This window comes from Micromonospora parathelypteridis (assembly GCF_014201145.1).
In the GTDB taxonomy this organism is placed as follows: domain Bacteria; phylum Actinomycetota; class Actinomycetes; order Mycobacteriales; family Micromonosporaceae; genus Micromonospora; species Micromonospora parathelypteridis.
This window is the reverse complement of record NZ_JACHDP010000001.1, coordinates 4,231,942-4,462,627: the sequence shown is the minus strand read 5'-3', so window position 1 is coordinate 4,462,627 and position 230,686 is coordinate 4,231,942. Positions and strand designations below refer to the sequence as shown.

197 protein-coding genes and 4 tRNA genes (2 of these 201 running past the window's edge) are annotated in these 230,686 nt (G+C 70.3%); 92 read left to right on the top strand and 109 right to left on the bottom strand.

The annotated features are described in order from the left end of the window. Nucleotides 1-393, top strand: partial view of a transcriptional regulator FtrA gene (gene ftrA, locus HNR20_RS20155; RefSeq protein ID WP_184182109.1) — the 3' end only. It extends 636 nt beyond the left edge of the window; 393 of the gene's 1,029 nt are visible here — the last part of the coding sequence; its start codon lies off the left edge, out of view; the stop codon is at nt 391-393. Nucleotides 394-404: 11 nt separating this feature from the next. Here the strand turns inward: ftrA and HNR20_RS20150 are convergent, their stop codons facing one another. Beyond that, nucleotides 405-1,301 (bottom strand): ribokinase, encoded by an 897-nt coding sequence (locus tag HNR20_RS20150; RefSeq protein WP_184182107.1) that lies wholly within the window; start codon nt 1,299-1,301, stop codon nt 405-407. Nucleotides 1,302-1,325: 24 nt separating this feature from the next. Then, a complete protein-coding gene (locus HNR20_RS20145; RefSeq protein WP_229687450.1) occupies nt 1,326-2,168 on the bottom strand; it encodes an ABC transporter ATP-binding protein in 843 nt (280 codons plus the stop codon). A 131-nt stretch (nt 2,169-2,299) separates the two neighbouring features. Here HNR20_RS20145 and HNR20_RS20140 point away from each other — a divergent pair, with 131 nt between their 5' ends. Both HNR20_RS20140 and HNR20_RS20135 read left to right on the top strand, forming a co-directional pair. After that, entirely contained in the window at nt 2,300-3,307 is a 1,008-nt protein-coding gene (locus tag HNR20_RS20140) for an ABC transporter ATP-binding protein (RefSeq protein ID WP_184182103.1), read from the top strand. Further along, the gene (locus tag HNR20_RS20135) at nt 3,304-4,320 is read left to right on the top strand and encodes an ABC transporter permease subunit (RefSeq protein ID WP_184182094.1); all 1,017 of its coding nucleotides are present in this window, start codon (nt 3,304-3,306) and stop codon (nt 4,318-4,320) included. The genes HNR20_RS20140 and HNR20_RS20135 overlap by 4 nt, the downstream gene beginning before the upstream one ends. A gap of 124 nt (nt 4,321-4,444) precedes the next feature. Here HNR20_RS20135 and HNR20_RS20130 read toward each other — a convergent pair whose 3' ends face one another. Next, nucleotides 4,445-5,620, bottom strand: a complete 1,176-nt coding sequence (locus tag HNR20_RS20130) for an ROK family transcriptional regulator (RefSeq protein ID WP_184182092.1) — start codon at nt 5,618-5,620, stop codon at nt 4,445-4,447. A 170-nt stretch (nt 5,621-5,790) separates the two neighbouring features. Here HNR20_RS20130 and HNR20_RS20125 point away from each other — a divergent pair, with 170 nt between their 5' ends. The 4 genes from HNR20_RS20125 (at nt 5,791) to HNR20_RS20110 (ending at nt 9,007) form a co-directional block, all read left to right on the top strand. After that, nucleotides 5,791-7,245, top strand: a complete 1,455-nt coding sequence (locus tag HNR20_RS20125; protein ID WP_184182091.1) for a glycoside hydrolase family 3 N-terminal domain-containing protein — start codon at nt 5,791-5,793, stop codon at nt 7,243-7,245. 127 nt (nt 7,246-7,372) lie between these two features. Continuing rightward, a complete protein-coding gene (locus HNR20_RS20120; protein ID WP_184182089.1) occupies nt 7,373-7,855 on the top strand; it encodes a hypothetical protein in 483 nt (160 codons plus the stop codon). Further along, nucleotides 7,852-8,346, top strand: coding sequence for a thiol-disulfide oxidoreductase DCC family protein (locus HNR20_RS20115; RefSeq protein WP_184182087.1), 495 nt, complete (start codon nt 7,852-7,854; stop codon nt 8,344-8,346). The genes HNR20_RS20120 and HNR20_RS20115 overlap by 4 nt, the downstream gene beginning before the upstream one ends. Beyond that, nucleotides 8,309-9,007 (top strand): TetR/AcrR family transcriptional regulator, encoded by a 699-nt coding sequence (locus HNR20_RS20110; protein WP_184182085.1) that lies wholly within the window; start codon nt 8,309-8,311, stop codon nt 9,005-9,007. The genes HNR20_RS20115 and HNR20_RS20110 overlap by 38 nt, the downstream gene beginning before the upstream one ends. A 219-nt stretch (nt 9,008-9,226) precedes the next feature. Here HNR20_RS20110 and HNR20_RS20105 read toward each other — a convergent pair whose 3' ends face one another. After that, on the bottom strand, nt 9,227-9,889 hold the full coding sequence (locus tag HNR20_RS20105) for a GNAT family N-acetyltransferase (protein ID WP_184182083.1): 663 nt from the start codon (nt 9,887-9,889) through the stop codon (nt 9,227-9,229). A gap of 171 nt (nt 9,890-10,060) precedes the next feature. Here HNR20_RS20105 and HNR20_RS20100 point away from each other — a divergent pair, with 171 nt between their 5' ends. Together HNR20_RS20100 and HNR20_RS20095 are read left to right on the top strand one after the other, a co-directional pair. Further along, nucleotides 10,061-10,258 (top strand): DNA repair protein, encoded by a 198-nt coding sequence (locus HNR20_RS20100; protein ID WP_184182082.1) that lies wholly within the window; start codon nt 10,061-10,063, stop codon nt 10,256-10,258. Nucleotides 10,259-10,395: 137 nt separating this feature from the next. After that, nucleotides 10,396-10,914, top strand: coding sequence for a hypothetical protein (locus tag HNR20_RS20095; protein ID WP_184182081.1), 519 nt, complete (start codon nt 10,396-10,398; stop codon nt 10,912-10,914). 9 nt (nt 10,915-10,923) lie between these two features. Here HNR20_RS20095 and HNR20_RS20090 read toward each other — a convergent pair whose 3' ends face one another. The 4 genes from HNR20_RS20090 to HNR20_RS20075 all read right to left on the bottom strand — a co-directional run bounded on the left by HNR20_RS20090 (nt 10,924) and on the right by HNR20_RS20075 (nt 16,793). Next, entirely contained in the window at nt 10,924-11,382 is a 459-nt protein-coding gene (locus HNR20_RS20090) for a hypothetical protein (RefSeq protein ID WP_184182080.1), read from the bottom strand. Between the two features lie 33 nt (nt 11,383-11,415). Further along, entirely contained in the window at nt 11,416-14,778 is a 3,363-nt protein-coding gene (locus HNR20_RS20085) for an ALF repeat-containing protein (protein WP_229687449.1), read from the bottom strand. Between the two features lie 193 nt (nt 14,779-14,971). Beyond that, a complete protein-coding gene (locus HNR20_RS20080; RefSeq protein ID WP_184182079.1) occupies nt 14,972-15,721 on the bottom strand; it encodes a Clp protease N-terminal domain-containing protein in 750 nt (249 codons plus the stop codon). A 61-nt stretch (nt 15,722-15,782) separates the two neighbouring features. Next, nucleotides 15,783-16,793, bottom strand: a complete 1,011-nt coding sequence (locus HNR20_RS20075; protein ID WP_184182078.1) for a glycosyltransferase — start codon at nt 16,791-16,793, stop codon at nt 15,783-15,785. Between the two features lie 110 nt (nt 16,794-16,903). Here HNR20_RS20075 and HNR20_RS20070 point away from each other — a divergent pair, with 110 nt between their 5' ends. After that, a complete protein-coding gene (locus HNR20_RS20070; RefSeq protein WP_184182077.1) occupies nt 16,904-17,743 on the top strand; it encodes a DUF72 domain-containing protein in 840 nt (279 codons plus the stop codon). A gap of 9 nt (nt 17,744-17,752) precedes the next feature. Here HNR20_RS20070 and HNR20_RS20065 read toward each other — a convergent pair whose 3' ends face one another. Both HNR20_RS20065 and HNR20_RS20060 read right to left on the bottom strand, forming a co-directional pair. Beyond that, the gene (locus tag HNR20_RS20065; protein WP_184182075.1) at nt 17,753-19,588 is read right to left on the bottom strand and encodes a glycoside hydrolase family 15 protein; all 1,836 of its coding nucleotides are present in this window, start codon (nt 19,586-19,588) and stop codon (nt 17,753-17,755) included. Between the two features lie 132 nt (nt 19,589-19,720). Continuing rightward, nucleotides 19,721-20,083, bottom strand: a complete 363-nt coding sequence (locus HNR20_RS20060) for a hypothetical protein (RefSeq protein ID WP_221309862.1) — start codon at nt 20,081-20,083, stop codon at nt 19,721-19,723. Between the two features lie 158 nt (nt 20,084-20,241). Between HNR20_RS20060 and HNR20_RS20055 the strand changes: the two genes are divergently transcribed. Both HNR20_RS20055 and HNR20_RS20050 read left to right on the top strand, forming a co-directional pair. Then, nucleotides 20,242-20,667, top strand: coding sequence for a VOC family protein (locus tag HNR20_RS20055; protein ID WP_184182073.1), 426 nt, complete (start codon nt 20,242-20,244; stop codon nt 20,665-20,667). Nucleotide 20,668: 1 nt separating this feature from the next. Next, complete coding sequence (locus HNR20_RS20050) at nt 20,669-21,220, top strand: YdeI/OmpD-associated family protein (protein WP_184182071.1); 552 nt, start codon at nt 20,669-20,671, stop codon at nt 21,218-21,220. Between the two features lie 31 nt (nt 21,221-21,251). Here the strand turns inward: HNR20_RS20050 and HNR20_RS20045 are convergent, their stop codons facing one another. From HNR20_RS20045 to HNR20_RS20030, 4 genes are all read right to left on the bottom strand, one after another. Next, complete coding sequence (locus HNR20_RS20045) at nt 21,252-22,466, bottom strand: FUSC family protein (RefSeq protein ID WP_184182069.1); 1,215 nt, start codon at nt 22,464-22,466, stop codon at nt 21,252-21,254. 162 nt (nt 22,467-22,628) lie between these two features. Beyond that, nucleotides 22,629-24,848, bottom strand: a complete 2,220-nt coding sequence (locus HNR20_RS20040; protein WP_184182067.1) for a M6 family metallopeptidase — start codon at nt 24,846-24,848, stop codon at nt 22,629-22,631. Nucleotides 24,849-25,085: 237 nt separating this feature from the next. Further along, nucleotides 25,086-26,093 carry a zinc-binding alcohol dehydrogenase family protein gene (locus tag HNR20_RS20035; protein WP_229687448.1) on the bottom strand — a complete coding sequence of 336 codons (1,008 nt, stop codon included), beginning with the start codon at nt 26,091-26,093 and terminating at the stop codon, nt 25,086-25,088. 58 nt (nt 26,094-26,151) lie between these two features. Beyond that, a complete protein-coding gene (locus HNR20_RS20030; RefSeq protein WP_184182063.1) occupies nt 26,152-26,541 on the bottom strand; it encodes a hypothetical protein in 390 nt (129 codons plus the stop codon). A gap of 79 nt (nt 26,542-26,620) precedes the next feature. Between HNR20_RS20030 and HNR20_RS20025 the strand changes: the two genes are divergently transcribed. The 6 genes from HNR20_RS20025 to HNR20_RS20000 all read left to right on the top strand — a co-directional run bounded on the left by HNR20_RS20025 (nt 26,621) and on the right by HNR20_RS20000 (nt 31,108). Continuing rightward, nucleotides 26,621-27,082: a MarR family winged helix-turn-helix transcriptional regulator gene (locus HNR20_RS20025; RefSeq protein ID WP_184182061.1), complete on the top strand. Its 462-nt coding sequence runs from the start codon at nt 26,621-26,623 to the stop codon at nt 27,080-27,082. 48 nt (nt 27,083-27,130) lie between these two features. After that, nucleotides 27,131-27,910, top strand: a complete 780-nt coding sequence (locus tag HNR20_RS20020) for a hypothetical protein (protein WP_229687447.1) — start codon at nt 27,131-27,133, stop codon at nt 27,908-27,910. Nucleotides 27,911-28,048: 138 nt separating this feature from the next. Next, nucleotides 28,049-29,239, top strand: a complete 1,191-nt coding sequence (locus HNR20_RS20015; RefSeq protein ID WP_184182059.1) for a DUF1996 domain-containing protein — start codon at nt 28,049-28,051, stop codon at nt 29,237-29,239. A 31-nt stretch (nt 29,240-29,270) separates the two neighbouring features. Next, nucleotides 29,271-29,669, top strand: a complete 399-nt coding sequence (locus HNR20_RS20010) for a nuclear transport factor 2 family protein (RefSeq protein WP_184182057.1) — start codon at nt 29,271-29,273, stop codon at nt 29,667-29,669. A 348-nt stretch (nt 29,670-30,017) separates the two neighbouring features. Next, entirely contained in the window at nt 30,018-30,551 is a 534-nt protein-coding gene (locus HNR20_RS20005; RefSeq protein ID WP_308425495.1) for a DUF6585 family protein, read from the top strand. 359 nt (nt 30,552-30,910) lie between these two features. Next, nucleotides 30,911-31,108, top strand: coding sequence for an excisionase family DNA-binding protein (locus HNR20_RS20000; RefSeq protein WP_221309861.1), 198 nt, complete (start codon nt 30,911-30,913; stop codon nt 31,106-31,108). A 26-nt stretch (nt 31,109-31,134) separates the two neighbouring features. Here the strand turns inward: HNR20_RS20000 and HNR20_RS19995 are convergent. Together HNR20_RS19995 and HNR20_RS19990 are read right to left on the bottom strand one after the other, a co-directional pair. Next, a tRNA-Lys gene (locus tag HNR20_RS19995) sits at nt 31,135-31,210 on the bottom strand. Between the two features lie 92 nt (nt 31,211-31,302). Further along, complete coding sequence (locus tag HNR20_RS19990) at nt 31,303-31,599, bottom strand: DUF6582 domain-containing protein (protein WP_184182053.1); 297 nt, start codon at nt 31,597-31,599, stop codon at nt 31,303-31,305. 362 nt (nt 31,600-31,961) lie between these two features. Here HNR20_RS19990 and HNR20_RS19985 point away from each other — a divergent pair, with 362 nt between their 5' ends. Genes HNR20_RS19985 through HNR20_RS19975 form a run of 3 tightly spaced genes read left to right on the top strand, consistent with a single transcriptional unit; the run spans nt 31,962 to nt 35,475 of the window. After that, nucleotides 31,962-32,564: a DUF4956 domain-containing protein gene (locus tag HNR20_RS19985; protein ID WP_184182051.1), complete on the top strand. Its 603-nt coding sequence runs from the start codon at nt 31,962-31,964 to the stop codon at nt 32,562-32,564. Then, a complete protein-coding gene (locus tag HNR20_RS19980; RefSeq protein ID WP_184182049.1) occupies nt 32,561-33,382 on the top strand; it encodes a polyphosphate polymerase domain-containing protein in 822 nt (273 codons plus the stop codon). Before HNR20_RS19985 ends, HNR20_RS19980 begins: the two co-directional genes overlap by 4 nt. Continuing rightward, a complete protein-coding gene (locus HNR20_RS19975; RefSeq protein ID WP_184182047.1) occupies nt 33,373-35,475 on the top strand; it encodes a CotH kinase family protein in 2,103 nt (700 codons plus the stop codon). Before HNR20_RS19980 ends, HNR20_RS19975 begins: the two co-directional genes overlap by 10 nt. A gap of 82 nt (nt 35,476-35,557) precedes the next feature. On the opposite strand, the gene HNR20_RS19970 is transcribed toward HNR20_RS19975, so the two are convergent. The 5 genes from HNR20_RS19970 to HNR20_RS19950 all read right to left on the bottom strand — a co-directional run bounded on the left by HNR20_RS19970 (nt 35,558) and on the right by HNR20_RS19950 (nt 42,287). Next, on the bottom strand, nt 35,558-38,542 hold the full coding sequence (locus HNR20_RS19970; protein WP_184182039.1) for a glycoside hydrolase family 3 protein: 2,985 nt from the start codon (nt 38,540-38,542) through the stop codon (nt 35,558-35,560). 224 nt (nt 38,543-38,766) lie between these two features. Beyond that, entirely contained in the window at nt 38,767-40,467 is a 1,701-nt protein-coding gene (locus tag HNR20_RS19965; RefSeq protein WP_221309860.1) for a peptidase M16 family protein, read from the bottom strand. Next, on the bottom strand, nt 40,461-41,402 hold the full coding sequence (locus HNR20_RS19960) for a hypothetical protein (RefSeq protein ID WP_184182037.1): 942 nt from the start codon (nt 41,400-41,402) through the stop codon (nt 40,461-40,463). Before HNR20_RS19960 ends, HNR20_RS19965 begins: the two co-directional genes overlap by 7 nt. Nucleotides 41,403-41,488: 86 nt before the next feature. After that, complete coding sequence (locus HNR20_RS19955; protein WP_184182035.1) at nt 41,489-42,058, bottom strand: kinase; 570 nt, start codon at nt 42,056-42,058, stop codon at nt 41,489-41,491. A gap of 153 nt (nt 42,059-42,211) precedes the next feature. Further along, nucleotides 42,212-42,287 (bottom strand) — tRNA-Lys (locus HNR20_RS19950). 188 nt (nt 42,288-42,475) lie between these two features. Here HNR20_RS19950 and HNR20_RS19945 point away from each other — a divergent pair. Both HNR20_RS19945 and HNR20_RS19940 read left to right on the top strand, forming a co-directional pair. Next, nucleotides 42,476-43,747, top strand: coding sequence for a L,D-transpeptidase (locus HNR20_RS19945; protein ID WP_184182033.1), 1,272 nt, complete (start codon nt 42,476-42,478; stop codon nt 43,745-43,747). A 249-nt stretch (nt 43,748-43,996) separates the two neighbouring features. Further along, nucleotides 43,997-45,286, top strand: coding sequence for a L,D-transpeptidase (locus tag HNR20_RS19940; RefSeq protein WP_184182031.1), 1,290 nt, complete (start codon nt 43,997-43,999; stop codon nt 45,284-45,286). Between the two features lie 112 nt (nt 45,287-45,398). Here HNR20_RS19940 and HNR20_RS19935 read toward each other — a convergent pair. Both HNR20_RS19935 and orn read right to left on the bottom strand, forming a co-directional pair. Then, nucleotides 45,399-45,471: transfer RNA gene (locus HNR20_RS19935), tRNA-His, on the bottom strand. A gap of 112 nt (nt 45,472-45,583) precedes the next feature. Further along, nucleotides 45,584-46,174: an oligoribonuclease gene (gene orn / locus HNR20_RS19930; RefSeq protein WP_091393455.1), complete on the bottom strand. Its 591-nt coding sequence runs from the start codon at nt 46,172-46,174 to the stop codon at nt 45,584-45,586. 72 nt (nt 46,175-46,246) lie between these two features. Here orn and HNR20_RS19925 point away from each other — a divergent pair, with 72 nt between their 5' ends. Next, nucleotides 46,247-47,545 carry a glycosyltransferase family 87 protein gene (locus HNR20_RS19925; protein ID WP_184182029.1) on the top strand — a complete coding sequence of 433 codons (1,299 nt, stop codon included), beginning with the start codon at nt 46,247-46,249 and terminating at the stop codon, nt 47,543-47,545. 32 nt (nt 47,546-47,577) lie between these two features. Here HNR20_RS19925 and HNR20_RS32930 read toward each other — a convergent pair whose 3' ends face one another. The 3 genes from HNR20_RS32930 to HNR20_RS19910 all read right to left on the bottom strand — a co-directional run bounded on the left by HNR20_RS32930 (nt 47,578) and on the right by HNR20_RS19910 (nt 51,255). Then, nucleotides 47,578-48,687, bottom strand: coding sequence for a hypothetical protein (locus tag HNR20_RS32930; protein WP_373291118.1), 1,110 nt, complete (start codon nt 48,685-48,687; stop codon nt 47,578-47,580). A 150-nt stretch (nt 48,688-48,837) separates the two neighbouring features. After that, a complete protein-coding gene (locus tag HNR20_RS19915; protein WP_184182027.1) occupies nt 48,838-49,572 on the bottom strand; it encodes a YcnI family copper-binding membrane protein in 735 nt (244 codons plus the stop codon). Between the two features lie 18 nt (nt 49,573-49,590). Beyond that, nucleotides 49,591-51,255, bottom strand: coding sequence for a copper resistance CopC/CopD family protein (locus HNR20_RS19910; protein ID WP_184182025.1), 1,665 nt, complete (start codon nt 51,253-51,255; stop codon nt 49,591-49,593). A gap of 172 nt (nt 51,256-51,427) precedes the next feature. Here HNR20_RS19910 and HNR20_RS19905 point away from each other — a divergent pair, with 172 nt between their 5' ends. Genes HNR20_RS19905 through HNR20_RS19890 form a run of 4 tightly spaced genes read left to right on the top strand, consistent with a single transcriptional unit; the run spans nt 51,428 to nt 54,369 of the window. Continuing rightward, a complete protein-coding gene (locus HNR20_RS19905; protein WP_184182023.1) occupies nt 51,428-52,018 on the top strand; it encodes a sigma-70 family RNA polymerase sigma factor in 591 nt (196 codons plus the stop codon). Between the two features lie 32 nt (nt 52,019-52,050). Continuing rightward, the gene (locus HNR20_RS19900) at nt 52,051-52,575 is read left to right on the top strand and encodes a MauE/DoxX family redox-associated membrane protein (protein ID WP_184182021.1); all 525 of its coding nucleotides are present in this window, start codon (nt 52,051-52,053) and stop codon (nt 52,573-52,575) included. Continuing rightward, nucleotides 52,568-53,284, top strand: coding sequence for a DsbA family protein (locus HNR20_RS19895; RefSeq protein WP_184182019.1), 717 nt, complete (start codon nt 52,568-52,570; stop codon nt 53,282-53,284). The genes HNR20_RS19900 and HNR20_RS19895 overlap by 8 nt, the downstream gene beginning before the upstream one ends. Beyond that, a complete protein-coding gene (locus HNR20_RS19890; RefSeq protein WP_229687446.1) occupies nt 53,281-54,369 on the top strand; it encodes a hypothetical protein in 1,089 nt (362 codons plus the stop codon). The genes HNR20_RS19895 and HNR20_RS19890 overlap by 4 nt, the downstream gene beginning before the upstream one ends. 128 nt (nt 54,370-54,497) lie before the next feature. Here the strand turns inward: HNR20_RS19890 and HNR20_RS19885 are convergent, their stop codons facing one another. Genes HNR20_RS19885 through HNR20_RS19870 form a run of 4 tightly spaced genes read right to left on the bottom strand, consistent with a single transcriptional unit; the run spans nt 54,498 to nt 57,181 of the window. Then, a complete protein-coding gene (locus HNR20_RS19885) occupies nt 54,498-55,256 on the bottom strand; it encodes an energy-coupling factor ABC transporter ATP-binding protein (RefSeq protein ID WP_184182017.1) in 759 nt (252 codons plus the stop codon). After that, entirely contained in the window at nt 55,253-56,023 is a 771-nt protein-coding gene (gene cbiQ / locus HNR20_RS19880) for a cobalt ECF transporter T component CbiQ (protein WP_184182015.1), read from the bottom strand. The genes HNR20_RS19885 and cbiQ overlap by 4 nt, the downstream gene beginning before the upstream one ends. A 16-nt stretch (nt 56,024-56,039) precedes the next feature. Continuing rightward, nucleotides 56,040-56,468 (bottom strand): PDGLE domain-containing protein, encoded by a 429-nt coding sequence (locus HNR20_RS19875; RefSeq protein WP_184182013.1) that lies wholly within the window; start codon nt 56,466-56,468, stop codon nt 56,040-56,042. Then, nucleotides 56,465-57,181 (bottom strand): energy-coupling factor ABC transporter permease, encoded by a 717-nt coding sequence (locus HNR20_RS19870; RefSeq protein ID WP_184182011.1) that lies wholly within the window; start codon nt 57,179-57,181, stop codon nt 56,465-56,467. The genes HNR20_RS19875 and HNR20_RS19870 overlap by 4 nt, the downstream gene beginning before the upstream one ends. Nucleotides 57,182-57,365: 184 nt before the next feature. On the opposite strand from HNR20_RS19870, the gene bcp reads away from it, so the two are divergent. The 3 genes from bcp to HNR20_RS19855 all read left to right on the top strand — a co-directional run bounded on the left by bcp (nt 57,366) and on the right by HNR20_RS19855 (nt 58,580). Further along, entirely contained in the window at nt 57,366-57,842 is a 477-nt protein-coding gene (bcp, locus tag HNR20_RS19865) for a thioredoxin-dependent thiol peroxidase (RefSeq protein WP_184182009.1), read from the top strand. 36 nt (nt 57,843-57,878) lie between these two features. Further along, nucleotides 57,879-57,961 (top strand) — tRNA-Leu (locus HNR20_RS19860). Nucleotides 57,962-58,052: 91 nt separating this feature from the next. Next, the gene (locus HNR20_RS19855) at nt 58,053-58,580 is read left to right on the top strand and encodes a GNAT family N-acetyltransferase (protein WP_184182007.1); all 528 of its coding nucleotides are present in this window, start codon (nt 58,053-58,055) and stop codon (nt 58,578-58,580) included. 4 nt (nt 58,581-58,584) lie between these two features. Here HNR20_RS19855 and HNR20_RS19850 read toward each other — a convergent pair whose 3' ends face one another. From HNR20_RS19850 to HNR20_RS32740, 3 genes are all read right to left on the bottom strand, one after another. Further along, nucleotides 58,585-59,574 (bottom strand): expansin EXLX1 family cellulose-binding protein, encoded by a 990-nt coding sequence (locus tag HNR20_RS19850; RefSeq protein WP_229687445.1) that lies wholly within the window; start codon nt 59,572-59,574, stop codon nt 58,585-58,587. A 113-nt stretch (nt 59,575-59,687) separates the two neighbouring features. Continuing rightward, nucleotides 59,688-60,506 carry an MOSC domain-containing protein gene (locus tag HNR20_RS19845; RefSeq protein ID WP_184182005.1) on the bottom strand — a complete coding sequence of 273 codons (819 nt, stop codon included), beginning with the start codon at nt 60,504-60,506 and terminating at the stop codon, nt 59,688-59,690. 4 nt (nt 60,507-60,510) lie between these two features. Beyond that, nucleotides 60,511-61,344: an O-methyltransferase gene (locus HNR20_RS32740; RefSeq protein WP_184182003.1), complete on the bottom strand. Its 834-nt coding sequence runs from the start codon at nt 61,342-61,344 to the stop codon at nt 60,511-60,513. A 118-nt stretch (nt 61,345-61,462) separates the two neighbouring features. On the opposite strand from HNR20_RS32740, the gene HNR20_RS19835 reads away from it, so the two are divergent. Then, the gene (locus HNR20_RS19835) at nt 61,463-62,530 is read left to right on the top strand and encodes an LCP family protein (RefSeq protein WP_184182001.1); all 1,068 of its coding nucleotides are present in this window, start codon (nt 61,463-61,465) and stop codon (nt 62,528-62,530) included. Nucleotides 62,531-62,874: 344 nt separating this feature from the next. Further along, nucleotides 62,875-64,179 carry a sugar transferase gene (locus HNR20_RS19830; RefSeq protein WP_184188716.1) on the top strand — a complete coding sequence of 435 codons (1,305 nt, stop codon included), beginning with the start codon at nt 62,875-62,877 and terminating at the stop codon, nt 64,177-64,179. Between the two features lie 74 nt (nt 64,180-64,253). On the opposite strand, the gene rfbB is transcribed toward HNR20_RS19830, so the two are convergent. Then, nucleotides 64,254-65,255, bottom strand: a complete 1,002-nt coding sequence (gene rfbB, locus HNR20_RS19825; protein WP_184181999.1) for a dTDP-glucose 4,6-dehydratase — start codon at nt 65,253-65,255, stop codon at nt 64,254-64,256. 234 nt (nt 65,256-65,489) lie between these two features. Between rfbB and HNR20_RS19820 the strand changes: the two genes are divergently transcribed. The 6 genes from HNR20_RS19820 to HNR20_RS19795 all read left to right on the top strand — a co-directional run bounded on the left by HNR20_RS19820 (nt 65,490) and on the right by HNR20_RS19795 (nt 72,111). Beyond that, nucleotides 65,490-66,680, top strand: coding sequence for a polysaccharide biosynthesis protein (locus HNR20_RS19820; protein ID WP_229686963.1), 1,191 nt, complete (start codon nt 65,490-65,492; stop codon nt 66,678-66,680). Between the two features lies 1 nt (nt 66,681). After that, nucleotides 66,682-67,530 (top strand): glycosyltransferase, encoded by an 849-nt coding sequence (locus HNR20_RS19815; RefSeq protein ID WP_184181996.1) that lies wholly within the window; start codon nt 66,682-66,684, stop codon nt 67,528-67,530. After that, nucleotides 67,530-68,609 carry a glycosyltransferase family 4 protein gene (locus tag HNR20_RS19810; RefSeq protein WP_184181994.1) on the top strand — a complete coding sequence of 360 codons (1,080 nt, stop codon included), beginning with the start codon at nt 67,530-67,532 and terminating at the stop codon, nt 68,607-68,609. The genes HNR20_RS19815 and HNR20_RS19810 overlap by 1 nt, the downstream gene beginning before the upstream one ends. A gap of 64 nt (nt 68,610-68,673) precedes the next feature. After that, on the top strand, nt 68,674-69,588 hold the full coding sequence (locus tag HNR20_RS19805) for a glycosyltransferase family 2 protein (RefSeq protein WP_229686964.1): 915 nt from the start codon (nt 68,674-68,676) through the stop codon (nt 69,586-69,588). Then, nucleotides 69,588-70,451, top strand: coding sequence for a glycosyltransferase (locus HNR20_RS19800; RefSeq protein ID WP_184181992.1), 864 nt, complete (start codon nt 69,588-69,590; stop codon nt 70,449-70,451). The genes HNR20_RS19805 and HNR20_RS19800 overlap by 1 nt, the downstream gene beginning before the upstream one ends. Before the next feature lie 34 nt (nt 70,452-70,485). Next, a complete protein-coding gene (locus HNR20_RS19795) occupies nt 70,486-72,111 on the top strand; it encodes a glycosyltransferase family protein (protein WP_184181990.1) in 1,626 nt (541 codons plus the stop codon). Between the two features lie 28 nt (nt 72,112-72,139). Here HNR20_RS19795 and HNR20_RS19790 read toward each other — a convergent pair whose 3' ends face one another. Together HNR20_RS19790 and HNR20_RS19785 are read right to left on the bottom strand one after the other, a co-directional pair. Then, nucleotides 72,140-73,660, bottom strand: coding sequence for an O-antigen ligase family protein (locus tag HNR20_RS19790; protein WP_184181988.1), 1,521 nt, complete (start codon nt 73,658-73,660; stop codon nt 72,140-72,142). Nucleotides 73,661-73,683: 23 nt separating this feature from the next. Continuing rightward, nucleotides 73,684-74,835 (bottom strand): hypothetical protein, encoded by a 1,152-nt coding sequence (locus HNR20_RS19785; RefSeq protein WP_311736897.1) that lies wholly within the window; start codon nt 74,833-74,835, stop codon nt 73,684-73,686. Nucleotides 74,836-75,085: 250 nt separating this feature from the next. Here HNR20_RS19785 and HNR20_RS19780 point away from each other — a divergent pair, with 250 nt between their 5' ends. From HNR20_RS19780 to HNR20_RS19750, 7 genes are all read left to right on the top strand, one after another. Next, on the top strand, nt 75,086-75,937 hold the full coding sequence (locus HNR20_RS19780; RefSeq protein ID WP_184181984.1) for a MurR/RpiR family transcriptional regulator: 852 nt from the start codon (nt 75,086-75,088) through the stop codon (nt 75,935-75,937). Between the two features lie 16 nt (nt 75,938-75,953). Beyond that, nucleotides 75,954-77,609, top strand: a complete 1,656-nt coding sequence (gene hutU, locus HNR20_RS19775) for a urocanate hydratase (RefSeq protein WP_184181982.1) — start codon at nt 75,954-75,956, stop codon at nt 77,607-77,609. A 55-nt stretch (nt 77,610-77,664) separates the two neighbouring features. Then, nucleotides 77,665-78,867 carry an allantoate amidohydrolase gene (locus HNR20_RS19770; RefSeq protein WP_184181980.1) on the top strand — a complete coding sequence of 401 codons (1,203 nt, stop codon included), beginning with the start codon at nt 77,665-77,667 and terminating at the stop codon, nt 78,865-78,867. Next, nucleotides 78,858-80,225, top strand: a complete 1,368-nt coding sequence (locus HNR20_RS19765) for a formimidoylglutamate deiminase (RefSeq protein WP_184181978.1) — start codon at nt 78,858-78,860, stop codon at nt 80,223-80,225. Before HNR20_RS19770 ends, HNR20_RS19765 begins: the two co-directional genes overlap by 10 nt. Beyond that, entirely contained in the window at nt 80,222-81,412 is a 1,191-nt protein-coding gene (hutI, locus tag HNR20_RS19760; RefSeq protein ID WP_184181976.1) for an imidazolonepropionase, read from the top strand. The genes HNR20_RS19765 and hutI overlap by 4 nt, the downstream gene beginning before the upstream one ends. Beyond that, nucleotides 81,409-82,947, top strand: a complete 1,539-nt coding sequence (gene hutH / locus HNR20_RS19755; RefSeq protein ID WP_184181974.1) for a histidine ammonia-lyase — start codon at nt 81,409-81,411, stop codon at nt 82,945-82,947. The genes hutI and hutH overlap by 4 nt, the downstream gene beginning before the upstream one ends. A 92-nt stretch (nt 82,948-83,039) precedes the next feature. Beyond that, nucleotides 83,040-84,263, top strand: coding sequence for a DUF6891 domain-containing protein (locus HNR20_RS19750; protein ID WP_184181972.1), 1,224 nt, complete (start codon nt 83,040-83,042; stop codon nt 84,261-84,263). Nucleotides 84,264-84,278: 15 nt separating this feature from the next. Here HNR20_RS19750 and rdgB read toward each other — a convergent pair whose 3' ends face one another. The 11 genes from rdgB to HNR20_RS19695 form a co-directional block, all read right to left on the bottom strand. Then, the gene (gene rdgB, locus HNR20_RS19745; RefSeq protein ID WP_184181970.1) at nt 84,279-84,896 is read right to left on the bottom strand and encodes an RdgB/HAM1 family non-canonical purine NTP pyrophosphatase; all 618 of its coding nucleotides are present in this window, start codon (nt 84,894-84,896) and stop codon (nt 84,279-84,281) included. After that, nucleotides 84,893-85,618 (bottom strand): ribonuclease PH, encoded by a 726-nt coding sequence (gene rph, locus HNR20_RS19740; protein ID WP_184181968.1) that lies wholly within the window; start codon nt 85,616-85,618, stop codon nt 84,893-84,895. Before rph ends, rdgB begins: the two co-directional genes overlap by 4 nt. A gap of 9 nt (nt 85,619-85,627) precedes the next feature. Continuing rightward, entirely contained in the window at nt 85,628-86,797 is a 1,170-nt protein-coding gene (locus HNR20_RS19735; RefSeq protein WP_184181966.1) for a glycosyltransferase, read from the bottom strand. After that, complete coding sequence (locus tag HNR20_RS19730) at nt 86,794-87,939, bottom strand: glycosyltransferase family 4 protein (protein WP_184181964.1); 1,146 nt, start codon at nt 87,937-87,939, stop codon at nt 86,794-86,796. Before HNR20_RS19730 ends, HNR20_RS19735 begins: the two co-directional genes overlap by 4 nt. Nucleotides 87,940-88,050: 111 nt before the next feature. Further along, the gene (locus HNR20_RS19725; protein WP_184181962.1) at nt 88,051-88,794 is read right to left on the bottom strand and encodes an MBL fold metallo-hydrolase; all 744 of its coding nucleotides are present in this window, start codon (nt 88,792-88,794) and stop codon (nt 88,051-88,053) included. A 225-nt stretch (nt 88,795-89,019) separates the two neighbouring features. After that, nucleotides 89,020-89,985 carry a PLP-dependent cysteine synthase family protein gene (locus tag HNR20_RS19720; RefSeq protein ID WP_184181960.1) on the bottom strand — a complete coding sequence of 322 codons (966 nt, stop codon included), beginning with the start codon at nt 89,983-89,985 and terminating at the stop codon, nt 89,020-89,022. 11 nt (nt 89,986-89,996) lie between these two features. Next, entirely contained in the window at nt 89,997-90,362 is a 366-nt protein-coding gene (locus HNR20_RS19715; RefSeq protein WP_184181958.1) for a MoaD/ThiS family protein, read from the bottom strand. Between the two features lie 66 nt (nt 90,363-90,428). Next, entirely contained in the window at nt 90,429-90,917 is a 489-nt protein-coding gene (locus HNR20_RS19710) for a M67 family metallopeptidase (RefSeq protein WP_184181956.1), read from the bottom strand. A 52-nt stretch (nt 90,918-90,969) separates the two neighbouring features. Next, the gene (locus HNR20_RS19705; protein WP_110565540.1) at nt 90,970-91,470 is read right to left on the bottom strand and encodes a DUF2017 domain-containing protein; all 501 of its coding nucleotides are present in this window, start codon (nt 91,468-91,470) and stop codon (nt 90,970-90,972) included. After that, nucleotides 91,467-91,757: an ATP-dependent Clp protease adapter ClpS gene (gene clpS / locus HNR20_RS19700; protein ID WP_110565539.1), complete on the bottom strand. Its 291-nt coding sequence runs from the start codon at nt 91,755-91,757 to the stop codon at nt 91,467-91,469. Before clpS ends, HNR20_RS19705 begins: the two co-directional genes overlap by 4 nt. Before the next feature lie 148 nt (nt 91,758-91,905). After that, nucleotides 91,906-93,465, bottom strand: coding sequence for a hypothetical protein (locus tag HNR20_RS19695; protein WP_184181954.1), 1,560 nt, complete (start codon nt 93,463-93,465; stop codon nt 91,906-91,908). A 197-nt stretch (nt 93,466-93,662) separates the two neighbouring features. Between HNR20_RS19695 and HNR20_RS19690 the strand changes: the two genes are divergently transcribed. The 4 genes from HNR20_RS19690 to HNR20_RS19675 are packed head-to-tail and all read left to right on the top strand — an operon-like array spanning nt 93,663 to nt 99,574. After that, nucleotides 93,663-96,341 carry a LuxR C-terminal-related transcriptional regulator gene (locus HNR20_RS19690; RefSeq protein ID WP_184181951.1) on the top strand — a complete coding sequence of 893 codons (2,679 nt, stop codon included), beginning with the start codon at nt 93,663-93,665 and terminating at the stop codon, nt 96,339-96,341. Between the two features lie 16 nt (nt 96,342-96,357). Then, nucleotides 96,358-97,644: a nicotinate phosphoribosyltransferase gene (locus tag HNR20_RS19685; RefSeq protein ID WP_184181949.1), complete on the top strand. Its 1,287-nt coding sequence runs from the start codon at nt 96,358-96,360 to the stop codon at nt 97,642-97,644. 51 nt (nt 97,645-97,695) lie between these two features. Beyond that, nucleotides 97,696-98,277, top strand: coding sequence for an isochorismatase family protein (locus HNR20_RS19680; RefSeq protein ID WP_184181947.1), 582 nt, complete (start codon nt 97,696-97,698; stop codon nt 98,275-98,277). 40 nt (nt 98,278-98,317) lie between these two features. Further along, the gene (locus HNR20_RS19675; RefSeq protein WP_184181945.1) at nt 98,318-99,574 is read left to right on the top strand and encodes an MFS transporter; all 1,257 of its coding nucleotides are present in this window, start codon (nt 98,318-98,320) and stop codon (nt 99,572-99,574) included. 234 nt (nt 99,575-99,808) lie between these two features. On the opposite strand, the gene ctaD is transcribed toward HNR20_RS19675, so the two are convergent. Both ctaD and HNR20_RS19665 read right to left on the bottom strand, forming a co-directional pair. Beyond that, on the bottom strand, nt 99,809-101,566 hold the full coding sequence (ctaD, locus tag HNR20_RS19670; protein WP_184181943.1) for an aa3-type cytochrome oxidase subunit I: 1,758 nt from the start codon (nt 101,564-101,566) through the stop codon (nt 99,809-99,811). Between the two features lie 130 nt (nt 101,567-101,696). Then, nucleotides 101,697-102,803 (bottom strand): FAD-dependent monooxygenase, encoded by a 1,107-nt coding sequence (locus HNR20_RS19665; RefSeq protein WP_184181941.1) that lies wholly within the window; start codon nt 102,801-102,803, stop codon nt 101,697-101,699. Between the two features lie 303 nt (nt 102,804-103,106). Between HNR20_RS19665 and HNR20_RS19660 the strand changes: the two genes are divergently transcribed. Next, on the top strand, nt 103,107-104,261 hold the full coding sequence (locus tag HNR20_RS19660) for a glycoside hydrolase family 12 protein (RefSeq protein WP_184181939.1): 1,155 nt from the start codon (nt 103,107-103,109) through the stop codon (nt 104,259-104,261). Nucleotides 104,262-104,385: 124 nt separating this feature from the next. Here the strand turns inward: HNR20_RS19660 and HNR20_RS19655 are convergent, their stop codons facing one another. The 7 genes from HNR20_RS19655 to HNR20_RS19625 form a co-directional block, all read right to left on the bottom strand. After that, a complete protein-coding gene (locus HNR20_RS19655; protein ID WP_184181937.1) occupies nt 104,386-104,994 on the bottom strand; it encodes a hypothetical protein in 609 nt (202 codons plus the stop codon). Beyond that, complete coding sequence (locus HNR20_RS19650) at nt 104,994-111,827, bottom strand: RHS repeat-associated core domain-containing protein (RefSeq protein ID WP_184181935.1); 6,834 nt, start codon at nt 111,825-111,827, stop codon at nt 104,994-104,996. Before HNR20_RS19650 ends, HNR20_RS19655 begins: the two co-directional genes overlap by 1 nt. An 81-nt stretch (nt 111,828-111,908) precedes the next feature. Beyond that, nucleotides 111,909-115,460 (bottom strand): LamG-like jellyroll fold domain-containing protein, encoded by a 3,552-nt coding sequence (locus HNR20_RS19645; protein WP_184181933.1) that lies wholly within the window; start codon nt 115,458-115,460, stop codon nt 111,909-111,911. Next, nucleotides 115,460-118,693: a hypothetical protein gene (locus HNR20_RS19640; RefSeq protein WP_229686965.1), complete on the bottom strand. Its 3,234-nt coding sequence runs from the start codon at nt 118,691-118,693 to the stop codon at nt 115,460-115,462. Before HNR20_RS19640 ends, HNR20_RS19645 begins: the two co-directional genes overlap by 1 nt. 683 nt (nt 118,694-119,376) lie before the next feature. Then, complete coding sequence (locus tag HNR20_RS19635; protein ID WP_184181931.1) at nt 119,377-120,339, bottom strand: golvesin C-terminal-like domain-containing protein; 963 nt, start codon at nt 120,337-120,339, stop codon at nt 119,377-119,379. Beyond that, nucleotides 120,339-120,491, bottom strand: a complete 153-nt coding sequence (locus HNR20_RS19630; RefSeq protein WP_184181929.1) for a hypothetical protein — start codon at nt 120,489-120,491, stop codon at nt 120,339-120,341. The genes HNR20_RS19635 and HNR20_RS19630 overlap by 1 nt, the downstream gene beginning before the upstream one ends. 126 nt (nt 120,492-120,617) lie before the next feature. Next, a complete protein-coding gene (locus tag HNR20_RS19625; RefSeq protein ID WP_184181927.1) occupies nt 120,618-121,406 on the bottom strand; it encodes an aldo/keto reductase in 789 nt (262 codons plus the stop codon). Nucleotides 121,407-121,500: 94 nt separating this feature from the next. Here HNR20_RS19625 and HNR20_RS19620 point away from each other — a divergent pair, with 94 nt between their 5' ends. Both HNR20_RS19620 and HNR20_RS19615 read left to right on the top strand, forming a co-directional pair. Beyond that, nucleotides 121,501-122,550 (top strand): DNA polymerase ligase N-terminal domain-containing protein, encoded by a 1,050-nt coding sequence (locus tag HNR20_RS19620; protein WP_184181925.1) that lies wholly within the window; start codon nt 121,501-121,503, stop codon nt 122,548-122,550. A 14-nt stretch (nt 122,551-122,564) separates the two neighbouring features. Next, a complete protein-coding gene (locus HNR20_RS19615) occupies nt 122,565-123,755 on the top strand; it encodes a threonine synthase (RefSeq protein WP_184181923.1) in 1,191 nt (396 codons plus the stop codon). Nucleotides 123,756-123,807: 52 nt separating this feature from the next. On the opposite strand, the gene HNR20_RS19610 is transcribed toward HNR20_RS19615, so the two are convergent. The 6 genes from HNR20_RS19610 to HNR20_RS19585 all read right to left on the bottom strand — a co-directional run bounded on the left by HNR20_RS19610 (nt 123,808) and on the right by HNR20_RS19585 (nt 130,450). After that, complete coding sequence (locus tag HNR20_RS19610; RefSeq protein ID WP_184181921.1) at nt 123,808-125,184, bottom strand: pectate lyase; 1,377 nt, start codon at nt 125,182-125,184, stop codon at nt 123,808-123,810. Between the two features lie 257 nt (nt 125,185-125,441). Beyond that, a complete protein-coding gene (locus HNR20_RS19605; RefSeq protein WP_184181919.1) occupies nt 125,442-127,244 on the bottom strand; it encodes a glycoside hydrolase family 15 protein in 1,803 nt (600 codons plus the stop codon). A gap of 48 nt (nt 127,245-127,292) precedes the next feature. Next, nucleotides 127,293-127,685 (bottom strand): cupin domain-containing protein, encoded by a 393-nt coding sequence (locus HNR20_RS19600; protein WP_229686966.1) that lies wholly within the window; start codon nt 127,683-127,685, stop codon nt 127,293-127,295. Between the two features lie 265 nt (nt 127,686-127,950). After that, the gene (locus HNR20_RS19595) at nt 127,951-128,838 is read right to left on the bottom strand and encodes a sulfotransferase domain-containing protein (RefSeq protein ID WP_184181915.1); all 888 of its coding nucleotides are present in this window, start codon (nt 128,836-128,838) and stop codon (nt 127,951-127,953) included. Between the two features lie 63 nt (nt 128,839-128,901). Continuing rightward, a complete protein-coding gene (locus HNR20_RS19590) occupies nt 128,902-129,183 on the bottom strand; it encodes an adhesin (protein WP_184181913.1) in 282 nt (93 codons plus the stop codon). A 193-nt stretch (nt 129,184-129,376) separates the two neighbouring features. Continuing rightward, nucleotides 129,377-130,450 carry an NAD(P)-binding domain-containing protein gene (locus HNR20_RS19585; RefSeq protein WP_184181911.1) on the bottom strand — a complete coding sequence of 358 codons (1,074 nt, stop codon included), beginning with the start codon at nt 130,448-130,450 and terminating at the stop codon, nt 129,377-129,379. 109 nt (nt 130,451-130,559) lie between these two features. Here HNR20_RS19585 and HNR20_RS19580 point away from each other — a divergent pair, with 109 nt between their 5' ends. Together HNR20_RS19580 and dacB are read left to right on the top strand one after the other, a co-directional pair. Next, nucleotides 130,560-131,276 carry an MIP/aquaporin family protein gene (locus HNR20_RS19580; protein ID WP_184181909.1) on the top strand — a complete coding sequence of 239 codons (717 nt, stop codon included), beginning with the start codon at nt 130,560-130,562 and terminating at the stop codon, nt 131,274-131,276. 66 nt (nt 131,277-131,342) lie between these two features. After that, a complete protein-coding gene (dacB, locus tag HNR20_RS19575) occupies nt 131,343-132,926 on the top strand; it encodes a D-alanyl-D-alanine carboxypeptidase/D-alanyl-D-alanine endopeptidase (RefSeq protein ID WP_184181907.1) in 1,584 nt (527 codons plus the stop codon). A gap of 45 nt (nt 132,927-132,971) precedes the next feature. Here the strand turns inward: dacB and HNR20_RS19570 are convergent, their stop codons facing one another. From HNR20_RS19570 to HNR20_RS19560, 3 genes are all read right to left on the bottom strand, one after another. Beyond that, nucleotides 132,972-133,301: a hypothetical protein gene (locus HNR20_RS19570; RefSeq protein WP_184181890.1), complete on the bottom strand. Its 330-nt coding sequence runs from the start codon at nt 133,299-133,301 to the stop codon at nt 132,972-132,974. 102 nt (nt 133,302-133,403) lie between these two features. Beyond that, a complete protein-coding gene (locus HNR20_RS19565; RefSeq protein ID WP_184188708.1) occupies nt 133,404-134,300 on the bottom strand; it encodes a hypothetical protein in 897 nt (298 codons plus the stop codon). Between the two features lie 201 nt (nt 134,301-134,501). Further along, a complete protein-coding gene (locus HNR20_RS19560) occupies nt 134,502-135,095 on the bottom strand; it encodes a pentapeptide repeat-containing protein (RefSeq protein WP_184181888.1) in 594 nt (197 codons plus the stop codon). 97 nt (nt 135,096-135,192) lie between these two features. On the opposite strand from HNR20_RS19560, the gene HNR20_RS19555 reads away from it, so the two are divergent. Beyond that, complete coding sequence (locus HNR20_RS19555) at nt 135,193-136,425, top strand: serine hydrolase domain-containing protein (protein ID WP_184181886.1); 1,233 nt, start codon at nt 135,193-135,195, stop codon at nt 136,423-136,425. Nucleotides 136,426-136,651: 226 nt separating this feature from the next. On the opposite strand, the gene HNR20_RS19550 is transcribed toward HNR20_RS19555, so the two are convergent. Both HNR20_RS19550 and HNR20_RS19545 read right to left on the bottom strand, forming a co-directional pair. After that, nucleotides 136,652-137,116 carry a PPOX class F420-dependent oxidoreductase gene (locus HNR20_RS19550; RefSeq protein WP_184181884.1) on the bottom strand — a complete coding sequence of 155 codons (465 nt, stop codon included), beginning with the start codon at nt 137,114-137,116 and terminating at the stop codon, nt 136,652-136,654. Between the two features lie 41 nt (nt 137,117-137,157). Continuing rightward, nucleotides 137,158-137,796, bottom strand: a complete 639-nt coding sequence (locus tag HNR20_RS19545) for a DUF6642 family protein (RefSeq protein ID WP_184181882.1) — start codon at nt 137,794-137,796, stop codon at nt 137,158-137,160. Nucleotides 137,797-138,110: 314 nt separating this feature from the next. Here HNR20_RS19545 and HNR20_RS19540 point away from each other — a divergent pair, with 314 nt between their 5' ends. Further along, entirely contained in the window at nt 138,111-138,899 is a 789-nt protein-coding gene (locus tag HNR20_RS19540; RefSeq protein WP_184181880.1) for a D-Ala-D-Ala carboxypeptidase family metallohydrolase, read from the top strand. 99 nt (nt 138,900-138,998) lie between these two features. Here the strand turns inward: HNR20_RS19540 and HNR20_RS19535 are convergent, their stop codons facing one another. The 3 genes from HNR20_RS19535 to HNR20_RS19525 form a co-directional block, all read right to left on the bottom strand. Further along, a complete protein-coding gene (locus HNR20_RS19535; protein ID WP_184181878.1) occupies nt 138,999-139,409 on the bottom strand; it encodes a hypothetical protein in 411 nt (136 codons plus the stop codon). 170 nt (nt 139,410-139,579) lie between these two features. Next, nucleotides 139,580-140,335, bottom strand: a complete 756-nt coding sequence (locus HNR20_RS19530) for a response regulator transcription factor (RefSeq protein WP_184188706.1) — start codon at nt 140,333-140,335, stop codon at nt 139,580-139,582. Further along, complete coding sequence (locus HNR20_RS19525; protein ID WP_184181876.1) at nt 140,314-141,564, bottom strand: sensor histidine kinase; 1,251 nt, start codon at nt 141,562-141,564, stop codon at nt 140,314-140,316. Before HNR20_RS19525 ends, HNR20_RS19530 begins: the two co-directional genes overlap by 22 nt. Before the next feature lie 132 nt (nt 141,565-141,696). Here HNR20_RS19525 and HNR20_RS19520 point away from each other — a divergent pair, with 132 nt between their 5' ends. The 4 genes from HNR20_RS19520 to HNR20_RS19505 are packed head-to-tail and all read left to right on the top strand — an operon-like array spanning nt 141,697 to nt 144,735. Then, a complete protein-coding gene (locus tag HNR20_RS19520) occupies nt 141,697-142,593 on the top strand; it encodes an ABC transporter ATP-binding protein (protein ID WP_184181873.1) in 897 nt (298 codons plus the stop codon). Then, nucleotides 142,590-143,387, top strand: a complete 798-nt coding sequence (locus HNR20_RS19515) for an ABC-2 transporter permease (RefSeq protein WP_184181871.1) — start codon at nt 142,590-142,592, stop codon at nt 143,385-143,387. Before HNR20_RS19520 ends, HNR20_RS19515 begins: the two co-directional genes overlap by 4 nt. A gap of 2 nt (nt 143,388-143,389) precedes the next feature. Beyond that, a complete protein-coding gene (locus tag HNR20_RS19510; RefSeq protein WP_184181869.1) occupies nt 143,390-144,139 on the top strand; it encodes a YqeB family protein in 750 nt (249 codons plus the stop codon). Between the two features lie 32 nt (nt 144,140-144,171). Continuing rightward, nucleotides 144,172-144,735 (top strand): SOUL family heme-binding protein, encoded by a 564-nt coding sequence (locus HNR20_RS19505; protein WP_184181866.1) that lies wholly within the window; start codon nt 144,172-144,174, stop codon nt 144,733-144,735. A gap of 6 nt (nt 144,736-144,741) precedes the next feature. Here the strand turns inward: HNR20_RS19505 and HNR20_RS19500 are convergent, their stop codons facing one another. Genes HNR20_RS19500 through HNR20_RS19490 form a run of 3 tightly spaced genes read right to left on the bottom strand, consistent with a single transcriptional unit; the run spans nt 144,742 to nt 149,036 of the window. Beyond that, nucleotides 144,742-145,734 carry a hypothetical protein gene (locus tag HNR20_RS19500; protein WP_184181864.1) on the bottom strand — a complete coding sequence of 331 codons (993 nt, stop codon included), beginning with the start codon at nt 145,732-145,734 and terminating at the stop codon, nt 144,742-144,744. A gap of 48 nt (nt 145,735-145,782) precedes the next feature. Further along, nucleotides 145,783-148,278 carry an ABC transporter permease gene (locus tag HNR20_RS19495; RefSeq protein WP_229686967.1) on the bottom strand — a complete coding sequence of 832 codons (2,496 nt, stop codon included), beginning with the start codon at nt 148,276-148,278 and terminating at the stop codon, nt 145,783-145,785. Next, the gene (locus HNR20_RS19490) at nt 148,272-149,036 is read right to left on the bottom strand and encodes an ABC transporter ATP-binding protein (RefSeq protein ID WP_184181862.1); all 765 of its coding nucleotides are present in this window, start codon (nt 149,034-149,036) and stop codon (nt 148,272-148,274) included. The genes HNR20_RS19495 and HNR20_RS19490 overlap by 7 nt, the downstream gene beginning before the upstream one ends. Nucleotides 149,037-149,205: 169 nt before the next feature. Between HNR20_RS19490 and HNR20_RS19485 the strand changes: the two genes are divergently transcribed. The 3 genes from HNR20_RS19485 to HNR20_RS19475 are packed head-to-tail and all read left to right on the top strand — an operon-like array spanning nt 149,206 to nt 151,611. Then, the gene (locus tag HNR20_RS19485; RefSeq protein WP_229686968.1) at nt 149,206-150,363 is read left to right on the top strand and encodes a sensor histidine kinase; all 1,158 of its coding nucleotides are present in this window, start codon (nt 149,206-149,208) and stop codon (nt 150,361-150,363) included. Next, a complete protein-coding gene (locus HNR20_RS19480) occupies nt 150,360-151,043 on the top strand; it encodes a response regulator (protein ID WP_184181858.1) in 684 nt (227 codons plus the stop codon). The genes HNR20_RS19485 and HNR20_RS19480 overlap by 4 nt, the downstream gene beginning before the upstream one ends. 28 nt (nt 151,044-151,071) lie before the next feature. After that, on the top strand, nt 151,072-151,611 hold the full coding sequence (locus HNR20_RS19475) for a DUF1697 domain-containing protein (RefSeq protein ID WP_184181856.1): 540 nt from the start codon (nt 151,072-151,074) through the stop codon (nt 151,609-151,611). Nucleotides 151,612-151,653: 42 nt separating this feature from the next. On the opposite strand, the gene HNR20_RS19470 is transcribed toward HNR20_RS19475, so the two are convergent. Beyond that, complete coding sequence (locus tag HNR20_RS19470) at nt 151,654-152,631, bottom strand: MBL fold metallo-hydrolase (protein ID WP_184181854.1); 978 nt, start codon at nt 152,629-152,631, stop codon at nt 151,654-151,656. Nucleotides 152,632-152,784: 153 nt separating this feature from the next. After that, nucleotides 152,785-153,714: a serine hydrolase gene (locus HNR20_RS19465; protein ID WP_184181852.1), complete on the bottom strand. Its 930-nt coding sequence runs from the start codon at nt 153,712-153,714 to the stop codon at nt 152,785-152,787. 51 nt (nt 153,715-153,765) lie between these two features. Here HNR20_RS19465 and HNR20_RS19460 point away from each other — a divergent pair, with 51 nt between their 5' ends. Then, nucleotides 153,766-154,731, top strand: a complete 966-nt coding sequence (locus HNR20_RS19460) for a LysR family transcriptional regulator (protein ID WP_184181850.1) — start codon at nt 153,766-153,768, stop codon at nt 154,729-154,731. Nucleotides 154,732-154,831: 100 nt separating this feature from the next. Then, complete coding sequence (locus HNR20_RS19455) at nt 154,832-155,683, top strand: aldo/keto reductase (protein WP_184181848.1); 852 nt, start codon at nt 154,832-154,834, stop codon at nt 155,681-155,683. 27 nt (nt 155,684-155,710) lie between these two features. Here HNR20_RS19455 and HNR20_RS19450 read toward each other — a convergent pair whose 3' ends face one another. After that, nucleotides 155,711-156,553 (bottom strand): helix-turn-helix transcriptional regulator, encoded by an 843-nt coding sequence (locus HNR20_RS19450; protein ID WP_184181846.1) that lies wholly within the window; start codon nt 156,551-156,553, stop codon nt 155,711-155,713. Nucleotides 156,554-156,655: 102 nt separating this feature from the next. Here HNR20_RS19450 and HNR20_RS19445 point away from each other — a divergent pair, with 102 nt between their 5' ends. Then, nucleotides 156,656-157,408 carry an SDR family oxidoreductase gene (locus tag HNR20_RS19445; RefSeq protein WP_184181844.1) on the top strand — a complete coding sequence of 251 codons (753 nt, stop codon included), beginning with the start codon at nt 156,656-156,658 and terminating at the stop codon, nt 157,406-157,408. A gap of 82 nt (nt 157,409-157,490) precedes the next feature. Further along, nucleotides 157,491-158,477, top strand: a complete 987-nt coding sequence (locus tag HNR20_RS19440) for an aldo/keto reductase (RefSeq protein WP_184181842.1) — start codon at nt 157,491-157,493, stop codon at nt 158,475-158,477. A 25-nt stretch (nt 158,478-158,502) separates the two neighbouring features. Here the strand turns inward: HNR20_RS19440 and HNR20_RS19435 are convergent, their stop codons facing one another. Continuing rightward, complete coding sequence (locus HNR20_RS19435) at nt 158,503-159,018, bottom strand: GNAT family N-acetyltransferase (protein ID WP_184181839.1); 516 nt, start codon at nt 159,016-159,018, stop codon at nt 158,503-158,505. 132 nt (nt 159,019-159,150) lie between these two features. Between HNR20_RS19435 and HNR20_RS19430 the strand changes: the two genes are divergently transcribed. The 3 genes from HNR20_RS19430 to HNR20_RS19420 are packed head-to-tail and all read left to right on the top strand — an operon-like array spanning nt 159,151 to nt 161,615. Continuing rightward, nucleotides 159,151-159,705: an NADPH-dependent FMN reductase gene (locus HNR20_RS19430; protein WP_184181837.1), complete on the top strand. Its 555-nt coding sequence runs from the start codon at nt 159,151-159,153 to the stop codon at nt 159,703-159,705. Nucleotides 159,706-159,747: 42 nt separating this feature from the next. Next, entirely contained in the window at nt 159,748-160,761 is a 1,014-nt protein-coding gene (locus HNR20_RS19425) for an ATP-binding cassette domain-containing protein (protein WP_184181835.1), read from the top strand. Continuing rightward, complete coding sequence (locus HNR20_RS19420) at nt 160,758-161,615, top strand: ABC transporter permease (RefSeq protein ID WP_184181833.1); 858 nt, start codon at nt 160,758-160,760, stop codon at nt 161,613-161,615. Before HNR20_RS19425 ends, HNR20_RS19420 begins: the two co-directional genes overlap by 4 nt. A gap of 64 nt (nt 161,616-161,679) precedes the next feature. Here HNR20_RS19420 and HNR20_RS19415 read toward each other — a convergent pair whose 3' ends face one another. Further along, entirely contained in the window at nt 161,680-164,895 is a 3,216-nt protein-coding gene (locus HNR20_RS19415) for an ATP-binding protein (protein WP_184181831.1), read from the bottom strand. A gap of 60 nt (nt 164,896-164,955) precedes the next feature. Further along, entirely contained in the window at nt 164,956-165,303 is a 348-nt protein-coding gene (locus tag HNR20_RS19410; RefSeq protein ID WP_184181829.1) for a VOC family protein, read from the bottom strand. Nucleotides 165,304-165,538: 235 nt separating this feature from the next. On the opposite strand from HNR20_RS19410, the gene HNR20_RS19405 reads away from it, so the two are divergent. Together HNR20_RS19405 and HNR20_RS19400 are read left to right on the top strand one after the other, a co-directional pair. After that, nucleotides 165,539-165,979, top strand: a complete 441-nt coding sequence (locus HNR20_RS19405) for a helix-turn-helix domain-containing protein (protein WP_184181827.1) — start codon at nt 165,539-165,541, stop codon at nt 165,977-165,979. After that, complete coding sequence (locus HNR20_RS19400; RefSeq protein ID WP_184181825.1) at nt 165,972-166,340, top strand: DUF4180 domain-containing protein; 369 nt, start codon at nt 165,972-165,974, stop codon at nt 166,338-166,340. Before HNR20_RS19405 ends, HNR20_RS19400 begins: the two co-directional genes overlap by 8 nt. 5 nt (nt 166,341-166,345) lie before the next feature. On the opposite strand, the gene HNR20_RS19395 is transcribed toward HNR20_RS19400, so the two are convergent. Further along, nucleotides 166,346-166,981 carry an 8-oxoguanine DNA glycosylase OGG fold protein gene (locus tag HNR20_RS19395; RefSeq protein ID WP_184181823.1) on the bottom strand — a complete coding sequence of 212 codons (636 nt, stop codon included), beginning with the start codon at nt 166,979-166,981 and terminating at the stop codon, nt 166,346-166,348. Between the two features lie 184 nt (nt 166,982-167,165). On the opposite strand from HNR20_RS19395, the gene HNR20_RS19390 reads away from it, so the two are divergent. Then, nucleotides 167,166-167,948, top strand: a complete 783-nt coding sequence (locus HNR20_RS19390; protein ID WP_184181821.1) for a hypothetical protein — start codon at nt 167,166-167,168, stop codon at nt 167,946-167,948. A gap of 92 nt (nt 167,949-168,040) precedes the next feature. On the opposite strand, the gene HNR20_RS19385 is transcribed toward HNR20_RS19390, so the two are convergent. Next, nucleotides 168,041-168,946, bottom strand: coding sequence for a hypothetical protein (locus HNR20_RS19385; protein ID WP_184181819.1), 906 nt, complete (start codon nt 168,944-168,946; stop codon nt 168,041-168,043). Between the two features lie 221 nt (nt 168,947-169,167). On the opposite strand from HNR20_RS19385, the gene HNR20_RS19380 reads away from it, so the two are divergent. The 3 genes from HNR20_RS19380 (at nt 169,168) to HNR20_RS19370 (ending at nt 173,974) form a co-directional block, all read left to right on the top strand. Continuing rightward, nucleotides 169,168-169,722, top strand: coding sequence for a hypothetical protein (locus HNR20_RS19380; protein ID WP_221309854.1), 555 nt, complete (start codon nt 169,168-169,170; stop codon nt 169,720-169,722). After that, nucleotides 169,706-172,414, top strand: a complete 2,709-nt coding sequence (locus HNR20_RS19375; protein ID WP_184181815.1) for a M48 family metalloprotease — start codon at nt 169,706-169,708, stop codon at nt 172,412-172,414. Before HNR20_RS19380 ends, HNR20_RS19375 begins: the two co-directional genes overlap by 17 nt. 81 nt (nt 172,415-172,495) lie before the next feature. Continuing rightward, nucleotides 172,496-173,974, top strand: coding sequence for a peptidase M16 family protein (locus HNR20_RS19370; RefSeq protein ID WP_184181813.1), 1,479 nt, complete (start codon nt 172,496-172,498; stop codon nt 173,972-173,974). A 14-nt stretch (nt 173,975-173,988) separates the two neighbouring features. On the opposite strand, the gene HNR20_RS19365 is transcribed toward HNR20_RS19370, so the two are convergent. Next, nucleotides 173,989-175,083 carry an FAD-binding oxidoreductase gene (locus tag HNR20_RS19365; protein WP_221309853.1) on the bottom strand — a complete coding sequence of 365 codons (1,095 nt, stop codon included), beginning with the start codon at nt 175,081-175,083 and terminating at the stop codon, nt 173,989-173,991. Nucleotides 175,084-175,232: 149 nt separating this feature from the next. Here HNR20_RS19365 and HNR20_RS19360 point away from each other — a divergent pair, with 149 nt between their 5' ends. The 8 genes from HNR20_RS19360 to dbpB (HNR20_RS19325) all read left to right on the top strand — a co-directional run bounded on the left by HNR20_RS19360 (nt 175,233) and on the right by dbpB (HNR20_RS19325) (nt 182,322). Beyond that, on the top strand, nt 175,233-175,823 hold the full coding sequence (locus tag HNR20_RS19360; protein WP_229686969.1) for a flavoprotein: 591 nt from the start codon (nt 175,233-175,235) through the stop codon (nt 175,821-175,823). Between the two features lie 227 nt (nt 175,824-176,050). Further along, the gene (gene queC / locus HNR20_RS19355; RefSeq protein ID WP_184181811.1) at nt 176,051-176,752 is read left to right on the top strand and encodes a 7-cyano-7-deazaguanine synthase QueC; all 702 of its coding nucleotides are present in this window, start codon (nt 176,051-176,053) and stop codon (nt 176,750-176,752) included. Continuing rightward, complete coding sequence (gene queE, locus HNR20_RS19350; protein ID WP_184181809.1) at nt 176,749-177,396, top strand: 7-carboxy-7-deazaguanine synthase; 648 nt, start codon at nt 176,749-176,751, stop codon at nt 177,394-177,396. Before queC ends, queE begins: the two co-directional genes overlap by 4 nt. Further along, nucleotides 177,396-177,755: a 6-carboxytetrahydropterin synthase QueD gene (gene queD / locus HNR20_RS19345; RefSeq protein ID WP_184181807.1), complete on the top strand. Its 360-nt coding sequence runs from the start codon at nt 177,396-177,398 to the stop codon at nt 177,753-177,755. The genes queE and queD overlap by 1 nt, the downstream gene beginning before the upstream one ends. Next, a complete protein-coding gene (locus HNR20_RS19340; RefSeq protein WP_229686970.1) occupies nt 177,752-178,753 on the top strand; it encodes a hypothetical protein in 1,002 nt (333 codons plus the stop codon). The genes queD and HNR20_RS19340 overlap by 4 nt, the downstream gene beginning before the upstream one ends. After that, nucleotides 178,753-179,895: a DGQHR domain-containing protein DpdB gene (gene dbpB, locus HNR20_RS19335; RefSeq protein WP_184181805.1), complete on the top strand. Its 1,143-nt coding sequence runs from the start codon at nt 178,753-178,755 to the stop codon at nt 179,893-179,895. Before HNR20_RS19340 ends, dbpB (HNR20_RS19335) begins: the two co-directional genes overlap by 1 nt. Continuing rightward, complete coding sequence (dpdA, locus tag HNR20_RS19330; protein ID WP_184181803.1) at nt 179,892-181,133, top strand: tRNA-guanine transglycosylase DpdA; 1,242 nt, start codon at nt 179,892-179,894, stop codon at nt 181,131-181,133. The genes dbpB (HNR20_RS19335) and dpdA overlap by 4 nt, the downstream gene beginning before the upstream one ends. After that, nucleotides 181,126-182,322 carry a DGQHR domain-containing protein DpdB gene (dbpB, locus tag HNR20_RS19325; protein ID WP_229686972.1) on the top strand — a complete coding sequence of 399 codons (1,197 nt, stop codon included), beginning with the start codon at nt 181,126-181,128 and terminating at the stop codon, nt 182,320-182,322. The genes dpdA and dbpB (HNR20_RS19325) overlap by 8 nt, the downstream gene beginning before the upstream one ends. 240 nt (nt 182,323-182,562) lie before the next feature. Here dbpB (HNR20_RS19325) and HNR20_RS19320 read toward each other — a convergent pair whose 3' ends face one another. Genes HNR20_RS19320 through dpdE form a run of 8 tightly spaced genes read right to left on the bottom strand, consistent with a single transcriptional unit; the run spans nt 182,563 to nt 199,991 of the window. Continuing rightward, nucleotides 182,563-184,599 carry a hypothetical protein gene (locus HNR20_RS19320; protein WP_184181801.1) on the bottom strand — a complete coding sequence of 679 codons (2,037 nt, stop codon included), beginning with the start codon at nt 184,597-184,599 and terminating at the stop codon, nt 182,563-182,565. Nucleotides 184,600-184,607: 8 nt separating this feature from the next. Next, entirely contained in the window at nt 184,608-185,126 is a 519-nt protein-coding gene (dpdK, locus tag HNR20_RS19315) for a phospholipase D-like domain-containing protein DpdK (RefSeq protein WP_184181799.1), read from the bottom strand. Further along, the gene (dpdJ, locus tag HNR20_RS19310; RefSeq protein WP_184181797.1) at nt 185,123-189,544 is read right to left on the bottom strand and encodes a protein DpdJ; all 4,422 of its coding nucleotides are present in this window, start codon (nt 189,542-189,544) and stop codon (nt 185,123-185,125) included. Before dpdJ ends, dpdK begins: the two co-directional genes overlap by 4 nt. Next, nucleotides 189,541-190,212 carry a hypothetical protein gene (locus HNR20_RS19305; protein ID WP_184181795.1) on the bottom strand — a complete coding sequence of 224 codons (672 nt, stop codon included), beginning with the start codon at nt 190,210-190,212 and terminating at the stop codon, nt 189,541-189,543. The genes dpdJ and HNR20_RS19305 overlap by 4 nt, the downstream gene beginning before the upstream one ends. Beyond that, the gene (gene dpdH, locus HNR20_RS19300; RefSeq protein ID WP_184181793.1) at nt 190,205-193,282 is read right to left on the bottom strand and encodes a protein DpdH; all 3,078 of its coding nucleotides are present in this window, start codon (nt 193,280-193,282) and stop codon (nt 190,205-190,207) included. The genes HNR20_RS19305 and dpdH overlap by 8 nt, the downstream gene beginning before the upstream one ends. Then, nucleotides 193,275-194,177 (bottom strand): protein DpdG, encoded by a 903-nt coding sequence (dpdG, locus tag HNR20_RS19295; protein WP_184181791.1) that lies wholly within the window; start codon nt 194,175-194,177, stop codon nt 193,275-193,277. Before dpdG ends, dpdH begins: the two co-directional genes overlap by 8 nt. Beyond that, nucleotides 194,171-196,720, bottom strand: coding sequence for a protein DpdF (gene dpdF, locus HNR20_RS19290; protein ID WP_184181789.1), 2,550 nt, complete (start codon nt 196,718-196,720; stop codon nt 194,171-194,173). The genes dpdG and dpdF overlap by 7 nt, the downstream gene beginning before the upstream one ends. After that, nucleotides 196,707-199,991, bottom strand: a complete 3,285-nt coding sequence (gene dpdE, locus HNR20_RS19285) for a protein DpdE (protein ID WP_260321866.1) — start codon at nt 199,989-199,991, stop codon at nt 196,707-196,709. Before dpdE ends, dpdF begins: the two co-directional genes overlap by 14 nt. A gap of 621 nt (nt 199,992-200,612) precedes the next feature. Between dpdE and HNR20_RS19280 the strand changes: the two genes are divergently transcribed. Further along, the gene (locus HNR20_RS19280; RefSeq protein ID WP_184181785.1) at nt 200,613-203,696 is read left to right on the top strand and encodes a DEAD/DEAH box helicase; all 3,084 of its coding nucleotides are present in this window, start codon (nt 200,613-200,615) and stop codon (nt 203,694-203,696) included. A 10-nt stretch (nt 203,697-203,706) separates the two neighbouring features. Here the strand turns inward: HNR20_RS19280 and HNR20_RS19275 are convergent, their stop codons facing one another. Further along, nucleotides 203,707-204,006 (bottom strand): helix-turn-helix domain-containing protein, encoded by a 300-nt coding sequence (locus tag HNR20_RS19275; protein ID WP_184181783.1) that lies wholly within the window; start codon nt 204,004-204,006, stop codon nt 203,707-203,709. Further along, on the bottom strand, nt 204,003-204,341 hold the full coding sequence (locus tag HNR20_RS19270) for a type II toxin-antitoxin system RelE/ParE family toxin (RefSeq protein ID WP_205780040.1): 339 nt from the start codon (nt 204,339-204,341) through the stop codon (nt 204,003-204,005). The genes HNR20_RS19275 and HNR20_RS19270 overlap by 4 nt, the downstream gene beginning before the upstream one ends. A 168-nt stretch (nt 204,342-204,509) precedes the next feature. Here HNR20_RS19270 and HNR20_RS19265 point away from each other — a divergent pair, with 168 nt between their 5' ends. Continuing rightward, the gene (locus HNR20_RS19265) at nt 204,510-204,938 is read left to right on the top strand and encodes a VOC family protein (RefSeq protein WP_184181781.1); all 429 of its coding nucleotides are present in this window, start codon (nt 204,510-204,512) and stop codon (nt 204,936-204,938) included. Between the two features lie 11 nt (nt 204,939-204,949). On the opposite strand, the gene HNR20_RS19260 is transcribed toward HNR20_RS19265, so the two are convergent. From HNR20_RS19260 to HNR20_RS19245, 4 genes are all read right to left on the bottom strand, one after another. Further along, on the bottom strand, nt 204,950-206,143 hold the full coding sequence (locus HNR20_RS19260) for a hypothetical protein (RefSeq protein WP_184181779.1): 1,194 nt from the start codon (nt 206,141-206,143) through the stop codon (nt 204,950-204,952). Between the two features lie 145 nt (nt 206,144-206,288). Then, a complete protein-coding gene (locus tag HNR20_RS19255; protein WP_184181777.1) occupies nt 206,289-207,428 on the bottom strand; it encodes an epoxide hydrolase family protein in 1,140 nt (379 codons plus the stop codon). Nucleotides 207,429-207,631: 203 nt separating this feature from the next. Then, complete coding sequence (locus HNR20_RS19250; RefSeq protein WP_184181775.1) at nt 207,632-208,177, bottom strand: WapI family immunity protein; 546 nt, start codon at nt 208,175-208,177, stop codon at nt 207,632-207,634. 45 nt (nt 208,178-208,222) lie between these two features. After that, complete coding sequence (locus HNR20_RS19245; RefSeq protein WP_184181773.1) at nt 208,223-209,362, bottom strand: hypothetical protein; 1,140 nt, start codon at nt 209,360-209,362, stop codon at nt 208,223-208,225. 170 nt (nt 209,363-209,532) lie between these two features. Between HNR20_RS19245 and HNR20_RS19240 the strand changes: the two genes are divergently transcribed. After that, nucleotides 209,533-211,074, top strand: a complete 1,542-nt coding sequence (locus HNR20_RS19240) for a gluconokinase (protein WP_229686973.1) — start codon at nt 209,533-209,535, stop codon at nt 211,072-211,074. A 22-nt stretch (nt 211,075-211,096) separates the two neighbouring features. Here HNR20_RS19240 and HNR20_RS19235 read toward each other — a convergent pair whose 3' ends face one another. After that, nucleotides 211,097-211,381 (bottom strand): putative quinol monooxygenase, encoded by a 285-nt coding sequence (locus HNR20_RS19235; RefSeq protein WP_184181771.1) that lies wholly within the window; start codon nt 211,379-211,381, stop codon nt 211,097-211,099. Nucleotides 211,382-211,535: 154 nt separating this feature from the next. On the opposite strand from HNR20_RS19235, the gene HNR20_RS19230 reads away from it, so the two are divergent. After that, the gene (locus HNR20_RS19230) at nt 211,536-212,909 is read left to right on the top strand and encodes a serine hydrolase (protein ID WP_184181768.1); all 1,374 of its coding nucleotides are present in this window, start codon (nt 211,536-211,538) and stop codon (nt 212,907-212,909) included. Between the two features lie 7 nt (nt 212,910-212,916). On the opposite strand, the gene HNR20_RS19225 is transcribed toward HNR20_RS19230, so the two are convergent. From HNR20_RS19225 to HNR20_RS19190, 8 genes are all read right to left on the bottom strand, one after another. Continuing rightward, the gene (locus tag HNR20_RS19225) at nt 212,917-213,687 is read right to left on the bottom strand and encodes a hypothetical protein (protein ID WP_184181766.1); all 771 of its coding nucleotides are present in this window, start codon (nt 213,685-213,687) and stop codon (nt 212,917-212,919) included. A gap of 92 nt (nt 213,688-213,779) precedes the next feature. After that, nucleotides 213,780-214,538 carry a MerR family transcriptional regulator gene (locus HNR20_RS19220; RefSeq protein ID WP_184181764.1) on the bottom strand — a complete coding sequence of 253 codons (759 nt, stop codon included), beginning with the start codon at nt 214,536-214,538 and terminating at the stop codon, nt 213,780-213,782. Nucleotides 214,539-214,588: 50 nt separating this feature from the next. Beyond that, nucleotides 214,589-216,910 (bottom strand): putative bifunctional diguanylate cyclase/phosphodiesterase, encoded by a 2,322-nt coding sequence (locus HNR20_RS19215; RefSeq protein WP_229686974.1) that lies wholly within the window; start codon nt 216,908-216,910, stop codon nt 214,589-214,591. A 188-nt stretch (nt 216,911-217,098) separates the two neighbouring features. Next, on the bottom strand, nt 217,099-219,297 hold the full coding sequence (locus HNR20_RS19210) for a S1 family peptidase (protein WP_229686976.1): 2,199 nt from the start codon (nt 219,295-219,297) through the stop codon (nt 217,099-217,101). A gap of 208 nt (nt 219,298-219,505) precedes the next feature. After that, on the bottom strand, nt 219,506-220,369 hold the full coding sequence (locus HNR20_RS19205; RefSeq protein WP_184181759.1) for an SRPBCC family protein: 864 nt from the start codon (nt 220,367-220,369) through the stop codon (nt 219,506-219,508). Beyond that, nucleotides 220,362-220,919 (bottom strand): winged helix-turn-helix domain-containing protein, encoded by a 558-nt coding sequence (locus HNR20_RS19200; protein WP_110564390.1) that lies wholly within the window; start codon nt 220,917-220,919, stop codon nt 220,362-220,364. Before HNR20_RS19200 ends, HNR20_RS19205 begins: the two co-directional genes overlap by 8 nt. Before the next feature lie 100 nt (nt 220,920-221,019). After that, nucleotides 221,020-222,363 (bottom strand): class I SAM-dependent methyltransferase, encoded by a 1,344-nt coding sequence (locus HNR20_RS19195; RefSeq protein ID WP_184181757.1) that lies wholly within the window; start codon nt 222,361-222,363, stop codon nt 221,020-221,022. Further along, nucleotides 222,360-223,757: an FAD-binding oxidoreductase gene (locus HNR20_RS19190; protein WP_184181755.1), complete on the bottom strand. Its 1,398-nt coding sequence runs from the start codon at nt 223,755-223,757 to the stop codon at nt 222,360-222,362. The genes HNR20_RS19195 and HNR20_RS19190 overlap by 4 nt, the downstream gene beginning before the upstream one ends. Before the next feature lie 93 nt (nt 223,758-223,850). Here HNR20_RS19190 and HNR20_RS19185 point away from each other — a divergent pair, with 93 nt between their 5' ends. Then, nucleotides 223,851-224,321: an aminoacyl-tRNA deacylase gene (locus HNR20_RS19185; protein WP_184181753.1), complete on the top strand. Its 471-nt coding sequence runs from the start codon at nt 223,851-223,853 to the stop codon at nt 224,319-224,321. Nucleotides 224,322-224,388: 67 nt separating this feature from the next. Then, nucleotides 224,389-225,096, top strand: coding sequence for an RICIN domain-containing protein (locus HNR20_RS19180; protein WP_184181751.1), 708 nt, complete (start codon nt 224,389-224,391; stop codon nt 225,094-225,096). A 52-nt stretch (nt 225,097-225,148) separates the two neighbouring features. Here the strand turns inward: HNR20_RS19180 and HNR20_RS19175 are convergent, their stop codons facing one another. Next, nucleotides 225,149-226,504: an MFS transporter gene (locus tag HNR20_RS19175; protein WP_221309852.1), complete on the bottom strand. Its 1,356-nt coding sequence runs from the start codon at nt 226,502-226,504 to the stop codon at nt 225,149-225,151. 1 nt (nt 226,505) lies between these two features. Between HNR20_RS19175 and HNR20_RS19170 the strand changes: the two genes are divergently transcribed. Beyond that, the gene (locus HNR20_RS19170) at nt 226,506-227,513 is read left to right on the top strand and encodes a GlxA family transcriptional regulator (RefSeq protein WP_184181747.1); all 1,008 of its coding nucleotides are present in this window, start codon (nt 226,506-226,508) and stop codon (nt 227,511-227,513) included. Nucleotides 227,514-227,667: 154 nt separating this feature from the next. Here HNR20_RS19170 and HNR20_RS19165 read toward each other — a convergent pair whose 3' ends face one another. The 3 genes in view from HNR20_RS19165 to HNR20_RS19155 are tightly spaced (at most 29 nt apart) and all read right to left on the bottom strand, a layout consistent with a single transcriptional unit that may run on beyond the window. Further along, the gene (locus HNR20_RS19165; protein WP_184181745.1) at nt 227,668-228,132 is read right to left on the bottom strand and encodes a hypothetical protein; all 465 of its coding nucleotides are present in this window, start codon (nt 228,130-228,132) and stop codon (nt 227,668-227,670) included. 29 nt (nt 228,133-228,161) lie between these two features. Further along, the gene (locus HNR20_RS19160; RefSeq protein ID WP_184181743.1) at nt 228,162-230,114 is read right to left on the bottom strand and encodes a vWA domain-containing protein; all 1,953 of its coding nucleotides are present in this window, start codon (nt 230,112-230,114) and stop codon (nt 228,162-228,164) included. Between the two features lie 2 nt (nt 230,115-230,116). Further along, nucleotides 230,117-230,686, bottom strand: the end of a protein-coding gene (locus tag HNR20_RS19155) for a magnesium chelatase ATPase subunit I (protein WP_184181741.1). The gene runs 891 nt beyond the window's last position; only the last 570 of its 1,461 coding nucleotides appear in the window; its start codon lies off the right edge, out of view; its stop codon occupies nt 230,117-230,119.

The following is a 230,686-nucleotide window of genomic DNA, read 5'->3' as shown; positions in this document are numbered from 1 at the left end:
CGCGACGGCGGGCAGGCCCAGTTCGTCGAGGCCCCGGTGCCCGCCGACCCGGACGACGACCGGATCGCGGGCAGCATCGACTGGGCACTCGCGCATCTCGCCGAGCCGCTCAGCGTGGCCCAGCTCGCCGGCCAGGCGCACATGTCGCCCCGCACCTACCTGCGCCACTTCGCCCGGGCCACCGGGACCAGCCCGATCCGCTGGCTGATCGACCAGCGGATCCGCGCCAGCCTGACCCTGCTGGAGGAGACGGACGCCCCGGTCGAGCAGGTCTCGCGCGCGGTGGGCTTCGACACGCCGGTCACCTATCGCCACCATTTTGGCCGGGTCATGCTGACGTCGCCGTCGGCGTACCGCCGGGCCTTCCGCACGGGCGCGGGACGGCCGGCATAGCGCGGGTGTGGTCAGGCCGGGGCGTACAGCTCGTCGATCTCGGCGCGTCGGGGTAGCGCCACCGAGGCGCCCAGCTTGCGTACGCAGGCGGCGCCGGCAGCCGATGCCCAGCGCACCGCGTCGACCAGGTCGCGCCCCTCGCCCCAGCCGACGGCCAGCGCGGCGGTGAAGGCGTCGCCTGCGGCGGTGGAGTCGACCACGTCGACCCGGACCGCCGGCACGTGCACTTCGGCGCCGTCCCGGTCGACGTACCAGGCGCCCTCGCCGCCAAGAGTGAGCACGGCGCGGGGGGTCAGCTCGAGCAGCGCACGGGGCTCCTCCCGGCCTCGGCCAGCCAGCGCCTGCGCCTCGCCCTCGTTCACGACCAGCACGTCCACCGCGCCGAGCAGCTCGGGCGGGAGATCCCGGGCCGGGGCGGCGTTCAGGATGACCCGGGTGCCGGCGGCGCGGGCGGCCACCGCGGCGGCTGTCACGGTCTCCACCGGGACCTCCAGTTGGGCGACCAGGACGTCCGCCGCACGCACCGTGGCCAGCTCCTCCTCGGTGAGCCCGACCAGCGCGTCGTTCGCACCGGGAGTCACCATGATGGCGTTCTCACCCTGGGCGTTGACCATCACCAGCGCGACCCCGGAGGTGCCGTAGACGACGCGCAGGTGACTCGTGTCCACCCCGGCCGCGGTGATGCGGGCCTTCAGGGTGACGCCGAAGGCGTCCGACCCGATCGCGCCGAGGAACGCGCAGGAGGCACCGGCCCGAACCGCGGCGACGGCCTGGTTGGCGCCCTTACCGCCGGGCACCATCACGAAGTCGGTGCCCAGCATGGTCTCGCCCACCCGCGGCAACGCGGGAGCCATCGCGACCAGGTCCATGTTGGCGCTGCCCACCACGGCGACCCGGGTCTGCGGCACTGTCGTCTCCGCTCTGTCCGACGCTCAGGCGGCCCGGGCGGTGTAACGATCGCCCGACCGCTCGACCACCAGCGGCAGACCGAACGTCTTGGAGAGGTTGTCACCGGTCAGCGTCTCGGCGAGCAGACCCTGGGCGACCACTCCGCCTTCACGCAGCAGCAACGCGTGGGTGAACCCCGGCGGGATCTCCTCCACGTGGTGGGTGACCAGCACCATCGCCGGGGCATCCGGGTCGTACGCCAGCTCGGCCAGCCGGGCGACCAGGTCTTCCCGACCTCCCAGGTCGAGCCCGGCGGCGGGCTCGTCGAGCAGCAGCAGCTCCGGGTCGGTCATCAGGGCACGGGCGATCTGCACCCGCTTGCGCTCACCCTCGGAGAGGGTGCCGTAACGGCGCTCACCGAGGCCACCGACGCCGAGCTGGCTGAGCAGTGCCCGCGCCCGGGCCTCGTCACCGCGCTCGTAGTTCTCCCGCCAGCGGCCGACCACCGACCAGGCGGCGGTCATCACCACGTCGCTGACCTGCTCGTCGGCGGGCAGCCGCTCGGCGAGCGCGGCGGTGGTGAGCCCGATCCGGGTACGCAGCTCGTTGACGTCGGTGCGGCCGATCCGCTCGCCGAGCACGTGCGCGACGCCGGTGGTGGGGTGCAGTCGGCCCGCGGCGAGGTTGAGGAGAGTGGTCTTGCCGGCGCCGTTGGAGCCGAGCACGACCCACCGCTCGTCCAGCTCGACCCGCCAGGTCAGGTCCTGGAGGAGCGCGGTGCCAGACCGGCGTACGCCGACGCCGTCGAGGCTGACCACCAGATCCGGGTCCACGGGGGCGGCGGCAGGCGCGGCGCCGGTAACGCCGGGGATCAGATCACCAGTCACCACACCATCCAACCACGCAGCGTCGAGGTGCCCCCCATGGGCAGCGCCTCGGCCATAGGGTGAAGCGCCGTGTCGTTGATCACCACACCCGGAGGACGGCCCATGCCCCGTCGAGGTACGGAGCCGCGCGGATGAGCGCGGTCATCGAGATCGAGGGTCTGCGCAAGACCTTCCACAGCGTGCGCAACGGCCGACGAGTGGCGGTGGACGGGTTCGACCTGCTGGTCGAGGCAGGCCAGATCCACGGATTCCTGGGCCCCAACGGTTCTGGCAAGACCACCACCCTGCGCGCCCTGCTGGGCCTGGTACGCGCCGACAGCGGACGGATGACTGTGCTCGGCGAACCGTCGCCGGAGCTGCTGCCGCGGGTGGCCGGCCAGGTCGGCGCCATCGTCGAGAGCCCTCAGTTCTTCGGCAACTTCACCGGGTATCGCACGCTGCGCCTGTTGGCCCGTGCCGGTGGAGTGCCGATCTCGCGGGTGGACGAGGCGCTGGATCTGGTGGGCCTGCGCGACCGGGGTGACGAGCGGGTCAAGGGCTACTCGCTGGGCATGAAGCAGCGCCTCGCGGTGGCGTCCGCGCTGCTGAAGGACCCACGGCTGCTGATCCTGGACGAGCCGGCGAACGGGCTGGACCCGGCGGGCATCCGGGAGATGCGGGACCTGATGCGGTCGCTGGCCGCGACCGGCGTGACCGTGCTGGTGTCCAGTCACATCCTGGGCGAGATCCAGCTGATCTGCGACCACGTCACGATCATCTCGCAGGGGCGGCGGGTGGCGGCCGGCCGGGTGGACGAGGTGCTGGCGGGCCACGACCGGCACGAGTTCCTGGTGCGGGTGGCGGAGCCGGAGCGTGCTGTCGAGTTGCTGCAGGCGGCCGAGCTGACGGCGGTCGTCGACGGCGAGGCGCTGGTGGTGAGCGGGGCGAACGACCCGACGGTCATCAGCCGGGTGCTCGGCGAGCAGGGGCTGTGGGTGGGCGAGTTGACGCCACTTCGGCCGGACCTGGAGAGCGTCTTCCTGGAGCTGACGGGTGCGTACGAGCATTCGTCGGTGCCCCGGCAGGTCGACGACTCGTCGCTGCCGCACGCCGGTCAGGGCGAAGCTGTGATCAATCTCGATCGGGGAGTGGACGCGTGAACCTGGTTCGTGCCGAGTTGGAGCGGCTGTCCGCGCGTCGCTTCGTACAGCTCATGGTCGTGCTGCTGGCGTTGGCGTTCGCGGTCACGGCGGCCACCACCCTGGCTGGTTCCCACAAGCCGAGCGCGGACGAGTTGAGCTCGGCCCGGGCGCAGGCTTCCCAGGCGCGGCAGAGCATGGAGGTGTCCTACCAGGAGTGCCTGGCCCGCCAGAGCGGCTCGCTCCCGGCGCAGGACACGGGACGCTACTTCCCCGCCGACTGTTCCGAGATCGATCCGATCCGACAGGAGAAGCTGCCGATCGCCGCCGACTTCCTGCCGGGTGTGTTCACCTTCGCCCAGCAGGCGCTCCCGTTGCTCTATTTCCTCATCGCGTTCCTGGTGCTCTTCGGGTTCCTGGTCGGCGCCTCCTACATCGGCGCTGACCTGAACTCCGGCGGTGTGGTGAACCTGCTGCTCTGGCGACCACGCCGGCTGACGGTGCTCGCGGCCAAGTTGGGCACCCTGCTCGGCACGGTCCTGGTCCTGTCCCTGCTGGCGTCGGTGGCCTACCTCGGCACGTTCTGGGTGATCGGGCAGACCGCCGGGTTGCCCGGCCGGTTGGACGGCGACTTCTGGCGTTCGCTCGGCGCGGTGCACGGACGCGGCATGGTGCTGGTGCTGTTGGCCTCCGCGCTGGGCTTCGCGATCGCCACGCTGGGTCGGCACACGTCGGCGGCGTTGGGGGCGGCGGCGGCGTACGCGGTGGTGTGGGAGTTGGGCGGCCGCCTGGTCATGGAGATCGTCAATGCCCGACGGCCGGACCAGCTGATGCTCTCCAGCCACATCGGGGCCTGGCTCACCGGCGAGGCGAGGTTCTGGGATCCGCAGATCTGCGCCAACGGCTCCGGCAGCGACTACTGCGACAGCTTCTACAGCCTGACCTGGGGCCCGTCGCTGCTGGTGCTGCTCGCGCTCACCGGCGGGCTGACCGCTGCGGCGTTCGCCGTGTTCCGTCGCCGCGACCTGATCTGAGTTTCGGTCCGCCGGGCCGCCCGCCTCGCTTCGGGCGGCCCGCGGACCGACCCGGAGTACGGCAAGAGCTTGCAACCCGCCGACCGGCGGTGAAATATTCCTTCACATGACCGCCGCAGCGGGCTCAGCCGACGGTGGAGCCGAACACCTCGTCGCGCACGGCGTCCAGGGCGGTCCGCAGCGCTCCCTGCAGGATCGGCTCCTCGGTCAGCCCGGTCGGCACGACGCGAGGTTGGACCAGCGTGATCGCGGCCACCTCGTGCTGCACCCGGTCCGCGAGCGCGGTGCCGCCGGCCTGGCCCACCTCGCCGGCGAGCACGACCAGCGGCGGGTCGAGCACCACGCAGGTGCTGGCCACGCCGAGGGCGAGACGCCGGGCCAGCTCGTCGAGCATCGGGCCGCCGTCGGCGCCGGCCGCCACTGCCGCGCGGACCGCCTCGGCGGCCTCGGCGGCCGGGTAGCCGTGCTCGCTGGCCACCGCGCGCACCGAGTCCGCGCCGACCAGTTGCTGGAAGGCCGGCTTGGCGCGGCGGGAGACGTCGCGCGGGATGGGCGCACCGGGCACCGGCAGGTAGCCGATCTCACCGGCGGCACCGCTGCTGCCGTGGTGCAGCCGACCTCCCAGCACGATCGCCAGGCCGACGCCGGCACCGACCCAGACCAGCACGAAGTCGCCCACCCCCTGCGCGGCGCCGGACTGCGCCTCGGCCACCGCGGCGAGGTTGACGTCGTTCTCGAAGACCACCGGGGTGTGCAGGTCGTCCCGCAACGCGGCGAGCAGCCCGCTGTGCCAGCGCGGCAGGTTGAAGGCGAACGTGATGTCGCCGGTGCCGGGGTCGACCAGGCCGGGCGTGCCGAGCACGATCCGCCGTACGCTGCTCAGCTGCGCCTGGGCGCTGCTGGCGGCCTGCACCACTGCGTTGTGCACCACGCCCACCGGGTCGTCGGTGTCCCGGGTCGACTGCTCCACCCGGCCGATGACCGCACCGGTGATGTCGGCACACGCGGCCACCACCCGGTCTGGCCCGACGTCCACACCGACCACGTGGGCGCTGCCTGGGCTGACCGCGTAGAGCTGGGCGTTCGGCCCTCGCCCGCCGGCCTGCTCGCCGACCCGCGTGACGAGGCCACGCTCCTCCAGCCGCTCGACCAGTTGCGAGGCGGTCACCTTCGACAACCCGGTCAGCTCGCCGAGGCGGGCCCGGGTCAGCGGGCCGCGTTCGAGGAGCAGCTCCAGCGCCGCACGGTCGTTGAGCGCCCGCAACAGACGGGGGGTGCCGGGCAGCCGGGTCGCACTCATGACACGTCCTCTAGTTTTAGTAAACTTTGCTAACTGTAAACCATCCTGCGAACGGGTAGCCGTAGCGTATCGGCCACCCGGAGGTGGGGCGCTCGGCCGATTCGGCAGGGCGAACACCACCACCGGTACGACGTTTCGTACCCGCGGGGGCACCGAAGGGAGAAGATCACGTGGGGCTGGATCCAGGACTGCGCCGGCTGGCGCTGGGCACGCTGCTCGCCGCGTACCCAGGACCGGTCCCACCGGACTGGGCGGTCGACCTGCTGGCCGACGGGCTGGCCGGGCACACCCTGTTCGGGACCAACGTGCATGACCGGGCGCAGGTGGCGGCGAGCACCGCGGCACTGCGCGCGGGCCGGCCGGACGTGCTGATCGCCATCGACGAGGAGGGTGGCGACGTGACCCGGCTGGCGCACGCCACCGGCAGCCCGTACCCCGGAAACGCCGCCCTCGGCGCGATCGGCGACGTGGCGCTCACCCGACGGGTCTACCAGTCGATCGGCGCCGAGCTGGCCGCGCTCGGCATCACCGTCAACCTCGCCCCGACGGTGGACGTCAACACCGCCGACGACAACCCGGTGATCGGCACCCGGTCCTTCGGCGCGGATCCGGTGCGGGTGGCCGCCCACTCGGCCGCCGCCGTGACCGGGCTGCAGGCCGCCGGCGTGGCCGCCTGCGCCAAGCACTTCCCCGGGCACGGCGCCACCGTCACCGACTCCCACCACGAGCTGCCCACCGTGGACGCACCGCTGAGCCTGCTACGCCAGCGGGACCTGCCGCCGTTCGCGGCGGTCGTCGCGGCCGGGGCGCGCGCCGTGATGACCGCGCACATCCGGGTGCCGGCACTGACCGGCGCCGACCCGGCCACCTTCAGCCGGGCCGTCCTGGTCGACCTGCTCCGCACCGACTACGGCTTCACCGGCGCCGTCATCACCGACGCGCTGGAGATGAAGGGCGCCGCGGTGGCTGCCGGTGGAGTCGGGCCGGCCGCGGTCCGGGCCCTGGCCGCCGGCGCCGATCTGCTCTGCATCGGCGCGAAGGTCGACGCGCAACTGGTCGAGCGGGTGGCCGCCGAGATCGTCGACGCCCTCGGCGACGGCCGGTTGGCGACCGCGCGGGTCGAGCAGGCCGCCGGCCGGGCCGCCGAGCTCGCCGCCTGGACCCGGGCCGCCGTCAGGTCGTCGGCCACCGAGGACACCGAGCTGGGGTACGCGGCAGCGCGTCGAGCGGTCCGGGTGGACGGAGTACTGACCGGCCTGGACCGGCCACTGGTGGTGCAGCTGCACACCGAGTCGACGATCGCCGAGGGTCGGGTGCCCTGGGGCCTCGGTCCACACCTCGACGGGGTGCCGGAGATCCGGGTGATCGCCGCGGAGACCGACGCGGCGAGGCTGCGCGAGTTGGCCGGTGACCGTCCCATCGTGCTGGTCGGGCGGCACCTGCACCGACTGCCCGGCGGCCCGGAGCTGGTTGCCGGTCTGGCCGCCGAGCATCCGGTGACCGTGGTGGAGATGGGCTGGCCGGCACAGTGGCGCCCGGCGGGCGTGCGCGCCTTCGTCACCACGTACGGCGCGAGCCACGCCAATGGCCGGGCCGCCGCCGAGGTGCTCGGTCTGGCGCGCTGAGCCGCAGCGGTCGGCGAGATCACACCGTCCACTATCGCGGGTCGCCCTCGCGCCTATTGAACATGTTCAAAACCTGCCCTACGCTGACGCCATCGGTAGTTGAACACGTTCAAGAGAGGCGTCCGGCATGGACATCAAGGTCTGGATGTACGTGGTCTACCTCGCGGTCAGCATCGGCCTCACCATCTGGGTGGCCCGGGCACTGGCCCGCAACGGGCTGATCTTCCTGGAGGAGGTGTTCGCCGACGAACGGTTGGCACAGGCGGTCAACAGCCTCCTGGTGGTCGGCTTCTACCTGCTCAACCTCGGCTACGTCACGGTGGCGATGAAGCACGACGACCCGGTGGGGTCGACCAGCCAGGCGATGGAGGAACTCTCCCTCAAGATCGGCCAGGTGCTGCTGGTGCTCGGCGCGCTGCACTTCTTCAACGTCTTCGCACTGGGCCGCTACCGCCGAAACCGGCTCCGCCAGCTCGCCACCCACCCGCCCATCGCACCGATCGGCCGGCTCCCGATGCCATCCACCCCGTACGGCTCGCAGCCGGTCGGACAACAGCCGGGTGGACCGCAGCCGAGCGCCGGGCCACCGGCCAACCCGCCGACCCGATGACCGTCCCGCCAGCCGACAACCTCGGCCGGTTCCCGGATCCCGCCGCACAGTCCGGCGGCGGGATCCAGGGGTTCACCGTCCTGTTCGACGCGAACTGCCCGCTCTGCCGGGCTGCCCGCCGGTGGCTGACCTCCCGCGCGCAACTCGTACCCCTGGAATTCGTGCCGGCCGGGTCAGCCGAGGCCCGGCGGCGCTTTCCCGGCCTGGATCACGACGCGACGCTGCGCGACCTGACCGTGGTGGCTGACACCGGCGAGGTGTACGCGGGCGACGGCGCCTGGTTCGCCTGCCTGTGGGCGCTGGCCGACCACCGGTCCGCAGCGGAGCGGCTGGCTCGACCGCACCTGTTGCCGCTCGCCCGGCAGATGGTGGCCACCGCCTCGGCGATCCGGGAGCGGGTCCGCGACCCGTGGGCCGAGCCGACGGACGAACTGGCGGGATACGGTGACCCCGATGACCGAGCAGCCTGCACCGACGACCACTGCGGGTGACCCTGCGACCGCCCGAGGTGAGCAGACCCGGCAGCTCATCCGGGACACCGCGATGCGGCTGTTCCGCGAGCGCGGTTACGCCCAGACCACCATGCGGGCGATCGCGCAGGAGGCCGGCGTCGCGGTCGGCAACGCCTACTACTACTTCGGCTCCAAGGATCACCTGATTCAGGAGTTCTACGCCCAGGCCCAGGTCGAGCACCGAGCCGCCGCCCGGCCGGTGCTCGACCGGGAGGACGCGTTCGGCGCCCGGCTCGCCGGAGTGCTGCACGCGGGCATCGACGTGCTGACGCCGTCGCACGAGTTCGCGGCAACCTTCTTCAAGACGGCGGCGGAGCCGACGTCGCCGCTCAGCCCCTTCTCGGCGGAGTCCTCCGGCCCCCGAGAGTCCGCGATCGACCTCTTCGGCGAGGTGTTGACGGGCTCGACGGCCAAGGTCGACGCTGAGCTGCGCCCGCAGTTGCCCGAGCTGCTCTGGCTGGCGTACATGGGAGTGATCCTCTACTGGGTGCACGACCGGTCTCCGGGGCAGACCAAGACCCGCCAGCTGATCGACGGCGTCGTGCCGTTGATCGACCGGCTGGTGGCGCTGTCCCGGCTACGGGTCCTCCGCCCCGTGACCCGGCAGGTTTTCGACCTGATCCGCACGCTACGTCACTGACCCGGCCGGCCGCATCAACTGGTCTAACCGCAGGTCAAGTCCACTTTTCGACACTCCGAACCGACAGCTCACACCTTGCCCCACGCCTTTTCGATACGTAGCGTGATCGACACGTACCGACTCGCCAACGCGCGGGTCGGTACGCGCGAGACCGGGGCCTGGGGAGAGGTTGCGGACCGTGGATCCGGCCCGGGATCCACGGTCCGCGCCCGTCGCCACTCAGCGTGGATAGACCCCGTACGCGCGCCAGCCCCGGTCCGGAAAACCGGCCGCGTCAGCGACCCGGGCCGAGGCGTGATTGTCCCGCTCGTGCAGGTAGGTGGGCACCGCTCCCTCGTCGAGTACGCGCCGCGCCGCCTGTGCGACCAGTCGCCGGGCGAGGCCGCGGCCCCGAGCGGCGGGCGCGGTCCCCACCGCCAACTCCTGCCCGTACGCGTCGTGCCGTTTTATCCCGGCACCGGCCAGGTAGCTGCCGTCCGGGGCACGGACCACCAACACCGGCCGGTCGAAGAGCCGCAGCCAGGGCGGCAGCCCGGGAGCCGTCGACTCGGTCCACTCCCCCACGTCGGGCAGCGGGGCGGGTGACCGGCTCCAGCGGAAGGGGCCGTCGTGCACACACCAGTCGGGCAGCCCGACCGCCTCCGGCAGCGCGGCGAGCAGCCGGTCCGGTGTACGCCGGACCAGCGAGCGGATCGCCGCGACCCGCTCCGGCGCCACGGAGAGCACTGCGCTCCGCCCGGTCTGCACGGCGAGCGCGGGCCGCAGCCGGCCGTCCCAGGCCGGTTCCGCCCGCCGTTGCGAGGCGACCACGTGCAGTCCCGGCCCGGCCGGCCATTGGCCAAGCCAGGTGGCCAGGTGCAGGTGGAGCCGCCGATCGAGCATGCCCACCTCCCCGTCACCGCACCTGTCGTGGATCACCGTACGCCGGGCCGGCGGGCCGGCGGGCCGGGCGGACGATCCCTCAGGGCCGGGCGAGGTTGGGGGAACCAGGCATACCTATCGACCGTCATATGTATTTCCATACCTGTACAACTTTGTTTGGGACGGTAAGGCATGTCGATTCAGCCGAACCACCACTACCAGCAGGACCCCGAGCGACTCTGGCAGGCGGCGGAGACCGTCGGAGGCCTTCCGCCCCAGCCGCGCTACCGGAACCCCCGGGCCGTCGGCGGCGCTGACATCCTGTCGTGGGCCAGGCTGAACAAGTTGCCCGCCGGCAGTTCCAGTAGGCACCGCCTGAACACCCACTGACCGAGCGGCCCGGGGGCGGGTCCTGACGGTCAGGCGCGGGGCGACACACCGGGGAGGTCCAGCGGCGGCATTCGCACACCTGTCGGGTAATTTCTTGTGGTCCGGCATCCCGGCCTACGACAGGAGAAGCTCCCCGCATGGGCAAGAAGACGATCCACGTCTCCGACTTCACCGGCACGGTCCTGCAGCAGGACGACGAGGTGGTACGCGTCGTCGTGCTGGAGCACCCGGACCTGGTCGCCGGGCCCGTGCAGTTGGACGCCACCCCGGGCGAGGTGGAGAACATCGACGACGCCGCCCTCGACGTGGCGGTGGTGGAGATCCACGACCGGCACGGCGGCGGCGAGCCCCGCCGGGTGGTGCTCACCGCCAGCGAGTTCGACGCGATGGCCACCGACGTGCCGATGGCGCAGCTGCTGAAGACGGCCGAGCGGGTCCGCCCACCCAAGGCCCGTAAGAGCGCCGAGAAGATCGACTACGGCACGCTGGAGCACGCCGGCAAGCCGCACCGGGGTCGGGTCACCGAGGAGGAGGCCCGACTGGTGCGCGAGCAGCTCGACGAGGTCAACAAGCGGCTCGCCGACGCGGGCGTGCGCCAGCTCGACCCGTCCGATCCGGAGCACGCCCTGCGGTACGGCTTCTCCGAGGTCTCCTGACCGACCGCGTCAGCAGGCCTTCTTGGCTCGGTCGCGGAAGGCGGTCTCGGTAATCGCCTTCCGCTTGGTGCCGCCGTCGTTGACGAGGACCTGATCCGGCCCGAGCCTGGTCACCTCGCCCAGGGTGAAGTCGATGGGAGCGGCATCGTTCTGACTGCCATAAGCGGTGACCGCGTACAGGGTGTCGGGCTCCAACGCGACGAGTGACTGCTCAGCGACCTTCCAGCCCGGCGGTGGCTGCAACAGGGTCACCGCCGCGAGCTCCTCGGTCCCCTCCCGTTCGATCGCCCACTTCCCGGTCGGCGTGCCCTCGTTGAAGACGGCGATCCTGGTCGCTGTGAAGACGGCACACTCCGCCACAACCAGGACCGGCTGCCCGTCAACGACTCGTAGTGCGGTCAGCGGCTTGTCCGCCGGGGTGCAGGCGGAGAGCCCCGCCAGGGCGGTGAGCGTCAGCAGGACACTCACCGCCCGGATCCGTGGTTTAGTCGACAATTTCGCTCAACACCAGACGATGATCCAGCACTTGGACCAGTCAACGATTGACTTACCGGGTCCCCAGTATCCGCCCTTGTACGGGTTGGCACCAATCTCCCAGGGGTTGCCGTTCCCGTCAGTGCCCGTCAGGAGGTAGGAGGCGCCAGTTCCGAGGAAGTACATGCTGAGGAATGTGTTTGGCGGGAAATACTGCCACTGGTCCGAGTGCCGCGCCTCATGTTCGAGGAGGTCGGGGCCGTAGGTGCTGGCGTCCACGCCCGCTGCCCGCATCGCGGCCCGCTCTGCGGCCTCCGCGGCCAACTCCTCCGTGAGCTTCTGGCGGGAGTCCGGGTAGAGCAGGTAATCGCCAACCGTCATGGGGCGACCGTTCGGTGTGTCCACATCGGTGCAGATGATCTGCTTGGCGGCGATGAAACAGTTGCCGCCCCAAAGTGCCAGCGCCGCCTGGGCGAGGACGTTGTTGCCCAACAACTGGTTTCCCAATCGCCTCGGATCGTGGGCGGTGGGCTGATCGAGCGGCGGCGGGTCCGCCGGTCCACCCGGGTTCTGGGCCGCCTCCTGCCGCTGCAGGTCGACCGCCGCTGCCAACGCCGCCGATGCCTCCGCAGCAGCCTGGCTGGCGCTCCTTCCGGCGGCGAGCGCCGAGGCGCGGGCACGGTCTGCGGCATCGTAAGCCGCGCTGGCGTAGGCACTGGCCCGTGCCGCAGCGTCAGTGGCCTTGGCAGCCGACGCAGCGGCGTTCGCAGCGCTCTGCCTCGCGGCGGCGGCCGCGGCCTTGGCGACCTGGGCCGACTGCGCGGCCTGAATCGCCGATGCCGCCGCTGCCTGGGCCGACTGCTGCGCCTGTGTGGCGTAGCCTGCGGCCTGGCTGGCCGCCTGCTGGGCCTCCTGGGCGTAGCGCGCCGCATCCGCGGCCGCTGCCCGAGCCACCGCCGCCACCCGCGCCGCCTCGGCGGCGTCCTTGCGCGCGTTGGCGGCAGAACCGGCCGCCTCAGCGACCAACCCGCGTACCCGCGCCACGTGGGTGACCGCCTCCAGATCCCGTCGCTGCGCCCGGAACTGCCCGTCGGCGAGGAAATCCTTCAGGTAGGTCCGTGATCCTTCGAGGGCGACCTGCCCTGCGGACTTCACCTCGGGGCCGCCGGCCGAGATGATCTGGCCGACCTTGATCCGGTCGTCGGTCTCGGCCGCGGCGTACTGCCCGGTCATCAGGAACGCGTGCCGGGCAGCCTCGGTCCCGTTGAGCGCTGCCTGCCCCATCGTCCTCATCGTCGGCCCACCGGCGGTGATCAACTGGCCGATCTTGATGCGGTCGTCCTGCTCCTTGCCCGCGTACTCCCGGGTCAGCAGGAACTGCTCCACGTCGTCGTGGTCACCGGCGAGCGCCACCTTGGCGGCGTCGAGCAGGGCGGGCTTGCCCAGGGCGCCGATGTGTCGCACCCGGGCGCGGTCGTCCTCGTCCGCCGCCACGGCTCGGCCGCTGGAGAGGAAGGTACGCAGGTCGGCCTCGGAACCCGCGAGGGCCTCCGCAGCCGCCTTCTGGGTCCATTCTCCGCCGGTGCGGACGAGTCGCGCGGCCGCGAGTCGGCCGCTGGACAGGACGGTCTCCGAGGATGCATCCGGCGCGCTGGCCTCGGTCAACCACTGCCGCGTCTGCGCGTCCAGCCGGGCCTCCTCGGCCGCGTCGTCCGCAGCGCTCGCCAGCTCAATCTGCTCGGCGAGCCGGGCCTCCTTCGCGCCCTGCACGCCGAACTCGGTCTGTGCCGCCAGCCGCTCCACGTCGGCGACCCGCGCGGCCTCCTCCACGGCGGCGGCCTGGTTCGCCGCATCGGTGGCGGTGTTGGCGGCGGCCAGCGCTCCCGCCGCGTGCTGGGTCGACTTGGCCGCGGCGGTCGCGGCGTCACCAGCGTGCGCCGCCGCGTCATCGGCCGCCGCGGCGGCGGCAGTTGCGTGTGCCGCCGCGTCCATCGCCGCCTGGTAGGCCTGATTGGCTGCCTGCGCCGACTGCCGGGCGAACCGTTCGGCCTCGTTGGCCGCACGGGTAGCCGCAGCCGCGTTACGCTGCGCGGCCTCTGCGGCCGCGCGGGCTCGCGCCGCCTCCGCCGCAGCCACGTTTGACTGCCCGCCGGCGGCGGCTGCCGCGGCAGCCGCGGCAGCCGCGTTCGCCCCGGCGTTGGCCGCGCTCACGGCTGCCCCGCTCGCGGCCAGCGCCGCGTTGCCCGCCGCCCTGGAGGCGTCGGCTGCCTTACGCGCGTCCGTTGCCACCTTCCGCGCGGTTGCGGCGGCCTGCCGGGCTGCCTCAGCCTTCGACGCATCGGTCGCCGCCGCGGCGGCCGCGCCGAACGCCTTGGATGCCGCCTGACCGGCGAGAGTCGCGGCCGAGGCGGCTCGAGCCGCGGCGTTCGAGGCGAGTCGGGCGGCGTTGTTCGCTGCCTTCGACGCGCTGACCGCGGTCCGTGCCGCGTCCGCCGCGCGGGCCGCCGCGTCGGCCGCCCGGGCCGCAGCCCGCGACGCCCGCTCGGCGGAGTTCTGCGCGGCCTGGGTCTCGGCCTTCGCGCGCTCGGCGGCCTCCTTGGCCAGCCGGGATGCCTCCACCGCCTGGGCCGAGGCGAGCTTGGCTGCCTCGGTCTCCTCGGCCGCGAGCTCACCCGCCTCCTTGGCCCGGCTGACGAGCAGGGAGAGCGTGCTGATCTCCTGGTCGCGGGCCCGCGCCACGTTCTGCCCGGCGATCAGGAACTCCCGCAGGTCCTGGCCCGTGCCACTGTTGAGGGCCTGCTGGCCGGCCGCCTTGACCGTGGGGCCGCCGGCGCTGATGATCTGCGCGATCCGGATCCGGTCGTCGAGCTGCCGGGCCTGGTCGAGGCCCAGGTAGAAGAACGTCAGGACATCCTGCGGGGTGCCGCCCAGCGCGGTCTGCCCGGCGGCCTTGACCTGTGGTCCGCTGACGGCGATGACCTGACCCAACTTGATCCGCATGTCGATGTTCAACGGTTCCTCGTAGCCACTGTCGAGGAAGGCGCGGACATCCGCGGGTGAGCCGGCCAGAACGGCCTCGGCGGCGCTGCGCAGGGTGCTGCCGCCCGCCGCCTGGTATTGCGCCACCTCGACCCGGTCGTCGTGTGCCTGAGCGGCGGCCAACCCGGTGTCCAGGAAGGCCCGCAGGTCGGCGTCCGAGCCGGTCAACGCCAGCTCAGCGGCGCGGGCAACTTCCGGCCCGCCGGTCAGCAGAAGGTCGACGCAACGTTGTCGGTCGGCGGGGGTCGGTGGCTCGGCATACGCTGGCGCGGCGAGCATTCCACCGGCCACGGTCAGGACGACGGCAGCTCCCAGGGTCCGCCGAACCAGTCGTCCAAAGGAACTTCTCAAGGCCGCTCCCCCGTCTAAAGAATGTCCATGCGTCGATCGCTACTGCGATTACCCGAGGCTAGGGGAGCGCTGCCCGGCGTGACGACCCGTGAGAGCATGTACGACTTGCCGGACTTGTAGCCCGGTTCGCAGCGAGTCCCGGAGTGGCAGTGCCACTCCGGGACGACGCCCGACGGGTGTTGCCGGCCTGCCGCTACCCGACGTCGCCATCCGTCGCGGCGGCTTTGACGGCCGCGGCGAGGGCGGCGGCCAGATCGGTCTCGACCGCCGCCTTGTCCAGGCCGAGGTTGGTGAGCACGCCGGCACCGTCCTCCTGCTCCAGCAGGGCGAGCAGGATGTGCTCGGTGCCGATGTAGTTGTGCCCGAGGCGCAGCGCCTCCCGAAAGGTCAGCTCCAACGCCTTCTTGCCGCGCGCGTCGTACGGGATGAGGTCCGGAACCTGCTCGACCCTCGGTGGGAGGACGGCGCCGACCGCCTCCCGTACCGCCTCGGGGGTGGCGCCGCGACCAGCCATCACCCTGGCGGCCAGTGCTTCCGGCTCGGCCAGCAGGCCCAGCACCAGGTGCTCGGGGCCGATCTCGGCGTTTCCGCTGGCGCGGGCCTCCTCCTGCGAGGCGATCACCACGTTGCGGGCCCGGGGGGTGAACCGGCCGAAGCCAGCGTTGGGGTCGAGCGCGGCCGCGTCGGTCGCCTTCGGCACGAAGCGCTTCTGGGCGGCCTGCTTGCTGACCCCCATGCTGCGTCCGATGTCGGTCCAGGAGGCGCCGGAGCGCCTTGCCTGGTCGACGAAGTGTCCGATCAGGTGGTCGGCCACCTCGCCGAGGTGGTCGGCGGCGATGACCGCGTCGGTGAGTTGGTCGAGTGCGTCGCTGTGCGCCGTTTTGATCGCCTGGATCAGGTCGTCGAGCTTGACGGTGCTACCGATCTGAAGAGGATCTGTCATGCGTCAACCATAGGTTGACGCATTCCTTGCGTCAACCCTGAGTTGACGACTACGGCTCCGCTCAGGCGACGTACTCCGGCAGGAGCTGGGCGACGGCCGCCGGAGAGGGCATGCCGGCGATCTCCTCGGCGATCAGTCGGGCTGCGTCGCGCTGCTCGACCTGGCCCCGCCGAGGCAGCAGCAGGCGCGCCTGCTCGGCGACGGCGCCCGCGTCCACCTGGCCGGGAAGGAGCCGCAGGGCGACACCGGCGGCGGCGAGCGTGTCGGCGTTGGCGAACTGGTCGGCGCCCTGCGGCAGCAGCAACTGCGGTACGCCAACCGCGAGCGCGCCGAGGGTGGTGCCGCTGCCCCCGTGGTGCACCACCACGTCGACGAGCGGCAACAGCTCCGCCTGCGAGACCCACGGGTGGACGCTGACGTGGCCGGGGATCTCGCCCAACTGTTCCAGGGGCACCCGGCCGGCCGCGACCACCACCTGGGCGTCCAGCGCCGCCAGGCCGGCGATGGCGGTGCGCAGCAGCTCCGGCGTGCCGAACGCGGTGCCGAGGGTCAGGTAGATCAGCGGTCGGGACGTGCGACGGCTCACCCGTTCGGGCAGCGGTGCCGGCGTCGAGAAGGCGACCGGTCGCAGCTCGATCCGACGTTCCGTGGCGAGGAAGTCCTTGTCCTGAAGCGAGGGCGGCCAGATGTCCAGGTGCGGCCGGCCGGCGGCCTCGGCGTTCCTCGTGGGCAGTTCGAGGCCGATGCCGTCGGGGAACATCCGCCCGAACCCGTGCCAGATGCCCGGAATGCCGGCCCGATGAGCGGCGATGGCCGCACCCGGCAGCCCCCACTCGTGCACCACCAGGTCGGGGCGCAGCCGCGCCAACTCCGGTGCGAGATCCTCGGCGTACACCTCGTAGAAGGCGTCGCCGGGGCGGAACGGCCGCAGGCCGTTCGCGGCGAGCGGCGCATGCACGGCCGTGCCGGCGGCGAAGTGGACCTCATGACCGGCATCCCGGGCAGCGATCGCCAGCGGGATCAGCGGATAGGTGTGACCGACGGAGGCAAGACTGGCGAACAGCACACGCATGGCGCCGGACCCTACCTGCCGCACCCGCCGGTCCGGTCGCGTCCGGTGGCACGTGCCGCGTATACGGTGGGCTGCGGTTCAGGCGCGGTTCACCGACGGGAAGGGCGGTCATGCGTCTTCACGTGGGATGCGCGATGTGGACGCACAGGTCGTGGCAGGGTCACCTGCTGCCGCCCGCAGAGCGCCTGCGGCACTACGCCAGTTGGTGCGACGCCGTGGAGGGAAACACGACGTTCTACGCGACCCCGGCCCGGGACACCGTGGCGTCGTGGGCCGCCCAGACGGACCCCGATTTCCGGTTCGTCCTCAAACTTCCCAAGGTCATCACGCACGAACGCCGGCTCGCCAACGTCGGGGAACCGTTGCGCGCCTTCCTGGACGCGATCGCACCGCTCGGCCCGCGCGCACATGCCCTCTGGATCCAGCTGCCCGGCTCGTTCGGCCCCGCCGACCTCCCGACCCTCAGCCGGTTCCTGGGCCAACTCCCGCAGTCCCACCGGTACGCGGTGGAGGTCCGCCACCAGGCGTTCTTCACCGAGGCCAGCGCCGCGCGCCTGCTCGAGGCGACCCTCGGCAGCGCGTCGGCCGAGTGGATCCCCTTCGACACCACCGCCTTCTTCGCCAGCCCACCGACCAGTGACGCGGAACGGGACGCCTGGACCAAGAAGCCGCGCGTGCCGCTCCGGTCGCGCGCGCTGACCGACCGGCCGATCGTCCGCTACCTCGGCCGCGACGACTCGGCGCGCACGACCGAGGGGTGGCAGCGCTGGATCGACGTCACCGTGGCCTGGCTACGCGAGGGACGCTCGCCGACGATGTTCATCCACACCCCGGACAACGCCGACGCGCCCGTGCTCGCCCGCCGGTTCCACGACGAGGTACGGGCACGCGTACCCGAGCTCGACGCGCTGCCCGAGCCGATACCGGTCGAGCCCCTGACGCTGTTCTGACCCGAGCGGTCAGCGCTGCTCGTCGCCGAGCAGGTCGTCGAGGTGGGCCGCCGTGCTGATCAGCGAGAGGTGGCTGAACGCCTGCGGGAAGTTGCCGATCTGCTCGCCGGTCGGGGCGATCTCCTCGGAGTAGAGGCCAAGTGGGCTGCTGTAGGTCAGCATCTTCTCGAAGGTCAACCGGGCGTCGTCGATCCGGCCGGCCAGGGCGAGTGCCTGTACGTACCAGAAGGTGCACATGTTGAAGGTGCCCTCGGTGCCGGCGAGGCCGTCCGGCGAGGCGTTCGGGTTGTAGCGGTAGACCAGGCTGTCGCAGACCAGCTCGGCGTCCACCGCCCGCAGCGTCGACTCCCACATCGGGTCGGTCGGCGAGATGAAGCCGACCCCGGGCATCGCGAGAAGCGAGGCGTCCAGGATGCCGGAACGGTAGTGCTGCACGAAGGCACGACGCCCGGAGTGGAACCCCCGCGCCATGACCTGCTCGTAGATGGCGTTGCGTTCGGTGGTCCAGCGGACGATGTCGCCGGGGCGCCCGCGGCGCTGCGCGATGCGGATGGCACGGTCGAGCGCCACCCAGCACATCACCCGTCCGTAGGTGAAGTCCTGCCGACCGGACCGGGTCTCCCAGATGCCGTCCTCGGGTTGGTTCCAGTGCTCGCAGAGCCAGTCCATCAACCGGGCTGTCTTCCGCCACCCCTCGTACGGGGCGATCAGCCCGTGCCGGTCGGCGAGTTCCAGCGAGTTGAGCGCCTCGCCGTAGATGTCGAGTTGCAGCTGGCCCGCCGCGCCGTTGCCGATGCGCACCGGGGCCGAGCCGCGGTAGCCCTCCAGGTGGCCCAGCACCTCCTCCGGGAGGTCAGGTGAGCCATCGATCCGGTACATGACCTGCAGGGGCACGTCGTCGTCCCGGGCATCACGGATGCGCGCGTGGAGCCAGGACAGATACTTCTCGGCCTCGCTGGTGAAGCCCAGGCGGAGCAGCGCGTGCACGGAGAAGGACGCGTCTCGGACCCAGGTGTAGCGGTAGTCCCAGTTCCGCTGCCCGCCGATCTGCTCCGGTAGCCCTGTGGTGGGCGCCGCGACCAGGGCCCCGGTCGGCGCGTACGTCATCAGCTTGAGCGTCATCGCCGACCGCTCGACCATCTCCCTCCAGCGGCCCCGGTACTGGGAACCGCCCAACCACCGCCGCCAGTAGTCGCGGGTCTGCGCGAGCAGGTCGCACGCCTCCTCGGTGCTGAGCGCTCGGGGCGCATGTGGGCAGGCCGTCTCCAGGACCACCCCGCCGATGTCACCCGCGTGCAGCGTGAAGTGCGCGGACACGCCGTCCTCGTCGCGTCGGATGCTCCCCGCGTCCACCAACCGATCCGCGTTCTTCAAGGAGGTGAGGGTGAGGCTCAGAGTCTTGCTCCGGAAGATGTCACCCTCGGGGTGCACCTCCAGCTTGTACGGGTCGCGTCCGTAGTTGAACCGGGGCCGGCAGTCGAAGCGGAACCGCATGCTCCCCCGCACCATCCGGACCAGCCGGATCAACTGGTGCTGGTCGGTGGCACGCTCACCGGTGACGGGCATGAAGTCCAACAGCTCCCCCACGCCGTCGGCACTGTGGAAGCGGGTGATGAGGATCGGCGTTCCGGGCAGGTAGAGCTGCTTGCTGGTGTATTCGACGCCGTCGGGCGAGAGTTGGAAGTGGCCGCCCTTGCCGTGGTCCAGCAGCGCCGCGAAGACGCTCGGCGAGTCGAACCGGGGCGCACAGAACCAGTCGACCGTGCCGTCCGCGCTGATGAGCGCGGCGGTTTGCAGGTCACCGATCAGACCGTGCTCCTCCACCGCCGGGTAGGTCGCCTCCACGCTGTCTCCCGCCGTTCGTCGTACCGACGGCGGCGTCTACCCGGGAATCGCCGTGATAGTCGGCCCGGAGGTGTCCCGTGTCGAGACGGGGCTCGCGCGCTGTCCTTCCCGCCCCGTCCCGACTTCGTCCGGTCAGATGGCGCGGAAGCTCGTCCAGCGCCCGGCGGGGTAGGTGAGGAGCGTGCCCGCACCCGTCACCTGCCCGGAGCAGTCCGGGGTCCGGTAGAAGAAGACGTCCTGGAAGCCGCTCCAACCGACGTGACTGTCGGCGGTCGGGGGCAGCGGCGTGCAGGCACCGGTCGGCGCCGGGAAGTTGGCGAGCGCCGTGGTGAAGTTGCCACTGTAGAAGGTCAGGCCGGACTCCTGCGCCGATGCGGGAGAGGCCAGGAAACCGAGCCCGGCGGTCAGGATCGCGGACATGGTCAGCACTGCGCCGGCCCGGGCTGCTCTTGCTCGCATGCGCAACTCCAATGCGTCGATGGACGTGGATGCCATGGTCGCTTCATTTTGTTGCTATCGCAAGCATCCAGTTGGCGTACGCAGCTATTTCGCCAGGCGGGCCGACTTCTTCGAACTCACCTGCCATTGCGGAAGCGCTCCTTCCGCAATCGTCGATAACGTCGGCAGCGAACACATCGACGAGAGGACACCTGATGAGCCTGCGAGGATTTGCCACACTCAACATCTGGGCTGACGACGTGGCGGCAGCCACCGCCTGGTATGCGGACTTCCTCGGCATCGAGGCGTACTTCATGCGCCCGGGGCCCGACGGACGCCCTGCCTACACCGAGTTCCGCATCGGCGACTACCAGGCAGAGTTGGGCATCATCGACCGTAGGTTCGCACCGCCCGGCGCCACGACGGGGCCGGGCGGCGTGGTGATGCACTGGTACGTCGACGACCTCGACGCCACCGTCGAACGGTTGTTGGCGTTGGGTGCCACGGAGTACCAGCCGATCACTCCGCACGGGGACGAGGGGTTCATCACCGCGGCGGTCGTCGACCCGTTCGGCAACGTGCTGGGTGTCATGAAGAACCCGCATTACCTCGACGTCCTCGCGTCGCTCAAGGCGACCTGAGGTGGAGGTGCTCGACTTTCCCGACGCGGCGGCGTGGGAGGCATGGCTGAACGCACAGCACGAGGTTCGAGACGAGGCGTGGCTGCGGATCGCCAAACGGCACTCCGGGCTCTCCGCGATCACGATCACCGACGCGCTCGACGTGGCCCTCTGCTTCGGCTGGATCGACGGTCAACGCAGGGCACTCGACGACCTGTCGTTCCTGCAGCGATACTCACGCCGTCGGCCGCGGAGCACGTGGTCGCAGGTCAACGTGGTGAAGGTCGAGGCCCTGACGACGGTGGGCCGGATGCGGCCCGCCGGGCTCAGGGAGGTCGCGGCCGCCAAGGCCGACGGCCGCTGGGAGGCGGCGTACGAGGGGCAGCGCACCGCCACCGTCCCGCCCGATCTGGTGGCCGCGTTGGCCGACGACCCTCGCGCGAGCGCCGCGTTCGAGCAGCTCGGCCGATCCGCCCGGTACGCCGTGATCCTGCCGCTGTTGAAGGCGCGTACCCCGGAAACCCGCGCGAAGGTGCTGGCCCGGGAGGTCGCACGCCTGGTGGGTCAGCAGTAGCGGTGGCCGGCCACCGTGCGTGCCCACCGGCTCAGTGCCGCTCGCTCCGCTCCACCGTCTGCCGCACCAGCACTGCCGCTCGGTCGGCGTCCAACCCGCTGGCCATGAGCAGGTCGTGGGCGGCCGTGCGGAACTCACCCGCGGCGATCATGCCGGAGTAGCCCAACCGGTGGGTGTGCGGGCGGGTGGGATCCGGCGCAGCCGCCCCCTGCGCCCTGCTGACCAACTCGACAGCCGTCAGAATCTGGTGGCGCACCTCCCGCGGCTCCGCATGGGCACGGATCGTGCATCTCAGGGTCTGCACGCTGGCGGCCAGCAGGTCGATGGCGACGGGAAACTCCTCCGGTATCGGCTCATCCTCCTTGAGGGCTCTGGTGAGTCGCCGCGCGACGGCTCGACAGCTGTACAGGCTGCGTTCCAGATGCCGTACCGCGGTGGTGTAGAAGGCCAGGGACGTGCGGTCACGCCAGCGCAGTGGCGCCAGTCGCACCACCTCCTGAGCGGCGTCGAGCCCCTCGTCCAGCAGGGTCAGCCGGGGGCCGAGTTCCCGCAGCGCGCCCAGGCTCCGCTCGGCCCCGCCAAGATCCCGACGCCGCAGCGCCGCGGCCAGGTCGTGCATGGTGGCGACAGCCGGATCGATGACCGGTTCGGCCAGCCGGCGTACTGTCCGCTGCGGGTGGATGGGCACCAGCAGCAGACCGACCGCCAGCCCGATCAACCCGCCGACCGCCGCGTCGACGAAGCGAGGGATGGACAGGTCACGCACGGGCGGTTCCAGGGTGGCGATGAGCACTGCGGTACCGCCGGCCTGGGTGAGCAGTGATCCACCGCCCTTGAACAACAGGGCGACGATGATCGCCAGCACGACGACCGCGCCGGTCTGCCAGGCCCCGATGCCGAACAGCGGCATGAGCGTGTCACCGACGGCGAGCCCGAGGACCGCCCCGACCAGCAGTTCGACAGTGCGCCGCAGGCGTGATCCCATCGCGGCGGCCACGATGCCGACCGCGACGGTGGGCGCGAAGACCGGGGTGGGATTGTCCAGGAACTGGTCCCCGACGAACCAGGCGAGCGCCGCCGCGACCCCGGCCTGCACGGCGAGCAGCCCGAAGAGGCGTAACCGCCACGCACGACTGCGCAGCGCGTGCCGCATCCGCCCGCGCAGGCGGACCCGCGCTCGGCCGACCCACGATGACCCGTGCGCGGCCGGGTCGGTGTCGGCCGCCGGCTCCTGCTCCGCGGGCATCCGCGCCGTTTACCCACCGCAGGCGAACCTATCCGGCCGGCGGCTCGTCATCCCCAGGCGAGCGCCCCGCAAACTGACCGAGCCGGACCGGCCAGGCAATGACGAAGCGGGGGCACCCACCGTCGACTTCGACGGCGAGTGCCCCCGCGACCGGGGTGCGGGTCAGCTCAGCGAGCTGTTACCCCCCGGCTGCACCACGCCGTTCACGGTGAGCTTGTACGGGGCGTACTGCGCCACCTGCTCGGTCGGGTCGTCGTACGCCACGATGGCCACGACCTTGGGGAACGCGTCCAGCACCGCCAACTCCAGCTTGCCGATCGTCACCTCGGACTTGCCGTTGGACTCGAACTGCCAGGCGATCGAGTGCTTCTCGTCGATGCCGACGAGCCGCAGGTTCCAGTTCTTGACCGCGGTCGGCCGGATCTCCGTGGGCGAGTCGAACGGGGTCAGGCTGCTGCCGTCGCTGAGCGTCTTCCCACCGAGGGTGATGTCGTCGAGCAGCAGGCCGCCCTCGTTGACGCCACCGTCGCTGACGTAGCGGAAGCCGAGCAGCACGTTCTTTCCGGCGTACGCCGACAGGTCGTACGAACGGGCCTCGAAGCCGACGGTCGTACCGTTCAGCGCCGGGCCGAGCGGCCCCTCGACGGTGTGGTCGCCGGGGATCGCCGTGTACGTGGTGCCACCGTCGGTCGAGACCGTCACGTAGCCGTAGTCGAAGCCAAACTCGGCGCCGTACTTGGCGGCGAACCGCAGCGTCGGGTCGGTGGTCGGCACCGTGACCGAGGTGACGGCCGCCGAGTCCAGGCTGTTGGCGTTGCCGGAGAAGAGAACGGCGTTGCCCGGCCGGTCCGGGTCCTGGGTGGTGGTCGTCCATGCCAGCGGGAGGGCGGGCAGGGTCTTCGCACCCTGGAACTTCACCGAACGCAGGTCGCGGCCGCTGAGCAGCTTGCCCTTGGCCGCGCCCAACTGCACGTAGTCGGCACCGTTCGGCGCGACGCCCGGCGTACCGTTCGCCGTCGTGCTGGCCAGGTTGACGGTGGAGCGCAGGCTCGGCGTGGTCACCCGGCTCTTGGAGACACCGAGGGTGATCCCGAGCCGTGCGTCGCCGACGATCTTGTCCAGCAGCGTCATCGACTGGTAGTCGTGGATGACCTGGTAGACGTCGTGAACCTTGACGGTCTCCAGCTCGGCGTCCAGACTCGCGATGCCCTGCCGCTCACCATCGCGGTGCAGCCGCGACATGAAGTCGGCACCGTAACGGTCGTACAGGTACATCATGAACGAGTACGCGTTGCCGTAGTCGGCGAGCACCGCGTTCGGGTTGGGGCTCTCATCCCAGAGGGTCAGGGAGTTCTCCGGGCCACCACAGTCACGCGGGTTCGTGTTGTACGGCGTCTGCACGCTGCCGAACCCCTGGTAGCAGTAGAGGTGGCTCTCCGCGCCGCGGTCGAAGACCGTGGCCTTCGAGTCGCTGTAACCGGTCAGCGACATGGCGAAGTCGGACAGACCCTCGTTGATCCAGGTGGTCTCGAAGGGGTCGGTGTAGTAGTGCGCGAGGTGCTGCCACTCGTGGGCAAACGTGCCCTCGTAGCTGTTCGGCCGGGCGCCACGGCTGGTGCAGAGGTCGTCGGTCGGCTCGTCCGGCGGGTTCGGCGTCATGCGGTGCAGCCAGTCGAACGCGTCGATCGTCATCACGTTACGGTCGAGCAGCTCGTTGAACTGCGCGGAGAAGAACCCGGCGATGTAGGTCGGGGCGGCCGGGAACGTGTAGTAGTTGTCGTCCCGCACGTTGTCGACGAGCGTGACGGTCTTGTTGCCGGCACCGGTGTAGACGCCACCGTTGCCGTCGGCGTCCGGCCCGATCTGGGCGTTGCTGCCGTCCCGGTCCGGCGGGGTGCTGAAGGCCTTGGTCTCCTTCGGGTACATGTTCGTGTCGAACTCGTCGACGAGGTGCTTCACCTGCGCGTCGGTGACCTGCGTCGAGGACGGCACCTGGGCGCGGCAGTCACCGGCCGGGAACGACAGGTCGTTGGCGACCCAGACCTCGATGTGCTCACCGACCGCCCGCAGCGTGTAGTCCTTGCGGTAGACCGAGCCCTGGATGTCGTCGAGGCCGAGCCACTGACGGACCGTACCGACCGCCGGCGTCTCGGCCTCCTGCGCCTGCTTCCGCGCGCCCATCCGCGGCTGGTACCGCGGGGGCGTCTCGATCGGCCGGCCGTCCAGTGTGAAGTCCTTCCGAGTGAGCTCACGCATGTCACTCTGCGGCGCGGCCTTCGGAGCGGCGGCTTCCGCCGACGCCGGAGACGTCGCGGCGACGACGGTGAGAGCCGGTAGGACGAGGACGGCGGCGAGCGCCCCAGCCATGCGGGTGCGTGCCATGGAACCTCCTTCGGGTGGTTACCCGGTTCTCGCGAGTCCGGCCGGGGGTGCCCGGCCGCTCACGATGATCTTTAAACCAACGTCACGCTAGACCCGGTAGCCCTACCGCTGCGATGGCAAGATCAAGCGATAGATATCACGCAACTCGCACTATGATTCGTAACATTTAGATGCTCTAGGCAACTGTCGATCAGCCGGGCGGGCCTGAGTGGACACTCGACGGCTGGCGGTGCCGGGTCAGAAGCCAGCGAGAACGATCTTGCCGATGGTGGCCGATGTCTCGATCAACGCGTGAGCCTGGCGCAGGTTCGCGGCGTTGATCGGGCCGAGTTCGTTGGTGACGGTGGTGCGGAGGGTGCCGTCGTCGACCAGTCGGGCGGTCTGTTCGAGGATCTCGTGCTGGGTCGGGTCGGTCGGCAGGAACAACGGCCTGGTGAACATGAACTCCCAGTGCCAGGCGATGCTCTTCGACTTGAGCGGCAACAGGTCGAGCCCCGCCGGATCGTCGATGGCGGTGATCTGGCCGTTCGGCCGCACGACGCGCGCGAACTGTTCGACCTGGCCGTCCGAGAACGCGGTGAACAGGTAGTCGACGCCGGCAGGGGCCACGTCCAGGACCGCGTCGGCGAGACCGCCATGGTGGTCGACGACGTGGTGGGCGCCGAGGTCGGTGACCCACTGGCGTGTCTCGGGGCGTGACGCGGTGCCGATGACGGTCAGGCCGGTCAACGCGCGGGCAAGCTGCACGATCATGGAGCCCACGCCACCGGCGGCACCGACAACCAGGAGGGTGCCCGTGCTGTCCTTGCTGAGGGCGAACCGGTCGAAGAGCGTCTCCCAGGCGGTGATCGTGGTGAGCGGCAGCGCGGCCGCCTCCGCGTGGGTCAGGCTGGCCGGCTTGTGCCCGACGATGTGCTCGTCGACCAGATGGAACTGGGCATTGGTGCCCGGGCGGGCGATCGACCCGGCGTAGTAGACCTCGTCGCCGACGCGGAACCGGGTGACGCCCGGGCCGACAGCGCTCACGGTGCCGGCCGCGTCATAACCGAGAACCTTCAGCGCACCCTCGGGGTCACTGCCGGCCCGCACCTTCACGTCGACGGGGTTGACGGACACCGCCTCGATGCGTACCAGCAGATCGTGCGGACCCGGCGCCGGGACGTCGATCTCGGCATCGACGAGGCTCTCGGGGTTGTCGATGGGCAGGTTCCTGCGGTAACCCACCACCTGCATGCTGTCGGTCATGCTCTGAACGCTATCGCTGGCACGACCGTGGTCGGAGGAACCACGCACGTAGCGGGTTTCAGGCTGGTGCGGCGGTGGAGGGCGCTTCGCGGAAGTGGAGCACGACCACGACGGCCAGGATGACGATGGCGAGCGGGTCGAACACCAGCGAGATGAGGTTCATGTCGGCCCGCATCCCGCCATCGACGACGGTCAGGGCGAGAAAGGCTGTCTTGGTGATGATGGCGGTCACCGCCGCCGGCACTCTGGCCGGCCGGTAGAAGGCTCCCCAGATGATGGCCGCGCCAAGCGCCGCCTGCAGCACACCCCGGTGCTGGAGCAGCGCGGTAGTCATGGGGTCGGGATCAGCCAGCCCATAACTGCTCGCCAGAAGGCGCGGCCAGAACAGGGCCAGGGCCGGCGTTGCGGTGATCACGCCGACGATGGTGAAGATGACGCGCATCTTCATGCGACTCTCCAAAGTAGGGCCGGCTGCCTGATCGTCAGCTTAGCTGATAATCAGGCGAGCGGAAGACTAGGCTACGGGGATGCGCTCATCCGAAGCCATCTCTTCCACCACCGGGTACCTCCTGCTGAAGCTGGCCGGCCTGGCCAGCGCCCGGATGGAACAGGCGCTCCTGCCGCTCCGCCTACGCGGCCGGGACCTGCGGGTACTGGCCTTCGTCCAGGACGGCGAGCTGACCCAGCGCGACCTGTGCCGGCAGACCGGACTCGACCGCACCACGATGGTCGCGGTCATCGACGAGCTGGAGCGCAACGGCTACGTCCGGCGTGATCGCAGCCCCAGCGACCGCCGCAAACAGTTCATCAGCGTCACCACGGCCGGCGGCACCGCGCTGTCGGAAGCCCTCGCGGCGGTACGTCGGACCGAGGACGACTTCCTCGCTCCCCTACGCGAGGACGAACGGCTCCAGCTTCACCACCAGTTGTCCCTGCTCTACACGGCACACGATCCCCAGTGCCGCACCGACCAGACGCCGGCAGGATGAGTACGAGCACTCATCCCGCCGCTACCGTCGGCCGGCATGCTCGACGCCATGTCTCCTCACCGCACCCGTCGACGCCTCGGCTCCACAGCTCTGGTCTGCGCTGCGGTGGCGGTCTGTCTGTTGTCGGCCGGATGCTCGGAGTACCGCGACGGCGACTCGATGGCACGAAACGACGCCGCGGCCGAAGCAGAGTCCCTGAACGAGAGCCTCGGTCATCGCAGTCGGGTGCGGGATGCCGAGTACATCGCCGCGACCGAGATCCTCGACGCGGCCGAGGGCGGCACGTCGAACGTCAGACGTGAGCCGCTGGCCTGGTCCGGCCGAACCGGCGGCGACGAGCAGGCCAGCATCGACGTCCGGTTCGTGGCGACGGTGGAGGAGGACAGCGGGGCCACCTTCGGCGACCTCGGCAACTCTGCCGGCCAGGCCACGCGGTGCTACCGCTACCTGTTGCAGCTCTATCGCTACACATCGTTCGGGGAGATCGACTGCCCGTCCGTGGTGACCCCTCCGGTGCCCACCGCCGCGCCGTTTCCAACGCTGCCCGACGATGCGCGCGACCGTCTCACCGCCGCGCTGCGCACCGCCACACCCGACACCCTCGCGGGCGCGGTGCGGGCGGCTTTTCCCGAGAAGCACGTCACCGTCGACACGACCACTCACGACAATGCCCTCGTCGCCGCGGTGGGCGTTCCCGCCGAGCGGGACTGCCTCCTGCTGGTCCGAACACCCGGCGGCGGCATCCAGGCACCGGGGTACGACCCGGTCTGGCTGGAGCCGGGCGAGATGGGGTGCAGGACCGGGCTGTACGTCTCGCCACCGCGCTAGACGAGGAGCACTCCACGCCGACAGCCCACGTACTTTAAGGATGGTTTAAAGACCTTCCGAGTACGCGCGGAAAGTGCCTACCATTCGGCGGCCGTGGCCATTCGGGTCCGCCTGTCGTCTGCTCGTTGGGAGTGACCCGTGTCGTACGCCTCGTTCCGGGAAGCGGACGCGAGCCCGCCGCCCTCCCCTCCCGGCCGGGTCGCCCGCAACAGGTTGGGCATCGCCGCCACCGTGGTCGCGGTGCTCGTCATCGCGGCCGGCGGTGTGTACCTGGCCAACGCTGCCACCGAGCCCAAGCCGTCGAATGCGGCCAACGCCCTCGAAGAGCCGTCGCCGTCGGCCGCGCCGACGGAGTCGCCCAGCACGATGCCGTCGCCGTCGACGTCGACGGCACCATCGCCGCGAGCGAAGCCGTCGACCGCTGCGACGCCGAAGATCCCCGTGACCGGCTGGGTCCCCGTCGACGGCGCGGCCTGGAAGGCGCAGGTCAGCGCGTACAACGCTTTGAAGACCGACCCTGTCCCGGCCGGTGTCGGCAACCTCCCGGAGTTCCGGGCGGACTGCCAGTACAGCCACCGGCTGCCGGACGACCCGATCGTCGCCCCCGGCCTGCCGGGCGCCTCACACATGCACTCCTTCGTCGGCAACAAGGCGCTCGACGCGAACACCGTCGCCGGGGATCTGCAGAAGTTCACGGCCACCAGCTGCAAGCCCGCGCAGGACCACTCCGCCTACTGGGTGCCCACGCTCTACGACAACGCGACCGGCAAGCCGGTCGAGACCACGGGTTTCCGGGTCTACTACCGCTCGCTCGCCAAGAACTCGGCCGGCCAGATGCCCATGCCCAACGGCCTGCGCATGATCTCGGGCGACGCCAAGAAGAAGAAGCCGACACCGCGCGGTGCGACCGGCCAGTTCTACTGCGCCTTCTACGGCCCCGGTGACCTCGACGGCATCGCCCGCAGCACCAACGGCAACTGGCCCATCTGCGGTGGGGACGCGACGCTGCACTTCATGATGCAGTTCCCCGACTGCTGGGACGGCAAGCACCTGGACAGCCCCAACCACAAGGACCATGTGGCGTACGGCCGCGGCAACGCCTGCCCGACCAGCCACCCGGTCCGGATCCCGGCGATCACCTTCGACATCCAGTACCCGGCCAAGGGCACCCCGGCGGGTTACTACCTCTCCTCCGACAAGGAGGGCAAGAGCGCGTCGTCGATGCACGGCGACGCGTTCGTGATGTGGGACGTCAACACCATGAACAAGCGCACCAAGAACTGCGTCCAAGGGCGCAGGACCTGCGACAACTACGGTTACCAGAAGTAGCGGGCCGTTGTCTTCGGCGGAGGAGACGTTCATGCGGACACGCACGGCAGCCCGGCGCTGGGCCAGGACCTGGATCGACGCCTGGCCGGCTCAGGACGTCGACGCGATCGTGGCCCTGCAACGGGAGGACGGCGACCACTGGGCCTCCCTGTTCCGCCCGTACCGTGGCCGATCCGGCCTCCGGACCTATCTGGAGGAGTACTTCACCGAGGAGTCCCGCCCCGCCCAGGTGTGGTTCGCTGAGCCGCAGGTCGATGGCGACGCCGCAGTCGTGGAGTACTGGGCGCTGGTCGACGTCAAGGACCAACCCCTGACCATTTCCGGATGTACGGTGCTGCGCTTCGACGAGGCGGGCCTCGTGGCCGAGGCCCGCGACTACTCGCACGTGCAGGAAGGCCACCACTCGCCGCCGGCCGGCCTGTTCGAGTGACGGACGCGGTGCAACCGGGTCGCGTGAGTCCATCTGCTCGCGGCTCCGGCCCGATTCAGTCGAGTAAGCGTCCCAGTCAGTCCACCCGACAACGGGTTCGTCCACAGCGCCCGAGCACCCAACGGTGCCCATCGTGGCGGTGGGTGGCCGGCGCAGGCGCGGTCGAAACGACCCGGCCCGTCCGGCTGGTTCGCAGCCAAACTAACCGCAAATTGAATCGTCGACCTGAACACGGATGGCGACCAAGCCACCGACGATGCCGCCAACGGGCGACTCACCTAGTGCTACCCATGTGTATTCCAGCTAGGGTGCAAGAGCGACCGTTCCCATCTACCCCCTGCGCAGGCCATGTCGATTGATACCCCCGGCGAAGCAGTTGCGGCGCTGGCACGGCGCCTAGAACTCGGCCGATTCGAGCGGCGGGTGCTCCGCCGGCCCGGCCTCCCTGGGATGGTGTTCTGCTGTGTGGTTCTGATCGTCACCGCGAACTTCCTCGTCAACGGTCCGTATAACGCCCTGACCGTCACCGGGATGACGCTGGCTCTGCTGAGCGTCGCCGCCTGGGTGTACGTGTGGTTCCGGCGGACACGCGGCGGGCTCTACGTCTTCACTGGCGGCTTCGTCGATGCCGCTGGCCGCCGCCTAGTCGGCGTGCGGTGGACCGACGTGGTGTCCATCAGCACCGAGGAAACCTCGTACGCGGTGAACTCGCTGCCGGCCGGCACGACCCTGCACTACACGCTGGAGCTGCGGCGTCCGCCGCGCCCGGAGACCGTTGACTGGACCCTCAACACCACCTACGTCGACGTGGATCAACTGGCCGGCCTGATCTCCCGCCGCGCCGGTGTTCCGATCACCACCGTGAGCCCACCCGGTCGCTGACGACCTCGACCGGCTGTGGCACCAGCTGCGAATCACGCCGTGCAACGAGCGGTGCGCCAACTGGCTCCTGTATGGCGTTTAGCACGCCCGCGTCTGGGTCCGCAAACTTCCTCGGCATCAGCACTGGCACCGACGACGGCGACCCCGCCGGCCCTCACCAACCGGCCACCTACGCCTGAGGGCTGGCCCGCCCGGATGACCCGGATATCCCGCCGCTGCAACGCCGGCTCCTGCGCGCCCTGTCCCAGCGGGCGCAACGCCGGTCCGCCCTGCTCGGCAGCAGACAAGGTGACACAGGACGACGCCCCCGATATCTCTGCAAGCCCTGACGCCACCTCCAGCAACGGGAGGAACTGACTGTGGACACGTCGAAGAGCGTCGGCAACTGGCTGACGATTGACCAGGTGGCCGAAATGCTGAGCGTCTCGTACTGGACGGTGGATCGGCTCATCAGAGCGCGGGAACTCACGGGTGTGCGGATCGGGCGCGCTCGTCGCCTGGGTTACCTGTTCGATGCCGGACGCAGGGTTCACCAAATGGCCTCAGGGCCGGTCTAACCGACCTGCCCTGAGGATGTTACTGCTGGTGCGCCGCCAGGGACTCGAACCCCGAACCCGCGGATTAAGAGTCCGCTGCTCTGCCAGTTGAGCTAGCGGCGCTCGCTGACAACGACGAGCACGCTAACACGTCTCCGATCCGGCTTTCGGACCCCGTCCCGGGGCCAAGCCGGGTCAGCTCCGCGGTGGCCTGCTCAGTGGGCGGGGTTCGGCGTGTGCGGCAATTTACCGAGTTGGTGCCAGTCCGTCTCCGCGACGTCGACGCCGTAATGAGCCGCAGCGGCCAGGATGTTCTGGAAGGCCAGGTCGCGGTCCTTGTCGGTGACGCCCTGCACCTGGTCGAAGCGGGCGATGGCATTGCGGACGTGGCCCGCATCGGTCATCGGCTCCTTGCGTTTGTCGGGAAACGCGAAAACGCTCTCCGGCAACTCGCGCTTGTCCTTGTCCGACAGGCCGCCGTGCTTCTCGTGGGGCTTCCAGGTTGATTTCATCGCCCACCATTACCCACTTGCTGTCCGGTCGCACCCCGCCGACCTCACCGCACCCCTCCTGACGTCGCCGGGGCAGTCGGCCGCGCGGGGTCGGGAACGTCGAGCACCAGCGAGTCGCAACACGTCAGATGAATCTCGAAACTTCCGGAAGTTTCGGTGGCTCGCGCGGCATGACGCATCCCGTTGGGTGAATCGCCGCCCCACCAGTCTCCAGACATCCCCATGTCAGTGGCACAACATCCTGGCGGCGGCACCCCGGAGGCATCGCCTTACATTGACACGTTCCGATGCCATGCTTACAGTCACCTCTGAGATACCGAAAGTTTACCGAAAATTAGTCCGGCTCAGGAGGAACCTCAGCGATGTCGCAGCTCGTCCTGTTCGCCATCGACATCTGCGCGGTGGCGCTGCTCGTCTTCGGGCTCTACTTCCCTCGGCACCGCAGGCGCGACCTGGTCGTCGCCTACCTGGGCGTCAACGTCGGCGTCCTCGCGGTGGCGAGCGCGCTGAGCGCAAGCGACGTCGGTGCCGGGCTCGGGCTGGGGCTCGCGCTGTTCGGGGTGCTCTCCATCATCCGACTGCGGTCGACGGAGCTGGACCAGCACGAGGTCGCGTACTACTTCTCCGCTCTCGCGCTGGGCATTCTCGGCGCGCTCAGCACCACCTCGGTCTGGCTCAGCGGTGGCCTGATGGCGCTCATCGTCGCGGTGATGTTCGTCGGCGACCACCGGCGGCTGCTCCGGCACTACCGACACCAGATCATGGTGCTCGACTCCGCCGTCACCGATCAGGTCGCTCTCGTCGCCCAGCTGGAGCAACTGCTCAACGCCCGGGTGCACACCGCCACCGTCCAGCGTCTCGACATGGTCAACGAGACCACCGTGGTCGACGTCCGATACTCGGTCGCCGGGCGCGGCACGGCAGCCGGCACCAGCAGGCCGGCACGGGCCGGAGCGGTCCGATGACCCCGTCGCCGCTGGCGGGGCTCGCCCCGATTTCACTCGCCGAGCTGATCGACCGGGCAGCGCTGCTGTGCAGGGTGGACCGCAAGTACGTGATCGCCGTGGACGAGCTGCCGCACCTGCTGGATCAGCTCATCCCGTACGCCCGGGTGCTGGACATCGACGGTGAGCGCGCCTTCCGGTACGAGTCGGTGTACTTCGACACGCCCTGCCTGGCCAGCTACCACTGCGCGGCGTACCGGCGGCGCAGGCGCTTCAAGGTACGGACCCGTACCTACCTCGACTCGGCCCAGTGCTGGCTGGAGGTGAAGATCAGCGGGGCGCGCGGGCGGGTCACCAAGCACCGACTGCCGTATCTCGCCGAGGACCGCCGCACCGTCCGGTCCGGACGCGCGTTCGTGGACGAGGCGCTCGTCCGGGAGTCGATCCTGTCCGACCTCACCGCCAGCCCGCTTGAGCCGGTGCTGGTCACCAACTACCGCCGCAGCACTCTGCTGCTGCCTGCGACCGCGAGTCGCGTCACCATCGACACCGGGCTCACCTGGCAGCACGGTGACCGCACGCTGCGACTGCCCGGCATCGCCGTGGTCGAGACCAAGACCAGTTCGGCGCCTTCGCTTGTCGACCGCGTGCTGTGGCAGCGCGGGACCCGACCGGTACGCATCTCGAAGTACGCCACCGGTCTCGCGGCTCTCCGCCTGGATCTACCGGACGTGCCGTGGCGGCGGACGCTGCGCCGCCATTTCCGCGCCAACCCGTCCTACGGGATTCCGGCGTTGACCCTTCCCACCCGATCAGAACAGGAGGCATCATGCGCCTGACCATCCGCAACACCGGTCTCCCGGTGGCGGCCCTGCGTGCCGCCGGGATCGCCGCCGCCAGCGTGTTCGTCGCAGGCCTCCTCGTGGTGGGCTCGCCACAGGCCGGCGCCGAGCCCGTCACCGAAGACCTCACCGGCGTCTCGGCCGCCGATGCCCTCGCCGCACCAACCGCGGCCGACGACCTGGTCGGCGACATCACCTTCTCGGTGCCCAGCGGCACCTTCCAGGGGGAGGTGGCCGTGACGTTGAGCAGCACGGTCAACGGCGCGCAGATCCGCTACACCACCAACGGGCAGCCGCCCACCGCCCAGTCGTCGCTCTATGCGGGCTCGGCGCTGCGCTTCACCCGCACCACCCAGTTGCGGGCACAGGCGTTCGTCGGCCAGACAGCGACGGGTGCGCCCGGCACCGCCATGTACGCCGCCCAGAACGTCACCACCGCCCACGACCTGCCGGTGGTGCTGATCGACTCGTACGGTGCCGGACGGCCCGACCGCGAGTACTTCGACGCCACAACCATGATCTTCGAGCCGACCGGCGGCGGCACCACGTCGCTGGCGGCCACCCCGACGGTCAGCACCCGGGCGGGATTCCGGCTGCGCGGCAACTCGTCCGCGACGTTCGAGAAGACGCCGTTCCGCGTCGAGTTCTGGGACAACGATGACGACGACGCCGACCACCCGGTGCTGGGCATGCCGGCCGACTCCGACTGGGTGTTGCGCGGCCCGTTCACCGACAAGGCGCTGATCCGGGAGGCGCTCGTCTACGACCTCGGGCGGGACATGGGGCTGCCCGCTCCGCGCTACGCGTTCGCCGAGTTCTACCTCAACACGGATGCCGCCCCGGTGGGCGCCGGCGACTACATGGGCGTCTACATGATCGTGGAGACGATCAAGAACTCCAAGGACCGCCTCGACCTCAAACAGTTGGACCCCGAGGACGTGACCCTGCCCAAGATCCAGGGCGGGTACATCTGGAAGTTCGAGTGGATGGCGGCCGAGGAGCCGACGTTGCCGTGCACCGGACCGGCGGCCACCTGCTGGAACTATCTCGAGGTCGTCGACCCGTCACCGCTGCAACCGCAACAGCGGGACTGGCTGCGCGGTCACATCCAGGAGTTCAACGACGTGCTGCGGGCGTCGAACTTCGCCGACCCGAGCACCGGTTACCGCAAGTACATCGACGTCGACTCCTTCGTCGACCTCATGATCGTCAACGAGCTGAGCCGGGAGATGGACTCGTACGTCCGTAGCTCCCACTTCTACAAGGATCGCGACAGCAAGATCTTCGCTGGGCCCCTGTGGGACTTCGACCTCAGCTTCGGCGTCGGGGGATTCTTCGCCAACGACCAGGTGTCGGGCTGGCAGTACCAGCAGACCCGGCAGCCGTCGGCCAACGACTGGTTCGTCCAGTTGATGCGGGATCCCGCGTTCGTCAACCAGGCCCGATCGCGCTGGCAGACGCTGCGCCGCGGCCTGCTCTCCGACACCGCGCTACAGGCTCGGATCAATGCCCTCGCCACCCCGCTGACCAACGCGGCCCAGCGCAATTTCCAACGCTGGCCCAACCTGACGGCACCGATGGTCAGCTTCTTCCGTACCCCGACCTCGCCCACCTGGCAGGGCCAGGTCCAGGTCATGCGGGACTGGATGCTGCGCCGCGCCGCCTGGCTGGACTCCACCGCCGGCTGGGGCGGATCCGTCACCACGCCACCGCCCACGCCGTCGCCCACTCCGACGACCCCGCCGCCCTCCCCGACCACGCCGCCGCCGCCGACCACACCGCCACCAGCGGCCGGCTGCACGGCAACGTACGCGGTGACCAGCCAGTGGTCCGGCGGCTTCCAGGGCGAGGTACGGGTCACCGCCGGGACCTCGGCGATCAGGGGTTGGACCGTGACGTGGACCTTCCCCAACGGGCAGAGCGTCACCCAGACATGGAACGCGACCGTCACGAGTCAGGGGTCCACGGTCACCGCCCGCAATGTCGCCTACAACGGTGCCCTCGGCGCGGGCTCCAGCACGACGTTCGGATTCCTCGGCTCGTCCACCGGCACGCCCAGCACACCCACGCTGACCTGCACGGCGAGCTGACGAAGCCAAGCCGGCGCACCGTGCCGATCTCGGCACAAGCCCCGGGGCCGGGTCGACTGCCGACCCGGCCCCGGGGCCCCGCTCACCTGATGGAGAAGTCGGCCAGCCGCAGCGCGGAGTCGAACACCAGGTACACGTCGTGGGTGCCGCCGGCCCGGGCCAGTTCGGCGCTGACGCTGACGTACCGGTAGTCGTCGCCGCTGCTGGGCACGGTGGCCGTACCGAGCAACCGGCCGGTGGGCGAGCCCAGTCGGACCTGGATCGTGCCGGCGTCCGCGCCGGCCTTGGCGACCTTCGCGGTGAAGGTGTGCGCGCCGGGGCGCAGGGCGGACCCGGCGAACGAGATCCACTGACCGGAAGCGGTGGCACCGACGGCCGTACCCCGGACCTTCGTCTCGTCGACCAGCCGGACCCCCGCGTACCGGTCGAAGTTCTCCGCCCGGGTGGTCCGGGACAGGTCCCGGGCCGGGATCGTCTCACCGCGCACCGCGACCGCCGTCCGGGCCCGGATATCGTCGGCGGACGCGCCCACCAGCAGGTCGTAGGTGGACGACTCGACCACCCAGCGGCTGCGGGTGACGTCCCAGTGCGCCAGGTCGGCGGCGGGCAGTCGCAGCGTCACGGTCCGGGTCTGCCCGGGTGCCAGTTCGACCCGCTGGAACGCCTTGAGCGCTCGGATCGGCGTCTTGTCCCGCGAGGTGCGCTGGTGGGTGTAGAGCTGGACCACCTCGGACCCGGCCCGGCTGCCGGTGTTGGTCACGTCGACGCTGACCGCGATGGTGCCGTCGGGCGCGACCGACTGGGCGGTGGTGCGGGGCTGGCCGTACCGGAACCGGGTGTACGACAGCCCGTAGCCGAACGGATAGAGCGGCTTCGCGGTGTTGTACAGGTAGGTCTGGCCGGACGTGATGATGTCGTACTCCAGCAGGTCCGGCGGCAACTGCCCGTCCGAGCGGTACCAGGTCTGGGTGAGCCGGCCGGACGGGTTGCGGTCACCGAACAGGACGTCGGCGACGGCGTGCCCGGTTTCGGCCCCCGCGTGGGTGGTCCAGACGATGGCCGGCACGTGCTCCTGCTCCCATCCGATGGTGACCGGGTAGCTGGTCTGAAGCACGAGCACGGTGCGTGGGTTGGCCTTGACGACCGCCTTGACCAGCGCTTCCTGGCCGGCGCTCAACGCCGTGGAGGTCCGGTCGTGCGCCTCGCGCCCGTTGATGAACGGGTTGCTGCCGACGACCAGGACGGCCGTGTCGGCGGCCTTGGCCGCGGCGACTGCCCGGTCGAGCCCGCTGCTGATGACCTCGCGACTGAAGTGGGTCGCGTCGGCCGCGGTCGACGCGCCGAGTTTGAGGGCGCCGTCGGCGCCAACCGTGACGTACGTGTCGGCGCCGAACCAGCTCTCCTTGGTCTCGTAGCCGACGTAGCGCAGCACCACGCTGCCGTCGGCCTGCGGCTCCAGCTTGAACTGCTGCTGCACGTACCAGCCGTTCGGCTGCTCGTCGCGGGTGAGGAACGGCCCCCAGTTGTAGCCGAGGTAACGGCCGTTGGCGGCGTTGCGCAGCGTCACCACGTCCTGGCCCCAGTCCACCACGTCGAACTGAGCGGCGAGGGACGCGCTGACACCGGTGGCCGCGACCGGGTCGGCGTCGGTGGTGCCGGTGGCCGTGACGTACCGGCCGGTCGCCGGGTCCTTCAGGGCGATCCGGTCCGCCCCGTCGAGCCCGCTGACGCTCGCCGAGCTGCCCAACCGCTCGCGGATGCCGTCGAGCGCGGTCACCTGATACGGCAGGTCGCCGCCGTACCAGTCGGAGTAGAGGGTGTCGGCCAGCGGCCCGAGCACGGCCACCTTGCGGGTCCGGGCCGGGTCCAACGGAAGGGCCTGCCGGGAGTTCTTCAGCAACACCATCGCCTCGCCCGCGGCCTGCCGGGCCAGCCGCTGATGTTCGGGGCTGTTGATGACGTCCGGGGTGATGCCGCCGTACCGGCCGCCGCCCGGGTCGAACTCGCCCAACCGGAACCGCACGTTCAGGATTTCCCGGATTCGCGCGTCGACATCCTGCTCGGTGAGCAGACCGGTCGCCAGCGCCTGCTTGATGGCGGTGATGGTCGGCTGCGCGTTGGTGTCGTCGGTGATGAAGCTGTTGAGGCCGGCCTTGACGATCGCGGCGTTCCCCTCGGCCTGGGTGGCGTAGTACCCCTGCGAGGCGACGAGGTTGTTCGGCGCCCAGGCGTCCGTGACGTTCATCAGCGGTTGGTCGGTCCAGTCGCGTACCACCGTGGCGAGATCCGGATCCACAGTGGCAGGACGGCCGTTGACCAGGTTGTACGCGGCCATCACCCCGGTCGCCGCGTCGGCGGCGATGGCCGGCTCGAACGCGGCCCGGTCGTACTCGTTGAGCACCCGAGGCGGCACGTTCGACGAGGTCACGTCACGCCGCACCTCGTTGTTGTAGGCCAGGTAGTGCTTCAGGGTCGGTGCGGTCTTCAGATGGTCGGGATCTCCGCCGGTCATCCCCGAGCCGTACGCGGTGGAGATCGCGGCGGTGAGCACCGGGTCCTCGGAGTAGCCCTCCTCGTTGCGGCCCCACCGGGGGTCGCGCAGCAGGTTGACCACCGGCGCCCAGAGGTTGAGACCCCACACTCGGGGGTTCTGCGCGTGGTAGCCGCGTGCCTCGTCACCGACCGCCGAACCCACCTGCCGGATCAGGTCGGTGTTCCAGGTGCTTGCCATGCCCACCGGCTGAGGGAAGACGGTTCCGCGGGCCTTCACCACCGCGCCGTTGTTGTCGATGTCGGTCGACCAGGCCACCCCGTGCAACGCCTCGGTGCCGGTCTTGAACAGGCCGATGCCCAGCCGGGGAATGGCCGGCTGGTACTGGTGCAGCCACGAGATCTTCTCGTCCTGGGTGAGCCGCCCGAGCAGGTCGTCGACCCGGGCGTCCACGGGCAGGTGTGGATTTCGGAACGGGTAGGTGGGGTCGGCGAGCGCCGTGCCGGGAACGGCCGGTAGGGCCAGCAGGGCGAGCGCGAGCGCGGTGATTCCGCGCCGGAGGCGCCAGTTCCGCATGCGGTTCTCCTCATGTCGTACGACAGGCGCCCAGCGGGCACCGAGGCCGGCGTGACCAGGCTCGACACCCGGCTGACGGGCCTGAACGACGGATCGTCGAAGCGCTTCGACGATCCGGCCGCGTCACCACGGCCATGACTGGGGTGATCCGCGCAACTATAGACGTCCGCCGATTGATGACGCCACCGGCGGACGGAACACTGGCTCCTAGAAAAGTCGATGAGTCATGCTTCGGTCCATTGCGCACGAAGCTTGCGAGCGAAGTAGCCGGCGGCAATCCATGCACCGATGGCGGGGAGCGGGCGCAGCGCCGTAGCCCCGACGGCCATGGCGATCGACACGGCCAGGGCCACGCCACCCATCACCACGGCGAGGACGGCGAAGACCCCGAGGGTCACCTTCTGCTTGACGTCCAACTGTCGTACCCGAACGAGAGGTGCCTGGGTCCCCGTCGTCCCCGGCCGTCCGAGGTGAGGAATGTGACCCGGGTCCCGAGCGGGCATGGCGATACGCCGCTGAGCGGGGACCCGGGCATCGATGGCGGCGGTATCCACGCCGAGATAGATCGTGGGCTCGATCCGTACCGAGACAGCGTCGTTGCCGACCATCAGGCGCCCGCCATCGGGATAGGCGAGCAGCGCGGCGCAGTTGTCGAACCGTACCGTCGTCGCTTGCCGGTCCGGGTTCACTCGGCTGACGTGCTCCAGACCCACCGTGAGTCGTTCCGCGGGATCGGCGCCAGAGGCATGGTGCTTGTCACCCGCGGCGGGTGCCGGCGCAGCGGTCGACCCGGTCGGCGCGGCCGTGAAACCGGCCCACTCCGCCGTGGCGCCGAAGGGCGTCATGAGCAACGCCGACTCCAGCGCCTCGGCAGCCGCCTCCCTGACCGCCGCGGCGTCGATCGCTTTCAGCTCGCGGACGAGTTGGTCACGGTCCAGGACCGGCTGGTTGGTCAGTAGTTGGAACGCGACGCTGGGAAGGCGGGCAGCGTCGGCGTCGTCACCTTCGAGAGCGGCGGTCGCCCGATTCACCACCGACGCGACGTCGTCCTCGTCGATCCGACCCACCCGCAGCTCGGCCAGGACGTCCAGAAATCCGCCGAGCACCGCGCCCTGCTTGCCGGGCAGCGCGTCCGCGAGGGCGCTGAGCACGGCGAATCCGTCGCCACGTGAGTCGTAGTTGGTGGCAGCCGTATACGACAGGCCGGCTTCCTGACGCAGCGCGCGGAAGAGCCGGCGCTCCAGCACCCCGGCGAGCACCCTCCCCGCCGGGCGATCACGGATCACCGCGTCGAGCGCCGTCGCGTGTGAGCTGCCCGCGAAGAACGCCGGCGTGCTGGGCAGCGCCGACGACGGCGAGGGTACGGCGTGGCGGACGCCGTCCGGCAGGTCGAGTTTCAGCCCGGCGGGAAGCTCCGCACCGGCGAACCACAGGACCGCGTTACCCCTGGTGAAATACCGCGCGGCCCACTCGCGCAGGTCGCTCGCGGTGACGTTGTGCAGGCCCCACTGGGGAAAGCTGACCAGGCCGTGGTCACGGGCTCCGTAGCGCCACAGCGGCATCTCATCGAGAGGACCGGTGACACGACCGCCCTCCTCGGTCGACACGATGGACTTCTCGATCTCGATCCGCGCGTCGTCGAGGTTCTGCACGGACCGGCAGACGCTGGCGAGGAAGTCGGTGACGGCATCGACCGGGCCCTGGAGGTGAAAGTGGGTGACGACCTGCCCCGTCGAGCCGTTGTAGTGGTAATCCGCCTGGCCGAGCGGGTGTAGTACCAGATGTTCGAGCAGGTGGGTGATGCCTCGTCTGGCGAGCGTCTCGTCAGCTTGGCCGACCCGGAACAGCAGACCGGCCCGGGCGGGGCCGCTCGTGTGGGCGACGACGGAGGGGACGCCGTCCACCTCGGTCCGCTCGATCACCACAACCGCCACTTCCGCATTGCCCGGGCGCGGTGCTCCTGGAAGACGTCGACCGGGTCGCCGAAATATCTCCAGGGCATCTCGCTGACCAGGTTCCCGGTCGCCTCGAACAGCGGCCGAGCGGTCTTGCGATCGCCGATCAGGCCGAACAGCAGGGCGAACGAGTGGTGGACCTCAACCCATCCTGGGGTGCGCTGGAAGGCCGGGTGCAGGACCGTGCGCCCCAACGCCTCCTGAAGTTCGGCCACCACCTCCCGGCGACTGAGGTACGCCTGCCGGCCGCCGGGCAGCGACAACGCGTGCTCGAGGTGCGCCTCGGCGATCAGGACGGCGTTGTGGGCACCCTCGGGCGCCGCCGCGGCGCACTGCCGGGCAAATTCGTGCATGGCCTCGACCGACCCACCCCACTTCGGGCAGAGTCGCTGGAGAAGCTGGCTCTGCGCCGACAGGTGGTGCGGGTCTCGTGCGGCGACCTGCTCGTACCGCCTTCGGGTCTCTGCCTCCCCCATCTGAAGACCTCGGGCGATCACGAGGCGCACCGTCCACACCGCGGGGTCGCTGCCGTCGTGCGCCACGGAGTCCGCCGTCACCCGTTCCGCCTCGGCGAGCATCTCGTGGAAGCGCTTGAACTGCTCAGGACTGACGTCCTGTGCCATCTTGCGGGTTCGTACCAGCCACGCCTTCTCGGTGAGCCGGTCGGCGAGCATCGCCGCTGCGGCGGTGTCCGCCGGGTCGGCCTTGACGACGGACTCCAGGAAGCCGGTCGGGGCCTTTTGTGACACGGCGCGGATCGCCCGGGTTCGGGCGTCACCCTCACAGGCGGCGAGCTGGTCGCGTACGGCGGGCCAGTCACCTGCGCGCACCGCCTCACGCAGCGGCGCCAGCTCCGGGTTGGCAACGACCGGGTCCGTCGTGAGGGTAGTCGGCGAGACGATCATGGGCGGCATCCTACGAGATCAACATCCCCGTCGTGGTACCCAAAAACAGCACCGTGAGCTCGTCAGGACCACGCCGCGACTGGGCACTACGGGACGATCGGGAGCACGTCGTCGTCCCGCCCTGTTTGCGGTAGTCCGGCGGCTGCGGCGATGGCCTCGACGGCTTCCTCCAGCGCGACGGTCTCTGGGAGGACGAGTTCGCCGGGCCAGCCGAGGACGTCGTGGGCGGCGTACCAGCCGCTCATGTGCTCGGCGGTGAACTCGCTGACCTGCGGACGCGTGAGGTGCCGGCTCAGGGTCTCGGGCAGGGAAACGTCGAGATAGCAGAACAGTGACCGCCCCCGGTGGCCGTCCCACAGACCCGTCAAGATGCTCCGGTAACGGCTGGTGTGCAGGATGCCCTCCAGCACCACGTGGTAGCCGTGGTCGAGCGCGAAACGCACGGTCTGTTCGATCAACGCCGGCGCCGCCCAGCCGGGACGGTCCCGCTCGCGCAGCACGATGCGACGCAGGTAGTCCTGCTCTACCAACGCACAACCCCGGCCGTGCCGACGCCGCAACTCTCTGGCGATGCTGCTCTTACCCGAACCGGAGTTGCCTCGAATGCAGACGAGGACCGTTTCCGGGCTGCCGGTCGGTACGGAGTCGGCGGCCACGCGCTCCCCCGCAGTCAGTCGTTGCGCACGATCAGTTTGAGGGCGTCGAGGGCCAACCGGGTGGGGTGCTGACGCTGACGGGTTGCGGCTGTTGCTGGCGTCGAAACGACATCTGGGCACCCACCCATGAAGGGAAGATGCCCAGATTATTGCTGGTGCGCCGCCAGGGACTCGAACCCCGAACCCGCGGATTAAGAGTCCGCTGCTCTGCCAGTTGAGCTAGCGGCGCTCGTTCGGCAACGGAGAGAACATTAGCACCCGCCCGAGTCGGGCTCCAATTCGGTTACCCGACTCCACCCTTCGGTCGAGCTTTGCGGGCAAGAGGGCACAAAACCACCATCGCGCTCAAGACAGGGGGGTGAGTTGCGGCGTTGATGCGGCACGATGTCCGCCAGGTACGCGAGAACAGAGGTGGGGATGACACGGTTCACGCGAGCCGGGGCGGTGCTGGGCGCTCTGACTCTGGTGGCGTCGCTGGCACTGACCGGGTGCGGCGACAAGCAGAAGAAGCCGGAATTCGTCGGCGGGGCGTCCTCAGACACGAGCGCCGCACCAGACTCGTCCGCGCCCTCGGCACCGGGCACGCCAAGCGCGCAGAGCGGGCCCACGCTCACCCTGAGCCCGGCCGACGGCACGAACAACCGGCCGGTGAGCACGGAGATCAGCGCGAAGCTCCCGGACGGCGGGAAGGTCTCCGCCGTCACCCTGACGGCGGACGGCGGGGGCGCGGTGGAGGGCAAGCTGCGCACCGACGGTTCCGCCTGGGTGCCGTCCGCCCCGCTGAAGTACGGCACCCGCTACACCGCCTCGGTGACGGCGAGCGCTGCCGACGGCACGAGCAGCCAGGGCACGAGCAGCTTCACCACGATGGCCAAGCCGAAGTCGACTGTTGGTTCCGGCCTGTACCTCTTCGACGACAAGAGCTACGGGGTGGCCATGCCGGTGGTCACCGAGTTCCACCCGGGGATTCCGAAGAAGGACCGGGCGGCGGTGCAGAAGCGGATGTTCGTCCGCACCGACCCGCCGCAGCCGGGGGCGTGGCACTGGGTCGACAACGGCACGCAGGCCTACTACCGGGCACCCGAGTACTGGAAGCCCGGCACCACCATCACGGTGCGGATCGCGCTGGCTGGCATACCGCTGAGCAACGGCAAGTACGGCGACGTCGACCGGAAGGCCACCGCCAAGATCGGGCGGTCCTTCGAGATGAAGGTCGACAACGCCAACAAGAAGATGACGGTGTACGAGAACGGCGCGCTGGTGCGCACCATTCCGGTGAGCCTCGGCAAGAAGAGCACGCCGTCGTCCAGCGGCACGATGGTCGTGATGGAGAAGAAGGAAGCCACGACCTTCGACACCCGCGACGACCCGGACCCGGCCAACCGCTACGTCACCGACATCGAGTTCGCCCAGCGGCTCACCTGGGGTGGCGAGTACATCCACGCCGCCCCCTGGTCGGAGCACGTGCAGGGGCGCCAGAACGTCTCGCACGGCTGCGTGAACGTGTCCATGGCGAACGCCCGGTGGCTGTTCGACAAGACGAGGATCGGTGACCCGATCACGATCAAGGGCACCGAGCGCCGGCTCGCCGCCGGCAACGGCTGGACGGCGTGGAGCCAGAGCTGGTCGCAGTTCATCAAGGGCAGCGCACTGCCCGTGCCGAGTGGCGGGGCCGGCCCGGCGCTCTGAGCCGTCGGCCATTTCGCGCCGGCCCTGCCGATGGCCGGGCCGGCGCGTACCCTTGCACTCCCGCGACGCGACGCTGCCGCGGCGACCCCTCAGCCCCGGTACGGAGACGAGCCACGCTCACGAAACGCCGGATAGTAGCAAAATTCCGGCACGACGGTCGGCGTGTTTCGGTTCACCCTCGGCAACCGGGGCCGGCTCTGGCGCGTCAGTAGGAGACGATGGGGCAGCGACCACGACTGTGAGGGAATCATGCGAGCTAGCCAGGACCAGCTGATCAGGCCCGGTGGGCGACGCCGCGTGTTCGCGGCGGGGCTCCTCGCCGTGGCGCTGGCCTTCACCTCCGCCTGCACCGACGGCGACGGCGGCAAGCCGTCCTCGTGGCACGGGGGCGGGGAGAGCCCGGCACCGAAGGCGGCGGCGACCATCAGCGAGCCGGCGACCGACGCCAAGGACGTGCCAGCGTCCACCGGCATCACCTTCACCACGAAGGACGCCGTGAAGACCACCGTCGACCTCAAGGACGCGACCGGCAAGGCGATCGAGGGCACCCTCGCCGCGGATGGCAAGACGTGGCTGCCGGCCGGCGCGCTGGCGTATGGCACGAGCTACACGGCGACCGTGACCGCCACCGGCGACGACGATCGTCCGGCCACCGCGACCAGCACCTTCACCACCATGGCCAAGCCGGCCAATCAGGTACGGGTGAGCAGCTTCCTCGGTGACAACCAGGTGGTCGGGGTCGGAATGCCGCTGATCGTGAAGTTCAGCCGGGCCATCCCGGAGGACTACCGCGACGACGTGCAGCGCCGGATGACGGTGACCTCGACACCGGCCCAGGAGGGCATCTGGCACTGGGTCAGCCCCACCGAGATCCGGTACCGGCCGAAGGAGTTCTGGAAGGCCGACAGCAAGGTCTCCTACCGGGTGCAGGCTGGTGGCCTGCCGATGGGTGCGGGCTGGTACGGCCGCGCCGACCTCGCGGTGGACATCAAGATCGGCGCGTCGGTGATCATGACGGTGGACAACAAGACCAAGCGGATGACGGTGACCCGCAACGGCGCCGTGGTCAAGACCATCCCGGTCAGCCTCGGCAAGAAGGCCACTCCCTCGTCCAGCGGGACGATGGTGGTGATCGAGAAGCTGCGCAAGACCGTCTTCGACACGATGGAGGAGCTGGGCCCCGAGGAGGGCTACCGCACCAAGATCGACTTTGCGCAGCGGCTCACCTGGGGTGGCGAGTTCATCCACGCCGCGCCCTGGTCCGAGGGCCAGCAGGGCAGCGTGAACGTCTCGCACGGTTGCGTGAACGTGTCGATGGCCAACGGCGACTGGCTGTTCAAGAACACCCAGGTCGGCGACCCGATCACGGTCAAGGGCACCGAGCGCAGGCTGCAGAACGGCAACGGCTGGACCGACTGGAACATGAGCTGGGACGAGTACGTCAAGGGCAGCGCCCTCCCGTACGAGCAGCCGGCCGACCCGGACGCCACCCCGACCCCGGACGCCGCCGACACGCCGACACCCACCCCGACCGCCTGAGCGACCTGACGAAAGCCCCCTCCTCGGAGGGGGCTTTCGCGTAGCCCCTATCTCGCCCCCAAAACGACTCAGGCCCCCTCCGAGGAGGGGGCCTGAGCAGTGAAACCAACTGGGTGACTGATGGGAATTGAACCCACGACAACCGGGACCACAACCCGGTGCTCTGCCAACTGAGCTACAGCCACCATGCCTCCGTCGCCCGGTCGATCGCCCCGGGCGGGGTGCGGACCAATAATAGCCACACCGTCGCGCACCACGTCTAGCGGGTTCCCTGCTCCCCGGTGGCCGCTGCCCGGGTCAGAGTTCGGCGGCGATCGCCTTGGCGGTCTCGACGTCGGGGCCGGGCAGCGGGACGAAGACCGTGCGCCGGTAGTACTCCAATTCCCGGATGCTCTCCCGGATGTCGGCCAGCGCCCGGTGCGCGAGGCCCTTCTGCGGCTGGCCGAAGTACACCCGGGGGTACCAGCGACGGCAGAGTTCCTTGATCGACGAGACGTCGATCATCCGGTAGTGCAGGTGCGCGTCGAGGCGGGGCATGTCCCGGGCGATGAAGCCCCGGTCGGTGGCGATCGAGTTGCCGCAGAGCGGCGCCGTGCGCGGATCCTTGACGAAGGTGCGGACGTAGTCCAGGACCAGGTCTTCCGCCTCGGCGAGGGTGACCGCCGAACGACGGACCTCCTCGGTGAGGCCGGACTTGGCGTGCATCGTCTGGACGATCTCGGGCATCCCCTCCAGCGCCGCCTCATCGGCGTGGATCACCACGTCGACCCCGTCACCCAGCACGTTGAGGTCGGGATCGGTGACCAGTGCCGCAACCTCGATCAGCTTGTCCCTGCCGAGGTCCAGCCCGGTCATCTCACAGTCGATCCAAACGAGGAGATCAGCCACCGGGACAGCCTACGCGCAGCCCACGCCTCGCGGCTGCGCGCTCTCAGCGGACCAGCCCGCTAGGGTTTCGGGGTGCCAGCAGAACCCGTCGCACCGCCCGCCGTCACCGATGACGATCCCGGCGGCCGTACGGTCCGTCGCCTGGTCGCGGTGGTGGCCCTCATCGCCGTGCTGCCAGCGCTGTACCTGCCGGGCCTGAACCACAAGTTCCTCGACCTCAAGATCTACATGTCGGCGGTGGACTGGTGGCGCGCCGGCCACCCGCTCTACGACTACGTCCAACCCGACCGGGTGCAGGGCGAGTTGTACTTCACCTACCCGCCATTCAGCGCGCTGCTGCTGTGGCCGTTCGGGCTGCTGAAGCTGGGCGCCACTGTGACGATCTTCACGGTGCTCACCGTGCTGGCCGTGGTGCTGACCACCCGGTGGCTGGTGACACCGGTCATCGCCCGACACGATTTGCCGCGAGCGTTCACCCTGATCGCCGCCGTCCTGCTGGTGCTGGCGGTGGAGAGCACCCGCGAGACGATCACCTTCGGCCAGATCAACATGCTGCTGGTCGTACTCATCCTGGGCGACCTGCTGTACGCGGTGCCGCAGGCGCGGCGCTGGGCCGGGGTGGGCGTGGGGCTGGCGACGGCGCTGAAGCTCTTCCCCGGCATCTTCATCGTGTACCTGTTGGCGACCCGACGGTGGCGGGCCGCGGCGGTGGCCAGCGTGACCGCGGCGGCGGCGACCCTGCTCGCGGCGGCGGTCGCCCCGGGCGACTCGTGGCGGTTCTGGACCCACGAACTGTGGGCCACCGATCGGGTGGGGCGCACCGACTACGTCGGCAACCAGTCGCTGTTCGGCCTGCTCAGCCGGTTTACCGCGCCGGAGAAGCCGGACCGGCTGCTCTGGCTGCTGCTGGTCGCCGTGATCGCCGCCTACGGGCTGTGGCGGGCCGCCCGCGCGGCTCGGGCCGGCGACCTGTTGACGGGCCTGACGCTGACCGGGCTGGTCGGCTCCCTGGCGAGCCCGATCACCTGGACCCACCACATCTACTGGTTCGTGCCGGCCGTGGTGCTACTCGCGGACGCGGCGTTGAGTGCCAACCGCCCGGACGAGCTGCGCCGACGGTGGTGGTTGATCGGCCTCGCGCTGGGCACCGCCGCTCTGATCATCTACGGCGTGGTGACGTTCCAGGACTGGGGCACCGAACCGGTCCGCACCGAAGATCCGGTGGATTTCGTCAAGCAGAACGGCTACGTGCTGCTCAGTGTGCTGCTGCTGGCGGCCCTGCCGGTGCGCTCGACCACGGTGCGCCTGGGGCCGCTGCGCTCAAGCCGCCGTGAGGAAAAATCGCACCAAATGGACAGATCTCCCCAGTAGCCGCCATCGGCGCTAATCTGGCCTCATCTACCTCAAGCGTCGCTCGGGTAGCACCGATCCCCCGGTGAGGGTGGCCCTCCGCGTCGGCAGCGCGGAGGGCCACTCGCCGTTTCGTCCAACGCCACCGGCCGAACCGTGGTCTCCGCGCCGACCGGCGGCCAGGCGAGACTCAGCGTCGCCGCCGGCCGCCGGGGCAACCGGACCGGCGCGTCCAGGTCGGCGAGGGTGGCCGGCCGGCCCGACTCAGCGCCGATCGCCGACCGGGGCCGCTCCCCCGCGGCCGAACCGACCGAGGTGAGCTGTCGTACGGCCGGGAACCGCAAAGTCGACCCGGGATCCCGGGCACCCAGGCCACTCAGCGAGGTGACCCCGAGCCGCCCGGCGAGCACCGGCACCTGATCCGGCTCGACCACGAAGATCACCTCGCGCGGACGCAGCGGTCGCAGCAGGATCAGCAGAGCACACACCACCAGCAGGACACCCGTGGACAGCAGACCCCAGGTGGCCGGGCCGGTCCACCCTGCCCGCAACTCGGCGCGCAGGTCCAGGGCCAGGTCGGCGACCCCGTCGGGGCGCATCACCACCAGGCTCATCGGCTCGCCGGCCAGGTCGTCCGCACTCCACTCCAGCGAGCCGATCCCCTGGCGTGTCCACGACGCCCGCCCCAGCGGGCTGACCGGCGCAGCGGCGGCCGGGCTGCCACCAGCGGCCGGGATGCCAGCGGTAGGACCGGCCGGATCAGCCGAGCCGCCGGCAGTGGGACCGGCCGGGTCCAGCCGGACCGGCAGCGGGCCCCGGGCCAGCGTCAGCCGGCGGACCGAGGCGTGCGGCACCGACTCCAGCCAGCGGCTCACCTCGGCGGCGGGCGCCAGCCCGAGGAAGGCCGGACCGTCCGCGGTGCGGGCGTCCAGTCGCAGCAGGGTCTGGCCGGCACGCGTGAAGGGGGCGGCCTCCCGCAGCAACCGGTCGAGGTCGGTGACGACGACCGCGTGACCGGGGGTGCGAATCGTCTCGAAGCGGGCGGCGAACGCCCCATCGGGGCCGGCGTGTCGGGCTACCAGCCACAACGCGCCACCGGCGAGCAGCGCCGGAATCCCCACGACCAACAGCAGTACTCCGGCGATCGCCCGCACGAAACGCATTCGCACCGTCCCCTTCCGTAGCCAGATACCCGGCCGACCTTACCGACGTGGGCGCTCTGATCAGGGGATATCCACGGCACGGCCAGGTCTGACTGCGGGGAGCGCGCTGGCCCGCCGGATCGTCCCGGCGGGCCAGCGTGTGCGACGGGGTCAGGCCTTGACGACCGGCTCTCGGCGCGAACGGGCGAACGCCAGCCCACCCAGCACCAGGCCGGCCAGACCGGCGACGAGACCGGCCACACCGAGGCCGACCGCGAGCCCGTTGCCCTCGTCGTCCTTGGACGACGCGACGGCCGAGGCGGCAACGGTGGGTGCAGCCGAACCAGCTGGCGCCGCAGCGGGGGCCAGGGTGAGCACCGGGGCCGGGTGCTCCGGCTCCTCAGCACCCGGCGTCGGCGGCTCGATCCAGCGCGAGATGTTGCCGTCCGAGTAGGTCTGCAGGACCTTGAAGACCATCGTGTCGACCTGCGGCAGCGGCCCCATCGAGACGGGGAACTCCTGGAACTGACCCGGCTTCACCGCCGCATCGCCGGTGGCCGTCCAGGTGATCTTGGAGATCGCCTCGGTGAGCTGGCTGCCGTGCACGTCGATCGGCGGGTCCACCTTGCGCTTCTCCGTGGCCACCGTCCACCCGGGCACCGGCATGGTCGACACCGAGCCGACCGGGGCGTCCTCCGGCAGCGTCACCTCCAGCTTGGTGGTCGAGGCGCTGTCACTCTCGTTGGGCACCCGGAACGCCACCCGGGCGTAGCCGCCCTGGGTCGCCTCCTTCGGGTTCACCGTGACGTGAGCGGACGCCGGTCCGGCGAAGCCGAGCACAGCGGTGGCGGCGGCGGTGAACGCCAGGGCGGCAGCGGCGGTTGCGGTACGCCGGAATCGGGTCATGGCTCTCGCGAAACCTCTCTAACGGATGGGCACGGTGGCGGTCACCGTGGCCTGGTCGATGTCGGTCGTGCGGACGGTGATCTTCAATTGCCAGTCGCCAGCGGCCGGCAGGCTGATGTCGCCGTAGGCGTGGTAGTCGCTCAGCGGCAGCAACGGGACCTCGATCGGTTCGATCCCGGCCGACGGCAGCGCGGCGGTCGCCCGCCACTCGGCCACCGGCAGCGGCAGGTTGTCCTTGCCGTAGGCGAACAGGTGCACTGAATTGTTGCCCCGCTGGGCCGGGCTCACCTCGACCTCCAGCGAATAGAGCGGGCTGGACAGCCGTGTGCTGAACTCGCCGGCCTCGGCGACGGACGGCCCGGCCACGGCGGTCCGGGCGGGCGTGGTCTGCACGAGCGTGGCGGACAGGCCCAGCACCACCACGGTCACGGCCAACTCCACCCAGACCGCCCGGCGGACCGGCGCCGGGCGCTCCGCCGCGATGCGCCGACGCACCAACTGCCGGGAGTACGCGGCCACAGCGATCACCACCGCGAACAGCGCGATCTTGGCCAGCAGCAACTGCCCGTACGTGGTGTTGAACAGCGCCTTCGGAGTGGCCACCTCGATCAACGCCTGGACGGTGCCGGCCAGCAGCAGCGCCGAGACGGCGAGCGCCGCCCAGCGTGACCAGATCGGCAGGATCGCGCCCAACTCCCGCTCGTCGGCCTGACGCAGCAGGAACGCGGCGAGCATGAGCAGACCGCCCAGCCAGACCGCCATGCTGCCCAGGTGGACCGCGTCCACCACCACGGAGACCGCCGGTGCCGGCGAGGCCGCCGGGTGCCCGGCCAGCGGCCAGGTCAGCAGGGCAGCCCCGCCCAGCACGGCCAGGATGATCGCGTCAGCGCGGCCGACAGGCCGGGCCAGCAGCGGCCGGAGCAGGAAGGCGGAGGCCGCCAGCAGGCCGAGTCGGACCAGGTGGGCGGCGCCGAAGGCGCTGCCGATCACGCTGCCGAACCCCTCGCCGGTGACCTCGAAGAGACCGCCGCCGGCCGTGTAGGGCACCTGCAACCACAGGTCGGCGAGGGTGGCGACGGCCACCAGGCCGAGGCCCGCCCAGGCCAGCCGGGCCGGTCCCTGCCGGGAGAGCCGTCGTGGCCACAGTGCGGCGAGCACCAGCGCCGGCCCGACCAGCAGCACCAGGCCGAGGTAGCCGAGGAAACGAGCCACCTTCACCGCCGTACCCACCACCGGGTTGGCGCGGCTGTCCGCGCCGTCGTCGACGGGGGGCGTCGAGGGTGCGCCGACCGAGTAGGTGAACGCCCCGGACACCGGGTGGCTGTCGGCGGAGATCACTCGGAAGCTGACCAGGTAGGTGCCGCGCGCGCCGCCCGGGTCCACCGGAATGGTCACCACCGCGCCGCCGAACGACGGCTCGCCCCGGTCGGCCCGGGAGCCGTCCGGGGCGATGACCCGGATCTTGCCGGGAACCTTGCGGACCGATTCGCTGAACGTGAGGACCACCTCGGACGGCCCGCTCGGCACGACGGCGGCGGCGGCCGGGCTGCTGCTCTCCAGCACCGCGTGGGCGCTGGCCGGGGTGGCGGGCGCGATCAACAAGGCAACGACGGTGACCAGGAGGCCGGCGGCTGCGGCCAGCCGGGCGATCCGGCGGCGGAGGGCGACAGTCATGCCGGCCATGGTCGCCCACGGGTGTCGCTTTCGGCGACCCGAGACCGGTGATCGCGCTCGTGGTCGCAAGTCATGATCTGGTAGTCGGCGCGTGGCGGGAAAAAGTTCCCGACGTGTCGCAGACCATCCAAGGGCCGAAGGACCCTGACGCTCCGCCGGGCGCCGCGTAACCTGGTTTGTCGTGATCCCTGTCCCGCGTGACACCGGTGCCGCCGGTCCGGCAGAGCCGGCCGGTGCTGCCGCCCGGGACAAGGCGACCGAGTGGGCGTTGACCGCGCGCGACGGCGATCCGACCGCCCAGGCGGCGTTCGTCCGGCTCACCCAGGTCGAGGTGTGGCGGTTCGCCGCCGCCCTGGTCGACCCGGACAGCGCCGACGACCTGACCCAGGAGACGTACCTGCGGGCGTTTCGGGCCCTGCCCGCGTTCGAGGGTCGCTCGAGCGCCCGCACCTGGCTGCTCGGCATCGCCCGGCGGGCCTGCGCCGACCACCTGCGCACGGTGATCCGCCGCCGCCGGCTCGACGAGCGCCTGGCGGCGAACGCGTACACCGACCGCCCACACCCGGATCCGGCCGGCCAGTTCGGCGCCGCGGACCTGGTCCGCAGGCTCAGCGCCGAGCGGCGTGCCGCGTTTGTGCTCACCCAACTGCTCGGCCTGTCGTACGCCGAGGCCGCCGCCGTCGAAGGGGTGCCGGTGGGCACCATCCGTTCCCGGGTCGCTCGGGCCCGTGACGAGCTGGTCGAGGCGGTCGGCGACGCCCTGACCGGCTGAGCGCGGAACTTCCGGCGGAGACGGGACGACAAATGAGCGTGACTGCACCTCCCACCCGGGTCGACCGGTGGTCTGTCGTCCGGCCCTGGCTCGGCATCGCGGCCCGGCTCGGCCTCGCCGCCGTCTGGCTCGTCGCCGGCGCGTCGAAGGTCGGCGATCTCGCCGCCTCCGGGCGGGCCGTCAACGCCTACCAGGTGATGCCGTACGACGTGGCGACGGTGATCGGCGCAGCCCTGCCCTTCGTCGAGCTGGCGCTGGGCGTGCTGCTGCTGCTCGGGCTGGCCACCCGGCTTGTCGCCGGGGTGTCGGCCGCGCTGCTGGTGGTCTTCATCGCGGGGATCGCCTCGGCGTGGGCGCGAGGGCTGGCCATCGACTGCGGCTGCTTCGGCAGCGGCGGGCAGTTGGCCGAGGGGCAGGCCCCCAGTTACCTCCCGGAGATCCTGCGGGACCTGGGATTCTTGGTACTGGCCGGATTTCTGCTGATCTGGCCGCGTACGCCGGTATCGGTGGACGGGTGGTTGTCCGGCGAACCCGCTGTGGAGGACGAGGATGAGTAGTCGCAAGGGGCAGCGGGACGCCGCCCGGGTGGTCCGTGAGCAGCTCGCCCGCGAGCGGCGGCGCCGACGCACGATCTGGGTCTCCGCCGCCGCAGTCGCCGTCCTGGTCATCGCCGGTGTCATCGGCTGGGCCGTCTGGTCCAACCAGCGCTCCGACGACTTCACCACCCCGCCCGGCGCCAACGCGGCCGGCACCGGCATCGTCACCGGTGGCGGGCCGGTCACCGTCGACGTCTACGAGGACTTCCTCTGCCCGGTCTGCAAGCAGTTCGAGGGGAACACCGGGGCGACGCTCGAACAGTTGGTGGCCGAGAACAAGGCGAAGGTGGTCTACCACCCGGTCGCCTACCTCAACCGTTTCTCCACCACCGAGTACTCCACCCGCTCCTCGGCCGCTTCCGGCTGTGCCGCGGCCGGCGGCAAGTTCCGCGAGTACGCGAAGGCGCTCTTCGACAAGCAGCCGCCGGAGGGCAGCGCCGGGCTCACCGACGGCGAGCTGATCGACATCGGCACCGGTGTGGGCCTCGATCGGGGCTCGTTCGGCAGTTGCGTCAACGACCGCACGTACCGGACGTGGACCGAACACGTCACCGACGAGGCCAGCCGCAGCAACGTCACCGGCACACCGACCGTCATGGTCAACGGTCAGCCGCTCGACAACCCCACCCCGGACGCTCTCACCGCAGCCGTGGCGGCGGCCGGCAAGTGATCCGTACCCTGCTGGCCCGCGTCGGCCTGGTCGCCGCCGCGGCCTGCATGGTCACCCTGAGCACCGCGGCGCCGGCCGCCGCGCACGGCGCGGACGCACCGGACGGCACCGACTACCGCACCCGGACCACCGGGGTGACGCCGGCGCGGCCAGGGTTGGAGGTACGCGTCGTCGAGGCGGGCGCACGGCTCGAGTTGAGCAACAGCACCGGTCGCACCATCGAGGTCATCGGCTACTCCGGCGAGCCGTACCTGCGGGTCGGCCCGGACGGGGTCTTCGAGAACAGCCGCTCCCCCGCCACCTACCTGAACCGCACCATCGCCGGGGACACCGCGCTCCCGGCCGAGGCCGACCCGGCCGCTCCGCCGTCCTGGCGGCGGGTCTCCGACGAGCCCACGGTGCGCTGGCACGACCAGCGCGCGCTGTGGCAGGAGTCGGCGCCACCCGCGGAGGTACGCGCCGCGCCGGACCGTGAACACCGGGTCCGCGACTGGGCGGTCCCACTGCGCGACGGCGCCGACCCGGTGATGATCAACGGAACGTTGGACTGGGTGCCGCCGCCGGACGCGTACACCTGGTGGGCGGTGACCATCGTGGGGCTGCTGGCGATGGGCGCGCTCGGCCTGGTCGCCGCCGCAGCCCCTGCTGGCGCCCGCGCGTTGTCGGCGCTGGGCGCGTTGCTGGTCGCCGGCGGCGTGGTGGCCGTCGTGTACCCGGTGGGGCGGGAGCTGGACGCGGGCGCCCAGGGGCTGGGCGGGGTGGCGCTCGGATTGCTGTCCGGGCAGATCTGGTCGCTGCTCACCGGCCTCGGTGCGATCGCCGCCGGGTGGTACGCGCTGGCCCGCCGCCCGGCCGCCGACTTCGCGGTGGCGCTGGCCGGGGCCTGTCTGGCGCTCTTCTCCGGCGCGGCGAACGCCGCCGTGTTCGCCCGGTCCATCGCCCCGGTGCCCTGGTCACCCGAGATCGCCCGGGTGATGGTGGCGGCAGCGCTGATCACCGGCACCGGTGCGACGTCAGCAGGCGTCCTCCGCCTACACGCGACCGCAAAGACCCCAACCCGAACCCGAACCCCAACCCGCCCCTGACCCTCCGCGCACCTCCGCGATCTTGCACTTTGGGTCGCCGCTATGCGGCTTCTGCACCAAAAGTCGGGACACTAAGTGCAAGATCGGCGAGGGGTGGGGGGTGGGGGGTGGGGTGGGGTGGGGTGGGGTTAGGGGCGGGGGGTGAAGCCGTAGGGGAGTTCCAGGCGGTGTTTGGCCAGCAGGGGCGCGTCACGCAGCAGGTCGAGGGTGGGGGCGTCGGCCACGATCCGGCCACCGTCGAGGATCACCGAGCGTTCGCAGAGCTCCGCCGCGTACGGCAGGTCGTGCGTGACCATCAGCAGGGTCACCGGCAGGTCGCGCAGGATCTCGGCCAGCTCACGGCGGGCCGCCGGGTCCAGGTTCGACGACGGCTCGTCGAGCACCAGGATCTCCGGGTGCATGGCGAGCACGGTGGCCACCGCCACCCGGCGGCGCTGCCCGAACGAGAGGTGCTGCGGGGCGCGGTCCCGGTGCTCACCCATCCCCACCGCGGCGAGCGCCTCGTCCACCCGGGCGGCCAACTCCGCCCCGCGCAGACCCAGGTTCGCCGGCCCGAACGCCACGTCCTCCGCCACCGTGGGCAGGAACAACTGGTCGTCCGGGTCCTGGAAGACGATGCCCACCCGGCGACGCACCTCGGCCAGGGTCGCCCGGTCCGGTGTGACCGTCAGCCCGCCGACACTCACGCTGCCCTCGGTCGGGGTGAGGATGCCGTTGAGATGCAGCACCAGCGTCGTCTTGCCGGCCCCGTTGGGCCCGAGCAGCGCCACCCGCTCACCGCGCGGCACGTTCAGGTCCACCCCGTGCAGGGCGACGTGCCCGTCCGGATACGCGTACCGAACACCACGAACGTCCAGGGAGACAGCGGTCTGCACGACACCGATCATGTCAGCACGAGGGCCGTGGCAGCGATGGAGGCGGCCAACACCGGCACGGTCGCCGCGACCAGCCACTGACCGGCGCTCGCCGCACCATCGCCCTGCCAGACGGCGGGCATCCGCCCGGTGTAACCCCGCGACAGCATCGCCAGATAGACCCGCTCACCACGCTCGAAGGCGCGCAGGAACAACGCCCCGATCCCGGCGGCGAAGCCACGCAACTGCCACAGGAAGCGCGGGTCGTCACCCCGGGAGATCCGGGCCACCCGCATCCTCCGCGCCTCGCCGACCAGCACGTCGAGGTAGCGCAGCATGAACGTGGCGATCTGGGTGAGCACCTGCGGGCAGTGCAAACGGTCCAGCCCCACGATCAGGTCCCGGGTGGTGGTGGTCGCGGCGAGCAGCAGCGAGGCGAGCACACCCAGGGTGCCCTTGGCCAGGATGTTCCAGGCACCGTGCAGCCCGTCCTCGGACAGCCGCAGGCCCAGCACGTCGACCCGAGGGCCAGCGCCGAGGAACGGCAGCGCCACGGCGAACAGCACGAACGGCAGCTCGATCAGCGCCCGGCTGAGCAACCACCGCGGCCCCACCCGTGCCAGCGCCGCCACCGCCGCCACCAGCACGGCGTACGCGCCGAAAGCCCAGAACGCCGTGCGTGGGGTGGCCACCACGGCGATGGTGAAGACCACCATCGCCACGATCTTGACCTCGGGTGGGAGCCGGTGCACCGGAGATTCCGACTCGCGGTACAGCACATGCCCGTGACCGGCACCCATTGCGCGTACCCCCTGCTCAGCCGGCGGTGCTGGCGCGGGACGTCGCCGCGTCAACCTCGGCGGGCGTCGCGCCCTCGGCGGACGTCGTCGCGTCACCGCCGGTGGGCGTGGTGCCCCGGCGGCGCAGCAGCCAGAAGCCGCCGGCGCCGATCGCGAACGTGACCAACACCCCGAGCACCCCGGAGAGGCCGGTGGAGACGAAGCTGTTCTGCACACCCCGCACGCCGTAGTCGGCGAGCGGACTGTCGGCCAACTCGTGGTCCCGTGTCTGCTGAGCCGGGCAACTGCCGCCGACGATGTTGTCGTCGGCGTCGACCGTGCAGCCCTTGAGCAGGGACGAATCCAGCCCGTCCGGGTGGGACGAGGCGTAGTTGCTCACCACACCGGCGAGCAGCAGGGCGACCAGCAGGCCACCGGCCAGGAAGGCCCACGAGCGATTCTTCATCGAACACCTCCAGCGACCGGGACAGCGGGGGCGGCGGGCGCGCGCAGGGAGCGCAGCGCGTACACCAGGTCGGGTCGCACCTTCGCGACGGTGAGCACGGTGGTCGCGGTGATCAGGCCCTCGCCGATGCCGATCAGCAGGTGGACGCCGGCCATCGTGCCGGCCAGGCCGGTCAGGTTGCTGCCCAGGTCGGTGGTGCCGCCCAGCCAGTACTCCAGGACGAAGCCCTGCGACGCGACCACCACGCTGAGCATCGCGGCGACGAACGCGGTCACCGCCAGACCGGCCCGCGTGCGGGGCAGCACCCGCAGCAGCACCGCGATCAGCACGTACGCCGCGGCGGTGCCGAGCAGCGCCATGTTCGTGATGTTGAGGCCGAGCATCGCCACGCCGCCGTCACCGAAGATCAGTGCCTGCACGACCAGGACCACGGCCACGCAGAGCGCGCCGACCCACGGGCCGACCAGCATGGCGGCGAGCGCGCCACCGAGCAGGTGACCACTCACGCCGGCCGTGAAGATCGGGAAGTTGAGCATCTGGACGGCGAAGATGAAGGCGGCCACCAGGCCCGCCATCGGGGCCAGCCGGTCGTCCAGGTCGCGCCGTCCGCGCAGGACGCAGGCGGTGAGCGCGGCAAGCGCGAGCGCAGCGAAGATCGCCGCGACGGGACCGTCGATGATCCCGTTCGAGATGTGCATCGCCAGTGTTTCCACGCGACCTCCCACACGTCAGCGGGCCCGACCGGGCCGGCGTGCGTCAGCCTATTTCCCAAGCCCCGTTGTTGCCAGACTCTGGCAACAACGGGAGGTGATGATCACCCTTCCGGCCGATGACGGGTGCGACACCACTGCGCGTCGCCGACGACGGCATCCGCCGGCCCGGCGGTATCGTCGGGCCATGACCGCGCCCGACCGACTCTCCCCCGGTGACCCCGCGCCCGAGTTCACCCTCACCACCGATACCGGCGACCAGCTCTCCCTCGCCGACCTGCGAGGCCGCAAGGTGGTCCTCTACGCCTACCCGGCCGCGATGACCCCCGGCTGCACCAAGCAGGCCTGCGACTTCCGCGACTCGCTCGCCTCGCTCCAGGCCGCCGGCTACGAGGTCGTCGGCATCTCCCCGGACAAGCCGGAGAAGCTGGCGAAGTTCCGCGAGCGCGACGCGATCACCTTCCCGCTGGTGTCGGACCTGGACAGGGCGGTGCTGACCGCCTACGGCGCGTACGGCGAAAAGCAGCTGTACGGCAAGACCGTCACCGGCGTGATCCGCTCGACGTTCGTGATCGACGCCGACGGCAAGATCGAGCGCGCGCTCTACAACGTCAAGGCCACCGGGCACGTCGCCAAGCTCCGCCGCGACCTCGGCCTGGACTGACCCCTCGACGCGAGACGTTCTAGACTCAGCGAGTTGGCGGGAGTGGCGTAACGGCAGCCGCGCAGGTCTTAGGAACCTGTATCCGAGAGGATGTGGGGGTTCGAATCCCCTCTCCCGCACAGGTCAACGAGCACCACCTGCCGGGCCGCGGTTGTCGGTCGCGTCACTGTCACGGGTCGCGGGCCTGGTCGCCGAGTCAGGATGGCGGGCGTGAGTCTGCGCTTCGTCCTCGACCCCGATCTGACCCCACAGCTACGCGCCGAGATCGTCGACCTCTGGGCGGATGTCAGCAACGCTGGCGGCGCGGTCGGGTTCGTCCCGCCGGTGACCGCCGCCGACGTCCAGGTCACCGCCGACCCGACCTTCGCCGGCATCGCCGACGGACCGGATCGGCTGCTGGTCGGATACTCAGGCGACCGGCTGGTGGGCCTACTGATCTTCAGCGACAACCGTTTCCCGCTCAAGACGCACTGGTGCGTGCTGAAGCGGGTGATGGTCCACCCGGACACCCAGGGCACCGGCTACGGCTCGGCGTTGATGACCGAGGCCGCCCGGCTGGGTAGGGAGTTCGGCCACGAGGCGCTGCACGTCACGGTGCGCGACGGGTTGGGGTTGGACAAGTTCTACGGCCGCCTCGGGTACCGGGAGATCGGCCGACTGCCGGGGGCGTTGCGGTTGGCGGCCGACGACGACCGGGACGAGATCCTGATGTGGCTCGACCTCACGCCGGTCGACTGAGCGGTCAGGCTGCGCACCAACGGGCGTTCGCACCGGCCGGGCGGGTGGTCGGTGTGCCGGTGGCCGCGGCGCTCGCCCTCGCCACCTCGACCGGACGGCGGGCCGGCGTCGGTGTACCGGTGGGCCGGTTGCCAGGCGGCCGCGCCGTTGCCGATGGGCGCGAGGTGGCCGCGACGGCGGCGCGCGCGTACATCCGGACTGCGCTGTTCTGCACCTGGCCGGGTGCCATGCGGATGCCTCCGACGGTGGCCCGGTTTCCGTACACGTCGTTCACGCGGACACTGAACGGGCCGGGCCCGGCGCCGGAGGCGATCAGCCAGTAGTTGTAGTCCTGCCGGGCCGCCGACCGCCACGGACCGCCGTCGCCCTGCCGGACCTCGACGGAACGCAGTGGGTTGCCGTGGTTACCGATGCGGACGGCGAACCACCACTGCGACGCGCCCTCCTTGATTCGGAAGGTGAGCGGTCCCGGCAGTGGCGGGTTGACCACCGCCCGGTAGGTCACGGCGACGAGGCCCTGGACCGGGTCGGCGATCCGGGCGAACGCCTCGCGGGACAGGTCGAGATGCCCGGGCGCACACTCCGGACACTGGTCCATGATCAGCACACGGACGGTGCCCTTCGGGCCGGTCACATCGAGAAATCCACCGCAGGCCGCAGCGGCGGAGTATTCGGTCGGGCCGAGCGCGACGTAGAGCCGGTTGGCCGGGGCAGCGGGGTTCGAGCAGTTGCCGCCAGCGCCGTTCGAGTCGTAGAAGCTCGCCTTGCCGCTGTGCGTGGCGTTGCCGGTGGGCGGCGCGGCGGCGAGCGTCCGGCCGGCGGCGCAGGCCGGGGCGGACCCGGACCGCAGGGTCAGGGTGAGCCCAAGAGCCGCCGCGAGAACGGTGACGCCGGTGGCGACCAGCCAGGGCATCGGGCTGGACGACGATGCGGGCCGGGCCTCGGGAGCATGGTCCAGGTCGATGTCGATGTCGACAGCGCTTCCGTCCGTCACGACGGCGATGCTGCCGGACCGGGCGTGGGCGGACAAGTCGGCTAAGCCAAAGCTAAGACAGCATCGACGGACGGTGATCGGCGCATTCCGATCGCAGCCGAAGACGATCGCGGTCAGGACGCGGTGCTGATCGGCGCCCCCACCGCCAGTTGGCCGCTGTCCAGCGGCACCAGGTGCAGTCCGAAGAGGAGCTTCTGCTTGATGTTGCGGTGGCGTCCGAGGGTGCGCAGCGGCTCCTTCGCGCGTACCCCGGTTTCCTGGTCCGTCGTGGTCACCACGCAGCGGTCGCACGGCCCGGCGGCGCGGAACCGCAGGTCGCCGATGCGCAGCGACCGGCCGATCCAGTCGTCCTCAGCCCAGGCCGGCACTCCGTCGACCACCAGGTTCGGTCGGAACCTGGTCATCGGCACCGGCTCCTCCCCCGCCTCGGCCAACCAGTCGTTGAGGACGTCGAGGGAGGCGGCGTTCGCCAGCAGCAGCGGGTAGGCGTCGGCGAAGCTGACCTGGTCGCCGGTGTCGTGTTCGCGATCCTCGGCGGCCAGGTGGCGAGTCGGCCGGGCCAGCCAGACCAGTCGGACCGGTCGGCCGAGCAGCGCGCCGAGCCAGTCGTCGGCGGCTCGACCGGCCGGCAGAGCCGGGACCGGGACCTTGCGACTGCGGAAGGTACGCACCGCGACCGGCTCACCGACGGTCGGCTCGGGCACGTCGAGGTCGGGCTGCCCGTCGGCGCGCAGTGCCAGACCTCCGGGGCGCACGCTGGCACGCAGGCCGACCAGCCGGGTGGTCTCCCGCTGGGTGACGCCGACGCCGTCGGCGTCCACGACCATCCAGCGTCGGTCGCCCGCCAGGCCCCACGGTTGCACGAACGCGCCGTCGTGGTCGACCCGGTGACAACCCTTGACGGGGTACGTGTGAATCGATGTCAGCCGCACCCGGTCACCATGCCACGCCGATCCCATCGCCCGGGTACCAGTGGTCGGCGGGGCTCTCCCGGTAGGCGAGGAACCGCCGGCCGGTGCGCTCGGCGTGCTCGGCGAGCACGTTGGTGCTGGTGACGTTGTCGGTGAGCAGGATCGCGCCGGGGGCGAGCTTCGACTCGATGGCATCGAACTCGCGCTTCTCGTGGGCGCGGCTGTGGTCGCTGTCGTGCAGGAAGAGGTCGACCTGACGGTCCAGGGCGCCGATCGAGGCGATCGAGTCGCCGATCACCAGGTCGACGACGTCCGACCAGGGTGCGACCCGGGCGAGGTACCCGGCCTCGGGGTTGATGTCCAGCGAGGTGACGCGGCCGGGGTGCCCCTCTTGGGCGTTGCGCAGCAGGGCGGCGGCCAGGACACACGTGCCCAACCCCTTGTCCACGCCGGTCTCCACCACGTGCGTCGGTCGGGTGGCTCGGACGATGGCGTACCAACCGATCCGGCGCGCGTAGCGGACCTGCTTGTCGGCGAGGCCACGGCGGGCGGCTGCGGCGGTTGCCTGCTCGATGTGTCGCCGTAGCGCCTGGTCGGACTCGATCTCGTCGAGCCAGCCACGGACCTGTTGGACCGGCCGGTCGCAGACCACGCTGACGAACCAGGCCAGGTGGTGGCGGCTGAGCTTGGTCAGCTCGTACGTGTAGTTGTGATGTTCACGGGAGGTGACCAGCCACCGGGCCGAGATGCGCAGCACCCTGGCGTCGTGGCGGGCTACCCGGGCGAGCCGCTTGGGGAAGGCGGCGACGGGGGCGAGTCGAGTGCGGGCGATGGCTCGGCGGAGCTGCGTGGCGTCCACCGTTGCTTCATAGCAGGTTCACGCCAACGTTCGTTGGAGAAGTCTTGGGTCGGCTTGTACAACCGGATGACCCGGACGGGGGTACATGGCTGTAACCCGGAATCAGTAGCATCGCGGCATGCAGTATCGCCAAGAGTACGCGGAGCCCGAGACTCACTTCATCGCGGCGCAGGAGCCCTCGGAGCCAACCAAGAAGACGCGCTCGAAGCGTCCCCGGTGGCAAAAGGTCGCTTTGATCACTTTCGTGGTCCTGGCGTTGCTCGGCGGTGGCGGGATGATCGCCGGAGGGTTGTACTTCCGGTCGATCAACTCCGGCATTGAGCGCGTCGACGCCTTCGACGGTGTGCCGGAGGCCGAGCGCCCGGTGGTGGATCAGGCCGCCAAGGGCGCGATGAACATCATGATGCTCGGCAGCGACTCGCGCGATCCGGACAACGAGTCGGGCTCCCGCACCGACACGATCATCGTGGCCCACCTTCCGAAGGACCGGTCCAGCGCCCAGCTCATCTCGATCCCCCGAGACACCTGGGTCAGCGTGCCGAAGTCCGCGACGGGCCGGGGCGGTAAGGACGCGAAGATCAACGCGTCGTTCGCGTGGGGCGGCGTCCCATTGATGGTGCAGACGGTGGAAAAGTTCACCGGCGTACGCATCGACCACGTGACGATCGTCGACTTCGGAGGCTTCAAGGAGATCGTCGACGCGCTGGGCGGCATCAACGTGGACGTGGAGAAGGGCTTCACCACGGCCTATGCGCTCAATGGCACCCGGACGTTCAACGCCGGCCGGCAGAAGATGGACGGGGCGGCCGCACTCGACTACGCACGCGAGCGCCACGCCTTCGCCGACGGCGACTTCGCGCGGATCCGGCACCAGCAGCAGGTGATCAAGGCGATCCTGGACAAGGCGGCATCCGGCGGAACGCTCGCCAACCCGGCCAAACTCAACTCCTTCGTCAAGGCGACGGCGGACGCGGTCGCCGTGGACAAGTCGCTGAACCTGCTGGACCTCGCGTCCGAGATGCGCGATCTGCGCAGCGGCAACCTGACGTTCCTCACCTGCCCGGTCAAGGGCACCGGGATGATGGGCAACGAGAGCGTGGTTCTCGCCGACAAGGAGAAGGCCGCCAAGGTCTTCGAGGCGGTCCGCAACGACAATGTTCCGGAAATCCTGTCCGCCGCAAAGTAGGAGCAGGAACTGGCTTGCCGGCTATGGTGGCGCGCCTCGGTCGATCGTAGAGTTCGGTCGCCCTTCTGGTCGGGATGCGTGACCGAGGGCTTTCACGGGGAGGTCCACTAGTGTCAGGCCATCCGGCGACCAGCCATTCCTCCACGCCGTCATTCGGCGGGGAGGAGATTGACATCCCGGGGGACGGGGCGCGCCTCTACGGCGGCGCCCCACCCGTTCCCCAGGCGAGAGAGTCCGAGGCTCAGGCGGAGCCCAAGGTCGAGGTGGCCGGCCTGGGCACCACCGCCGTCCTGCCGTACGCCCGTTCCCGCACCTCGTCGCGCACCCGGTGGCTACGGGCCTGGATGATGGTCGCGCCCGTCGATGTCGTCGCGCTGCTCGTTCCGCTGGTGTTGAGCCAGAGCTACTGGCGCGGGACGTTGGCCAACGCCGTCCTGACCGTGACCCTCTTCGCGGTCGGTGGCCTCTACCGGCCGCGCCGCCACGTGAGCATCCTCGACGAGTTGCCGAGCCTCTCCGGGCGACTGCTGGCCGCTGCCTCGGTGGTGGCCATCATCGCGGCGGAGCGGCACGCCTCGGTCACGTACGTCGGCGGTTTCATGCGGGGCGTCGCACTGTCGGCGTTGCTCGTGATCCTCGGGCGCGCGGCCAGCAGGGCGTTCACCGTCCTGTCCCGCAAGCGTCGGTGGGCGGAGCACAACGCGCTCATCGTGGGCGGCGGGCCGATCGGCCTCGAACTCGCACGGTTGCTGCGCCGCTACCCCCAGTACGGTCTGCGGTTCGTCGGCTGCGTCGACGCTTCGTCCCGTCAGGGCAACGCTGCGCTTCCCCTGAGCGGGACGCTGACGGACCTCGAACACCTCGTCCGGCTGACGGAGTGCGAGGTCCTGATCATCGCCGACCCGGACTGCCACGAGTCCACGCTCATGGAAACCCTGCTGCAGCCCCGCAGCTCGCGCTGTGACCTCTGGGCCGTGCCGCGCCTGTGGGGTTCACGCTCGCACAACGGTTACCCCGACCACATCGGCGCGTTCCCCATCGTCAAGATCGGTGACATCTCGCTGACCGGCCCGCGGTGGGCCATCAAACGGGCGTCCGACGTGCTGTTCGCCGCGGTCGCGCTCCTGCTGTTGAGCCCGGTGCTGCTGCTCTGCGCCATCGCCACGCTCATCGACGGTGGCCGTGGGATCTTCTTCTACCAGGAGCGGATCGGCCGGTACGGCCAGCCGTTCAAGGTCATCAAGTTCCGGTCGATGCGTCCGGTGAACGAGCAGGAGTCCCAGACCAACTGGTCCATCGCGCACGACAACCGGGTCGGTCCGATCGGCCGGTTCATGCGCCGGACCTCGCTGGACGAGCTGCCCCAGCTGTGGAACATCCTGCGCGGCGACATGAGCGTGGTCGGGCCTCGGCCGGAGCGTCCGTACTTCGTCGAGAAGTTCTCCGCCGAGTACCCGAACTACGCGGCACGCCACCGCGTCCCCGTCGGGCTCACCGGCCTCGCCCAGGTCAGCGGTCTGCGGGGCGACACGCCGATCTCCGACCGGGCCCGGTTCGACAACTACTACATCGAGAACTGGTCGCTGTGGTTGGACGTCAAGGTGGTGCTCCGCACCGTCTCGGAGGTCTTCCGCGCCGGGGGTCGCTGACCAGAAGCAAGCCGCCGCGGGTGGTGGCGTCGACGGTTCGAAACGTCGGCGCCGCCACCCGCGGCGTTGTCAGATCATGCGGTCGGCGTGCTCTTGAGGGGTTCCCACCAGGTGCGGTTGTCGCGGTACCAGGCGACGGTGTCGGCGAGGCCCTGGTCGAGGGTGATGCTGGGGGTGTAGCCGAGTTCTTCGTGGATCTTGGTGATGTCGAGGGAGTAGCGGCGGTCGTGGCCCTTGCGGTCGGTGACCGGGACGACGCGGTCCCAGCCGGCGCCGCAGGCGTCGAGGAGCAGGCCGGTGAGTTCCTTGTTGGTCAGCTCGGTGCCGCCGCCGATGTTGTAGACCTCGCCGGGGCGGCCCTTCTGCTGGACGAGGGCGATGCCGCGGCAGTGGTCGTGTACGTGCAGCCAGTCGCGGATGTTGCCGCCGTCGCCGTAGAGGGGGACGGTGCCGCCGTCGAGGAGGTTGCTGACGAACAGCGGGATGACCTTCTCGGGGAACTGGTAGGGGCCGTAGTTGTTGGAGCAGCGGGTGACGACGACGTCCATGCCGTGGGTGCGGTGGTAGGCCAGGGCGAGCAGGTCGGAGCCGGCCTTCGACGCCGAGTAGGGGGAGTTCGGGGCGAGGGGCCAGGTTTCGGTCCAGGAGCCGTCGTCGATGGAGCCGTAGACCTCGTCGGTGGAGACGTGCACGAAGCGGCCGGTGCGGTGGCGTAGCGCGGCGTCGAGCAGGGTCTGGGTGCCCAGGACGTTGGTGGTGACGAACGGGGCGGCGCCGGCGATGGACCGGTCGACGTGGGATTCGGCGGCGAAGTGCACGATCACGTCGTGGTCGGCGACGACCTCGTCGACGACGGTCGGGTCGCAGATGTCGCCCTGGACGAACCGTAGCCGCGGGTCGTCGCGGACGGGGTCGAGGTTGGCCAGGTTGCCCGAGTAGGTCAGTTTGTCGAGCACGGTCACGACCGCCGGCTCGAGCGGCGGCACGCCGTCGGCACTGCCGAGGGGCTTGCCCAGCAGCAGGCGAACGTACTCCGACCCGATGAATCCGGCTCCGCCGGTGACGAGGATCCTCACGGGTCGGGAAGTGTACGCCGACCACTTGTCGACTGCGGCAGGTGTTCGGCATTCTCGGTTAGGGCCGCCCGGGCGATTGCAGGCGCAACAGCGTTCCGGTAGAAAGTGCCAGCGACGTTTGACTCGTCGTGTTGCACGTATCGAAAAAACGGGGGCGAGAACGGCGTGTCGCTGGTCAATGCTGCTCGGCCATCGCCGAGTCCAGACCCCACACCACCCCCCGGCAGGCGCGTCGTGAGCCTGCTGCGGCGGCTCATCGCACCCGAGCGTCTCTTCATGGGCGCTCTCGGCCTGACCGGCCTGGCGGCAGTCCTGTCGGTGGCCCTGCCGCCGGCGGAACGCGGTGAACTCTCGGCGAACATGGTGAGCGCGACGCTGGGCGCGGCCGTGGGTGGCCTGTCCCTGGACACGTTCCTGCTGTCCCGTCCGGGCGGCTGGGTCTTCTCCCGCGGACGCCCCTGGGTCCTCGCGATGCTGGGAGCCTCGGTAGTCCTCTCCGTCGTCGCCGCCGCCGTGCTCACCGCGGTGGCCGGGATCGGCAGCTACCTGGTCGGAGTGGGGGCCGCGGCCGGCCTGACGATCTTCAACACGGTCTCGTCGATCGCGCTGCGCCAGAAGAGCTTCATGGTCGTCTACTCGCTGCGTGCGGCGAGCGGGGCGGTCCTGGTCGGTGGCTACGTCGCGCTGTACTTCGCTGGCCACCTGGACGGCGGCCTCTGGAGCATGGTGTGGCTCGTTGTCCAGTGGGTCAGCGCGCTGTCCGTGTGTGGCCTGGTGCTGGGGATGCTCCGGCGGATCGGGCCCGCGCCACGGCCGGAGGCGACCGCGGTGGAATACCGCGCCGACATGGCTGCCGTCGGCAACCTCCACCTCGGGATCTTCGCCCAGATGATGACGCTCCGGTTCAACCAGATCCTGGTGGCCAGGTTCGTCGGCGCCGGCCCACTCGGCGTGTACGCCCTGGCGGTCGCCGCGCTGGAGTTCGCGCAGGCCGGTGCCGTCGTACGGGCGCAACGGATCCTGGCCAGCCGGGATGGCAACGATGGGCCCGACCCCACCCGGGCCGTGGTCACCGCGGCTCTGCCGGTCGCCCTGGCGGCCATCGTCGGGCTCGGTGTGCTGGGTTACCTGCAGCCGGAGTACCGGCACGCCTGGCTTCTCGGCCTCGTTCTCCTGCCCGGCTCCCTGGCCACCGCGGCTGGCAAGAGCTGGAGCGCCCTGCTGTTGAAGAGGCGGGGCGAGCGGGCGACGACCGTGGTCGCCATCATCACCCTCGCATTCGCGATTCCCGCGTACTTTGCGATCATCCCGTGGGCGGGTGTGATCGGGGCGGCGATCGCCTCGACGCTCGCCTACGCCGTACACGCCTTCGCCTCCAGAGCGAGCCTGCGACGAGCGCAGTCGCCGAATAATGGGACGGTTTGACATGGATGTCTCGATTGTTGTCCTCGCCTGGGAGGACTTTGAGCGCACCCGCGCCTGTGTCCTGTCGCTGCCGGCGGAGGCGGAGATCGTTGTCGTCGACAACGGCAGCTCCCTGCACATCCAGGAGTCGTTGAGCGAGTTCTGCGCACAGCAGGGTGTCCGGTACGTCCAGTCCGGCTCGAACCTGGGGTACGCGCGGGGCATGAACCTCGGCGTGCGCCACACGAGCCGGGCGAACGTGATCCTCTCCAACAACGACATCATCGTGCACGCCGACGCCGTGACCCGGCTGCTGACCGCTCTCGAGGACCCGCAGGTGGGTGCGGCCTTCCCGGGCGTGGTCACGCCGTCCGGAGTGTCGCAGACGGAGGGCGGGCGGTTCCTGGGCCTGGGCGTCGGCTTCGCTCACGCCACCGGGCTCAGCTTCGTGCTGCCAAACCTGCGGATCGTCGCGCCGCCGGAGAAGGCGGACTGGCTGACCGGGCCCTTCGTCGCCATGCGCCGGGACACCTTCGACGCCATCGGCGGCGTCGACGAGACCTCGTTCTTCTACTCCGAGGACATGCGGCTGTGCTGGGCCGTCCGTCAGCAGGGCCTGCGGCTGGCGTACGTGCCGGAGGCCGTGATCATGCACGAGGACGACGCGACCGCCAAGCGGCGCTGGTCCGAGGCGGAGATCTCCCAGCGCCGCACCCGGGAGTTCATCCGGGCGAGCCGGGACATGGGCGGTCGGCGCGGCCGTATCGCCACGACGGCGTACGTGGGCGGTGTGCTGCTGCGCGCCGCAGTGGGAGGAAACCCCGTTCGCCGTGCCATCGCGCGCGGTGCCGTCGAGGGGCTGCGTGCCTGATGAAGGTGTTGTTCGTCTGCACCACGGGTGGCTCGGGACGGCGGCAACTCGGTGGTGCCGAACGCATCCTGACGGAAATCATCCCGGCTCATGCACGGACGGGCCTCGACGTCGTCGCCGCCACGTCGGACGACGAGGTGGGCCACGCGCTGCGCGAGGCCGGTGTGCCGTGGGTCGGTCTCAGCGCGACCAGCCGGATCGATCTTGCCTACGTCCGGGAGATCCGCCGCCTCGTCAACGAGGTGCAGCCGGACGTGGTCTGCGCCCACCTGCTGTCCGCCGCGATGCACTGCCGCGCGGCGTTGAGCATGGAACGCGAGCGGACTCCCCTCGTCGTCACGCTGCACAACAGCCTCTGGCAGTACCGGGACACCGCCGGCTCGTTCCAGCAGAAGGCGCTCATCCAGTCCAACATCACGCTGGACCTGATGATGCGTCGTGCCCGTCCACACGCGACGGTGGCGGTGTCCGAGTTTGAGGCCGCCGAGCTGCGCGACCGCGGCGGCGTCAAGAACATCCACCTGATCCCGAACCCGCTGCCCGCCACCTGGCCCAGCCCGAAGCCCGCCCACACGCCGGAGCCAGGTCGGCGGCCGGTGGTCGGCTATCTCGGCCGGCTGGAGAAGGAGAAGGGGGTTGATCTCCTACCCGAGATCGCCTCCCTCCTCCCGGAGGTGGACTTCAAGGTCGCCGGCGCCGGCACGTTGCCGATCGCCGCGCGGCCGAACCTCGACCTCGTCGGTCGCGTCACGGCCGCCGATTTCCTCCAGGAGATCGATTGCCTCGTGGTGCCGTCTCGGGTCGAGTCGTTCGGGCTCAGCGCGCTGGAGGCGCTGTCCCTCGGCGTACCCGTGGTGCACACGGGGGCCGGCGGTCTCGCCGAGGTCACCCGGCACGCGACGGGCACCCTGGCGTTCCAGGCGGACCTCGCGCCCGCGGCGCTCGCCGGTGCCATCCGGGAGGCGCTCGGCCGCCGTGCCGTCGACGAGGGGCAGCGGGTGGCCGAGTGGTACGCCCAGGAGTACGCCTTCGACAGGTGTGTCCAGCGGTGGCAGAGCCTGTACCGGTCCCTTCTGTGACGAGCAGGCCGTTGCCCGACCGGTTGTCCGAACGTGATCCGCAAACAGTGAGGGAGGTGTCCGAGTGACAGAGACGTTGACGATCGTCACGGTTCTCTACCGTTCCAGCGACATGCTCGCCGAGACGCTCCCGACCTGGGTACGCGCCGCCGACGGGCTACCGGTGAGATTCATCTTCGCCGACAACTGGCCGGAGGACGAGAGCGCGAAGGTCATCGCCGACTGTCTGGACGACGATCGGTACGAGTACCTCCCCGACTCGTCGAACCCCGGCTTCGCCGCCGGCTGCAACCGCGCCGTCGCCCCGGTGCGGACCAGCCACGTCATGCTGCTGAACCCGGACGTCTGGTTGCCGGAGGACGCACTCGCCCGCCTGTTCGCCTCCATCGCGGCGGACCCGGAAAGCCCGATCGCGGTGGGTCTCGCGATGCACGGCGGCGAGTACGTCGGCATCGACCTGCACCCGGTCTCGCTCTTCATCGACCGGTCGGTGACGGTCCCACGCGGGCCGCTCGGTCCGTCCGGTGGGGCGGCCGTCTTCCCCACCGCGCTCTTCCACCGCTTCGGCGGATTCTACGAGCACCTGTTCGCCTGGGGTGAGGATGCCGACCTGGCCTTCCGCCTCTACGCGGCGGGCCTGCGCACCCGACGGCTGGACTTCATGCTCCCGCACGCTGGCGGCCACAGCGTCGAAGGCGACAACAAGCTCCAGGGATTCCGGGCGTTTCTGCTGGCCCGCAATCGTCTCCTGGTCGCGGCGCGGACCTTCACCTGGCCGCTGATGCTCGTCGCGATACCGGTCCTCGCGCTGGCGCACCTGGCGCTGGCCGCCCGACGCGCCCGTCAGGGCCTGCTTCGTCCCTTCCTGCGGGGCGTGGGACGTGGCCTGCTGGAAGGGCCCGCGGCCCGCCGGCAGTGGAAGGGCAAGCGATTCGGCTTTGCATCCCTGATCAGCTACCTGAGAGTTCGGAGCGCTTGATGTCAGGACACCCGTGGAGTGTCGTTACGGTCACCTACAACTCTGCGGACACGCTCCGGCGGTGCTGGAGCAATGTCCACAAGCCCTACGAGTGGATCGTCGTCGACAACAACTCCGCCGACGACTCGGCCGCGGTGGCCGAGGAGTTGGGTGCCCGGGTCATCCGGTTGCCGGAGAACGTGGGCTTCTCCAAGGCCAACAACGCAGCCGTACGCCACACGGCGAGCGAGTACGTCCTGTTCGCCAACCCCGACCTCGAGATCGGTCCGGACGGCTTCGCCACCATGCAGCGTCACCTCGACGTGCACGGCGGTCTGGTCGCTCCTCAGCTGCTCGGGACCGACGGCATTCCCCAGCCCAACGGTCGCGGCTTCCCCTACGCCACGGCGAAGCTGGGTAACCGGAAGATCTGGCCGCTGTCCCGGATGCACGCGAACTACCGGGTGGTGGCGAACCCCGGCGAGGCCGTCTACGTCGCCTGGGTCATGGGTGCGGCCGTCGCGGCCCGCACCGCGGACTTCGTGGCGATGGGCGGGTGGAACGACAAGTTCTTCCTCTACTACGAGGATCACGAGCTGGGGCTGCGGGCGTGGCGGCACGGCATGCCGGTCGCCCTGCTCGGCGACGTCCGCTGGACCCACCACTGGGCCCGCGCGACGAACTCGTTCCAGTGGTCCCGGGCCCACACGTTCGAGCTGCAGAGCGCGCGGACCTTCTTCGGCATGTTCCCCGAGTTCCTGATCGGGTTGCCGACCGCCGCTCGGCGTAACCCGCAGGCGGCACGCCTGATCGGTTCGCCGGTGCCGGCGCAACGGGGCACCGGCTCCGCACCGACGCCAGCTTGGCCGGCGGCGTCCAGCTAGTGTCGGCGCGGCCGCGCTCGGCTCTGCACTGGGGATGGGAATCGGTGTGGTCGTACACCTGGTTCGCGAGGACGTGAGCCGTTCCGACACGTCGGCGACGCCTGTCACCAGGCGCCGTGGCAGCCTCGCGGACTGGATCGCCATGGCCGTTCTGCTGGCCCTCATCCCGGTGATCCACGATCTCAAGACCACGCTCACGGCGTCGTACTGGCTCGACGAGGCGTGGGTCGCGCTCTCGGTACGGCTTCCGCTCAGCGATCTGCCGGTGGCGACCTCGTCGACTCCGCTCGGGTGGAGCTTCCTGCTGCAGTTGGTGCCGGACACCGACTACCTGCGGGTGGTGCCGATCGCGTTTCACGGCTTCTCGGTTCTCGCCGCGTACGTGCTCGGTCGGTCGCTGCACTGGCCGACGCAACGCCTCAGGGTCGTCGCGGGGCTCGTCTCCGGGATGGCGGTGCTGCTCCTGCCGGCCCAGCAGATCCGTCACGACCTCAAGCAGTACACGGCCGACGCCGCCGTCACCGTGGCTCTGCTCGCGCTGGGCGCCTGGGCCGAGCGAACCTGGTCGCGCAGACGGCTCGGCGTGATCACGGCGGCGGTCGCCACGGGCATGTTGTTCAGTCACGTGACCGCCATCGCCGCCCCGTGTGTATTCGGCGGGTTGCTGCTGGTCACCGCGGCTCGGCAGCAGTGGGCCCGGCTGCGGGAGGTGGCCGTGGCGGGGCTCTGCACGGTCACCATCGTTCTGATCATCTACTTCAGCATCTCCGCACAGGGCAAGAACGACGCCATGCAGCGGTTCTGGGCCGACAGTTTCCCCAGCCTGACCGAGCTGCCCGGCTATCTCGGCCATCAGATCGACACCCTGACCCCGGTACTGGGCGCACCGGCCCTTCTCATCGGCGGCCTGCTCGTCGCCGGCGTCGTCACCATCGTTCGGCAGGGCCGCCCCGCCTGCGCGGCCGCGGTGGTCCTGCTGCCGGTGGCGGTGATGACGCTGGGAGTCGCGCGGTCCTACCCGCTGCTGGAACTGCGTACCTCGCACTTCCTGCTCGTCACGGCGGCCACGGTGGCCGGCATCGGCGTCGTCGGCCTGGCCCACGGTGTGACCACGCTCGTCCGGCGCGGGGTCCCCCAGGTGCCCCCCACCGTCGCGACAGTGGCGATCTGCGCGGTCCTGCTGTCGACGTTCGGCCTGCACAACGAACGCTGGTACCGGTTCGACGGCAACGAGTCGGGGCTCTACTACACCGCGATCTCCGTGACCGACATCCGTTCGTCGACGGAGTTCGTGGCCACGCACCGGTCGAGGACCGACGTCGTCGTCGTGAACTCGGGGGCGTGGTACGGCTTCGCGTTCTATTCGGACCCGGACCCGGTCAAGCTCGTCGCACGGTACGGCAACACCGTCGGTTGGTGGGTCGACATGCCCACCCGATCCGACGTCGTGGTGGTCCGGGACCTCGACGCCCAGGCCATCCGCGCCGGGCTGAACCAGGCCCTGGCCCTGGCAGGACGGCGTGGCGGTGCCCGTATCTGGCTGATCCGCTCACACCTCATCGGCGAGGAGGCGGCTGCCTGGCGGACGGTGCTCGCCGACTATCGCGTCGAGCAGGCCTCCGATGGGGTGGAACCGGTCCTGCTGATCAGCGAGGGCTGACCCACCCCTCCCGCCAGGCACATCGCGTCTAACTCGTCAGCGACGGTCCCTGATCTGCCCACTGCCTGCGGGGAGCGGGCACCGGTTGCCCGGTCGGCCGCGACGGTTCCGCCCCGGCGAGTGCGACGGCGAGGACGAAGACGGCCACCGCTCCGATCCACAGCCAGGCGTCGAAGAAGAAGACCTGTGCCGCGAGCCCGACCAGGAGGATGCGGGTCGTCACCGAACGCAGGCGCCACCAGAGCACCGTCAGGAGCGACAACAGGCCGGCCAGACCGAGTAGCCCGTAGTTGTACCAGAAGGTCAGGTAGGTGTTGTCGAAAACCTGCGCCTCACCATCGCCGATGGCGACCTTCTCCAGGTATCGAACATTCGACTCAGGCCCGTTTCCGAACACCACCGTCGACCAGTCCTGGGTGATGCCGTCCCAGACGACGCTGATCCGGGCGAAGCGCGCGTTCGCGCTGGCCGACTGGAGGGGATCGGAGATGCGCGACTCGGCTGTGCCGACGGGGTCGGCGGAACCCTTTGCGGGACCGGAGGATCCCGGCGTGGACGTGCTCGAACCTGGTCCCGAGGTGGGTGGCGTCGGAGACCCGGGAAACCAGGTCGGCCTGGGTGCGGCATTGGTGACGAACGAGAAGACGGATGGTTTGACGGCCACGAGCATCAGGGCGGTCGTGGCGATGAGGATCGCGCTGCCCACACCGCGCCAGGAGATCGTGCGCCACCGCAACAGCAGCCAGAGCGCGAGGGCGAGCACGATGCCCACCCATGCGCTGCGGGTGCCGGAGAGCACCAGCCCCACGAGGTTGGCGATGACGGGGATGTACCAGTACCTGCCTCGGATGGTCAGCGCGATGAGAGCCATCGCCATGGCGAAGCTGCCGTAGATGATGGGATGCCCCGAGATGCCCACGGCGCGGGTCGCGTCGAACGCCGAGGTGTAGGTCCAGTGGTAGGCGAGTTGGTCGAAGATCGGCCAGCTCAGCGTGACCGTCTGGTACTTGGCGAACACGGCGACGGGAACACTCAACCAGGTGAGCCACTCGGCGATGCGAATGATCAGCTGTCGGTCGCGCCGGGCTTCCTCGAAGACATGCCAGCAGAGCACACCGACACACGCGAGGGGAGCAAGGCCGACGACGATCGGCTTGGCCCCGTGCCAGTGCACCAGACCGGAGAGGAGCCCGGACAGGGGGAGGACGAGCACCGCCAGGATGGCGTTGCGCCGCCACCCGTCGCGCTCAGCGCGCAGCAGGCGCCCCCAGACGGCGAGGACGAACAGGAGCAGCAGCAGCGTGTACGAGGGGTTGGTCGGGTAGCCGAAGTTGATGGTGACCGGGATCGTGAAGGCGACGATGAAGACGGCCCAGGTGATCCGGACCGGGTCGAGCAGCACCCAACCGAGCACGGCACCGACGCAGACGCCGACCGACAGATCCCACCTGCCGACCACCAGGAACGCGACGGCCAGCATGCCAAGGCCGATAATGAGAATGCGTTCCGCGCGCCCCGTGCCCTTGACCTTCTCGGCCAACGATCGCATCCCCTGATTGTTGTTATCCACTATCAGCTACCGCGGCGCCACAGATCCCGCAGAGCGTCCCAGTTGCCGGCGATGCCCTGCTCGCAGGGCGTTTCAACGTAGTAGGCGCCGTTGGAATCGTCCGGGTCCCACCAGAGACCGCAGGTCGGCTTTCCATCCCCGCCGTCGAAGGCGTACTCAAGATAGCTGCCGGCCGTGTTGGTCACGCCGCCGGTCGTGCGGGTCGCCTCGCGCATCCCCGGTGCCAGCGAAGCGCCGGAGAAGTTAAGCCCCAACCGGAACTTACGTGCCGCGTCCTTCTGGGTTTTTCCCGGGTACAGCACGAAGTGCAACCACGCGCCGCTGTGGTCACAGAAGACGTGCTGCTTCTCGTCGGAGGGCAACTTCGGTGCGCCGGGAGTGTTGTACGACACACATCCGCCGATCCGACTCAGCCAGGGCTTGGCCAGCGGTGCCAGTTCACCCTGGAAGGTGGCGGTGTTGATGGTGAGCTGAGTGGCCTCGTACGGCGAGAGGGAGGCGCTGGCCGTGGGCGTCGGCGATGTTCCCTCGCCGCCACCGGCCTTGCCGACGAAGAACCCCGCAGCTCCGGCGACCAGTGCGATCACCAACGCGCCCACCGGCAGGATCCACTTGGCCCGCTTCGGTTCGCGTCGTACCGGCGCGATCCGGCGACCCGTACCGCCGAACGGGTCGTGCTGGACCGGGAACGACGGCGCCGGGGCGCTCATCGCCGTGGGCGTCCCGCTCTGCGACGCCACGGGCGAGGTCGGCGCACCGGAGACGGGGTGCGGGGATGCGGACACCGGCTGCCCGGAGACCGGGTTCGCTTGCACCGCCCAGGGCAGTTGCGGTGGGTGCTCTACCAGCTCAGGCGCACCGAAGGCCGACTGCGGCGGGCCACTGACCTGCTGCGGCACGCCGGACACCGGCGGGGCCGAGGAGGGTGGTGCCGAGACCGGCAGGTCGGGCACCGGCTGGTAGTCCATGCCGAGGCTCTGGAAGAGCCGCTGTGGCGCGTTGCCCTCGCTGGCGCGGTAGGCCACCCAGGGGTGGGCCGCGGAAAGGTCGGCGTCCGCGTACGGGTGGCCGCCAGCGGCCTGAGCCAAGGCGTTCGCCGCCGTACCAAAGGCCGCACGCCACCGCTCGTCGGACGCTGCGACCCCGTCCAACACGGCAACGGTGGCAAGCTGGCCCTGCCCATCCAGCGCGGCCCACGCCTTGCCAACCTGGCATGCGCCCAACATATGGGTGTACCTGTATGGGCTTTCCGGCTGCATCCCGCTCCTCTGCTCAACCGCCGTGCGGATCCTACAGAGCCTGCGCCATCTCAGCGGCCCGCCGGTCGGCCGTGCGACGGCTCAGGAGAACGGCTGGTTGCGCCAAAGCTTGCCGACTGAAAGTTTTGATGCATAGAGTCTCGGCGTGAATGAAGGAGCTGCCGAGGCGTCGGTCGATCAGGTGCTCGACCTGTTCGACGGGGTGCGACTGACCCCCACCCAGCGCCGCATCGCGCACTGCCTCGTGCAACACGCCCCCGCAGTGGCGTACCTGTCCGCCGCCGAGGTCGCGGAGCTGGCCGGGGTCAGCCAGCCGTCGGTCACCCGTTTCGCCGTCGCGCTCGGCCACGACGGCTACCCGGCGCTGCGCCGTCGCCTGCGGGACCTCACCACCTCGACGCCGGCCGGGTCGACGGACGCCGGCAACGAGCTACAACAGGCGGTACGCGCGGAAATGGGCAATCTGGACCGACTGGCCGGTCAGCTCGCCGACCGGAACCGGATCGCCGAGACCGGGCGGATGCTCGCGCGGAGCCGCCCGCTGCCAGTGCTCGGCCTGCGTGCCGCCGCGCCGCTGGCCGCGTACTTCGCCTATTTCGCGGCCAAGGTGCACCCGGACGTGCGGGTGCTCGACGACGGCGGCAGCCTGCTCACCGACCGCCTGGAGCAGGCGGCCGAGGCCGGAGCGTCCGCCGTGCTCGCCTTCGTGCTGCCCCGCTACCCCCGGGAGACCCTGGACGCGCTGCGCGACGCGCGCGCCGCGGGGCTGACCGTCGTGGCGATCACCGACTCACCGGTCAGCCCCGCCGCCGAGCACGCCGACGTGGTGCTGCCCGCGGCGGTCGGCGCGCAGCTCGTCTTCGACCTGCACACCGCCCCGATGACCCTGGCCATGGTGCTGTTGCAGGCGATCTGCGACGCCGCACCGGCCGACACCCAGCGCCGACTGGAGGCGTTCGAGGCCTCCGCGGCCCGCCGTCAGTTGTTCCGCGGATGACCGGAGGAGACCCGAGATGACCCAGCCCGTCCGTGCCGCACGGGGCAGCAAGCTCACCGCCCGTGGGTGGCAGCAGGAGGCCGCCCTGCGGATGTTGATGAACAACCTCGACCCCGAGGTGGCCGAACGCCCCGACGACCTGGTCGTCTACGGCGGCACCGGGAAGGCGGCACGGGACTGGCCGTCGTACCACGCGTTGGTCCGCACCCTGACCGATCTGCGCGAGGACGAGACGATGCTGGTGCAGTCCGGCCGTCCGGTCGGCGTGCTGCGCACCCACGAGTGGGCGCCCCGGGTGCTGCTGGCCAACTCGAACCTGGTCGGCGACTGGGCGACCTGGCCGGAGTTTCGCCGGTTGGAGCACCTCGGGCTGACCATGTACGGGCAGATGACCGCCGGTTCGTGGATCTACATCGGCACCCAGGGCATCCTCCAGGGCACCTACGAGACGTTCGCGGCGGTAGCCGCAAGGAGGTTCGGGGGCGACCTCGCGGGCACGCTGACGCTGACCGCCGGCTGCGGTGGGATGGGCGGCGCGCAGCCACTCGCGGTCACCATGAACGGCGGCGTCTGCCTGATCGTCGACGTGGACCGCACCCGGCTCGACCGTCGGGTGCACGACCGCTACCTGGACGAGGTCGCCGACTCGCTGGACGACGCGGTGCGGCGGGTGCTCGCCGCGAAGCGGGACCGGCGCGCGCTCTCCGTCGGCGTGGTCGGCAACGCCGCCGAGGTCTTCCCCGAGTTGCTGAGCCGCGGCGTCGCCATCGACATCGTGACCGACCAGACCAGTGCCCACGACCCGCTGTCGTACCTGCCGGTGGGGGTGGAACAGGCCGACGCCCGCGACTACGCGGCGGCGAAGCCGGCCGAGTTCACCGACCGGGCCCGCGCGTCGATGGCGAAGCACGTCGAGGCGATGGTCGGTTTCCTGGACGCCGGCGCCGAGGTCTTCGACTACGGCAACTCGATCCGCGGCGAGGCGCAGCTCGCCGGCTACCAGCGCGCCTTCGACTTCCCCGGTTTCGTGCCCGCGTACATCCGGCCGTTGTTCTCCGAGGGCAGGGGCCCGTTCCGGTGGGCGGCGCTCTCCGGCGACCCGGCCGACATCGCGGCCACCGACCGGGCCATCCTGGAGCTGTTCCCGGAGAACGAGCCCCTGGCCCGCTGGATCCGGCTGGCCGGTGAGCGGGTCGCCTTCCAGGGCCTGCCGGCCCGGATCTGCTGGCTCGGGTACGGCGAGCGGGACAAGGCGGGCGTCCGGTTCAACGAGATGGTCGCCTCCGGTGAGCTCTCCGCCCCGGTCGTCATCGGTCGGGACCACCTCGACGCCGGCAGCGTGGCCAGCCCGTACCGGGAGACCGAGGCGATGGCCGACGGCTCCGACGCGATCGCCGACTGGCCGCTGCTCAACGCCCTGGTCAACACGGCCAGCGGCGCTTCCTGGGTGTCGATCCACCACGGCGGCGGGGTGGGCATCGGCCGGTCGATCCACGCCGGGCAGGTCTGCGTGGCCGACGGCACCGCCCTCGCCGGGCAGAAGATCGAGCGGGTGCTCACCAACGACCCGGCGATGGGCGTGATCCGGCACGTGGACGCCGGCTACGACATCGCCCGCGATGTCGCAGCCCGCACCGGCCTGCGCACCCCGATGACCGAGGGAACAGCGTGAGCGCGAGGAGTGCGGCGCAGCGGAGCCCCGCAGTCGCGAACAACAGGAGTAGAGCGTGACCGACGACCTTCCCGGGCGGTTCCGGGCGCTGTGGGACGAGATCGCGCCGGTCGGGCGGGACGCCGACAGCGGCGGCTACCTGCGGTACTCGTTGACCGAGCCGGAGATCGAGCTGCGCGCCTGGTTCCGCGCGCAGGCCGAACGACGGGGCCTGCCGGTCACCGAGGACGGCAACGGCAACCTCTTCGCCCACTGGGGTGACCCGGAGGCCTCCGACGCGGTGCTCACCGGCAGCCACTTCGACTCGGTGCCGCACGGCGGGGCGTACGACGGGCCGCTCGGCATCGTGAGCGCGTTCCTCGCCGTGGACGAGCTGCGCGCCGCTGGTGTCACTCCGCACCGGCCGCTGGTGCTGGCCGCGTTCGTCGAGGAGGAGGGTGCGCGCTTCGGCGTACCGTGTCTGGGGTCGCGGCTGCTCACCGGCGCCCTGCCGCCGGACCGTGCGGCCGGCCTTCGCGACGCGGCCGGGGTGAGCTTCGCCGAGGCGCTCGGCGACCGGCCGGCGGGCGCCCGTCCGGAGTTGCTGGGCCGCTTCGGCGCCTTCGTGGAGTTGCACGTCGAGCAGGGCCGCGCGCTCGTCGACACCGACGCGCCGGTCGCGGTGGCCAGCGCGATCTGGCCGCACGGCCGGTGGCGCTTCGACGTGGTCGGCGAGGGCAACCACGCGGGTACGACCCGGATGGCCGACCGGCGCGACCCGATGCTCACGTACGCGTTCACGGTGCTGGCGGCCAACAAGGAGGCCCGGCTGCGCGGCGCGCACGCCACGGTGGGCCGGGTCGCCGTCGAGCCGAACGCCACCAACGCGATCCCGTCGAAGGTGACCGGCTGGCTGGACGCCCGGGCGGCCGATCCGCAGACGCTGACCGGGCTGGTCGACGCGGTCTGGGGCAAGGCCGCCGAGCGGGCCCGGCGCGACGGTACGGTGGTGACGGTCACCGAGGAGTCGGCGACCCCGCTGGTCGCCTTCGACGGCGGGCTGGCCGAACGGCTGGCCACGCTGCTGGACGCGCCCGTGCTGCCCACCGGCGCGGGGCACGACGCCGGTGTGCTCGCCGCGCACCTGCCCACCGCGATGCTGTTCGTGCGCAACCCGACCGGGGTGTCGCACTCCCCCGCCGAGGCGGCCACCGACGACGACTGCGCGGCCGGGGTGCGGGCGCTGGCCCGGGTGCTCGAGGAGCTGACATGCCGGTGACACCGACCCGCTGGCTCGCCGAGTACGCCTGGCTGCCCCAGCACGCCGAACCCACTCCCGACGTGCTGATCGAGGTCGAGGACGGCCGGATCACGGCGCTCACACCGCTGCTCGGGACCGGAGGCCCGTCCGCCGGGATCGAAGTGCTGCGCGACGCCACCCGGCTGCCCGGCCTCACCCTGCCCGGACTGTCCAACGTGCACTCGCACGCCTTCCACCGGGCGCTGCGTGGGCGCACCCACGGTGGCCGGGGCGACTTCTGGACCTGGCGGGACCAGATGTACGCCGTCGCCGACCGGCTGGACCCGGACACCTACCTCGCCCTGGCCCGGGCGGTCTACGCCGAGATGGCGCTCGCCGGGATCACGTGTGTGGGCGAGTTCCACTACCTGCACCACCGGCCGGACGGCGGCGCCTACGCCGACCCGAACGCGATGGGCGCGGCGCTGGTGGAGGCCGCCGCGCAGGCCGGTGTCCGGCTCACCCTGCTGGACACCTGCTACCTGATCTCCACCGTGGACGGTCAGGCTCTCGCCGGGCCACAGCGCCGCTTCGGCGACGGGGACGCGGCCCGCTGGGCCGAGCGGGCGGCCGCGTTCCAGCCGGCGGACTCGCACGCCCGGGTCGGCGCGGCGGTGCACTCGGTGCGGGCGGTCCCGGCCGACCAGCTCCGCACGGTCGCGGACTGGGCGCGGGAGCGGCAGGCGCCACTGCACGTGCACCTCTCCGAGCAGCCCGCCGAGAACGACGAGTGCCGGGCCGTGCACGGACGCACGCCCACCGCGCTGCTCGCCGAGCACGGCGTGCTCGGGCCGGACACCACCGCCGTGCACGCCACCCACCCGACCAGCGGCGACCTGACACTGCTCGGGGAGAGCCGGACCGGGGTGTGCCTCTGCCCGACCACCGAGCGGGACCTCGCCGATGGGATCGGCCCGGCCCGCCGAATGGCCGACGCGGGGATCCGGTTGAGCCTGGGCAGCGACAGCCACGCCGTGATCGACCTGTTCGAGGAGGCCCGGGCGGTGGAGCTGGACGAGCGACTGCGTACCCGCAAGCGCGGCCACTTCGCCCCGGTTGACCTGTTGACGGCGGCCAGCACCGCCGGGCACGCCGCGCTGGGTTGGACCGACGCCGGAAGGATCGCCGTCGGCGCACGCGCCGACCTGGTGACGGTACGGCTGGACAGCGCCCGCACCGCTGGCGTGCCGCCGGTGGGCGTGTTCTTCGCGGCGTCCGCGGCGGACGTCGAGCAGGTCGTGGTGGACGGCCGGGTGGTGGTGGCCGAGGGCCAACACCTGAGCCTTGACGTGCCGGCCGAGTTGTCGGCGGCGATCGAGGCGGTGACTCCCGCGTGAGCACGAGCAGTCTGCTGGTCGACAACATCGGGGAGCTGGTCACCAACGGCGTCGGCGAGGGCCCGCTGGGCATCCACCGCGACGCCGCCGTGCTCGTCGAGGAGGGCCGGGTGGCCTGGGTCGGGCCGTCCGCGCACACGCCGGCCGCTGACCGGCGGGTCGACGCCGGCGGGGCGGCCGTGCTGCCCGGCTTCGTGGACAGCCACGCCCACCTGGTCTTCGCCGGGGACAGGGCCGCCGAGTTCGGTGCCCGGATGGCCGGCCAGCCCTACACCGGCGGCGGCATCCGGACCACGGTCGGAGCGACCCGGGCCGCCACCGACGACGAGCTGCGGGCCACCGTGCGCCGGCTGCGCGGGGAGGCGCTGCGCCAGGGCACCACGACCATGGAGATCAAGAGTGGGTACGGGCTGACCGTCGCCGACGAGGCCCGCTCACTGCGGATCGCCGCCGAGGCTAGCGGAGAGACCACCTTCCTCGGGGCGCACGTGGTGCCCGCCGAGTACGCCGACCGCCCCGACGACTACGTCGGACTGGTCTGCGGGCCGATGCTGGCCGCCGCCGCGCCGTACGCGAAGTGGGTCGACGTGTTCTGCGAGCGCGGCGCGTTCGACGTCGACCAGGCCCGGGCCATCCTGGCCAGCGGTCAGGCCGCGGGGCTGGGCGTACGGATCCACGCCAACCAGCTCGGTCCCGGCCTGGGCGTTCAGCTCGGGGTCGAGCTGGGCGCGGCCAGCGTCGACCACTGCACGCACCTCAGCGACGCCGACGTGGCCGCGTTGGTCGGCACCGCCCAGAGCGACGGGTCGGGGACCCGCACAGTGGCGACCCTGCTGCCCGGCGCCGAGTTCTCCACCCGATCGCCGTACCCGGACGCCCGCCGGCTGCTCGACGCCGGCGTCACCGTGGCGTTGGCCACCGACTGCAATCCCGGCTCGTCGTACACCTCGTCGATGCCGTTCTGTGTAGCTCTCGCGGTCCGTGAGATGCGGATGACCCCGGCGGAGGCGGTCTGGGCCGCGACCGCCGGTGGCGCGCGGGCGCTGCGCCGCGACGACATCGGCGTCCTCACCCCCGGCGCCCGGGCCGACCTCGTCGTCCTGGACGCGCCGTCGTACCTGCACCTGGCCTACCGGCCCGGTGTCCCCTTGATCCGCCAGGTAATGCGCAACGGAGTGCCGCAATGACGACCGTGACCATCCAGCCCACCGGAATTTCCGCCGACGACGTGTTGGCGGTTGCCCGCGGCACCGCCAAGGTCGTCCTCGACCCGGCCACCATCGAGGCGATGGCGACCAGCCGGGCCATCGTGGACGGCATCGAGTCGTCCGGCCGCCCCGTCTACGGGGTCTCCACGGGGTTCGGGGCGCTGGCCAACACGTTCATCGCCCCGGAGCGGCGGGCCGAGCTGCAACACGCGCTGATCCGCTCGCACGCGGCCGGGGTGGGCGCCCCGATGCCCCGTGAGGTGGTCCGGGCCATGATGCTGCTGCGGGTCCGGTCGCTGGCGCTGGGCCGCTCCGGGGTCCGCCCGCTGGTCGCCGAGGCCCTGGTCGACCTGCTCAACCACGACATCACCCCCTGGGTGCCCGAGCACGGCTCGCTGGGCGCGTCCGGTGACCTGGCGCCGCTGGCGCACTGTGCGCTGGTGCTGCTCGGCGAGGGCTGGGTCCTCGGCCCGGCCGGCGAGCGGCAGGACGCGGCCGACGCGCTGACCGCCGCCGGGCTCAAGCCGATCGAGCTGGCCGCCAAGGAGGGGCTGGCGCTGATCAACGGCACCGACGGCATGCTCGGCATGCTGCTGCTGGCCATCCACGACGCGGCGCACCTGTTCGCCATGGCCGACGTGACGGCCGCGTTGGCCATCGAGGCGATGCTCGGCTCGGAACGGCCGTTCCTGCCCGAGCTGCACGCGATCCGGCCGCACCCCGGTCAGGCGGCGTCGGCGGCGAACATCCACCGGCTGCTGCAGGACTCGCGGGTGATGGACTCACACCGCGACGACCTGGCGCACGCCGTGCAGGACGCGTACTCGATGCGGTGTGCACCGCAGGTGGCCGGCGCGGCCCGCGACACCTTGGACTTCGTCCGCACGGTCGCCGGTCGGGAGCTGGTGTCGGTGGTGGACAACCCGGTCGTGCTGCCGGACGGTCGGGTCGAGTCGACGGGAAACTTCCACGGCGCGCCGCTCGGCTTCGCCGCGGACTTCCTCGCCATCGCCGCCGCCGAGGTGGGCGCGATCGCCGAGCGACGGGTGGACCGGCTGCTCGACGTCACCCGTTCCCGGGAACTGCCGGCGTTCCTGTCCCCCGACGCCGGGGTCAACTCCGGGCTGATGATCGCCCAGTACACGGCGGCCGGGATCGTCGCCGAGAATCGTCGCCTGGCCGCCCCGGCCTCGGTGGACTCGCTGCCCACCAGCGGCATGCAGGAGGACCACGTCTCGATGGGCTGGGCCGCCGCCAAGAAGCTGCGGACCGTGCTGGACAACCTCACCAGCCTGCTCGCGGTCGAGTTGCTGGCCGGCGTACGCGGCCTGCAACTGCGCGCGCCGCTGGAGCCGTCACCGGCCGGCCGGGCCGCCGTCGCCGCGCTGGGCGGGGCGGCCGGCGAACCCGGGCCGGACGTGTTCCTCGCCCCCGTGATGGAGGCCGCCCGTGCCGTCGTCGCCGGGCCGGAGCTGCGCGCCGTCATCGAACGGGAGGTCGGCCCGCTGGGCTGACCTCGCTCTGGTCGCTGTCGTCCGCCGCGGGTCAGGCGGCGGACGGCAGCACCTGGTTCGGTCTGTCGGCTAGTGCTGTTAGGTTCGCCGCCGTGGAGATCGAGGAGCCGGGGCTCAACGAGCAGATCCAGGAGTACGTCCGCCGCCACGTCGCACTTGCCGAGTTGCCGGCTGCTGCGATCGTCGCCGAGACGATTGAGTACCTGCACGGCGAGACAGACCCAGCCGATGTCGAGGCCCGAGCCTGGCCGGTGGTGACCGAGGAGTTGAGCGCGCACCTCGCCGCCCAGGCGCGGTGGCCGGAGGTCACCGACAGCGATCGGCTCACCGCGGCCTTCCGGACGCTCTCGGCCGCTGGGCTGGTGGCCCGGGAAGACTTCGCCTGCTGTCAGAACTGCGGCGTCGCCGAGATCGGCGATGAGGTGCCTCGGGGTCGCACCGCGCGGGGGTACGCCTTCTACCATCGGCAGGACGCCGAGCGCGGTGTCGACGGCTCCGGGGTCTACCTGACGTACGGCCTCTTCGGGCAGCCCGCGACGGTCGACGTCGGCGAGGAAATCGCTGCGGCGCTGCGCGCCGAAGGGTTGACGGTGCACTGGGACGGGCACACCGGCACCCGGATCAGGGTCGCGCTGACCTGGCAGCGACGCCGAGCCGGTCGGCTGGCCGCGCTGCCCGCCACTGTCGACGACGACGTGGACATCGAGGTGGAGCTGCTGAACGAGTGGACGGGGAGCGACGCCCCGACCGAGGGTCTGACGTCGGCCGCCCGGCTCGCCGGCCTGGATCTGCCCTGGTTGCCCGCCGGCGTACGGATTCAGGTGGCTCATGAGGGCACCACTGTCGTCGTTCGACGGGAGGGGGACACACTGGTGGGCGCGTACCCCGAGCAGGGCGGGCGGGAGCTGACCGTCGGCCGGCACGACGGCATGGATCTGATCCGCCGGTTGACCGGCGGGTCGGTCCCGGCGGCCACCCAGCCGGCCCCGCCCAATTTCCTCGAGGCGACCTACCAGTACCGCGGCAGCGTCCAGAAGGGCGTGCCGCTGGACGCAGCCGAGACGCGCCTCCTGCTGCACGCGATGCGGCCGCTGAGCTTTGACTTCCTGACCGCCTTCGGCCGCTCCGGCGGCTGTGTGCAGGTCGCCTGGGAGCCCGACGGGCTGTGGCTGGAAGAGCTGGACAGTGCACGGTCCACCTCGACCGGGCGGATCGCCACCATCGGCGAGGCCGAACGGATGCTCACCGTGCTGGCCACTGAGGACCGCGTCCCGATCGACGAGCTGGGCGGCGACCTCGTGACGAAGCGCTGGTGAAACGTGTCGGGGTGCTCAGGCGGCGGGCGGCAGCACCTTGGCGACCAGCTTGGCCAGCTCACGCAGCGCCTTGCCGCGGTGGCTGATGGCGTCCTTCTCGGCCGGGGTCAGCTCGGCGTTGGTCCGGTCCTGTCCGTCGCCCAGGAAGATCGGGTCGTAGCCGAACCCACCATCGCCGCGCGGAGCGCGCAGCACCCGACCGGACTGCCGGCCGTCGACGAGGTGCTCCTTGCCGCCGGGCAGCACCAGCGCCACCGTGCAGACGAACGAGGCCGCCCGCTGCTCGTCGGGCACGTCGGCGATCTGATCCAGCACCAGCTGAAGGTTGGCCCGGTCGTCGCCGTGCTGGCCGGACCAGCGGGCGCTGAACACCCCCGGCATCCCGTTGAGCGCGTCCACCGCGATCCCCGAGTCGTCGGCGATGGTCGGCAGCCCACTCTGCCGGCAACCCTCCCGCGCCTTGATCAGCGCGTTCTCGCCGAAGGTCAGGCCGGTCTCCGGCAGCTCCGCGTACTGCTCGACGTCGTCCAGCCCGAGCAGGGCGATCCGCTGCGCGCCGAGCGCGCCGTCCAGGATCCGCTGAAGTTCCACCAGCTTCTTGCGGTTACGGGTGGCGAGCAGAACCTTGTTCATGAGAGAGCCTTCCGCTGGGCTTCCGCCAACTCGTTGCAGCCGGCGACGGCCAGGTCGAGCAGGCTGTCGAGCTGGTCGCGGGCGAACACGCCCGCCTCGCCGGTGCCCTGCACCTCGACGAAGTCACCCGCGCCGGTGCACACCACGTTCATGTCCACCTCGGCGGCGACGTCCTCCTCGTAGCAGAGGTCCAGTCGCGCCTCGCCGGCGATGATCCCCACGCTGACCGCGGCCACCGACCGGTGCATCACCTTCTCCGGCTTCCCGGCCAACGCCTTGCGGGCGGCGAGCCACCCCACCGCGTCGTGCAACGCGACGTACGCGCCGGTGATCGCGGCCGTCCGGGTGCCGCCGTCGGCCTGGAGCACGTCGCAGTCGAGCACCACCGAGTTCTCGCCGAGCGCCTTGAGGTCGATGCTGGCCCGCAGGCTGCGGCCGATCAGCCGGGAGATCTCGTGGGTGCGGCCACCGACCCGACCCTTGACGCTCTCCCGGTCGGAGCGGGTGTTGGTGGCCCGGGGCAGCATCGCGTACTCGGCGGTCACCCAGCCGAGCCCGGAGCCCTTGCGCCAGCGGGGCACCCCCTCGGTGACGCTCGCCGTGCAGAGCACCCGGGTGCCGCCGAACTCGACGAGCACCGAGCCCTCCGGATGGGTGCTCCAGCCTCGGGTCAGGGTCACCGGTCGAAGTTGAGAGGGCCCTCGCCCGTCAGGTCGCGCCATGCCTGCACCCTATGCGGTGCGGTGGGCCACCTCGCTCGGGGTGCCCCGAGGTGCGTTCGCGTCGTGCACCCGGAGGAACCCGGCGACCGCGGCCGGCCACCCGAACTCCTCGGCCCTGGCCCGGGCGAGTCGCCGCCGCTCCACCTCCGGCCGGGCCGCCAGGCGGGTCACCGCCGCGGCCATCGACTCCCCCGAGCCGTGCGCGGCCAGCCCGGCCGCGCCGACCACCTCGGGCAGCGCGCTGGCGGAGTTGACCACCACCGGGGTGCCACAGGCCAGCGCCTCCAGCCCGGCGAGACCGAAGGTTTCCACCGGGCCCGGTGCCAGCACCACGTCCGCGCTGGCCAACAACGCGGCCACCGCGGCACGGTCCGGCAGGAAGCCGGTGAACGTCACCGGCAGCCCTGCCGCCCGACGGGCCAGCGCGCCGCGCAGCGGGCCGTCACCGGCCATCACCAGCACCGCCGGTACGCCCTCCCGGCGCAGCTCGGCCAACGCCTGCACGGCCAGCTCCGGCCGCTTCTCCGGAGACAGCCGGGCGCAGTGCACCAGCAACAACTCGTTGGAGTCGGCGTACCGGGCGCGCAGCCGGGGATCGGCCCGGCCCGGGTGGAAGGTGTCCAGGTCCACCCCGAGCGGCACCAGGTCCACGTTGTCGGCGCCGATCCGGTCGAACTCCTGGGCGGCCCACCTGGTCGTGCAGACGATCCGGTCGTACGCCCGGCTGGTCGCCCGGTTGAGCCGGTCGGCGGTCGGCCGGCGCAACGCGTCCGGCACACCCCACTGGCCGAGCAACCCGGTCAGCGACTCGTGCGACACCATCACCGACGGCACCCCGTGCGCTCGCGCCCACCGGCCCGTCCAGCGCAGCGACAACCGGTCGGAGACCTCCAGCCGATCCGGTGCCAGGTCGACGAGCAGCCGGGCCGACCGGCGTCGATTGGCCAGCAGCCGGTAGCCGCCGCTGCCGGGCAACTCCGGGCCGGGCAGGGTGACCACCCGCCCCCACGGGTACGACTCGTCGGCGGCCCGCTGGCCGGGTATCACCAGCACCGGCTCGTGCCCGGCCTCCCGGTAGCCCTCCCCGAGGTGCCGCAGCGCGGTACGCAGCCCGCCGGAGCGTGCCGTGACGAAGTTGGCGAGCCGCACGATCCGCAGCCCGCCGGCAGCCCCGGTCACGAGGCGGCCGGCAGGCCGACGGTGGTGGCCGCTGCTCGTACCGCGTGGTAGTGCCCGATCAGCTCGTCGCCGACGGCCGCCCAGCTACGCCGACTGACCGCGACCCGTGCGGCCAGCCCGTAGGCCCGCCGCCGGTCGGCGTCGCCGGCCAGGTCGGCTACCGCGGCGGCCAGCGCGTCGCCGTCGCCCGGTGGCACCAGCAGCCCGGTCACACCCTGGTCGACCAGATCGACCGGACCACCGCTGTTCGGTGCCACGACCGGCACCCCGGAGGCCAACGCCTCCTGGATGGTCTGGCCGAAGGTCTCGTGCGGTCCGGTGTGCACGAACAGGTCCAGGCTGGCGTAGAGCCGGGCCAGGTCCTCGCCGTGCTGCACCCCGAGGAAGGTCACCCCGGGCAGTTCCCGGGCCAACTGGCGGCGGGTCGGGCCGTCGCCGGCCACCACCACCCGCACCCCGGGCAGCCGCGACGTCGCCGCCAGCAGCTCCACCCGCTTCTCCGGGGCGAGCCGGCCGACGTAGCCGACCAGCAGCTCACCGCCGGGTGCCAGCCGGTCCCGCAGCGCCGCACAACGCTTGGCCGGGTCGAAGCGGCTGGCGTCCACCCCGCGACGCCACAGCCAGATCCGCTGCACCCCGTTGGCGATCAGGTCGGCGGCGGCACGGGTGGACGGGGCGAGGGTGCGCTGCGCCGAATTGTGGATCTCACGGATCCGGCGCCAGGCCGCCGCCTCACCCCAGCTCACCCGGTACGCCCGCGCGTACGCCGCCACATCGGTCTGGTAGACCGCCACCGTGGGCAGCCCGTGCCGGCTGGCCAGCGTGGCCGCCCGTGCGCCGAGGACGAACGGACTGGCCAGGTGCACCACGTCCGGCTCGGCCGACAGCAGCGCCCCGGTCAACCGGGTGGTCGTCGGCACGCCCAACCGGAAGCCCTGATAGCGGGGCAGCGGCACGCTGGGGATACGCACCACCGGGTACGGCAGCCGGTCGATGTTCTGCCGACCGGAGGCGTGCGGCGACGGCGCGATGACCACCGGCTCGTGGCCGCGCTCAAGCAGGTGCTCCGCCGTCCGCACCACGGAGTGGGCGACGCCGTTCACGTCCGGTGGGAACGACTCGGTCACGATGGCGATCCGCATGCCCACACGGTGCGGGTGCCACGGGTGCGACAGACGACCGTCCGCTGACCGGCCGGCGAACACTACGGCACAACACCGCGGCCCGGCCCGGCCCAACCGGGACGTGCCGGGTCAGATGTCGTAACTGGCGCCGGGCCGGACCACGTCGATCGATCCGGCGTACGCGCCGGCGGCCGATTCCAACGTGTGCGCCTCGCTGCCCCAGGCGGGCACCAGGTGGGTGAGCAACAGCCGACCCACCGCCGCCTTGGTCGCCGCCTCACCGGCCTCGCGGCCGGTCAGGTGCAGGTCCGGCGGATTGTCCATCCCGTCGAGGTAGCTGGCCTCGCAGAGAAAGACGTCGGCGTCCTGGGCCAGCCGCAGCAGCGCTTCGCACGGCGCGGTGTCCGACGAGTAGCACAGCGACCGGCCGCCGTGCTCCAGCCGCACCCCGTACGTCTCGACGGGGTGGTTGACCCGGTCGACGGTGACCGCGAACGGGCCGATCGGGAAGGTGCCGGGCTGAAGGGCGTAGAACTGGTAGACGTCCTCCACGGAGCCGTCGTCGCCGTAGGCGGCGCTGAGCCGGTCCGGTGCTCCGGCGGGCGCGTAGACGGGCAGCGTCGGATAGGGGCCGTCTGGGGCGTACCGGCGCACCACCACGTACAGCACGGCGTCGAACATGTGATCACAGTGCAGGTGCGTCAGCAGGATCGCGTCCGGGGCGTGCAGCCCCGCGTACCGCTGAAGACTGGACAGCGACCCTGAGCCGAAGTCGACCAGGAGCCGGAAACCGTCCGCCTCGACGAGGTAGGCCGAGCAGGGCGACTCGGGGCCGGGGAAGCTGCCGGCGCTGCCAAGGACGGTCAGTCGCATCGAGTTGTCTCGCTGTCACTGTCAGTAGCATTCGTGGTGGCCGTCGCCCCAGCCATGATCTCTACCGACGCGTACGTCACGCTGCGCAGCCTACGCTGGGGTGCCCGGCAGCAAGAATCATCCGACGGAAGTTGTCACGAACGTGACACGTGCTCACGGCACGGCGGGCAGCGTACGGGCCGTCGACGTACATCGACGGCCCGTACCCTTCGATGACCAATTCGGTCAGGCCCAGAGCTGCCCCTCCAGGGCGTCCTCGGCATCGGCGAGCGTCCCGCCGTACGCACCGGTGGACAGGTACTTCCACCCGCCGTCGCAGACCACGAAGGCCACGTCGGCCCGCCGGCCGTCACGGACCGCCTCGTGGGCGACCGCGAGCGCGGCATGCAGGATGGCCCCGGTGGAGAAGCCGGCGAAGATGCCCTCCACCTCCACCAGTTGCCGGGTACGCAGCACCGCGTCCCGGGTGCCGACCGAGAAGCGCCGGGAGAGCACCGAGGCGTCGTACAGCTCCGGCACGTACCCCTCGTCGATGTTGCGCAGGCCGTAAACCAGCTCGCCGTAACGCGGCTCGGCGGCCACGACCTGAATACCCTCGACCTTTTCCCGCAGGTAGCGCCCGGTGCCCATCAGGGTGCCGGTGGTGCCGAGCCCCGCCACGAAGTGCGTGATGGTGGGCAGGTCGTGCAACAGCTCCGGCCCGGTCGTCTCGTAGTGCGCCCGTGCGTTCGCCTCGTTGCCGTACTGGTAGAGCATCACCCAGTCCGGGTGCTCGGCGGAGATCTGCTTGGCGGTGGCGACCGCCTGGTTGGAACCACCCGCCGCCGGCGAAAAGATGATCTCGGCCCCGTACATCCGGAGCAACTGGATCCGCTCGGTCGAGACGTTCTCGGGCATCACACAGACCAGCCGGTAGCCGCGCAACTTGGCCACCATCGCCAACGAGATGCCGGTGTTGCCACTGGTCGGCTCGAGGATCGTGTCACCCGTACGGAGCCGGCCGGCCTCCTCCGCCGCTCGGACCATGAACAGCGCCGCGCGGTCCTTGATGCTGCCGGTCGGGTTCCGGTCCTCCAGCTTGGCCCAGAGCCGCACCGGCGGGGCCCCGTCGGGCACCGTCGGAGAGAGCCGGGGCAGGCCGACCAGCGGCGTACCCCCGCAGGCGTCGAGCAGGCTGTCGTACCGCGCCATGGCGGCCGACCTCAGCGAGCCGCGACGGCGGCGCCGTGCGAGCTGATCGCCGCTGCCGCGGCGCCGTGCGAGCTGATCGCCGCTGCCGCAGCGAAGCCGAACGCGCCGCCGGCCACGGCCGGCAGGATCGTGACGCTGTCGCCGTCGGAGAGCTTGGCGTCCAGCGCGCCGAGGAAACGGACGTCCTCGTCGTTCACGTAGACGTTGACGAAGCGGTGCAGCGTGCCAGCGTCGGTGATCAGCCGGCCACGCAGGCCGCCGTGCCGGGAGTCCAGGTCGGTGAGCAGGTCGGCGAGGGTGTCGCCGGTGCCGTCGACGACCTTGGCGCCGCCGGTGTAGCTGCGCAGGATGGTGGGGATGCGAACTTCAATGGCCATGATGTCGAGCTCCTCGATCGGGTGTGCCTACGGTGACGGGACGAGACGGGTGCGGACGCTGACGGATCAGCGGCCGGAACACTCGTAGTCGACCGTCGCCGGGCTCTGCCCGAACATGTAGGACTGGACGGCATGCGGGTCGACGCCGGCCTCCACGACCCGAACCGGCTCCTCGGTGACCACGCCGTCGACGATCCGGAACGACCGGATCTCCTCCGAGTCCGGTTCGCGGGTCGAGACGAGCAGGTAGTGCGCGCCCGGCTCACCGGCGAAGGAGACATCCGTCCGTGACGGGTACGCCTCGGTGGCGGTGTGCGAGTGGTAGATGACCACGGGCTCCTCGTCCCGGTCGTCCATCTCCCGCCACACCCGCAGGTGCTCCATCGAGTCGAACTCGTAGAAGGTCATCGACCGCGCGGCGTTGTCCATGGGGATGTGCCGGGTCGGGGTTTCGCTGCCGACGAGACCGGCGACCACGCCGCACGCCTCATCGGGGTGATCCCGGCGCGCGTGGGCGACGATCGCGTCGATGATCGACCGGTCGATGCTCAGCACGTGCACCAGCCTAACGCCTGCCGAGCACGGGCCGAAGTGGTGCCGGTCACGGCTAGTCGATCAAGGCGTTGAGCAGCGACTCCTGTAGATACCCGAGGTACGCGTAGACCGAAAGCTGGAATACCCGACTGGAGGCCGGGTCCTCGGCGACCGCGTCGTCCAGTTCCTCGCCCAGATCCGTGCCGTCCTTGATCTCCAGGCGGACGCCCATCGCGAGCCGGGCGTCGTTCAGCGCCCGCAACCACGCCTCGGCCGCCTCGGCGTCCAGCCGCACCTCACCGCCGGCGTCGTCGGGCAGCGCGGCCAGGATCGCTCCCGCCTGATCGATCTTCGCGGTCTTCAGGTCGCCCTCGGTGTAGCGGCGGAACTCGGCGGTGCCGGGCGCGTCCTTCGGGTAGACCGCCGGGAAGAGCCGACCGACGACCGGGTCGGTGTGGTCGAAGCCGTCGGTGAGCAGGCCGACCACCTCGGAGGCGACCTTGCGCAACACCCGCACCTCGTCGACGGCGAAGGTGGCGACGTATCGGCCGGCCTGACGGCGGAACATGCTCATGAGCGGTCCACCGTCGCCCACAGCCCGTACGCGTGCAGCTGCGACGCGTCGTGCTCCATCCGCTCTCGGGCACCGGTGGAGACCACGGCACGGCCCTTGTGGTGCACGTCCAGCATCAGCTGCTCGGCCCTCTCCCGGCTGTAGCCGAAAAGCTTCTGAAAGACCCAGGTCACGTACGTCATCAGATTGACCGGGTCGTCCCACACGATCGTCACCCATTGCCGGTCAGCCGCCGGCACCTCGTCAGTGTCCGGCGTCTCGACCGGTGCAACCTGTGGAGCCGCCATGCCCCCCATCGTGCCACCGGTTTCCCGGAACCGAGGAACCGGAACGCCGGCCCGGCGCGGATCGCCCACACCGGGCACCCCCGACCCGCCCCGGACGTCATCCGACGCACGGTGCGGAGCGGGCCTGGACCGGGGGGCGGCCACGCCGTCAGGCGAGCAGGATGCCGTGATCGACTGCATCGGAGAGCACCGCGCTCAGCGAGAGCCGGATCACTTCGAACCGCCGGGAGATCTCCCGGGACAACCCCAGCTCGACCTCCCGCACCGCGCGTTGGGACCAGGCCCGCGCTGCGCTGTGGTCGTCGTTGCCGGGCATCCGCCACTGCTGCCAGCACCCGCCGGAGAGCGCCACCGCGACTGGCGGAAGCACCTCGTCTCGGGACGCCGTCGGATAGTTGGCGAGGGCGTCGATCGCCTCCGGGCCGGTCAACCCGGCCACCCCGGCCGTGCTGGTGACCAGCAGGACCTTGTCCAACTCATGACCCGGCCGGTGATCGGTCAGGCCGTACTGCACGGCGGTGGCGATCCGCCGTCGCACCCCTTCGGACGGCGGCGCGCCGAGCACCCGGGCCGCGGCGTCGGCCACGATGCCGCGCACCGCGTGGTCGCACTGCGCGGTGGCCAACAGCGACAACGCCGCCATCTCCCGATCCAGTAGGTCGGGAACGCCCGCGCAGCCGACCCCGAACACGATTTCCTGAACCGCCCGCAGGTGGATGTTGGCCAACTCCAGGGCGAGGTGCTGGCGGATCCGCTGGGCACACGAGCGGGTCTGCCGGTCGACCTGCTCGGACCAGCCTCCCGGGTCGGCGGCCACGGCGACCCGACCATGCTGGCCCGGCAGCACCGGCGGATCGGCACTGGCCCGCTGCAGCCCCTCCCCCGACGACCAGCCCACCAGCGCCCGGCGCAGGTCGGCGGCGTGGTCGGCGACGGCATGGGCGTCGACCGGGAACCACCGCGCGCCAGCCAGCGCCGGCACCGCGGCCAGCAGCGCGGCGCGGTGGGCCGCCACGGTCACCGCGGCCGCGTCCACCTCTGTCGCCTGACCCCCGACCGGCGGGACGGACGCCCCCGCGTCCTCCGTCGTCGCCGCACCGTCGGCCGATGGGGCCCAACCTGCCGCGCCGGGAGTGACCGCGAAGACAACCTCCACCGAGGTCGGGGCGACCTCGGCGAGCAGGTTCAGCTCGGCGGCGGCGAACGCCTGGTCGGCGGAGATCACGAAGAGCAGCGCGCCGGCGCGGCCCACCGCGTCGAGCAGCACCCGCCTGCCGGCCGCACCGAGCGTGGCCGTGTCCGGAACGTCGATCAGGGTGAAGTGCCGCAGCAGTGGCTCGGGCACGCTCAGCTCGACCCGCCGGGGCGGACGGGCCAACGCCGGGCCGGCGGCGTGTCGGTCCGCGCCGTACGAGTGCGGCTGGCGGTAACCGGGCACGAACGCCGCCCGGGTGGGCACCTTCGCGTTCCGCACCACCAACCAACTGCCCGCGGGCACGGTGAGCATGACGGGGTCGAGCCCGAGCAGCCGGGCGAGCACGGCGCGCCGCTCGGCACCGGCCGGGCCGACGGCGACCACACCGAGGGGCTCCTCCGGGGCCGGGTCGGTCACCCCGACCCGGGTGGGCAGTGGGCCGCCGCTGGGCAGGTCGGCTGTGCCCACGATGTCGTCCGACGAGTCGATCGAGGGGAGAGGGCCCTGCTTCATCAGGTGGCCTCCCGTGGCAGGTGACCGGACAGCCGGTCGTGTGGGAATTCCGGTGAATGAACCCGGATGCCGGAAGACTACGTGCGGGCCGACAACCAGGTGGAACACCGCGAATACTCACCGGTAATTGTGCGACTACTCAACTTCGTTGGGTGACGGTGCGGGCGCGGACGGATTCCGATCGATATGCTGCGCGAATGAGTCGATGGAAGTTCGTCGGCAGGACCGACGAGCTCAACCGCCTGCTGGCGGCGGTGACCGGCGAGGCTGGCCGTGGGCTCTTCTTCAGCGGCAGCGCGGGCATCGGCAAGAGCCGGCTGCTGCGCGAAGGCGTGAGCGCGTTGCCCACCGAACGGTTCGCGATCTGGTCCATCGCGGCCAGCGCCACCACCGCGGCGCTGCCGTTCGGCGGGCTGGTGCAGGTCCTCCCCGCCGAGCAGCCCCAGGGCCTCTCCCCCGCCGGGATCCTGCGCTGGGCGCTCAACGTGCTGCAACAGCAGGCGGCCGGCCGACGGATCGTGCTCGCGATCGACGACGCCCACCTGCTCGATCCGCCCTCCGCTGCCCTGGTGCACCTGGTCGCCCGCGCCGAGAACGCCACCGTGGTCGGCACCCTGCGCGACGGCGAACAGATTCCGCTGCCGATCCGCGCACTCTGGACCGACGACCTGGTCGAGCACGTCGAGCTGACCCCGATGCCGCACGCGGAGACCGCTGGCCTGCTGGCGGCGATCCTGGGCGGCCCGGTCGACGCCGGCTCCGCCGACCGGCTCGGCAAGCTGTCGGCAGGAAATCCGCTGTTGCTGCGGGAGCTGGTGCACGCCGCCAACGGCAGCGCCGAGTTGAAACGCACGTACGGGATCTGGAAGTGGACCGGGCGACTGGAGCTGGCCCCGAACCTGACCGACCTGATCGACACCCGGGTCGGGAAACTCACCGACGGCGTCCGCGCGGTCGTCGAGCTGGTCGCGTTCGGCGAACCACTCGGCCTGCACCTGCTGAACAAGGCCGCCGACCCGGCCGATGTGGAGACCGCCGAGGAACGCGGGCTGATCAGCGTGGTCCAGCACGACCGACGGACCAACGTCCGGCTGGCTCATCCGCTCTACGGCGAGGTGATGCGCCGCCGCTGCCCGGTCAGCCGCACCCGAAGACTTCAGGCACACCTCGCGGAGCTGCTCGAGCAGGTCGGCAAGCGGCGCCGCGACGACCTGCTGCGGGTCGCGGTGTGGCGGCTCGACTCGGGCACCGCGCAGGACCCCGCGTTGTTGGTGGACGCCGCGGTCCAGGCGTTCACCCGCTACGACGTGCCGTTGGCGACCCGCCTGGCCCGTGCCGCGTTGAACGCCGATGGCGGCTCCGACGCGGCGGAGCTGCTCGCCACCATCCTGATGTTCGCCGACCGGCCCGACGAGGCGATCGAAGTCCTCGACGCGGTGACCCCCGATCCCGGCGACGAGCGGCGGTTCTGCCGCTGGCTGACCGTACGCGGGATGGTCAGTTACTGGGGGCTGAGCCGGCAGTCCACGGTGGAGGAGATCGCGAGCCGGGTCGAGCAGCTCAGCGACTCCGCCGACCGGTCCCGGGTGCACGCCTTCGAGGCGATCATGCGCCTGCACCGACTGGACACGACCACCGCGGTGCGGCTCAGCCAACGCGTACTGGACCGGCCGGCGGCCGGCGTCGCCGCCCGCGAGCTGGCCCGCTGCACCATCGCGTACGTCCAGGCCGCACAGGGCCAGCTGACCCGCAGCGGTACGGCGATCGCCCAGGTGCACTCCGCCGTAGCCAACTGGCGCACCGACATGCCGTACCTGCAACTGGCCCTGGAGCTCGCCCGGGGCACCCGGCTCATGCTCACCGGCGACCTGGCCGGGATCGACGCGATCGTGGCCGACGAGTTCGCCGACCTCGCCGGCGCGGGCGACTTCCGGCTCGGCACCGGCTACCTGGCCATCCTCCAGGCGTACGCGTCCCGTCTGCGCGGGCAGAGCGACGCGTCCATGCGTACCTCGCTCGGTGCCTGTGCGGTGCTGGCGACCAGCCGCGTCTACGCCGGTCTGGCTCAGGCCGAACGCGCCCAGTCGGCGGCGCTGCGCGGTGACGCCGCGCAGGCCACTGCGGCGATGGCCGAAGCGGACCGCACCCACGCGCCAGGCATGGCGGTGCTCTACCCGTGGCTGGAGCAGGCCCGGGGCGCGACGCTCGCCGCGTCGGGTGACCTGCCGGGCGCGGTCAAGCACCTCAGCGACCTGGTGGACCGGCTGCGCTCGGACGGCTTCGCCGGGCACGAGGTGCACGTCCTCCACGACCTCGTCCGGCTGGATCAGGCTGGCATGCCGGTGGGGCCCACCTGTTCCGATGGTGGCCGGCGCACGGTGGCGCAACGCCTGGCCGAGCTCTCCGAGCGGGTCGACGGGGTGCTTCCACCGCTGCTGGCCCGGCACGCCCGCGCCGCGGTGACCGACTCCGCCGCGGATCTGCTCGCGGTCGCCGACGACTACGCCGCGCTGGAGTTGACCGTGTACGCGGCCGAGGCGACCTCCCAGGCCGCGCAGCGGTTGCGCCAGCAGCACTCGCCGGCGGCCAACGATGCCCGGGAACGCCTGGCCGCGTTGCTCGGGCGTTGTGACGTGATCCGGACGCCGGCGCTGCACGCGGGCGCGCCGGTGCTGACCGAGCGGGAGTGGCAGGTGGCCCGCCTCGCCGCGCACGGCGCGCCCAGCCGGGCCATCGCCGAGCGGCTCTACCTCTCGGCGCGCACCGTGGAAAATCACCTCCAGCGGATCTACGCGAAGCTCGGCGTGACCGGCCGGGCCGAGCTGTGGGCCGCGCTGCGCGCGATACCGGGCCACGACGGCGGCGACGCGGACTGAACCTTAGGCTGGGGCGGTGAGCATCAACCACCCCGCGCTGCTGACCGACCACTACGAGCTGACCATGGTCAGCGCGGCACTGAAGGACGGCACCGCCGACCGCCGGTGTGTCTTCGAGGTGTTCAGCCGCCGGCTGCCGAGCGGCCGCCGGTACGGCGTGGTCGCCGGCACGGCCCGGCTGATCGAGCTGATCCGCGACTTCCGGTTCGACCCCGCGGAGGTCGACTTCCTGCTCCGGACCGGGGTGGTCGACGAAACGGCGGCGGCCTGGCTCACCGACTACCGCTTCACCGGCGACATCGAGGGGTACGCCGAGGGTGAGCTCTTCTTCCCCGGCTCACCGATCCTGACCGTCTCCGGCGGTTTCGCCGAGTGTGTGGTGCTGGAGACGCTGGCGCTCTCCGTGCTCAACCACGACTGTGCGGTGGCCGCAGCGGCGGCGCGGATGGTGACCGCCGCGCGAGGTCGGGCGCTGATCGAGATGGGGTCGCGTCGGGCGCACGAGGAGGCGGCGGTGGCGGCGGCGCGGGCCGCGTACCTGGCCGGTTTCCGGTTCACGTCCAACCTCGCCGCCGGCGCGCGCTACGGCATCCCCACGGCCGGTACGGCGGCGCACGCGTTCACCCTGCTGCACGACGACGAGCGGGCGGCGTTCGCCTCGCAGGTAGCCACGCTGGGCAAGGACACGACACTGCTGGTCGACACGTACGACATCAGCCAGGGCATCCGCAACGCGATCGCGGTGGCCGGGCCGGAGCTGCGGGCGGTTCGGATCGACTCGGGCGACCTGGCGGTGATCGCCCAGCAGTCTCGGGAGCTGCTCGACTCGCTGGGCGCCACCGAGACCAAGATCATCGTTTCCGGCGACCTGGACGAGTACTCGATCGCCTCGCTGGCCGCCGAACCCGTGGACATGTACGGCGCCGGCACGGCTGTGGTCACCGGCTCCGGCGCACCGACCGCCGGGCTGGTCTACAAGCTCGTCGAGGTCGAGGGACGGCCGGTGGTGAAGCGCTCCGAGCACAAGGCGACCATCGGTGGCCGGAAGGTAGCGGTCCGACGGCACAAGCCGACCGGCACCGCGACCGAGGAGATCATCGTCCCGCAGGGCGTGCCGGACCGGCGGCCCAACGACCGCATGCTCCAACACTCCTTCGTGGTCGCCGGCGAGCCGGTCACGCTGCCCACCCTCGACGAGTCGCGGGAGCACCTGCGCGAATGCCTGATCTCCATCCCGTGGGAGGGGCTGAAGCTCTCGGCCGGCGACCCAGCCGTGCCGGTAACCGTCGTACCCGCCGAGTGAACTCGTCGAGGACCGCCCCCGCAGAACGACCATGAGGAGAGGGACCCCCCAATGGCCAACGCGCTGATCATCGTGGACGTGCAGAACGACTTCTGCGAGGGCGGCTCGCTGGCCGTCGTGGGTGGCGCCGGGGTGGCCGCGGGCATCTCCCGGCTGCTCGCCGCCGAGCCGGAGCGGTGGGCGCACGTGGTCGCCACCAAGGATTACCACGTCGACCCGGGTGCGCACTTCGGCGATCCACCGGACTTCGTGGAGTCCTGGCCCCGGCACTGTGTGGTTGGCACCACCGGGTCGGAGTTCCACCCCGAGCTGGACACCGGTCGGATCGAGGTGATCTTCCACAAGGGCGAGCACGCCGCGGCGTACTCCGGGTTCGAGGGGCACGCCGACGACGGCGAGTGCCTGGCCGACTGGCTGCGCCGGCACGACGTGGACCAGGTCGACGTGGTCGGCATCGCCACCGACCACTGCGTCCGGGCGACCGCGCTGGACGCCGCCCGCGAGGGCTTCGCGACCACCGTGCTGCTCGAGTTGACCGCCGCCGTCGCACCGGCGACCACCGACGTGGCACTACGTGCCATGGACGGTGCCGGGGTGACCCTGCACGGCCAGCCTGTGATCAGGGCCGCATGAGAGCGTAATTGGTTGGCCATCGGGCCGCCGCCGGTCGAGGATGTCGCCGGAGGTACGGACCCACGTGAACATGAAGCCTTACCGGCGGGCGCTCGCCCTGCCCGGCCTGCGGTCGCTGCTGTTGGTCGCCGTCCTCGCCCGCATCCCGCTCACCGCGACCGGGGTGACGCTGACCTTCCACGTGGTTCTCGACCTCGATCGAGGCTACGGGGCCGCGGGCCTGGTCGGCGCGGCCAGCACCGTGGGCGCGGCGATCGGCGGGCCGCTGCTCGGCCGCCTGGTGGACCGGCGTGGCCTACGCCCTGTCCTGGTGCTCACCGGCATCGCCGAGGCGATCTTCTGGTCCACCGCTCCCTCGCTGCCGTACGCCCTGCTGCTGCCGGCCGCCTTCGTGGCCGGCTCTCTGGCCCTGCCCATCTTCTCCGTGGTCCGTCAGTCGATCGCGGCGCTGGTTCCGGAGGACCAACGCCGCCCGGCGTACGCACTGGACTCGATGTCGGTGGAGCTGTCCTTCATGATCGGCCCGGCGTTGGCAGTGGCCCTGGTCACCGCGATCTCCGCGCAGACCACCATGTACCTGGTCGGCGGCGGCATCGTCGCTGCCGGGATCGCGTTGTGGCTGGTCAACCCGCCGATCCGCGGTGCCGCCGATCCCACCGGCCCACAGCGTCAGGTGCCTCGCCGGGAGTGGCTGAGCCCTCGACTGCTCGCCGTGCTGGCGCTCAGCGCCGCAGCGACCCTGGTGCTCGGCGGCACCGACGTAGCGGTGGTCGCCGTGCTGCGGGCCAGTGGCGAGGTCGGTTGGACCGGCGCGGTGCTGGCCATCTGGGCGGTCGCCTCGCTGGCCGGCGGGTTCGCCTACGGGGCCGTCCACCGCTCGTTCTCCCCGCTTGCGCTGACCGCTGCGCTCGCCCTCTGCACCATCCCGGTCGGGTTGGGCGGCGCGCACTGGTGGCTGCTGTGCCTGGCGCTGATCCCGGCCGGCGCGCTCTGCGCGCCGACCATCGCGGCCTCCTCCGACGCGGTCAGCCGCCTGGTTCCGGCCGAGGTACGCGGTGAGGCGATGGGCCTGCACGGTTCGGCGGTCACCGTCGGCATCGCGATCGGCGCACCGCTCGCCGGCGCGGTGATCGACGCGAGCGCGCCGCTCTGGGGCTTCGTGGTCACCGGCGCGCTCGGCGCGGTGGTCACCCTCGTGGTGCTCCCGATCGAGCTGCGCCGCCGCCGTAACGCAGCAACGGCAACAGCGGCCCTGCCCCCGCCCGTCGAGGCGGATCTCACCCCCGCTGCCCGCTGACGGCAGACGCCGGGTGGCCGCCCTCGGCCGGCGTGCACCCTGCTGAGCGGCATACCTCCGGGCCACGAACATGACCCACCGGTACACCGCTCATCAGGAACATCACCGGGGATCAGGCCGCACGAGACCAGGCCGCACCGCAGGCAGGATGGACCGAGCCGGACCGCACACGGCGACGGGCGCCGCTCCCGGAGTTCCCGGTGGCGGCGCCCGTCGTACGGCTGAGCTTGAGCGTCAGTGCCGATCGATGTCGCTTGCGATGTCCTCGCGGTAGCTGGCCCCGCCGTCCGACTCGCTGGTGAGCGGCTTGGCGCCGCCCTCCGGCGGGCCGGCCAGGCTCTGGCCGGCAGCCAGCTCCGGGAACTTCGCGTCGAACGCCGGCCGCTCGGAGCGGATGCGGGGCATCCGGTCGAAGTTGCGCAGCGGCGGCGGGCTGCTGGTCGCCCACTCCAGCGAGTTGCCGTGACCCCAGGGGTCGTTCACCTCGACCACCGGGCCGGTCTTGTACGACTTCCAGCAGTTGTAGATGAACGGCAGCGTGGAGATACCGGTGATGAACGCGCCGATCGTGGAGATCGTGTTCAGCGTGGTGAAGCCGTCGCTGGGCAGGTAGTCGGCGTACCGACGGGGCATGCCCTCGTTGCCGAGCCAGTGCTGCACCAGGAACGTGGTGTGGAACCCGATCATGGTGAGCCAGAAGTGCACCTTGCCCAGGCGCTCGTCGAGCATCCGGCCGAACATCTTCGGGAACCAGAAGTAGATGCCGGCGAAGACCGCGAACACGATCGTGCCGAAGAGCACGTAGTGGAAGTGCGCCACCACGAAGTACGAGTCCGACACGTGGAAGTCGATCGGCGGGCTGGCCAGTAGCACACCGGTGAGACCACCGAAGAGGAAGGTGACCAGGAAGCCGACCGCCCAGAGCATGGGCGTCTCGAAGCTGATCTGGCCCCGCCACATCGTGCCGATCCAGTTGAAGAACTTCATACCGGTCGGCACGGCGATCAGGTAGCTGAGGAAGCTGAAGAACGGCAGCAGCACCTGGCCGGTGGCGAACATGTGGTGCGCCCAGACGCTCATGGAGAGCGCGGCGATCGCGACGGTCGCGGCGACCAGACCCTTGTAGCCGAAGATCGGCTTGCGGGAGAAGACCGGGATGACCTCGCTGATGATGCCGAAGAACGGCAGCGCGACGATGTAGACCTCGGGATGCCCGAAGAACCAGAACAGATGCTGCCAGAGCATCGGCCCACCGGTTGCCGCGTCGTACACGTGGGCGCCGAGGATGCGGTCCGCGGCGAGCGCGAAGAGCGCGGCGGCCAGCAGCGGGAAGACCAGGATCACCAGAAGGCTGGTGACCAGGATGTTCCACGTGAAGATCGGCATCCGGAACATGGTCATACCGGGTGCGCGCAGGGTCAGCACCGTGGTGATCATGTTCACCGCGCCGAGGATGGTGCCCAGGCCGGAGATGGCCAGACCCATGATCCACATGTTGGCGCCGACGCCGGGCGAGTGCTCGACGCTGCTCAGCGGCGCGTACGCGAACCAGCCGAAGTCAGCGGCGCCACCCGGGGTGAGGAAACCGGCGGTCGCGATCGTGCCGCCGAACAGGTACAGCCAGTAGGCGAAGCTGTTCAGACGGGGGAAGGAAACGTCGGGCGCGCCGATCTGGATCGGCACGATGTAGTTCGCGAAGGCGAACACGATCGGCGTCGCGAAGAACAGCAACATGATCGTGCCGTGCATCGTGAAGAGCTGGTTGTACTGCTCGGGCGACAGGAACTGCAGCCCGGGTCGGGCCAGCTCAGCCCGCATGATCAGGGCCATCAGGCCACCGATCATGAAGAACACGAACGCGGTGATCATGTACATGATCCCGATTTGCTTCGCGTCCGTGGTTCGCAGCAGCCGCGCGATGGCCGACCCCTTGACCGGCTCCCGGACCGGCCAGGGCCGGGTCACGACCGGCTTGGGTGCGACGGTGGTCACGAGTGGCCTCCGGTTCTCGGTTGTCCCGCTCGGCACACGCTGGTTATCGGCGGGCCGTCATCCGCAAGGAGGATAGTCCCCGGCAGGTCGCAGCACCGCGTGGGGTGGCGTGACACGATCTCCAACGGGGCTACAGCGGGCCGAGCAGGAGCCGGTAGTGCTCCCCGAAGATCCGGCCGCCGCGTCCGCGCAGCAGCGGGTCGCGCAGCGCCGGCGGCACGTCCCTGGTCCGGTTGCGGTCCCGGGTCCGGTCCCGCACCCATCGGGTACGCGGACGGCGACGACTCTCGTACGCCACCAGAGCCGCCTCCACACTGCTGGCGGCCCGCAGCGATTCCGCCAGCACCACGGCGTCCTCCAGTGCCATCGCCGCACCCTGGGACAGCGTGGGCGCGGTGGCGTGCGCAGCGTCGCCGACCAGCAGCACCCTGCCCCGGTACCAGCGGCCCAACTCCACCTCGTCGGTGATCCCGACGTGCACCCCGTCGAGTGCCGCCAGCACCTCGGGCACCGGGCCGCGGTAGTCGGCGAAGAGTTCGCGCAGCCGGGTCAGCGGGTCGGTGGGCGCCTCGGTGCCGGCCTCGTCGGCGTAGAGGTGCAGCCGCCCGGCGCCGATCGGCACCATCAGGAACCCGGAGCGCCTGCCGAGCAGGGCGGTCCACTCGGTGACCGGTGGGCCGTCGCGCAGCACGGCCCGGTAGACCACCTGACCGACCGGGCGGGGCGGCCCGCCGAGCGCGGCCAGGGCGCGGACCGAGGAGCGCGGGCCGTCGGCGCCGATGACCAGGTCGTACTCGGTGGTGGTGCCGTCGGTGAAGGTGACCCCGACCGCGCGCGGCAGCAGCTCCAGGGTGCGGACCTCGGCGCCGTGCCGGACGGCGCCGCCGGCGCCGCTGAGCAGCACCCGGTGCAGGTCGGCTCGGGGCAGCGCCCGGCATTCGCCGACGCCGGCCCAGAGGGTGTCGAGGTCCACCTCGCAGAGTGGCGCGCCGGTGGAGTCGAAGAAGTGCTGCCGATGGATCACCTGCCCGAGTGGGCGGACCGGGTCGTGCAGACCGAGCTGGTGCAGCGCCCGGGCGGCGTTGCCGGGCAGGTAGAGGCCGGTTTCGGTGGACTCCCCCGGTGGCAGCTTGTCCGTGACGTCCGGCCGGAAGCCCGCCAGGCGCAGCGCCCGGGCCACGGCCAGGCCGGCGATGCCCGCGCCGACGACGAGGATGCGCAGGGGGGAGCCACCCATGGTGGTGTACGCCTCCGGAGGGGGAGCGGAACGCGTTGGAGGCAACACGCTACTCGGAGCAATCGGCGCACACCAGGCCCGATCGGCCCGCGCGGAGTCACTCGTCGGTGACCCGTACCGCTTGGCCGGCTGCCCGTCGCCGCCCGTCCGGCGGGGGCATGGCAATCCTCACATTTGGCCAGTTCGACGCGTACGGTTGCGCCCCGGTTTCAGACATGTAAATGTGTCATTGAGCGTGGGAGCGCTCCCGCACCTGCCGACCACCGTCCGGCGCCCGGGCACGCGCCGCAGTCAAGGAGCGTCATGAAACGTCCACTTCGGGCCTTGGTCGCCGCCGGCCTGCTGCTCAGCGGCTCGCTCGTCGCCGTGGCCCTCGGCGGCAACGCCTCCGCCGACACCCAGATCTGCGAACAGTACGGCTCGACAGTCATCCAGGGCCGCTACGTGGTGCAGAACAACCGCTGGGGCACCACCGCCCAGCAGTGCATCAACGTCACCAGCACCGGCTTCGAGATCACCACCCTGAACGGCAGCAGCCCGACCAACGGCGCACCGACGGCGTACCCCTCGGTGTTCTTCGGTTGTCACTACACCAACTGCTCCCCCGGCACGAACCTGCCGATCCAGGTGTCCCAGATCAGCAGCGCCACCAGCAGCATCTCCTACCGCTACGTGAGTGGCGCCACCTACAACGCGTCGTACGACATCTGGCTGGACCCGTCACCCAAGCGAGACGGGGTGAACCAGATGGAGATCATGATCTGGCTCAACCGGCAGGGCCCGATCCAGCCCATCGGCTCGGTGGTCGGCTCGACGACCCTGGCCGGCCGGACCTGGGAGGTGTGGCGGGGCAACAACGGCGGGAACAACGTCATCTCCTACGTCGCGCCGTCGGCGATCACCAGCCTGAACTTCAGCGTGCTGGACTTCATCAACGACGTCCGCAACCGGGGCGCGATCACCAACTCCTGGTACCTGACCAGCGTCCAGGCCGGCTTCGAGCCCTGGCAGGGTGGCGTCGGCCTCGCGGTGACCTCGTTCTCGGCCGCGGTGAACGGCGGCGGTACGCCGCCCACCACCGCGCCGCCGACGACCGCGCCCCCGACCACCCCGCCGCCGACCACGCCGCCGCCGGGTGGCGCGGGCTGCGCGGTGAAGTACACGGCGAACTCCTGGAACAACGGCTTCACCGCCGACGTGCAGATCACCAACACCGGGTCCAGCGCGATCAACGGCTGGACGCTTACCTACAGCCTGCCCAGCGGGCAGCAGGTCACCAACGCCTGGAACGCCACGGTGAGCCAGAGCGGATCCACGGTGACCGCTCGGAATGTCGGCCACAACGGGTCCGTCGCACCCGGCGGCACGGCGAGCTTCGGGTATCAGGGCACCCTGAGCGGGTCGTACTCGTCCCCGACCAGCTTCTCGCTCAACGGGGCTAGCTGCTCAAGGAACTGACAGGACCACCACCGACGTTGGGGGCGTGACCATCCGGTCACGCCCCCACAGTGACGCCGCCGCCCGGTTGGTTAACCCGAGAACTCGATGTCAAGACCAGTTGGCGGACACTCCATCGATCTGCCTACCCGAGTACCGTCGGTCGGATAACCGCAGCCTCCTCGATCAACTCCCCGTATGCCTCTCGGTTCATCGGCTCCACGGAAATCCTGGCAGCGGTCGAGTGCAGGAACTCGATTACTCGGTCAAGCTGCACCTGCAGTTCGCTGCCACCCCGCGGCACAGGAGAAAATTCGACATCATAACCCTGGACGTCCAGCGAAACCACCATCGGGTTTATTACGTATTGAATCCAGATCGGCTTGAAATCACGGCCACCAAGCGTCGATGCCGCAACCAATGCAGCGTCAACGCAGGTTAGCGCATCTTGCGCGTAACTGCTCCAGGGTGAGTCGAGTTCGTGCCCATTCGGCCCGGAGTCTAGGAGACGCTGGCGGAGTTGAAGGTGGTCGCCTTGGGCAGAACCACCCTCAACGAACCCTGGAATTAGGTCGAGAGCCACCCTGGCATCAGGGAAGGTCCACTTAGCCGACGTCCGCCGCTCAACCTCGTTCAGCAGGGGCATCAATGCCTCGGCGCAGGCACCGAACAGGGCTGACTTCAGACGCAACGAAAGCGGCTCCACAGCAAAGGTGAGCTCTTGAACCGTTGATCCAAGGTCGAAGTTGGCCATCAGTTGTGCTCGATTCCCAGGGCGTCCATCTGCCCCGCACAGTTATGCCTGTCGGCGCCGCACGCACCTTGGTTGTCACTTGCCACACGCTTCAGCGGAGGGTCGAAGAGGTTTTGATTATCGGCCAACAGATCCTCCTCGGCGTGGTTTCCCTTGTTATCTTTGACAACCCTAATATTCAGCTTCTTGGCCATGTTCTTCATGCCAGCATCAAGGCCGTTACTAGATCCGACAGTCAGGTTACCAGCCTCATCCTGACCCACCGCGATCACTCTGCTGTTGATAGCCTGGGGGCTATCGCCGGCCTCGCGGATCTGCTGGGCATAGCCCTTGAGGGTCGGGACATCACAGGCTTCATTGTTGTTGTGGACGAGTACTGAGCCGGCACCCAGGCCTACAAAATACGTGTGAGTGACGTCCACCGTCAGGTCGTACATGAACTTAGCGCCCCAGTAGGAGCGAGCACTCACCACTTCAACAGGCAACCCGTCGAGCTGTCGGAGCTTCTCGCCCGCCCGGAGCCGACCTGCCTCCACCCAACCACCCCGGTCATTACTCCAAACGGGGTGGTTTTGAGTGGTTTCCAGAAGTTTCCGCTTTCCACCGACCGAAATTACTAGGTCGGCCAGAAACACGTCGCGGTTAATGTGAGTCGCAACAATGGGGTGCGGCTTAGATTTTCCGCTCCCGATATCTGCAGTTATTACTACGTCGCCTGGCTGCAATTTCTCGATGGGTCGGGTAGACCCGTCGGCCAGCAAGACAAGAGTGCCTGCAGCAAAGCTGTGGCAAGCCTTGCTGAGAAGCGTCTTCGCACCGTCAATCAGGTCACCCAGGAGGCCCTTGGCTCTGCTGGCGAGATTGGCGAACTTCTTCCATTTCCACGGGGCTCCGTACCTCGCTGCAAGCTTGCCGAGCGCTCCACCCAAAGCAGAGGACGCGACGTTAACGGCAGTATTAAGACACCCCCCCATGTCGCCCTTGGTGAAGCAGTCCAAGGCATCAGTAATACCCAGCTCGTCCATCATGATCTTGGCGAGAGCCTTGGCAGCATTGAGCAGCTTCTGCTTGGCCCGCGCGATGCGCGCCTGACGCTCCTTCTCTGCCGCGGCAGCAGCCGCCCGAGCCTTGTCTGCCTCGCTCGCGCGGGGGTTGTTCCAGACATTCTTGGTCGGCTCGTCCGGGTCGTACGCGCCCGAGCACCCACCACAGCCGTCGTTGTGCCCCTTGACGTCGTGGTAGTTGCCGTACATGTCCTCGTAGTCGGCACCGGGACCGCAGGCGTCGTCGGAGCACGCCTTGAGACCGTCGGGGTCGGAGAACGAGATCGGGTTGTTGTTGGCGTACGCGTACCCGTGCATCTGCTGCGGGTCGTTGACGTCGATGATCGGGTCAACTGAGATGAACCGGCCGGTGACCGGGTCGTACTCGCGGGCGCCGATGTTCACCAGGCCCGTGGTCGAGTCCTGGTTGCCGTTGACGAAACCCTTCTCCGTCGGCCATTGCCCCGGTGACGGCGGCGTGCCACGGGCCTCACCGAACGGCGTGGTCCGCCGGTGCACGATCGCACCGTTCTCGTCGACCGTCGCCTGGCCCGTGCCGTGGTGGTCGGAGGCGACGTAGTGCAGACCGTTGATCTTGCGGACGATGGTGCCGCCGCCGGGCAGGGAGTAGTAGCGGGTGCCGTCGGTCGCCTTGGTGGTGTGGTCGAGCCGGATCTCCATGCCCGGCAGGTAGAGGGTCGTCGCCGTCGGCTCCTTGCGGAGCATCCGGGAGCCGTCGACGTCGTACAGGAAGCTGGTCTTCTTGCCTGCGGCGTCGGTGACGGACTCAAGGTTGCCCTCGGCGTCCCACTTCAGGGTCTGGTCCTCGCCGACCTTCGTTCGACGCGTCGTGTTGCCTGCGGCGTCGTAGCCGTACTCGTGGAGCTTCGACCCCGCCGACGTCGTCTCGGTCATCGACTTGAGGGTGTGCGGCTGCGGCTGACCCGCGGCCGGGTAGGTGTAGGCGCGCTCCTTGATCGAGGTGCCGTTCGCGGCGAACTGCGACTCGGTCTTGCGGTTGCCGACCACGTCGTACGTGTAGGCGTGGTGGTACGGGGCCACTCCACCCACACCCGTCGTCGACGGGCCTCCGGCGCACGGGTCGGTGGCGGTGCTCGCCGACGTCCACGCCCGGTCCATCCGGCGCAGGTAGTCGTAGGTGAAGCACTGCACGTCCCGGGTGCTCGAGGGCGTGTCGGCGATCTGGGTGATGTTGCCGGAGTCGTCGTAGCTGTAGCGAGCGTCGATGTCGATGATCGGCGCGCCGCTGCGGTCCAACCGCTGGTTGGTCAGACGCTTGGAGCCCTGCTCGTACCCGTAGGTCGACCAGACCTTGTTCTCACCGAGCTTCGCCTCGGTCTGGATGACCTCACTGGTGGCCGAGTAGTCGACGTCCGTCAGGTACGGCACGTCGCCCTCGGTCGCGGTCAACCGCTCCATGCCGTCGTACGTGTAGGCGATGCTCTCGATCGGCAAGCCTCCACCGCCGGACATGCCCGTCGCTGCGACGGTGCCGTCCTGGTTGTACTCGGCCGCGAAGCTGTAAATTCCGGCGAGTTCGGTACCGGCGTGCTCGGGCACCTGGTAATCGGTGTTGTGCGGTCGGTAGAACTCGTCGTAGCCGGTGTAGTAGGTGGCGTACTCGGCCCCGTCGACCCATCGGCTCGTCATGGACAGCGTCCCGAGCTTCTGGAAGTCGTACAACCAGCTACTGAGGAGCGTGCCGGTCTCGGCGGTCCCCTTGTAGGTGGCGGTCGTCCGGCCGATCGCGTCGTAGGTGGTGCTGATCGTCTCCTGCACACCATTCGTGGTGCTGGTGAGCCGGTCCAGCTTGTCGTAGGTCATCGTCGACGTACCCGCATCCGGGTCGATCGACTTGACCTTGCGGCCGAGCTGGTCGTACTCGTGCTTCCAGACGTTGCCGGCGGGGTCGGTGACCGTCGCGAGCTGCCCGGAGCGGTTGTAGGTGTAGGCCGTCTTGTCGGAAGCCCCCGTCGGCTCAGCGCCCTTGTACTGCAGCAGCTGGGTCGTCTGCCCGATGGCGTTGGAGATCGTCGTGGTGGGGGTGCCACCCTCAGGCGGGTCGACCGAGACACGGTCGCCGCCGTACGTGGTGCTGGTGCGCCACTTCTCGTTGCCCGCTACCGCGAAGATCTCCGCCTTGACCCGGTCGGCCCCGTCATAGACGTAGAGCGTCTGACCGTCGACCTCGCCATTGCGGGCGGGGAAGATGGCGTCGCTCGGAGCACCGGCGGCGTTGTAGGTCGCGTACGTCTTGTCCAGGTTGCCGGTCGCGGTGTAGAAGGTGTCCGCGATCATCCGGGTGCCGTTGGGCCCCTCGGTCTGCACCTGACGCGGGCGCAGCAGACCGTCGTGCAGCTTGTACTCGACGCTGTACGAGCCGTCGTTCTGCCGCTTCTCGGTCTTGACCGCGACCGGCTTGTCGGTGCGGATCAGGTAGGTGTACTTGATGCTCGGGCTCAGACCCGTGGCACCGGTACGGTCCGGCATCCACACCTTGGCCAGCCGACCCAGCGCGTCGTACTCCAACTGGCTGACCAGGTTGTTCGGGTCGGTCTGCTTGACCGGGCTGCCCCAGGCCGTGGCGTACTCGGTGGTGGTGATGTGTCCGAGCGGGTTGGTCTCGACCACCTTGGTGGTGAGACCGTTCGTCTCGGTGTACTCGGTGGTGGTGGTCTTGCCCATCGCGTCGGTCGCGGTGAGCGGCCGACCGTACGCGTCGAAGGTTCCCGACGCGGCGGTGAGGTAGGTGGCCGTAGTGCCGTTGTGGCTCGCCAGCCGCTCCGACGACGTCGGGTTGCCCAGCGTCGGCGCCACCCCGAAGGCCTTGCCGTCGTAGAGGGTCCGGGTGTCGGAGATGACCTGGGTCTTCCGGTCCACCGGTGAGGTGGCGCACGCCACCGACAACGACTCGGTCCGGCCCACCAGGCTGTACAGGTGGATGCTGGGGTTGTCCGCGTAGGTGGTGGTGTTGCACGCCTCGTCGCCCGCGACGTCGACGTCGCCAAGGTTCTCGGTCGTGGTGACCCGACCGAAGTCCGTCTCGAAGGACGAGATGTTCTTGGTCTCCCGCCAGCCGCCAGCGGCGAGCGCGACGAAGTTCTGGGTCACCGAGGTGTTGGTGAACCAGGCCTTCTTGGCACCCCAGCTGTGCGACTCGGTGGCGGTGTTGTGCCGCCACGGCGTAGCGATGCTGCGGCTCACCACGGACGCGCCGTCGTAGACGGTGCTTTCCAACTGGTGGCCGGAGAACTCGTCGTAGTCGACGTGCGCGACACCAGCAGAGTCGGTCACCCGGACGTCCCGGGTGTCGGTGCTGCTCGGGATCTTGTCGCCATGCATGCCGCGCAGATAGCGGTACTCGGTCTTGGTGGTCTGGGTCTGGCCGTTTCCGACGGTGACGATGACCTTGCCGTAGCCCCGCCACTCACTCCAGGTGAGGTCCTTCGGGTCGGAAATCCCGTCGGGTTCGGCCTTCCGCCAGGCGGCGCCGTCCTTGTAGTCGTACTTGGTGACCATGTCCGGTGCCCCACCGGTGCGGTCGGTTTCGACGACTGCGGCGACCACGTACTTGAAGAACCAGTCGGTGATCGGGTCGCCGCTGCCGTACGGGTTCCACTTGACGGGGTAGCAACGCTGCGTGCTGTTTCCCTCGGTCGGCAGCGTGCTCTTGGTGCAGTCCGGGTCGGCGTAGTTGACGTCGATCTGGCCGCCGGTGTCCGTCCAGACGGTCGCGAGACGGGGCCGGACCAGCGGACCGATGTTGTCGTCGTCCCGGTCGACCCGGTTCGGCAGCTGGAGGTTACCCAGTTCCACGGAAGGCATGGCGATGTCCGTGCCGTACAGACCGGTGTGGGTGATCTTGTGCAGCCAGAGGGTGCGGGAGGCGTCACCGTTGTCGAGGAGCTGGTGGTCGAGCTTCCAGGTGTCGACCGGCGCCCAGCCGCTGCCCTCCCGGATCTCGGTGGTGATGTCGGTCAGGCGAGCCCGGGTCCAGAAGGTCGGGGTGATCTGGTCGAGCTTGCACTTGGTGTCTTTGTTGCAGTTGCGGTCGAAGGGCACGTCCGGCCAGTACGGCGCGGTGGTCGTGTTCAGATCCTGCGGGTCGCAGTCGATGGAGCCGGTCGCCAGGCACCGCTCCTTGACGTCGAACCGCACCCGGGCCGGAGCGTTGGTGGTGTAGACCGCGTTGTGCCGCTGCCCGTAGTCGATCCGCTTGAGGTAGCCGCCGCGGTGGTAGGCCACACCGTTGACATCGGTGCGCTTGCCCCGGGCGTAGTAGTTCGTCTCGGGCGTGTAGAAGTAGGAACTGACGTTGCCGTAGCGGTCCTTGACGTAGTCGAGGCTCCACCGCCACGCCTGGTTACAGTGCGAGGCCGTGAAGCCGCCCGTCGGGTTGTTGCAGGGTTCCTTGGCGTCGTCGCCGTAGACCGGCAACGTCCAGGTCGACCCGGTGACCTCCTTGTTTGTGGTCCAGCCCGGGAGCTTGTTCAGGCCGAAGAAGTACTCCGTGCCGTCGGTCGTGGTGACCTTCCAGTGCTCACCGTCATCGTCGCCGTTGTCGGCGCCGGTGAAGCGCTCCACCTTCGAGCCGTCATCGGTGGCGAACTTCCAGGTGTCGCCGCTCTTGACCAGCTCGGTGGACTTGCCGTTGAGCAGGATGGTGGCGTTGTCGTACGCCCAGCACTGGTCGGCGTACTGGTCCTGGCCGTCCTCGGCGCAGGACTTGTAGCGGCGCTCGATGTGCCCTGGCTCGTAGTTGAAGCCCTCGCCCAGCCAGGAGCCCTGGTTGTTGGTCGTGGCGGTGCGGCCGTCGACCGACTGCGAGGAGTACGCGAGGGTGATGCCCGGAGCGCCGCCGCCCGGAACCGGAGGCGTGCGCAGCGGGTAACTCCAGGAGAACCCACCGGTGGACGGCGCCACCGACCACTTCGACGATGGGGCGAGCTTCGTCGCCCCGTAGTCGCCCTGGGAGGAGGATTCGGTAGCGGCCAGCGCGAAGGTCGTACCCGTCGCGGCAGCGCTCACCGTGGCGAAGACCGTGCGCGACTCACCGTCGTTGACGGTCGGCACCGGTTCCGCCGCGCAGCCGGTCTTCTCCGGGGTGGTCAGCGCACACTCCGGCAGTTTCACCAGCTTCAGGCGCGAGCCGAAGTCGCCGCCGAATGCGCCGGCCAGGCCGTCGTAGCTGACGCCGAGCTGAACGTCGCCAGCACCTTGCTGGCCGTCGGCGCGGTTCACCCGTACCAGCGGGCCGTCGACCCTGGCCCGCTCGGATGCCGCACGGTCGAGCACCTCGACGCGTACCTTGGCCGGTGCGGGAGCCGGCGACGTGCCGGCTTTCTTCGCAGGGTTGGCGACGGCCGACACCGACACCGCCAGGCCGCCGGCCTTGCCGGTCGCGGCCGGTCCCGGGGTCGCTGACGAAGCGGCGGTACGCGTGCGGGCCTGGTCGGGTACGCCGGCGGGCGGGGCGGGTATCGCGATCTCGGTGGCTCCCGCCGCCGGCCAGGTGACCTTGGCGGGCGTGGTCGTGGCCGGGGCCGCGGCCGGATTGGGCGTACGCGGCTTCACGCCGAGCGGTGCACGGTTCGGAACGGTCTTACCGACGTCGGTCGCCGTCGGACGTTTGCGCTCGGCGGCAGCCGATGCGGGGGCGTTGACGACCTGGATGACGCTTGCGCACATCACGACGGTCATCGCCCAGGACACTGGTCGCACCACCCGGCGCTGCACCGCGCCGGACGTGCCCATAAATCGGGAGAACATCCACCCTCCCCAGGGTTGGTTGGACACAGGGCATGAGGCATCGGGGCCGCCCTCGGAAGGACGGCCCCAACGCTTGTGGTGTCAGAGGTTGGGCTGCTCGACGCTCAGGCGAACCCGGTCGATCTTGACCTTGTCGGCGATGCCGTTGTAAATCCGGATGTCGTCTATTGCTCCTGACAAGTTTTCCTTCTCGGCACCACCGTCGACGGTGCGGCCGAACTGGACGTTGCTGAGAGCGGGCAACGGCCGGTCCAGCTGGAGTCCCAGGGCCTGGCCATTGAGATAGAACAGCAACTCCCGGGTGTACCCGTTGTAGATCAGTGCAACGTGGTCGCCCTTGCTAGACATTGACGGGGAATTGTCGAACTGGGCGGGCAATTCGGCACCGGCAGCGGCCATCTCCCAACGCCCCGCGACGTTGCCCCGAAGGGCCACGACACTGTTGTTGTTGGTGTCCTTGATGGAGATTGCCGTCATTGCGTGGCCCTGCGAGCCGCTGGTGAACCGGACCCGAGCGGAGATGGTGAAACTTCCCGCCGGGTCGACGACCGGGGTGGTTGTCTCGGCGTACTCACCGGCCTTGCCGGTTAGCTGCAGGTAGCCGGCACCCAGCATCGCGTTGAACGGGTTGGGGGTCCGAATAAGAGTGCTCGGCTTCCCGAGCCGAAGCGCCTCACCGCCGGCATCGTAGTTCGGGCTCAATCCCGAGGTTTCGGTGCTCAGCTGCCAGTAGCCCTTGCGGTCCAGCTTGTGCTTTTCCAGGCCGGCCACGTCCTCGCTGACGACCGGACGGTCGAAGACGGAGACGTCCGCCATCGCGCCCTTCCAGAAGTCGGAGTATCCGCCACCCTTGTAGGTCTGGCGCCCGAACTGAAGGGCGCCGCGGGCTTCGACCAGCGAACGTCGGTCCTTGAACACAGGAGCACCCGTACCGACCTGCAGGGAGATCTTGTTGTTCGGGCCGTCGAAGACGGCTGTGACGAAGGTCCAGGCGGTGGTCGCCGGACCCGCGTTCACCCTCCACTCACCCAGGTTGATGACATCGTTCGTCGGCATCCGGAAGAACCAGTTGCCCTGTTCGACGCCCAGGCTGAAGCCGGGCTCACCAGTAGCGTCCTGACTGACCGCCACTTGACGGCGGCTGGGGTCCTCCACCCGGAACCAGCCGGTGACCGAGAAGCTTCGGGTGGTACTCACCACCGAGTTGTCGGTGACGAGGTAGGCGTTGGACGTGCCGTCGAAGGTGGCGGCGGTGTCCCACGGTCCGAGCGAACCTGCTTCGCCGAACTTGACGCCACTACCGATCTTGGCGTCGTGCGAACCGAGCTGGTCGTTCGCGATCTTCGCGTTGGCGATGTCCGACAGTGGCCACTGCGCGACCGGCGGGCGCTTGCCCACCCGGAAGGTGCAGGTGGCGATCGTGCTGGATCGTTTCGCCACGTCGATTGCCTTCACGAAGAGCTGCCGCGGCCCTTCCTTGTCTGGCGTCCACTTGATCGTCACCGGGCCGCCGCTCGTCGCCGGCTTGACCGACACAGTGGCGCTGTCGTTGAAGTTGTACTGGTACTCCACGACGTCGGTGGCAGCCGAGTCGAAGGTGAAGCTGCCCTGGACCCCGATGGAGCCGCGCCACTGGTCGTCGTCGAGACAGTCGGCAGTGGTGTCGATCGCGTCATCGGGCAGATACTCCGGCGAATCCACGTCCGGGGCGCTCGGGCTGGTGATGTCGTACAGGAACTGGCAGACGTTACGCGCGCCGTCGGAACTCCAGGGCCCCCAACTCACACCGTCACTCGCCCGGACCTCCCAGGAGATCGGCACGTTCTGCGCGATGTCGGACGGCACGTAGTAGCTGAACAACGAGCCGCTGGCCTTCAACGGCGTGGTGTAGCTGCGGGTCTGCAGGCTCCCACCGGCCGGCGTCCAGGTGACCTTGAACTCGGCCATGACCTGCTCGGTGTGCGCGGACGAGTGGTCCGGGTCCCGCAGGACGGCGTTGAGCCGCGGCGGAACGTCCGAGTAGGGCGCGGCCGAGCCGTACACGCAGCCGCCACCGGGTGACATCGTCAGTTCGGACTCGTTCGCGATCACCGGTGCTCGGTTGTAGCGAACGGAGAGCACGCCGTTGTCGCAGAACCGCTTGGTGTGGGTGGAGTCGCTCTCGCTGACCGACCGGAGGCCGAGAGTGACGCTGCTCCAGCCCTTGCTCACCGCCGTTTGGACCGCCGTCTTGGCTTCCCACTCGGTGTTCTGGTTCGTCGCGGTGCACGTCGACTGCACCTTGGTCGGCGAGTTGTTGGCCAGGTGCGTGGCACCCGACCACCCCGACCCGCCGGGCTGGTTGCCCCAGTTCGTGCTGGAATTGATGCCGGAGGGCATGAGATAGAGCGCCGCCGCGCGCGCTGTGGTGTTGTAGACGTGCTGCAGGGTCACCCGGAACTTGGCCTCCAGGATGGTCTTGCCGGCGTACGGCGTGGCCAACTGGTAGAAGACGCGCTTGACCTTGGAGTTGTTGCAGGAGCTCGGGCAGAGACCGATCCGCTCGTGCCGCTTGGCGTCGAACTTCCAGTACTCCTCGGACGGATATCCGCTGTCGACCATCGCCCAGGCGCTGTTGGTGCTGCTCTGCCACACCGGGTCCACGTACACGGGATAGGTGGTATCCGGGTTGGCGAGCATCGCGGCGTCCGGGGTGAGACGCAGCGCGCCCTGGGTGTAGTCGAGACCGACCTTCGCCACCCGCGAGTCCTCCCCGGGACCGAGGGCCGAGGCGTCGTCCGGGTCCGCGGGCTCGGTGGTTGCGGCGGAACCACGTTGGGCCTCGCCGCCGCCCTCCTGGTTGCCGCTGTCCCACATGGTCGGGGCGTCGGCCTCCATCACCGGGTTGCCGGTGGCGGGATCGAGAGCGACCACACCACCTTCCGCGGTCTCCTCGATGTCGAGCCCTTCGCCGGTCACCCCCAGCCGGAGGTCCCGCAGCTCGGGCAGGTTCGCGGCCTCGGGGGTCTTCAGCACCAGAACGTGGGAGAAGCCCTCGACCGTGACGTTGGCCACCAGGTCGACGTCGGGGAAGACCTCCGGGTAGGTGGCCTGGTCGCCCGAGATGGTCGGGGTGGGCAGGGAGTTGGGCCAGGTGAGGGTCATGACCCGGAAGTCGCGCTGGACCACCATGAGGGGCGTGGTGCCACCGCCGGACAGACGCATGTCGAGCAACGCCGCGGTCGGGGTGATCGTCCCGTCCGACTGGGCCACGAGCGCCGCGCTGGCCGGCACCCAGGTGTCACCCCGGATGACTCGCACCGCCTGGTTGTACTCGTTGGCGATGAGCGTCCCGTCCGGCTGGGCGAAGACGTCCCGATACTCGCCGCGCTGCGCGAGCACCTCGACGGGCTGGTTGAGGTCCGCCGCCGCGACAAGTGCCTCGGCTTCGGTGTCGCGCACCGGGTCGGTCTCGAGGGCGGCCACCGGCGCGGTCGGTGGGGCCGGCTCGGGAGCGGCCACGAAGGCGGTGCCGGCCAGCAGGCCGGCGAGGCCGACCGTGAGGCCGAGCGTGAAGAGCCGACCCCGCTTTCTCGTACGACGGATCACCGTCAGGTCCTCCCCCGTTGAACTGCGCACATTCATGTTCTTCATCAGTTGACCGCCGCCCCGAACGTGCTCACGTTGGCCGGGAAGCCGTTCACGCCGGGCTGCCAGGTGTCGGTGGGCGCCGTCGACCCGCTGGCCAGGTTCGACCAACTGAAGCCGTAGACGGCGTCGGTGCCGTACGGGGTCGCCACCAGGAGCCGCTTCGAGGTGGCCCCGAGCGAGGTGCCGATGATCTCGCCCGGCCGCGGGTAGCCCGGCGGGCTCACCCCGTTTCGCGAGATTCGCACCGGCTTGTGGGGCCAGCTGTCCACCGCGGGCAGAACCCATACCTGACCGGAGTCACGTGTCACGACGGACCCGTCCTCGGTGGGGGCGGAACCGTCCCTGCCCGGAATGCCTATCGCGATGAACATCGTCGAACTGGTGCTCTCGACCGCCGGGTTCGTGTTCACCACCACGACCTTCTCGCCCAGGTAGTCGCCGGGGCTCAGCTGGGTTGGTGTCAGTGGTTCGGATGTGATCAACTCGACCCGCTCAGAGGTGTTGGCGGCGGTGACGTGGTAGACCTCTGCCTGGCCGACGTCCGCATGCGCTACGTCTGGCCGACGGATCTCGTCGTCCTCACCCGGCGCGCCGACAGCCACAAGCGAATCCGGGGTGCCCTGCGCTGAACCGACCGGTCGATAGGGCGCGATGGCGATCGACTTACCGAAGTTGTCGTTGGCCTCGGCTTTGCCCGACCCCGTCGTCTTGTCCTGGTTGAGCTCGGCGGCGAGCGTGGGCAGCCCACTGGTCAGCGTGTGGCTGAAGACGTTCACCGCGCCGGCGAACACCTCGGTGCCGATCGCCTCACCCGGCGAGCTGACGCCCCAGTGGTACTTGGATGCGGCCACCGCGTATCCGGTGCGGTCGTCGATCTCGGCCGCGCCGGGGATGCCGGCGCCCTGGCTGAGCGCCACGTTCACGTTGCCCCGGATGTAGTGGACGATGCCGGTGACCGGGGCCGCGAGGCTTTCACCGGGCGCGCCGATGACCAGGTACGGCTGGCCACTGGCCGTCTGGCTGCCGGCCACCGCGTAGCCGAACCAGTCGAAGGCCTCGGCCGTGTCCGGCACGTTCGTGACGTCCTGGTGGTAGGTCAACGAGGCCGGCCCCTTGGCCAGCCCTGCCGGCGAGCCGAGCAGGACGAGGACGACGCCGGCGTCCTGCAGGCCGGAGACATCCTGGAACGGGACACCCACCGCGAGGTCGGTGCACCCGTCGTTGTTGGCGTCGTACGAGGAGATCGAGGTGCCGAAGCGGTCACCCGGCTCGGGCGCGCCGGGCACCTTGTCGACGCCCTCCTGCAGGGTCTGCACCGCGGAGCTGCCGCCATAGCTGACGTGCACCTGCCCGGCGCGGATCTGGCTGTTCGTGGTGGCCTCGGGGTCGGCGATCGCGACGTCCGCGACGCCGTCGCCGTTGAAGTCACTCTCCGTGCCGCCGGTGCAGCCGGTGACCGGTGGAACGGTGGTGTAGACCTGCATCTCGCAGAACGAGGACCAGGGGTCGCTGCCGGTCACGCCGTCGGACGCCTTGACCCGCCAGCGGTAGATGCCGCCGTCGGCGAAGGCGCCAGCCGGGACCGTGGTCGCGGCGGTGGCCCCGTTGCCGACACCGCTGAGGACGGCCGAGCCGATCGGCGTGTCGGAGTTCATGGCCCACCACTCGAAGGTGACCGCCATGGCGGTCCCCTCCCCGTCGGAGACGGTGGCCTTGAGCTGCGGGGTCACCGTGTTGACAGTGGGGCGGCCGGAGCCGGTCACGCAGCTGGTGGCCGGCACAGTCGACCGCGCGGTCACCGTCGGATACGAGTTGTACGTGACGACGGCCTTCGGCACGCTCGTGGTGCCGGAGTAGTTGCGGGACCGGAACTGCTTGAAGGCCGTCGAGTCGGTCTCGTCGGTTGCCCGCAGGCCCATGTCCGCGCGGGTGTCGCCCGCGTTGGCCGCCCGCTGGAAGAAGCTGGTGGCGGTGACGCCGACCCAGTTGTCGTCACACGGCGTGTCGTAGCCGGCCGACGCCGTGGAGACGCTCTCCTGGTAGTTCCAGGCCGGCTGGTTGCTCCACACGATGCCGTCGGAGATCGAACCTGTCGTCCAGAGTTCCCACGACCGCGCGGCGCACTGCACCGACCACCAGTTCCACAGCGAGATGGTCGCCGAGTTGATCTGCTTGCCGACCAGGGCGGTGGTGTCCCAGCGGGCGAACGACCGGGTGATCGGGCCGGTCGTGCCGAGCTTGCCGAGCCGGAGGTCTGCCTCGCCGCCGCGGTCGACGCCTTCGTTGGCCTGCACGAAGGTGTCGAAGGTGGTGGAGAGGGGGTTGATCTGCGGGTCGATGGTGATCGGATACTTCCGCTCCGGTGCCGCGAGCCACTTCTCGTCGGGCGTAAGGGTCAGCGCGAGGGCACTGCCCGCGGCGGCTCCGGCCACCTTGGCAACGGCGGAGGCGACCGGCGTCTTGCTGGCCGGCTCGCCCTGCGCGTCGACTCGGGCATCCCACATCTTCAGCGCCGGGGTCGTCGCGATGGTGCGGCCGGTTGCGTCCTTGACGGCGAGGTCGCCGCCCACGCCGCGCTGGATGTCCGCCACGTTGCGGCCGGTGACCGGCAGTGAGAGCCTCGCGACCCGACTCAGGGCGGCACGGGTCTTGACCACGAAGAGCGTCTCCTGGCCGATCCGGCTCGCCCGGACGACGAGGTCGACGCCGGGTAGCGCGTCCACGTAGGTGGCGCGGTCCTCGCGCAGTTGCGGCTCCGGCAGCGCGCCAACCCAGTTGACCGCCACCCGGTCGTCGCCCTTGCCCACGGCTGCCAGCTCGTGGGTGCCATCCGGTCGCGGGCCGGAGATCGCGAGGTCGAAGGGGTGCGCCGCGGGGCGGACCGTGCCGTCGGCGTCACGGTGGAGGGTGAGGTCGACCGGGACCCAGTCGTCACCACGGCGAACCCGGGTCGGCCCGAGGGACAACTCGGCCCGGAACTGCCCGTCGGGCAGGGCGAACACCTCGGTGGTCTCCGAGGTGAGGCTCTTGACCTGCACCGGCTTGCCGGTCTTGCGCGCGGTCCGTGCGGAAGCCGCCTCGTCGGACCTGTTTTCTACGCCACCCGTTACGCCATCGGGACCTGCGGCGAAGTACTCCGCCGGTTCGCCCGATATGCCAGCCAATGCGACCGCCGTCAGCACGGCAACACCTGCCGCAAGGCATGAACGAACGGTGGCAGTCTTTCGACCTGCCACGAACCCTCCCCCGTGTGTCCTGATATCGATCGGGACTGTAGGGAGGAGCCCGCTCTACGCACAAGTAGCATCACAAACAGTGAGGATGAATGCGACAATCAGCCTTTTTCGTCCACGCCGGTGACGCAGTGGAGTCTTTCCTGCTCGGAGCGGGTGGGACGGGAAGCGTCCGCCAGCCCTGCTCAACCATCATTCGCCGAGCAATTGGCGACCGAAAACGCTCGCCAATTCACCTACCACAGTGGATTCCACCCGGCGCTTCTTTGGGTCGCACGTCCTCGATCGACCCCACCGGCAACGGCGGCGAAAGCGGCCCGGCACCGATCGGATCGTGGGCTCACTCAGCCACTCACAGATACCTGAATTGACGGATCAGCGAGGTCTCCCACCTGCCGGGATGACCCAGAACCGCCGCAGGCCGAACGCCGATTTATCCCGAATGGTGGGCGCCCGGCCAGCGCTTCCCGGAGGACGGGGAAAGAGCGTCACCCGGTCGAGGTTGACCACGCGATCACCAGCATGGCCAGGAGCGACCGCCGCCCGACCTCTGCTTCTCGTACGACGATTCCTTGTACTGGAGCATCAGTCACCCTCGTGATTCACTCGGGTTCCGTGAAGCCGGGGCGTCATCGCGACTCGGACACCCCGACTCCACCGAACTCGAGTCGATCAAGCCGGGATCGTCAGACCCGGGTGAGTCGGACAGCGTCGGCGATGACGAGACCGGCGGCGTTGCTCCACCGGCTCACCGCCACCCGGTTGGCGTCCCCGGCCGGCAGCGTGAACGTGCCGAGGACCCGCCACTGCCCGCCGGTCACCCGCTGGTCGACGTGGACGGTCTGGTTGCCGCTGCTGGTGGCGACGATGTACGGGGCCGCGCTGTTGTAGCCGGAGTTGGCCGGCCACCAGGCCTCGACCCGGTAGTTGCCCGCCGCCGGGACGTTGAACCGGTACCAGGCGGGGTCGCTGGCGGCGACCGGGTCCGCGTACCGGTAGTCGGCGCCGTACCGCTGGCTGGAGTACGTCGACACGCCCCAGTTGGCGCTGGCGGTGAACCGGCCGCTGGTGGTGTTGTCGACGGTGGAGGACCAGGCCGTTCCGCCGGCCATCTTCGCCGCCACGTCGGCCCGCATCACGTTCAGGTCGATGAAGGAAGGGTCGATCTTGCCGGTGGTGCTGGTTTCCCGGTGCCCCCGGGCGTAGCTGCTGTCGCGACCCAACCGGGTGAGCACGGCGGCGGTGGCGGCGAGCGACGCGTTGTACTGCGCGGTGGTCATCTCCTGGTTGACGCCGTTGTAGTCGATCTCCCACCCGATCATGAGGGTGTTGCCGTCCCCGGCTGGGATCGGTCCGCTGCCGCCGCTGACTCCGGCGTGGTTGCAGCGGCCGGCCGAGATGACGTGGAAGACGCCGTTGTAGTCGACAAGCGCCTGACACAGCGGGCCGGGCAGGTCGGACCGGCCGTTGATGCAGATGCCGAGCGCCGGGTGGGGATTGCTGGCGCTGGAGGTCGAGGCGGTGTGGTGCCAGAGCACCCCGATCGGGTCGAAGGAGCCCGGTCGCATCCGGTTGAGCCAGTCGCCCTCGACGACGACCTGGACTCCGGCGGCGCGCAGCACGTCCACCAGCCAGGGGATCGTCGCCATCAGGCGTCCTGAAGCAGGTCGGCGAGACACTCGGCCTTCGGCGCGGCGCTCGCCGGGGCGGGTCGGGCGACGACCGTCAGCGCGGCGGCCACCAGGGCGGGGATGCCGAGCACCCCACGACGGCGCAGACGGATGGATGGTGAGCGGGCCATGGCGATCCTCCAACGACGGCGGGTTCGAACGGATCGACGAACGTGATGACGGGCACGCTATACCGTCATGAGCGTCGATGTCGATACCCTTCATCGCCGAGGTGCCAGATGAAGGAAACCGCCGATTCAGACCTCGCCGAGCGCGTCGATGTCGCGCATCTCCTCCGCCGTCAACGAGAAGTGGAAGACGTCGAAGTTGGCGGTGATCCGCTCCGGGGTCACCGACTTCGGGATCACCACGATCTCGTGGTCGATGTGCCACCGCAGCACCACCTGCGCCGGGGAGACGCCGTGCGCGGCGGCGATCCTGGTCAGCACCGGATCGCTGAGGTCACTGGTCTTGAAGGGGCTGTAACCCTCCAGCACCACGCCTCGGTCCCGGTGCTCGGCGTGCCGCTGCCGGTCGTACAGCGCAGGACTCCACTGGATCTGGTTTACCGCCGGGTTCTCCTCGGTCGACTGGATCAGCTCGTCGATCTGCGCGGTGCTGTAGTTGCTGACGCCGACCGCCCGGACGAGGTTCTCGTCCCGGGCGGCCAGCAGCTCGCGCCAGAGCGGGATGCTGTCCGCCGGCGACGACGGCGTCCAGTGGATCAACCACAGGTCCACCTGGTCGACGCCGAGCGCCTCCAGGCTGGCCTCCAACGTCGCGCGCTCCCGGCCCACCCGGTCCGGCGGGAGCTTGGTGGTGATGAAGACGTCCTCCCGGCGCAGCCCGCTCTCCTGCACCGCCCGGCCGACCTCCCGCTCGTTGCCGTACACGGTGGCGGTGTCGAGGTGCCGGTAGCCGGTGTCGAGCGCGGCCAGCACCGCCTCGTAACCGGCCTGGCCGGTGGCCTGCCAGGTGCCGAAGCCGAGTAGGGGCATCCGCACTTCCCCGGGAAGCAGGGCGGTGGGCTGGTCGGTGAGGTCCATGAGGTCCGTTCTACCCCGCCGAGCCCTCGCCCGCCGAGCGAACCGGACACTCCGGCATCCAGCACGATGGTCCGGTTTGCCGGAGAATGCGGGTGTGACCGACCGGCTGGAGGAGTACCGGCGACGACGGGACGCGGCCCGCACGCCTGAGCCGGTGCCCGAACGGAGCCCTGCGGCCGCCGCCCCCGACGGCGACACCGCCCGCTTCGTCATCCAGCAGCACCACGCCCGCAGCCTGCACTGGGATCTGCGCCTGGAGCACGAGGGCGTGCTGGCCTCCTGGGCGGTGCCGCGTGGCCTACCCCGCGACCCGGGTCGCAACCACCTCGCCGTACACACCGAGGACCACCCCATGGAATACCTCGACTTCTCCGGCGAGATCCCCGCCGGTGAGTACGGCGGCGGCCGGATGGTGATCCACGACCGGGGCACCTACCGGTGCGAGAAGTGGCGGGACGACGAGGTGATCGTGACGCTCGCCGGTGACCGGACGGCCGGTCGCTACGCCCTGTTCGCCACCGGAGGGCGGGACTGGATGGTCCGGCGCACCGACCCGGCGCCGCCGGGCTGGACGCCGATGCCCGACCTGGTCCGCCCGATGCACGCCACGTCCGCCGCCGGGCTCCCCCGCGACCGTGCCTCCTGGGGGTACGAGCTGCGGTGGGACGGGGTACGGGCGATGGCGTACGTCTCCGGCGGCCGGCTACGGCTGCTCTCCGAGACCGACGAGGAGATCACCGGCGGCTACCCGTGGCTGCGTGCGATGGCCGAGGCGCTCGCGCCCACCGAGGCCGTGTTCGACGGTGTGCTCGTTCGGATCGACGGTGCCGGCCGGGTGCGCCCGATCCGACCGACCGGCGGCAGTCGAGTCCCACAGGGCGCCCAGTACCTGGTCGTCGACCTGCTCTGGCTCGAGGGCGTGAGCAGCGCCGACGTGCCGTACGCGCAACGCCGGGAGCTGCTCGATGGGCTGGCCTTGGCCGGTCCGCACTGGCAGACTCCGCCGTGGTTCCCGGGCGCGGGCGACGAGGCCCTGCGCGCCGGCCGGGAGCAGGGCCTGCCGGGCGTGATCGCCAAACGGCTGGACTCGGCGTACGAGCCGGGGCGGCGCAGCCGACGCTGGCAGAGCATCGACGCGGTCTGACGGCAAGGAGCGACGTGTACCTGACCCACCTGGACTGCCCGCGCTGCGGACGGGAATCCGCGGCCGACACATTGCAGAACCTCTGCGAGTGCGGCTCACCGCTGCTGGCCCGCTATGACCTGCCGGCAGTGGCGAAGGCAGTCACCCCGGAACGATTCGGACTGCGCCCGGCCGACCTGTGGCGCTACCGGGAGCTGCTGCCGGTCGGCGACCCACGGCACGTCACGACGCTCGGCGAGGGCTGGACGCCGCTGCTGCGCACCCCGAACTACGGCGCCGAGATCGGCATCGCGGACCTGATGGTCAAGGACGAGGGGTTGATCCCGACCGGCTCGTTCAAGGCGCGCGGCGCGGCGGTCGGTGTGAGCCGAGCCCGTGAGCTGGGCGTCCAGCAAATCGCGATGCCCACCAACGGCAACGCCGGATCGGCCTGGGCGACGTACGCCGCACGGGCCGGGATGGGTGCGACCATCGTCATGCCGCTGGACGCGCCGAGCATCTGCCGGCGCGAGTGCGTCGCCGCCGGGGCCGACCTGCGTCTGATCGACGGGCTGATCAGCGACGCCGGCCGCCGGGTGGCCGAGCTGATCGCGGAGTCGGACGGGGCGATCTTCGACGCCGGCACGCTGCGCGAGCCCTACCGGCTGGAGGGCAAGAAGACGATGGGGTACGAGATCGTCGAGCAGCTCGGCTGGCAGGCGCCCGACGTGATCATCTATCCGACGGGTGGCGGTGTCGGCCTGATCGGCATCCACAAGGCGTTGCACGAGCTACGCGAGTTGGGCTGGATCGGCGACAAACTGCCCCGGCTGGTGGCGGTGCAGTCGACCGGGTGCGCGCCGATCGTGCGGGCGTTCGCCGCCGGCGAGGACCGGGCGCAGCCGTGGGCGGACGCGCAGACGGTGGCGTTCGGAATCACGGTGCCGGCGCCGCTGGGCGACGAGCTGATCCTGACGGCGCTGCGGGAGTCGTCCGGCACGGCTGTCGCCGTCGACGACGCGGACATCCTGGCGGACCTTCGGGACTTCGCCACCCGGGAGGGGCTGCTGCTCTGCCCGGAGGGGGCGGCCTGCCTGACCGCGGCACGGCAACTGCGCGCTGGCGGATGGATCCGGGCCGACGAGCGGGTGGTGGTGCTCAACACCGGCGCTGGGCTGAAGTATCCGGACACGGTCGACGTTTCTGGCGTACCCGTGCTGGTTTGAGGTGGCGGGCACCCCGCGGACCATGCGGTCCGCGGGGTGCCGTCGTGGCGGCCTACTGGTAGGTGATGTCGGAGGGTGAGTAGAAGCAGTTGACGCCGTCGGCGCCCTCGCCGATCTCGGTCGGCTCGTCGCCCTTCGGCACACCCCGGTACTTGACGCAGATCGACGTCTCGCGATCCGGGTCGCCGACGATGGTGATCCGGCTGAACCGCGCGGTGTCGCCCCAGTTGGTGTTGATACCGGCGATCGCGTCGGTGTTCCGGACGATCACGTTGTCGATCACCACATGCCGCTGGTACGACGTCGAGCAGTTGCCGCAGGCGCGGTAGAGCTTCCCGGCATTTTCCACCCGGAAGTTCTTGATGTAGACGGTGCCCGAGCCATTGTGTTGGAAGACCTTGTCGCTGGCGGAGCGGGCGCCGCCGCCGTCGACGGTGTAGGTGCTGCCGCCCCGGAAGGTGGCCGCGTCCTCGCCCACGTCCTCCCACCACACGTTGATCAGGGTGCAGTTGCCCTCGCAGTGCACGCCGTCACCGGCCGGGGCCCCGATGATCACGTTGCGCAGGGTGGCGCCGGCGGCCAGCTCGAACATCGGGTCCTGGCTCTCGCTCTGCCCGCCGTCACCGATGCCGTAGTAGCGCTTGAGTCCACCGTCGAACGTGCCGGAGACCGCGATGGTGGCGTCGACCTTCTGGCTGCTGGTCGGCGTCGGCCAGCCGGCAGGCGGCGAGGTGGTCGGGCCCGGGGTGGTGGGCCGCGGGGTGCTCGGCGACGTGGTGGTCGGCGGCGGCGTGGTCGGGGTGCCGCCACCGGACGAGTCGACAGTCACGTCGTCGAAGCCGCCGCTGGCGTACGCGGTGACCAGACCGATTCGGCCCGCACCGGCCAGGCTGTTGCTGCCGGAGGCGATCTGCGTTCCGTTGACGAAGCCGCGGATGGTGCTGCCGCTGGCCTCGATGCGCAGCGTGTACCAGGTGCCGGTGCCGATGCCCAGCGACGCGGAGCCGATCGCGGTGATGTTGCTGCCGTTGACCGCCTGCAGCTCGGCTCGACCGGAGCCGAGCAGGGCCAGCCGGTACATCTTGGTGCTGCTGGCGGACCGGGCGGCCAGCCCGACGAGGGCGCTGGACGAGCCGAAGCTCGCCGGCCGGACCCGTGCCTGGACGGAGTAGTCGGTCCAACTGGTCTGGCCGGCGAACTGCCGGGCCAGCTCACTGCCGGCGTTGGACTGGTTGAGCACGCCCGAGCCGTCGACCGACCAGGTGCCACCCGACTTGGACCAGCCGGAGGTGTTGCCGTCGTTGAAGTCGTCGCTGAAGACCGTGGCGGCGAAGGCCGAGGTCATGCCGGCGGTGAGGGCCGCCGCGGTCAGGCCGGCGCCCAGCGCCAGCAGGAGTGGTCGGCGGCCGGGGAATCGTCTCTTGTGCACAGATGTCCTCCTTGACGCATGTGGTGGCGATCCCTCGACCGTCCGGTTGGGGACGTGTCGGCACGGCGTGTTGCCATCACCTGGGATCGGTGCGCGCCCGCCGGACGCCCGGATCCAGAGCGGGGTGAAGCGGGATCAAAGACCCTGGGAAAGGGCTTTCCCGCTCCTTCGAGGCTAGGACTGCTCAAGCATCAACGTCAATGCCTGGCGCTTGCAGGTCTGTTGCAGGATTTCGGCCGGGGAGGCACGCCGACCGGTCAGTAGCTGTCCGGCCGGGTGATCCGCCAGGCCGCGTTGATCAGCCCGATGTGGGAGAGCGCCTGCGGGGTGTTGCCGAGCTGCATCCCGGTGGACAGGTCGATCTGCTCGCTGAACAGTCCCACGTCGTTGGAGTACCCGACGACCCGCTCGAAGAGCGCTTCGGCCCGCTGCTGCTCACCCGTCATCACCAGGCACTCCACCAGCCAGAACGAGCACAGCAGGAATCCCGCCGGGTCGGTCGTCCAGCGCCGCAGCAGTCCGTCCTCGGTGCCCAGCTCGCGCTCGACCATCGCGATCGTCGAGCGCATCCGCGGGTCGGTGGCCGGCAGGAAGTGCGTGACCGGCAGGGCGAGCACCGAGGCGTCCAACTCGGCCGATCCGAACGCGCCGGTGAACGCCCCGATCCGGTCGTTCCACCCCTCACGCAGCACGGTGTCGCGGATCTCGTCGCGCACCCGGGCCCAGCGACGGGGGTCGGCCCGATCACCGAGCCGGTCGGCGAGCCCCACGGCCCGGTCCATGGTGAGCCAGCAGGACACCTTGGACGAGACGTAGTGGCGCTCCTCGTCCCGGGTCTCCCAGATGCCCCGGTCCGGCATCTGCCACGTCGAGGCCACCTGCTCGGTCAGGCCGAGCACCATCTCGCACAACTCGCCATCGAACGTCGCGCCGAGGTAGTCGCGCAGGCGCCACACCGCGGACATCACCTCACCCGGCACGTCGAGCTGCCGCTGCCGCCAGGCGTCGTTGCCGACCCGCACGGGCCTGCTGTCGCGATATCCGCGCAGGTGGGAGCAGTGGTGCTCGGAGATGTCGCGCTCGCCCTCCAGCCCGAAGAGCACCGGGACGGGCTCGTCGCCGAACCGGCCGATCGAGCGGGTCGCCCAGGCGAACAGCCGGGACGTCTCGTCGGGGCAGGCCGCCACCCAGAGCGCCCGCATCGTCAACGAGAAGTCCCGCAGCCAGGAGTAGCGGTAGTCGTAGTTCCGGTCACCGCCGATCTGCTCCGGCAGCGAGGATGTCAGCGCGGCGGCGACCGCGCCACTGCGCGCGTACGTCAGGCCGGTCAGGACCGTCGAGCTGTGTTTGACGAGTTCGGGGTAGCGGCCGGAATACCCGTGCGTCTCCCGGAACGCCTGCCACGCCTGTGTGGTCTCGGCGAGGGTGGTCAGCGGGTCGACCCGGGCCGGCGGATCGCCGTACGCCTCGCCGAAGGCCAGGTCCATCCCGATCACCTGACCGGCCGAGACCTCGAACTCGTGGGTCACCCGGTCGATGCCCGCTCGCAGGTGCAGACCCCCGGCCCGCAACACCAGCACCACGGGGCCGGCGCCGGCCAGCACCCCGCCGTCCGGCTGCTCGTGCAGGTACGGCGTGAGCAGGCCGTACTCCGGGCGGGGCGCGAAGTCCAGCGCCATCCGCACCCGGCCCGAAATCCCCTGCACCACCCGGATCAGCACGGCGGGCGAGTTCTTACCCAGCTCGTGGGCGCGGGCGCCAACCTCGGCGGCCAGGGCGTCGACGACCGCCACGCTGCCGTGCGGAGTGTGGTGCACCGTCCGCAGTACCAACGAGTCCGGCAGGTACGCGCGCTCCACCCGGAACCCCGGGCCGCCGACACCGACCGGCGCCAGCCGGAAGTGACCAGCCCTCGGGTCGAGCAGCCGCGCGAACACGGACGACCCGTCGAACCGGTGCGGGCACCACCAGTCGACCGAGCCGTCCTTGCCGACCAACGCCCCCGAACGGGAGTCCGAGAGGAACCCGTAGTCGGAGATCGGCGGCTGCTGCTGTTCCACCCGCCGGGGGTACCCGCATCGGCCCGGATCAGACCGTCGCTGGACGGGTCACGCGGTCGGTGGCTCGTCCTTGCCCGCCGCCTCGGCCGCGTCGGCCTCTTCCTTGGTCTTGTGTACGGCCTTGTCGGCGTGCTCCGGCGGCCCGTAGACGGTGTACAGCACCAGCGGGTTGGGGCCGGTGTTGACGAAGTTGTGCTTGGTGCCGGCCGGCACCACGACCAGGTCGCCCGCGACGACCTTCCGCTTCGCACCGGCAACCCGTGCCTCGCCGACGCCGCTGACGAAGGTCAGGATCTGGTCGATGTCCTCATGCACCTCCTCACCGATCTCCCCATCGGCGGGGATGGTCATGATGACCAACTGGGTGTGCTCACCGGTCCACAGCACCCGCCGGAAATCCGGACTCTTCTCGGCAACGGTCGCGATCGTGAAATGTTCCATGCCCGCGCTCATACCCCGTTCGGCAGCGCGCCACGCCGAGACACACAGATGGTGGAATTCCCCACGGTCGAGAGGTTTGGATCCGCCCAGACCGGGGATCGATCACTCTGACCGGCGCAAACGGCCGGTCGAGCCAGGTCCCCGCTGGCGTACCGCCGAACGGCTGCGGTGGTGGGAGACGGCCAGAGCGCGGCGACGTTCCGACCACGGTCGAAGCGGCGCCGTGCGCTCGTTTGTGACCAGCGGTGCAGCCAGCGGAGCTGGTCTAGCGGTGCAGCCAGCGGAGCAGGTCGGGCGGGGCCAACGCCGCCGTCCGCTCCCGGTAGTGGGCCTGCGCGGAGGAGTCCAGCAGGCTACGGCCCTGCCCCGAGCCACCCTGGCGGAAGAAAACCTGCCGGTCGCGCAGCACGCCGAGCGTGTCTGGGGCGAGCCGGTCGGCGCGCTCCCGCATCTGCCCGAAGGTGGCCGCCTCGACCAGGTCGGGCCAGCGCTCGGGCGGGACCGCGATGCCCCACCGGTCGGCGAGCCGGCGCATCTCCCCGCCCAGGTCGGCCAGCAGGTCGTCGTAATGCACCAGCTCGACGTTCGGCTCGTGCCGGCGGGCCCAGGCGTCACTCAGGTGCAACATCACCCCGGGCAGCGAATCCAGCTCGGCGCGGGGGTCAGCTTCCTGGCGCACCCAGTTCGGCAGCCACTGCTCCACCGGTTGGCGTGCCCGGGGCGGCTCGGCCGGGGCGGGCTGGCCGGTCAGCTCGGCGAGGCGCACCCGGTCCAGGTTGCCGGCCTGGTGATAGAGGGAGACCGCCATGTCCAGCGGGTGCCGGGCCACCACCACGTAGTGCACCCGGGGATCGAGCGGCACGCCGTCCAGCGGGGTGTGCGTCTTGATGAACCGCCGGTGCGGTTGCGCGGCCAGCCGGTCGAACACCGCGTCCCGCGGCTCGGCCAACCAGTCCAGCCACGGCGACAGCACGGTCAGCGGCGCCGGCAACTCCGGGGTGCCCAGCACCAGGAGCGCGCAGATCATCTGCATCCAGGTGGTGCCGCTCTTGGACCGGGTGCTGATCACGATGTCGCCGTCGCGGAACGGGAAACCGGCCCAGCGGCCGCTGTCCTCGTCGTCGGATCGGTAACGGTGAGCTGGCGTGGGCATCGGAGGAGCGTACTGGCCGAGCCGACAGCCGAGCAGCCCAATTCCGGGCGGGCTCGGCCTCGCCTACTGCCGCTCGGTGAAGCCGAACTGGATGATGCCCTCGTCGTCGACGGTGGCGTCCACCGACGCGTCTCCGAGCAGCTCGGCGGCATCCTCGTCCAGGAAGATCCGGGCACCCTGGTTGTCGACCACACGATCGCCCTGCACCGGCTCGGGCACCAGCTCCACCGTGAGCGAACCCGCGTCGGCGTCGGCGGCGATGCGTACTCCGCCGTCCTGGGCGACGTCCTGCTGGTTCGCGAGGTCGCGGATGACGAGCACGGCGTTATCGGTCATGGTGAGCATTGGCGGAACTCCTCGTGGATTCTCGGCTCGCGGTCGGGATCTGCGCAGACCGGACAGTCGGCCCGCGTACGAGCACACGTGGGAGGCGACAGGAGGGCGAACGGTCGTCGCCGTCGCTTCGAATCGGGGCAGCTGACGGCCCCTGCACTCCCAACCGTGCCCGCTGCCGGGCCATCCGTCAAATAGAGGCAGGTCAGTCGAGAGCGGCGGCCGGGGCCAGCCAGGCGCGAATCTCGTTGACGGCCGCACGGCCGGCCCGGTTGGCGCCGATCGTGCTGGCCGAGGGGCCGTATCCGACCAGGTGGATCCGCTCGTCGGCGACCACCCGAGTGCCATCCATCGTGATACCGCCGCCGGGCGCACGCAGACCCAGCGGGGCGAGATGGTCGATGGCGGCGCGGAAACCGGTGCACCAGAGGATCACGTCGGCCGCGACGAACCGCCCGTCCGCCCAGGCCACCCCGTCCGGTGTGATCCGGTCGAACATGGGTAGCCGGTCGAGGACGCCACGCTCACGCAGCCGGCGTACCTCCGGGGTGACCGGAAGCCCGGTCACGCCCACCACGCTGCCCGGTGGGCGGCCGGCCCGGACCGCCTCGTCCACCCGGGACACCGCGGCGCGGCCCAGCTCCGGCCCGAACTTCTCGTCCTTGAACTCCGGCGGCCGCCGGGTCACCCAGGTGGTGGCTGCCGCGACGGTGGAGACCTCGCCGAGCAGCTGCACGGCCGAGGTGCCGCCGCCGACGACCACCACCCGGAGGCCGGCGAACTCGGCCGGACCCCGGTAGTCGGCGGTGTGCAGCTGCCGGCCCCGAAACGACGATCGGCCCGGGTAGTGCGGCCAGAACGGCCGGGTCCAGGTGCCGGTCGCGTTGATCAGGGCCCGGGCGGTCCACCGGTCCTCATCGGTCTGCACGTCCAACCGCCCGTCCGGGCGGGAGTGCACCGCGCGGACCCGCACCGGCCGCCGCACCGGCAGGTCGAATGCCCTCTCGTACGCGGCGAAGTACGCGCTGACCTGCTCGGCGGCCGGGCGCTGTGGTTCGGCGGGTGGGAGGGGCATCCCGGGCAGGTCGTGGAAGCCGTGCACCCGGTCGAAGACCAGCGTGGGCCAGCGGTGCTGCCAGGCACCGCCGGGCCCGTTGTCGCCGTCGAGGATGACGAAGCCGCTGCCGGGGACGAAGCCGGTGCGGCGCAGGTGGTAGCCCGCGCTGAGGCCGGCCTGACCGGCGCCGATCACCACGACGTCGGCGGAGTGCGTGTCCACGAGAGGTGCAACGCCGCGATGGTCACCACTGTGCCCCCGGCGCGGCGTCGTGCCGATCACAGACGGCCATTCCGGCTATGACCAGCGGAACTGTGTTTACGCTGCGTATATGAGTGACTACCGTAGGTATGCCGCCGAGTTCCTCGGCACCCTGCTGTTGGTCTTCTTCGGCGTGGGTAGCGCCGTCGCCGCGCGAGTGCAGGGCGGTGTGGTGGTGGTCGCGTTGGCCTTCGGGTTCGTGATGGTCGCCCTCGTCTACACGATCGGCCCACTGTCCGGCAGTCACGTCAACCCGGCGGTGACGCTCGGTGTGCTGCTCTCGGGAAAGATCTCGGTGATCGGTGCCGTGGCGTACTGGATCGCGCAGTTCGTCGGCGCGACCGTGGCCGCCTTCGTGCTGTGGGCGCTGACCCGCTGGGGCGACGTGGCGGATCAGACCGGGGCGCTGGGCACGAACGGTTACGGCGCGCACATCAACCGGGGCGGCGCGGCCGTGCTGGAGGTCATTCTGACCTTCCTCTTCGTGCTGGTCGTCCTGGTGGTGACCAGCCGCAGCGAGAATCCGGGCACCGCGGGGCTGGCCATCGGGCTCGCCCTCGCCGCGACCCAACTGGTGGGCGTGACGCTGACCGGCGCGGCGGTCAACCCGGCCCGCGCGTTCGGCCCGGCGGTGTTCGAGGGTGGCGTGGCCCTGCGGCAGCTCTGGGTGTTCATCGTCTTCCCGCTGCTCGGCGGGGCGCTCGCCGCCCTTGTCGCACCGATGGTCATGGGGGCGCAGCGGCACTACTGGGGTGGCCACGACAAGTCGGTCGGCCGGGGGACCTAGCCCAACCGGCAATAACCTACGCCCGAGGCCCTTTTCCGGCGAATACCTTCGTGACAGCATCAGCGCATGCATCGCCGTCACTTCCCCCGCGCCCTCGCGCTGCTCGCGCTGGTCGCCACCGCGGCCACCGCCGGCGCGCCCGGTGCCACGGCCGAGTCGCCCACCCTCGCGACCACCCGACTCAACGACACGATCGACACGATCCTCGCCGACACCCGACTCGCTGGCGCGCAGGCGTCGGTGGTCGTGGTCGACACCAGCACGGGACAGACGCTCTACGACCGCAACGGTGACCGCCGGCTGGTCCCCGCCTCCAACACCAAGCTGCTGACCTCGACGGCGGCCCTTGAGCTGCTCGGCCCGGGGCACCGCTTCGCCACCGACGTTCGGACCACCGGCAAGCGCCGCGCGGGCCTGCTCTCCGGCAACCTCTACCTCCGCGGCGGGGGTGACCCGACCATGCTCGCCGCCGACTACGACGCGCTCGCCGCACAGGTCGCCGCCGACGGCGTACGGGTGGTCACCGGCAACCTGGTCGCCGACGACACCCGCTACGACCACACCCGACTCGGCCCCGACTGGACCTGGGACGACGAGCCCTACTACTACGCCGCCCAGGTCTCCGCGCTGACCGTCGCCCCGGACACCGACTACGACGCGGGCACCGTGATCGTGCACGCCGCCCCGGCCGATCGGGCGGGCGCCCCACCGGTGGTCAGCACCACCCCACCCACCGGGTACGTCCGCATCGACAACCGTGCCAAGACGGTCACCGAGGGCGAGACGTCGATCTCGATCGAGCGCGAGCACGGCGGTAACACCGTCGTGGTGACCGGCCAGATCGCCGTCGGCGACGAACCCGCCAGCGACTGGGTGACCGTGTGGGAGCCCACCGGCTACGCGGCCGACGTGTTCCGGGCGGCGCTGCACCGGCACGGCGTCCGGGTGCTCGGTCGTACCGTGCTCGGTCAGCCCACCCCGGAGGCGGCCCAGCCGGTGGCGCGGCACGACTCGATGAGCCTGGGTGAACTGATGACGCCGTTCCTCAAGCTCTCCAACAATGGGCACGCCGAGGTGTTGACCAAGGAGATCGGCCGGGTCCTCTCCGGCTCCGGCACCTGGACGGCCGGACTGACCGCGATCAGCGAGTACGTGGCCGACACCGGGATGGACACCGGGAGGCTGCGCCAGCGCGACGGCTCGGGGCTGTCCCGGCGCAACCTGGTCCCCGCGGCGGAGTTCGTCGACCTGCTGAGCGCCGTCCGCGCCGAACCGTGGTTCGCCACCTGGTACGCGGCACTGCCGATCGCCGGGCAACCCGAGCGGTTCGTCGGCGGCACCCTGCGCAGCCGGATGGCCGGCACTCCGGCGGCGGGCAACGTGCACGCCAAGACCGGCAGCCTGACCGGTGTCTCCGGGCTTTCCGGCTACGTCACCAGCGCAGATGGCCGGCTGCTGGCGTTCTCCATTCTGCTGAACAACTACCTGACCGCGTCGGTCAAGTCGATGGAGGATCAGATCGCCGTGGCGCTGGCCGGCTACCGCGAGGACGCTGCGACCACGGCACGGGTGGCACCGCCGGCGGTGCCGGAGACGCCCCGGACCCCGGAGGGCGTCGAGTGCTCCTGGGTCAAGCCGATCACCTGCTGAACGGCGGCCGGGAGGCGCACCCGCGCCTCCCGGCCGGACGCGGGCTCAGGCCGGACGGTCCGGTGGGGGGACCACCGCCGTCGGATCGCCGCGCTCGATGAGCGCGGCGATGTCGGCAGCCCGCAGCCCTCGCAGCGCCAGCACCCGCGTGCCCCAGCGGTGCAGGCGGCACGGGTGCGGGCTGGCGTCGTTACGACAGACCACACCTCCGGACCACCGCTGGGGGGCATGGACCACCACCGCCCGCACCGCGAACTGGGTGTCCTCGCCCGTCACGTATGGCGGCAGGGGGATGTCGCGGAGCACGTCCCCGGACGCTGCACGGGCACCGGACGAAGCGGTACGACGGACGCGGTGGGCGGTACTGCTACTCATCTCCGCTGCCTCCACACTGGATGGTCGGATGGGGACAGCAGAAAGTTACGACCTCCTCGACCGTACGCGACGGACAAACTGTCCCGCTGTGCGATCGGTCGGTCAGCGAACCGCCACGGCCTGGAGGCCGACGTTGCCGCAGTGCGGGGTGAAGACCTTCTCGACGGTCCAGGTCAGCAGCAGTCGGGCGCCCTTCGGCACCTCGAACCGGATCGTGAACTGAGCGCTCTGGCTGGTGTACGGGTCCTCCAGCACCGCCGTGCGGGACGGCCCACCCGTGGACAGCCGCGCTTCGAGGCGCCCCCGGGCCATCCAGATGCCGCCGTAGACCTGGACGATGCGTGGCTCACCGCTGCCCGCGACGGCGAGGGTGAACCCGTTGCCGGCGCCGCAGGTGTAGACGCCATTGGAGCTGTGCCTCGCCGATCGCTCCGACGAGCCGTCGGACCAGCGGACGTACTCCTGGTTGCCGTCCCAGCCGACCCGCTTGCCGGCGCCACCTCCGTCGATGATCTCCCCGGAACCGGAGCGCTTACGGACCGTCGACCTGCCGCCACGCTCGCCCCAGTGCATCCAGTCCCGGGTGCCGACGGCGGTGAGGTCGACCTCTGCGGGCATCTCCCCCTGCGTCACCGACAGCAGCGGCGGCCCGGGTGATGCCGGCGGCGTGACGGGCGGGCTGGCCGACGGTGTCGGGTCGGGCGAGGGTGGGCGCTGGCGCGGACGCAGGCCGGGCATCGCCGGCCCCGCGTCACCGGTGCGCCCGTCGGTGGCCGGGAGACCGGTGGCACGGGCGGCGCCGGCGGGCACGTCGCCCGAGCGGCCCGCCTGGTCGCCGCCGGGCTCCGGGTCGGACCGACTGCTGAGGTAAGAGATCAACACCACCAGACAGAGGAGTACGGCAACCCCCGAGACCGCCCAACGTCGCCGCTGTCGGGCACGGGTAACCCGGCGCAGCGCGGTGCGGCTCTGCGCCTGCGTGCGATCTTCGTCGGCCACCGACCCCTCCACCTCCACCGCCCGGCCGGCGTCGTCGGCCGTCGCGGACCACACCGTCCACTGTGGGCCGTTTCACGTTTGTACCGGTGTGGACGACACGCTAGATCCGGACTGCCGGACGTGTCCAGCCCGCCGTCGGACGCGGTCGGACAACGTGGCCCGCTCGGACGGGGACCACCTGCACCGCGAGCGGATTTCGCGTCAGCCGATCCGGAAACCGAGCAACTGCGCGATGACCATGGCCTGCTCGGCGTCGATGATGGCACCGGCCCGCTCGACGACCGTCGGGTCGAGCGCGGTGAGATCGCTGCCGCGCAGGTCAGCGCCGCCGAGTCGGACGTTGAGCAGCTGCGCGCCGGAGAGGTCGACACCGGTGACCGTCGCCCCGGTGAGATTGGCCCTGGTCAGGTCCACCTCGCGCATCCGTACCCCGGTCAGCCGGACGCCCCGCAGGTCGGCGCCGGGCAGCGCGACGAAGGACCAGTCGCCGCCGTCCACGGCCAACGGGCGCAGGTCGCACTCGATGAAGGTGCTCCCGACCAGCTTGCAGCCGGTGAACTCGGCCTCGAAGAAGTTGCACCGCCGGAAGACGCAACGGGTGAAGGCGGAGTCGACGTGCCGCGAGGCGTTGAACTGCACGTTGCCGAACGTGCACCCGGTGAAGACCGCGCCCCGGCTCACCGCCTCGGTCAGGTCCACGTCGAAGAACTCGCAACCCACGAAATGCCGGTCGGTCAACTCCTCGCCGTACCAGTCCTCGTGGCGGAAGGTCACGTCCTCGGTCAACTCCGGCATCCGGCCAGGCTAGTGGGCACCAGCGACACCCTGCGCCCGGTGTCTCTAGTGGCGGCCCCCTTTCGGCAGCGGCGTACCGGCTAGTAGGTTCGGCGACGTGAGTGTGGCTCGGAGCAAGGACCCGGATCAGATCGGTTTCGACCCGGCGCGGTTGGCCCGGATCGACGAGCACTTCGGCCGGTACGTCGACGACGGCCGGCTGGCAGGCTGGCAGGTGGTGGTCACCCGCCGTGGCGAGGTGGCGCACTCCTCGACGTACGGGCTGGCCGACCGGGAGTCGGGAGCGCCGGTCGAGGCCGACACGCTCTGGCGGATCTACTCGATGACCAAGCCGGTCACCTCGGTCGCGGCGATGATGCTGTGGGAGGAGGGCCGCTTCGAGCTGACCGACGAGATCAGCCGCTGGCTGCCGGAGTTCGCCGACCTGCGGGTCTACTCCAAGGGATCGACGCTCAAGCCGTACACCGTGCCGGCGATCGAGCCGATCCGGGTCTGGCACCTGCTCACCCACACCGCCGGCCTGACGTACGGCTTCATGCAGACCTCGGTGGTCGACGGGCTCTACCGGGCCGCCGGCTACGACCTGTACCCGCCGTCGGACGTCGACCTGGCCGGCGCCTGCGCGGCCTTCGGCGAGCTGCCGCTGCTGTTCCAGCCCGGTTCGGCCTGGGGCTACTCCGTCGCCACCGACGTGCTCGGCCGGCTCGTCGAGGTGATCTCCGGGCAGAGCCTCGACGCGCTCTTCGCCGACCGGATCTTCGGCCCGCTGGGCATGACCGATACCCGCTGGTGGGTGGACGGCGACGAGGCCGAGCGGCTGGCCGCGCTCTACGTACCGGATCCGCGCAGCGGCCGGGCGGTCCGCTACGACAGCCTCGGCGCGCTCGCGCACCGCAAGCCGGCCCTGCTCTCCGGCGGCGGCGGTCTGATCTCCAGCGCCTCGGACTACCACCGCTTCACCCAGCTACTCCTGCGCGGCGGCGAGCTGGACGGGGTTCGGCTGCTCGGGCCGCGCACGGTGCGGTTCATGACCCGCAACCACCTGCCCGGCGGTCAGGACCTGGGCACGCTGTCCACCGGCGGCTTCGCCGAGACGACCCTGGACGGGATCGGCTTCGGCCTCGGGTTCGCGGTGGTCGACGACCCGATCCCCAGCCGGGTGCCGAGCAGCGTCGGCGAGTACTACTGGGGTGGGGTGGCCAGCACCGCGTTCTGGGTGGACCCGGCCGAGGAGATCACCGCGCTGCTGTTCACCCAGCTGATGCCATCGAGCACCTACCCGCTCCGCTCCCAGCTGCGCCAGCTCGTCTACGCCGCGCTGGTCGACTGACCGAGACGACTGCCGGGCCGCTCGGCGCTGACCTCCACAGACCTCGCGGCAGCGACGCCGGACGGTCAGGCCGCCGACCCGACCCGTCTGTCGCCGCCGCTGTAGAGCTGCCCCAGATGTGGGGCAGCGCGGCGGTCCCACCCCATGACCTCCGCCTCGGGTGTCCGCGTTCGTCGTCAGTCGACGTGGTTGTGACGTCGCGCTGGCCTCCCGAACACGATCGGCCTCAGTCGGCGAGGCGTGCCGGGAAGCCTCCGGTGGCGATCGGGCCCCAGGCGTCGATCGTGACCCGGATCAACGACTTGCCCTGGCGCACCATCGCCGCCCGGTAGTCGTCCCAGTCCGGGTGCTCGCCGGCGATGCTGCGGAAGTACTCGACAAACGGGTCCAGCGCCTCGGGCAGGTCGAGCACCTCGGCGGTGCCGTCGATCTGCACCCAGGGGCCGTCCCAGTCGTCGCTGAGCACGCACGCCGAGACCCGGGGGTCGCGCCGGATGTTTGTCACCTTGGCCCGCTCCGGGTAGGTGGAGACGACCAGCCGGCCCTGCCCGTCGATCCCCGCGGAGACCGGGGACGACTGCGGGCGGCCGTCAGCCCGGGTGGTCATCAGCACGACGCGGTGTCGCGACCGGAGGAAATCGAGCAGGGCGTCCCGGTCGACCCGGGTGTTCTTTGCGATGTTGCGCGCCATCTCTCGTTCCTACCAGGTGCGGGCGCAGCGGCGACGGCGGGTCAACGAGGCCGGGCCGCGGAGCGGTGGACGGCCTGGGTGGGCACCCGGGGGCGGCCGGACGGGCGCCAGGCCCGACCGCTGGCGTAGATCACCCGAAAGCCGAGGTACGACGCGAGCGGGGCCCAGTGGGCGGAGCCCATTCGCAACTCGGCGGCATTGTGCCGCTGGCCGTTGGCGAGCACGTCGAGCAGGACGGTTTCGAAGGCCGCCGATTCGACCCAGTCGACTTCTCGGGTGAAACCGCAGATCAGAGCGGCTCCGGTGACCTGCAGGAACTCGCGCAGCACCGCGTCCGAGGCCCGCAGCACCGAGCAACTGCCGAAATAGAGTCGGCGCCCCTCGGCGCGGCCGGCCATCAGCTCGGCCACCTCGTTCAGCTCCACCGACTGCCAGTCGGTGAGGCAGAGCCGGCTCGGCTCTCCGTGCATGGCGAAGAAGCCGACCCGGTGGTCGGCGTACTGCTTGAGCAGCCAGCGGTCCAGGAAGTAGAACAGCTCGTCGCGCGTGGCCGCGTCCTTGTGGATGAAGCGGATCTTGCCCAGTCGCTCCAGCAACTCGAGGGTGGGCAACACGGAGCCCCGCTCGTTGAGGTCGCGGTGCCACTGACCCTCGACACAGAAGACGCCACCGCGTGCCACGTGCACCTCCGCCAGTCCGCCGCCCGGGGCTGACGTTACCGCCCGCCATCGGCCAGGAAACATCACCCTCGGTGTAACGGATTGCGACGTTCGGTGCGCTTGACCGTGCTTGACCTCACCAGGGCCGATCGGTAGTGAATGGCTGTTTCGCAAATCAGGCGAATTCCCAGTCAATACCCAGGTACCACAGATTGTGAGGACGATTCTCGTTAATCACCTCCAACCGCACTCATCAGTGCCAGGGTGGAAATCACGGGACTTCTCGGTCGATGTTCCGGTGCCACCCCATTCGCTCTCCTATCGGGAGGACTTCTGTGCGCGTAAACACCTTGAAGCGAGTTGCCGTCGCATTCGCCCTGGCGCTGCCCGGGGCAGCGATCGCCACGGTGGTCGCCGCACCAGCAGCGCACGCGGACGGCTGTTACACCTGGAACCGCAACCTGTACCAGGGTCGCTCAGGCGACGACGTCCGCCAGTTGCAGATCCGGGTCGCCGGCTGGGCCGGCAACCGGGACATCGTGGAGAACGACGGCCGCTACGGACCGAAGACCGCCGCCGCGGTCAAGCGATTCCAGCAGGCGTACGGGCTGCGCGCCGACGGCGTCGCCGGACCGCAGACCTATGCCAAGCTGTACCAACTCCAGGACAACGACTGCACGCCCGCGCACTTCAGCTACAACGAGCTGGACAACGGGTGCGGCGGGTCCGGATACAGCGGTGGCCCGCTCTCGGCGGCCCAGACCCGGCAGAACGCGCTGCGCACCATGTGGAAGTTGGAGGCGCTGCGCAAGAGCCTCGGCGACAAACCGCTCGACGTGTCCAGCGGTTTCCGCAGCCGCGCCTGCAACAACCAGGTCGGCGGCGCGTCCGACAGCCAGCACCTGTACGGCAACGCGGCCGACATCACCTCGCGGTCGTCCTCGCTGTGCCAGGTCGCCCGCGGTGCCCGTAACAACGGCTTCAGCGGAATCTACGGGCCGGGCTACCCCGACCACGACGACCACGTGCACGTCGACTCGCGTCGGGAGAACAACAGCGACAACAGCTCGAACACGACGAGCTGGTCCGCGCCGGACTGCGGGATCGGGGCCGGCAACGACTGAGCCGGCCGGTCAGAGCGACGTCGGCCCGACGCGGAGGGGGATCTTCGCGTCGGGCCGACGTCACGTCGCCCCGGTCGGGTGGGCGCGCGGGTGGGGCGCTCAGCTCGCCCGGGGCCAGCGCGGCGCGGTGACGGGGGGTGTCACCGGCCGGCCAGCAGCGGTGGGCCGTGCCCCCGGCGGGACGACCCGCGGGGCCTGCGGCCGCGACGGCCCGGTCGCCGTGAACGGGAAGGGCACGTGGACGAACGGGTTGCCGTGCCGGATCACCGCATCGATCTGCCGTTCGTTGAGCCCGTGTGTCTCCAACACCCGTCGCCCCCAGCGGTGGAGGCGACACGGGTAGGACGCGCCGTCGTTGCGGCACAGCGGCCCGGTGGGCCACTCCTCGGCGGTGTGCACGACCACCGCCCGGACCGCGAGCCGAACATCCTCCGGGGTCAGCTGTGCCGGCAGCGGCACCTCACCCAGTACCTGATCGATGGGATCCGTCGACTGCACACCAACACGCACGGCAGGCCTCCCGCAGCTCGGCAGCGGTACGGCGGACTCACCGCACCGACATCCTCGGCCAGTGGTACGGCCGGCATCGGACGAAAGTTCAAATCCGGTACGCGGTAAGCAGATCCTCCGGCGACAGAACGTGCAACCCGTCGACGACGGCTCCGCTGCGCGGCCTTCGGTCAGACCAGGCCGGCGTCGTGCACGAGCAGGGCCACCTGGACCCTGTTGTTCAGGTCGAGCCGGGTCAGCAGCCGGGAGACGTACGCCTTCACCGTCGCCACACTCATGAACAGCTCGCCCGCGATCTCCGCGTTGGTCTGGCCCCGCCCCAGCGCGACCGCCACCTGCCGCTCCCGCTCACTGAGCCCACTGAGCAGCCGCAGCGCCCGCTCCCGGCGCGGGTCGGGGCCGACCGGGCCGGGGGCGGCGGCGGTCACGTGGGCGATCAGCGTCCGGGTCACCGTCGGGGAGAGCGTCGCCTCACCGGCCGCCACCCGGCGTACGGCGTGCACGATCTCCGCCGGCGGCGTGTCCTTGAGCAGGAAGCCAGCCGCACCGGCGCGTAGTGCGCGCAGCACCTGCTCGTCCGCGTCGAAGGTGGTCAGCACCAGCACCTCCGGCGGGTGCGGCTGGGCACGCAGCGCCTCGGTGGCGGTCAGCCCGTCCACCCGTGGCATCCGGATGTCCATCAGCACCACGTCCGGCGCGTACGCGGCGACCGCGGCCGGCACCTCGCCGCCGTCGGCCGCCTCGCCGACCACGGTCAGGTCCGGCAGGCCGCCGAGGATCATCGAGAGCCCGGCCCGGACCAGGGCGTCGTCGTCCACGATCAGGACACGCACCGACGGCACGGCCGACTCAGGCCCGGCCACCCCGGAAGCGCCCGTCACCCCGGAAGGCCCGGGAGGCCCCGTCACGCTGGCCACGGCAGCCAGGCGGCCAGCCGGAAGTCACCCGCGTCGTCCCGGCCGTAGGCGAGCCGGCCACCGGCCAACGTGACCCGCTCACTGATGCCGACCAGGCCGGTGCCCGCGCCCGGCAGAGTGCCATCGGGCGGTGGACCGACCGGCCACCGGTTACCGATCGCCACGGTCAGCCCGTTTCCCGGCCCACCGGCCACGTCCACGGTGACCGCCGCGCCGGCCGCGTGCTTACGGGCGTTGGTCAGCCCCTCCTGCACGATCCGGTACGCGGCCCGGCCCAGCGCCGCCGGCACCTCCCCCGACCTGGCGACGGTGTCGCTGACGTTGACGCGCACCCCGGCCGACCGCGATTCGGCGATCAGGGCCGGTAGGTCGGAGAGGGTGGGCTGCGGTGGCTCGGGGGCGTCGCTCTTGTCGTCCTCGGCCCGGAGCACCCCGATCACCTCCCGCAGGTCCTGGAGGGCGGCGTGCGCGCTGCCGCGGATCACTCCAGCCGCCCGCGCCACCTCGTCCGCCGGCGCGTCCGGGCGGAACTCGAGAGCACCGGCGTGCAGGCTGAGCAGCGAGATCCGGTGGGCCAGCACGTCGTGCATCTCCCGGGCGATCCGGGTGCGTTCGAGGTGGCGGGCCTGCGCGACCCTCAGTTGCTGCTCCGACTCGGCCCGCTCGGCCCGCTCGCGCAGCGAAACGATCAACTGCCGTCGGGCCCGGACGAACATCCCCCAGGCCAGCACGGCGAAGCTGAGCACCACGCCCCACGACGCGGTGGCCCAGTACGGCATGTTCGGGTCCGGGCGCAGCCAACTGAAGACCATGTTGGTGACGAGGCCGGCACCGGTGACCGCGATCGCAACGGCCGTCCGTCGGTGCACCACCACCGTGAAGTAGAAGATCAGCAGCGGGATGGCGGCGGCCAACGAGAACAGGGTCAGCGGTGTCGTCGCCACCACCAGCCCGAGTGGCCACCGGCGGCGCAACCAGAGCAGCCCGCAGCAGACCAGCCCGATCAGGGCGTCGGCGCCGGTCATCCAGTCGTGCGGGAGTGGTGTGCTCATCGACGGGTCGGGCGACAGGGCGTCAGCGGTGGCGAACAGCACCCAGAGCAGGGAGACCAGGAACGCGATGCTGTCCACGATCCAGTCGCGCATGGTGCGGCGCGGACGCCTACGCCCACGCTCAGCCGGCACGACCAGTTCCCCTGGCAACAGCCAGGGGTGCTCTGGTACGGCGAGGCTGGTCACGACGCCATGCTAGGCAGCCGAGGGGCGACACGACCAGCTACCAAAGTCGAGACCCGCCGTTCGACCAAGGTCGACGCGGCACCGACCGGTGGCCGAAGCGGATGACCGGGCGGCGCGGGCAGGCTCAACGACATGATCACCGTAGAGAACCTCACCAAGCGATACGGGCCACACCCGGCCGTGGACGACGTGTCCTTCCACTGCGAGCCGGGCACGGTCACCGGCTTCCTCGGCCCCAACGGCGCCGGAAAGTCCACCACCATGCGGATGATCTGCGGACTCACCGCGCCGAGCGCGGGCCGCGCCACCGTCTCCGGGCGCCCCTACCGGGAGCTGCCCAACCCGGGGCGGGAGGTCGGGGTGCTGCTGGACGCCTCCGCCCAGCACGCCGGGCGGACCGGCCGCGAGGCGTTGACGCTGTCCGCGTACACCATGGGTCTGGACCGGCGCGAGGTCGCCGCGAAGCTCGACCTGGTCGGGTTGAACGCGGTGGCCGCGAAGCGACGGGTACGGGCGTACTCGTTGGGCATGCGCCAGCGGCTCGGGCTGGCGCACGCGCTGCTCGGCGACCCGCGGGTGCTGATCCTCGACGAGCCGGCGAACGGCCTGGACCCGGAGGGGATCTTCTGGATGCGCGGCCTGCTGCGTGACTTCGCCGACCGGGGTGGAACGGTGCTGCTCTCCTCCCACCTGCTGCGTGAGGTGGAGGCGGTCGCGGACCGGCTGGTGGTGATCGGGGGCGGCCGGATCGTGGCCCAGGGCGACAAGGACGAGTTGCTGGCCGGCGGCGGCACGGTCGTCCGGGCCCGCGACAGCGCGGCGCTGCGCCGGGCGCTGGAGGTGGCCGGGCTGAGCGCCGCCGACAGCTCCGAAGGGCTGCTCGTGCAGGCCGACGCCGAGGCGGTCGGTCAGGCCGCCGCCGACGCCGGTGTCGCGCTGGCCGAGCTGCGCCCCGCCAGCGGCGGTGGCCTCGAACAACTCTTCCTCACCCTGACCGCCGGCGAATCCACCAAGGAGTCCGTCCGATGACCACCACCACCGCGCCCGCCGACGGCGTCGTCGCGCCACGCCAGCACACCCCGGTACGCCGTCCGTCGCTGCTCCGGCTCACCGTCGTCGAACTGCGCAAGCTCGTCGACACCCGGGCTGGCCGCTGGCTGCTGATCACCATCGGCCTGGTCACCGCCGTGATCGTCATCCTGCAGTTGATCTACGCGAACGACGCCGACCAGACCTTCCTCAACTTCTTCACTCCCTCGCTGCTGCCGGTCGGGGTGCTGCTGCCGGTGCTCGGCATCCTGTCGATCACCAGCGAGTGGTCCCAGCGGACCGCCCTCACCACCTACGCCCTGGTGCCCCGCCGGGAGCGGGTGGTCGCCGCGAAGCTGAACGCCGTGATGCTGACCGCGCTCGCCTCGGTGCTGACCAGCCTCGTCGTCGCCGCCGCCGGCACGCTGGTGGCGTCCGCCACCGGTGGCGCGGGCACCTGGCAGCTCGACGGGTCGCTGCTGCTGAACGCGGTGATCCTCCAGGTCACCGGCGTGCTGATGGGTGCCGCCTTTGGTCTGCTGTTGCTCAACCCACCGCTGGCCATCGTCGGCTACCTGCTGCTGCCCACCCTCTGGGGAGTGCTCGGCGAGATGGTCAAACCCCTGCGCGGCCCGTCCGAATGGTTGGACACCAGCAAGACCATGGAACCGCTGTTCAGCAGCGACGCCGTCACCGGCGAACAGTGGGGGCGGATGGTCGTTTCCCTGCTGGTCTGGATGGTCCTCCCGCTCGCCGCGGGCCTGTACCGAACGCTGCGCCGCGAGGTGTCCTGACCATGGACCTCTCAGGTCACCGCCCCCGCACCGTGGTCACCGCCGGACCGTGGGACCTGGTGGTCATGTGGGGTGGCTTCCCGCTGCTCGGTGCGGGCATCGGATGGCTCCTCGCGGCGACGACCGGCTGGCTCGCCCGGCTGCCCTGGGTGCCGTTCAAGGGCCTGATCGAGTGGTTGGACCGGCTGCCCGAGCCGCAGGCCACCTTCGGCACGATCGCGGTCTGCGTACTGGCCGGACTTGTCGTCGCCGGGGTCGGCACCGCCGAGAGGCTGATCGTCACCGTCGACGCGGCGCAGGTTCGGCTGCGCCGCTCCGACCAGGACCGGAGCATCGCCCGGGTCGACACCCGGGTGGTCTTCCTGGCCGACGAGCACCTGGTGCTGCTCGACGCGGACGGCGCGGAGCTGGCCCGGGAGCCGACCGACCTGTCCGCCGCCGAGCTGGCCGAGGCCTTCCGGACGCACGGCTGGGGGTGGGCGGACGACGACCCGCACCGGTCGGCGTACCGGCTCTGGGTGCCGGACCTGCCCGGGCTGCCCGCTGGCGCGGACGCACTGCTGCGTGCGCGCGAGCGGGCGCTCGGCAAGGATCGCCGCGACGACGCCCGGGAGCTGCGCCGGGAACTGGGTCTGATCGGTGTGGTGCTGCGCGACGAGGGCAAACGGCAGTACTGGCGGTTGAACGCGCGGGCGGTCGCCCCCCGGCCGGAGCAGACGACTTCGGCCGAGTGGGAGCCAGACGGGCGGTAGCGTCTGACCCAGGAGATCCTGGGAGCCGCGCGATGACCGAACAGCAGCCGTACCGGGTGGTGTCCCGACACCCCGGCTTCGAGCTGCGCCGGTACCCGGCCCACCTGGTGGCCGAGATGCAGATCCAGGCGTCGTTCACCCGGGCGCCGATAGAGGCGTTCCGGCCGCTGACCGCGTACATCGGGGGTGCCAACCGGGCCCGGCATCCGCCTCCGACGGCCACGCCCGCGCTGCCCGCGGTCAGCGGCTCGGAGAAGATCGCCATGACCGCGCCGGTGATCCAGGTGGAGGGCGAGTGGCCGGGCGCCTACCTGGTCCAGTTCGTCATGCCGGTCACCTTCACCGCCGCCACCCTGCCCGAGCCGGTGGACGCCCGGGTGCGGATCCGCGAGGTCCCGGCGCAGTTGGCCGCGGCGATGCGTTTCTCCGGGCGGTGGACCGAGCAGGCGTTCGGCCAACGGGCCACCCTGCTCGGCCGGTCGGTCACCGCGGCCGGGCTGCAACCCACCGGCGCCATCCGGTACGCGCGCTTCGATCCGCCGTGGAAGCCGTGGTTCCTGCGCCGCAACGAGGTCGTGCTGCCGGTCGTCGAGTGACCGGCACTACCTCGGCGGACCGGGCCGGTAGCCGAGCGCGGATGGCCACGCCAGCAGCAACGCCATCGCGAGCCCGGAGAGCAGCCCGCACAGCGAGATCAGCAGGTCGGAGTCGGCGGCGTTGATCGGGCTGTTGCCGGCCAGCGCGGTGAACGCCGCCCCGATCGGCAGCAGGATCATCATGGGGATGGCCGTGGCCAGCAGGAATGCCGCCGGCCCCACCAGCGCGGCGAGGGCAGCCAGTGCGTGGTGCCGCCAGATCGGCCGGCCGCCCGGCCAGTCCCAGGCCACGAGCGTGACCCCGGTGAGCAACACCGTTCCGAGCGCGAGCTCCTGCAGCGCCCGTTCGCCGGGCGGGTCGGCACGGACCAACGCGGCGCCGAGCACGGCCACCACGGCGAGGCCGGCCGCCAACCCGACGCGGGCCCGGGAACGCTGCGGGGCCGCCGCCAGCGCGGCACCGACGGCCAGCACGACCAGCAGCGCGGCGGTGGCCAGGGCACCCTGGTTCAGCTCCGGCTCCCGGTCGGTCGGTGACTCGATGCCGGCCGCCACGAGCGTCAGCACCCCGGCCACACAGGCCGCGCCGGTCAACGCCTTCCGGTCGGTGGCTGGTGGCGTACCCCGGTCCTGCCAGAGCAGGAACGCCGCGAGCACGCCGAGCACGGCACACCCCCCGACCGCGAGCAGCACCGTCGCCTCGACGCCGGTCGGATCGGACCGGTCGATCGCGACGTCGCCGGCGACCCAGCAGCCGCCGAGCAGCACCGCGGGGCCGCTCCAGCGCAACTGCCCCCGGCCCGCCAGCACCAGCCCCAGTGTCACCGCCATGATCGCCATGAACCGCAGGTCGCGCGCCCAGTAGGCGTTGTTGCCCGGCAGGTTCTCCGACCATGGGCCGATCGGCTCGGTCAGCGGTTGCAGCACGGTCATGCCGATCGCCCAGAGCACGACGGCTGCGGCGGAGAGGAGCAGCCCGACCGGCCGCGCGAATCGCATCAGTGGACGGTAGCGGTCCGACCGCGGTGTCGGGGGGCGCGGACGCGGTCATCCGACGACGCCGACCGATGACCGCGCGGGACGGTGACGCAGCGACCGCCACGTCGGCAGCACGCTCGCCAACGCCGCCAACAGCAGGCACAGCCCCACCACGCCGGCAACCACCGACCACGGCACCACCAGGTCGACCGGTGCGCCGACCTGGTCGGCGAGCCCCGCGCGGATGCTCAGCAGACCGACGAAAGAGACAGCACCGCCGAGCAGCGCGCCGATCAGCACCACCAGGGCGGACTCGGCCGTGACGAGCCAGATGACCTGCCGCCGGGTCGCCCCGGCCAACCGGATCAGCCGGAGGTCAGCGGCCCGGCCGGCGGCGGCCAGCAGCAGCGTGTTCGCCACCGCGATGGCCCCGTAACCAGCCGACACACCGATCAGCAACAGCGTGAACAGCCAGACGAGGCGGTCCTCGGCGGCGTCCGCCTCGGCCGCCCAGGTGGCGACGTCGACGATCCGCACGCCGGCCGGAGGATCGATCCGGTCCCGGACGTACACCGTGGAGGTCAGCGCCGACGGGTCGTGCGTTCGCACCACGGCCCGGGGCAGGAGGAGGTCGCCGGGGAGCGAGTCGTCGGTGACGACGGCCACGACGCGCAACGACACCGAGGTCCCATCGGCGAAGACCAACGCGTACGGCTGGGACGGCAGCAGGTTCGTCGAGGCGGTGACCACCACCGTGTCGTCACCACGTAGGTCGTTCAGGGAGCCGGCGACGACGGTGAGCGCCCGATTCGCGGCGGCGAACCCCGCCGCGTCCACGCCGAGCGCGGTCAGGGGCCGGTTCTCCGGCAATGTTCCGGGATCGGTGCGATAGACGGTGGTCGGCAGGAGGGCGGTGCCACCTGTCGCGGCGACTGCCTGGTCCGACAGGCCGGGCGCCCGGTCGGGAACCACGATCCAGCCAGCGTTCACGTTGTCCGCCCGCCCTGCCGCGTACGCGGCGGTGGTGGTCCGCACCATCCCGGACACCAGCACCGCGAACGCCACCGTGAGCAGCACCGGCGCGGCGATCGACGCCGTCCGCCGGGTCGCGGTCAACGCCCCGCCCCGGACCAGCATTCCGATCGCCCCACCGCGCCGCCGCACCGGAGAACGCAGCAGTCGCACCACCGGCCTGACCACGGCAGGGGCGAGCACGGTAGCGCCGGCCACCAGCGCCATCACCGCGTACAGGGCGTACTGCCCCGCGATGCGGGCCTCGTCGGCAGTCGCCGTCCCGACGCTGAGAGCGCCGCCCGCCGCGACGAGAAGCGCACCGGTGGCGACGCGCAGCCACCCGATCGGCCGCTGTTCCAGCGCCGCCTCGCGCAACGCCTCCAGCGGTCGGATCCGTGCCGCCCGGCGCGACGCCGACCAGACGGCCAGCAGTGCGATCACCGGCCCGGCGGCGAGCGCGACCGCGATCGGCCAGAGGGCGTACCCGACCTGGAAGGTCGATGGCTCAAGACCGACGTCGACGAGCGGCCCGGCCAGCGCCGGTGCGAGCACCAGGCCCACCAACAGGCCGACGAGCCCGGCCGAGGCGCCGACCGTGAGCGCCTCGGCGTACACCATGCGGCGGATCTGGCCAGGGGTGGCACCGACGGCGCGTAGCAGGCCCAACTCACGGCGGCGCTGCGCGATGGTGAACGCGAAGGTGGAGGAGACCACGAAGATCGTGACGAAGCCGGCGAGAGCCGCCGTGGCGGTGAGCACCTGCATCCCGATCCACCGGGTGCGGGCGTCACCTCGCGGTTCCAACGCGCCACGCGCGTCGCCGGTCAGCACCTTGCCGTCAGCGCCGACGACACCGCCGGCGGCCACGGCGACCTGCTCCGGATCGGCGCCCGGCGTCAGCACCAGGCCGATGGCCCGGACGCCGGGTGCGAGCGCGGCAGCGACCTCGTCCGCGACATGGACGCCGGGCGCGTCGACCAGACCAGTGACGGTGTACGGCTCGGGGCCGGCCGCGGTCAGCAGGGTGATCGGCGCACCAGCCCGCAGTCCAAGCGCGCGGTCGACGACCACCTCGCCAGGTTTCCGGGGCGGCTCACCGGCCGTGAGGCGTAGTCCGCCCAGCCGGGCGCTGGACCAGCCGTGCCCCTGGTGGGCGTCCTCCCGCTGGGCATCCGTTGCCGGTGGGCGGCCGTCGACGAGCGGTTGGGCGTAGAAGGTCCGGTCCGGCAGCGCCGCCGCGACGCCCGGCAGACCTGCCAGCCTGCTGGTGAGTTCGGCCGCCCTGGTCGCGGACCAGGGCCGGGTCGGCACGAACGAGTCACCCAAGGCACCCGCCTCGGGGCTCTGCACCACGACCGCCGCCTGCGCGAGTCGATCCGGCACCTGCGGGCGTCCGGAGGCGAGGAGCAGGGTGGTGGTCGCGACCAGCGCGACCCCGATGGCGACTGCCACGAACGCGCTGGCCGACCGCCGGATGCTCGACACGACCGCGCCGCGGCTGTGCCGGATGCTCGACACGACCGCACCGCGGCCGTGCCGGATGCTCAGCACGACCGCACCGCGGCAGTCTGCGCCGGGACCGTCTCCCGCTCGGCGATCCGCGCGGCGACGGCCGCCGCGGTGATACCGCCGGTCAGCTCGTCGACGACGCGGCCGTCGGCGAGGAGGAGGATCCGATCGGCGTACGCGGCGGCGGCGGGATCGTGGGTCACCATCACCACGGTCTGCCCGTGGTCGTCGACGAGCGCTCTCAGCAGCCGGAGCACCTGCCGGGAGGACGCGCTGTCCAGTGCCCCGGTCGGCTCGTCGGCGAAGACCACCGCCGGACGGGTGATCAACGCTCGGGCTACCGCCACCCGCTGCTGCTCGCCGCCGGACAGCTCACTCGGCCGGTGCCCGGCCCGGTCGGCCAGTCCCACGGCGTCGAGCGCGGCGGTGACGTCCCGGGCTGGCGGGCGGCGACCGGCCAGGCGCAACGGCAACTCGACATTCTGCGCGGCGGTCAGCGTGGACACCAGGTTGAACGCCTGGAACACGAAGCCGATCCGGTCACGCCGCAGGCGGGTCAGTGCGTTCTCGCCCAGGTCGTTCAGGCGCGTGCCGTCGATCGTGACGATCCCCTCGGTCGGGCTGTCCAGCCCCGCCGCGCAGTGCAGCAGGGTGGACTTCCCCGAGCCCGACGGGCCCATCACCGCCGTGAACGTGCCGCTCGCGAAGCTGGTGGTCACGCCGTCGAGCGCCGTCACCCGCCGGGTCCCGGTGCCGTACACCGCCCGCAGCCCCGTCAGGGTCACCGTGTCTGTGGTCATGACCGCCACGGTGCCGGTTCCGGCAGGTGCGGCGCGTCGTGCCGGTGCGGACACTTTCCGACCCTCCCCCAGGCGGAGGCGCGGCCCGATCCGCGACCGGACGTCGTTCCCGAGGATGACGGCCCACGGGTGGACGCCACCAACCCGGCGGGCCGATACCGTTTGTCGGGTGACCGCTCTACTGCTGTCCCGACGGCTGAGGCCGACGGAGCTGTACATCGTGGACGTCCTGCTCGCCGTGGCGGTCGGCGGGCTGCTCTGCCCGTACGCGGCGCTCGAATCGCCGCTGCACGGTGGCGTACGCGAGCCGCTCTGGGTATCCGTCCTCGTCGGGATGGCCATCGGGCTGCCGTTGGCCGTCCGGCGGCGCTGGCCGATCACCGTCGCCGTCGTGATCAGCTTCGTCACCACCGTTGCCCTGATCACCGGGGTGATTCCCAATTTCGCCGCCGCCGCACCGGCGTTCGCCATCGGCCTGTCCTTCTACACGGTGGCGGCGTCGACGGCCACGCGCCGGTCGGTGCTCTGCGCCGCCGGTTGCCTCGCCCTGGTCAGCGTCGGCCTGGTGCTGACCGCGGGCGACCTGTGGTCGCGTACGGGTGCGGTCGGCTATGCCGCCGTCATGATCACGCCAGCCTGGTTGATCGGCTGGTTGATTCGGGAGCGACGCGCCCTCGCCGCCCGGCAGAGTGACCACCTGGTCCGTCAGGCCGCCACCGAAGAGCGGCTGCGGGTGGCCCGGGAGCTGCACGACGTGGTCGCGCACACGCTGAGCCTCATCGTGGTGAAGGCGGCCGTGGCCAACCATGTCGCCGAGGCCGACCCCCGCGAGGCGGGTGCCGCCCTGCGGGTGATCGAAGAGACCGGTCGCAACGCGCTGACCGACGTACGTCGGGTGCTCGGCGTACTGCGCGAGGGCACCCCGTACGCGCCGACGCCCGGACTGGACGAGCTGCCCGTGCTCGCCCGACAGGCGGCGATCGGCGGCGTCGACGTTCAGCTCGACGTGCGACGGGAGGAACCGGCCGCCGTGGTGCCCGAGTCGGTGAGTCTCGCCGTGTACCGGATCGTGCAGGAGGCGGTGACCAACGTGGTGAAGCACGCGGCCCCGGCCGCCTGCCGGGCAACGGTGACCGTCACGCCCGACGAGGTGCGGGTGGAGGTGACCGACGACGGCCGGCGGCCGGTCCTGACCGGCGGGGAGGGGCACGGCCTGACCGGCATGCGGGAACGGGTGGCGTTGCACGGCGGAGAGTTCACCGCCGGCTCCCGCTCCGGCGGAGGCTTCGCCGTGACGGCCCGCCTGCCCTACCGGGTGGCCACGTGATCCGCGTGCTGATCGCCGACGACCAGGCGCTGCTGCGCGGCAGCTTCCGGCTGTTGGTCGACCTGACCCCGGATTTCACCACCGTCGCCGAGGCGGGCACCGGCGTGGAGGCCGTCGCGTTGACCGGACAGCACCGGCCGGATGTGGTGCTGATGGACGTACGGATGCCGGAGATGGACGGGATCGAGGCGACCCGACGGATCTGCGCCGACCCGGCGACAGCCGGCACCCGGATCATCATCCTGACCACGTTCGACCTGGACGAGTACGTCTACGGTGCGCTGCGCGCCGGAGCCAGCGGCTTCCTGCTCAAGGACACCCCACCGGCGGACCTGCTGACCGGGATCCGGGTGGTCGCCGCCGGCGAGGGGCTGCTCGCGCCCACGGTGACCCGCCGGCTGATCGACGAGTTCGCCCGGCAGCCGGAGCCGGCCCGACCGTTGCCGCGCCGCCTCGACGGGGTGACCGAGCGGGAACGGGAGGTGCTCGCGCTGATCGCCCGGGGCCTGTCCAACTCGGAGATGGCCGCGCACCTCAGTCTCAGCCTGGCCACGGTCAAGACGCACGTCGGGCGCCTGTTGACCAAGCTGGCCGTGCGCGATCGGGCGCAACTGGTCATCGTCGCCTACGAAACGGGTCTGGTCGGTCCCGGCGGGTCGAGGTCGACCGACCTAGGCTGACCGGATCGCCCGCACCCGAGGAGGAGCCATGACCCGGTACGTCGCCCTGCTGCGCGGGGTCAACGTCGGCAGTACCCGGCTGGCGATGGCCGACCTGCGCCGGATCGTCACCGATCTCGGGCACGAGGACGTCAAGACGTACCTGCAGAGCGGCAACGTGGCCTTCGGCAGCAGTGTGCGCGACGCCGAGAAGCTGGCCGCCGGGATCGAGCGGGCGCTCGCCGACGAGCTGGCGTTGACCGTGCCGGTGTTGGTGCGCAGCGGCCGGGAGTTGGCGGCGGTGGCCGGCGGCAACCCGTACGCCGATCGGGAGGACGACCCGACGAGGTTGCTGGTGGCCTTCCTCGCGACCCCGCCGAAGAAGGCCACCGTGGACGCCCTGACCGTGCCCGGCAGCGAGAACGTGTCGTTCACGGTGACCGGCCGGGAGGTCTTCCTGCACTTCGTCGACGGCGGTTACGGGCGGTCGAAGTTCACCAACGCGTACCTGGAGAAGAAGCTCGCCGTGGTCTCCACCACCCGCAACTGGAAGTCGGTGCGGGCCCTGGCGGAGATGGCCGCCGCCTGACCTCGGCGGGGGTCGCGGCCCTGCGACCCCCACCGGCGCTGCTCAGAAGTGGTACGCGGTCTCGTACTCGGGCACCAGCACCCGGCTGCGCGGCGAAATCCGGCGCACCGCCGCGATCATGTCGTTCAACCGCTCGCGGTCGGTCGTGGCGACCGGCGGCGGATTCTGCAGCCCCGTCTCGAAGTTGTCGTAGTGCACCGGCACCACGACCTTCGGGTAGTCGAGGCCGGCCAGCAGCCGGGGCAGGTAGTCGCCGGTGGTGGTGGCGTTCTGCATGGCCACCATCGCCACGTCGGGTGCCAGGCCGGTGAGGTTCCGCTCGGCGACGTCGCTGGCCCCGGTGAAGTACACCGACGGGCCACCGTCGACCCGCAGCAGGTAGCCCAACGTGTCGCCCTCCGGCAGGTCCGCGATGGTCGCCGGCTGCGCCGGCTGACTCACCCGCACCCCGGGAAAGGCCACGGAGTACGAGGGGTTGCGGCTGTGCAGCGAGCCGACCACCTCGACGGTGTGGTCGCCGAAGTCCAGCACCTCCCCACCCTTCACGGCGCTGAGCTGCGTCGACGGCAGCCCGTAGGCCAACCCCAGGTGGTACGCGGTGAGCGTGCCGAACACGCGGGCTCCGGTGCGGCCGGCGATGTAGGGCACGTCCATGTAGTGATCCCAGTGGGTGTGCGTGACCAGCACCGTCGTGGCCCGGTCGACGCGCGGATCGATCACGTCCGTGCGCACGGTCAACGGGGTGTCCGTCCTGAACGGGCCGGTGAACAGCCCGGTGTCGATCCGGCTGAGGTACGGGTCGACGAGGACGGTCCGCTCGCCGATGTCGACGCGCCAGCCGGCCGTACCCCACCAACGGAAGCTGACCGCGCCCTTACGGCGGGCGGTTGGCGCGGGTGCGGCGGCCGGCGGCGCGGCCTGGGCCGGGGTGGCGGAGCCGACGGCGAGACCGCCGGCGGAGACCAGGGCGGTGGTGGCGGCGGCGTCACGCAGGAAGCGACGGCGGTCGAGGTTGGGCATGCGGATCTGCTCCCCGTGGTCGGGTGTTCGGTCGACACGAGCCAACCAGCGCCACCGGGCTCCGGTCCAAGATCGAAGGCGACCGGCTCCGATACCTCACCGCATATCGGACCTGCTCAGTGGTGGTGCTCCGACACTCGGACCGGTGTGAAATCAATTGCCACGCAACGCCTCCACAGCCGTCCGGGCGGCCTCCCCCATCGCCAGGTCCACGTCGATCCGGCGTGGGGTCAGCTCGTCGGCGCGGGCGAAGACGGCGATGGCGTACCGGCCACCGTCGGGGTATTCGGCGACCCCGGCCTCCAGGTGCAACCCGGGCAGGGTGCCGGTCTTGCCGGAGACCCGGACGCCGGGTGGGAAACCGGCGGCCAGCCGGGTCCAGAAGATCTGCCGGGCCATCCAGGTGCGGACCATCGCGCAGGCCGCCGCCGGCCCGGCCTCGTCCCGCCAGATCAGCGTGAGCAACCGGGTGATGTCCCGGGCGGTGCTGGACGTGGTGTGCGCGGGATCGAAGACCCGCATCGCGCGGACCCGGTCCGCCGGCAGCGTGGGGAAGATCCGGGCGAACTCCGCCTCGGTCCGTGCGCCCACGTCGTCGAGCATCAGCTCGACCAGCTCCCGAGGACCGCCGAGGACTCGGGTACGGGTCAGCCCCAGCTCGGCGGCGAGCATCGGCAGCAGGTCCAGGCCGACCCGGCGCAGCAGCAGGTCGGCGGCCGTGTTGTCGCTGACCGACATGGCGAAGTACGCGAGGTCGCGCAGCGACACCTCGGCGTCGTCGGTGCAGCCGGCCAGACCCCACCCGCCGAGCCGGTCGGCGGCGGTGACCAGGACCCGCTCGGTCGGATCCAGTTGACCGGCCTCGACCTGCCGGGCGAACTCCAGCACCAGCAGGATCTTGAAGATCGAAGCGATCACCACCTGCTCGTCGGCCCGCACTCCGACCTCCCGGGCACCACCGACCGGGCCGTCGGACGTCAGGTCCACGGCGTCCAGATCCACGGCATCCAGGTCGACGACGTGCATGCTGGCCGTCACCCCGGCGGCGGAGAAGATGGTCTCGATGCGCTCCCCCACGTCCACGCAAGCACGGTATCCAGCGGCGTCGTGCCGGCGCTGGCGTAGGGTCCGCCCGTGGATCTGCTCCGACACCTGCGGCACTTCGTGGTTGTCGCACACGAGTTGCACTTCGGGCGGGCCGCGGAGCTGCTCGGGATGGCCCAGCCGCCACTGAGCCAGTCGATCCAACGACTGGAACGGGAGCTGACGGTCGAGTTGTTCGACCGGTCCCGCCGCCAGGTACGCCTCACCACCGCCGGTGAGCTGCTGCTCGGCGAGGCGGAGGAGTTGCTCGCCGGTGAGGGTCGGCTCCGCAACCTGATGGGCCAGATCCGCGCGGGTGAGCTCGGCGTACTCCGGGCCGGGGTGCCGCCGGAGACGCCCGCGGTGACGCTGCGCGCGTTGCTGGACGGGCTCACCACCCGGGCACCCGGCCTGGACGTGGAGTTGCACGAGCTGACCACGGCCGAGCAGGTGCGGATGCTCACCGAGCGGACCCTGGACGTCGGGCTGGTGCACCACCCCGTGACGGCGGACGGGCTGCGCTTCGGCGCCCCGGTCGACGTACCCCTGGGGGTGCTGCTGCCGCGCACCTCGCCGCTGGCCCGCGGCCGTGAGGTGACGCTCGCGTCGCTGGCCGGTCTGGATCTGGTGGCCGCGCCCCGGGCCACCGCGCCCGGCTGGCACGACCACCTGCTGGTGGTGTGCCGACAGCATGGTTGGCGCCCGAGCCGGGTGCGCCCCGCCCGCAACCCGGAGTTCCTCTTCGGGCTGGTGCTGGCCGGAGGCGGGGTGGCCGTGGAGCCGGCGACGATGGCACGACGGGAACCCCGGATCGCCTGGCGGCCGATCGCCGACGCACCCCTGGCCAAGCGCACCTCGGCGGCCTGGCCGGACCGGTCGGCACACCCGGCGGCGTCGATGTTCGGGCAGCTCGCCGCCGAGGTGCTGGCCGCCGCCGAGCCCGCGCCGCCCGCGCCGCCCGACACGTCGGTGCCGGCGGCCCGGCCCTGGCCGGTGCTGTTCGACACGACCGGGTGAACGCGTCGGACGTTGCGCTCGTCACCCCGGTTTGGGCGGTGAATCAGCCGCAAGCTCGGGTATGGATGACAGGCAACGAAGATGACGCGAAGGAGCCGCAGTGGCCAACACGATTCCCGACATCAGCCTGAACGACGGCACCACCATTCCGCAGCTCGGCTTCGGGGTGTTCCAGATCGAGCCGAAGGACACCGTCGCGGCGGTGACCACGGCGTTCGAGGCGGGCTACCGGCACATCGACACCGCCGAGATGTACGGCAACGAGGCCGAGGTCGGCGAAGCGGTACGCGTCTCCGGCCTGGACCGGGGCGCGGTCTACGTGACCAGCAAGCTGAGCAACGCCTTCCACCGCCCCGACGACGCCCGCAAGGCGTTCGACTCGACGCTCGCGGCGCTGAAGATGGACTACATCGACCTGTTCCTGATCCACTGGCCGCTGCCGACCCTGTACGACGGTGACTACGTCTCGACCTGGAAGGTGCTGGAGGAGTTGCAGCGCGACGGCCGCGCCCGCTCGGTCGGCGTGTCGAACTTCCAGGCATCGCACCTGCAGCGGCTGGCCGACGAGGCGAGCGTCGTCCCGGCGGTGAACCAGATCGAGGCGCACCCGTACTTCGGCAACGAGCAGGTCCGCGCCTACGGCCGCGAGCACAACATCCTCACCGAGGCGTGGTCGCCCATCGCGCAGGGCAAGGTGCTGAACGACCCGACGGTGGTCGACATCGCCGGGCAGCTCGACCGGACCCCGGCGCAGGTGGTGCTCCGCTGGCACGTGCAGCGCGGCGACATCATCTTCCCGAAGTCGACCACCCCGAAGCGGATCGAGGAGAACACTCGGATCTTCGACTTCGAGCTGGACGACGCGGCGATGGAGCGGATCACCGAGCTGGACAAGGGCGAGGCCGGGCGGCAGGGCCCGGATCCAGACACCTTCGCCTACCTCCCCAACTGACCTGAGCCCGCCGCTCGGCGACGCGGCTCAGGAGTTCACGCGCTCGGCGATCCGGCGGAACGCCGCCTGCGTCGCCGAGCCGGGTTCGGGAACGTAGACGATCATCCGCTGGTCGGTCTCCGGCACCAGCAGCACACGGCACTCGAACTCCAACGGCCCGAGGTCGGGGTGCGGCACCCGCTTGACGATGGGGTGGCGTTCCCCGACCTCGTGCTCGGCCCAGAGCTGGGCGAATCGGGGCGAGGTGCCGAGCAGCTCGGTGACCAGCTCCCGGATCGCCGGGTCGGCCGGGTAGCGGCCGTAGGCGGCCCGCAGGTCCGCCACCGTGCTGCGCACGAATCGAAGTACCTCCGCGTCGGTCCAGTGGCCGCTGGTCACCGGCTGCCGGAACGTCCAGCGGATCATGTTGCGGTCCGCGTCCGGCACGGCCGCGAGATCCCCCACGAAGTACGTGGCCAGGTGGTTCCAGGCCAACACGTGGTACGCGGCGTCGACGAGGTACGCCGGAGTTTCGGTCATCGCGTCGAGCAGGTGCCGCAGACCCGGGCTCACCTCCCGGCTCGGCCCGCCCGCGGGTGGCGGATTCTCCCCGGCGATCCGAAACAGGTACTCGCGCTCGTCCCGGGTCAGCAGCAGCGCCCGGGCCATCGCGGCGAGCACCTGCCGGGACGGGTGCGGCCCGCGGCCCTGCTCCAGCCGGATGTAGTAGTCGATCGACATCCCGGCGAGCTGGGCGACCTCCTGTCGACGCAGGCCGGGGGTGCGCCGGCGTACCCCGTCGGGGAGGCCGACCTCGGCGGGCCGCAACCGGGCGCGGCGCGTGCGCAGGAACGCCGCCAGTTCGTCACGCCGCAGGCCGCTGCTCGTCATGCCCCCAGCATGCCCCGGGCCGGGTCAGCGAGGGTGGTACCGCTGATCCCAGCCTCGGCCCGTCTCTTCCCGGACGCCGCCCACGAGGACACGCTCGACGGCATGACGAACACGACCGCCCTGATCACCGGGGCCAACAAGGGAATCGGATTCGCCACCGCCCGACAGCTCGGCGGGCTCGGGATGACCGTGCTGGTGGGCGCGCGGGACGCCGATCGGGGCCGGGCTGCGGAACGCGAGCTGCGCGACGGCGGCACGGACGCCCGGTTCGTGCCGCTGGACGTCACCGACACCGAGTCGGTGGCGGCCGCCGCGAAGCTGGTGGAGACGGAGTACGGCCGGCTGGACGTGCTGGTCAACAACGCCGGCATCATCATCGCGGACGGCACGCGGGGGCTGCCCAGCGAGACGACCGTGGCGACGATGCGCCAGGTGTACGAGACGAACGTGTTCGGGGTCGCGACGGTGACCAACGCGCTGCTCCCACTGCTGCGCCGGGCACCGGCGGCCCGGATCGTCAACGTCTCCAGCGAGGTCGGCTCGATCGCCGTGATGACCGACCCGGACGGCGCGTTGTTCGCGCTGACCTCCGTGCCGTACCCGTCGTCGAAGGCGGCGCTGAACATGCTCACCGCGATGTACGCGAAGGAACTGCGGGACACCCCGATCAAGGTGAACGCGGCGAACCCCGGCTACTGCGCCACCGACCTCAACGGCCACCACGGCTTCCGCACCGCCGAGCAGGGCGCCGAAGTCAGCGTGCACCTGGCGACACTCCCCGCCGACGGGCCGAGCGGACTGCTCTGGGGCTTCCAGATGGACACCGGCGGCGGGTACGGCGTGCTGCCCTGGTGAATGAGCCGCTTGACCTCGAGTGCGCTCCAGCCTGCAGGGTGAGTCGTGCGCCCACCGGTAGGGCGCACGAGAGGAGATCCCCATGCGGTACCGCACGATCGGCACCGACCCGGCGACCCGGCGCGACGTCAGCGTGCTCAGCCTCGGCGCGATGCTCTTCGGCAGCGCCACCGACGAGGCCACCTCGTACGCGATCCTCGACCGGTACGTCGAGGCCGGCGGCACGTTCATCGACACGTCGGACAACTATGCGTTCTGGGAGGACGGCGGGCAGGGCGGGCAGAGTGAGGAGTTGCTCGGCCGGTGGCGGCGCAGCCGCGGTGTCGGCGCCGAGATCGTCATCGCCACCAAGCTGGGGGCCCGACCACTGGCCCCGGGGACCAGCTACCTGGACAACCCCGAAGGCCTGTCCGCCAAGGTGATCCGCGAGTCCGCCGAGCGCAGCCGGGAGCGGCTCGGCGTGGAGCGGCTGGACCTGCTCTACGCGCACATCGAGGACCACACCGTGCCGCTTCAGGAGACCGTGGCGGGCTTCGCCGAGCTGGTCGGCGAGGGCACGGTGGGCCTGCTGGGCGCGAGCAACCACCGGGCCTGGCGGGTCGAGCGGGCTCGCGCGCTGGCCGCCGCCGCAGGCCTGCCGGGGTACGAGGTGCTCCAGTACCACCGCAGCTACCTGCCGAACCGCACCGACCTGATCAGCGAACTGGACCAGGATGGCGAGCCGGGCGGTGTGAGCGGTGACCTGCTCAGCTATCTGCGTGCCGAGCCCGAGCTGACCCTGGTGGCGTACTCGCCACTGCTCAAGGGGGCGTTCACCCGGGCGGACAAACCGCTCGGCGCGGCGTACGACCTGCCGAGCGCGCCCCGGCGACTGGACGCGTTGCGGGACGTGGCCGGGCAGACCGGCGCGACGGTCAACCAGGTGGTGCTGGCCTGGTTGATGGGCGGTGAGCTGCCGTCCATCCCGCTGGTGGGTGCCTCCTCGGTGGCACAACTGGAGGAGAGCCTGGCAGCGGTGGACCTGGAGTTGACCGCCGAGCAGCGGCACCGCCTCGACACCACCTGGTGACCTCCCAGCAGCCGCCCCGTCGACCTCAACCCACGGTCGGCGGGGCGGTCAGGTCGAGCTGCCAGTCGTTGGCACGCATCATCTGCCCCGGCGGGTACTCGAAACCCGTCTCGCCGAGCAGCGTGAACCCGGCCTTACGGCAGACCGCGTTCGAGGCGGGATTGTCGACCGAGGGGTAGGCGTGGGCGTAGCGCCGGTCCCGCCGGGCGCGGGCCACGTCGACGACGGCACGCACCGCGGCGGTGGCCAGCCCCTTTCCCCGGTACGCGGGCAGCACCGCCCAGCCCAACTCGTACACCTGTTGCTCCCGCCACTCGCGGGCCCAGTAGCCGACGCTGCCCGCCCGTGTGCCGTCCGGCAGCACCAGCGTGAACATGCAGCCCTGCCCGTTGTCGGCGAAGTGCACGTACCTGTCGTGCCGGGCAAGCACCTGCGCGTCGGTCTCCGGGCCGCCGGTGTGCTTGCGCGTGTCCGGTGAGTTGAGCTCCCGCAGCAGGTCGAGGTCGTCCTCGTGCCACGGTTCGATGCGTACCTGAGCCATCCCACTCCCCTGTTCGTCGACCCCAGTCAAGCCGACCCCACCGACATCGCGCTTCCGAAACGCCGTCCGCTAGATCGGATCTAGCGGGGTGCCGGCCGCCACCTCGCGCCTGAAGGGTGGGAGGTGGTAGCGATGACACAGTTGAGGATCGCCGTGATCATCGGCAGCACCCGGGAGGGGCGGGCCGGCGATCGGATCGCCCGCTGGTTCGTCGACCAGGCCGTGCCGCACGACGACCTGGCGGTGACGGTCGTTGACCTGAGCGAGTACGACTTTCCGGCCAGTTACCCCGCCGAGCCGACCGCGTCCATCCGGGCGTTCGTCGGCGAGGTGGGTCGGGCGGAGGCGTTCGTCGTGGTCACCCCCGAGTACAACCACAGCTTCCCGGCGCCCCTGAAACAGGCCATCGACTACGCGTACGACGAGTGGCAGGCCAAACCGGTCGGCTTCGTGTCGTACGGCTGTCGGTCCACCGGCCGGCACGCGGTCGACCAGCTACGCACGGTCTTCACCGCGCTGCATGCGATGACGGTGCGCGACGTCGTCGGGATCGACCTGCTCGCGGGCGAGCCGACACCGCAGTGCACCGACGAGCTGCGTCGCGACGCGGCTGTCCTGCTCGACCAGCTCCGCTGGTGGGGTCTGGCTCTGCGGGACGGCCGGGTGGCCCGACCCTACGTCTCCTGACCCGTCGTCCTCTGAACACGTCAAGAACGAAAGGTACGAATCATGAGTAGACGCACCACCGGCCTGGCCATCGAGGCCGAAGGTCTCACCCGCTCGTTCGGGGCGACCAAGGCGCTGGCCGGAATCGACCTGCAGGTGCCCGCCGGCACCGTCTACGGTCTGCTCGGCCCGAACGGGGCGGGCAAGACCACCGCCGTCCGGGTGCTCGCGACGCTGCTGCGCCCCGACGGCGGCTCGGCACGGGTCTTCGGGCACGACGTGGTCACCGAAGCCGACAAGGTCCGCTCCAGGGTCAGCCTCACCGGCCAGTACGCCTCGGTCGACGAGGATCTGACCGGCACGGAGAACCTCGTGCTCCTCGCCCGCCTGCTCGGCCTGCGCAAGCCGGCCGCCCGGGACCGCGCGGCGGCCCTGCTCGCCGCGTTCGGTCTGACCGAGGCGAGCGACCGCCAGGTGAAGAAGTATTCGGGTGGGATGCGGCGGCGCATCGACATCGCCGCCAGCATCCTCAACACACCCGATCTGCTCTTCCTCGACGAACCGACGACCGGTCTCGACCCGCGTAGCCGTAACCAGGTGTGGGAGATCGTCCGGGCGGTGGTGTCGCACGGCACGACGGTGCTGCTGACGACGCAGTACCTCGACGAGGCCGACCAACTCGCCGGGCGGATCGCGGTCGTCGACCACGGCCGGGTGATCGCGGAGGGCACCCCGGGCGAGCTGAAGTCGTCGATCGGCTCCGGCACCGTCCACCTGCGCCTCCGTGATCCCGGGCAGCGGCCCGAGGCGGAGAAGGTGCTCCGGGAGGCGCTCGACGTGCCGGTGCAGCTCGCCGCCGACCCGGTGGCGTTGACCGCCCGGGTCGGCGAGGCCGGCACCGACCTCGACGCCAGCGCCCAGGCCGCTCGCGCGCTCGGCGACCTGGCTCGTGCCGGCATCGTCGTCGACGACTTCTCCCTCGGTCAACCGAGCCTCGACGAGGTCTTCCTGGCTCTGACCGACCATCCCGCCGTGCCGGCCGACGAGCGCGACGACAAGCTGGAGGTAGCCCGATGAGCGACGTCACGACCACCACGACCGAACGGGCGCCGTCGGTCTACGTCCCGTCCGCGGAGGCGCTGGCGACCGTGCTCGCGCCCGGTGCCCGACCGCCTCGACCGAGCGCGCTGGGCGCGTCGCTCACCTTCGGCTGGCGGGCCATGCTGAAGATCAAGCACGTGCCGGAGCAGCTCTTCGACGTCACCGCGTTCCCGATCATCATGGTGCTGATGTTCACGTACCTGTTCGGCGGCGCCCTCGCCGGCAGCCCTCGTGAGTACCTGCAGTTCTTCCTGCCCGGCATCATGGTGACCAGCGTCGTGATGATCACCATGTACACCGGTATCGGCCTCAACACCGACATCGAGAAGGGCATCTTCGACCGGTTCCGGACGCTACCCGTCTGGCGTCCGGCCGCCCTGGTCGGCATGATCTTCGGCGACGTGCTGCGCTACATCCTCGCCGCCCTGGTGATCCTTGGTCTGGGGCTGGTGCTCGGGTTCCGGCCCGATGGCGGGGTGCTCGGCGCTGCCACCGGGATCGGGCTGCTGGTGATCTTCTCGTTCGCGTTCTCCTGGGTGTGGACGTTTTTCGGGCTGATCCTGCGCAGCGAGAAGTCGGTGATGGGGGTCAGCATGATGGTGCTGTTCCCGCTGACGTTCCTCAGCAACGTCTTCGTCGAGCCGAGCACCATGCCCGGCTGGCTCCAGGCGTTCGTGAAGGTCAACCCGGTGACGCAGCTGGTCGCCTCGATCCGCGGAGCGATGAGCGGCGACTCGGACCCGTCGGCCACGATGTGGCTGCTGCTCTGGAGCGCCGGGTTCGTGGTCGTCTTCGGCACCCTGACGATGTACAGGTACAACCGCCGCTGACCCTGCAACCCACCCCACCCCGCCCCGCGATCGCCGCCGTGCGAGATCGCGGGGCGGGTTGGTTTCAGAGCCGCCAGGGTGGTGGGGTGGGAGGCTGGTAGCGGCAGGTGTTGCCGGTTGAGACGGAATCCCGCAGGTGGCTGGCGAGCGCCGGATGGCGGTCGTCGAGCTTGCGCAGCGTGTCCCGGATCCGTGCGGTCACCGTCTTACGGGCACGTTCCGCCTCGTCGCCCAGGCGGCGGCTGCGGCCGGCCAGCCCCGCTGCGGCACGTAACTCGTCGAGCAACGCGCCCCGCTCGGCGTCCAATGTGGCCACCTTCCGGTCGTCGTCGCGTGCGGCGGCCCGGTCGATCTCCTCGTCGAGGCGGGCCAGGTGCCGCCGGTAGCGAGCCTTTGCCTCGTCATCGAGGACGGGGTCGGCACCCATTCGCCGGGCGGCGACCAGCTCCGGCCCGGCGGCCGGGTCGAGCAACTCCACCGCGGGCACGTCGCTGCCCGGCCGGCCCAACAGCAGGTGCAGGTCGTGCAGGCCCTTGGCGTCGGGCAGGTGCACCACCGCACCCGCGTACGCGAGCTGCCAGACCGGCCCGTCGCGCCGAAACTCGTACCCCTCGATCGCCAGCGCGACCGGCGCGGCCTGGGCGGGCGCGACGGCCTCTGTGGGGGTTGGGTCGGCGAGCCGGTGGAGCACCTGCGTCATGCCCAGGGCGGTTGCCTCCTGCGCGGTGCTGGCTCGCAGCGTGGCCAGCGTCGCGGCGTCCTCCGGGTGGCCACGGCCGGCGAGGGCGTTCGCTAGGCCGGCACGCGCGATGAGCGACCAGGGTCGGGAGCCCAGCCGGTCGGCGGAGTCACGGGCGGCCGTGAAGCCGGCGATGGCGTCGTCCCAGCGCTGTTGAGCGGCATCGATCATGGCCAGCCAGTGGTCGACCGGACCACTGATGTCACAGCCGAAGAGCGCCACCGTCCACTCGCCACGGTGTGGGGCGAGCGCGGCCCGAGCGGCGTCGCAGCGCTGTGGGTCACCGGACGCGGCGGCGGCCTGCGCGCGTAACCGTAGCCAGAGCGGCGACACCGGACGCGGGTACCGGATGTTGGCAGCCTCGATGCCGGCGGTCAGCCGGATCGTCGTGTCGTCGTCGCCGCGCTCTGCGGCCGTGATGGCCCGCAGCAGCTCCCGGTAGGGGTAGTCGACCGGGGTCAGCTCGTCCAGCAGGGCGTCGGCCTCGGCGAACCGGCCCTCAAGCAGCAGCCGGGACCAGCGCAGGTGATGGCCCATGAACCCGAACTCGGCATGGCTCGGGTCGGCGAGGTCGGCGAACCGCTCGTCAGCCTCGGCGAAGTCACCCCGGAAAGCCGCGATGATCCCGCTGTCGACGGCCGCTGCCATCTGGTGCCGGGCGAGGTCGCCGTGCCGGTCCACGTTGACGAAGGTGGTGAACTCCTCGACGAAGCCGGGGTCGCCCAACTCCAGCAGCGCCACCCAGCGCAGCGAGGTCGCCCACAGCTCGGTTTCCCGGTCGCCCGTCCGGCGGGCCACGTCCCGGATCTCGGCGGTCAGCGCGGCACGGGACCCGGCCGTGCCCAGCCCCCAGGTCGTGTCGTGGCGGGCCCAGAGGCTGAAGGTGAGCGCTTCGTCGTCCTGTCCGCGACGGGCGATCGTCTCGGTCGCGGTGATCAGGTCGGCGATCAGCGTGCCGACCGAAGCGGCGGCGTCGGGTTCGCCGATCAGCCGCCGGTACGCCTCGCGCACCAGCTCCGCCGCCTCGATCGACTCGGTGGTCTCCACCTGGCGGGAGCGGTTGACGATGAGGGCGACCCGGGCCAGCAGCGCCGGGTCGTCGAGTGTGCGGACCAGCGTCGCGGCCTCGATGAACAGTTGCCCGGCCTCTTCCCGGCTGGCGTGATGGTATTGCGCCTCACCGAACTCGACGAGGATCCGCACTCGTTGCGCCCGGTCCTCGACGACCTCCAGCGCCCGGCGGAAATGCACCACCGCCTCGTCGGTGGCCAGCCGGGCGAACGCGTCGCGTCCGGCGGCGACCAGCAGCGTGGCCACCCGCGCCCGGTCGAGCACGGGGCCGGCGAGGTAGGCGTGCCGGGCGAGGTCGGCCGGAATCAGCCGATCGGTGAGCTCCCGCAGGTCGTCGACCGCCCGGACGACCGCGCCGTGCCGGGTCTGCCGGTCGTCGTCGGTCAGGCCGTCGTAGAGGGTTTCCCGGACCAGGTCGTGGGCGAAGGCGAACCGGCCACCGCCCCGGGCGACCATCAGCCGGGCGGTCATCGCACGGTCGAGCAGCCGGTCGACCTGTGCCACCGGGGCGGCCACGCAGGCCGCGAGGACCTGACGGTGGAACTCGCGACCGAGCACGGCGGCGACGGTGAGCGCCTCGATCACGGCCGGGGGTAGTTGGGCCAGGCGACGTCGCACCGCTTCCCGTACGCCGGGTGCGATCGTGTCGGCCGCGTCGTCGGCGTGCCACAGCCGGGCGGTCTGTTCCACGAAGAACGGGTTGCCACCGGTCCGCCGGTGCACCTCGTCGACGAGGCCGGCTTCAGGCTCCCGCCCGGCGGTCCGGGTCATCAGCGCGGCCACCTCGTCGCGGGAGAGGCCGGTGAGGGTGATGGTGGTGGCCTTCGCGACCAGCGGCATCAGCAGGGGGCGCAGAGGGTGCTCACCCGACTCGACCTCGGCGTCGCGGTAGGTGCCGATCAGTAGTAACCGCTCGAACCAGGTGTGCTGGGCGGCGAAGCTGAGCAGCCGCAGCGAGGCCGGGTCGGCCCAGTGCAGGTCGTCGAGGACGACCACGACCGGCCGGTGCTGGGAGACCGCGACCAGTGCGGCGGTCACCCCGTCGTACAGCGCGAACGCCTCCTGGTCGGCGACGTCCCCGCCGGTGTCGACGCCGGCCCAACTGGCGGTGCGATTGGCCTGCTCGCCGATGGTGTCGGCCTCGCCGAGCAGGGCCGCGAGCGCCGGCTCCGCGGCCTGCCGCGCCACCGCCCAGTCGTCGGCGGAACGCCGCAGGCCACGCAGCACCTGCACCCACGGCCAGTAGCCGGGGGCGCTGGCGGAATCCCAGCAGGCGGCACCGAGCACGAGAGCGCCACGCTGGCGGGCCTCCCGCGCCGCCGCCGTGACGAGGGTCGTCTTGCCGATGCCCGGCTCGCCGGTGACCAGGGCGAGACCGCCGTGACTGGTGGCGGCCCGGTCGAGCTCAGCGCGCAGCAGACCCGCGGGGTGGTCCCGCCCGATGATCGCGTCGCCGCGCCGCGCGTCCATGGTTCCCAGACGGTACTTGAACCGTCCGACACCGCGAGCGAGTTGTTCGCGCGCGTCTGCTCAGGAGGCCGGCTGGACGAGACCGATGATGTTGCCGTCCGCGTCGGCGAGCGTCGCGGTCAGTTTGCCGCCGCCCACGTCGGTGGCGTCCTGCACCGAGCGCGCGCCCGCCTTGATCAGCAGCTTCACCCTGGCCGGTAGGTCGTCGACGTGCCAGTAGGGCGTCGGCCCGGTCAGGCCCTTGGCATGGCCGTTCGGGTCGAGGGCGACTTCCTGCCCGGCCACGTTGAAGCCGACGTAGTACGGCTGGTCGGTGTGCGGTGGCACCCCCAGCAACTCCTGGAAGATCGCTTTCGCCACGGTCAGCTCCCGGACGGGGTAGATGACGGTCTGCATGCCTGCGGTCATGGAGGTTGATCCTCTGCTCGTCACGCCGGAGCGGTCGCGCCGGTCACAGTGATTGACCGGCCGCGACAGGAGAACGTGACGGTCAGACCGGCAGATTTGTCGCGATGGGGTCCGCGAACCGTCAGGTGCAGGCGGGTTGTTGGACAACCTTTGGAGCTGATGCCGTCAACGAATCAGATCGTATCCTTCCGTATGCTTCCCTATCGGGGTAGGTTAGGGAGTGATGAAGGAAGAAATGTATTCGGTTGAACAGGTCGCCGATCGGCTCGGGCTGCACGTGCGCACGGTGCGCGGCTACATCCGCTCCGGCCGGCTGAGAGCGGTGCGGATCGGCAAGCAGTACCGGATCGCCGCCAGCGATCTCGACGCGCTCACCGGCCAGGCCCCGGCCGCCGCCACCGCCGGTGGGCAGGCCGAGGTGTCGAGCATCGTGCAGATCGACGGCGTCGACCGGGCCGCCGCCGACCGACTCGGCACGCTCGTGCTCACCAGCGCCAACACCAGCCACGACCAGGCCAACCCACTGCGGGTGCAGACGGTGCACGACGAGGAACGACACCGCATGAAGATCATCATCCTGGGTGATCCCGCCGCCACCGCCGAGCTGCTGCACCTGCTCGACGCCGTCCTCAACGCCGACAACGGCCTGCTCGACCGGGAGGTCCACGATGCCTGACGAGATCCAGGAACGCGCCGGAGTGCAGGTGCTGGTCTGCGACCCGGCCGGCCCGCCGGTGGCCACCGAGCAGGACGCGCTGGACCTGGTCGGCGCGGCGTTCCTCGGCGCCCAGGTGGTCGCCGTGCCGGCCAGCCGGCTCGACGAACGCTTCTTCTCGCTCGGCACCCGCTTCGCCGGCGACGTGATGCAGAAGTTCGTCAACTACCGGCTGCGGCTGGCCGTCGTCGGTGACATCTCGGGGCAGCTCGCGGAGAGTTCGGCGCTGCGTGCCCTGGTGTACGAGTCGAACCAGGGCGGTCACATCTGGTTCGTGCCAGACCTCGACGCCCTCGACGATCGCCTGCACGCCGCGCGGTAGCCACCTCAGCGCTCGTCGACGACCGCCATCTCCACCGCGTCCGCCTCCACTCCCCTGGCCTGGGCCTGCTCGGCTGCCCAGCGCAGATAGGCCAGCCACTCCTCGGGCGACCACCCGTTGCGCCGACGGACGCCCGCCTCGGCGGGAAGCTGGTTGGCCACGACGCGGTCGAGAATCAGGGGCTGCACGCCGCCCACGCCACGCCGATAGCCGACGAAGTAGAGGACCTTCGTGAACAGGCCCGGCCCCAACCACGGCAGGCGAGCGCGGTCGGGGTCGCGGAAGCGCTGGTACGCCGCGCGCAGCGCCTCCTCGTCGGGTGCCGACACGGCCAGCTCCTCCAGCGCGTACGCCAGGCGTTTGCCGTCCGGGTCGGCGTCGAGCGACCTGGTGGCGCGCCACGGGCCGTACCCGATGGGGCCGTAACCCCAGACCAGCACGGCCGTCAGCAGTTGGCGTGGGCTCGCCGAACCGGCCCGGTACGCGTCGGCCACCGCGAAGACGTCGCGCCGCCAGATCTCGCCGCCCGGCGGAAGGGTGTCGGGCCACGCGTCCGACGGCACCACGGCCCGCCACCGGTCCACCCGCACAGTGACCGGGGCTCGCTCTTGCGGTGACACCCCGCCGTTGGTCATCTGCATGGTCGCCTCCACGGATCGAGCGTCTGGGGCCGTTGTCCGGGACGCTACGGTCGGGCTCTACCGCTCGCCGTCCGCTGGCGCCATATCGCGGTATCGACCGCTCACCTGCCCGCCGTATCCGTGGCGCTGATCGGTCGGCGAGTCGTCCGCATCAGCCCACGCAGAGACAGGCAAGCTGTTCGGCATGGGGCCAGAAATCGTCATCGCGGTGGTGTCCGCGGCTGTGGCGCTGATCAGCGTGGCGGTGACCTACCGGACCGCTCTCGTCACCCACCGCCTGCAGGTCGAGGCGCGCGACCGCGAACGGGTGGAGGTCGCGGAGGACCTGTTCCGTCGTTACCGGGTGCCACTGCTGGCGTCGGCCGAGTCGCTGCAGTCTCGGCTGCACAATGTGCTCAGCCGAAACTTCCTGCGCACGTACCTGCACTCCGGCGACAGCGAGAACCAGCACTACGTCCGCCACAACACCGTGTACGTCCTCGCCGAGCACCTGGCCTGGCTGGAGGTGCTCCGCCGGGAACAGCGCTTCCTCGACCTCGATTCGGTGAAGAGCACCAAGGAGCTGTTCACCGCGATCCAGCGGATTCATCACCCCCTGGCAACCGACGGTATGCCCGGGCCGTTCCGCGTGTTCAGGGGACATCAGCGCGCCATCGGCGAGGTCATGCTGCACCGGGTCGAGTCGTCCGAGGGCCCGGTGACGGACGTGCTGGGATACGCGGCCTTCTGCCACCGCCTCGAAACCGACCCGGGGTTCGCATCCTGGTTCACCCGCCTCCTCGCGGAGGTGGACGACGTGGATGCGCAGGGCCGCCGAGGCAATGAGCGGCTGGTGCTCCTGCAGAACGCTCTCGTCGAACTCATCGAGCTGCTCGATCCCGAGGGCGAATGGCTCCCGCTGGAGCACCGCGAGCGGTTACCAAGGGCGGAACTGACTCTGCCCACCTCGCGCGCGCCGAACGGCTGACGGTCCCGATCGGCAGGGACGGGTGCACGGTCACCTGGGTCAGCGGTGTGGCCGCCCCAGCACGCAGGCGGGACGGCCACACCACCTCTTCGTTACGCCGTGGCGCAGATGGCGTACGCCGTGTCGGACCAGTTGCCGGCGAACGCGTCCTCCTCGTAGGCACCCGAGTCGACGGTGGTCGGGGCGGTCGCGGGTCCGCCGTTGGGGCGGAAGTCGTCCACGATGCCCTCACCGGTGACGCCGTTCAGCTCGTAGCCGGCGCCCGTCATCACCTTTCCGACCGGGCAGCCTGCGACGACGCTGCGGAAGTCGAGGGAGTTGTTGGCGCCCACGGTGGACGCCCGCACCAGTCCGGGCAGCGGGTTGGCGCAGATCGCGTACGCGGTCGCGGACCAGCTCAGGGCAGTGGCATCGGACTCGTACGCGCCGACGGTGACGGCGGTCGGTGCCGCGGCCACGCCGCCGTTGGGGCGGAAGTCGTCGACGACGCCCTCGCCGGTGACGCCGTTGAGCTCGTAACCCGTACCGGTCAGGACCTTGCCGGCCGGGCAGGTCGCCGTGGCGGAGTGGAAGTCGGCCGAGTTGCTGACGCTGACCGCGGAGACCCGCACCAGGCCGGGCAGCGGGTTGGCGCAGATCGCGTACGCCGTCACGGACCAGTTGCCCGCGAAGGCCTCCGTCTCGTAGGCGCCCACGGTGACGGCCGTCGGCGGGGTGGCGGGGCCGCCGTTGGGGCGCAGGTCGTCGACGATGCCCTCACCGGTGACGCCGTTCAGCTCGTAACCCGTACCGGTGAGCACCTTGCCGGCCGGACACGTCGCCGTGGCGCTGTGGAAGTCGGCCGAGTTGCTGACGCTGACCGCGGCGATCCGCACCAGGCCGGGGACCGCGGCGGACGCCGGGCTCGCCGGGGCGATCACCGCCCCGGCCGCGACGAGACCGAGCACGAGTACGGACGCTCGGGCACCGAACCGCCGGGTTTCTTTCGTGGTACGCATGTAATTCTCCCGTCTGAGGCCTGGGCGGCGGGCTGTGCTGGCGCCGCTTCCAAGGGCCGTTCGTGATGACGGGTTCACGGTAGGTAGTCGCCTGACCAGGCATTATCTCCAAACTGACTACGTCGCGTAGCGGACCATGCGGCCTGACGGTTCACGTCATGTCGAGCTGATGATCGAGGGGCAGAATTGATAGCCCGCGCTCGATAGCCTGGGGTCGAATCGTGCTTGATTCGGCTCGGGAGGCCCCGTTGACCATGGAATCCGCCGTTCCGGCCGCAACCGTTGACGCGTCGGAGTTCGTGGTTCGGTTGGCCCAGCAGGTGAGCGGGCAGCTGGCCCCGGATGAGTCGGGCATCTTCGACGAGGTCGCCGCGGTGTGGCGCGCCGGGGAGGCGCAGGGCCGCACGCCCGGCGGCGCGGTCGGCTTCGGCATCGAAGACGCGCTGGTGAGCGCCATCGTCCTCGAGGTGGTGGCGACGACGGTCCGGGAGGTTTTCGGCCTCGGGGCCGGGGTCGCGAAATCGCGGTGGCGGCGGTGGCGGTGGCGGCGCACCGACCGCAGTGCCTCGCCTGGCGGCGAGTTGGCCGGCACCGCGCTGCCGGCCGTCGACGGCCGGATCGTCGTGACGGCGGCCCAGGTGACCCGGCTGCGGGAGGTGTCGCGGCGGCACGCCACGACCCTCGGGCTCGACGAACACGCGGCCGACCTCCTCGCCGACGCTCTCGTCGGCGCCATCCACCTGCCGGAGACGCCGTCGCATGACGACCGCGCATGAGGGCCGGCCACAGCCACTGCTGTGGTTGTACGGCCTGATCGCTGTCACGCTGGTCAGCGTCGGGGTGGCGGTCGGAAACCTCTTCTTCGACGGTCGCCGGTCCTGGTTCATTCCCGACGTTGTTGCCAGACAACAATGCGGTGCGTTGCACCGTGGGTCGACCGACGCAGTGAACGCCTGCCTGTCCGAGCAGCTCCAGCTTCGGGGGTGGGTGACCGCTGGCGCCGCACTCCTCCTGCTCGCCGGGACGCTGGCCCTGGCCATCGCCGTGCCGTGGCGCGATCTGCGCCGCCTACGTCGGTTCGGCCGGCTCGACGCGCCGGCCGCGCAGGAGCGGTTCGTCGAGCTGTGCCAGCGGCACGGCCTGTCAGGGCGGCACGTGCCACGGCTGTGGGTGGCCGGGCCGGCGCTGCGGCACGCGTTCACCACGGCCCTGCCGGGCCGGCGGCCCACCGTCGTGGTCCCGGCCGGCCTGGCTCTCAAGCCCGGTGACCGGTTCGATGCCGTCGTCACACACGAGATCGCGCACGTCCTGGCCCGCGACGTGACCTGGGTTTCGGCGGTACGGGGACCGGCGTGGCTGTTCGTTCCCGTGTTCGCCCTGGCGAGCGTACCCATGGTGGGCCAGTTCGGGGCAGACCCACTGCTGATCGCGGCGCTGCTCGGGATCACGCTGCTGGCCGGCGCCGTGGTGGTGCTCTCGGCCGCGCTGCTGCGGTTGCGTGAGCTGGAGGCCGACCGCTACGCCGCGGGCGCGGGCGCGGAGCCCGGCCTGGTGGCGCTGTTCTCCCGGGCGACGCCGCCGCGACGTACGCGGTCCTGGGCCTGGGCCCGTCGGGTGCTGGCTCGGCACCCGGCCCCGGCTGACCGGGCACTGTCCCTGCGGCACGCTCCCCGCCCGTGGGAGGGCGGGCTCGTGCAGGCGATCGCGGTCGGCTTCGTGGCGAGCACCGCCATGTCCACTGTCTCCGCGCTGGCCCTGTACTTCGACATTGACCTGTACAGCTCGGGTGCCGTCGCCATTCCGACGGTAACCGGGGTCGCGGTGCTCGCCCTGCTGTTCCCGGCGTTGGTGCGTCGTGCCCGTGCACGACTCCCGCGCCCACAGTGGTGGCGACCGGTCGTGGGCACCGGTGGTGGAGTCGTGCTCGGCACGCTGGTCATGACGGTCGTGTTCGTGTCGAGACAGCCCTACTACCCGCTGGCCCGGCAGGGCAGTTTCGCGCGTAGCGCGCTCGCTGTGACCTTGTTCGCGCTGGTCGCCGCCGGCGTGGTCGCGCTGGCTGCCAGCGTGGCGGAGTTGGCGGCGCAGGCTGATCGGCCCGTCCGCACCCGCCTCGTGATGGGCGCGGCCGGCCTGGCCGCGGTCGCCAGCCTGTGGCCGGTCGGCGCGGCGGCCGCACTGCTGCACAACAGCGACGACCTGCGACTCTTCTTCACCTACGGGCTGACCGGTTTCGCCTGGCCGGCACTCGCTCTCGGGCTGCTGCCGGCCTACGCGCTGCTGTCTCAGCGGCGGGGTCCACGCCGCCTGCTGCCCTGGCTGGTCGCGCTGCTCGCGGCAGCGGTCGCCGGCACCGCCGCGATCCTGGTGCGCCCTACGACGTCCGAGCTGACCGATCAGTTGCGGGCGCAGCAGCAGCGGTGGTGGATCTGTGCGGCCGCCGGCGCCGTGGTGCTCATCGTGGTCACGCTGGCCACCCCGTGGCCAAACGGCTGGGCGCGCGGCGTGCTCGCCGCGACCGCAACCACGGCCGTCGCCAGCGGGGCGCACTATGGGTACGGCTGGCTGACCGACCGCCCCACCGAACAGGACCGGTTCGACTGGGACGCCGTGGTCGCGCCGATCTGGTTCGGCTACGCCATGGTGTTGCTGGCGGCGGTTCTCGTACCCGTGGCCAGCCGCCACCACGGGTTCACGCCGCCGGCGTGGTCACGGTGGCTGGCCCCGGCGGGTGCCACGGTGTTGACCGCCGTCGTCGCGCTGGCCGTCGTCGGCGTCGGCGTGCCCGGCGGCGTCGCCATGAACCGCCAGCAGCGCAAGCTGGCGGTCGACGCCGAGCGGTACGTGAAGGTCCGGCACGCCCTGACCCCGCAACAGGCCGACCGAGTGGCCCAGTCCAGCGTGCTGGTGCTCTCCCCGCAGAAGTGGGATATCACCGGATTCGGCCCTCCCGGCGGAGGCATCGTCGCGCCGGCAACCACCGTCTCCGACCCGGCCTGCGAGCCGCTGGTCAGGGAGAGTTTCCTGGCCCCCGGTAAACCACACCTGAAGAGCACAGGTATCCGCGCCTACACCAGCACAGACGCCGAAGACGGGCCTGGACTCACCGACGTCACCGTCACCGTGTTCTCGTACGACGCCCCCGTGGGCGAGCCCGTGCTGACCGCCGCCCGCGACGCCCTGCGGGCGTGCAAGTCGTTCAACCTGAGCCTGGAGCCAAGCTCGATCGACTACCAGACCCGGGACGCCCGGCCTCCCTCGATCGGAGAGCGGAGCTGGAGGTACGACAGCGCGATGACCCTCGTGGTGGACGGCCAGACGATCACCGGCGGCAACGCCTACGTGGTGATGGTCGCCGGCTACACCCTCGTCACTGTGCATATGGCCGCATACGGGAAACCGGTAAACGAGGAATTACTCCTGCTACTCCTGGCCACCACCGACCATGCCCTCCTTCACCTGAACTGACGAAGGATGCATCGGCACCGCCTCTCCTGACGGTCGAACGCCTCGGTCCTTGGACTTGACCGGTCACCTTACGATCCGCACATGCGGCGCGAGGAGATAGACGGAGTTGCTGTCATCCAACGCAATCTGCCTGGCATGCTGGCCGCGTCGCTGACGTTTGGCTGCGGTGCCCGCGACGAAGAGATCGACTCCATCGGCCTGACTTATCTTGTCCAGCACCTGGTTGACTGGACCGAGGATCACATCGCGGGAGACTTTCAGGACTACGTCTGGATGAACGACACGTCATTCATCGCAGGCGGCCCACCTGACCAGGTCGTGGAGCACTTTGCCACCATCTGCTCGGCTATCAGCAATCTCCCGCCGGACGATCTGTCCGACGCTGTCGCGGATCTCGATGCCGACAGCCGGTACGTCTCGAACATCGACGAGGGTCTGCGCGACACCTGGGGGGCGTTGCTTTCGCGCCGTTTCGGGCCGCGCGGACACGGCCTGTCGCGCTGGCCCGCAGTGGACTACAAGCTATTCACAGCCGACGAGATCCGACGGCATATAGAAGGGTTCTTCACCAGCGGCAACGCCGTCCTCACCCTGACGGGCGAAGCACCTCAGGCGATGCGACTCCCGTTGCCCGCAGGTCCGCGAGTCAATCGCAGCACCTCACTCGTCAACCACCAGATCGGGCCAATCTGGTACGCGGACGAGGTCCGCGGCGTCGCGCTGATGGTCAGTGTCGAACCCAGCTTTGAAGCGGTAGCTCTGATGTGGGCGCTGCGGTCGCGAGTCGCTGAAGCAGTGGACCGCGCCGGGGTGGCCTTAGGCGCTGAGTTCATGTTCGAGGTCGTCGACAGTACGCGGCACGAGCTCGGGTTGAGGGTCGTTCCGCATTTCCGCAGGAGGGAGAGCAAGAGTTTCGACCCGACCGTCGTGGCGGAGCTGATCTGGACCGAGCTGCAACGGCTCATCTCCGATGGGATTGATCGAGTGGAGATCGCCGACTTGGTGCCAACTGAGCGCATGCCCATGACGGGCGATATTGAATGGATGCAGGCCATCAACGACCTCGAACCCTTGACCCACCGGGAGCTGCTCGGCACGGCTGAAATTGACTTCTCGGAATCGCTCACCGAGCTGGCCGGGCTCACTCCGCAAGTGGCGCGGGACGTCGTGTCCGGCTGGCTCTCCAGCGCCATGATCGTCGTGCCGTACGGGTCGAAACCGAACCTTCCTGGCGCCACCGACGATTCCTGCCGGACCACCCGCTTCGTGCCGGCAGGCGAGGTGGTCAGGCCGACGTTCGCCAAGCGGTTCCGCAACAAGGGCTCGCTGGTCATCGGCATCGACGCGATTTCCACGGTGGATGGTGACCGCAACGTGCACACCGTCCCGCTGTCCCAGGCGCTCGTGGTCGAGCGGTTTGGCGTCATCCGGCTCGCCCACCTCGGCCACGGCTGCGTCACCACGATCTCGGACTTCGCTGACGCCGCCGACAAGCTCCGGGCCGTCCTGCCGCCGCGGCGTTTCCGCCAGGCCGTCACGCAGCACAGTGCAGGGCTCTAACCGGACGCCGACCATCAGCAGGTGAAGCTGTCGGGCAGGTGGATGCGCTCGGCGGGGATGCCGAGGGCAAGTAACCGTGGCCGCGCGTCGGCCAGCATCGCGGGTGGGCCGCACAGGTAAATCTCCTGGTCGGGCTGATGGTGGTCGAGGGCGATGGTCAGGGCGTCGCCCTGTTCGGCTGACTCTGCGAACGGGTCGCCGGAGAAGGCCGGCACGATGGTCAGCCAGTCGTGGTCGCGTTGCAGCTTGTCGAGAGCGATCGCGTCGTACAGGTCGGTGAAATTGCGGGCGCCGACAACCAGCGTCACCCGCCGGCCGTCCGGTGCGGCGGCGACCTGCTCGACGAGGGCGCGCAGCGGCGCCAGCCCGGTGCCGCCGGCAACAAGCAGCAGATCGTCGGCTCGCGCCAGGTCGAGACTGAGGCCGGCGTTGCCGGGTGGGCCGAGCCAGAGCAACTCGCCGGGGCGTACCTCATGGACCAGGCGGTGGGAGACGGTCCCGGCGGGTACGGCGCGGACGTGCAGCTCGACGGTGCCGTCGGCGCGTGGGGCATTGGCCGGTGAGAGCCAGCGCCAGTGCCCCGGCAGGCGCGGTGTGCAGACCGGAACCGCCTGGCCTGGCTGGTAGGGCAGTCGCCGCCAGGGACGTACCGTCAGGATGGCGGTGTCGGGCGACGGCCGGTCATGGTCGATCACCTGGACGTGCCACCAGGCCGGGCCGTCGCCGACCTGAGCGGCGACGCGACGGACGGCGCGCGTGGCGCGGCAGATGGCCCGCTCCGCAGCCGTCGCCCACAGAGGATGCGGCGCGTGGCGGGCGACCGTTGCGAGCAGCGTGTCGCCGATGGTGGAGGCGTGCGGGAGCAGGTCGAAATGACGGTACGCGCGGCCGAGCACCAGGAGCAGCGCCGCCCGGCTCGCCGGATCGTCACCACCGACCATGAGTTGGCCCAGCGCGGTGAAGAACAGCGGCGCGTCGCGCTGTGGGAGCAGCCCGGGACGGCGGTCTTCGAGGGTGCACCAGAAGTCGCCGGCGGCCCGCACGTCGACCGACGCCCAGGCGGCAGCCAGGTTCACTCGAGCCGGGTCGTCGTCGTTCAAGGTGGACATGCCGGCTCCAAGTCGTTGACGGATCGAGTGGCACCGGGGCGGGCGGGACGGGGCTGCGCCGTTGAGGGCCGGCGCAGCCCCGGGGCAAGGCACCCGCCCCGGGCCATGCGTCGACTGTCGCGGCTGACCAGGGACAACGGCATGTCACGGTGATCGTCAGTGGCATACACGATCGGTATGCGCTCGACGTCGCGACGGTCGAATCGGGCAGACTGCGGGGCATGACGGAACGCCCGGTGCTGTATCTCGTCGTCTGCGCCGGGGGTCCGGCGGAACACATCGACGAGCTGGTCGACCTGTTGCTCGCCGACGGGTGGCAGGTGTGCATGATCATCAGCCCGACCGCCGCGCTCTGGCTCGACCGGGCGGCGTTGCAAGACAAGACCGGCTATCCCGTACGCGTCGAATGGCGGATGCCTGGCGACCCGGAGCCGCATCCACCAGCCGATATGGTGGTGGCCGCGCCGGTCACGTTCAACACGGTGACGAAGTGGGCGCTGGGCATCAACGACACCCTGGCGCTCGGCGTCCTCAACGAGTCGCTGGGCGCGGGCCTACCGATCCTTGCCTTTCCGCACGTCAAGGCAGAGCTGGCCGCCCATCCGGCGTACGCGGGTCATATGGCGGTTCTGCGGACTGCCGGCGTTGTCGTCGCTGACGGGATCCCGCTGAACGCTGCCCACGCGCCCGATCGATGGGGCGTCGTCATCGAGGCGCTGCGCTCGGCTCGCCGCTCTTGAGCGTTTCCTGCCGACGATGTCAACCCTCACCGGCTCAACCACCCGGCCGGTCCGCGGTCGATACTACGGACCCCTGTCTTGTCGGAGCACGAGCGACACGCCCTGGCCACCTTCCGACAACGCGCAGTACTCGGGTAATGTGACGCAACCTGCGAGCAGTAACTACGCATCACCGGCGGAGCGAGCTACTGCAGTTTCTCGACCACCAAGAAAGCGAGGAGCCTCAGATGTCGGCATCCAAGCCTCAAGCCGTAGTACTGCTAAGCGGCGGCCTCGATTCGGCCACAGCCCTTGCTGTGGCCGTGAAGGACGGATTCGAAGCCAACGCCCTCAGCTTCCGATACGGGCAGCGGCACACCGTGGAACTCGAAGCCGCCGCACGGGTCGCCAAGGCGCTGGGGGCAACCCGCCACGTCGTCGCGGACATCGATCTAAGGATCTTTGGCGGCTCAGCACTGACCGACGACGGCATCGCTGTACCTCACCACGAGAGCGCCGAGGAAATCGGGAACGAGATCCCCATCACCTACGTGCCGGCTCGGAACACCATCTTCCTGTCATTCGCGCTTGCCTGGGCGGAGACCCTTGGGGCCTCCGATGTCTTCATTGGGGTAAGTGCACTCGACTACAGCGGCTACCCCGATTGCCGGCCCGAGTACATCGAGGCATACGAGCGTATGGCAAACCTCGCCACCAAGGCTGGCGTCGAGGGCAGCCAGCGGCTGAAAATTCATACCCCCCTAATCGACCTCACGAAGGCAGGCACCATTCGGCTGGGCCTTCGCCTCGGTGTCGATTACTCGCTCACGCACAGTTGCTACGACCCCGTCGATGGCCGGCCGTGCGGCACCTGCGATTCCTGCCTGCTACGTACCCGGGGCTTCGCCGAACTCGGCATGTCAGACCCCGCCATCGCCAACGCGTCATGAGGTCCGCTTACCGCATCAAAGAGATCTTCTACACCCTGCAAGGCGAAGGTACCCACGCCGGCCGGCCCGCCGTCTTCTGTCGATTCACAAGTTGCAACCTCTGGACTGGCCGCGAGGTAGATCGTCATCGAGCCGTATGCCAGTTCTGCGATACAGACTTCGTAGGCACTGACGGGCCGGGAGGCGGCCGCTTCAGATCCGCTCAGGACCTGGCTGCGGCGGTAGCGAAGGCTTGGACTGGTGCAGCCCATCCGAAGAGCAGGCCGTACGTCGTCTGCACTGGCGGAGAGCCACTACTGCAACTCGACATTGCCGCCGTCGAGGCACTTCACGATGAGGGCTTCGAGGTGGCGATCGAGACGAACGGGACCCGACCGGCACCCGCCGGCGTCGACTGGACCTGCGTCAGTCCGAAGGCTGGGGCTGGGCTGGTCCTAACCGAAGGCGACGATCTAAAGCTCGTCTACCCGCAACCGGGCGCGGAACCTGAACGATTCGAAGGTCTCAACTTCACCCATTTCCTCCTTCAACCCATGGACGGGCCAGACCAAGCTGCCAACACCCAAGCCGCCATCAGCTATTGCCTCGCCCATCCCCAATGGTCGTTGAGCCTGCAGACACACAAATACATTGGAATTGATTGATGGAAATTTTCCGTGAGTTCACGTTCGAGGCCGCTCATCGCTTGCCGAACGTGCCCGAGGGGCACAAGTGCGCTCGCCTCCACGGCCACTCCTACCGCGTTGAACTGCACGTGCGCGGTGAGGTCGGGGCGTCTTCCGGATGGGTTATGGACTTCGGTGACATCAAGGCAGCGTTCCGGCCCATCCTGGACCAGTTGGACCACTACTACCTGAACGAGGTACCGGGTCTCGAGAACCCGACCAGCGAGGTGCTGGCACAGTGGATCTGGGGGAGGCTTGTCGGCCAGTTGCCCTTGTCGGCCGTAGTGGTCAGGGAAACCTGCACCTCCGGTGCCGTCTACCGGGGCGATGCCCCGTGACGGAGGCCGCGACCGACGAGCATCGGCCGGGCGCGACCGTGGGTAACAGCCCGGTGGAGGCGCCAGCACGCGTTCACATTGTCGTGACCTGCGCGAATCGCAAAAACCTTCCGGTACCCGCTGCCCTGCGCGTCGGGGCCATGTCGGATTACCTCCCGAGGCAGCGGCTCGCGGAGTGGATTCGACGATTGTCAGACCCCGGTCAGCCTTCCACTGCCGCGACGTCACTCTATGCCGGCGAGCACTGGGCGGCGGCGCGTCAATTGGCCACCTCTGCGCGGGTGGAGGCGCAACTCTGGGTCTGTTCAGCCGGCTACGGATTGATTCCTGCCACCGCTTACGTCCATCCTTATGCCGCAACCTTCACACTGCGCGCTGATGACTCAGTCGGACGGAGTTCTACCGATAATCGCGACTGGTGGCACGGGCTGACCGAGTGGGTAGGCCCGGAGCCCGGCACGCCCCGGTCGTTCCACGAACTCGCCCGAACGAACCCCGACGACACGATCATTGCCGTCCTATCGGAAACCTACCTCCGGTCCTGCAGCCACGATCTCCGTAGGGCGGCAGGGCAACTACGCGACCCACACCGGCTGACAATCGTCGGACCGGCCCAGGCCGAACCCGACCTGAACGAGCTGGTTATCGCGGTGACCGCTCGAATGAGGCCAGCGGTCGGCGGCAGCCTGCTCTCCCTCAACGTCCGGGTCGCCCAGCGCCTCGTCGCCCTCATTACCGCAGACCCCAACACCCACCGCCGCTCCCACCTCCGCGCCTTGGCGCATCAACTGGCAGTCACCGCACCCCTGTCAACGCCTCGGGCTCGCGGCCAGCGCATGACCGACGACGAGGTCAAGTCCTTTATCCGGCCGCTTGCAGACGCCGGGCCAACCTCGGCAACGCGCTTGCTTCGACGGCTGCGGGACTCCGGTAAGTCATGCGAGCAGGCACGTTTCAGACAGTTGTTCAACGAGGTCACATCGGATGTGCGCTGCTGATGCCACCCGCACACGATCCCAAGACCGTCGCGCGCCGTGCCCTGCGAATCGCCCAGCCCGGCACACCGGCCCTCTATCTATTCACGCTGCAAGCGGAAGAAGTCCTGCAGATCGCGGACATCTCCCGCGTCAGCCGGGACGACGCCGGGAAGCTGATCGGCTACCAACGCCCGCAGGTGCGGAAACACATACAAGAGATCGTCGACTATCTCGACAGTGAAGCCGCAGTCTTTCCTAATCCCATCATCCTGGCCCTTTCCTCTAACGTGCGGTTCCAGTCGAGCAGAGGACCAGGCGCTGCGGACGGGCTTGCGACCTCCGGACTACTGAGCATTCCCCTGCCGCAGCCCGGCAAGCCCAAGCCCGCCTGGATCGTCGACGGGCAGCAGCGGGCTCTCGCGCTGTCCCGTACCCAGCGGCAGCAATTTCCGGTGCCAGTAACTGCTTTCGTGGCTGACAGCGTCAGTCTCCAGCGCGACCAGTTCCTGCGCATCAACAACACCCGCTCGCTACCGCGTGGCCTGGTGACTGAACTCCTACCGGAAGTCGACAGCCCTCTGCCTCCCCGCCTGGCCCTACGGAAGGCACCCTCGGCACTTTGCGACGTCCTGAACGCCGACAAAGCATCGCCCTTCTACGGGCTGATTAAACGGGCGTCGACAAACCGGCAACAGGCGCCGAACGCGGTGATCGCCGATACCGTCGTCGTCGAGATGATCCAGGAGAGCCTCACCTCGCCTGCTGGGTGCCTCTTTCCCTACCGTGACGTGACCCGCAACGAGACCGACTTCGATGGAATTCTCCAGGCGCTATGCACCTATTGGTCAGCGGTCCGTGACACCTTCCCTGACGCGTGGGGCAAGCCGCCGAGCAAGAGTCGGCTCATGCACGGTGCAGGAATACGAGCCATGGGACGGCTGATGGATCGAGTGTTGGGCACGGTGGATGCCCGTCTCCCCCAGGCACCTGAACTGGTCAGCAAACACCTCGCGGTGATTGCCCCGCACTGTCAGTGGACAGGGGGAAGGTGGGACGAACTCAATCTTCGGTGGAACGAGATTGAGAACCTGTCCCGCCATGTGCAGGAGTTGTCCAACTACCTGATCCGTGTCTATCTAAACGAACGGGCGGGAATTCGGTGAAGTTCTTCTTTCCTGACAGCCAGGACCAGGTAGACCCGACGTTCGACTTCCTAACGGAGGAGCGCGACCCGTTCCGGGTGCGCCAACGCGACGACCTGTACGCACACGAAGTGCTAAAGCCGCCGCCGTTCAACGGCCTTCTGGTGTCGAAGGCCATAGTGGACGGCACCGCCGGTTCCAGCACCGGCAAATACACCGGGCCCCAGCGCCACCGACTGTACCGGCAAGGAGCCCGCCAGTTCTTCCGTCTGAACAACGGCAGCACACCTTTGAAGATCATGGGCGATTGCGGTGCCTTCTCGTACGTCGGCGAAGAGAACCCGCCGTACAGCGTAGAAGAGGTGGTGAGCTTCTACGAGGGATGTGGATTCGACTACGGCATCTCAGTTGACCACGTTATCTTTCAGTATGAACCGAAGATCGTTCATACTGATGACGCTGCCGCCGAATGGGTTCGCAGGCAGGAGATCACTCTCGACTTGGCCTCCGATTTCTGGAGGCGATGCAGCGCTAGCGACGTTCATTTCATTCCACTTGGGGTCGCTCAGGGCTGGAGCCCTGAGTCCTACGCGCACGCCGTAAAAGAACTGCAACGAATCGGGTACCGGCGCATTGCCCTGGGGGGAATGGTGCCTCTCAAGACGAATGAGATCCTCGCCTGCCTGCAGAGGATCGATGACGTGCGGGAGTCCGATACAGAGTTGCATCTGCTGGGAATCAGCCGATGCGAACAAATCCGAACCTTCGCTGACCATGGCGTAACGAGCTTCGACAGCACCTCACCTTTTCGTCAGGCTTTCAAGGACGATCGAGACAATTACTACGCCCCGGACCGAACCTACGTGGCACTCCGCGTCCCCCAGGTTGACGGCAACGCCAAGCTTAAGGCACGAATTCGCTCCGGCGAGATCGGCCAGGGGCAAGCCATGCTGCTGGAACGCTCCGCGTTGGCTCGCCTTCGCCAGTTCGATAAGGACGAGGTCGGCGTCGACGCCGCCCTAGAGGCCTTGGCGGAATACAGCGCCGTGTGGGATCGCAAGGCTGATAGGACCAGCCAATACCGAGACACTCTTGAAAGCCGGCCTTGGCGGGCCTGCGACTGCACGATCTGTGCATCAGTGGGCATTGAAGTAATCATCTTTCGTGGCGCCGAGCGCAACAAGCGTCGGGGCTTCCACAACCTACACGTGTTCGGTCAGCGCGTGCGCCGGCAGCTTGGAGAAGACGATCGTGACTAAGCAGGGGCGAGAGAGCCGCATGGTCGAGGCGGGGAACCAGAAGAACGTGCTACATCTCCCCGCTCTCGAGATCAGACAGGGCCCGAATCGCCGTCTTTACACCTTCGCCGTGGACGGGAAGCAAGTCCCGTCATTTGCCGCCGTTTCACGTGTGCGGCGTGACAGCCAGCAGCAACTACACGGCTACCAGCGCCCCGAGGTCCTCGCACACGTGGCAGCGATCCGACGCTACGTGGAGTCCGCCGAAAGTCCAATGCTGCCTAATGCGATCGTGGTGGCCTTCGACGACCGAGTTCGCTTCGTTCCGGCCGACGCCGCTGTTGTCGGCCCTGGTTACGTACGCTCGGGAACTCTCCTGGTACCCGTCAGTGACGACTGGGAGGACGCCGACAAGCCAGGATTCATTGTGGACGGCCAGCAGCGTTGTGCGGCCATCCGGGACGCAGGCGTCGAAGCGTTCCCGATCTGCGTCACCGCCTTCATCACCGCCGACCAGGCTGACCACCGGTCTCAGTTCATCCTCGTAAACTCAACCAAGCCGCTTCCAAAGGGCCTGATTCACGAACTGCTCCCTGCAGCGTCTGGCCCACTGCCGAACCAGCTGCGCGTACGGCAACTCCCCGCGACGGTTCTTGAGCGCCTCAACTTCGACGAGCGTTCACCGCTGCGCCACATGATTCAAACGCCCACGAATCCTGCCGGCGTCATCAAGGACAACTCCATGCTACGCATGCTTGAAAACAGCATCTCGGACGGCGTCCTGTATCGCTTCCGTGGCAGCGACAGTGCCTTGCCAAACATCGGGCTTATGGTGACCGTACTGAACGATTTCTGGACTGCGGTGCGGGACGTATTTGGTGAGGATGCGTGGGGTAAACCCCCTCGCAAATCGAGGCTTATGCATGGCGCTGGTATCATCAGCATGGGCTATCTAATGGATGCAATCGCCGATACGAACGGCAGCGGCGAGGACGTGCCGGACACTCAGGGATTCGCCGCGGGACTGAAGATTGTCAAGGATTACTGTCGCTGGACCGAGGGCACGTGGGATCTGGGCGACGGAATCCCGCGCCGGTGGAATGATATCCAGAACACCCCTCGAGACATTCAGCGAATCACCGACTTCCTGGTCTCCACATATTCCTCGAAGCAGGGAAAGCGGCACGATAGGTCGAGCCGACTCTTTTAGCCACGACGTCCGGATTTAACCGCGCCAAGGAATCGGCAACCGCAGGGCGGGTGACTTCGCACTGTTGAAGATTGCTGATAGGTCGATAGGCCTTGGCCTTACTGCCGTACAGGGCAAGGTCACGCGTTGCATAGCGAAAAGCGGGCACAGGAAGGGGTTGTCCGATGGCAAGTAGGGATTCAGTACCGCTGTCGGCCCCGAGAGTCAGCACCTCGGCTGCGTGGCTCATGGCGCCGAAAATCAAGAAGCGGAGGACGCAACGATCGCTCGATTTTCGCCAAGTGCCGAAGCAACAGCACGCAACAACGACGCAGACCCGGCACCCTCAGCCTCACGGATCGTGGCGTCAGGACGCGCGGTCGACCGGATGAACCCTGTGGCGGCATGTGTGGCGCAACGGGTAGCCATGACGATGACGTCTGCCCGATGAACCCACTGCTTCAATTGGCGGCTCCCAACGTGATCGCTACTCAGCTGCAGGTTAAGCGCCGGCGCGAATGCAGCCAGAACCGTACCCGCCCGTCGCAGCGCCCCTTCATCCAAGGAGTACAACAGCACCTCGCGCGCTGAAATGGGCGTGGATTCGGGGCTGTGCGGCGGGTTGGCCGGGGACGTCCAGGCGAAACCCAGACCAAATTCGGCGTTGATAAGGCGAGCCAACGCGAGTTGGTCGGCCTCCAGCCGGCCGCATTGGAGGGCCAACGGTGCCAGGAGTAACTGAACAAGCCGCAAACGCGCCTCGTTGTCAGGGCTGGGAGAACGAGCGATCACGTCACACATGTCCAAGACGACCGAGGCCTGGTTCACGCTGATCCAGCGATCGCACTCGGCGCCCAGATCGTCCAGCAGAGTTCTGTACTCGGCGGCTGGCAGGCCGCCGCGCAGGGTGATCTCTAACAGAGCGACGATGCCGGCCATGTCGCTAGACCGGAACCGATTGTGGCTCAACGCGTTGGTCAGGAATGCGTGCGCCGTGTGGCTGGCCGGCTGCCCGTAGCCATCGCTGTCTACGAAAGCCCCGACGATTGTCCAAGCGCGTTCGGCGCCGTCGTTGTCGAGGCCGTTGAGCAGGTCGGCGAGTGTTCTGTCGGAAGTGGCCGCTGGCGGCCAAGAGCGCCATGCCCCCTCGGCTATCACCGCGCTGATGTCCTCAACCTTGGCGATTGCCTGGACCAGCTCCAGCCAGGTTTCCGGCCGGGCCGCGACGGACGGTACGTGGGGTGGCACGGTGTGATCCAACGCTTCGGCGGGGGATGCCTCTATCGGCGTGGGGGAAAGGGGCGCGGGGGTAGCCGGTAGGGTGGGGCGCTCGGCGCCCGGGGCCGGATACTCGGCGGACGTCAGCAGGTCGGGCCGGGCCGCGCCGAGTCGCCGCCACGCATCCTCGTCGTTTCGCAGCCGGTCCCACAGTGCCGCGTCCGCGATGGCGGAGGCCGCGAGCGCGATCACAGCGAGGGCCTCGACGCCGAAACCGGCCAGCGGGCCGTCGGCGAGCGCCGGCACCAACTCCCCGCGCAGGACCAGCGCCTGCCGTGCCGCCTCGGTGTCGCCGTCGGCCAGCGGATCGGCGAGCACCGTGGAGTGGATCGCATCCAGGATCGCCTCGCGAACCGGCGCCGGCGGGCGGGTGGCGACCACGTCGCGTAGCGCGGGCAGACGTAGGAGTTCACCGTGGCTGCCCAGCCGGGCGAGCCGCTTGACGGTGAGGTAGGTGAGGTTCATCCCGCTGAGACCGGTGCCCTCCAAACGGCCCAGCAACTCTGCGGTGGCGCGGTGGTCGCCTGCAGCCATGGCTAGGTCGAACTCGGCCAGCAGTCGCCCCACCGGCACCGGCACACCGGAATGGGTGGTCGGCCGCTGGCTGATGGTGTGGCGCATCCGGCCCAGCGCCGCCCACACGCTTCGGGAGCTGTCCGGCGAATGTTCCAGGACGTATACGCGGCGGTGGCCGACGAACGCTGCGACGGCGTCGTCGACTGGGTCACCGACACGCAGTGCCTCGGGGCGGTTGACGAAGGCGGCGTGGCTGGGCACCACGAACGCGGCGAGCCACTCCCGCACTCTCGTCGCCTGGCGGCTGAGCCGAGGGATGACGTAGATGTGTTTGTGCGGGTTACCGGGTTCGTTGCGCGGCAGGATATAGGGCGCGTCGGAGTCGTCGGCCAGCAGGGCGAGGTAGTCGGAGAGGAACAAGGCGGTCGTGGAGCGGGGGTCGCGCGCAGGCCAGGCCGTGTTCCCGGGGCCGAAGAAGCGGTCCAGAAAGGTCTCGGGGTCCATCGCCGCCCTCACCTGGCGTTCTCGAAGCGGCGGGCGAAGTCGACCCGGGCGGTGCTGGCGATTGCGGGATCGACGCGGTAGCTCACGATCTCGTCATTCACTCTCATGCCGCGGTATGTGAAGTTCATCGAGCCGGTCATCAACCAGTCGTCGCCGCACAGCGTCTTCTCATGCACGTCCTCGGCGCACACCACCTGGGCATAGCCCGGCGCCGCCTGCCGCAGCAGCCGGTCGATAAAGACATCGTTGAAAGGGTCGGGTCGGGTCACCACCGACAGCCGGCCACCGCCGTGGGTAATCCCCGCCAGCACCTGGGCAAAGGTGTAGACACGACTGGAGGGGTCGACGAACACGCTGTCATAGGCGGCGGCGCGGTTGTCGATGACGTCGACGTCGCCGATCCACGGTGACACCAGCCACAGGTGGCGGCTGGGCGCCATCAACTCGGCCAACAGCACGGTGGCCAGGATTCCGTCGATCCGGACCCCGGTGCTGCCGCTGGTCCGGACCACCCGCTCGTCGCTCATTGGGCGAACTCCCGAATCTCAACCACGCACCGCACCTGGGCGGCCTCTCGATCGACGGCGCGGACGTCGCCATACACCCGCAGCGCCCCGTGGTCCACGGCGATGGCGGGTAACGCGCGCATGGCGGCAGTCAGGTCCGCAACCCGGTCGACCGGTGCGACCAGTCGCACCGCCCCGCGGGCCGCGATCTCGTTGACGTACCGTTGCCGCCACTGTGGCTCGGTGACGTCAACGTGGGTCAGCCGCTCGTCGTGGGCCGCTCCCACGAGTAGGCGGTCGAGCAGCGCCGGCAGCGCGTACGGCTGGTAGTGGGCCAATTGCTGGGATCGAGCCTCCGCGCCCCGCGGCCACAGCATGCTGTACACCTGGTCGGCACCAAAGCGGCGCGGATCCAGGCCGGCAATCGTGATGCCGCCGTTGCCGACGAGGTAGGCGAAGATAGCGGCTTCGACTTCGAAACCGAGGTGATCCTGGACGCTGTCCCAGGCCTGCATCAGATCCAGCACCAGCCGGTCGGTGCCCGCGTCAGTCCCCTGCCGCAGCAGGCGGGTGGACAGCGCCGCCACCGCCTGCGGGCGGGGGTAGCCGTCGATCTGCGCCCAGGACGAGCGCAGCGTCACCAGGGCCTCTTCGGCTTCTGCGGCCGAAGGCGGATCGCGCAGCACGGCAACAGCCTGGGCCGCCGCGGACTGCGGATCGGCCACCAGGTGGCGCAGCAGTTGGGTCAGTGTGGTGTGCAGGTACTCGTAGTCGCTGGGTGCCAGCGCGCTGTCGACGAGCGCCCAGAACCGGCGCGGGTCCTGCTGGTAGTAGGGGACGAGTTGGGTTATGACGCCGAGGCCGCCGACCGCGGTCTCACTCAGCCAGATCGTTGTAGGGGCCTCGGCGGTTTCGGCCGGCAGGACGTCGACGATGAGGTCACCGTCCTGGGCGTCGGGGCAGGCCCGTTGAGCAGCGGCCAGGATCGCGGCCGCTACGGTCTCCCGGTAGGTGCGTTGGGCTAGGTCCGCAGTCAGCGCCGCGACCTCGTCGCACCACAGGAGGCGGCTGTGCCGGTCCACAGCGTCGATGACCGCGGGCCGACCTGCCAAGGCGCTCAGGTCGTCGACCAGGCGGCTGGGGGCCGTACTGCCATCGCTGCGGTAGATGGCGTTCAGCACACGATCGATGTCGGCCGCCCATCGGCCCGAGGCCAGCGCTCGATGCGTGTCCTGCGTGTCGGCGTTGGTGTCTGCAACGCGCCGCAGGGAGTAGGCGGTGGTGTAAACCAGGGCTAGCCAGCCACGCTGGAACGTGTTGGCGTCCTCGTCGAGCGCCGGGTCCGCCGCCAGGGCGGCCTTGAAGGCGGTGGACCGCCACTGTGGTGAGCGCAGGTGCGCGGCGACCGCCTCCTTAGCCAGGTCCAGGGGTGCCACGGTGAATCGAATCGCGTCGACGTCCAGGCTGAAGCCCAACGCGGCCGGCTCACCCCGGTGCCGGTACCGAACCGTGCTGGTTACCGTCGTTGTCCGTCCGCTGCCGGTCACCGTGGTACACGCGGCGCCGGTGGTCATCCGCCGGACCTGGACCGGGTTGCCGGAGGCGCCAGTAGCGAATCCCACCGACAGCACCCGGTCCTGCCACCGTGAGGGCCGGGGAATGGCACCCTCATAGAGGTGGTCAGGGAGAAACTGCGAGGACCATAGTGGGGTTCCCTGTGACTGGTCTCGCACGTCCAGCGGCGGTTCCGTCAAGTTGATCAGGTGCGGGCGCAGCACCCTAACCGCCGGTTCGCCGGCCGGCTCCCACCAGCCTTCGTCGTCGTAATGTGCGGCGAAGGAGGCGATTTCCACAACGCCAGCAGCCTCCGGGTCGGGCAGTGGCAGCCAGGTGCGGTCGCGGGCCCTGCGGTACCCGTACCGGTGACTCACCCGACCCGGCACCGCCTCGCGCAGCACCCGCTCGATCGGCATCGACTCGTCGTCGGCGTGGAACGGCAGTCGGAAGGACACCTCCGGCACGTTGAGTGGATCGAACAAGGTGCGGGTCACGAACTCAGGCAGCAGCGATCCCGGGCGCGCTCCCGGTTCCGGCACATAGGCCCGCCAGCCCGACTCCAGCCGTCGCAGGATGGTCGGGACGACGCTGAGCAGCAGGGACCGCGGGGGCTCCCACAGCAGGGCGCTCACCTCGTCGGCGGAGATGTCCAGCGCCCGGCGCAGCCAGCTGGCAAGGTCAGCCTGAACGTTGCTGTCCTCCAGCAGTGCCCGCAACTGTTTGAGTACCACCTCGGCGTCGGGGTGCGGGTTAGGGCCCTTCGGCTTCGGCGCCTGGACCACCCGCCTTGAGTCACACTGAGTGCGCCGGCCTACCCAGTCCAGCATCGCCTGGGTCGCCTGGATCTTCAGCACGAAACGGTTACTCACCGGCAACCGCCGAGCGGGGAGTTCTGGCGCGAACAGTTGGTCGTAGGCCTGGTAGGTAAGCCGGTCTCGACCAAAATCTGAGAGCGTCACCACCGTCCATGGCCGGGTGAGGCGCCGCCGGCCAGCCCGACCACGCCGTTGCAGGAATGATGCGGCGTCGCGTGGTGCCTTGTGCTGCATGACCAGACCAACCCGGTCGTCGTCCACGCCGACCTCTAGCGACGCGGTCGCTACCACCAGGTCTGCGTCCTGGTCCACCCCGCTGTCCTGGGAGGACGTGCGGCTGACCCGCAGGCCGTGGGTCATCGCCTGTGGGTCGAGGTGCCGACCGATGCGGTGCACCAGTTCCCAGGACTGTCCGTCGACGTATTGGTCGTGCGTGGCACCGTTGGCAGACCGGAGCCCGGCCAGCACCTGCGGGCGGCGGCCCGGCCCCGCGCTCCGGCCGCCCTCCGCGTGAACGAGGTCGTTGAACAGGCGGTTGGTAACGTCAAGGTCGTCGGTGAAGACGAATCCGCGCGACCCGTACAGCAGTTCGGCACCGCGCACATCGAGGGTGCGGCCATACAACATCGCCGCCTGAATCGTGGTCGACAGTGGGCTGACCCGGGACACCGGGTCCACCCGCAGCGCGATCGCGTACTCCCGGCCCTCCTCCTCCAGATCCGTTGGGCGCGGGGTGAGGTAGTCGACGTCGTGGCGGTCGACGCCGGTGAGCTCGCCGAAGAAGTCGGCGGCGTCGCGCAATGTCGCGCTCAGGCCCACCATGGTGGCCTGGCGGCCCAAGCCGCTGCGCCACCGGCGCAGGAGCAACGCGACCTGCGCGCCGTGCATCCCGCCGTAGGTGTGCGCCTCGTCCAGCAAGACCAGCTTGGGCACCTTCCGGCCCGTCCACCCCAGCAGTGGGGCCTGTCGCGGGTCCGTGCTGCTGATGTTAAGCATTTCGGTGGTGGTGAATAGCAGGTCCGGCGGATTGCGGTGCAGTCCGTCCCGGGTGAGGACCAGGTGTGCGATCGCAGCCTGGGCGCACCGCTGATCAGTGCAGCGCAGGCGCTCTCTCGGCGGCACGGCCGTACGGTCGGCCTCGGCCCACACCAGGTCGCCACGGCAAGTGGGGCACTTGAGGTACGGGCACACGGCGTCGCCGCCATGTCGGCGCCAGGCCCCGTCGCCGCCGTGGCCCAGCCGCCGATCGTCGGCCTGGTACAGGGTGTCGCCGTACAGGACGCCGATGCGCAGCGGCCGGCCACCGTGCGCGCGCTGCGCATCGTTCACGGCGGTGACGTTCGCTACCGCCTCGCGGAGTTGGTCGCGCAGCAACTCGTTGCGCGGGTATAGCGCCAGGGTATGCACACCGCCACCGCCGGCGTGCGCGTTGTCGGCCATCGCCATCAGCGCCGGCAAATAGAACGCCAACGTTTTGCCGCTACCGGTACCCGCGCCGACGATCACCGCACGGCCCACGCCAGCGGCGAGGTGGCGGCGGATCGCGGTGCTCGCCTCCACCTGGAACCGGGCCAGCTCACGCTCGCCGAGAAGCGCGCGGACCACCGCGGTCTGGCGCTCGCCCAGACCGTTGTCATCCAGCGACGACAGCGCCGCCAGTAGCGACTCGACCGGGATATCCCGCGCCGGGTAGCGACGCCGAGCTACGTGCAAACGGTAGTCGGCGACGAGCTTCGGTGATTGGTCCCACCAGCGGCCAGTCCGGTTGGTGATCGGGAACATCTGACGCAGCGCGGCCGTGAGCCGCACCGTCTCGGCCAACCTGGTCCGGTAACTGCGTGGAGAGGATCGGGGAACTTCGAGTAGCAGTCCGCGCCGCTCCAACTCCTCCAGTACCTCATCTGCGAGCACGTAGGGCGCATCGGGGTCGAGCAGGCGCTCCTCAATCGCAGCCAGCACCTCGTCACGAGCGATGACGCCGCTGGTCACTCCCCAGCTGAGCAGCGGCAGTTCCAGATCCTCCAGGTCGTCGAGCACCCCGGACAGGAAACGCCGATCGTCGATCATGTGGCCCTCCGCCGGACCTCGACGGTACCGGCGAGCTGCCGGTCGTACAGCAACTGCAGGTCGGCCGGTGTCAGCTTGTCCAGCGTTGTCCCGACCTGCAGCCGCTGCAGCAGGTCGAGGACCTCCGGGTCGGGATCGGGGGTGCTGTCGAGCTGGGCCCGTAGTTCGCGGTGGCTAATCGCGAACTGCTGGATGGCCGCCGCCCGCAGGTCGCCACGGCGTAGCTTCTCCAGATCGGCCAGGGTCTCCTCGGCTGCGAACGCCTCCCCGGCGGGGAGCATCACCAGCCGATCCCGGCGCAGTTCCGCCAGGCGCTGCTCGCACCAAGACCGCCACGCCTCCCGCAACGCCTGCCGCAGTTGGTTCTCCACTCCCTCCACCGTGCGGGCCGCGGCGTCGAGGGCCGGCTTGGAAGGTAGTCCCTCGCCGGCCCGCTGGCGGAAACGCTCCAGTCCGTCGTCGACGTTGCTCAGCGGGATGTCTGCACCGTACTGGTTCAAGCGACGCGCCGCCTCCAGCGTGGTCCGCAACCCGTCCAGCTTGTCGCGCAGGGTGCTGATCCTGGTGCTCACCGCTATGGCGGTCGCCTCCTCCTGCTGGCCTAACCCGATCCGCCGGGCCTCCGAGGCCACCATCAGGGCCTTGTCCCGCACTGACTGGTTACTCATGGGACTCCTCTCCATGGTGCGGGTCCGCAACGATCAGTTCCCACTCGGTGCGCACCTCGCGGACCATGTCGGCAAGGTCCTCGCCCAGCCCACCGGTGCGTAGACGGGCCGACTCCAGGCCGCCAGTCAGCCACCCATCGCAGTCATGCAGAAACTCCATCAGGGGCGCCAGGTCGACGCCGCGGTCACGGACCGCCGCGGTGATGCGGGCCCGCTGCCATTGGCGGTCTTCGGCCGACTCGATCCGTTCCAGATCGCGGCGCAGTTGGTCGAAGGCTCGCCAGTCACGGGCCCGCATCTCGGCCAGTCGCGCCGGGAACGTCTGCCGCATCTCGCCACTGGGCACCAGCCCGACTGCCGTCGCCTCCTGGAACGCCTGCTCGACAGCGTCGAGCGTCTCGCCCAGGCCCACGCCGATCGGCAGCCATCCAGCGAGCCGGTCACGGTGCTGGCGCAACACGGTCAACTGGCCTTCCACCAGCGTCTCGAAAGTGCGGAGCGGAGCCGCAGCGCCCCGGTACCAGGGCGCCGTGGTCGCGCCGGGCTCCCATGTCCACAGGGTGGCCGCGCGTCGTACCAGCGGCAGGGCCCGGGCGGCGTCGAGGATCCGTGCGTCCGCGCCGGTGGTGCCCTGCCGGGCACCCAGCAGTTGGCGCAACTCCGCGACCAACGCGCGGCGGTGGGTCCGATGCTTTTCGTAGGCGTCGACCCAGCGCTCGATGCGCAGGGCGGCGTCGGCCAGGCGCCACGAGGCGCCGTCGTCGAATGCCACGTCCATCAGATCGGCATCGCTCATGCCGGGCCAGGCCAGTCCAGCCAGCGAAGCGCCCATCAACGACACGGTCAGGCCCGCCGTCAGGTGCTCCTCCTCGGCGGACCGGACCCGCTGCACCGCCCGGACGAGGTCGCCCTGGTACCGCCCGGCGATTCGGGCCAACTGCGGCAGGGCGGCGGCATTACCGGGGTCATCGACCCCCTGCTCTAAGGTAAGCAATTGGCGGAAGAAAACGGCGTTCCGCGCGTTGCGCTTGAAGCGGATCGGCGCCCCGGTGCTCTGCGCCTCGGCCTCGGCGTCCTCGATAGACACGACGCTGGACTTGGCCGGCCAAGCCACGCGTTTTACATCAGAGTTCGGCTCGGCCATCAATGGTCTGCTCCAGTCGCACCGGTTGACAATCGCGGTACTGATGATGCGCCGGATCTCCGATGCGGTGTTCTGGTGCAGCGGGCGACGGCCTGCCTCCCATTCGGCAACGTAGTCGACCATGGACCGTAGTGAGCTGGGCCACTTGTCCTGCGGATCGGCGACGAGCGCCGGCTTCTGGACGTGCGGCTTCGCGGTGCCCGGGCTGTCGGGTGAGCGTCGAGGAGTCGGAGGAGTGATGGACGCGTTCGATGCGGTGGAGAGGATGTTGATCCGAAATGCCTCGTGGATGCCCGACTTCAGGTTGCGCACTCCCTTAGGAGCGCCCCCCCAGAACTCCAGCAGCAGTGCCCGACGTTCGTGGTCCACCGGATCGAGGTCCTCGATGTTTACCTTGACCGCCGGCGAAAGCGCAGACTGGCCGCGAGCCATCGGAAACTGCTCCCGGAACCGGGGGCTGGGGAAATGGCCGGTGGCCAGTGACTCGGCGTCCTCCAGTACCGGCCGGATGACCCGCCCGATAACCCGACGGGGGTTGAACGTGTCGTCCACCCCGGCGGTGCTCTCGACGGCCCTGCGCAGGGCCTCCCAGTTGAACGGGAACAGGCCGTATCCGTCCTCGGAGACGCCGAACGCCTCGTGGCACGAGGGGCCGAACTGGCACTCGGCGCACGCGTTGGGCACGGGCGCCTTGTCGGCTACACCGGCCGCGTCCAGGTTCTCCGCTCCGATGCGGGCGGCGTTAAGGTACCGACCGACGAAGTCCATCGTGTACCCGGGACCCTCGGTATCCGGGTCGAACGGGGCGTCGAGGTCGTAGACATACGGGGTGGCCGCTTCGACGCGCGTCAGGACGGTATCGGCCAGGTTGCGGTAGTAACCGGTGGTTACCGCCATCAGCGTACGCACCGGGGCCAGCACCTGCTGGCCGTCGCGCACGCCGGCTTCGATCAGCGCCTCGAGCAGGTCGCGCTGCAGCCCCTGGATGACCGCAAAGTCCTCGATCAGCAGGATGATTTCCTTGGCCTGCTTGTGGTACTCCTCGCGGATGGTCAGCATGGCGTCCTGCAGTCGGCCGCCGAGCTTGAACACCTGCTGTACCGCGGTGGAAAGATTCTCCGTGATCAGGTCGGCTGCGGCCTTCTGCAACTGCGGCCGGCTCATGATCAGCGTGAGCAGAGACCGGACGTCGGCGGCGGCGGCGTTGACGTCGGCGATGTGCGGCAGGTCGTCCGGGGTGAACTGCGTCGGTCGGTCCGACTCGCCGTCACCCCGGTCATGCAGCAGGCTGGCCGCCAGGCGGGGGATCAGTCCGCCCTCTTGGGTCAGGTAGCCGCTGACGTGGACGTCGCGCAGCACCATGGCCAGCTTCGCGGGGCCGACCAGTGCTCGGCGGTTCCTGTCGGTACCGGGGTCGGCCGCGGCGACCGCCTCGGCGACGGCGAACAGCAGATGGCGCTGCAGCGCCTGCTCGTCCATTCCGCTGGCCAGGTCATCGACCTGCCGGCGCAGTTGGATCAGCTTTTCGCTGACGATGTCCTCGCGATCGAGCAGGATCCTGACCAGGACGCGCAGACTAGTGCTTGCCTTGGGAACGTGGATCACCACACGGTTGTCGGCCGGCCGCCGCCTGGTGCGTTCGTACACCCAGCGCACCAGGTGCGACTTGCCGGTGCCGGACTGGCCGATGACCGGCATGAGCAGAACGCCGTTGCCCAGCGGACGGTGCAGGAAATCCTGCAGTACCTCTTCCTCGGTGACCGCTGCGCCAGCCAAGTCGCTGCGGAGTTGCGGGTCGCGTCGGCTTATCCGTAGCGGCGCGTGGGTGGCCAGGAACACCGAGGTGGACGGGCTGACCGCCTCGGTGCTCAGCGTGGCGATCGCCGTCGAAACCTCCCAGCAGACCCTTTCCCGCAGGTCAGACATTGTCGTCTGCTCCAATCTGGACGTCGGTGAACCGGCCTACGCCACCGGCGGCGCGCGGGTCGCTGTACTGGACGCCGCCGGCGGCGTCCGAGGGCGCGCTCAAAATCAACCAGCCTTCTTCACAGCCTCGTTGCAGCGCGAACGACAGCGTGGCCGACACGTCATGCAGACGCGGTTCGAGACCCAGCGCCAGACTGGAACGCCCACCGGGCAGCACCGGCAGCGCCTCGAGCAGCCCGTCGACGAATTCGCGGGCGGTCAGTTGGGTACCTGGCCGCCACGTCTCCCGCACCGTGCGCCGTACCGCCCGGGTGCAGTCGGGCACCAGTGCCCGCGCCCCACTGTATGGCAGCAGTGGCGTGTCGGCGAAGCCCAGGGCGGGCGCCCAGTAGGTAAAGCCGTTCCACCGCGCCATGTTCTTCAGCGGATTCCCAAGGTCCTCGGCCAGCGCGTTGTGCTGTTCGCTACCGAAGGTGTTCGCCGTCACCAGGGCCACCTGGCTGTCCAGGGTCAGGAACCAGCACAGGGAGCGCAGCAGGTCCTTGCCCCGCGTCTGTGACGGGTCGGTGGCGAGTGTCTCGGCGTCGACCCGGGTGAGCACGCGCCGGCGCAGCAGGTCGTAGAAGGCTTCGATGTTCTCGCCGCCGACCGCCCCCGCGTCGGCGGACAGCACGAGGTTCTCCTCGATCCGCTCGACCAGGCCGAGTTCCTCGGCGGTACCCACTGCCCGTTCGAAGGTCCGCTGCTTGTCACCCCCGGGGATGAGGCTCGGTGGGCTGAGAACGGCTTCGGCGTCGGGCAGTCGCTGCCGCTTGCGCGGCTGGCCGGCGAGGTGGCGGACCAGGGCCCACAACGGTCGCGGTAGCGACGACTCGACGTTGATCAGCGCTACCATGCGGAGTCCCTCACCAGGATGTCGAGCGCGACGGATTTGTTCATGTACCGCAACGGCGTATCCAGCCGGTGCGGATCAGGCAGTTCGGCCGGATGGACGAGGTAGGTTGGTTCCGGCCCGGCCAGGCGTTCGGTCAACGCTGCTGGCAGTGGCTCCTGAGCGTCGTCCAGCAGCCAGACCAGTGGTCCTTCGTACGCATTGAGCATGCCGTTGTCGCCGTCCACTATGATCGGGTTCGGCGCAGCCCGGCGCTGCGCTCGCCGCATCACCGCCGCGGTCACGCCGGGGCCGCCCACCACCGCGTAACCACGGCGGGCCAGCGCCTCAATCAGGTCCGGTACCAGGTCGTCGAATTGGGAACGCTGCGACCAGGCGATGCTCAGTAGCGGACCACCCCCCCGGTACCGGGCCAATGGGTCGGGCGGCGCAGGCCAGCGGGCGTTGTCCGGCCATGGTTCGGCCCCACGCCGGCGCAGGCCGCCGGAGTCGGCAACTTGGGCGGTGCGACGGCAGTAGGGGCAGCTGCGACAGAAGCGCGCGGTCGTCAGCACCCCGCCGTCCCACGGCGCCCGGTAATGCTCGGCCAGTACGTCCGCGACGCAGCGGTCTCCCTTGACGAGGATGGACAGCTGGCGGAGCGCGGCGCGCTGCTGCTCCTGCACCTGGTCGCGCTGGGCGTTGAATACTTCCTCAAAGTAGGCAGGGTCATTGAACCGCCCGTCCAGTTCGGAGATGACCCGGAGCACCGGATGGCTACCCGCAGGCGAGGCGCTCTCGCCCTGGTCCTGCCGCTGGGCCGGCGCCTCCTGGCGAATCAAGTCGGCCCGCTCCATCAGGTTGAGCAGCTTGACGTTCCACTGGATGTTGCGGGCGGATTCGTCGCGGAGGTGCGGCGGTAGCTGGACCAGGTCGATCTCCAGCCTGCTGTCCGGCAGCCACCGCGCCTTGCTGCGCATGGCCTGCCACCGTAGCCAGCCGCGGTCGTCGCCGATGAGTATCATGCGATTGATCCGCTCGGCCAGGTTCAGGTCGCCAGGCGCCGTCGCCAGGTACGCCACGCAGGGGCGTCCGTCTCGGCCCCCGCGCCCCACCTCCTGGTAGTAGCGGTCGATGGTCTCGGGTAGGCAGGCGTGCACGACCGCGCGGACGTTGGGCATGTCCACGCCGAGGCCGAACGCTGAGGTGCCGACGACGACGTCGAACCGGGTGTCGGCCCGAACTCCGGTGGCATCCTCGCCGCGCCACCCCGCAAGCACCGCGCGTCTCTCCGTCTCGGTGGACTCCCCGGTCAGCCGGGTGATCCTGCCGAAGCCGGCCCCATCCAGTCGGTCGCGCCACAGTTCGGCGTCCTCACGGGTCGTGGTGTAGAGGATCAGCGGTCGGGGCAAGGCGCCGACAGCCTCCAGCACCGCCTCGTCCCGCGCGTCCCGGTCGTCGAACTCGTCGACCAGGTAAATCGGCTCAGGCCGGGTGTGCGACGCCCAGACCAGTTCCACAGGCCCTGGCCCGCCAAAGGTATTGGCCAGCGTCTGGACCTGTGCGGCGGTGAGTGTGGCGCTCATCGCTACGGTCACCACCTGTCGGCCGGGCGGGGCCTGGTCCAGCCAGGAGCGACGCTTGGCAGCGATCACCTGGAACTCCGGCCGGAAATCGTTGCCCCACTGCTCGACGATGTGCGCCTCATCGATGATCAGATGGGTCAGGTGACCGGCCGCCGCGGCCGCGTCCAGCGCGCTGTTCAGGCCGGTCATCAACGCCTCAGGGGCTGCGATTACCACGCGCTGTTGGCCCGAACGAATGTCGCGGCGGATCGCCTCCTTCGTCGCCCGGTCCTGACCGCCTGTGTAGGCGTACATGCGCGCGGCACCTCCGGCGTTACCGCACTCAAGCAGGTGCTGGCGGAGTCGCCGCTCCATATCCAGAGCGAGGACCACGGTCGGTACCACCATCACCGCCACGCCACCGTGTCGCGTCGCCGGTAACACGCTGGCCCACGCCACCTCCGTCTTACCCTGGCCCGTCGGCAGACAGGCGATGACGGTGGCGCCGGGCGGCGCCGTAGCCACGGTACGCGCGGCCTGGCGCTGCCCCTGCGAGGTGTAATGGGTAAACCGTGGGCCCAGCGCCTCGGTCCAGAAGGGGTCTGCCGGCACCGACAGTGCACGGCTGGAAGCCTCGACGTAAACCTGGCACAGGTCGGCCTTGGCGGTCTCATCACTGTGAGGAGCCCATGGTTCAGCGCTTATCCGCAGCCCGCCCTGGATGGCCAATGTCGCGCAGAGCGCCGACTCCCATTGTCGGGCGTCTGGCAGCACAGGATCCAGGGGTACCACCAGCGACAACTGGACGTCGGTGCGGGCGTGGTCTTCCAGTAGCACCTGACGGGTCAGGGCGGTGAGGTCTCGCCACCGGGCCGTGCCACGCGTGATCCCAGTCAGCGCGTCGCGTAGTCGCCGACAAGTGCCGGCAGCCGGAATGTCGGCGTGGCCGCGCGGCCACGCCCGCCAAATTGACTGAGCGGTGGTCCAATCATCGTGGGGCATGGCCGGCTCCCCACAGGTCGCCCCCGACGACACATATTGCGGCCACTACCCGCAACTTCGGCGTGCGCAGGCCATTGACGAGGAGGTCACTCAGCGCCACGTCGGTGACGTAGCTTTCGGTGTCTGATAGCAGTCGGCCGGCCTCCTTCCGAGCCAGTGCCTGCGCCCGTTGAACAGCCAGCGCCCTCTTGCCTTCCTCGTAGGCTGCGGCAGTCCGGTCACGTACCCGATCGCCCTGAACGATCAGGCGCCGGGCTATAGCCTCGGCACGGCGGGCAGCGGCGGCGAAGCGCTCAGCGCCGCCGAAACTGTCCAACAGCGGAGTGATTCGATCAGAGTTGAGGTTACGGTCTCGCTGGTGCGGGTACGGGGCGTTCAACCAGCGCAGCAAGACCTCGTCCGTGACTTGCGCATCTGCGGCGTCCAACCAAATGCGGCCCATGAACGGCGGCAACAGTAGGTCAGCCTGACGCCGGATGGCATGTAGGGCTTCCGTCCCCGCCGCCCGGTGGGAGAGCGCAGCATCCAAGTCAGCTTCCACAATGACGTCAAAACCGAAGTGAACTGATTCCTGCGACCGTCCCGAACGCCACAGTGCGGAGGCCTGTCCCCGATCGTCAATTGCCACTACGGCGGCGAGTAATTCGATGAGCGGGTTGCCGATGCGGAACAGTCGCACGCCGGGCCGACGCAAGCTGACGTTGCGGTTGAATGCTCCGGTCATGCTGCCCACCGGCAAACGGCTACCTTCCTTAGCCAGGATCAGCGGCGAGATCAGCGGTGGAGTTCGCTGGTCGACTCCGATCGTGACTACCGGCCCGCCGTCCGGCTCGGCCGTCATCCGCAAGCCACCACCGGCGCCATGGATCAGTGCGCGCAGGGCGCTTTCGTGCTGCGGCCAACGCTGCTCCATCCGGTCGATTCGCTTGGCCAGGCGCACACCCAGCGTGGTGTGATGGACGGACTCCAGCGCGTCCATCGCCTCAATCTCCCGACGCTCGCGCACAAGCGCACCGCTGATCTTATCGGCGAATGCCGTCATTGCCGTCGGTCCCTCGTGCAGGGCCACCTCCCAGGCTTGGCCCTGCAACTCGTCCAACATGTCTTGCAGGGCCGACAACGAACCCTCGAACGCACCAAATGCCCGTGTCAGCAACTCACGCCAGGCCGCGGCGAACGACTCGTCCGCGTTGCCGCCCGTCTCGCAGTACTGGAGGGCAGGCTCGCCGTTTGTGCCGAAGCAGCCCGCGAACCGGTCCACCCGGCCCAGCCGCTGCTCCAGGCGATTAGGCGACCAAGGGAGACGTAAGTGAACGACAACATCCGCGTCCTGCAGGTTGAGGCCGTCCTCACCGGTGCCGTCGACGAGCAGGAGTGCGCCGCCGGCGCGCCAGCGGTCCACGTCAGCGGCAGCCTCGGCGGCAGTACGGGTGCGGCTATGCCGCAGTACGTTCCACCCGGTGCGTCGAGCTAACACCGCCTCAAGATCGTCGGCTAGCTGGCCCGGACCGCAGAACACGACCGGCCGTTGCCGGCCCTTGACTGCTTTGGCCAGGCCGTTGAGGCGCGGCGCCGAGTTGACTGCGGCATCGACCAACTCGGTCAATGTCTGACGTTCAAACGGTAGCGGCGGTGCTTGCCGCAACAGCGCGCGCTCGGTCGCCGACAGCCCGGCTCGGTCGGCGGCAGCCGCCTCGCCATCGAGCCGCCACCGCAGCGTGTCAACAAGGTCGTTGGAGAGTTCGTCGGCCCGGCTGGTGAGTACCGCCAACACCTGGCCATAGCCGTGTGCGCCATGGTCGTCATCATGATTCAGCAACCACTGAGCCACCCGCTGCTGCCAAGCCAGAAGTGCCTGGTAGATGAGGTCCGCCCGCTGGCCACCCAACGTCAGGGCGTCGGGGCGGCGACGGCCGCTGACCTCAAACGGCAAGAGATCGTCGTCGGTTACGCGCAGCACCTGCGCCCGACGGTGCCGAATCATCCGGCGGTGAAGCCGGTAGGTCTCGCTGATGTGCGCGCGCAGCACCTCCAGGGCGCCGGCCAACCGCGGCCGGTCGGCCTCGTTGCGCAACTCGTCGTCCTCAGTTAGGAACTGGTGGACGTTTTTGGCGAGCTGAGTGAAGGTGGCATCGTCGGGTATCAGTTCCGCGATCTCCAATAGCACATCCGGTAACAGGATTTCGAGATCTGCGTTAAGCCCGTGGACGGCGTTGGCAAGCCGCCGCCGATCGGCGAAGCGCTGTCGGAATTGTTCGAGATCCGCCCAGCGGTACAGATGGGGGTCAAGCAGGTGCAGCAGGCTCAGGTGCACTTCCGGGCGAGCGGTGGCCGGCGTCGCCGACAGCAGGATCAACCGGGGAACGGCATGAGCCAGAGCCGCCAGTTGCGGATACGGTTCGTCGCGGGGATTGCCGGCGCGAGTAAGGTTGTGCACTTCGTCGATGACGACCAAATCGAAGCCGCGATACTCGATCCAACGTTCCGGTGTTTCATGCTGGCCGATCCGAATCTCCGCCTGAGGGAAGTCTTCGGTGAAGAACTTGGTGCGCAGTTCACTGCTCCACTGTCGGCGCAGAATGTCGGGGGCCAGCACAGCGATTCGGGCGGTCGGATGGTCGATGAGGTGCTGGCGGATGACCAGCCCGGCTTCGATGGTTTTGCCCAGGCCCACCTCGTCAGCCAGCAGGTACCGCTGCACAGGATCGGTGAGCACAGTCAGCGCCGCGTCGATCTGGTGCGGGTAGATCTCGATGGCAGAGGATATCAGCGCTGAGAAGTTGGCCGAGGCTGCGCGCTGGCCGATCAAACTGTGCAGCATCGGTAGGCGCGCGCCGCGGTAGTACGGGGACTCGTTCGCCCGCAGGGCCAGCACTTCGATGGGGGATCGAACCGGCCGATGCCAGCGCACACGCAGTTCGGCAGCGGATACCAGTACATCGAAGTCGCTGTTGGGAAGTCGGATGGCGTAGTCGTCTGGCCCACCGGCGACCACCCGGCCGGCGTGCCATATTCCGGTCCCGGCGTCCAGCCAGAACACCCGCGTCTCCGCAGGCAGGATGACAGGTCGACACTCACTGGCGGGTAGTGACCAAGTGGCCGCCACAGGCTCGGCAGCAGATTCGAATGCTTCAACCTCCGCGCTGGCGCCAACTCGGGCTGCGATCCGAGCGATTCCCGGGATTCGAGGATGTTGCACAAACTGCCCTGGAGTAATTCTCGAATGGAGTACCGACGGGACGTGTGTGGGCTCCGCCGTATCACCGAGCATGAGCCCCCCTTGAGTCGGCACGTGCATCTTTGAGCGCAAAGCAGGAAGATCGACATGAGAAATGCGACCCACGCGCCACTGCGGAGGAACCCCACGGTGACTCCGAGCGGCCAGGACGCAGACGAGAACGAGTTTATACGCTCCAATTCGACCTAAAACGCTTTCCTACCTCCTCGCCTGCTGACCCTCAGTGACGAGTCGACCACCCTGATTTGGCAGCCGGAGCGCGAGTCCGCTGACATGAAGACGATCAAACGCTCCGCATCGACGGTGGGCGGCATCTCCGGCCCAGCAAGCATCGTCCCTCACCTCCCCACAAGGCGTGCCGGGGAGATTACAGGCATGCGCCCAGTCGGCGGGACCCCTGCCCATTCCTCCGTTCAGACGATCCTTCCTAGCCTCTTTGCCATGTCAATAACCTGCGGAGTGGATACGATCACCACAACTACTCGCCGGCAACCAGGCCGTTTCCGTGACTGGGAGCCCTGATCGGAAGGGGTGTGCTGATTGAACGTTTCGATAATTGCGATCCAACTCCTGCCCAGCCGCAGTTTCGAGCTGTCGGTGAACTGACAGGAGAGCGCCGTGCACGAGTCGCGCCGGCCTGACTAAGTTGCCTGGATGACGGATCTTGAGCGGGGAGTGTACGAACACCTGGTCACCCGTGAGTTGGCCACCCGCCTCCAGCATGTCGACCCCGCCCTGATCCAACACCACAAACTCGACCCCGCCGACGCTCACCACACCCTCGCCCGCCACATCGCCACCCTGGCCGCCCGCGCCCTCCAGGCCGTTCCGAGCGGCGACGACAAGCTCCACCACCAGGTCGACCTGGCGAACCAGATCGCCGACGCCATCGCCACCCTGAGCCCAAAGGCAGCGACGGAACAGGACCAGGTAACCGACGCCAAGCACCTGCTCCACGCCATCGCCGCCCCGCCAACCCCACCGGCGCTACCAGCCTTCCCGCAGCGCCCGACAACCCCACTCTCCACCGGCGCTCTGCTGGTCAATGGCCGCCACCAGCCCCGGATTGGCCACGAGGTCAACCACGAGATGGCGTCGGCCGAAAGCGTCGACCTGCTCTGCGCGTTCATCAAGTGGTACGGCCTGCGCATTGTCGAGCCAGCCATCCGCGAGCTGATCGCCAGAGGCGGCAAGGTCCGCGTCATCACCACGACGTACCTCGGTGCCACCGATCAACGAGCGCTCGATCGACTAGCCGAGCTGGGCGCCGAGATCAAGGTGTCGTACGAAACGAGGACCACCCGCCTGCACGCCAAGGCGTGGCTCTTCCGCCGTACCAACGGCACCACCACCGCGTACGTAGGCTCGTCGAACCTGTCGAAGACCGCGCTGGTGGATGGCGTGGAGTGGAACGTTCGCATATCGAACATGGAGCAGCCGCACGTCATCGACACGTTCGCGGCGACGTTCGAGGACTACTGGAACGATCCGGCGTTCGAGGCGTACGACGCGAACAGGGACGCCGAGCGGCTACGGCATGCGTTGAGTGGTGAGCGCCGCGACCAGGCGCCGACCGAGATCTCGAACCTGGACGTGCGTCCGTACCCGTACCAGGCGGAGATCCTGGCCGACCTGGACGCCGAGCGGCTGGTGCACGGGCGCTGGCGCAACCTGGTCGTGATGGCGACTGGCACCGGCAAGACCGTGGTCGCTGCCCTCGACTACCGCCGGCTGCACCGCAGCAAGAAGGTAGATTCGCTGCTCTTCGTCGCTCACCAGGAGCAGATCCTGCGACAGAGCCTGTCGACGTTCCGGCAGGTGATGGGGGACGGCAGCTTCGGCGAGACCCTCGTCGCGGGTGAGAAGCCGAACGGTTGGAAGCACGTCTTCGCCTCCATCCAGTCGCTGCACCGCCGGGAGGTCGACCCCGAGGCGTACGACATGGTGATCGTGGATGAGTTCCACCACGCAGAAGCGCCGACGTACGCCCGGCTGTTGGAGCGGCTGCGTCCCCGCGTACTCCTGGGATTGACGGCGACCCCCGACCGGGCCGACGGCGGCGACGTGCGCCGGTGGTTCGACGGTCGGGCGGCCGTTGAGCTGCACCTGTGGGACGCGTTGGAGCGGCAGTTGTTGGCGCCGTTCCAGTATTTCGGGCTGCACGACGACGTGAACCTGTCGCACATCACCTGGAAACGCGGACAGGGCTACGACCCGACGCAGCTAAACACCGTCTACACCGGCAACGATGCTCGGGCGCGGACGGTGCTGCGGGCGGTCCGCGACAAGGTGGACGTCGGGCGGATGCGGGCACTCGGGTTCTGCGTGAGCATCGGGCACGCGGAGTTCATGGCCGGTTGGTTCAGGAAGCACGGCGTCGAGGCGGCGGCGGTGACCTCGCGGGCCGGCACCGATCGGGCCGGGCTGTTGCGGGACTTCAAGGCCGGCAAGCTGCGGGTGCTTTTCACCGTGGACCTGTTCAACGAGGGCGTCGACCTGCCGATGGTCGACACGATTCTGATGCTGCGGCCCACCGAGAGCGCCACGATCTTCCTGCAACAACTCGGCCGTGGCCTGCGCCTCGACGACGACAAGCCCTGTCTCACGGTGCTCGACTTCATCGGCGGGCAGAACGCCAACTTCCGCTTCGACCTGCGGTGGCGTGCGCTGACCGGAGTCAGCCGGCGGGCGATCACCGAGGCCGTCCGCGATGACTTCCCGAGCCTGCCGAGCGGCTGCCACGTCGAGCTGGACCGGGTGGCGAAGGAAATCATGCTCGCCAACCTGCGATCGGCGCTGCCCACCTCGAAGGCCGGTTTGGTGTCCGAGCTGCGGCAACTTGGCGACGTCAGCCTGGCGACGTTCCTGCGCGAGACCGGCCTGGAGATCGAGGACGTGTACCGATCGGCCAGCATCGGCGGCTGGACCGGGCTGCGGCGGCTCGCTGGCGTCGAGACGTCCGCTCCCGGCCCGGACGATCGGGAGCTGGGCCGAGCCATCGGTCGCATGCTGCACACCGACGACACCGACCGGCTTGAGCTGCTGACCCGGGTCGCGGCCGGACCGCCCGCGCCAGGTCAGCAGGTGTACGCGGGGAACAGCCGCCTCCTGGACATGCTGCACTTCAGCCTCTGGGGGCCGAGCACACCGTTGGCAACGCGCGACGAACGACTGGCCCGATTGTGGAAAGAACCGGCGCGCTGCACCGAGTTGCGGCAGGTCGCCGAGGTGCTGCGGGATCGCATCCACCGGGTCACACCGACTTCCGCCCCGGGGGCGGTGCCGTTGCGGGTGCACGCTCGGTACAGCCGCAACGAAGCATGTGCCGCCTTCGGCATGACCAACCCGGGTTCGCTGCGTGAGGGGGTGAAGTGGCTGCCCGACGCCCAGGCGGACCTGTTCTTCGTCACGCTGGTCAAGTCGGAGGCGCACTACTCCCCCACCACCATGTACGCCGACCGGGCCATCACCGACACTCTGTTCCAATGGGAGTCACAGAGCACCACCTCGTCGGCGTCGACGACTGGGCAGCGCTACACGTCGGGCGGCTCGACGGTGCACCTCTTCGTGCGGGAGACCCGAATTGCCGACCGCGACCTCGGCGCACCGCCGTACCTGTACGCCGGCACCATGACGTACGACTCGCACACCGGCGACCGACCCATGCGGGTTTTCTGGCAGCTCGGCCACGCGCTACCCGCTGACGTGTACGCCACCGCCCGGACGATCGCCGCGTAGCCTCGCCCGGTCAGGCCGCGTCGGCGTTCGGCGTGAACCTGACGTCCAGCCTCCTGTCGAGGGCGCGAGCGAGGCGCTCCAAAACCGGCAGGGTCGGCACGGTCCCACCTGCCTCGAAGCGGGCAACCGCGGACTGAGTCATGCCGGCGGCGCGCGCCAACTGGCTCTGACTCCAGCCGTGCCCCTCTCGCAGGTGGCGCACCTCCTGACCAAGCTCGAAGGCGATCCGGCTGGCCTCGTAGGTCTCGGCGGCCCCTGGCTCCGCCATCCGGCGCTCACGCAGGTCGTTCCAGTCCAGGCGATCACTCATCGCTCTGCCCCCTCGTTCACAATGTGCCGCTCCGCTACGCACCGCTCAAATGCGCGGCGAGCCCGCTCGACTTCCCGGTCCTCCCGCATCCGCGTCTTGCGGAACACCGTGAGCAGGATGATCCTCCGGTCGGAGGCTATCCAGTACGTCACGCGAACTGCGTCGCGCTCTAGATAAAAACGCAACTCCCGCAACTTGCCGTCGAGTTGTCTGCTGTGTGGCTCTCCGAGCAGCACGCCTCGGCCAGCCAAGAGATCGATGTAGAACGCCGCTCGGGCGAAGTCGGCGGTTGGTAGTTCCTCCAGCCAGTCTCGGACCTCTGGTTCCAGCTCCACGCTACCCCAACCCATAGCATCGATGCTATGGGTTGATGGTTATCCCCGAGCTTCATCCGCGAGCGTGTCGCCCAATGACTTCAGCTCGGCGTTCTTCCGTGACCAGGACGGCAGCAACGTCGAGGCCGCCTACCACTCCCCCGAGTGATCACGCGTTAGGTTACGACCATGGAGCAGCGAATCAGCCTCGTCACCCTGGGCGTCACGGACGTAACGCGAGCGAAGGCGTTCTACGAGCACCTCGGCTGGCACGGCCAAGAAGTCGAGGGAACGGTCTTCATCCAAGCCGGCGGCCTGGCCCTCGTCCTCTGGGACCGCGACAAGCTGGCCGACGACGCCGGCATCGACAATCCGGGCACCGGCGCGCTGACCCTGGCCCAGAACGTCCGCTCTCAGGCAGAGGTCGACGAGCTGATGGCCACGGCAGTAGCCGCCGGTGGCACGGTGACCAAGCCGGCGCGGGAGACGTTCTATGGCGGCTACGCCGGCTATTTCGCCGACCCGGACGGTCACCTGTGGGAGATCGCCTGGAACCCCGGCTTCACCCTCGCGCCGGACGGCACCCTGACCCTCCCCGACTTTGGCGCGACCGGCTGAACGTGAGCCGGTCAGGGCGCCGGAGACGGGCAGAGCAACTGGTCCAGCAGCGGAAGCTGCAACGGGTCCAGGCAGACCGTCAACAGTGTCGGGCCTGACGGAGGCGTCACAGTCGGGGTCGGCACGGCCGACGGCGTCGGGAGGCCTGGCATGGGCGGGTCGGTGGTGGGCACCGGGCCAGGGGTCGGCACCGAACTGGCGGCCGGTGCCGGGGTGACCGACGGGACGTCCAGGGGAGCAGGGGCCACCACCGGGACGACTGCCGGGCGGGCCGCCAGCACCGCCTGACGAGTAGGCGACGGAGCAGGAGGCCGGCTTGGCGTCGCACGGCTGACCGATCCGGCCCTGGTCTTCGGCGCGACCGGCCCCACGGGAAGGGCTGGCACGAGGACCGCCTCCGCCACAGCCGCAGGCCCGGCCTGCTCCGATCCCAATGCGCGAGGGGCCATAGCGCCAGTCCCCAGAGTGCCGGGGCCGAGCGTCGCGAACACCACCGTTGCGACGGCCGCGGCGGTAAGCGCCCGGCGGTCGGGGCGTACGGCCGTCAGGGGCGCCTCGTCCGGCCCCACCGAAGGCATCGGCACGGGCCGGGCACCCTGATGAGCGGTCAGCAGCGCGTCGACCTGCGCGGCAACGCCAGCGCGATCCCCGGCGGGAGAAGCAGCCGCGAGGGTGAGGTAGAAGCGGAAGTTCACCACCGCGTTGGCCGGGACCAGCAGACCGAGTAGTCGGCCGTGGTCGGGCAGCAGGGTGACCGGGACGTCGGGGTGGTGTGCGGTGCCGACCAGGTCGGCGTACCTCCATTCGCGCCGGCGCTCACTCCCGGCGAACGCCACCCGGTGGTTGGTCACGACGGCCATGCCTGTGTCGACGACCCGTAGGCCCGCAGGCAGCGCTTCAACCGACGTGGAAGCGAAGTCGCACGGGCCCGGAGTGGGCAGCCCGGGGAGGTGTCGCGCCTCGGCCTCGACCAGCTTGGCGCTGGGGACGACGCGGAAGACGAGTTCGTCGGCGTCGAGGTCCACCGGCAGGCCGGTGCGTGGCTGCGTACACCCGAGGAAGCTGGCGGCTTCGACGCGGAGCCGGGCCAGGTGGTCGTTGCGGCGCTGCCAGGCGTCGGTGGCGTCGCGGTACGTGCGCTGCCGCCGCTGGTTCTCACGCTCGGCCCAGGCGATCCGCCAGGGTGAGCACTCCACAGAGGTCACGTTCACACGCGGTACAACCGCTCACGTATGTGACAGGGAACGCGACGGTGATCGATGCATCCCGTTGCGCCCGAAAGGAGAGAATTGCAGGATCACGTCCGGCAGCGGCGGAGCCGGGCCACGATCGGCCCGGCTCCGCCCCCTGTCAGGACCTGCGCAGTGAGCTGAAGAACCGTCTCATCTCATCGGCCAACAGGTCCGGCTCCTCCAACGGCATGAAGTGCCCACCCCGGCCGGGTTCGCTCCAGTGCCGAATGTCGGTGCAGGCCCGCTCGGCGATCTCCCGGGGAAAGTTGGCCTGCGAGGGCTCGGTGCTCACCGTGAACGCGGCCGGCACATCGATCATGGGTCGCGGGGTGTTGTGGGCGAAGTCGGCGTACTGCCGGAACGACGAACCGATCGTGCCGGTCGCCCAGTACAGCGTGATGATCGTGAGCAGGGTGTCCCGGTCGATGCTGTTCGCCAGGTCGCCTCGGTTGTCGCTCCAGTCCCGGTACTTGTCGACGAGCCAGGCCGCCAGCCCGGCCGGCGAGTCGGCGAGCGCCGCCGCGAGGGTGTCCGGGCGGGTGCCCATGATGGCGCTGTAGCCGCCGTCGGTCTCGTCGTACGCGGCCTCGGCGTCCAGGTACGCCTGCTCGGCCGCCGACAGCGGTCGCGCGTCGAAGTTGGCCGGGAACGGTGGATGGATCAGGTGGATGCCGGCCACCTGCTCCGGGTACAGGGCACCGAGCCAGCCGGTGACCACTCCCCCGACGTCGCCGCCGAAGGCGCCGTAACGCTCGTAGCCGAGCACGTCGGTCATCAGCTCGTGCAGCGTCCGGGCGAGGAGCGCCCGGGTCACCGGCTCGTCCGGGACCTCCGAGAAGCCGAAGCCAGGCAGCGAGGGCACCACCACGTCGAACGCGCCACCGGGCCGAGTCGGGTCGGTCAGTCGGTCGACCAGCGGCAGCATCTCGACGAAGCTGCTGGGCCAGCCGTGGCTCAGCAGCAGCGGCATCGGCGCGGGCGTACCCGCCGGACGGGCCGCCCGGACGTGCAGGAAGTGCAGCTTCCGGCCGCCGACGAGGGCCAGATTGTGCGGGTACGCGTTCAGCTCGGCTTCGCGCGCTCGCCAGTCGAATCCGTCACGCCAGTAGGACACCAGGTCCCGCAGGTAGTCGGGGTCGACGCCGCCCTGCCACGGCTGGTCGCCGCTGCGGTCGGTGAAGCGGGTACGGGCCAGTCGGGCCCGCAGGTCGTCGAGGACCGCATCGGATACGTCGATGCGGAACGGGGAGATGGACACGTGTCCTCCGAGAAAGGAGGGCGCTCCCCGACGCGAGAGGTCAGCTGAGGGGGACGGCCGAGAAGAGCGCCCAGGAATGACGATGGGTGTTCACCGGGCTCACCTCCTTCTCGTGGCTGACGACGATCACCCTATCCACCCCTGGGCCGAGCGTGAACGCCGGGCCGCCACCCAGGCGACCCGGACGGCGCCGGGTGAACCGTTCAGCCGGCGCGGCGGGGGTGGTTCAACGGCCCGGAGTACGGGTCCTTGGCGGGAAACCTCGACGGGGCACGCGGCGGGTACGCCTCGCAGTGTTCGGCCCACTGCTCGGCGGCGGTGGCGAGGGCGTCCGCGGAGACGGTGAGGATCAGCGGGTAGATCGCGCTGGACGGGCGACGCATCCACGGTGGCAGCGACTCGGCGGAGAACTCCACGATCAGCTCCAGCCGGCGGCGGCGGAGCACCCGGGTGCGCAGGGCCAGGTTGGGTTCGGTGAAGCGGACCAGCGCCGGTGGAGCGCTCAGCCCGAGGGCCGCGGTGGCCTGACCGTGCAGCCAACCGCCGAGCGCTCGGGCTTCCTCGACCATGAGGCTCGGGTAGTGGTGCGACCAGGTCTGACCGTCGGCGGTGCGGGCGTCCACCTCGACGAGCAGCCAGTCGTGCCAGCCGGGCGCGGCCCGGTCGGGGTCGTCGGGCGGATCGATGCCAGGCTGGTAGCCGACGGGGCGCATCCGCACCCGCGCGCCATCGTCAGACCGGATCTCCACTCGATCATTGTGGCCGACCGAAGCAGACTTTAGCCCCCAAATCGGTCACTTCGTGATCGTTTGCCGCACCCCACCATGCTCCCCGCAGGCCTTCGGCCCGCCGCCGGCCAGGCTGACCGACCCGTCACGGCACTGCACGAGGTAACCCCGACCGGACCAGAACTGCGGCACGCAGTCGAACCAGTCGCACACCTCGGTGGCGGGCCGACGGATCCGGCTGCCACCGCAGAAGTCGTACCCCAGCGGGTTTTCCGGCGCCCCGCAGCGCGGGGCCCGGGTCGTGCTGGGTGACGGACGGGGCGACTTCGTCGGCTTCGCCGGTGGAATGCTGCGCGTGAGCACCGGGGCCGCCGGGGGGATCAGCGCGGGCGACGCGCTGGGGGTGGCGGCGACGGCGACCTCCGGGCTCCCGGTCGGGTCGGACGGGTCCGACTCGATCAGCGCCGCCGGCACCAGCAGCGCGAGGGCCGCGGCCACCGCGACGGTCCTGCGACCACCGGGAACGAACGACCACAGCCGGGCCTGCCCAGGCGTGTTCACCGCCGGCCGGAACGGCTTGAGCTGGGCGTGTTCGGCGATCAGCTCGTCGAGCTGGTCGAGCACCGCGGCGCGCTGTTCGATCGCGTCGGCGAAGGCAAGGGTCAGCTTGAACCGGAAGTCCGGCGCCGCGTCCGTGGGCAGCAGCAACCCGGAGGTACGCCGCCGGTCCAGTACCTGGATCAGGGTGACCGGCGACGCCGGGTCGTGGGCCAGACCGGTCATCCGACCGTACGCCCAGTCGCGCCGGCCACGTCCGCCGAGCAGCACCAACCGCCGACTGGTGATCACGGCCATGCCGGCGTCGGTGACGCGTACGCCGTCCGGTCGGCGTGGGCGAAGCGGCCCGGCCGGCGGGGCGACCGTGAGGTCCGGAGCGGGCAGCACAGTGGTGTGGCGTACCTCGACCAACTGCACGGCCGGCAGTGCCCACAGCACCACCTCGTCAGTGGCCAGTTCCAGGGGCAGGCCGCCACCGGCCGCGGCGGAGCCGTGGAAGTCGGCGGCCAGGACGCGCAGTCGACGTAACTCGTCGTCGCGTCGCCGCCACGCCGTCTCGGCGCCGCGGTACGTGCTGACCCGCCGCACGTTCTGCCGGTGCGCCCACCGGTACCGCCAAGTGGAACCCGTCGAATCAGTCTTCGCCACGCCGACTCCTTCGCCGCGCAGGCCACCAATCTGGGGTGTCACACGGTTTAACAGGCGCGGCGCGGCAGCCGGACACGCCATAACGGGCGAAGTAGCCGATCGGCGGAGCAATAGACACGATTGGGCGATACTGGTGCCGACGTTTCATCTTTTCCGAGGGGGTGCCGGTCGTGCCGCCAGTCACCATGTCCGGGGTGGTGATCGGCGTCGACATCGGCACCACCAGCACGAAGGCCGTCGCCTACGACACGGCCGGACGGCAGCTCGGCAGCCACCTGGTCGACTATCCGCTGAACGACCCGCAACCCGGGTACGCCGAGCAGGACCCGCAAGTCATCCTCGATGCCGTGCTGAAGTCGATCAGCATCGTCGTGGCCGAGCTGGCCGTGCCGGTGTCCGGGCTGGCCTTCGCCTCCGCCATGCACAGCCTGATCGGGTTGAACGCGGCCGGCGACCCGCTCACCCCGTCGTTGACCTGGGCCGACGCCCGGTCGACCCGGCAGGCCGAGCGGCTGCGGGCGGTGCCGTCCGGGCTGGCCCTGCACCGCCGCACCGGCACGCCGATGCATCCGATGTCGCCGCTGCCCAAGCTGCTCTGGTTCGCCGAGCAGGAGCCGAAGCTCTTCGAGAGCGTCGCGCACTGGGTGGGCATCAAGGACTGGGTACTGCTGCGGATCTGCGACACGCTGGTCACCGACCACTCGATCGCCTCGGCCACCGGCCTGCTGGACATCCACCGACTGGAGTGGGACAGCGAGGCGCTGACCATCGCCGGCATCACCGAGGAGCAGTTGCCCCGACTGGTCGCCACCACCACCGTGCTGCCCGGTCTCACCCCGCAGGCCGCAGCCATCACCGAGCTGCCGCAACGCACCCCGGTGGTGGTCGGCGCCGGTGACGGACCGCTGGCGAACCTGGGCCTCGGCGCGGTGCACCCCGGCATGGTGGCCTGCTCCATCGGCACCAGCGGCGCGATGCGCGTGATGGTGGAGCGGCCCGGCGTGGACCCGCTCGGCGGGGTGTTCTGCTACGCGCTGACCGAGCACCGCTGGGCGGTCGGCGGTGCGATCAACAACGGTGGCATCGTCCTCAAGTGGGCGGGTGCGGCGCTCGCCCCGGATCTCGGCGACCATTCCGAGGAGGATCTGGTCGCCCTCGCGGCCCGCGCGCCGGTCGGCTCGGGCGGGCTCATCATGCTGCCGTACCTGCACAGCGAGCGGGCACCACACTGGAGCGCGCTGCCACGTGGCGCGTACGTCGGGTTGACCCACGGACACCGCCGTGAGCACCTGATCCGGGCCGCCATGGAGGGGGTCTGCCAGCAGCTCGCGCTGGTGCTCAGCTCGGTCCGCGCGGCCGGCAACGAGGTCCACGAGATCCGGGCCAGCGGCGGCTTCGCCCGCAGCGGCCTGTGGCGGCAGATGCTCGCCGACGTGCTCGGTCTGCCGGTGAGCTTCCCGGCCGGGCACGAGGGGTCGAGCTTCGGCGCGGCGCTGCTCGGCATGCAGGCGCTCGGGCTGATCCCCAGCATCGACGTGGCGGCCGACCTCGTGCGAATCGAGGAGACGGTCCGCCCCGACCCGGCCGCCGCCGCCACCTACGCGTCGCTGCTGCCGCTCTTCGCCGAGCTGTACGACGCGCTGACGCCGACCTTCACCTCGATGCGCCGGCTGGCACCCGGCCTGCCCACCGACCCCGTCCCATCCAGGTGACCGCTACCGGCGCGGTCTGCGGTCAGGGTGCCTCGACGCCGGCGATCAGGTAGCGGTGCACGTCGGCGTCGAGGATGGCCGCTTCCTGCGCGTCGCTCGGCCCGGAGCCACGGAACGCGGCCAACTGCTCCGGGGACTCCCAGCGTTCGTAGACGTGGATCCGGCCCGGCTCCAGCGGGTCGGCCGCGAGCAGGAAGTCGAGGCAGCCGGCGGAGGCGCGCGCCTGCGCGATGACCTGTTCGCAGTCGGACAGGTACGTCTCGCGTGCGGCCGGCTCGATCTGCAGGCTGCCTGCAATGATCAACATCGGTCCTCCCGAGGTCGGTGTTGCTGATGACGGTGATGCCTCTGCGTCATTTTTATACGTGTGTGTCATCACGCTCTGGAGGACATCGCCGCCCGGACGGGTGACGCCGGTCCCGCTGGTCTCAGCCGCCTCCGACGCTTCATATCGTGCAAACGTGAGAAAAAGCGACAAGAGGCGCTCATCTTCGCTGCTGGGGACCCCGGTCCGCGTACCCCTGAAGTGGCTGACGGCGGCGGTCGCGCTCGCCGTGGTCGCGACGACCGGGCCGGCCACCGCGGATGGCCCGGGCCACGGGCCCGGCGCGGAGCCGACACACCAGACCGAGCCGGGGTACGCGGCCGCGCCCGGCGACGACCAGGGCCACGAGCCCGGCCTGGAGCCGACGCCAGAGCGGGCGCCGACCAGCGAGGTGTCCTGGTTGTCGTTCCCCGGCGGGGTGTTCGCGGTGGACTCGCTCGGGCACACCGTGCGCTACCGCGCCTGCGACGGTGACACCGGCCGGGTCGCCGACCCGGCCATGCGGGTCGCCGCCGGAGTGGCCAGTGGCGAGGTCGTCGTCGGAGGCACCGGTTACCGCTACCGGGTGCCGTTGGTCGGCCGGAGCGAGGGCACGCTTGAGCTGATCCGCCGGCACCGCCCGCCGATCGAGCTGACCGGAGCGGTGGTCACCAGCCCGCAGCCGCCCACCGACCCGGCCGCGGGAGCCCACCTGTTCCCACTCAGCGGGCAGCTCGCCCGGGTGGTCGCCGACGCCAGCCTCAACCCGGCCGGAGTCACCGTCCGCGACCTGTCCGGCCGCTACGGCGACCAGCAGATCGCCGTCAACGGCGCGCTCCGCCCCAAGGCGGCCAGCGTGATCAAACTGTGGATCCTCGTCGAGTTGCTGCGCCGAGTCGACTGTGGACAGGTCTCCCTCGACGACGGCGTGCTGGTCACCCCGGCGGACGTGGTCGGCGGCACCGGCCAACTGCAGTTCGAGACGTTCCCGCAGGTGGTCACCCTGCACCGGCTCGCCCAATACCTGATCAAGTACAGCGACAACGTCGCCGCGAATGTGCTGATCACCTACCTGGGCGGGTTCGCCCCGGTCAACGCGCTGATCGACTCGATGAACCAGCGATCCACCATCCTGGCCCGCAGGATGCTGGACAGCGCGGCCGCGCAACGCGGTGAGGAGAACTACACCAGCCCGGACGACGTGGTCTCCCTACTCGGCGCGGTCTGGGACGGCGAGATCCTCACCGCCGCCTCCCGCGACCTGATGATCGGCTTCATGCGGGAACAGACCCTGAACACCAAGATCCCGGCAGCGTTGCCACCCGGGGTGCCGGTGGCCCACAAGACCGGTGACCTGCCGGACGCCTCCCACGACGTCGGCTACTACCTGATCCCCGGCACCGAGACCGCCGTCGCGTTCCTCACCGCCGGGCCGATGGCCACCGGCGACGAGACGGTCCGGCGGATGGCCCGAACCGTCTACGACTTCCTGGTGACCCCCACCTCCACCGGCGCGCCGGTCGAGGAGTGAGCCGACGTCAGGCGCCGGGGATGTTCGCCGGCGGGTCCTCGCCGACCAGGTCGGTGGCCGGCGGCTCGGCCGACACCGCGAGCCCGAAGTCCGAGTAGGTCAGGTCGAGCTGGGCGGTCTGCGACTGCTCGGCGGCCAACTCGATCCGGTAACGGACCAGCCGGCCCTGCTCGTCGACGGTCGCGGTGAACGGCACCGCCCCGGCCCGGTCACCGAGCACCCCGCCAACCCCCTCGCCCAGCACCGCACCGCTCTCGCGCAGGTCCAGCGTGCCGGCGTACTCCCGCACACCGGTCTGCCGGACCCCCGCCGGCACGGCCAGCGTGCTGGCCAGCCGGGTGTTGTCCAGGCCCTGCTTCGCCGCCGGGGCACCCGGTGCGCCCACGTGCCACCAGGTCTTGCCGTCCCAGACCGGAACGCGGCGGTCCGGGGCGGTGACCCGCACGTACACGTCCGGCCCGGTCGTCAAGCGCTCGATCTTCACCTCACCCGCCGGCACCTTCAGCGAGGTGGTCTCCAGACCACGCTTCGCCTTCGGGTCCCAGAGCAGCACCGTGGCGTCGCCATCCGTGCCGCCGGTGCCCACCGTCAGTTTGTACGGCTGCTCGTCCGCCTTCGCGGCGGCGGCCTTCAACACACCGACCGGATCCGCCGGACCGGCTGACGCCGCCGGGCGACCCGCGTCCGGCTCGTCGCCGGCGGCGACAAGTGCCCACGCCCCGGCGGCGACCGCCACGACGAGCACGGCGACAGCGGCGATCAGCTTCGGCTTCAACACGGTCATCTCCCCCGAGCGGCCCGCCGTCGGCCGGGTCGCCGATCGACGCTCACCGCGATGCGGTCCGGCCAGACTAGCCGGACCGCATCGACTCACGCGCGGCTGATCGCGTTGGCGTGGATGGCCTCGTTCAGGTACGCGGCCAACCCCGGGGCGATGTTCTCGAAGTACGCGGTGAACCGCTCGTCGGCCAGGTACATGTCGGCCAACCCGGTCTGCATCTCGTACGAGCACTCGTAGAACCAGCGGCTGATGAGCTGCCGGTGCTCCTCGGCCAGGTCCATCGCCTCGGGGCTGTCCGCCGGAACGCCCGAGGCCAGCACGGCGACCATCCGCCGACCCCAGTCCTCGTTCTCCGCCTTGTTCCGCAGCCAGTCGTCCTTGCTGTAACGGGCGACCCGCCGGTTCGACTCCCGGTACGCGTCGGTGTCACCCCAACGCTGCTCCGCCTCGGCCTCGTACTGCTCCGGCTTGAAGTCACCGAAGACCTCGAACCGCTCTTCAGGGGTGAGTTGGATGTTCAACTTGCTCGCCTCCATCGCGAACTCGATCGCCGTGACCATCTCCTGCAACCGCTTCATCCGTACCGTCAGCAGCTCGTGCTGCCGGCGCAGGTGCGCGGCCGGATCGGCCGCCGGGTCGCTGATGATCGCGGTGATCTCCTCTAGCGGGAAACCCAGCTCCCGGTAGTACAGGACGAGTTGCAGCCGCTCCAGATCCGCGTCGTCGTAGCGGCGGTAACCGGCCAAGGTCCGCCCACTCGGCGAGAGCAGACCGATCTGGTCGTAGTGATGCAACGTCCGCACCGTCACGCCGGTGACCTTCGCCACCTGACCCACCGTGTACGCCATGGTTCCCCTCCCTTCCGGGAACCAGGCTCCCGCCTGCCGCTACGTGAGGGTCAAGCCCGATTCTGGCCCACCATGGCGGGCACGTCCGGCCGCCCGTACAGATAGCCCTGACCGCGCGGGCAACCGATCGCGGTGACCGCCTCGTGCTGACGCTCGGTCTCCACCCCCTCGGCGACCACCGTCAGGTCGAACGCGCCAGCCAGCCGGGTGACCATCTCCACCGTGGCGTACGCCCGCTCGTCCGACCCCAACCGGGCCACGAACGACCGGTCGATCTTCAGCTCGGTCGCCGGGATGCGGTGCAGGTAGCTCAGCGACGAGTAACCCGTGCCGAAGTCGTCGATGGCGATCCTGATGCCCAACTCCCGGAGCTGGTGCAGCCGCTCCAGCACCGCGTCGGTGCCCTCGATCAGCGCCGACTCGGTCAGCTCCAGGGTCAACGCCCGCGGCGCCAGCCCGGCGGCGCTGGTGGCCGCGGTGACCGTGGCGATCAGGTCCGGCCGGCGCAGGTGTGCCGCCGCGATGTTCACCGCCACGGTCGCCTCCGGCGCCCGACCCCGCCAGGTCGCCGCGGCCCGGCACGCCTCGTGGATCACCCACCGGTCGATCGGCAGGATCAACCCGGTCTCCTCGGCCAGCGGCAGGAACTTCGCCGGCGGCAGCATTCCCAGTCGGGGATGCCGCCAACGCACCAGCGCCTCGGCGCTGCGTACCGCGCCGGTGGCCAGGTCGACGATCGGTTGGAACTCCAGGTGCAGCTGATCCTCGTCGACCGCCCGGCGCAGGTCGGCGATCAGCTCGGCACGGGAGACGGCGGACTCCCGCAACGCGGGGGTGCACGTCCGGTAGGCGGACTTCCCGGCCGCCTTGGCCGCGTACATGGCGATGTCGGCGTCGCGCAACAGGTCGCTGTGGGACGCGTGCTGCGGGCCGTACTCGGCGATGCCGATGCTCGCCGACGGGTGCACCCCGACGTCCTCGTCGCCGTCGGAGGGCCGCAACGCGTCCAACAGCCGCTCGGCGAGCCGCTCCGGTGAGACCGGTCGGTCGCCGTCGACGAGCACCGCGAACTCGTCTCCGCCGAGCCGGGCGATGGTGCCGTCGCCGGCCACGGCAGCCCGCATCCGGGCCGCCAGGCCGGTCAGCAGGGTGTCGCCGGTCGCGTGCCCGAAACGGTCGTTGACCTGCTTGAACCCGTCGAGGTCGAGCAGCAGCACGGCCACCGGTCGCCCGTCGCGCAGGGCCAGGCGCAGCCGCCGGTTGAACAGCAGCCGATTGGGCAGCCCGGTGAGCTGGTCGCCGTACGCGAGCCGGCGCAGCCGGGCCACCAGCCGCAGGTTCTCGTTGGCGGCCAACCCCTGCCGCACGGCGAGGGCCGCGAGCAACAACATCATGGTCACGAAGACCAGCGGCGGGGTCTGCCCGGTGGGCCGGCGGGCCAGCACCACCGCGACGATCGCCCCACCCACCGGCAGGTACGGCAACGCCACCCGCCACCAGGGCGGCAGCGGCGACTCGGCGGTGTCGTCGGTGCCGTCGCAGTCCGGTGGGGGCGGGTTCCGGGTGGCCAGGCCGATCAGCAGGTAGCTCAGCGGCCAGCACAGGTCGATCGGGTGGCCGGCCGTGTAGTCGACCCGGGCGACCAGCGACACGTAGCCGACGTCGGCGACGACCCGCAGGGTGAGGCTCGCCGCGAGCATGCTCATCGGTCGCCACAACGGCCGAGCCGGACCGGAGACCGCGACCAGGATCGTGAGCTGCATCAGGTCGAACATCGGGTAGAGCAAGCCCAGCGTGCGCGCCGGGTCGGCCAGGTCGGCGGCGGCGACCCCGCGGAAGACCAGCACCCAGGCGATCGGCACCAGGGCCAGCGCGACGATCACCCCGTCCAGCAACGTACGGGCCCGCCCGACCGCGGTCCGTGGCGCGGATGGCGAGTTGAGCAGCGCGGCCGTGCCGGTGAGGATGCCGGCGATGAAGACCGCTCCGACCACCGGCGTGTGCGGCAGGTCGCCGCCGACGAGCCGCTGCACCGTCCAGATCGCCCGGCCGAGCGCGGCGAGTGCCATGGTGACGGCGAGCAGCGTCCAGAAACGACGCAGCCGTGCCGGGTGCCGACGGGCCGCGCCGGCGCAGGCGACGGTGGTCCACCCGGCGACCAGCAGCGCGCCCAGGTCACTGACGAGCGCGGCACCCGGCAGGGCGGCGACCAGCCAGGCCGCCTCCACAGCCAGAACCGTGCCGGCGGCGAGCAGGCCACCACGGCCCGTCCGGGACGTCGCGACTGCCGGCCGGTCGGCGGAGGCGGGACGCGTGGGCGGTGCCGACACGGTCGACACCGCGACGGCCTGACTCGCGTCCTGCGGTGACACGTAGAACGCTCCGGCTCTCTCTCGTGGTGCACCCTCGACGCTGAGGACCGTTCCCGGCAAACCTCGAAAGCCTAGCCAGCGGCCGGATGACCCGCCAGAGCCGAACGGCAGGCCCCCGGTTGACGAAAGGTGCGGGCCGCCCGTCACCGGGTGGCCCGCACCATCACTGCGGTTGTCTGGTCAGCGCGTCACCATCGGCGCGTGCTGTCCGGCCACGAGTCGTACGGCACCGCCGAGAGCAGCGGATCCCAGCCGGTGCTTGAGCTGCCGGCGGGGACGAAGGCCGTGAGGTCGGTGCCACTGCCGTTGTACGGGCTGGCGTCCAACCAGCCGGTCACCACACCGTTCGCGTCGCGACGGTAGTAGTGCCCACCGCCGGGCGAGAAGAGCGAAGTGACGCCACCCCAGCCGCTGCTGGCCGGATCCACACGGCTCCAACCACCCGCCGCCGGGATGGTGTACGCGGCGAGGATGCCCGCGCTCGTCGTGGCGAGCAGCCGACCCTTGCCGGTCGCGGCCATCGAGGGCACTCCGAAACCGCTACCGATGATCGCTGTCTTGGCGGTGATGTCGGCCGTCACGTTGGCGGGCTTGGCCTTCGTCACCGTGTACCGATCCAGAGCGCCGCCCCTCTGCAGGAACAACGAGCCGAAGCCGTCGTAGACCAACCGACTGTTGGTCCCTACACCGCCGATGGGCTCCGCCGTGCGAGTGAAGGTCAACGGATCGGTACCGGTGATGTCCACCCGGTACAGGCTCTCGTTGTTGGTCACCAGCAGGGTGTCCGAGTTGAGGGCGGCCATCGCCTTCGGAGCGAAGCCGAGGGTCTGCGCCGACACCGTCGAGATCCGTTTGGCGCCGGTCACCGGGTCGAGCGCCGTGTACGACAGCCGCCCGTCCGACTTCGCACCGAAGACCGACACCAGGCCGATCCAGGGGCGGGCCGAGAGCAGAACCTGGTTCCATCCGCTCGCGCTGACCGGGTCGTTGGGGAAGGCAGTGAGGTCGGTGCCGCTGCCGTCGAGCGGGTTGGCGTCCCGGAAGCGGTCCAGTCGACCGGCCGAGTTGCGGGTGTAGTAGACGCCGCCGCCGGGGGACAGCAGGTGGGTCGCCGCGTTCCAGCCGGTCGTGGCCAGCGTGCCGACCGTCCAGCCACCCTCACCGTTACCGTAGATGCGGTACGAGAGCAACCGCCCGTCCGAGATGGTGCCGAGGATCCGGCCTGGCCCGGGAGACGCGATGGTCTTCTGGGAGAAGCCGGTGTCGATGGCGGTGCCACGGTTGATGTCGGCGCCCGTCGGCTTGGCGCTGGTGATCGTACGGCGGTTCAGCTGGTTGGTAGTGCCATGGATGAAGTAGAGCGATCCGTAGCCGTCGTAGGTCATCCGGTTGTACGGCGAGAAGCCACCGAGGATGTTGGTCGTGGTGAAGGTCAGCGGGTCGAACCCGGTGACGTCCACCCGGTACATGTTGCCGCCGGTGTCGGTGATCAGGATGGTGTTCTCGTTCAGCGTGGCCATCGCCTTCGGCGCGAAGCTGAGAGCAGCCGTCGAGGTCCGGTTGGCCCGCAGGTCGCCGGTCGCCGAGTCGATGACGCTGTAGGTCAGCCGCCCGTCGGCCTGCACGCCGAAGATCTGGACGTCCGCGGTTTGCTCGTTGATCCAGGCGGCGAGGTCGTCGACCCGGGTGGCCGTGGCGCCGTCGCGCGTCTCGACCTCGCCGAGGCAGCCCTTCTGCCAGGAGGACGCGACGACGGCCACCAGCGTGGTGACGCCTGCGTTGTCGCGGAACACCGGGGCACCGGCATCTCCCCGGCAGAGGGTCGCGCCACTCGTCGCTCCACTCAGGCCCACCGTGGTGGCGGCGACGTCGTCAACCGTGAAGGCGCCCTGGTGCAGCCGGCTGGGAATCCATTCGGTCGTCGTCCGGCCGTATCCGGTGGCCGTGAGCGTCTCGGCGGCGGCCGGCGCGGTGCTGGCCAGCGTGACCGGGCCGACGTCGGTGACCGGCGTCGAGAGGCGAACCAGCACGAGGTCGCGATCCGGGTGCGGCTTGAGCGACGCCACGGCGCGCTGCTGACCGGTCGTGCCGGTGAGGTCGGTGCGGCCGACCAGCACGGTGCTCGGCAGGCTCGGGGGGCCAGCGACGACGGGCGTCGTTCCCGTGACGAAGCAACTCTTCGCCGTCAGCACCCAGTCCTGGTTGATGAGCGCGCCGGAGCAGCCGAGCTCGGCACCGAAGCTGATCTTGACGTTGAAGCGGTAGTTGCCATCTGCGACCGGCTGGGCGCTGGCGATGGCTTGAGCTGAGCCGCCGCCCAACAGGCTGGCAAAGACGATGGCGCCGAGCAGGGCCGCGCCCCACCGACGCCCACGGTGTGCTGACAAGTGGACCCCCGCGTCCGTGACGTGATCGCCCTCGGTAGACGATCGGCAGGTCGATCGGACTGACGGTAATCGATCCCGAGATAACGCGATGCCCCGCTGCCACCGGCCGGCAGCGCCGACGCAAGATCGTGCTCGATCCAGGATGTAGTGCCCTCCGGGGCGAACGAGGCCACTACATCTTTGATCGAGCACGATCATGGCGAGACCGTCAGTTGGCGGGCTCCAGGCCGGGAACTTCGGCGGGGAGCCAGATCGGCTGCCAGTCCGGCATCTCGTGGAAGCGGCGCAGCTCGCCCAGCCCGGAAACCGTCCCGCTCCAGGCCGCGTACGGCGGGTTGGCCTCGTCGAAGCCGCTCTGCACGAAGGTCAACGTGGTGCGCCCGTCGGACTCGGCGAGCTCCCAGCTCGTGACGCCGACCGGTCCCCAGTCGACAGACATCTGCCGGCCCGGCTCCAGGTCGACCACCTTGGCGGCGTAGCCGGCGTCGAAGCCACCCATGGCGTACCGGCCGCCGACCCAGGGCTCGATGCCGATCGGGTAGCCGAACCAGGCGCTGGCCTGCTCCGAGTCGGTCAGCGACTCCCAGACCTTGTCGGCGGGGGCCTCGATGACCAGCTCACCGCGCAGGTCGGCGGAGGTGAAGTCGGTGCGCGGCAGCACCGTCCGGCCCTCCAGGTGGGCGGCCAGGTTGGCGACGGCCAGCGACCAGTACGTCTGGAGCACGCCCCGGATGCTGGAGCCGCTCATCGCCTCGGCGAAGTCGAAGTGGCTCTGGGTCAGCGTCAGCACGGTGTTGTCCGTGCCCTCGGCGGTGAGCTGGAACTCGGTGGTGGTCTCCACCCCGTCGAGCAGCCAGCCGAAGCGCAGCGTGTCGTCGTCGGCGTGCAGCAGCCGCTGGTGCGGGACGTCACCCTCGGGCGTGTAGCGGCCCCAGAACTCGTACCGCTGCGGCAGCTCGACCTCGGCGTGCTCGGCCAGCCAGAGACGCAGCTCGGTCGGGTCGGTCAGGGCCTTGCGGACCCGCCCGACGGGCGCGGAGAGACGGGCCTGCACCTTCAACGGTTCACTCATGGTCTTTCCCTTTCGGATAGCAGGCGACGGCAAGCTTGAAGGCATCTCCTTCGCTGCCGCCGTAGCGGGTGAACAGGTCCTGAAGTGCGGTTTGCAGGTCGTGCAGGAACTGCGGGCGAAGCTCTGCCGGCACCCGGATCTCGCCGGAGACCCCGACCGAGGGCAGCTCGGGCGCCGTCCGGTCCAGGGCGGCGACGTCGGCCTGGACCTCCTCCATCAGGTCGAGCAGGTAGCCCAGGCTCAGCTCGTCACGGGCCCGGCGCAGCCCGATCCGGCCGACGAGCCGGGGGGACAGCCAGTACGACCGGGCGGCCGCCTGGTAGATGCCCTCGGTGATGCCGCGGACCTTGCGCTCGTTGACCAGCTCGACGAGGCCGGCCGCGACGAGCTGTTTGACGTGGTAGTAGACGCGCTGTGGCGTCTGGTCGAGTCGGGCCGCGACCTCGGTGCAGGTGCGCGGCTCGGCCAGTTGTCGCAGCACCTCGACGCGCTGCGGCTTGAGCAGGACTTCGGCCTGCTCGATCTGCTCCAGGTACAGGACGTCTCTCATGGCAAAATCAGTTTGTACGTACAAAATTTGTTTGTCAATCGGTTCGCCGAAAGCCGCGCCGACTTTTTCGACGCGGCTTCAGGCGACGGTCACCAGACGGTCAGGGCAGCCAGTCGGGCCGCAGCGGGTAGCCGTTCACGCCGTCCGGGCCGTTGTGGGTGGCCAACACCTGGTGCAGCTGGATGCCGTTGCGCTCGAACGCCATCCGCGACCCGGCCATGTACAGCCCCCACACCCGGGCGGTGCCCGCGCCCACCTCCGACACGCAGTAGTCCCAGTGCTCCACGAGGTTGCGACCCCAGGCGGCCAGCGTCAGCGCGTAGTGCTGGCGCAGGTTCTCCTCGTGGTGCACCTCCAGCCCGGCGTCGTGGATCTCGCTGATCAGCCGACCCGGGCCGGCCAACTCCCCGTCCGGGAAGACGTACCGGTCGATGAACGCGCCGGAGCGGTGCGGCGCCCGATTGTCGGCGCGGGTGATGCAGTGGTTGAGCAGCCGACCACCGGCGCGCAGCCGGTGCCGCAGCGCCCCGAAGTAGGTCGGGTAGTTGCGCACCCCGATGTGCTCGGTCAGGCCGATCGAGGAGATGGCGTCGAACTGCTCCACCGGGGCGTCCCGGTAGTCCATGTGCCGCACCTCGGCCAGCCCGGTCAGCCCCTCCCGCTCGATCGCCGCCTGCGCCCACTCGGCCTGCGCCTTCGACAGGGTCACCCCGAGCGCCTTCACGCCGTACTCGCGGGCCGCGTGCCGGACCATGCCACCCCAGCCGCAGCCCACATCCAGCAGCCGCATCCCCTTCTTGAGCGCCAGCTTGCCGGCGACCAGGTCGTACTTCGCGGCCTGGGCCTGCTCCAACGTGTCGTCCGGAGACCGGAAGACCGCGCAGGTGTACGTCATCGAGGGGCCGAGCACCTTCTCGTAGAAGGCGTTCGAGACGTCGTAGTGGTGCGAGATCGCCGTGCTGTCGCGGACCCGTGAGTGCCGCAGCCCGTTCATCACCCGCTTCCACCGCGGCTGCGCCTCCTGCGGAGGTGCCGGCGGCGGCATCAGCCTCTCCCAGCCCAGCCCCCGGACCAGCGCCAGCCCTTCGGCCAACGACGGTGGGCGCAACCGAAGCTCGTCCTTGAGCACCCGCAACGCCTCGTACGGGTCGCCCGGATGCACCCCCTGCAACGCCAGGTCGCCACTGACGTAGGCCCGGGCCATGCCCAGGTCGCCAGGGGCGGTGAGCAGGTACGACAGCCCCCGCTCGGAACGGATCGCGAGGGTGATGCCGGCGTCGGACGGGCCAACGGCACTGCCGTCGTACCCGGTGATCCGCACCGGCAACGGCCCCGTGGTGACCGCGCGGACGACATCCGCCACGGTCGGACCCGTGTGCCGGCCCCCCGCCGGAGGGGTGGCGGGGACGCTCGCCGCCCCCTGATCTCTGTCGGTCAGGCTCATGCTCGTGCTACCGCCTTTTCGTACAGTCCCGTCAGCCGGTGGTCCGGGTCGTAGCGGTCTTTCACCGCGCGCCACGTGTCGCCGCCATACAGGCGATCGAAGGCGTCCCGGTCGTAGTACGCGTCGGAGTAGAGCGACTTGTGCCCGCCCGACTCCGACACCCTGCGTTCGATCGTGCGGTTGACGTCGCCGTCGGCGGCGCCCGGCGCGATCGGCACGCTCCCCCAGAACCCAATGTTGACGTAGTCCTGCCCCGGCCGGAGGGGATACAGCGGCCAAGACCGCGCCGAACCGGCACCCGCCGGCTCACGCAGGCGCAACGGACACAACCACACCGGGTTCATCCCCACCTCGCTGGCGAACCAGCGCAGGAAGTCGGCCGTCTGGTCCAGCGGGATCTCCACGTCCTGCACGACCCGCTCCCGGGCCGGCTGCCCCCGCAGCCGGTCGATCCGGGCCGCCACCTGGTGGCGGTGCTCAAGGCGGACCAGCCGGTGGTAGAAGTCGCTGCGCCGGTAACGCGCCGGCCAGAGCCTGCGCACGACCGGGTGCTGCGCGCCGAACGCCGCCGAGCACCAGAACCAGTCGGTGTCCCAGCGCCAGAGATAGTCGTACGCGGTGAGCACGTCCCGGGTGCGCTCGCGCAGCGACCGGTAGTAGATCCCCTGACCGGTGTAGTCGCTGGGCGGGTCGGCCGCGTCGGTGAACGTGGCGAACACCAGGTACGCCTCGCCGGGGCTGAACATCACCCCGTCCATCGCGTCGACCGGCTCGCCGGCCCAGGACCGGGTGGCGCTGACCTCGGCGATCGCGTCGGTGAGCGCCTCCAGTCGGGTGAACCGGACGTTGCGCAGTGCCACGTACCGGCCGACCGGTTGCAGCTCGATGCGTAGCCGGGTGGCGTAACCGAGGCTGCCCAGCGAGTTGGGGAACGCGGTGAACAGGTCGGCGTGGTCGCCCTCGGGGCGGGCGGTGACGATCTCGCCCGAGCCGGTGAGGATGTCCATCTCCCGCACCGACTCGTGCGGCAGGCCGTTGCGGAACGAGGTCGACTCGATCCCGAGGCCGGTGACCGCACCGCCCAGGGTGATGGTGCGCAACTGCGGCACCACCAGCGGCATCAGCCCGTGCGGCAACGTCGCGTCGACCAGGTCCTCGTAGGTGCACATGCCCTGCACGTCGGCGGTGCGCCCGGCCGGGTCGACCGAGAGCACGCCGTTCAGGGCACTCACGTCGAGCCCCGGAGTCCGGGGAGCGGACCGGGGGCGGAACAGGTTGGAGGTTCGTTTGGCCAGCCGGACAGGCTCGCCCGTGGGCACCGCGGCGTACGACCGTCGCAGCGTGTCCACCGCTTGATCATGGCTAATCGGGTGATCCACACGCTCAGCGCGCATGTGATCACCTTACGCTCGCCCTCAGGAAACCGTGGGATGTCGGCGGTGGCAGTTTCCCGTCCGGTGGCAGGCCTGGCGGTTACCGTGACGGGCATGCCATCGCCCGCGATCACCGCCCTGGACGCCGCCCAGTTGCCATATCGGCTGGTCAGCCATGGTGCGGCCGGCAGCCTCGCGGAGGCCGCCGCAGCCCGGGGCGTGGCCATCCCCGACGTGGTCAAGACGATCGTGGTCCGCCGGGGTGCGGAAGATCACCTGTTCGTGCTCACCCCCGGGGACCGGGTGGTCTCCTGGCCCAAGCTGCGCGCCCTGCTCGGGGTGCACCGACTCTCCATGCCGGACGCGGCGGGCGCCCTGGCCGCCACCGGCTACGAACGCGGCACCATCACCCCGTTCGGCGCGAGCACGGCGTGGCCGGTGATCGCCGACGAGCGACTGCGCGGCCGGGAGATCACCCTGGGTGCCGGTGAACGCGGCCTCGCCATCGCGGTCGACGCCGACGCCGCGATCGCCGCCCTCGGCGCCACCGTGGCCGACGTCACCGACCCGCAGCCCACCCGCTGAGCCTCGGCACCAGCCACTGCGCGGACTGACTGGCTCCGGCGCGCCGTCGTGGGTGAGGATGGCGCGTATGTCCACGCCCGAGGAACGCCCCGACCCCGCCGGCACCATCTACGGCGGGCGACAGGCACCCCGCCCTGGCCCGCTGGCCGACCCGTTGCTGCGGGTGGCGCTGGCGGTGGGGGTCGTCGGCGCGCTCCTCGGGGTGGTCTTCGCCACCGGGCTGCTCGGCGGGCACGACGAGCAGCCCGTCCCGGCCACGGTCGGCGCGTCCTCCAGCAGCGTGCAGCCGACCGCCCCGGCGGCCGAGCCGAGCGCACCGGCCGAGCCGTCACCCAGCCCGTCCGCGACCACCCCGGCCGGGCCGCCCACCGGGCCTCGGGTGCTCCGGCTTGCCTCCGGGCTCTGCCTCGGGCTCGACGGTGACGGCGAAGAGGCCGAGGCCCAGTTGGCCGCGTGCAATGGCGGCCCGGAGCAGCAGTGGGTGGTCAACCCGACCGCCGCGGACGCGGTGACGTTGACCAACGCCGCACACGGGCAGTGCCTCGACGTCGAGGGTGGCAGCGGCGACGACGGCGCACAGGTCATGCAGTTCCCCTGTCACGGTGAGGCCAACCAGCAGTGGCGGCTCGCCGCGACCGGCACCGGCCCGGTGCTGCTGGTGGCGGTGCACAGCGGCAAGTGCGCGCAGGCCGACGACGACGGCGCAGAGGCCGGCGACGACATCCGGCAGCGGCCCTGCGACGGACGGCCGGCCCAGCAGTGGACCGTTGGCTGACCGCCTGGTCCACGTCACTGCCGCTGGTCCGGCCGGGGCGTGCGGCGCCGTCTCAGCCCTGGAACCTCCAGGCCTTCGGCGCGGTCGCGGCGGCCAGCACGGCCTCCGGCACCGGCCGGCCCGGTCGGCGGCGCAGCAGCAACGACAGCCCGGCGGCACCGATCGACAGCGCGCCGGCCACGTACCAGGCCATCGCGTAGTCGCCGAGCCGGTCCCGGACCAGCCCCGCACCGGTCGCGGCGACCGCCGCGCCGAGCTGGTGGGCGGCGAACACCCAGCCGAACACCACCGCGCCGGCACCGCCGAAGTACTCCCGGCACAGCGCCACCGTCGGCGGCACGGTGGCCACCCAGTCCAGGCCGTAGAAGATGATGAACACCAGCATGCTCGGCTCGGCGGTGCCGGAGAACAGGCTCGGCAGCACCAGCAGGGACGCCCCGCGCAGCGCGTAGTACATGCCGAGCAGCAACCGGCTGTCCACCCGGTCGGTGAGCCAGCCGGAGGCGATGGTCCCGACGATGTCGAAGAGCCCCACCAGGGCGAGCAGCCCGGCCGCGGTGGTCTCGGCCATGCCGTGGTCGTGCGCGGCCGGCACGAAGTGCGTACCGACAAGGCCGTTGGTGGTCGCTCCGCAGATCGCGAACCCGCCGGCCAGCAGCCAGAAGGGCCGGGTCCGCGCCGCGGCCGCCAGTGCGCCCAGCGCCCGGGTCGCCGCGCCGCCGGTCGCCGGTGGTGCCGCGACGACCTCGGTCGCGCCGTAGGCGGGCAGGCCGAGATCCGCCGGGTGCTCGCGCAGCAACCACACCACCAGGGGTACGACCGCAAGCGCCGCTCCGGCCACGACGAGTGCCGCGGTACGCCAACCGTGGTCACGTACCAGGATGGCGATCAGGGGTAGGAACACCAGTTGTCCGGCCGCCCCGCCGGCGGTCAGCACTCCGGTGACCAGGCCCCGCCGGCGCACGAACCAGCGCCCGGTGATGGTGGCCACGAACGCCAACGCCATCGAGCCGGTGCCCAGCCCGACCAGCACACCCCAGCAGAGCAGTAGCTGCCAGCTCGCGCTCATGAAGACCGTCAGCCCGCTGCCCGCGGCGACCAGCAACAGCGCCACCGAGACCACCCGGCGGATGCCGAACCGGTCCATCAGGGCAGCCGCGAACGGCGCGGTGAGCCCGTAGAGCAGCAGGTTGACCGACACGGCCGCGGAGATGGTGGCCAGGGGCCAGCCGAACTCCTCGTGCAAGGGGTGCAGCAGCACCGACGGTGTGGCGCGGAAGCCGGCCGCGCCGACCAGCGCCACGAAGGCGACGGCGGCCACCAGCCAGGCGGGATGAAGACGGCGGTTCTTGGTCACCGGACCAGTCTGGGCGGGGTCGTTCACCGCGACGAGTGGCCGGAAAGCCATCATGCGCAATAATCGGGCCATGACCGTTCGCCCGCACCGGATCGCCGTACTCGCCCTGGACCAGGTGGTTGGCCTGGACCTCGGCACCCCGTCTCAGGTCTTCACCACCGCCCGGGCCACCGACGGAACGCCGTTCTACGACGTACGGGTGTGCACCCCGGGTGGACGGCCGGTCCGCAGCACCGCCGGTTTCCAGGTGCTCCCCGACCATGGTCTGGAACTGCTCGACACCGCCGACACGGTGATCGTCCCCGGCATCCACGACGGCGGTGCGTTGACCTTGGGCACCGTGGCGCCGGAGGTGGCCGAGGCGCTACGGGCGGCGTACGAGCGGGGCGCCCGGATCATGTCGATCTGCACCGGGGCGTTCGTGCTGGCCGCCGCCGGACTGCTCGACGGACGTCGGGCGACCACCCACTGGGCGTACGCGGAGCAGTTCCGTCGCCTGTACGGCCGGGTGGACCTCGACCCGGGCGTGCTCTTCATCGCCGACGACCGGGTGCTCACCTCGGCCGGGGTCGCCGCCGGCATCGACCTCTGCCTGCACGTCATCCGCCTCGACCACGGCAGTGAGGTGGCCAACCGGGCGGCCCGCCGCTGCGTGATGCCACCGTGGCGGGACGGCGGCCAGGCGCAGTACATCGAGCGCCCGGTGCCGAAGGCCACCGACACCAGCACCGCGGGTGCCCGGGAGTGGGCGCGGCAGCGGCTGCACGAGCCGATCGCCCTGCGCGACCTCGCCGCGCAGGCGCGGATGAGCGTGCGCACCTTCACCCGGCGCTTCCGGTCGGAGACCGGCCTGAGCCCGGCGCAGTGGCTGCTGCAACAGCGCACCGACCACGCACGACTGCTGCTGGAGACGACCGACCTCACCGTCGACCAGATCGCCCACCGCACCGGCTTCGGCACCACCGCCGCCCTGCGCCAGCAACTCCACCAGCGCATCGGCGTCGCCCCGTCGGCCTACCGCCGCACCTTCCACCCCCGCCCGGAACTGATCGACACCTGATCCATGATCGACTCCAGATCGCCGATGTGGCGGTAACCGGCGAGCGGGATACCGCCAGGTCGGCGATCTGGAGTTGATCAAGGTCGCCGGGCGAGCGCGGTGGGGCGGAGGCGCGTCCCGGGGGCACCCGGGGGCGGCGCCTGATCCGCTTGGCTCAGGAGCGGAGGAGGCGGAGCTGCGCCTGGTGCTTGGGTAGGTGGACCCGGGTGTGCAGGTCGAGCGTGCGTGACCAGGGCAGCGGCTCGTCGACGATCAGGTCGAAGCCCTCCCGCAGGTGGGTTTCGACCGGAGTCTCGGCAGCCAGGCCGAGCTGGTCGACCAGCCCGCACAGACGGTCGCTGGTCCCGTGCAGCAGAGCGGTCAGGCCACGCAGACCGCCCTGCTCGGCGGCGAGCGCGTCGAGCTGCGGGCGGTGCATGTCCTCCTCCAACTCGTAGTAGGCGAACGGCGCACCGGCCAGCAGCGCCTCGGTGGCCTGGATCATCAGCTCGTCGTTGGCGACCAGATGCGCGACGACCTGCTCGGCACTGAGCTGCCCCTCCGGAGCCGGACCGAACCCGCCCGCGTCGACCTCCGCGAGCAACACGCCGTACGCCCGCCGCAATCCCCCGCTCTCCACGCCTCCCAGTCAACCCCGCTCGCGCAGGATTAGCGGCGGGATTGGCGGGAGCGGAGGTAGTCGCTGACCACGTACTCGCCGAGGTCGTCGGTGTCGGGCGTGAACATGCGGCCTCGGCTGCGGCGCGCCACCGCGTCCACGAAGCGCCGTAGACCCGGGTCGTCGCCGAGCATGAACAGGTTGATCGTGGCGCCGTATCGGCTCAGCCGGTCCACCTCACGAACCGTCGCCTCGATCGTCTCCGGCAGCGGCGGCCAGTGGAACAGCGCCTCCCCGTCGTCCGGGTCGAGGTGGGCGGTCGGCTCCCCGTCGGTGACCACCAACACCACCGGCTCGGCGTCCGGGTGCCGGCGCAGGTGCCGACCCGCCAACCGCAGCGCGTGCTGGAGGTTGGTGCCCTGTTCCATGTCCGGCTCCGTGGAGGCCAGCTCATGCTGAGTGAGCGTCATCGCCTCCCGGCCGAAGCCCACGATCTGCAGGGCGTCCTGCGGGAAGCGCGTCTCCATCAGGTGCGCCAGCGCCAGGGCGGTCTGCTTCATCGGCCCCCAACGGCCCTGGGAGATCATCGAGTACGACAGGTCGACGCAGAGCGCCACCGCAGCCGAGGCCCGCTTCTCGGTCTCCACCACCTCGAAGTCGTCCACCGCGAGCTGCACCGGAACCGTCGGCCCGGCCCGGCTGACCGCTCGGGTCAGCGTTCGGACCACGTCCAACGGCTGCTCATCGCCGTACTCCCAGGGTCTGGACGCGCCGCTGACCTCGCCGGCGGCCCCCGCCGAGCGCAGGTCGTGCTGGCCGCGCGGCCCGGCGGTCAGCTCCGCGAAGACCCGGCGCAGCGCGGTCCCGCCGAGGCGGCGCAGCGCCTTCGGGCTCAGCGTGAGCCCGTCCGCGTCCCGACTGACCCAACCCTGCCGGCGTAGCTCCCGCTCCAGGTCGCGCAGCCGACGAACGTCATCGGCCGCGTCCCGGCCCAGCGTGCGGGCCACCGCGTCGACGTCCACGTCGTCCAGCGTGGCACCCGGGTGTTCCTGGTCGAGCTGGTCCAACAGGTCGTCCAGCTCGCCGATCTCACCCAGGGCACCGGCGGCGTCGGCGTAGTCCAGCGGCTGTTCGCCCCGGACCCGCTCGCCGCGTCCCCAGCGCAGATCCGGGCGAAGGGCCCGCAGGTTCGCATCGAGGGCGGACAACTCCCCCGCGAGGCGGTCGCCGAGCGACTGCTGCATCAGACCGGCCAGCTCGGCGCGCTGCCGGTCGGAGAGCGAGTTCATCAGCCGCTCACCGGCCGCCGACCGGCGGGCCAGTACGTCGATCAGTTCGTCGACGGTCTCCGGCCGCTCCGGGAAGAAATCGCCGTGCCGGCGCATGAACTCGGCGAACGCGTCGGTGGTGTCCTCGGCGCGGCCGTGCCGGGCCAACAGCTCGTTCAGGTCGCTCATCATCTCGGCCAGCCGCTGCTGAGCGGCCGGGTCGGCGGACGCACGCACCGCGTCGCGCAGCCCGGCGAACCGCTGACCGAGCACGTCGTCGCGGAGCTGGTCGAGGATCTGCTGGTACGACCGGCGGGCGTCCTCGCTGGCCCACTGGTAGCCGGACAGCTCCTCCACCGCCCGCGCGGTCGAGCGGGGCAGGCTGTCCAGCACCGACTCGGCGAACCGCGCGTCGTCGCCATCGCGGCCCCGCAGCTCGTCCCGCTCGGCGGCGAGAGCCTGGTCGAGCAGGGCCTGGGCCCTGGTCACCGCGCCGTCCAGGTCACCGCGCCGAAGCGCCTCCCGGCGCAGCCGCCGAGCCCGGGCGGCCAGGTCGTCCAGCCCACCCCGCCCCTGCGGGCCACGACGCAGCAGGTCGCGCAGCGCCTCCCGCAGGCTGCCGCCGGCCAGCACCTCGGCGCCGACCGCGTCCACCGCCTCGCGCACGTCGTACGGGGGCGCCAGCGGGTCGGGCCCGCCACGCCACTGCCCGTACCGGAACCGGTTGCCGGCCACCGTCAGCCCCGGCCGCCGTAGACGGTGCGCCCCGAGTCGGTGACGTCCTTGCCGAGCCTCCGGGTCAGGTGCAACCCCTCCAGCACGAACTCGACGGCGGCCGCCGCCTCCTCCGGGGTGGGCGCGTCACCCAGGCCGAGCCGATCGAGGACCTTCGCCAACCCGGGCACGGTGCCCACCTGGCGCAGCAGCTCGGCGGCGCCGACCAGCTCGCCGGTCTCGATCGCCGTGCCCTCCTCGACGAGGGCGGTGAACCCGGACAGGTCCAGCCCGGCCAGGTGTGCCCGGAACGTCTCGGCGGTCGCGGTGCGCAGCAGGTGGGCGAGGACCTCGATCTCCCGTCCCTCCTCGCCGCTCTCGAACTCCACCTTGCCGCGCAAGGTGCTGGTCACCGACACCGCGTCCCCGACCCGCGCCACCGCAGCCTCGGGGCGTCCCTCCGGGGTCGGAGAAGCGGCGAGCAGACCGGCGCGGCGCAGCGCGGCGCCGGCGACCGTCTCCGCCGCGGCGATGGCGAACCGGGCGGAGACACCGGAGCGCGGGTCCACCGACGGCGACTCCCGCACGGCGCG

What these genes read in the sequence shown, in the direction of transcription:
- HNR20_RS20140 (WP_184182103.1), top strand. Translation starts at nt 2,300, where the DNA reads ATGAGCGCGGTCATCGAGATCGAGGGTCTGCGCAAGACCTTCCACAGC.
- HNR20_RS20130 (WP_184182092.1), bottom strand. Translation starts at nt 5,620, where the DNA reads ATGAGTGCGACCCGGCTGCCCGGCACCCCCCGTCTGTTGCGGGCGCTC.
- HNR20_RS20120 (WP_184182089.1), top strand. Translation starts at nt 7,373, where the DNA reads ATGGACATCAAGGTCTGGATGTACGTGGTCTACCTCGCGGTCAGCATC.
- HNR20_RS20115 (WP_184182087.1), top strand. Translation starts at nt 7,852, where the DNA reads ATGACCGTCCCGCCAGCCGACAACCTCGGCCGGTTCCCGGATCCCGCC.
- HNR20_RS20110 (WP_184182085.1), top strand. Translation starts at nt 8,309, where the DNA reads ATGACCGAGCAGCCTGCACCGACGACCACTGCGGGTGACCCTGCGACC.
- HNR20_RS20105 (WP_184182083.1), bottom strand. Translation starts at nt 9,889, where the DNA reads ATGCTCGATCGGCGGCTCCACCTGCACCTGGCCACCTGGCTTGGCCAA.
- HNR20_RS20100 (WP_184182082.1), top strand. Translation starts at nt 10,061, where the DNA reads ATGTCGATTCAGCCGAACCACCACTACCAGCAGGACCCCGAGCGACTC.
- HNR20_RS20095 (WP_184182081.1), top strand. Translation starts at nt 10,396, where the DNA reads ATGGGCAAGAAGACGATCCACGTCTCCGACTTCACCGGCACGGTCCTG.
- HNR20_RS20080 (WP_184182079.1), bottom strand. Translation starts at nt 15,721, where the DNA reads ATGACAGATCCTCTTCAGATCGGTAGCACCGTCAAGCTCGACGACCTG.
- HNR20_RS20075 (WP_184182078.1), bottom strand. Translation starts at nt 16,793, where the DNA reads ATGCGTGTGCTGTTCGCCAGTCTTGCCTCCGTCGGTCACACCTATCCG.
- HNR20_RS20070 (WP_184182077.1), top strand. Translation starts at nt 16,904, where the DNA reads ATGCGTCTTCACGTGGGATGCGCGATGTGGACGCACAGGTCGTGGCAG.
- HNR20_RS20060 (WP_221309862.1), bottom strand. Translation starts at nt 20,083, where the DNA reads ATGGCATCCACGTCCATCGACGCATTGGAGTTGCGCATGCGAGCAAGA.
- HNR20_RS20055 (WP_184182073.1), top strand. Translation starts at nt 20,242, where the DNA reads ATGAGCCTGCGAGGATTTGCCACACTCAACATCTGGGCTGACGACGTG.
- HNR20_RS20045 (WP_184182069.1), bottom strand. Translation starts at nt 22,466, where the DNA reads ATGCCCGCGGAGCAGGAGCCGGCGGCCGACACCGACCCGGCCGCGCAC.
- HNR20_RS20040 (WP_184182067.1), bottom strand. Translation starts at nt 24,848, where the DNA reads ATGGCACGCACCCGCATGGCTGGGGCGCTCGCCGCCGTCCTCGTCCTA.
- HNR20_RS20035 (WP_229687448.1), bottom strand. Translation starts at nt 26,093, where the DNA reads ATGACCGACAGCATGCAGGTGGTGGGTTACCGCAGGAACCTGCCCATC.
- HNR20_RS20030 (WP_184182063.1), bottom strand. Translation starts at nt 26,541, where the DNA reads ATGAAGATGCGCGTCATCTTCACCATCGTCGGCGTGATCACCGCAACG.
- HNR20_RS20025 (WP_184182061.1), top strand. Translation starts at nt 26,621, where the DNA reads ATGCGCTCATCCGAAGCCATCTCTTCCACCACCGGGTACCTCCTGCTG.
- HNR20_RS20020 (WP_229687447.1), top strand. Translation starts at nt 27,131, where the DNA reads ATGTCTCCTCACCGCACCCGTCGACGCCTCGGCTCCACAGCTCTGGTC.
- HNR20_RS20010 (WP_184182057.1), top strand. Translation starts at nt 29,271, where the DNA reads ATGCGGACACGCACGGCAGCCCGGCGCTGGGCCAGGACCTGGATCGAC.
- HNR20_RS20005 (WP_308425495.1), top strand. Translation starts at nt 30,018, where the DNA reads ATGTCGATTGATACCCCCGGCGAAGCAGTTGCGGCGCTGGCACGGCGC.
- HNR20_RS19990 (WP_184182053.1), bottom strand. Translation starts at nt 31,599, where the DNA reads ATGAAATCAACCTGGAAGCCCCACGAGAAGCACGGCGGCCTGTCGGAC.
- HNR20_RS19985 (WP_184182051.1), top strand. Translation starts at nt 31,962, where the DNA reads ATGTCGCAGCTCGTCCTGTTCGCCATCGACATCTGCGCGGTGGCGCTG.
- HNR20_RS19980 (WP_184182049.1), top strand. Translation starts at nt 32,561, where the DNA reads ATGACCCCGTCGCCGCTGGCGGGGCTCGCCCCGATTTCACTCGCCGAG.
- HNR20_RS19975 (WP_184182047.1), top strand. Translation starts at nt 33,373, where the DNA reads ATGCGCCTGACCATCCGCAACACCGGTCTCCCGGTGGCGGCCCTGCGT.
- HNR20_RS19970 (WP_184182039.1), bottom strand. Translation starts at nt 38,542, where the DNA reads ATGCGGAACTGGCGCCTCCGGCGCGGAATCACCGCGCTCGCGCTCGCC.
- HNR20_RS19960 (WP_184182037.1), bottom strand. Translation starts at nt 41,402, where the DNA reads ATGATCGTCTCGCCGACTACCCTCACGACGGACCCGGTCGTTGCCAAC.
- HNR20_RS19945 (WP_184182033.1), top strand. Translation starts at nt 42,476, where the DNA reads ATGACACGGTTCACGCGAGCCGGGGCGGTGCTGGGCGCTCTGACTCTG.
- HNR20_RS19940 (WP_184182031.1), top strand. Translation starts at nt 43,997, where the DNA reads ATGCGAGCTAGCCAGGACCAGCTGATCAGGCCCGGTGGGCGACGCCGC.
- HNR20_RS32930 (WP_373291118.1), bottom strand. Translation starts at nt 48,687, where the DNA reads ATGCGTTTCGTGCGGGCGATCGCCGGAGTACTGCTGTTGGTCGTGGGG.
- HNR20_RS19915 (WP_184182027.1), bottom strand. Translation starts at nt 49,572, where the DNA reads ATGACCCGATTCCGGCGTACCGCAACCGCCGCTGCCGCCCTGGCGTTC.
- HNR20_RS19910 (WP_184182025.1), bottom strand. Translation starts at nt 51,255, where the DNA reads ATGGCCGGCATGACTGTCGCCCTCCGCCGCCGGATCGCCCGGCTGGCC.
- HNR20_RS19900 (WP_184182021.1), top strand. Translation starts at nt 52,051, where the DNA reads ATGAGCGTGACTGCACCTCCCACCCGGGTCGACCGGTGGTCTGTCGTC.
- HNR20_RS19895 (WP_184182019.1), top strand. Translation starts at nt 52,568, where the DNA reads ATGAGTAGTCGCAAGGGGCAGCGGGACGCCGCCCGGGTGGTCCGTGAG.
- HNR20_RS19885 (WP_184182017.1), bottom strand. Translation starts at nt 55,256, where the DNA reads ATGATCGGTGTCGTGCAGACCGCTGTCTCCCTGGACGTTCGTGGTGTT.
- cbiQ (WP_184182015.1), bottom strand. Translation starts at nt 56,023, where the DNA reads ATGGGTGCCGGTCACGGGCATGTGCTGTACCGCGAGTCGGAATCTCCG.
- HNR20_RS19875 (WP_184182013.1), bottom strand. Translation starts at nt 56,468, where the DNA reads ATGAAGAATCGCTCGTGGGCCTTCCTGGCCGGTGGCCTGCTGGTCGCC.
- bcp (WP_184182009.1), top strand. Translation starts at nt 57,366, where the DNA reads ATGACCGCGCCCGACCGACTCTCCCCCGGTGACCCCGCGCCCGAGTTC.
- HNR20_RS19835 (WP_184182001.1), top strand. Translation starts at nt 61,463, where the DNA reads ATGCAGTATCGCCAAGAGTACGCGGAGCCCGAGACTCACTTCATCGCG.
- HNR20_RS19830 (WP_184188716.1), top strand. Translation starts at nt 62,875, where the DNA reads ATGATGGTCGCGCCCGTCGATGTCGTCGCGCTGCTCGTTCCGCTGGTG.
- HNR20_RS19815 (WP_184181996.1), top strand. Translation starts at nt 66,682, where the DNA reads ATGGATGTCTCGATTGTTGTCCTCGCCTGGGAGGACTTTGAGCGCACC.
- HNR20_RS19810 (WP_184181994.1), top strand. Translation starts at nt 67,530, where the DNA reads ATGAAGGTGTTGTTCGTCTGCACCACGGGTGGCTCGGGACGGCGGCAA.
- HNR20_RS19800 (WP_184181992.1), top strand. Translation starts at nt 69,588, where the DNA reads ATGTCAGGACACCCGTGGAGTGTCGTTACGGTCACCTACAACTCTGCG.
- HNR20_RS19795 (WP_184181990.1), top strand. Translation starts at nt 70,486, where the DNA reads ATGGGAATCGGTGTGGTCGTACACCTGGTTCGCGAGGACGTGAGCCGT.
- HNR20_RS19790 (WP_184181988.1), bottom strand. Translation starts at nt 73,660, where the DNA reads ATGCGATCGTTGGCCGAGAAGGTCAAGGGCACGGGGCGCGCGGAACGC.
- hutU (WP_184181982.1), top strand. Translation starts at nt 75,954, where the DNA reads ATGACCCAGCCCGTCCGTGCCGCACGGGGCAGCAAGCTCACCGCCCGT.
- HNR20_RS19765 (WP_184181978.1), top strand. Translation starts at nt 78,858, where the DNA reads ATGCCGGTGACACCGACCCGCTGGCTCGCCGAGTACGCCTGGCTGCCC.
- hutH (WP_184181974.1), top strand. Translation starts at nt 81,409, where the DNA reads ATGACGACCGTGACCATCCAGCCCACCGGAATTTCCGCCGACGACGTG.
- rdgB (WP_184181970.1), bottom strand. Translation starts at nt 84,896, where the DNA reads ATGAACAAGGTTCTGCTCGCCACCCGTAACCGCAAGAAGCTGGTGGAA.
- rph (WP_184181968.1), bottom strand. Translation starts at nt 85,618, where the DNA reads ATGGCGCGACCTGACGGGCGAGGGCCCTCTCAACTTCGACCGGTGACC.
- HNR20_RS19730 (WP_184181964.1), bottom strand. Translation starts at nt 87,939, where the DNA reads ATGCGGATCGCCATCGTGACCGAGTCGTTCCCACCGGACGTGAACGGC.
- HNR20_RS19725 (WP_184181962.1), bottom strand. Translation starts at nt 88,794, where the DNA reads ATGCGACTGACCGTCCTTGGCAGCGCCGGCAGCTTCCCCGGCCCCGAG.
- HNR20_RS19720 (WP_184181960.1), bottom strand. Translation starts at nt 89,985, where the DNA reads ATGGCGCGGTACGACAGCCTGCTCGACGCCTGCGGGGGTACGCCGCTG.
- HNR20_RS19715 (WP_184181958.1), bottom strand. Translation starts at nt 90,362, where the DNA reads ATGGCCATTGAAGTTCGCATCCCCACCATCCTGCGCAGCTACACCGGC.
- HNR20_RS19705 (WP_110565540.1), bottom strand. Translation starts at nt 91,470, where the DNA reads ATGAGCATGTTCCGCCGTCAGGCCGGCCGATACGTCGCCACCTTCGCC.
- clpS (WP_110565539.1), bottom strand. Translation starts at nt 91,757, where the DNA reads ATGGCGGCTCCACAGGTTGCACCGGTCGAGACGCCGGACACTGACGAG.
- HNR20_RS19695 (WP_184181954.1), bottom strand. Translation starts at nt 93,465, where the DNA reads ATGAAGCAGGGCCCTCTCCCCTCGATCGACTCGTCGGACGACATCGTG.
- HNR20_RS19690 (WP_184181951.1), top strand. Translation starts at nt 93,663, where the DNA reads ATGAGTCGATGGAAGTTCGTCGGCAGGACCGACGAGCTCAACCGCCTG.
- HNR20_RS19680 (WP_184181947.1), top strand. Translation starts at nt 97,696, where the DNA reads ATGGCCAACGCGCTGATCATCGTGGACGTGCAGAACGACTTCTGCGAG.
- HNR20_RS19675 (WP_184181945.1), top strand. Translation starts at nt 98,318, where the DNA reads ATGTCGCCGGAGGTACGGACCCACGTGAACATGAAGCCTTACCGGCGG.
- HNR20_RS19665 (WP_184181941.1), bottom strand. Translation starts at nt 102,803, where the DNA reads ATGGGTGGCTCCCCCCTGCGCATCCTCGTCGTCGGCGCGGGCATCGCC.
- HNR20_RS19660 (WP_184181939.1), top strand. Translation starts at nt 103,107, where the DNA reads ATGAAACGTCCACTTCGGGCCTTGGTCGCCGCCGGCCTGCTGCTCAGC.
- HNR20_RS19655 (WP_184181937.1), bottom strand. Translation starts at nt 104,994, where the DNA reads ATGGCCAACTTCGACCTTGGATCAACGGTTCAAGAGCTCACCTTTGCT.
- HNR20_RS19650 (WP_184181935.1), bottom strand. Translation starts at nt 111,827, where the DNA reads ATGTTCTCCCGATTTATGGGCACGTCCGGCGCGGTGCAGCGCCGGGTG.
- HNR20_RS19645 (WP_184181933.1), bottom strand. Translation starts at nt 115,460, where the DNA reads ATGAAGAACATGAATGTGCGCAGTTCAACGGGGGAGGACCTGACGGTG.
- HNR20_RS19635 (WP_184181931.1), bottom strand. Translation starts at nt 120,339, where the DNA reads ATGGCGACGATCCCCTGGCTGGTGGACGTGCTGCGCGCCGCCGGAGTC.
- HNR20_RS19630 (WP_184181929.1), bottom strand. Translation starts at nt 120,491, where the DNA reads ATGGCCCGCTCACCATCCATCCGTCTGCGCCGTCGTGGGGTGCTCGGC.
- HNR20_RS19625 (WP_184181927.1), bottom strand. Translation starts at nt 121,406, where the DNA reads ATGGACCTCACCGACCAGCCCACCGCCCTGCTTCCCGGGGAAGTGCGG.
- HNR20_RS19600 (WP_229686966.1), bottom strand. Translation starts at nt 127,685, where the DNA reads ATGGAACATTTCACGATCGCGACCGTTGCCGAGAAGAGTCCGGATTTC.
- HNR20_RS19595 (WP_184181915.1), bottom strand. Translation starts at nt 128,838, where the DNA reads ATGCCCACGCCAGCTCACCGTTACCGATCCGACGACGAGGACAGCGGC.
- HNR20_RS19590 (WP_184181913.1), bottom strand. Translation starts at nt 129,183, where the DNA reads ATGCTCACCATGACCGATAACGCCGTGCTCGTCATCCGCGACCTCGCG.
- HNR20_RS19580 (WP_184181909.1), top strand. Translation starts at nt 130,560, where the DNA reads ATGAGTGACTACCGTAGGTATGCCGCCGAGTTCCTCGGCACCCTGCTG.
- dacB (WP_184181907.1), top strand. Translation starts at nt 131,343, where the DNA reads ATGCATCGCCGTCACTTCCCCCGCGCCCTCGCGCTGCTCGCGCTGGTC.
- HNR20_RS19570 (WP_184181890.1), bottom strand. Translation starts at nt 133,301, where the DNA reads ATGAGTAGCAGTACCGCCCACCGCGTCCGTCGTACCGCTTCGTCCGGT.
- HNR20_RS19560 (WP_184181888.1), bottom strand. Translation starts at nt 135,095, where the DNA reads ATGCCGGAGTTGACCGAGGACGTGACCTTCCGCCACGAGGACTGGTAC.
- HNR20_RS19550 (WP_184181884.1), bottom strand. Translation starts at nt 137,116, where the DNA reads ATGGCGCGCAACATCGCAAAGAACACCCGGGTCGACCGGGACGCCCTG.
- HNR20_RS19520 (WP_184181873.1), top strand. Translation starts at nt 141,697, where the DNA reads ATGATCACCGTAGAGAACCTCACCAAGCGATACGGGCCACACCCGGCC.
- HNR20_RS19515 (WP_184181871.1), top strand. Translation starts at nt 142,590, where the DNA reads ATGACCACCACCACCGCGCCCGCCGACGGCGTCGTCGCGCCACGCCAG.
- HNR20_RS19510 (WP_184181869.1), top strand. Translation starts at nt 143,390, where the DNA reads ATGGACCTCTCAGGTCACCGCCCCCGCACCGTGGTCACCGCCGGACCG.
- HNR20_RS19505 (WP_184181866.1), top strand. Translation starts at nt 144,172, where the DNA reads ATGACCGAACAGCAGCCGTACCGGGTGGTGTCCCGACACCCCGGCTTC.
- HNR20_RS19500 (WP_184181864.1), bottom strand. Translation starts at nt 145,734, where the DNA reads ATGCGATTCGCGCGGCCGGTCGGGCTGCTCCTCTCCGCCGCAGCCGTC.
- HNR20_RS19490 (WP_184181862.1), bottom strand. Translation starts at nt 149,036, where the DNA reads ATGACCACAGACACGGTGACCCTGACGGGGCTGCGGGCGGTGTACGGC.
- HNR20_RS19475 (WP_184181856.1), top strand. Translation starts at nt 151,072, where the DNA reads ATGACCCGGTACGTCGCCCTGCTGCGCGGGGTCAACGTCGGCAGTACC.
- HNR20_RS19470 (WP_184181854.1), bottom strand. Translation starts at nt 152,631, where the DNA reads ATGCCCAACCTCGACCGCCGTCGCTTCCTGCGTGACGCCGCCGCCACC.
- HNR20_RS19450 (WP_184181846.1), bottom strand. Translation starts at nt 156,553, where the DNA reads ATGACGAGCAGCGGCCTGCGGCGTGACGAACTGGCGGCGTTCCTGCGC.
- HNR20_RS19445 (WP_184181844.1), top strand. Translation starts at nt 156,656, where the DNA reads ATGACGAACACGACCGCCCTGATCACCGGGGCCAACAAGGGAATCGGA.
- HNR20_RS19440 (WP_184181842.1), top strand. Translation starts at nt 157,491, where the DNA reads ATGCGGTACCGCACGATCGGCACCGACCCGGCGACCCGGCGCGACGTC.
- HNR20_RS19435 (WP_184181839.1), bottom strand. Translation starts at nt 159,018, where the DNA reads ATGGCTCAGGTACGCATCGAACCGTGGCACGAGGACGACCTCGACCTG.
- HNR20_RS19430 (WP_184181837.1), top strand. Translation starts at nt 159,151, where the DNA reads ATGACACAGTTGAGGATCGCCGTGATCATCGGCAGCACCCGGGAGGGG.
- HNR20_RS19425 (WP_184181835.1), top strand. Translation starts at nt 159,748, where the DNA reads ATGAGTAGACGCACCACCGGCCTGGCCATCGAGGCCGAAGGTCTCACC.
- HNR20_RS19420 (WP_184181833.1), top strand. Translation starts at nt 160,758, where the DNA reads ATGAGCGACGTCACGACCACCACGACCGAACGGGCGCCGTCGGTCTAC.
- HNR20_RS19415 (WP_184181831.1), bottom strand. Translation starts at nt 164,895, where the DNA reads ATGGACGCGCGGCGCGGCGACGCGATCATCGGGCGGGACCACCCCGCG.
- HNR20_RS19410 (WP_184181829.1), bottom strand. Translation starts at nt 165,303, where the DNA reads ATGACCGCAGGCATGCAGACCGTCATCTACCCCGTCCGGGAGCTGACC.
- HNR20_RS19405 (WP_184181827.1), top strand. Translation starts at nt 165,539, where the DNA reads ATGTATTCGGTTGAACAGGTCGCCGATCGGCTCGGGCTGCACGTGCGC.
- HNR20_RS19400 (WP_184181825.1), top strand. Translation starts at nt 165,972, where the DNA reads ATGCCTGACGAGATCCAGGAACGCGCCGGAGTGCAGGTGCTGGTCTGC.
- HNR20_RS19395 (WP_184181823.1), bottom strand. Translation starts at nt 166,981, where the DNA reads ATGCAGATGACCAACGGCGGGGTGTCACCGCAAGAGCGAGCCCCGGTC.
- HNR20_RS19390 (WP_184181821.1), top strand. Translation starts at nt 167,166, where the DNA reads ATGGGGCCAGAAATCGTCATCGCGGTGGTGTCCGCGGCTGTGGCGCTG.
- HNR20_RS19385 (WP_184181819.1), bottom strand. Translation starts at nt 168,946, where the DNA reads ATGCGTACCACGAAAGAAACCCGGCGGTTCGGTGCCCGAGCGTCCGTA.
- HNR20_RS19375 (WP_184181815.1), top strand. Translation starts at nt 169,706, where the DNA reads ATGACGACCGCGCATGAGGGCCGGCCACAGCCACTGCTGTGGTTGTAC.
- HNR20_RS19370 (WP_184181813.1), top strand. Translation starts at nt 172,496, where the DNA reads ATGCGGCGCGAGGAGATAGACGGAGTTGCTGTCATCCAACGCAATCTG.
- HNR20_RS19365 (WP_221309853.1), bottom strand. Translation starts at nt 175,083, where the DNA reads ATGTCCACCTTGAACGACGACGACCCGGCTCGAGTGAACCTGGCTGCC.
- queC (WP_184181811.1), top strand. Translation starts at nt 176,051, where the DNA reads ATGTCGGCATCCAAGCCTCAAGCCGTAGTACTGCTAAGCGGCGGCCTC.
- queE (WP_184181809.1), top strand. Translation starts at nt 176,749, where the DNA reads ATGAGGTCCGCTTACCGCATCAAAGAGATCTTCTACACCCTGCAAGGC.
- queD (WP_184181807.1), top strand. Translation starts at nt 177,396, where the DNA reads ATGGAAATTTTCCGTGAGTTCACGTTCGAGGCCGCTCATCGCTTGCCG.
- dbpB (WP_184181805.1), top strand. Translation starts at nt 178,753, where the DNA reads ATGCCACCCGCACACGATCCCAAGACCGTCGCGCGCCGTGCCCTGCGA.
- HNR20_RS19320 (WP_184181801.1), bottom strand. Translation starts at nt 184,599, where the DNA reads ATGGACCCCGAGACCTTTCTGGACCGCTTCTTCGGCCCCGGGAACACG.
- dpdK (WP_184181799.1), bottom strand. Translation starts at nt 185,126, where the DNA reads ATGAGCGACGAGCGGGTGGTCCGGACCAGCGGCAGCACCGGGGTCCGG.
- dpdJ (WP_184181797.1), bottom strand. Translation starts at nt 189,544, where the DNA reads ATGATCGACGATCGGCGTTTCCTGTCCGGGGTGCTCGACGACCTGGAG.
- HNR20_RS19305 (WP_184181795.1), bottom strand. Translation starts at nt 190,212, where the DNA reads ATGAGTAACCAGTCAGTGCGGGACAAGGCCCTGATGGTGGCCTCGGAG.
- dpdH (WP_184181793.1), bottom strand. Translation starts at nt 193,282, where the DNA reads ATGTCTGACCTGCGGGAAAGGGTCTGCTGGGAGGTTTCGACGGCGATC.
- dpdG (WP_184181791.1), bottom strand. Translation starts at nt 194,177, where the DNA reads ATGGTAGCGCTGATCAACGTCGAGTCGTCGCTACCGCGACCGTTGTGG.
- dpdF (WP_184181789.1), bottom strand. Translation starts at nt 196,720, where the DNA reads ATGCCCCACGATGATTGGACCACCGCTCAGTCAATTTGGCGGGCGTGG.
- dpdE (WP_260321866.1), bottom strand. Translation starts at nt 199,991, where the DNA reads ATGCTCGGTGATACGGCGGAGCCCACACACGTCCCGTCGGTACTCCAT.
- HNR20_RS19280 (WP_184181785.1), top strand. Translation starts at nt 200,613, where the DNA reads ATGACGGATCTTGAGCGGGGAGTGTACGAACACCTGGTCACCCGTGAG.
- HNR20_RS19275 (WP_184181783.1), bottom strand. Translation starts at nt 204,006, where the DNA reads ATGAGTGATCGCCTGGACTGGAACGACCTGCGTGAGCGCCGGATGGCG.
- HNR20_RS19265 (WP_184181781.1), top strand. Translation starts at nt 204,510, where the DNA reads ATGGAGCAGCGAATCAGCCTCGTCACCCTGGGCGTCACGGACGTAACG.
- HNR20_RS19235 (WP_184181771.1), bottom strand. Translation starts at nt 211,381, where the DNA reads ATGTTGATCATTGCAGGCAGCCTGCAGATCGAGCCGGCCGCACGCGAG.
- HNR20_RS19220 (WP_184181764.1), bottom strand. Translation starts at nt 214,538, where the DNA reads ATGGCGTACACGGTGGGTCAGGTGGCGAAGGTCACCGGCGTGACGGTG.
- HNR20_RS19205 (WP_184181759.1), bottom strand. Translation starts at nt 220,369, where the DNA reads ATGAGTGAACCGTTGAAGGTGCAGGCCCGTCTCTCCGCGCCCGTCGGG.
- HNR20_RS19200 (WP_110564390.1), bottom strand. Translation starts at nt 220,919, where the DNA reads ATGAGAGACGTCCTGTACCTGGAGCAGATCGAGCAGGCCGAAGTCCTG.
- HNR20_RS19195 (WP_184181757.1), bottom strand. Translation starts at nt 222,363, where the DNA reads ATGAGCCTGACCGACAGAGATCAGGGGGCGGCGAGCGTCCCCGCCACC.
- HNR20_RS19190 (WP_184181755.1), bottom strand. Translation starts at nt 223,757, where the DNA reads ATGCGCGCTGAGCGTGTGGATCACCCGATTAGCCATGATCAAGCGGTG.
- HNR20_RS19185 (WP_184181753.1), top strand. Translation starts at nt 223,851, where the DNA reads ATGCCATCGCCCGCGATCACCGCCCTGGACGCCGCCCAGTTGCCATAT.
- HNR20_RS19180 (WP_184181751.1), top strand. Translation starts at nt 224,389, where the DNA reads ATGTCCACGCCCGAGGAACGCCCCGACCCCGCCGGCACCATCTACGGC.
- HNR20_RS19175 (WP_221309852.1), bottom strand. Translation starts at nt 226,504, where the DNA reads ATGGCTTTCCGGCCACTCGTCGCGGTGAACGACCCCGCCCAGACTGGT.
- HNR20_RS19170 (WP_184181747.1), top strand. Translation starts at nt 226,506, where the DNA reads ATGCGCAATAATCGGGCCATGACCGTTCGCCCGCACCGGATCGCCGTA.